Annotated in this window: 230 protein-coding genes and 7 pseudogenes (2 of these 237 running past the window's edge); 126 read left to right on the forward strand and 111 right to left on the reverse strand. The window is 74.8% G+C overall.

Translation table 11 applies throughout. The features are described 5' to 3' along the window. Positions 1-1,160: the 3' end of an indolepyruvate ferredoxin oxidoreductase family protein gene (locus tag ACQPYN_RS03125; protein ID WP_433038690.1), read on the forward strand. The gene continues 2,329 nt to the left of window position 1, outside the view; 1,160 of the gene's 3,489 nt are visible here — the last part of the coding sequence; the start codon falls outside the window, past its left edge; it ends in the stop codon at positions 1,158-1,160. On the opposite strand, the gene ACQPYN_RS03130 is transcribed toward ACQPYN_RS03125, so the two are convergent. The 10 genes from ACQPYN_RS03130 to ACQPYN_RS03175 form a co-directional block, all read right to left on the reverse strand. After that, entirely contained in the window at positions 1,153-1,638 is a 486-nt protein-coding gene (locus ACQPYN_RS03130) for an OsmC family protein (RefSeq protein WP_433033319.1), read from the reverse strand. The genes ACQPYN_RS03125 and ACQPYN_RS03130 overlap by 8 nt on opposite strands. Further along, entirely contained in the window at positions 1,638-2,030 is a 393-nt protein-coding gene (locus tag ACQPYN_RS03135; protein WP_433033322.1) for a DUF3224 domain-containing protein, read from the reverse strand. Before ACQPYN_RS03135 ends, ACQPYN_RS03130 begins: the two co-directional genes overlap by 1 nt. Positions 2,031-2,066: 36 nt before the next feature. Next, positions 2,067-2,888 carry an SDR family NAD(P)-dependent oxidoreductase gene (locus tag ACQPYN_RS03140; protein ID WP_433033325.1) on the reverse strand — a complete coding sequence of 274 codons (822 nt, stop codon included), beginning with the start codon at positions 2,886-2,888 and terminating at the stop codon, positions 2,067-2,069. 1 nt (position 2,889) lies between these two features. Then, positions 2,890-3,075, reverse strand: coding sequence for a hypothetical protein (locus ACQPYN_RS03145; RefSeq protein ID WP_433033328.1), 186 nt, complete (start codon positions 3,073-3,075; stop codon positions 2,890-2,892). A 69-nt stretch (positions 3,076-3,144) separates the two neighbouring features. Further along, positions 3,145-3,417 (reverse strand): antitoxin, encoded by a 273-nt coding sequence (locus tag ACQPYN_RS03150; protein ID WP_274188423.1) that lies wholly within the window; start codon positions 3,415-3,417, stop codon positions 3,145-3,147. A gap of 37 nt (positions 3,418-3,454) precedes the next feature. Continuing rightward, entirely contained in the window at positions 3,455-4,849 is a 1,395-nt protein-coding gene (locus ACQPYN_RS03155; RefSeq protein WP_433033331.1) for a carboxylesterase/lipase family protein, read from the reverse strand. Then, positions 4,846-6,021: a DUF3500 domain-containing protein gene (locus ACQPYN_RS03160; protein ID WP_433033333.1), complete on the reverse strand. Its 1,176-nt coding sequence runs from the start codon at positions 6,019-6,021 to the stop codon at positions 4,846-4,848. Before ACQPYN_RS03160 ends, ACQPYN_RS03155 begins: the two co-directional genes overlap by 4 nt. Then, a complete protein-coding gene (locus ACQPYN_RS03165; RefSeq protein WP_328302729.1) occupies positions 6,018-6,344 on the reverse strand; it encodes a putative quinol monooxygenase in 327 nt (108 codons plus the stop codon). The genes ACQPYN_RS03160 and ACQPYN_RS03165 overlap by 4 nt, the downstream gene beginning before the upstream one ends. Before the next feature lie 58 nt (positions 6,345-6,402). Then, entirely contained in the window at positions 6,403-6,936 is a 534-nt protein-coding gene (locus ACQPYN_RS03170) for a hypothetical protein (RefSeq protein ID WP_433033336.1), read from the reverse strand. Positions 6,937-6,949: 13 nt separating this feature from the next. After that, positions 6,950-7,444 carry an inorganic diphosphatase gene (locus ACQPYN_RS03175; protein ID WP_274188418.1) on the reverse strand — a complete coding sequence of 165 codons (495 nt, stop codon included), beginning with the start codon at positions 7,442-7,444 and terminating at the stop codon, positions 6,950-6,952. Positions 7,445-7,604: 160 nt separating this feature from the next. Between ACQPYN_RS03175 and ACQPYN_RS03180 the strand changes: the two genes are divergently transcribed. Then, complete coding sequence (locus ACQPYN_RS03180; protein ID WP_433033341.1) at positions 7,605-8,588, forward strand: YihY/virulence factor BrkB family protein; 984 nt, start codon at positions 7,605-7,607, stop codon at positions 8,586-8,588. A 65-nt stretch (positions 8,589-8,653) separates the two neighbouring features. On the opposite strand, the gene ACQPYN_RS03185 is transcribed toward ACQPYN_RS03180, so the two are convergent. Then, the gene (locus tag ACQPYN_RS03185) at positions 8,654-9,208 is read right to left on the reverse strand and encodes a YceI family protein (protein ID WP_433033344.1); all 555 of its coding nucleotides are present in this window, start codon (positions 9,206-9,208) and stop codon (positions 8,654-8,656) included. A 122-nt stretch (positions 9,209-9,330) separates the two neighbouring features. Continuing rightward, a complete protein-coding gene (locus ACQPYN_RS03190; protein ID WP_433033346.1) occupies positions 9,331-9,762 on the reverse strand; it encodes a hypothetical protein in 432 nt (143 codons plus the stop codon). A gap of 239 nt (positions 9,763-10,001) precedes the next feature. Here ACQPYN_RS03190 and ilvD point away from each other — a divergent pair, with 239 nt between their 5' ends. Genes ilvD through ACQPYN_RS03205 form a run of 3 tightly spaced genes read left to right on the forward strand, consistent with a single transcriptional unit; the run spans position 10,002 to position 12,917 of the window. Continuing rightward, positions 10,002-11,687, forward strand: a complete 1,686-nt coding sequence (gene ilvD / locus ACQPYN_RS03195) for a dihydroxy-acid dehydratase (RefSeq protein WP_433033349.1) — start codon at positions 10,002-10,004, stop codon at positions 11,685-11,687. Further along, on the forward strand, positions 11,680-12,096 hold the full coding sequence (locus tag ACQPYN_RS03200) for a GNAT family N-acetyltransferase (protein WP_433033351.1): 417 nt from the start codon (positions 11,680-11,682) through the stop codon (positions 12,094-12,096). Before ilvD ends, ACQPYN_RS03200 begins: the two co-directional genes overlap by 8 nt. A gap of 56 nt (positions 12,097-12,152) precedes the next feature. Next, positions 12,153-12,917 carry a hypothetical protein gene (locus ACQPYN_RS03205; RefSeq protein WP_433038692.1) on the forward strand — a complete coding sequence of 255 codons (765 nt, stop codon included), beginning with the start codon at positions 12,153-12,155 and terminating at the stop codon, positions 12,915-12,917. Between the two features lies 1 nt (position 12,918). On the opposite strand, the gene ACQPYN_RS03210 is transcribed toward ACQPYN_RS03205, so the two are convergent. Both ACQPYN_RS03210 and ACQPYN_RS03215 read right to left on the reverse strand, forming a co-directional pair. After that, positions 12,919-13,521 carry an SMI1/KNR4 family protein gene (locus tag ACQPYN_RS03210; protein WP_433033353.1) on the reverse strand — a complete coding sequence of 201 codons (603 nt, stop codon included), beginning with the start codon at positions 13,519-13,521 and terminating at the stop codon, positions 12,919-12,921. Beyond that, positions 13,518-13,820, reverse strand: a complete 303-nt coding sequence (locus ACQPYN_RS03215) for a protealysin inhibitor emfourin (protein ID WP_433033355.1) — start codon at positions 13,818-13,820, stop codon at positions 13,518-13,520. The genes ACQPYN_RS03210 and ACQPYN_RS03215 overlap by 4 nt, the downstream gene beginning before the upstream one ends. Before the next feature lie 294 nt (positions 13,821-14,114). On the opposite strand from ACQPYN_RS03215, the gene ACQPYN_RS03220 reads away from it, so the two are divergent. The 4 genes from ACQPYN_RS03220 to ACQPYN_RS03235 all read left to right on the forward strand — a co-directional run bounded on the left by ACQPYN_RS03220 (position 14,115) and on the right by ACQPYN_RS03235 (position 17,893). Beyond that, the gene (locus tag ACQPYN_RS03220) at positions 14,115-15,686 is read left to right on the forward strand and encodes a DEAD/DEAH box helicase (protein WP_433033357.1); all 1,572 of its coding nucleotides are present in this window, start codon (positions 14,115-14,117) and stop codon (positions 15,684-15,686) included. Positions 15,687-15,825: 139 nt separating this feature from the next. After that, complete coding sequence (locus tag ACQPYN_RS03225) at positions 15,826-16,725, forward strand: TIGR04222 domain-containing membrane protein (RefSeq protein WP_433033359.1); 900 nt, start codon at positions 15,826-15,828, stop codon at positions 16,723-16,725. Continuing rightward, entirely contained in the window at positions 16,722-17,537 is an 816-nt protein-coding gene (locus ACQPYN_RS03230; RefSeq protein WP_433033362.1) for a DUF692 domain-containing protein, read from the forward strand. Before ACQPYN_RS03225 ends, ACQPYN_RS03230 begins: the two co-directional genes overlap by 4 nt. Next, a complete protein-coding gene (locus ACQPYN_RS03235; RefSeq protein WP_433033365.1) occupies positions 17,534-17,893 on the forward strand; it encodes a hypothetical protein in 360 nt (119 codons plus the stop codon). Before ACQPYN_RS03230 ends, ACQPYN_RS03235 begins: the two co-directional genes overlap by 4 nt. A 165-nt stretch (positions 17,894-18,058) precedes the next feature. Here ACQPYN_RS03235 and ACQPYN_RS03240 read toward each other — a convergent pair whose 3' ends face one another. Together ACQPYN_RS03240 and xylB are read right to left on the reverse strand one after the other, a co-directional pair. Further along, positions 18,059-18,550 (reverse strand): Hsp20/alpha crystallin family protein, encoded by a 492-nt coding sequence (locus tag ACQPYN_RS03240; RefSeq protein ID WP_433033369.1) that lies wholly within the window; start codon positions 18,548-18,550, stop codon positions 18,059-18,061. Positions 18,551-18,695: 145 nt separating this feature from the next. Beyond that, complete coding sequence (gene xylB / locus ACQPYN_RS03245) at positions 18,696-20,093, reverse strand: xylulokinase (RefSeq protein ID WP_433033372.1); 1,398 nt, start codon at positions 20,091-20,093, stop codon at positions 18,696-18,698. A 33-nt stretch (positions 20,094-20,126) separates the two neighbouring features. Between xylB and ACQPYN_RS03250 the strand changes: the two genes are divergently transcribed. Further along, positions 20,127-21,806: an NAD-binding protein gene (locus ACQPYN_RS03250; protein WP_433033375.1), complete on the forward strand. Its 1,680-nt coding sequence runs from the start codon at positions 20,127-20,129 to the stop codon at positions 21,804-21,806. Between the two features lie 70 nt (positions 21,807-21,876). Then, on the forward strand, positions 21,877-22,371 hold the full coding sequence (locus ACQPYN_RS03255) for an SRPBCC family protein (protein WP_433033378.1): 495 nt from the start codon (positions 21,877-21,879) through the stop codon (positions 22,369-22,371). On the opposite strand, the gene ACQPYN_RS03260 is transcribed toward ACQPYN_RS03255, so the two are convergent. Then, entirely contained in the window at positions 22,364-23,368 is a 1,005-nt protein-coding gene (locus tag ACQPYN_RS03260; protein WP_433033381.1) for a LacI family DNA-binding transcriptional regulator, read from the reverse strand. The genes ACQPYN_RS03255 and ACQPYN_RS03260 overlap by 8 nt on opposite strands. Before the next feature lie 234 nt (positions 23,369-23,602). Between ACQPYN_RS03260 and ACQPYN_RS03265 the strand changes: the two genes are divergently transcribed. The 6 genes from ACQPYN_RS03265 (at position 23,603) to ACQPYN_RS03290 (ending at position 29,654) form a co-directional block, all read left to right on the forward strand. Beyond that, positions 23,603-24,982, forward strand: coding sequence for an ABC transporter substrate-binding protein (locus ACQPYN_RS03265; protein ID WP_433033384.1), 1,380 nt, complete (start codon positions 23,603-23,605; stop codon positions 24,980-24,982). Beyond that, the gene (locus ACQPYN_RS03270) at positions 24,979-25,926 is read left to right on the forward strand and encodes a carbohydrate ABC transporter permease (protein WP_433033387.1); all 948 of its coding nucleotides are present in this window, start codon (positions 24,979-24,981) and stop codon (positions 25,924-25,926) included. The genes ACQPYN_RS03265 and ACQPYN_RS03270 overlap by 4 nt, the downstream gene beginning before the upstream one ends. Beyond that, complete coding sequence (locus tag ACQPYN_RS03275; RefSeq protein WP_433033390.1) at positions 25,926-26,807, forward strand: carbohydrate ABC transporter permease; 882 nt, start codon at positions 25,926-25,928, stop codon at positions 26,805-26,807. Before ACQPYN_RS03270 ends, ACQPYN_RS03275 begins: the two co-directional genes overlap by 1 nt. Positions 26,808-26,832: 25 nt before the next feature. Beyond that, positions 26,833-27,924 carry an ABC transporter ATP-binding protein gene (locus ACQPYN_RS03280; protein WP_433033393.1) on the forward strand — a complete coding sequence of 364 codons (1,092 nt, stop codon included), beginning with the start codon at positions 26,833-26,835 and terminating at the stop codon, positions 27,922-27,924. A 21-nt stretch (positions 27,925-27,945) separates the two neighbouring features. Beyond that, complete coding sequence (locus ACQPYN_RS03285; RefSeq protein ID WP_433033396.1) at positions 27,946-28,242, forward strand: Dabb family protein; 297 nt, start codon at positions 27,946-27,948, stop codon at positions 28,240-28,242. 206 nt (positions 28,243-28,448) lie between these two features. Then, positions 28,449-29,654, forward strand: a complete 1,206-nt coding sequence (locus ACQPYN_RS03290; protein WP_433033399.1) for a macrolide family glycosyltransferase — start codon at positions 28,449-28,451, stop codon at positions 29,652-29,654. 86 nt (positions 29,655-29,740) lie between these two features. Here ACQPYN_RS03290 and ACQPYN_RS03295 read toward each other — a convergent pair whose 3' ends face one another. Further along, a complete protein-coding gene (locus ACQPYN_RS03295; protein ID WP_433033402.1) occupies positions 29,741-30,709 on the reverse strand; it encodes an aldo/keto reductase in 969 nt (322 codons plus the stop codon). 51 nt (positions 30,710-30,760) lie between these two features. Here ACQPYN_RS03295 and ACQPYN_RS03300 point away from each other — a divergent pair, with 51 nt between their 5' ends. Next, positions 30,761-31,960 carry a glycosyltransferase gene (locus ACQPYN_RS03300; protein WP_433033405.1) on the forward strand — a complete coding sequence of 400 codons (1,200 nt, stop codon included), beginning with the start codon at positions 30,761-30,763 and terminating at the stop codon, positions 31,958-31,960. Here the strand turns inward: ACQPYN_RS03300 and ACQPYN_RS03305 are convergent. Further along, on the reverse strand, positions 31,945-32,373 hold the full coding sequence (locus tag ACQPYN_RS03305) for a CBS domain-containing protein (RefSeq protein ID WP_433033408.1): 429 nt from the start codon (positions 32,371-32,373) through the stop codon (positions 31,945-31,947). The genes ACQPYN_RS03300 and ACQPYN_RS03305 overlap by 16 nt on opposite strands. A gap of 75 nt (positions 32,374-32,448) precedes the next feature. Further along, entirely contained in the window at positions 32,449-33,552 is a 1,104-nt protein-coding gene (locus tag ACQPYN_RS03310) for an MFS transporter (RefSeq protein ID WP_433033411.1), read from the reverse strand. A gap of 184 nt (positions 33,553-33,736) precedes the next feature. On the opposite strand from ACQPYN_RS03310, the gene ACQPYN_RS03315 reads away from it, so the two are divergent. Both ACQPYN_RS03315 and ACQPYN_RS03320 read left to right on the forward strand, forming a co-directional pair. After that, positions 33,737-34,384, forward strand: coding sequence for a class I SAM-dependent DNA methyltransferase (locus ACQPYN_RS03315; RefSeq protein ID WP_433033414.1), 648 nt, complete (start codon positions 33,737-33,739; stop codon positions 34,382-34,384). A 16-nt stretch (positions 34,385-34,400) separates the two neighbouring features. Beyond that, a complete protein-coding gene (locus ACQPYN_RS03320) occupies positions 34,401-36,404 on the forward strand; it encodes an acetoacetate--CoA ligase (protein WP_433033416.1) in 2,004 nt (667 codons plus the stop codon). Here the strand turns inward: ACQPYN_RS03320 and ACQPYN_RS03325 are convergent. From ACQPYN_RS03325 to ACQPYN_RS03365, 9 genes are all read right to left on the reverse strand, one after another. Beyond that, on the reverse strand, positions 36,401-36,847 hold the full coding sequence (locus ACQPYN_RS03325; protein ID WP_433033419.1) for a PAS domain-containing protein: 447 nt from the start codon (positions 36,845-36,847) through the stop codon (positions 36,401-36,403). The genes ACQPYN_RS03320 and ACQPYN_RS03325 overlap by 4 nt on opposite strands. Before the next feature lie 186 nt (positions 36,848-37,033). Then, the gene (locus ACQPYN_RS03330; protein ID WP_433033422.1) at positions 37,034-37,696 is read right to left on the reverse strand and encodes a CoA transferase subunit B; all 663 of its coding nucleotides are present in this window, start codon (positions 37,694-37,696) and stop codon (positions 37,034-37,036) included. Next, positions 37,693-38,502: a CoA transferase subunit A gene (locus ACQPYN_RS03335; RefSeq protein ID WP_433033425.1), complete on the reverse strand. Its 810-nt coding sequence runs from the start codon at positions 38,500-38,502 to the stop codon at positions 37,693-37,695. The genes ACQPYN_RS03330 and ACQPYN_RS03335 overlap by 4 nt, the downstream gene beginning before the upstream one ends. Then, positions 38,499-39,263, reverse strand: coding sequence for a 3-oxoadipate enol-lactonase (pcaD, locus tag ACQPYN_RS03340; protein WP_433033428.1), 765 nt, complete (start codon positions 39,261-39,263; stop codon positions 38,499-38,501). Before pcaD ends, ACQPYN_RS03335 begins: the two co-directional genes overlap by 4 nt. 52 nt (positions 39,264-39,315) lie before the next feature. Beyond that, a complete protein-coding gene (catC, locus tag ACQPYN_RS03345; protein WP_274197436.1) occupies positions 39,316-39,597 on the reverse strand; it encodes a muconolactone Delta-isomerase in 282 nt (93 codons plus the stop codon). A gap of 80 nt (positions 39,598-39,677) precedes the next feature. Beyond that, positions 39,678-40,778, reverse strand: coding sequence for a mandelate racemase/muconate lactonizing enzyme family protein (locus ACQPYN_RS03350; RefSeq protein ID WP_433033432.1), 1,101 nt, complete (start codon positions 40,776-40,778; stop codon positions 39,678-39,680). A gap of 13 nt (positions 40,779-40,791) precedes the next feature. After that, a complete protein-coding gene (locus tag ACQPYN_RS03355; RefSeq protein ID WP_433033435.1) occupies positions 40,792-41,697 on the reverse strand; it encodes a LysR family transcriptional regulator in 906 nt (301 codons plus the stop codon). A 3-nt stretch (positions 41,698-41,700) separates the two neighbouring features. Continuing rightward, positions 41,701-42,570: a dioxygenase gene (locus tag ACQPYN_RS03360; RefSeq protein ID WP_433033438.1), complete on the reverse strand. Its 870-nt coding sequence runs from the start codon at positions 42,568-42,570 to the stop codon at positions 41,701-41,703. Beyond that, positions 42,567-43,757: an FAD-dependent monooxygenase gene (locus ACQPYN_RS03365; protein ID WP_433033441.1), complete on the reverse strand. Its 1,191-nt coding sequence runs from the start codon at positions 43,755-43,757 to the stop codon at positions 42,567-42,569. The genes ACQPYN_RS03360 and ACQPYN_RS03365 overlap by 4 nt, the downstream gene beginning before the upstream one ends. Before the next feature lie 230 nt (positions 43,758-43,987). Here ACQPYN_RS03365 and ACQPYN_RS03370 point away from each other — a divergent pair, with 230 nt between their 5' ends. Both ACQPYN_RS03370 and ACQPYN_RS03375 read left to right on the forward strand, forming a co-directional pair. Then, entirely contained in the window at positions 43,988-44,482 is a 495-nt protein-coding gene (locus ACQPYN_RS03370; protein ID WP_433033444.1) for a flavin reductase family protein, read from the forward strand. Then, the gene (locus tag ACQPYN_RS03375) at positions 44,479-45,675 is read left to right on the forward strand and encodes a CaiB/BaiF CoA transferase family protein (protein ID WP_433033447.1); all 1,197 of its coding nucleotides are present in this window, start codon (positions 44,479-44,481) and stop codon (positions 45,673-45,675) included. The genes ACQPYN_RS03370 and ACQPYN_RS03375 overlap by 4 nt, the downstream gene beginning before the upstream one ends. 16 nt (positions 45,676-45,691) lie before the next feature. Here the strand turns inward: ACQPYN_RS03375 and ACQPYN_RS03380 are convergent, their stop codons facing one another. Further along, entirely contained in the window at positions 45,692-46,126 is a 435-nt protein-coding gene (locus ACQPYN_RS03380; protein WP_433033450.1) for an SRPBCC family protein, read from the reverse strand. An 83-nt stretch (positions 46,127-46,209) separates the two neighbouring features. On the opposite strand from ACQPYN_RS03380, the gene ACQPYN_RS03385 reads away from it, so the two are divergent. Together ACQPYN_RS03385 and ACQPYN_RS03390 are read left to right on the forward strand one after the other, a co-directional pair. After that, positions 46,210-46,488, forward strand: a complete 279-nt coding sequence (locus ACQPYN_RS03385; protein ID WP_433033453.1) for a DUF3253 domain-containing protein — start codon at positions 46,210-46,212, stop codon at positions 46,486-46,488. Positions 46,489-46,915: 427 nt separating this feature from the next. Continuing rightward, a complete protein-coding gene (locus ACQPYN_RS03390; RefSeq protein WP_433038694.1) occupies positions 46,916-47,635 on the forward strand; it encodes an alpha/beta hydrolase in 720 nt (239 codons plus the stop codon). A gap of 43 nt (positions 47,636-47,678) precedes the next feature. Here ACQPYN_RS03390 and ACQPYN_RS03395 read toward each other — a convergent pair whose 3' ends face one another. Then, positions 47,679-48,680, reverse strand: coding sequence for an aldo/keto reductase (locus ACQPYN_RS03395; protein ID WP_433033456.1), 1,002 nt, complete (start codon positions 48,678-48,680; stop codon positions 47,679-47,681). 79 nt (positions 48,681-48,759) lie between these two features. Here ACQPYN_RS03395 and ACQPYN_RS03400 point away from each other — a divergent pair, with 79 nt between their 5' ends. Together ACQPYN_RS03400 and ACQPYN_RS03405 are read left to right on the forward strand one after the other, a co-directional pair. After that, a complete protein-coding gene (locus ACQPYN_RS03400) occupies positions 48,760-49,206 on the forward strand; it encodes a hypothetical protein (protein ID WP_433033459.1) in 447 nt (148 codons plus the stop codon). Positions 49,207-49,343: 137 nt separating this feature from the next. Continuing rightward, the gene (locus ACQPYN_RS03405; protein ID WP_433033462.1) at positions 49,344-51,164 is read left to right on the forward strand and encodes an MOSC domain-containing protein; all 1,821 of its coding nucleotides are present in this window, start codon (positions 49,344-49,346) and stop codon (positions 51,162-51,164) included. Between the two features lie 29 nt (positions 51,165-51,193). Here ACQPYN_RS03405 and ACQPYN_RS03410 read toward each other — a convergent pair whose 3' ends face one another. The 3 genes from ACQPYN_RS03410 to ACQPYN_RS03420 form a co-directional block, all read right to left on the reverse strand. Next, a complete protein-coding gene (locus tag ACQPYN_RS03410; RefSeq protein WP_433033465.1) occupies positions 51,194-52,837 on the reverse strand; it encodes an FAD-binding dehydrogenase in 1,644 nt (547 codons plus the stop codon). A gap of 95 nt (positions 52,838-52,932) precedes the next feature. Then, the gene (locus ACQPYN_RS03415; protein WP_433033468.1) at positions 52,933-53,313 is read right to left on the reverse strand and encodes a transglycosylase family protein; all 381 of its coding nucleotides are present in this window, start codon (positions 53,311-53,313) and stop codon (positions 52,933-52,935) included. 288 nt (positions 53,314-53,601) lie between these two features. Further along, the gene (locus ACQPYN_RS03420) at positions 53,602-54,438 is read right to left on the reverse strand and encodes an SAM-dependent methyltransferase (RefSeq protein WP_433033471.1); all 837 of its coding nucleotides are present in this window, start codon (positions 54,436-54,438) and stop codon (positions 53,602-53,604) included. Positions 54,439-54,864: 426 nt separating this feature from the next. Between ACQPYN_RS03420 and ACQPYN_RS03425 the strand changes: the two are divergent. The 7 genes and pseudogenes from ACQPYN_RS03425 to mihF all read left to right on the forward strand — a co-directional run. Further along, positions 54,865-55,278, forward strand: a pseudogene (locus tag ACQPYN_RS03425) (glycosyltransferase); the annotation flags it as partial. Positions 55,279-55,310: 32 nt separating this feature from the next. Next, positions 55,311-55,952: a glycosyltransferase gene (locus ACQPYN_RS03430; RefSeq protein WP_433033474.1), complete on the forward strand. Its 642-nt coding sequence runs from the start codon at positions 55,311-55,313 to the stop codon at positions 55,950-55,952. A 92-nt stretch (positions 55,953-56,044) separates the two neighbouring features. Then, positions 56,045-56,955 (forward strand): annotated as a pseudogene (locus ACQPYN_RS03435) (GNAT family N-acetyltransferase). A 239-nt stretch (positions 56,956-57,194) separates the two neighbouring features. Beyond that, positions 57,195-57,398: pseudogene (locus ACQPYN_RS03440) on the forward strand (lysophospholipid acyltransferase family protein); the annotation flags it as partial. After that, positions 57,323-57,865, forward strand: a complete 543-nt coding sequence (locus ACQPYN_RS03445) for a 1-acyl-sn-glycerol-3-phosphate acyltransferase (RefSeq protein WP_433038696.1) — start codon at positions 57,323-57,325, stop codon at positions 57,863-57,865. The pseudogene ACQPYN_RS03440 and the gene ACQPYN_RS03445, both read left to right, overlap by 76 nt. Beyond that, on the forward strand, positions 57,855-58,496 hold the full coding sequence (locus ACQPYN_RS03450) for a class I SAM-dependent methyltransferase (protein WP_433038697.1): 642 nt from the start codon (positions 57,855-57,857) through the stop codon (positions 58,494-58,496). Before ACQPYN_RS03445 ends, ACQPYN_RS03450 begins: the two co-directional genes overlap by 11 nt. Before the next feature lie 331 nt (positions 58,497-58,827). Beyond that, entirely contained in the window at positions 58,828-59,139 is a 312-nt protein-coding gene (gene mihF / locus ACQPYN_RS03455) for an integration host factor, actinobacterial type (protein WP_274188370.1), read from the forward strand. 118 nt (positions 59,140-59,257) lie between these two features. Here mihF and ACQPYN_RS03460 read toward each other — a convergent pair whose 3' ends face one another. Next, entirely contained in the window at positions 59,258-60,031 is a 774-nt protein-coding gene (locus tag ACQPYN_RS03460; protein WP_433033477.1) for a hypothetical protein, read from the reverse strand. Positions 60,032-60,599: 568 nt separating this feature from the next. Between ACQPYN_RS03460 and ACQPYN_RS03465 the strand changes: the two genes are divergently transcribed. From ACQPYN_RS03465 to ACQPYN_RS03480, 4 genes and pseudogenes are all read left to right on the forward strand, one after another. Then, on the forward strand, positions 60,600-61,331 hold the full coding sequence (locus tag ACQPYN_RS03465) for a pyridoxamine 5'-phosphate oxidase family protein (protein ID WP_433033480.1): 732 nt from the start codon (positions 60,600-60,602) through the stop codon (positions 61,329-61,331). Then, positions 61,328-62,377 (forward strand): MBL fold metallo-hydrolase, encoded by a 1,050-nt coding sequence (locus tag ACQPYN_RS03470; RefSeq protein WP_433033484.1) that lies wholly within the window; start codon positions 61,328-61,330, stop codon positions 62,375-62,377. The genes ACQPYN_RS03465 and ACQPYN_RS03470 overlap by 4 nt, the downstream gene beginning before the upstream one ends. 239 nt (positions 62,378-62,616) lie before the next feature. Beyond that, positions 62,617-64,976: pseudogene (locus ACQPYN_RS03475) on the forward strand (HelD family protein). A gap of 240 nt (positions 64,977-65,216) precedes the next feature. Then, the gene (locus ACQPYN_RS03480) at positions 65,217-66,614 is read left to right on the forward strand and encodes a serine/threonine-protein kinase (protein WP_433033487.1); all 1,398 of its coding nucleotides are present in this window, start codon (positions 65,217-65,219) and stop codon (positions 66,612-66,614) included. 30 nt (positions 66,615-66,644) lie between these two features. Here the strand turns inward: ACQPYN_RS03480 and eccB are convergent, their stop codons facing one another. The 4 genes from eccB to ACQPYN_RS03500 all read right to left on the reverse strand — a co-directional run bounded on the left by eccB (position 66,645) and on the right by ACQPYN_RS03500 (position 69,429). Beyond that, complete coding sequence (gene eccB, locus ACQPYN_RS03485; RefSeq protein ID WP_433033490.1) at positions 66,645-67,955, reverse strand: type VII secretion protein EccB; 1,311 nt, start codon at positions 67,953-67,955, stop codon at positions 66,645-66,647. Next, positions 67,949-68,095, reverse strand: coding sequence for a type VII secretion protein EccB (locus ACQPYN_RS03490; protein ID WP_433033493.1), 147 nt, complete (start codon positions 68,093-68,095; stop codon positions 67,949-67,951). The genes eccB and ACQPYN_RS03490 overlap by 7 nt, the downstream gene beginning before the upstream one ends. A gap of 49 nt (positions 68,096-68,144) precedes the next feature. After that, on the reverse strand, positions 68,145-68,636 hold the full coding sequence (locus ACQPYN_RS03495) for a hotdog fold domain-containing protein (protein WP_433033496.1): 492 nt from the start codon (positions 68,634-68,636) through the stop codon (positions 68,145-68,147). Between the two features lie 538 nt (positions 68,637-69,174). Further along, complete coding sequence (locus tag ACQPYN_RS03500) at positions 69,175-69,429, reverse strand: hypothetical protein (RefSeq protein WP_433033499.1); 255 nt, start codon at positions 69,427-69,429, stop codon at positions 69,175-69,177. Positions 69,430-69,551: 122 nt separating this feature from the next. Here ACQPYN_RS03500 and ACQPYN_RS03505 point away from each other — a divergent pair, with 122 nt between their 5' ends. Continuing rightward, entirely contained in the window at positions 69,552-70,829 is a 1,278-nt protein-coding gene (locus tag ACQPYN_RS03505) for an MFS transporter (protein ID WP_433033502.1), read from the forward strand. On the opposite strand, the pseudogene ACQPYN_RS03510 reads toward ACQPYN_RS03505, so the two are convergent. Next, positions 70,810-72,832, reverse strand: a pseudogene (locus ACQPYN_RS03510) (ArnT family glycosyltransferase). The gene ACQPYN_RS03505 and the pseudogene ACQPYN_RS03510 overlap by 20 nt on opposite strands. 204 nt (positions 72,833-73,036) lie before the next feature. On the opposite strand from ACQPYN_RS03510, the gene ACQPYN_RS03515 reads away from it, so the two are divergent. Next, positions 73,037-74,362: an LCP family protein gene (locus ACQPYN_RS03515; RefSeq protein WP_433033505.1), complete on the forward strand. Its 1,326-nt coding sequence runs from the start codon at positions 73,037-73,039 to the stop codon at positions 74,360-74,362. A gap of 98 nt (positions 74,363-74,460) precedes the next feature. Here ACQPYN_RS03515 and ACQPYN_RS03520 read toward each other — a convergent pair whose 3' ends face one another. The 3 genes from ACQPYN_RS03520 to ACQPYN_RS03530 all read right to left on the reverse strand — a co-directional run bounded on the left by ACQPYN_RS03520 (position 74,461) and on the right by ACQPYN_RS03530 (position 77,371). Further along, the gene (locus tag ACQPYN_RS03520; protein ID WP_433033508.1) at positions 74,461-75,852 is read right to left on the reverse strand and encodes a S1C family serine protease; all 1,392 of its coding nucleotides are present in this window, start codon (positions 75,850-75,852) and stop codon (positions 74,461-74,463) included. Between the two features lie 116 nt (positions 75,853-75,968). Beyond that, positions 75,969-76,511, reverse strand: coding sequence for a dihydrofolate reductase family protein (locus ACQPYN_RS03525; RefSeq protein ID WP_433033511.1), 543 nt, complete (start codon positions 76,509-76,511; stop codon positions 75,969-75,971). Then, positions 76,499-77,371: an alpha/beta fold hydrolase gene (locus ACQPYN_RS03530; RefSeq protein ID WP_433033514.1), complete on the reverse strand. Its 873-nt coding sequence runs from the start codon at positions 77,369-77,371 to the stop codon at positions 76,499-76,501. The genes ACQPYN_RS03525 and ACQPYN_RS03530 overlap by 13 nt, the downstream gene beginning before the upstream one ends. A 144-nt stretch (positions 77,372-77,515) precedes the next feature. Between ACQPYN_RS03530 and ACQPYN_RS03535 the strand changes: the two genes are divergently transcribed. Next, positions 77,516-78,787: a glycosyltransferase gene (locus tag ACQPYN_RS03535; protein ID WP_433033517.1), complete on the forward strand. Its 1,272-nt coding sequence runs from the start codon at positions 77,516-77,518 to the stop codon at positions 78,785-78,787. A 46-nt stretch (positions 78,788-78,833) separates the two neighbouring features. Beyond that, the gene (locus tag ACQPYN_RS03540) at positions 78,834-80,885 is read left to right on the forward strand and encodes an ArnT family glycosyltransferase (RefSeq protein ID WP_433033520.1); all 2,052 of its coding nucleotides are present in this window, start codon (positions 78,834-78,836) and stop codon (positions 80,883-80,885) included. 111 nt (positions 80,886-80,996) lie between these two features. On the opposite strand, the gene ACQPYN_RS03545 is transcribed toward ACQPYN_RS03540, so the two are convergent. From ACQPYN_RS03545 to ACQPYN_RS03555, 3 genes are all read right to left on the reverse strand, one after another. Further along, on the reverse strand, positions 80,997-81,608 hold the full coding sequence (locus ACQPYN_RS03545) for a sortase domain-containing protein (protein WP_433033523.1): 612 nt from the start codon (positions 81,606-81,608) through the stop codon (positions 80,997-80,999). Between the two features lie 70 nt (positions 81,609-81,678). After that, complete coding sequence (locus tag ACQPYN_RS03550; RefSeq protein ID WP_433033525.1) at positions 81,679-82,347, reverse strand: class F sortase; 669 nt, start codon at positions 82,345-82,347, stop codon at positions 81,679-81,681. A gap of 1 nt (position 82,348) precedes the next feature. Continuing rightward, positions 82,349-83,011: a hypothetical protein gene (locus ACQPYN_RS03555; protein WP_433033528.1), complete on the reverse strand. Its 663-nt coding sequence runs from the start codon at positions 83,009-83,011 to the stop codon at positions 82,349-82,351. Positions 83,012-83,509: 498 nt separating this feature from the next. Here ACQPYN_RS03555 and ACQPYN_RS03560 point away from each other — a divergent pair, with 498 nt between their 5' ends. Both ACQPYN_RS03560 and ACQPYN_RS03565 read left to right on the forward strand, forming a co-directional pair. After that, a complete protein-coding gene (locus ACQPYN_RS03560; RefSeq protein ID WP_433033531.1) occupies positions 83,510-84,745 on the forward strand; it encodes a hypothetical protein in 1,236 nt (411 codons plus the stop codon). Between the two features lie 4 nt (positions 84,746-84,749). Beyond that, positions 84,750-85,400 (forward strand): sortase domain-containing protein, encoded by a 651-nt coding sequence (locus tag ACQPYN_RS03565; protein WP_433033534.1) that lies wholly within the window; start codon positions 84,750-84,752, stop codon positions 85,398-85,400. A 73-nt stretch (positions 85,401-85,473) separates the two neighbouring features. On the opposite strand, the gene ACQPYN_RS03570 is transcribed toward ACQPYN_RS03565, so the two are convergent. The 3 genes from ACQPYN_RS03570 to ACQPYN_RS03580 form a co-directional block, all read right to left on the reverse strand. Then, complete coding sequence (locus ACQPYN_RS03570; RefSeq protein WP_433033536.1) at positions 85,474-85,953, reverse strand: hypothetical protein; 480 nt, start codon at positions 85,951-85,953, stop codon at positions 85,474-85,476. Positions 85,954-86,139: 186 nt separating this feature from the next. Beyond that, positions 86,140-86,904, reverse strand: a complete 765-nt coding sequence (locus ACQPYN_RS03575; RefSeq protein WP_433033539.1) for a methyltransferase domain-containing protein — start codon at positions 86,902-86,904, stop codon at positions 86,140-86,142. Next, positions 86,901-88,379, reverse strand: coding sequence for a WS/DGAT/MGAT family O-acyltransferase (locus ACQPYN_RS03580; RefSeq protein WP_433033542.1), 1,479 nt, complete (start codon positions 88,377-88,379; stop codon positions 86,901-86,903). The genes ACQPYN_RS03575 and ACQPYN_RS03580 overlap by 4 nt, the downstream gene beginning before the upstream one ends. A 230-nt stretch (positions 88,380-88,609) precedes the next feature. On the opposite strand from ACQPYN_RS03580, the gene ACQPYN_RS03585 reads away from it, so the two are divergent. From ACQPYN_RS03585 to ACQPYN_RS03600, 4 genes and pseudogenes are all read left to right on the forward strand, one after another. Then, on the forward strand, positions 88,610-89,329 hold the full coding sequence (locus tag ACQPYN_RS03585; RefSeq protein ID WP_433033545.1) for a hypothetical protein: 720 nt from the start codon (positions 88,610-88,612) through the stop codon (positions 89,327-89,329). Between the two features lie 65 nt (positions 89,330-89,394). Then, positions 89,395-89,838: a MarR family winged helix-turn-helix transcriptional regulator gene (locus tag ACQPYN_RS03590; protein ID WP_433033547.1), complete on the forward strand. Its 444-nt coding sequence runs from the start codon at positions 89,395-89,397 to the stop codon at positions 89,836-89,838. Between the two features lie 77 nt (positions 89,839-89,915). After that, a pseudogene (locus tag ACQPYN_RS03595) lies at positions 89,916-90,943 on the forward strand (MFS transporter); the annotation flags it as partial. Positions 90,944-90,964: 21 nt separating this feature from the next. Then, a complete protein-coding gene (locus ACQPYN_RS03600) occupies positions 90,965-91,549 on the forward strand; it encodes a universal stress protein (protein ID WP_433038699.1) in 585 nt (194 codons plus the stop codon). A 75-nt stretch (positions 91,550-91,624) separates the two neighbouring features. Here the strand turns inward: ACQPYN_RS03600 and ACQPYN_RS03605 are convergent, their stop codons facing one another. The 7 genes from ACQPYN_RS03605 to ACQPYN_RS03635 form a co-directional block, all read right to left on the reverse strand. Further along, positions 91,625-91,921: a hypothetical protein gene (locus tag ACQPYN_RS03605; protein ID WP_433033550.1), complete on the reverse strand. Its 297-nt coding sequence runs from the start codon at positions 91,919-91,921 to the stop codon at positions 91,625-91,627. Between the two features lie 224 nt (positions 91,922-92,145). Beyond that, positions 92,146-92,532 carry a hypothetical protein gene (locus ACQPYN_RS03610; RefSeq protein WP_433033553.1) on the reverse strand — a complete coding sequence of 129 codons (387 nt, stop codon included), beginning with the start codon at positions 92,530-92,532 and terminating at the stop codon, positions 92,146-92,148. A gap of 252 nt (positions 92,533-92,784) precedes the next feature. After that, a complete protein-coding gene (locus tag ACQPYN_RS03615) occupies positions 92,785-93,111 on the reverse strand; it encodes a hypothetical protein (protein WP_433033555.1) in 327 nt (108 codons plus the stop codon). A 234-nt stretch (positions 93,112-93,345) separates the two neighbouring features. Then, positions 93,346-93,711 (reverse strand): hypothetical protein, encoded by a 366-nt coding sequence (locus ACQPYN_RS03620; protein WP_433033558.1) that lies wholly within the window; start codon positions 93,709-93,711, stop codon positions 93,346-93,348. Between the two features lie 255 nt (positions 93,712-93,966). Next, positions 93,967-94,278, reverse strand: a complete 312-nt coding sequence (locus tag ACQPYN_RS03625) for a hypothetical protein (protein ID WP_433033561.1) — start codon at positions 94,276-94,278, stop codon at positions 93,967-93,969. A 208-nt stretch (positions 94,279-94,486) separates the two neighbouring features. After that, complete coding sequence (locus ACQPYN_RS03630; RefSeq protein WP_433033564.1) at positions 94,487-94,852, reverse strand: hypothetical protein; 366 nt, start codon at positions 94,850-94,852, stop codon at positions 94,487-94,489. Between the two features lie 107 nt (positions 94,853-94,959). After that, complete coding sequence (locus ACQPYN_RS03635) at positions 94,960-95,262, reverse strand: hypothetical protein (protein WP_433033566.1); 303 nt, start codon at positions 95,260-95,262, stop codon at positions 94,960-94,962. A 439-nt stretch (positions 95,263-95,701) separates the two neighbouring features. On the opposite strand from ACQPYN_RS03635, the gene ACQPYN_RS03640 reads away from it, so the two are divergent. Beyond that, positions 95,702-96,577 (forward strand): acyl-CoA thioesterase, encoded by an 876-nt coding sequence (locus ACQPYN_RS03640; RefSeq protein ID WP_433033569.1) that lies wholly within the window; start codon positions 95,702-95,704, stop codon positions 96,575-96,577. A gap of 22 nt (positions 96,578-96,599) precedes the next feature. Here the strand turns inward: ACQPYN_RS03640 and ACQPYN_RS03645 are convergent, their stop codons facing one another. The 3 genes and pseudogenes from ACQPYN_RS03645 to ACQPYN_RS03655 all read right to left on the reverse strand — a co-directional run bounded on the left by ACQPYN_RS03645 (position 96,600) and on the right by ACQPYN_RS03655 (position 100,105). After that, entirely contained in the window at positions 96,600-98,186 is a 1,587-nt protein-coding gene (locus ACQPYN_RS03645) for a flavin-containing monooxygenase (RefSeq protein WP_433033572.1), read from the reverse strand. Further along, positions 98,173-99,179, reverse strand: a pseudogene (locus tag ACQPYN_RS03650) (alpha/beta fold hydrolase). The gene ACQPYN_RS03645 and the pseudogene ACQPYN_RS03650 overlap by 14 nt, the downstream one beginning before the upstream one ends. Before the next feature lie 26 nt (positions 99,180-99,205). Beyond that, positions 99,206-100,105 carry an AurF N-oxygenase family protein gene (locus ACQPYN_RS03655; protein ID WP_433033575.1) on the reverse strand — a complete coding sequence of 300 codons (900 nt, stop codon included), beginning with the start codon at positions 100,103-100,105 and terminating at the stop codon, positions 99,206-99,208. 101 nt (positions 100,106-100,206) lie between these two features. Here ACQPYN_RS03655 and ACQPYN_RS03660 point away from each other — a divergent pair, with 101 nt between their 5' ends. The 3 genes from ACQPYN_RS03660 to ACQPYN_RS03670 are packed head-to-tail and all read left to right on the forward strand — an operon-like array spanning position 100,207 to position 101,893. Further along, entirely contained in the window at positions 100,207-101,016 is an 810-nt protein-coding gene (locus ACQPYN_RS03660) for a TetR/AcrR family transcriptional regulator (RefSeq protein ID WP_433033578.1), read from the forward strand. Next, a complete protein-coding gene (locus ACQPYN_RS03665) occupies positions 101,013-101,363 on the forward strand; it encodes a DUF4873 domain-containing protein (RefSeq protein ID WP_433033581.1) in 351 nt (116 codons plus the stop codon). Before ACQPYN_RS03660 ends, ACQPYN_RS03665 begins: the two co-directional genes overlap by 4 nt. After that, positions 101,363-101,893, forward strand: coding sequence for a hypothetical protein (locus ACQPYN_RS03670; RefSeq protein WP_433033584.1), 531 nt, complete (start codon positions 101,363-101,365; stop codon positions 101,891-101,893). The genes ACQPYN_RS03665 and ACQPYN_RS03670 overlap by 1 nt, the downstream gene beginning before the upstream one ends. Before the next feature lie 55 nt (positions 101,894-101,948). On the opposite strand, the gene ACQPYN_RS03675 is transcribed toward ACQPYN_RS03670, so the two are convergent. Next, positions 101,949-103,346, reverse strand: a complete 1,398-nt coding sequence (locus ACQPYN_RS03675) for an FAD-dependent oxidoreductase (RefSeq protein ID WP_433033587.1) — start codon at positions 103,344-103,346, stop codon at positions 101,949-101,951. A 208-nt stretch (positions 103,347-103,554) separates the two neighbouring features. Here ACQPYN_RS03675 and ACQPYN_RS03680 point away from each other — a divergent pair, with 208 nt between their 5' ends. Beyond that, positions 103,555-103,851, forward strand: a complete 297-nt coding sequence (locus ACQPYN_RS03680; RefSeq protein ID WP_433033590.1) for a hypothetical protein — start codon at positions 103,555-103,557, stop codon at positions 103,849-103,851. Between the two features lie 3 nt (positions 103,852-103,854). On the opposite strand, the gene ACQPYN_RS03685 is transcribed toward ACQPYN_RS03680, so the two are convergent. After that, on the reverse strand, positions 103,855-104,601 hold the full coding sequence (locus ACQPYN_RS03685) for a hypothetical protein (RefSeq protein WP_433033592.1): 747 nt from the start codon (positions 104,599-104,601) through the stop codon (positions 103,855-103,857). A 210-nt stretch (positions 104,602-104,811) separates the two neighbouring features. On the opposite strand from ACQPYN_RS03685, the gene ACQPYN_RS03690 reads away from it, so the two are divergent. Together ACQPYN_RS03690 and ACQPYN_RS03695 are read left to right on the forward strand one after the other, a co-directional pair. After that, entirely contained in the window at positions 104,812-105,054 is a 243-nt protein-coding gene (locus ACQPYN_RS03690) for a hypothetical protein (RefSeq protein ID WP_433033595.1), read from the forward strand. An 85-nt stretch (positions 105,055-105,139) separates the two neighbouring features. After that, complete coding sequence (locus tag ACQPYN_RS03695; RefSeq protein WP_328302542.1) at positions 105,140-105,403, forward strand: hypothetical protein; 264 nt, start codon at positions 105,140-105,142, stop codon at positions 105,401-105,403. An 84-nt stretch (positions 105,404-105,487) separates the two neighbouring features. Here ACQPYN_RS03695 and ACQPYN_RS03700 read toward each other — a convergent pair whose 3' ends face one another. Next, a complete protein-coding gene (locus tag ACQPYN_RS03700) occupies positions 105,488-105,694 on the reverse strand; it encodes a DUF2795 domain-containing protein (protein ID WP_274192283.1) in 207 nt (68 codons plus the stop codon). 147 nt (positions 105,695-105,841) lie between these two features. Between ACQPYN_RS03700 and ACQPYN_RS03705 the strand changes: the two genes are divergently transcribed. Continuing rightward, positions 105,842-106,309, forward strand: a complete 468-nt coding sequence (locus tag ACQPYN_RS03705; RefSeq protein WP_433033599.1) for an HAD family hydrolase — start codon at positions 105,842-105,844, stop codon at positions 106,307-106,309. Between the two features lie 4 nt (positions 106,310-106,313). Further along, positions 106,314-107,621 (forward strand): DNA polymerase IV, encoded by a 1,308-nt coding sequence (locus ACQPYN_RS03710; RefSeq protein WP_433033602.1) that lies wholly within the window; start codon positions 106,314-106,316, stop codon positions 107,619-107,621. Here the strand turns inward: ACQPYN_RS03710 and ACQPYN_RS03715 are convergent. Continuing rightward, positions 107,564-108,214, reverse strand: coding sequence for a TetR family transcriptional regulator (locus ACQPYN_RS03715; protein ID WP_433033605.1), 651 nt, complete (start codon positions 108,212-108,214; stop codon positions 107,564-107,566). The two genes, ACQPYN_RS03710 and ACQPYN_RS03715, sit on opposite strands and share 58 nt — an antisense overlap. A gap of 80 nt (positions 108,215-108,294) precedes the next feature. On the opposite strand from ACQPYN_RS03715, the gene ACQPYN_RS03720 reads away from it, so the two are divergent. Next, positions 108,295-109,347, forward strand: a complete 1,053-nt coding sequence (locus tag ACQPYN_RS03720; RefSeq protein ID WP_433033607.1) for a zinc-binding dehydrogenase — start codon at positions 108,295-108,297, stop codon at positions 109,345-109,347. 53 nt (positions 109,348-109,400) lie between these two features. Here the strand turns inward: ACQPYN_RS03720 and ACQPYN_RS03725 are convergent, their stop codons facing one another. After that, on the reverse strand, positions 109,401-110,555 hold the full coding sequence (locus ACQPYN_RS03725; protein ID WP_433033610.1) for an epoxide hydrolase family protein: 1,155 nt from the start codon (positions 110,553-110,555) through the stop codon (positions 109,401-109,403). Between the two features lie 144 nt (positions 110,556-110,699). On the opposite strand from ACQPYN_RS03725, the gene ACQPYN_RS03730 reads away from it, so the two are divergent. The 6 genes from ACQPYN_RS03730 (at position 110,700) to ACQPYN_RS03755 (ending at position 116,003) form a co-directional block, all read left to right on the forward strand. After that, entirely contained in the window at positions 110,700-110,960 is a 261-nt protein-coding gene (locus ACQPYN_RS03730) for a hypothetical protein (protein WP_433033613.1), read from the forward strand. 126 nt (positions 110,961-111,086) lie between these two features. After that, positions 111,087-112,700 carry a benzoylformate decarboxylase gene (mdlC, locus tag ACQPYN_RS03735; RefSeq protein WP_433033615.1) on the forward strand — a complete coding sequence of 538 codons (1,614 nt, stop codon included), beginning with the start codon at positions 111,087-111,089 and terminating at the stop codon, positions 112,698-112,700. Between the two features lie 168 nt (positions 112,701-112,868). Then, positions 112,869-113,885 carry an ABC transporter ATP-binding protein gene (locus tag ACQPYN_RS03740; protein WP_433033618.1) on the forward strand — a complete coding sequence of 339 codons (1,017 nt, stop codon included), beginning with the start codon at positions 112,869-112,871 and terminating at the stop codon, positions 113,883-113,885. After that, positions 113,882-114,676 (forward strand): ABC transporter permease, encoded by a 795-nt coding sequence (locus ACQPYN_RS03745; protein WP_433033621.1) that lies wholly within the window; start codon positions 113,882-113,884, stop codon positions 114,674-114,676. The genes ACQPYN_RS03740 and ACQPYN_RS03745 overlap by 4 nt, the downstream gene beginning before the upstream one ends. Further along, the gene (locus tag ACQPYN_RS03750; protein ID WP_433033624.1) at positions 114,676-115,245 is read left to right on the forward strand and encodes a dimethylsulfonioproprionate lyase family protein; all 570 of its coding nucleotides are present in this window, start codon (positions 114,676-114,678) and stop codon (positions 115,243-115,245) included. Before ACQPYN_RS03745 ends, ACQPYN_RS03750 begins: the two co-directional genes overlap by 1 nt. A gap of 44 nt (positions 115,246-115,289) precedes the next feature. Beyond that, entirely contained in the window at positions 115,290-116,003 is a 714-nt protein-coding gene (locus ACQPYN_RS03755) for a DUF2267 domain-containing protein (protein ID WP_433033627.1), read from the forward strand. A gap of 31 nt (positions 116,004-116,034) precedes the next feature. Here the strand turns inward: ACQPYN_RS03755 and ACQPYN_RS03760 are convergent, their stop codons facing one another. Further along, the gene (locus ACQPYN_RS03760; RefSeq protein WP_433033630.1) at positions 116,035-116,643 is read right to left on the reverse strand and encodes a maleylpyruvate isomerase N-terminal domain-containing protein; all 609 of its coding nucleotides are present in this window, start codon (positions 116,641-116,643) and stop codon (positions 116,035-116,037) included. Positions 116,644-116,689: 46 nt separating this feature from the next. Further along, positions 116,690-117,307 (reverse strand): NAD(P)H:quinone oxidoreductase, encoded by a 618-nt coding sequence (gene wrbA / locus ACQPYN_RS03765; protein ID WP_433033633.1) that lies wholly within the window; start codon positions 117,305-117,307, stop codon positions 116,690-116,692. A 117-nt stretch (positions 117,308-117,424) separates the two neighbouring features. Here wrbA and ACQPYN_RS03770 point away from each other — a divergent pair, with 117 nt between their 5' ends. Beyond that, complete coding sequence (locus ACQPYN_RS03770) at positions 117,425-118,744, forward strand: PucR family transcriptional regulator (protein ID WP_433033636.1); 1,320 nt, start codon at positions 117,425-117,427, stop codon at positions 118,742-118,744. After that, positions 118,741-120,693: a homocysteine S-methyltransferase family protein gene (locus tag ACQPYN_RS03775; protein ID WP_433033639.1), complete on the forward strand. Its 1,953-nt coding sequence runs from the start codon at positions 118,741-118,743 to the stop codon at positions 120,691-120,693. The genes ACQPYN_RS03770 and ACQPYN_RS03775 overlap by 4 nt, the downstream gene beginning before the upstream one ends. Before the next feature lie 33 nt (positions 120,694-120,726). On the opposite strand, the gene ACQPYN_RS03780 is transcribed toward ACQPYN_RS03775, so the two are convergent. Beyond that, a complete protein-coding gene (locus tag ACQPYN_RS03780) occupies positions 120,727-120,873 on the reverse strand; it encodes a hypothetical protein (RefSeq protein ID WP_433033642.1) in 147 nt (48 codons plus the stop codon). A 211-nt stretch (positions 120,874-121,084) separates the two neighbouring features. Continuing rightward, the gene (locus tag ACQPYN_RS03785) at positions 121,085-121,852 is read right to left on the reverse strand and encodes a tyrosine-protein phosphatase (RefSeq protein ID WP_433033645.1); all 768 of its coding nucleotides are present in this window, start codon (positions 121,850-121,852) and stop codon (positions 121,085-121,087) included. A gap of 98 nt (positions 121,853-121,950) precedes the next feature. On the opposite strand from ACQPYN_RS03785, the gene ACQPYN_RS03790 reads away from it, so the two are divergent. Continuing rightward, positions 121,951-122,478: a GNAT family N-acetyltransferase gene (locus ACQPYN_RS03790; protein ID WP_433033648.1), complete on the forward strand. Its 528-nt coding sequence runs from the start codon at positions 121,951-121,953 to the stop codon at positions 122,476-122,478. A gap of 142 nt (positions 122,479-122,620) precedes the next feature. Further along, positions 122,621-123,454, forward strand: a complete 834-nt coding sequence (locus tag ACQPYN_RS03795; protein ID WP_433033651.1) for a GNAT family N-acetyltransferase — start codon at positions 122,621-122,623, stop codon at positions 123,452-123,454. On the opposite strand, the gene ACQPYN_RS03800 is transcribed toward ACQPYN_RS03795, so the two are convergent. Further along, entirely contained in the window at positions 123,376-124,542 is a 1,167-nt protein-coding gene (locus ACQPYN_RS03800; protein WP_433033654.1) for a methyltransferase domain-containing protein, read from the reverse strand. The genes ACQPYN_RS03795 and ACQPYN_RS03800 overlap by 79 nt on opposite strands. Positions 124,543-124,680: 138 nt before the next feature. On the opposite strand from ACQPYN_RS03800, the gene ACQPYN_RS03805 reads away from it, so the two are divergent. Then, on the forward strand, positions 124,681-125,406 hold the full coding sequence (locus tag ACQPYN_RS03805; RefSeq protein WP_433033657.1) for a Clp protease N-terminal domain-containing protein: 726 nt from the start codon (positions 124,681-124,683) through the stop codon (positions 125,404-125,406). Here the strand turns inward: ACQPYN_RS03805 and ACQPYN_RS03810 are convergent. The 5 genes from ACQPYN_RS03810 to ACQPYN_RS03830 are packed head-to-tail and all read right to left on the reverse strand — an operon-like array spanning position 125,394 to position 128,380. Beyond that, positions 125,394-125,825: a TIGR03618 family F420-dependent PPOX class oxidoreductase gene (locus ACQPYN_RS03810; protein WP_433033660.1), complete on the reverse strand. Its 432-nt coding sequence runs from the start codon at positions 125,823-125,825 to the stop codon at positions 125,394-125,396. The genes ACQPYN_RS03805 and ACQPYN_RS03810 overlap by 13 nt on opposite strands. A 20-nt stretch (positions 125,826-125,845) precedes the next feature. Further along, positions 125,846-126,583, reverse strand: a complete 738-nt coding sequence (locus ACQPYN_RS03815; protein ID WP_274196176.1) for an energy-coupling factor ABC transporter ATP-binding protein — start codon at positions 126,581-126,583, stop codon at positions 125,846-125,848. Next, on the reverse strand, positions 126,577-127,341 hold the full coding sequence (gene cbiQ / locus ACQPYN_RS03820) for a cobalt ECF transporter T component CbiQ (protein WP_433033662.1): 765 nt from the start codon (positions 127,339-127,341) through the stop codon (positions 126,577-126,579). The genes ACQPYN_RS03815 and cbiQ overlap by 7 nt, the downstream gene beginning before the upstream one ends. Positions 127,342-127,343: 2 nt before the next feature. After that, the gene (locus tag ACQPYN_RS03825; RefSeq protein ID WP_433033665.1) at positions 127,344-127,700 is read right to left on the reverse strand and encodes a PDGLE domain-containing protein; all 357 of its coding nucleotides are present in this window, start codon (positions 127,698-127,700) and stop codon (positions 127,344-127,346) included. Continuing rightward, a complete protein-coding gene (locus ACQPYN_RS03830; RefSeq protein ID WP_433038701.1) occupies positions 127,697-128,380 on the reverse strand; it encodes an energy-coupling factor ABC transporter permease in 684 nt (227 codons plus the stop codon). The genes ACQPYN_RS03825 and ACQPYN_RS03830 overlap by 4 nt, the downstream gene beginning before the upstream one ends. A 213-nt stretch (positions 128,381-128,593) precedes the next feature. Between ACQPYN_RS03830 and ACQPYN_RS03835 the strand changes: the two genes are divergently transcribed. Continuing rightward, a complete protein-coding gene (locus ACQPYN_RS03835) occupies positions 128,594-129,925 on the forward strand; it encodes an FAD-dependent oxidoreductase (RefSeq protein ID WP_433033668.1) in 1,332 nt (443 codons plus the stop codon). On the opposite strand, the gene ACQPYN_RS03840 is transcribed toward ACQPYN_RS03835, so the two are convergent. Continuing rightward, a complete protein-coding gene (locus ACQPYN_RS03840) occupies positions 129,856-130,251 on the reverse strand; it encodes a VOC family protein (RefSeq protein WP_433033671.1) in 396 nt (131 codons plus the stop codon). The genes ACQPYN_RS03835 and ACQPYN_RS03840 overlap by 70 nt on opposite strands. Positions 130,252-130,260: 9 nt before the next feature. Beyond that, a complete protein-coding gene (locus tag ACQPYN_RS03845; protein ID WP_433033674.1) occupies positions 130,261-131,619 on the reverse strand; it encodes a cytochrome P450 in 1,359 nt (452 codons plus the stop codon). A gap of 185 nt (positions 131,620-131,804) precedes the next feature. Here ACQPYN_RS03845 and ACQPYN_RS03850 point away from each other — a divergent pair, with 185 nt between their 5' ends. Then, entirely contained in the window at positions 131,805-132,995 is a 1,191-nt protein-coding gene (locus ACQPYN_RS03850) for an isochorismate synthase (RefSeq protein WP_433033677.1), read from the forward strand. Further along, positions 132,996-133,709 (forward strand): RluA family pseudouridine synthase, encoded by a 714-nt coding sequence (locus ACQPYN_RS03855; protein WP_433033680.1) that lies wholly within the window; start codon positions 132,996-132,998, stop codon positions 133,707-133,709. A 43-nt stretch (positions 133,710-133,752) separates the two neighbouring features. On the opposite strand, the gene ACQPYN_RS03860 is transcribed toward ACQPYN_RS03855, so the two are convergent. Then, positions 133,753-134,202, reverse strand: a complete 450-nt coding sequence (locus ACQPYN_RS03860; protein WP_433033683.1) for an SRPBCC family protein — start codon at positions 134,200-134,202, stop codon at positions 133,753-133,755. Between the two features lie 43 nt (positions 134,203-134,245). On the opposite strand from ACQPYN_RS03860, the gene ACQPYN_RS03865 reads away from it, so the two are divergent. Continuing rightward, positions 134,246-134,782, forward strand: coding sequence for an O-acetyl-ADP-ribose deacetylase (locus ACQPYN_RS03865; RefSeq protein ID WP_433038703.1), 537 nt, complete (start codon positions 134,246-134,248; stop codon positions 134,780-134,782). Between the two features lie 252 nt (positions 134,783-135,034). Next, on the forward strand, positions 135,035-135,505 hold the full coding sequence (locus ACQPYN_RS03870; protein WP_433033686.1) for a L,D-transpeptidase: 471 nt from the start codon (positions 135,035-135,037) through the stop codon (positions 135,503-135,505). Positions 135,506-135,623: 118 nt separating this feature from the next. Here ACQPYN_RS03870 and ACQPYN_RS03875 read toward each other — a convergent pair whose 3' ends face one another. From ACQPYN_RS03875 to ACQPYN_RS03895, 5 genes are all read right to left on the reverse strand, one after another. Then, positions 135,624-136,184, reverse strand: coding sequence for a copper resistance CopC family protein (locus ACQPYN_RS03875; RefSeq protein ID WP_433033689.1), 561 nt, complete (start codon positions 136,182-136,184; stop codon positions 135,624-135,626). Continuing rightward, a complete protein-coding gene (locus ACQPYN_RS03880) occupies positions 136,181-136,837 on the reverse strand; it encodes a hypothetical protein (RefSeq protein ID WP_433033692.1) in 657 nt (218 codons plus the stop codon). The genes ACQPYN_RS03875 and ACQPYN_RS03880 overlap by 4 nt, the downstream gene beginning before the upstream one ends. 86 nt (positions 136,838-136,923) lie before the next feature. Beyond that, positions 136,924-137,691, reverse strand: a complete 768-nt coding sequence (locus tag ACQPYN_RS03885; RefSeq protein ID WP_433033695.1) for an alpha/beta hydrolase — start codon at positions 137,689-137,691, stop codon at positions 136,924-136,926. Positions 137,692-137,945: 254 nt separating this feature from the next. Further along, positions 137,946-138,362, reverse strand: a complete 417-nt coding sequence (locus ACQPYN_RS03890; protein ID WP_433033698.1) for an organic hydroperoxide resistance protein — start codon at positions 138,360-138,362, stop codon at positions 137,946-137,948. A 50-nt stretch (positions 138,363-138,412) separates the two neighbouring features. Next, the gene (locus tag ACQPYN_RS03895; protein ID WP_433033700.1) at positions 138,413-139,189 is read right to left on the reverse strand and encodes an enoyl-CoA hydratase/isomerase family protein; all 777 of its coding nucleotides are present in this window, start codon (positions 139,187-139,189) and stop codon (positions 138,413-138,415) included. 88 nt (positions 139,190-139,277) lie between these two features. Here ACQPYN_RS03895 and ACQPYN_RS03900 point away from each other — a divergent pair, with 88 nt between their 5' ends. Genes ACQPYN_RS03900 through ACQPYN_RS03915 form a run of 4 tightly spaced genes read left to right on the forward strand, consistent with a single transcriptional unit; the run spans position 139,278 to position 141,883 of the window. Next, on the forward strand, positions 139,278-139,982 hold the full coding sequence (locus ACQPYN_RS03900; RefSeq protein WP_433033703.1) for a dienelactone hydrolase family protein: 705 nt from the start codon (positions 139,278-139,280) through the stop codon (positions 139,980-139,982). Next, on the forward strand, positions 139,979-140,758 hold the full coding sequence (locus tag ACQPYN_RS03905; protein WP_433033706.1) for an HAD-IIA family hydrolase: 780 nt from the start codon (positions 139,979-139,981) through the stop codon (positions 140,756-140,758). The genes ACQPYN_RS03900 and ACQPYN_RS03905 overlap by 4 nt, the downstream gene beginning before the upstream one ends. Positions 140,759-140,775: 17 nt before the next feature. Continuing rightward, the gene (locus tag ACQPYN_RS03910; RefSeq protein WP_433033709.1) at positions 140,776-141,180 is read left to right on the forward strand and encodes a ChaB family protein; all 405 of its coding nucleotides are present in this window, start codon (positions 140,776-140,778) and stop codon (positions 141,178-141,180) included. Further along, entirely contained in the window at positions 141,173-141,883 is a 711-nt protein-coding gene (locus tag ACQPYN_RS03915) for a lysostaphin resistance A-like protein (RefSeq protein ID WP_433033711.1), read from the forward strand. Before ACQPYN_RS03910 ends, ACQPYN_RS03915 begins: the two co-directional genes overlap by 8 nt. Before the next feature lie 9 nt (positions 141,884-141,892). Here the strand turns inward: ACQPYN_RS03915 and ACQPYN_RS03920 are convergent, their stop codons facing one another. Both ACQPYN_RS03920 and ACQPYN_RS03925 read right to left on the reverse strand, forming a co-directional pair. Further along, a complete protein-coding gene (locus tag ACQPYN_RS03920) occupies positions 141,893-142,240 on the reverse strand; it encodes a hypothetical protein (RefSeq protein ID WP_433033714.1) in 348 nt (115 codons plus the stop codon). 659 nt (positions 142,241-142,899) lie between these two features. Then, positions 142,900-143,301 (reverse strand): helix-turn-helix domain-containing protein, encoded by a 402-nt coding sequence (locus tag ACQPYN_RS03925; protein ID WP_433033717.1) that lies wholly within the window; start codon positions 143,299-143,301, stop codon positions 142,900-142,902. Between the two features lie 208 nt (positions 143,302-143,509). Here ACQPYN_RS03925 and ACQPYN_RS03930 point away from each other — a divergent pair, with 208 nt between their 5' ends. Beyond that, the gene (locus ACQPYN_RS03930; protein WP_433033719.1) at positions 143,510-144,904 is read left to right on the forward strand and encodes an aldehyde dehydrogenase family protein; all 1,395 of its coding nucleotides are present in this window, start codon (positions 143,510-143,512) and stop codon (positions 144,902-144,904) included. A 69-nt stretch (positions 144,905-144,973) separates the two neighbouring features. Continuing rightward, positions 144,974-145,648, forward strand: coding sequence for a hypothetical protein (locus tag ACQPYN_RS03935; RefSeq protein ID WP_433033721.1), 675 nt, complete (start codon positions 144,974-144,976; stop codon positions 145,646-145,648). Positions 145,649-145,724: 76 nt separating this feature from the next. Here ACQPYN_RS03935 and ACQPYN_RS03940 read toward each other — a convergent pair whose 3' ends face one another. From ACQPYN_RS03940 to ACQPYN_RS03950, 3 genes are read right to left on the reverse strand one after another with little or no spacing between them, the layout of a single operon-like run. Continuing rightward, on the reverse strand, positions 145,725-146,171 hold the full coding sequence (locus ACQPYN_RS03940) for a DUF2267 domain-containing protein (RefSeq protein ID WP_433033724.1): 447 nt from the start codon (positions 146,169-146,171) through the stop codon (positions 145,725-145,727). A gap of 54 nt (positions 146,172-146,225) precedes the next feature. Beyond that, on the reverse strand, positions 146,226-146,543 hold the full coding sequence (locus tag ACQPYN_RS03945; protein ID WP_433033727.1) for a hypothetical protein: 318 nt from the start codon (positions 146,541-146,543) through the stop codon (positions 146,226-146,228). Beyond that, positions 146,543-147,628 (reverse strand): glycosyltransferase family 9 protein, encoded by a 1,086-nt coding sequence (locus tag ACQPYN_RS03950; RefSeq protein ID WP_433033730.1) that lies wholly within the window; start codon positions 147,626-147,628, stop codon positions 146,543-146,545. Before ACQPYN_RS03950 ends, ACQPYN_RS03945 begins: the two co-directional genes overlap by 1 nt. 31 nt (positions 147,629-147,659) lie before the next feature. Between ACQPYN_RS03950 and ACQPYN_RS03955 the strand changes: the two genes are divergently transcribed. From ACQPYN_RS03955 to ACQPYN_RS03975, 5 genes are read left to right on the forward strand one after another with little or no spacing between them, the layout of a single operon-like run. Continuing rightward, positions 147,660-148,547, forward strand: coding sequence for an MBL fold metallo-hydrolase (locus tag ACQPYN_RS03955; RefSeq protein WP_433033733.1), 888 nt, complete (start codon positions 147,660-147,662; stop codon positions 148,545-148,547). After that, on the forward strand, positions 148,540-148,905 hold the full coding sequence (locus tag ACQPYN_RS03960; protein ID WP_433033736.1) for a hypothetical protein: 366 nt from the start codon (positions 148,540-148,542) through the stop codon (positions 148,903-148,905). Before ACQPYN_RS03955 ends, ACQPYN_RS03960 begins: the two co-directional genes overlap by 8 nt. A gap of 42 nt (positions 148,906-148,947) precedes the next feature. Further along, positions 148,948-150,087, forward strand: coding sequence for a glycosyltransferase family 4 protein (locus ACQPYN_RS03965; RefSeq protein ID WP_433033739.1), 1,140 nt, complete (start codon positions 148,948-148,950; stop codon positions 150,085-150,087). After that, a complete protein-coding gene (locus ACQPYN_RS03970; RefSeq protein WP_433033742.1) occupies positions 150,087-151,073 on the forward strand; it encodes a glycosyltransferase family 9 protein in 987 nt (328 codons plus the stop codon). The genes ACQPYN_RS03965 and ACQPYN_RS03970 overlap by 1 nt, the downstream gene beginning before the upstream one ends. A gap of 9 nt (positions 151,074-151,082) precedes the next feature. Beyond that, the gene (locus ACQPYN_RS03975; protein ID WP_328302439.1) at positions 151,083-152,072 is read left to right on the forward strand and encodes an aldo/keto reductase; all 990 of its coding nucleotides are present in this window, start codon (positions 151,083-151,085) and stop codon (positions 152,070-152,072) included. A gap of 85 nt (positions 152,073-152,157) precedes the next feature. On the opposite strand, the gene ACQPYN_RS03980 is transcribed toward ACQPYN_RS03975, so the two are convergent. Continuing rightward, the gene (locus ACQPYN_RS03980; RefSeq protein WP_433033746.1) at positions 152,158-153,615 is read right to left on the reverse strand and encodes a LuxR C-terminal-related transcriptional regulator; all 1,458 of its coding nucleotides are present in this window, start codon (positions 153,613-153,615) and stop codon (positions 152,158-152,160) included. Between the two features lie 142 nt (positions 153,616-153,757). Here ACQPYN_RS03980 and ACQPYN_RS03985 point away from each other — a divergent pair, with 142 nt between their 5' ends. From ACQPYN_RS03985 to ACQPYN_RS04015, 7 genes are all read left to right on the forward strand, one after another. Continuing rightward, complete coding sequence (locus tag ACQPYN_RS03985; protein ID WP_433033749.1) at positions 153,758-154,447, forward strand: GntR family transcriptional regulator; 690 nt, start codon at positions 153,758-153,760, stop codon at positions 154,445-154,447. 192 nt (positions 154,448-154,639) lie between these two features. After that, entirely contained in the window at positions 154,640-155,044 is a 405-nt protein-coding gene (locus ACQPYN_RS03990) for a GlcG/HbpS family heme-binding protein (protein ID WP_274195925.1), read from the forward strand. Between the two features lie 75 nt (positions 155,045-155,119). Continuing rightward, complete coding sequence (locus ACQPYN_RS03995; protein WP_433033752.1) at positions 155,120-155,545, forward strand: diol dehydratase small subunit; 426 nt, start codon at positions 155,120-155,122, stop codon at positions 155,543-155,545. Then, a complete protein-coding gene (locus ACQPYN_RS04000) occupies positions 155,545-157,266 on the forward strand; it encodes a propanediol/glycerol family dehydratase large subunit (protein WP_433033755.1) in 1,722 nt (573 codons plus the stop codon). Before ACQPYN_RS03995 ends, ACQPYN_RS04000 begins: the two co-directional genes overlap by 1 nt. Then, on the forward strand, positions 157,263-157,862 hold the full coding sequence (locus ACQPYN_RS04005; RefSeq protein ID WP_433033758.1) for a propanediol/glycerol family dehydratase medium subunit: 600 nt from the start codon (positions 157,263-157,265) through the stop codon (positions 157,860-157,862). Before ACQPYN_RS04000 ends, ACQPYN_RS04005 begins: the two co-directional genes overlap by 4 nt. 4 nt (positions 157,863-157,866) lie before the next feature. Then, positions 157,867-159,756: a diol dehydratase reactivase subunit alpha gene (locus ACQPYN_RS04010; protein ID WP_433033761.1), complete on the forward strand. Its 1,890-nt coding sequence runs from the start codon at positions 157,867-157,869 to the stop codon at positions 159,754-159,756. A 154-nt stretch (positions 159,757-159,910) separates the two neighbouring features. Next, positions 159,911-160,204, forward strand: a complete 294-nt coding sequence (locus tag ACQPYN_RS04015; RefSeq protein WP_433033764.1) for a glycerol dehydratase reactivase beta/small subunit family protein — start codon at positions 159,911-159,913, stop codon at positions 160,202-160,204. On the opposite strand, the gene ACQPYN_RS04020 is transcribed toward ACQPYN_RS04015, so the two are convergent. Next, on the reverse strand, positions 160,177-161,166 hold the full coding sequence (locus ACQPYN_RS04020; protein WP_433033767.1) for a patatin-like phospholipase family protein: 990 nt from the start codon (positions 161,164-161,166) through the stop codon (positions 160,177-160,179). The two genes, ACQPYN_RS04015 and ACQPYN_RS04020, sit on opposite strands and share 28 nt — an antisense overlap. 82 nt (positions 161,167-161,248) lie before the next feature. Beyond that, on the reverse strand, positions 161,249-162,937 hold the full coding sequence (locus ACQPYN_RS04025) for a metallophosphoesterase (protein WP_433033770.1): 1,689 nt from the start codon (positions 162,935-162,937) through the stop codon (positions 161,249-161,251). A 198-nt stretch (positions 162,938-163,135) separates the two neighbouring features. On the opposite strand from ACQPYN_RS04025, the gene ACQPYN_RS04030 reads away from it, so the two are divergent. From ACQPYN_RS04030 to ACQPYN_RS04050, 5 genes are all read left to right on the forward strand, one after another. Next, entirely contained in the window at positions 163,136-164,758 is a 1,623-nt protein-coding gene (locus tag ACQPYN_RS04030) for a CocE/NonD family hydrolase (protein WP_433033773.1), read from the forward strand. A 150-nt stretch (positions 164,759-164,908) separates the two neighbouring features. Continuing rightward, positions 164,909-165,661, forward strand: coding sequence for an alpha/beta fold hydrolase (locus tag ACQPYN_RS04035; protein ID WP_433033776.1), 753 nt, complete (start codon positions 164,909-164,911; stop codon positions 165,659-165,661). Next, positions 165,589-165,927 (forward strand): alpha/beta fold hydrolase, encoded by a 339-nt coding sequence (locus ACQPYN_RS04040; RefSeq protein WP_433033779.1) that lies wholly within the window; start codon positions 165,589-165,591, stop codon positions 165,925-165,927. Before ACQPYN_RS04035 ends, ACQPYN_RS04040 begins: the two co-directional genes overlap by 73 nt. A 184-nt stretch (positions 165,928-166,111) precedes the next feature. Next, positions 166,112-166,903, forward strand: a complete 792-nt coding sequence (locus tag ACQPYN_RS04045; protein ID WP_433033781.1) for a SigB/SigF/SigG family RNA polymerase sigma factor — start codon at positions 166,112-166,114, stop codon at positions 166,901-166,903. 29 nt (positions 166,904-166,932) lie between these two features. Further along, positions 166,933-168,486 carry an FAD-dependent oxidoreductase gene (locus ACQPYN_RS04050; RefSeq protein WP_433033783.1) on the forward strand — a complete coding sequence of 518 codons (1,554 nt, stop codon included), beginning with the start codon at positions 166,933-166,935 and terminating at the stop codon, positions 168,484-168,486. Positions 168,487-168,546: 60 nt separating this feature from the next. On the opposite strand, the gene ACQPYN_RS04055 is transcribed toward ACQPYN_RS04050, so the two are convergent. Next, positions 168,547-168,762: a hypothetical protein gene (locus tag ACQPYN_RS04055; protein ID WP_433033786.1), complete on the reverse strand. Its 216-nt coding sequence runs from the start codon at positions 168,760-168,762 to the stop codon at positions 168,547-168,549. A gap of 143 nt (positions 168,763-168,905) precedes the next feature. Between ACQPYN_RS04055 and ACQPYN_RS04060 the strand changes: the two genes are divergently transcribed. From ACQPYN_RS04060 to ACQPYN_RS04075, 4 genes are read left to right on the forward strand one after another with little or no spacing between them, the layout of a single operon-like run. Next, a complete protein-coding gene (locus tag ACQPYN_RS04060; protein WP_433033789.1) occupies positions 168,906-169,793 on the forward strand; it encodes a hypothetical protein in 888 nt (295 codons plus the stop codon). Further along, on the forward strand, positions 169,790-169,963 hold the full coding sequence (locus ACQPYN_RS04065) for a hypothetical protein (RefSeq protein WP_433033792.1): 174 nt from the start codon (positions 169,790-169,792) through the stop codon (positions 169,961-169,963). Before ACQPYN_RS04060 ends, ACQPYN_RS04065 begins: the two co-directional genes overlap by 4 nt. 32 nt (positions 169,964-169,995) lie before the next feature. Beyond that, entirely contained in the window at positions 169,996-170,316 is a 321-nt protein-coding gene (locus ACQPYN_RS04070) for a YrhK family protein (RefSeq protein ID WP_433033795.1), read from the forward strand. A 32-nt stretch (positions 170,317-170,348) separates the two neighbouring features. Then, complete coding sequence (locus tag ACQPYN_RS04075; protein WP_433033797.1) at positions 170,349-171,221, forward strand: DUF1206 domain-containing protein; 873 nt, start codon at positions 170,349-170,351, stop codon at positions 171,219-171,221. On the opposite strand, the gene ACQPYN_RS04080 is transcribed toward ACQPYN_RS04075, so the two are convergent. Both ACQPYN_RS04080 and ACQPYN_RS04085 read right to left on the reverse strand, forming a co-directional pair. Continuing rightward, complete coding sequence (locus ACQPYN_RS04080; RefSeq protein ID WP_433033800.1) at positions 171,218-172,186, reverse strand: acyl-CoA desaturase; 969 nt, start codon at positions 172,184-172,186, stop codon at positions 171,218-171,220. The two genes, ACQPYN_RS04075 and ACQPYN_RS04080, sit on opposite strands and share 4 nt — an antisense overlap. A gap of 200 nt (positions 172,187-172,386) precedes the next feature. Continuing rightward, positions 172,387-173,268 (reverse strand): Rieske 2Fe-2S domain-containing protein, encoded by an 882-nt coding sequence (locus ACQPYN_RS04085; RefSeq protein WP_433033803.1) that lies wholly within the window; start codon positions 173,266-173,268, stop codon positions 172,387-172,389. 104 nt (positions 173,269-173,372) lie between these two features. Between ACQPYN_RS04085 and ACQPYN_RS04090 the strand changes: the two genes are divergently transcribed. After that, positions 173,373-173,657 (forward strand): DUF6343 family protein, encoded by a 285-nt coding sequence (locus ACQPYN_RS04090; RefSeq protein ID WP_433033806.1) that lies wholly within the window; start codon positions 173,373-173,375, stop codon positions 173,655-173,657. A gap of 29 nt (positions 173,658-173,686) precedes the next feature. On the opposite strand, the gene ACQPYN_RS04095 is transcribed toward ACQPYN_RS04090, so the two are convergent. Continuing rightward, positions 173,687-174,931, reverse strand: coding sequence for an amidohydrolase (locus ACQPYN_RS04095; protein ID WP_433033809.1), 1,245 nt, complete (start codon positions 174,929-174,931; stop codon positions 173,687-173,689). Positions 174,932-175,185: 254 nt separating this feature from the next. Further along, positions 175,186-176,028, reverse strand: a complete 843-nt coding sequence (locus ACQPYN_RS04100) for an IclR family transcriptional regulator (protein ID WP_433033812.1) — start codon at positions 176,026-176,028, stop codon at positions 175,186-175,188. A gap of 115 nt (positions 176,029-176,143) precedes the next feature. On the opposite strand from ACQPYN_RS04100, the gene pcaH reads away from it, so the two are divergent. From pcaH to ACQPYN_RS04120, 4 genes are all read left to right on the forward strand, one after another. Beyond that, the gene (gene pcaH / locus ACQPYN_RS04105) at positions 176,144-176,854 is read left to right on the forward strand and encodes a protocatechuate 3,4-dioxygenase subunit beta (protein ID WP_433038705.1); all 711 of its coding nucleotides are present in this window, start codon (positions 176,144-176,146) and stop codon (positions 176,852-176,854) included. Continuing rightward, positions 176,854-177,462 (forward strand): protocatechuate 3,4-dioxygenase subunit alpha, encoded by a 609-nt coding sequence (pcaG, locus tag ACQPYN_RS04110; protein ID WP_433033815.1) that lies wholly within the window; start codon positions 176,854-176,856, stop codon positions 177,460-177,462. Before pcaH ends, pcaG begins: the two co-directional genes overlap by 1 nt. Next, the gene (locus ACQPYN_RS04115; RefSeq protein ID WP_433033818.1) at positions 177,459-178,652 is read left to right on the forward strand and encodes a 4-hydroxybenzoate 3-monooxygenase; all 1,194 of its coding nucleotides are present in this window, start codon (positions 177,459-177,461) and stop codon (positions 178,650-178,652) included. Before pcaG ends, ACQPYN_RS04115 begins: the two co-directional genes overlap by 4 nt. A gap of 65 nt (positions 178,653-178,717) precedes the next feature. After that, positions 178,718-180,103 carry a glycosyltransferase gene (locus ACQPYN_RS04120; protein ID WP_433033821.1) on the forward strand — a complete coding sequence of 462 codons (1,386 nt, stop codon included), beginning with the start codon at positions 178,718-178,720 and terminating at the stop codon, positions 180,101-180,103. On the opposite strand, the gene ACQPYN_RS04125 is transcribed toward ACQPYN_RS04120, so the two are convergent. Further along, a complete protein-coding gene (locus tag ACQPYN_RS04125) occupies positions 180,100-180,588 on the reverse strand; it encodes an Lrp/AsnC family transcriptional regulator (protein WP_433033824.1) in 489 nt (162 codons plus the stop codon). The two genes, ACQPYN_RS04120 and ACQPYN_RS04125, sit on opposite strands and share 4 nt — an antisense overlap. A gap of 80 nt (positions 180,589-180,668) precedes the next feature. Here ACQPYN_RS04125 and ACQPYN_RS04130 point away from each other — a divergent pair, with 80 nt between their 5' ends. Further along, entirely contained in the window at positions 180,669-181,700 is a 1,032-nt protein-coding gene (locus ACQPYN_RS04130) for an EamA family transporter (RefSeq protein WP_433033827.1), read from the forward strand. A 298-nt stretch (positions 181,701-181,998) separates the two neighbouring features. Here ACQPYN_RS04130 and ACQPYN_RS04135 read toward each other — a convergent pair whose 3' ends face one another. Further along, positions 181,999-183,333, reverse strand: a complete 1,335-nt coding sequence (locus ACQPYN_RS04135) for a sensor histidine kinase (RefSeq protein WP_433033830.1) — start codon at positions 183,331-183,333, stop codon at positions 181,999-182,001. After that, on the reverse strand, positions 183,330-183,992 hold the full coding sequence (locus ACQPYN_RS04140) for a response regulator transcription factor (RefSeq protein WP_274196182.1): 663 nt from the start codon (positions 183,990-183,992) through the stop codon (positions 183,330-183,332). Before ACQPYN_RS04140 ends, ACQPYN_RS04135 begins: the two co-directional genes overlap by 4 nt. 83 nt (positions 183,993-184,075) lie before the next feature. Between ACQPYN_RS04140 and ACQPYN_RS04145 the strand changes: the two genes are divergently transcribed. The 3 genes from ACQPYN_RS04145 to ACQPYN_RS04155 are packed head-to-tail and all read left to right on the forward strand — an operon-like array spanning position 184,076 to position 186,938. Beyond that, positions 184,076-185,119 carry a LolA family protein gene (locus tag ACQPYN_RS04145; protein WP_433033833.1) on the forward strand — a complete coding sequence of 348 codons (1,044 nt, stop codon included), beginning with the start codon at positions 184,076-184,078 and terminating at the stop codon, positions 185,117-185,119. Further along, positions 185,116-186,081 carry an ABC transporter ATP-binding protein gene (locus ACQPYN_RS04150; RefSeq protein WP_433033836.1) on the forward strand — a complete coding sequence of 322 codons (966 nt, stop codon included), beginning with the start codon at positions 185,116-185,118 and terminating at the stop codon, positions 186,079-186,081. The genes ACQPYN_RS04145 and ACQPYN_RS04150 overlap by 4 nt, the downstream gene beginning before the upstream one ends. Next, positions 186,078-186,938 carry an ABC transporter permease subunit gene (locus ACQPYN_RS04155; protein ID WP_433033838.1) on the forward strand — a complete coding sequence of 287 codons (861 nt, stop codon included), beginning with the start codon at positions 186,078-186,080 and terminating at the stop codon, positions 186,936-186,938. The genes ACQPYN_RS04150 and ACQPYN_RS04155 overlap by 4 nt, the downstream gene beginning before the upstream one ends. Before the next feature lie 6 nt (positions 186,939-186,944). Here ACQPYN_RS04155 and ACQPYN_RS04160 read toward each other — a convergent pair whose 3' ends face one another. Beyond that, positions 186,945-187,775: an NAD(P)H-binding protein gene (locus tag ACQPYN_RS04160; protein WP_433033841.1), complete on the reverse strand. Its 831-nt coding sequence runs from the start codon at positions 187,773-187,775 to the stop codon at positions 186,945-186,947. Between the two features lie 81 nt (positions 187,776-187,856). Between ACQPYN_RS04160 and ACQPYN_RS04165 the strand changes: the two genes are divergently transcribed. The 3 genes from ACQPYN_RS04165 (at position 187,857) to ACQPYN_RS04175 (ending at position 191,476) form a co-directional block, all read left to right on the forward strand. Continuing rightward, on the forward strand, positions 187,857-188,555 hold the full coding sequence (locus tag ACQPYN_RS04165) for a TetR/AcrR family transcriptional regulator C-terminal domain-containing protein (RefSeq protein WP_433033844.1): 699 nt from the start codon (positions 187,857-187,859) through the stop codon (positions 188,553-188,555). Between the two features lie 38 nt (positions 188,556-188,593). Next, positions 188,594-190,018, forward strand: coding sequence for an acyl-CoA synthetase (locus tag ACQPYN_RS04170; RefSeq protein WP_433033847.1), 1,425 nt, complete (start codon positions 188,594-188,596; stop codon positions 190,016-190,018). A gap of 117 nt (positions 190,019-190,135) precedes the next feature. Beyond that, the gene (locus ACQPYN_RS04175; protein WP_433033850.1) at positions 190,136-191,476 is read left to right on the forward strand and encodes a hypothetical protein; all 1,341 of its coding nucleotides are present in this window, start codon (positions 190,136-190,138) and stop codon (positions 191,474-191,476) included. A 182-nt stretch (positions 191,477-191,658) separates the two neighbouring features. Here the strand turns inward: ACQPYN_RS04175 and ACQPYN_RS04180 are convergent, their stop codons facing one another. Both ACQPYN_RS04180 and ACQPYN_RS04185 read right to left on the reverse strand, forming a co-directional pair. Continuing rightward, a complete protein-coding gene (locus ACQPYN_RS04180; RefSeq protein WP_433033853.1) occupies positions 191,659-192,294 on the reverse strand; it encodes an SAM-dependent methyltransferase in 636 nt (211 codons plus the stop codon). Beyond that, positions 192,291-193,247, reverse strand: coding sequence for an NAD(P)/FAD-dependent oxidoreductase (locus ACQPYN_RS04185; protein WP_433033856.1), 957 nt, complete (start codon positions 193,245-193,247; stop codon positions 192,291-192,293). The genes ACQPYN_RS04180 and ACQPYN_RS04185 overlap by 4 nt, the downstream gene beginning before the upstream one ends. 50 nt (positions 193,248-193,297) lie before the next feature. Here ACQPYN_RS04185 and ACQPYN_RS04190 point away from each other — a divergent pair, with 50 nt between their 5' ends. The 6 genes from ACQPYN_RS04190 (at position 193,298) to ACQPYN_RS04215 (ending at position 200,541) form a co-directional block, all read left to right on the forward strand. Continuing rightward, complete coding sequence (locus ACQPYN_RS04190; RefSeq protein WP_274195961.1) at positions 193,298-193,867, forward strand: XRE family transcriptional regulator; 570 nt, start codon at positions 193,298-193,300, stop codon at positions 193,865-193,867. A gap of 103 nt (positions 193,868-193,970) precedes the next feature. Beyond that, complete coding sequence (locus ACQPYN_RS04195; protein ID WP_433033860.1) at positions 193,971-195,851, forward strand: methylmalonyl-CoA mutase family protein; 1,881 nt, start codon at positions 193,971-193,973, stop codon at positions 195,849-195,851. Next, positions 195,848-198,055 carry a methylmalonyl-CoA mutase gene (gene scpA, locus ACQPYN_RS04200; protein ID WP_433033863.1) on the forward strand — a complete coding sequence of 736 codons (2,208 nt, stop codon included), beginning with the start codon at positions 195,848-195,850 and terminating at the stop codon, positions 198,053-198,055. The genes ACQPYN_RS04195 and scpA overlap by 4 nt, the downstream gene beginning before the upstream one ends. After that, entirely contained in the window at positions 198,055-199,035 is a 981-nt protein-coding gene (meaB, locus tag ACQPYN_RS04205) for a methylmalonyl Co-A mutase-associated GTPase MeaB (RefSeq protein WP_433033866.1), read from the forward strand. The genes scpA and meaB overlap by 1 nt, the downstream gene beginning before the upstream one ends. A 20-nt stretch (positions 199,036-199,055) precedes the next feature. Beyond that, positions 199,056-199,412 (forward strand): hypothetical protein, encoded by a 357-nt coding sequence (locus ACQPYN_RS04210; RefSeq protein WP_433033869.1) that lies wholly within the window; start codon positions 199,056-199,058, stop codon positions 199,410-199,412. Between the two features lie 121 nt (positions 199,413-199,533). Continuing rightward, complete coding sequence (locus tag ACQPYN_RS04215; protein WP_433033872.1) at positions 199,534-200,541, forward strand: alkaline phosphatase family protein; 1,008 nt, start codon at positions 199,534-199,536, stop codon at positions 200,539-200,541. On the opposite strand, the gene ACQPYN_RS04220 is transcribed toward ACQPYN_RS04215, so the two are convergent. The 4 genes from ACQPYN_RS04220 to ACQPYN_RS04235 form a co-directional block, all read right to left on the reverse strand. After that, the gene (locus ACQPYN_RS04220) at positions 200,521-201,204 is read right to left on the reverse strand and encodes an NAD(P)-dependent oxidoreductase (protein WP_433033875.1); all 684 of its coding nucleotides are present in this window, start codon (positions 201,202-201,204) and stop codon (positions 200,521-200,523) included. The genes ACQPYN_RS04215 and ACQPYN_RS04220 overlap by 21 nt on opposite strands. Before the next feature lie 91 nt (positions 201,205-201,295). Beyond that, positions 201,296-202,360, reverse strand: a complete 1,065-nt coding sequence (locus ACQPYN_RS04225; RefSeq protein ID WP_433033878.1) for an acyl-CoA dehydrogenase family protein — start codon at positions 202,358-202,360, stop codon at positions 201,296-201,298. Further along, positions 202,357-203,496, reverse strand: coding sequence for an acyl-CoA dehydrogenase family protein (locus ACQPYN_RS04230; protein WP_433033881.1), 1,140 nt, complete (start codon positions 203,494-203,496; stop codon positions 202,357-202,359). The genes ACQPYN_RS04225 and ACQPYN_RS04230 overlap by 4 nt, the downstream gene beginning before the upstream one ends. Positions 203,497-203,573: 77 nt before the next feature. After that, positions 203,574-205,112 (reverse strand): alkaline phosphatase D family protein, encoded by a 1,539-nt coding sequence (locus tag ACQPYN_RS04235; RefSeq protein WP_433033884.1) that lies wholly within the window; start codon positions 205,110-205,112, stop codon positions 203,574-203,576. Positions 205,113-205,318: 206 nt separating this feature from the next. Here ACQPYN_RS04235 and ACQPYN_RS04240 point away from each other — a divergent pair, with 206 nt between their 5' ends. From ACQPYN_RS04240 to ACQPYN_RS04250, 3 genes are read left to right on the forward strand one after another with little or no spacing between them, the layout of a single operon-like run. Further along, positions 205,319-206,053, forward strand: coding sequence for a response regulator transcription factor (locus ACQPYN_RS04240; protein ID WP_433033887.1), 735 nt, complete (start codon positions 205,319-205,321; stop codon positions 206,051-206,053). A gap of 44 nt (positions 206,054-206,097) precedes the next feature. Further along, positions 206,098-207,600, forward strand: a complete 1,503-nt coding sequence (locus tag ACQPYN_RS04245) for a sensor histidine kinase (protein WP_433033890.1) — start codon at positions 206,098-206,100, stop codon at positions 207,598-207,600. After that, the gene (locus ACQPYN_RS04250; RefSeq protein ID WP_433033893.1) at positions 207,597-208,376 is read left to right on the forward strand and encodes a DUF1707 SHOCT-like domain-containing protein; all 780 of its coding nucleotides are present in this window, start codon (positions 207,597-207,599) and stop codon (positions 208,374-208,376) included. Before ACQPYN_RS04245 ends, ACQPYN_RS04250 begins: the two co-directional genes overlap by 4 nt. Before the next feature lie 94 nt (positions 208,377-208,470). Here the strand turns inward: ACQPYN_RS04250 and ACQPYN_RS04255 are convergent, their stop codons facing one another. Both ACQPYN_RS04255 and ACQPYN_RS04260 read right to left on the reverse strand, forming a co-directional pair. Next, positions 208,471-208,806 carry a DUF1918 domain-containing protein gene (locus ACQPYN_RS04255; protein WP_433033896.1) on the reverse strand — a complete coding sequence of 112 codons (336 nt, stop codon included), beginning with the start codon at positions 208,804-208,806 and terminating at the stop codon, positions 208,471-208,473. 114 nt (positions 208,807-208,920) lie between these two features. After that, positions 208,921-211,494: an ATP-dependent Clp protease ATP-binding subunit gene (locus tag ACQPYN_RS04260; protein ID WP_433033899.1), complete on the reverse strand. Its 2,574-nt coding sequence runs from the start codon at positions 211,492-211,494 to the stop codon at positions 208,921-208,923. Positions 211,495-211,682: 188 nt separating this feature from the next. Between ACQPYN_RS04260 and ACQPYN_RS04265 the strand changes: the two genes are divergently transcribed. From ACQPYN_RS04265 to ACQPYN_RS04275, 3 genes are all read left to right on the forward strand, one after another. Beyond that, positions 211,683-212,705 carry an NADP-dependent oxidoreductase gene (locus tag ACQPYN_RS04265; protein WP_433033902.1) on the forward strand — a complete coding sequence of 341 codons (1,023 nt, stop codon included), beginning with the start codon at positions 211,683-211,685 and terminating at the stop codon, positions 212,703-212,705. Between the two features lie 108 nt (positions 212,706-212,813). After that, positions 212,814-213,995, forward strand: a complete 1,182-nt coding sequence (locus tag ACQPYN_RS04270) for a zinc-dependent alcohol dehydrogenase (RefSeq protein ID WP_433033905.1) — start codon at positions 212,814-212,816, stop codon at positions 213,993-213,995. After that, on the forward strand, positions 213,992-214,798 hold the full coding sequence (locus tag ACQPYN_RS04275) for an MBL fold metallo-hydrolase (protein WP_433033908.1): 807 nt from the start codon (positions 213,992-213,994) through the stop codon (positions 214,796-214,798). Before ACQPYN_RS04270 ends, ACQPYN_RS04275 begins: the two co-directional genes overlap by 4 nt. On the opposite strand, the gene ACQPYN_RS04280 is transcribed toward ACQPYN_RS04275, so the two are convergent. The 4 genes from ACQPYN_RS04280 to ACQPYN_RS04295 all read right to left on the reverse strand — a co-directional run bounded on the left by ACQPYN_RS04280 (position 214,765) and on the right by ACQPYN_RS04295 (position 219,006). Next, positions 214,765-215,247, reverse strand: a complete 483-nt coding sequence (locus ACQPYN_RS04280; RefSeq protein ID WP_433033911.1) for a winged helix-turn-helix transcriptional regulator — start codon at positions 215,245-215,247, stop codon at positions 214,765-214,767. The two genes, ACQPYN_RS04275 and ACQPYN_RS04280, sit on opposite strands and share 34 nt — an antisense overlap. A gap of 200 nt (positions 215,248-215,447) precedes the next feature. Next, a complete protein-coding gene (locus tag ACQPYN_RS04285; RefSeq protein ID WP_433033913.1) occupies positions 215,448-216,302 on the reverse strand; it encodes a MaoC family dehydratase in 855 nt (284 codons plus the stop codon). Continuing rightward, the gene (locus tag ACQPYN_RS04290; RefSeq protein WP_433033916.1) at positions 216,302-217,675 is read right to left on the reverse strand and encodes a 3-oxoacyl-ACP reductase; all 1,374 of its coding nucleotides are present in this window, start codon (positions 217,673-217,675) and stop codon (positions 216,302-216,304) included. Before ACQPYN_RS04290 ends, ACQPYN_RS04285 begins: the two co-directional genes overlap by 1 nt. Before the next feature lie 5 nt (positions 217,676-217,680). Continuing rightward, the gene (locus ACQPYN_RS04295) at positions 217,681-219,006 is read right to left on the reverse strand and encodes an acetyl-CoA C-acetyltransferase (RefSeq protein WP_433033919.1); all 1,326 of its coding nucleotides are present in this window, start codon (positions 219,004-219,006) and stop codon (positions 217,681-217,683) included. Positions 219,007-219,106: 100 nt separating this feature from the next. Here ACQPYN_RS04295 and ACQPYN_RS04300 point away from each other — a divergent pair, with 100 nt between their 5' ends. Continuing rightward, entirely contained in the window at positions 219,107-219,826 is a 720-nt protein-coding gene (locus tag ACQPYN_RS04300) for a TetR family transcriptional regulator (RefSeq protein WP_433033922.1), read from the forward strand. A gap of 44 nt (positions 219,827-219,870) precedes the next feature. After that, on the forward strand, positions 219,871-221,575 hold the 5' portion of the coding sequence (locus ACQPYN_RS04305; RefSeq protein WP_433033925.1) for an acyl-CoA dehydrogenase family protein. It continues 308 nt past the right edge of the window; the window shows 1,705 of its 2,013 coding nt (coding positions 1-1,705); the start codon lies at positions 219,871-219,873; the stop codon falls past the right edge of the window.

The raw sequence follows: 221,575 nt of genomic DNA on the forward strand, positions 1-221,575 counted from the left end.
CGCTCGAGGCGGCGGGCCGGGCGGCCGAGGGCGAGTGCGACCTCTACCTCGGCGCCGACCTGCTGGTCGCCGCGGAGCCCTCGAACCTCGCCACCACGTCGTCGTGGCGCACGGTCGCCGCGATCTCGTCGGCGAAGGTGGCGACCGGCGCGATGGTCGTCGACCCGACGGTCTCGTTCCCGGACGCGGACGCGGTGCTGAAGCGGATCACCGAGCGGACCCGGAAGGACGCCGGGGTGGTCGTCGACGCCCGCGCGCTGAGCGAGGCGCTGTTCGGTGACGACCAGTTCGCGCTCACGCTGCTGCTCGGCGCGGCCTTCCAGACCGGCGCGCTGCCGCTGCCCACCGCGGCGGTGGAGGAGGCCTTCACGCTCAACGGCGCGGCGGTGGAGAAGAACCTGCAGGCGTTCCGGCGGGGCCGCCAGGCCGTCGCGGACCCGACGGCGTTCGCGGCCGTCGTCGCCGCGGCGACGGGCACCGGCCCCGACACGGGCGTGCCGGGCCTGGACGCGCGCGGCGCCGCGGAGGCGGCCGAGATCGTCGCGTCGATCGGTGCCCCGGCGAACAGCGAGCTGGCGCGCCTGGTCGGCATCCGGGTGCCCGAGCTCGTCGCGTACCAGGACGCCGAGTACGCGCGGCAGTACGCCTCGGTGGTCGCGGGCACCGTGGACGCCGATCCGCGCCTCGCCGAGGCCATCGCCACCGGGCTGTACAAGCTCATGGCGTACAAGGACGAGTACGAGGTCGCGCGGCTCTCGCTCGACCCGGCGCTCGCGGCCTCGGTGCGCGCCCAGTTCGGCGACGGCGCCCGGTACGCGTGGAAGCTCCACCCGCCCGTGCTCCGGGCCGTCGGGATGCAGCGCAAGATCACGCTGGGCCGCTGGTTCCGGCCGGGCTACCGCACCCTGCGGGCGATGCGCCGCCTGCGCGGCACGCGGCTCGACCCGTTCGGCGTCGCCGAGGTCCGTCGCGTCGAGCGGGAGCTGGTGGCGGAGTACCGCGCGCTGATCCCGACGCTGCTCACCCTCGCCGACGGCGGCGACACCGACCGCGCCGTCGAGATTGCCGGCCTGCCGGACATGGTGCGGGGCTACGAGCAGATCAAGCTCGACAACGTCGCCCGCTACCGCGCCCGGCTGGCCGAGCTGCTTCCTAGCTGACGGAGTAGGTGATCGCAGGCTCCACGGCCACCGGGGTCGCGAGGCTGTTCGCGATGTAGCACTCGCCGTGGGCGAGGTGCACGAGCCGTTCCACGCGCGGGACGCTCGGGCCCGGCGCCACGGTGATCTGCGGTCGCAGCACGATCCCGGCGATCCGCGCCGGACCCTCGTCGTGCGACATCGCCGCCTCGGCGTCGTCGCGGTAGTCGGTGACGTCGACCCGCGCCCGCGCGGCGATCGCGAGGAACGAGAGCAGCTGGCACGACGACGCCGCGGCCAGCACCAGCTGCTCGGGGTCGAGCCGGGAGGCGTCGCCGCCGAGCGACGGGTCGTTGGAGAGCTCGAGCGCGGCGGCGGCCGGCGGCGCCTCGACCCGGTGGGCGCGGTCGTACGCGTCGTAGCCGGCCCCGGTCGAGCCCGACCAGGTGCACGTCGCGCGGTAGCGGTGGGTGCCGTCGGGCGCCTCGGTGAACGCCATCAGGGCAGCTCGTAGTCGAGGGTCAGCAGCTCGTGCGCCACCAGGCCGGTGCCGCTCAGGCCGGTGAGGTCGCCGGCGCCGGACCCGGCGACGACGAAGGCCCACTGGCGCATCTCCTGCCCGTCCCCGCCGGCGGCGCCGTGCTGGAGCACGAAGCTGCCCGTCCGGCCGTCGAGCTCGCCGACGACGCGCTCCTGCGCGAGGTACGCCGCCCCGCCCTCGCCCTGGGTCGTGAGGATCTCGCCCACCGCCGTGCCCTGCAGGGCGCCGGAGTAGGTCTTCCGGATCAGCGCCCGGCCCGTCGCCGGCCCCCGGCCCTCCGGCTCGGCCAGGGCGTCCCCCTCCGCCGGCTCCCAGAGGTCGATGCTGAACGCGCTCTCGAGGTGGGTCACGCGATCATCCTGCCGGGTGAAGGCTGACACCTCCCGTCAGGGTTGGGTCGGCTCCCCGACCAGTTCATCCGCGAGCGCCCGCAGCCGCGCCCGGGCCTGCGGGTCCTGCGCCTGCGGGTCGGGGCGGGCCTCGCGCACGCCGTTGAAGTACCGCCCGGTGACGCCGGCGAGCTCCGGGTCCACCGCGAGCCGTGCCGTCGCCGCGACACCCTCGGCGATCGTGCTGATCGGCGACGGCACGATCTTCGTCGGCATGTAGGTGGCCGGGTGCAGGGCCGTCGCGGTGACGACGCCCGGGTCGAGCTCGTCGGCGAGGTCGTAGGCGTCGAGGATCTGCGCGAGCTTGCTCTGGCAGTAGGCACGCCAGCCCGAGTAGTCGCGCTCCAGCATGACGTCGTCGAAGTCGATCGCCGCCTGCCCAGCCGACGACACCATGACGATCCGCGCCGGGCCGCGCTCGGTGCCCGCCGCCTGCAGGGACGGGAGAAGCCGGCGGGTCAGCAGGTGCCCCGCGAGGTAGTTGACCGCGAACCGGAGCTCGTGGCCGTCGACGCTCTCCTGGCGCTCCCCGCCTCCGGGGACGTCGGCCCCGATGCCGGCGTTGTTGACCAGCACGTCCAGTGCCGGGTGGTCGGCGGCGACGCGGTCGCCGAGCTCGCGGACCTGGGCGAGCTCGGCGAGGTCGGCGCGGTACGAGGCGACCTCGATGCCGGTGGCCGCGCGGATCTCGTCGACGGTCGCGACCAGCCGCTCGGGGTCGCGTCCGTGGACGAGCACCTCGTCGCCGCGGCCGACGAGGTCGTGCGCGAGGGCGCGGCCGAGACCGTCGGTGGCGCCGGTGATCAGGACGACAGCCATGTCACTCCGACGTGTAGGAGTAGCCACCGGGCAGGTCGACGGTCTTCTTCTTCGTGCGGCTGTTCCAGCTCACGCCGAAGAGCTTGACCGTCCAGGAGCGGGTCGTCCCGTTGCCCTCGGAGCGCGAGACGTTGCGCCACACCGGCAGCGGGCCCAGCTTGCGACGACCGCGGTAGTTCAGTCCCATGGTCGCCCTGTGCCCACTGCCGGCGCCGGCGTCACATCGAGATCACCCAGAGATCACCCCAGAGATCACTTAGGGACGGTCGGTCCGCTGGCTCGGGTAGCGCGTAGCGGACTGCGGCCCGTAGTACTGCGGCTCGGGGAACGGGGTGGTGCGGCCCGGGACGCTGGTCTGCTTGCGGACCTGGCGCATGGCCGAGTCGATGTGCTTCCGGTAGCGCCCGCCGGTCTTGCCGTCGACGAACGCCGCGGCCTGGTCCGCGTAGCGGTTGACCTTCTCGGGGTTCTGCCGCGCGTAGCGCCGTGCGGCGGCGATGGCCGCGCCCGCGGCCGCGACCCTGCGCATCAGGGACATCGTGTTCTCCTCGGAGTTCGGGGGGACGTCATCGAGTGTGCCCGTTCCGGGCGACGGAGGCGTCGAGCACCACCGTCGGCCCTCCGTCCGCCGCGTGTGGCGGCCAGGGCAGGGCGTCGGTGGCGGGGTTCCCGGTCCGGACGAAGCGCAGCCACGCCGCGCGCATCACCGCGCCGAGCGGCTCGATGTCGGCGTCCCAGTCGGCGCCGCGCAGCATCGGCGCGTCCGCCCAGGCGTCCCGCGCCCCGAACAGGAACGGCAGCTCGATGCAGTGGCACGCCCCGAGCGCGGACGCGGGCGCCCGCCACGCGAAGCGGTAGCTGAACGTCCGGGCGCCGCCGCGGGCCGCGTCGTCGGCGAACCGCTCGGCCGGCGCCCCGAAGACGCGCCGCGTCGCGAGCGCGGCGCCCGCCGAGGTGAGCCGCCCGAGCAGCGGGAGCCGCTTGAGTCCCCAGAGGGCCGGGCTGATGCGCACGAACGTCTCGGCCTCGTCGGCGGTCGACCCGACGAGCACGTCGTGACCCGCCGACGCCGCGTCGGCCCAGGTGACCCCGGCCGACAGCGGCGGGACGCCGTTCACCGGCGCGAAGGCCGGCGACGAGTCGAGGCCCCCCGGTCCGGCCGCGCGGATCATCGCGTGGCGCTGCGCGGCGAGCAGGTCCCCGACCTCGGCGGTCGCCGGGTCGGCGCCCTCGAGGCCCTCGGTCACGTACCCGGCGACGCGGGCGGCCCGCTGCGGGGACGACAGGCCGAGCCCCAGCTGGCCGCTCTGCAGGATCGCGCGCCGGAACAGCGGCCGGGCCTCGGGAAGGGTCATGAGGCAGGCGATCGAGTGCGCGCCCGCGGACTGGCCCATCACGGTGACCTGGTCCGCGGCGCCGCCGAAGGCGGCGATGCGGTCGCGCACCCAGCGCAGGGCGGCGATCTGGTCGAGCAGGCCGAGGTTGCCGTCGGACACCCCCGGAGCGGCGAGCCACCCCAGCACCCCGAGGCGGTAGCCCACGTTGACCGTGACGACGTCACCCTCGCTCACCAGCCGGGCGGTGTCGTACCAGGACGTGGCCGCCGACCCGATGACGTAGGCGCCGCCGTGCAGCCACACGAGCACGGGGCGCGGCACGCCGTCGGCGAGCGCCGCGGCCGGGGCACGCACGTCGACGCGCAGGCAGTCCTCGTCCTGCGGGGTGCCGTCGTCGGGCGAGGGCCCGGTGACGGCGGCGACCCGCGCGGGCAGCTGCGGCGCGGTCGGCCCCCGCTCGACGGCCTCCCGGACGCCGGACCACGGCTCCGGCGCGCGCGGCGGGGCGAAACGCGCGGCCGTGGCGTAGCGGATGCCGAGGAACTCGACGACGTCACCTCGCCGTCGACCGCGCAGCACGCCGTCGGGCAGCGTGACGGTCGGGTCGGCGACCGACGTGCTCACGCGTCGTGCCCGCGTCCGTCGCGCCCGTGTCCGTGGTGTTCCGTGAGGTGCTCGCCCAGCAGGTCGAGACCGAAGTCGTGGCCGGGGTCGCGCCACACCGAGTGGGCGTGGTTGACCGCGCGCTGGGTGTTGTCCCACTCCGCGAGCAGGCGCGGACCCTGCAGCCGGTAGTAGTGGGGCTCGCCGCGCTCCGCGCCGCCGGCCCAGGCGAACGCCACGGCGTCGAGGGCGTCCCCGTCGAAGCGGGCCCGCTCGCGCTCCACGATCCCGGGCGGCATGCGGCCGACGTAGGTCTCCAGCACCTCGCGCAGCATCGCCCGCTGGGCGGCGGTCATCTCCGCGGCCGGCAGGCCACGCGGGGTCGCTGTCAGCTCGGTGGCCGCGCGGTCGGCGTCGGTGACGCCGAGCTGGGTCTCCAGGTTGTCGTGCATCGACCACATGCGGTCCTCGAGCTCCTGCTCGAAGTGCCCGCGCCACAGGTCCGCCAGCGGGATCACCCGGTCGCCCGGGGCGGGCCGGACGCGGTTGCCGCCGACGATGTCGGGCGCCGCGACGGGGGTGAGCACGGCGCGGGCGCGCTGGTCGGCGTCGAGGGCGTGGAGCAGGTCGCGGGCGGTGTCCTCGACCGCGCCGAGCGGGCGCAGCTCCCGACCTCCGAGCAGCGGCGAGACCATCGGGTCGGCGCCGAGGAAGCACGGGCTCCCGGCGACGGCCTCGCCGTCGACGACGAGGTGGTGCACCGACACGTGGTGGCCGCCGAAGCGCCACGACCAGGGGCCGGCGCCGGTCGGGTCGCCGAAGACCCGCAGGTAGTACATGCCGGGGTCCCGGCCGCGGTCGCGGGCGAAGCCGGCGGTGAACCCCTCGGTGCGGTCGAGGACGTTCTCCAGACCCATGATCGTCGAGGCGCTGACGTAGGCCGCCTCGGACAGCCCCGTCGCGAGCAGGCGCATCGCCGCGCGCTGCTGGTGGGGCCGCTGCTGGTGGATCGTCAGCCCGCCGTGGTCGGTGGGTGTGTAGTACCAGCGCAGGCGTTCGATGTCGGCGGCGTTCGAGCCCGGCCACGTCCAGACGCCGGTGGGGCGCTGCTCGTCGTCGAGGCCGTCGACCCACGCGGCGGCCGCCTCGGCCATGGCCGAGGCGACCGTGCGCGGGGTCGCGGGGGACGTCATTTGATCCGCTGCAGCTGCGTGATCACCAGGCCGTCGGCACCGCCGACGAGGTACTCGTCGAGCTTGCCGGCGAACTCCACCAGGTGCCCGTTGCCCAGGTGCGCCTCGAGGTGCCCGGGGCTCGTCCAGTTCTCGTAGAAGAAGAACGTGGCGGGATCGTCGACCGCGACGTGCAGGTCGTAGTTGACGCAGCCGTCCTCGGCCAGCGTCGGCTCGACGAGCTGCTCGAGCTCGGAGCGCAGCTGCTGCTCCTTGCCGGGCAGGGCGGTCATGCGCGCGATGACCGTCAGCAGCGTGCGGTCGTCGTCGGTGGGTGTCGGCACGGAGTCTCCCCGGGGTGGACGGCAGCGTCCTGTGATCCGTACCCGGGCCACGGGCCGGTCAGTCCCGGCGGCCGCCGGGGTCCTCGTCCTCGGCGGTCCGTGAGCCCGTGCCGTCCTCCTCCTCGGAGATCGACAGCTCCTCCTCGTCCCCGCCGGGCGACCCGACGGGCGCCTCGACGTCGCGACCGTCGTCGCCCTGCCCGTCGTCCTGCTGCTCGACCGGGCCGTCCTCGACCGGGCCCTCCTCGACCGGGCCCTCCTCGACGGGGCCGTCCTCGAGCGGGCCGTCGTCGTGCGGACCGCCGACGGGAGGAGGACCGGGCGGCGGGCCCGGGTTGGCCGACGGGGGATCCGCCGGCGGCGCGGGCGCGTTGGTGAGGGTGCGGGACGCGCGGATCGCCGAGCGCGCCCGCACCTGCTGGATGCCCACGAGCCCGGCACCCAGCAGCGCGGCGAGCACACCAAAGACCGCCACCGCGGAGACCGTCGCGATGGCGCCCCCGAGGATCGCCAGCACACCCACGGCGATCCACACGAAACCGATCGTGCGCATCGTCGCGATGGTGGGCGGCGGCTCCGGGGGCTCGGTCATGCGCGCGCTCCGGTCACGTCGTGTAGCCGGCCTTCTCGGCCCGCTCCAGCGACGCGCGGACCTCCTTCTCGGCCTCCGCGCGGCCGACCCACTCGTGGCCCTCGACCTTCTTGTCGGGCTCCAGCGCCTTGTAGACCTCGAAGAAGTGCTGGATCTCCATGCGGTGGTACTCGTCGAGGTGGTGGATGTCGCGCAGGTGCTCGAGGCGCGGGTCGTCGCTGGGGACGCACAGCACCTTGTCGTCGCCACCGGCCTCGTCGGTCATGCGGAACATCCCGATCGCGCGGCTGCGCACGAGGCAACCGGGGAACGTCGGCTGCTGGACGAGGACGAGGGCGTCCAGCGGGTCGTCGTCCTGGCCCAGGGTGTTCTCGATATAGCCGTAGTCGGCGGGATACCGCGTCGCCGTGAACAGCGTCCGGTCGAGGCGCAGACGCCCCGATTCGTGGTCCATCTCGTACTTGTTGCGGCTGCCCTGAGGCACCTCGACCAGCACGTCGAACTCCACCAGCAGCTCCCTCGCCGTCGTCGGGCCGACAGTGTGTCGCGTCCGGGTGCCCGGCGCCCACCCCGGGCCCCGATCGGCCGTGTCGGCGGCTGCGCTCCGTGGCCCGCTGTGGAGCCCGGGAAGGGGGTATACGTGACGGGAGGGTCGGGAGGTGGCGCTGATGGGCGTCTCGAGGCGGTTCGACGCGTTCCAGCGCCGACACCGGTGGGCCGCGCTGCCCCTCGCCGTCATCTACAAGTTCCTCGACGACCAGGGCACCTACCTGGCCGCACTCCTGACGTACTACGGCCTCGTGTCGCTGTTCCCGCTGCTGCTGCTCGGCGTCACCGGTCTCGGCTACGTGCTCCACGACGACCCGGCCGCCCAGCAGGCGGTGCTGTCGTCGGCGCTGCGCAACGTGCCGGTGATCGGCGACCAGATCCGCGACAACGTGCACACGCTGAGCGGGAGCGTGGCCGGTCTCGTCGTCGGCGTGGTCCTGGCCGTCTACGGCGCCCTGGGCGTCACCCACGCCGCACAGCACGCGCTCGACGAGGTCTGGGCGGTGCCGAAGGCCGAGCGCGCGAGCATCGGGGTCGCCTACGGCAAGGGCGTGCTGGTCGTGGTGCTGGTCGGCTGCGGCGTGATGGTCACCGCCGGGCTCTCGACGCTGGCGACCGCCGCCGGCGAGACGACCGGGCTCGGGGCGCTCGGCCGCGCCGCCGCGACCCTCGCCGGCACCCTCGTCAACATCGGCCTTTTCCTGCTGGCCTACCACCTGCTGCCGGCCCGCCCGGGGCGCCTGCGCGACCGCCTGGTCGCGGCGATCGCCGCCGGGGTCAGCTGGCAGGTGCTGCTGTCGGTAGGCACCTGGCTCGTCGGGACCCGCCTGCAGGGCGCGAGCGCGACGTACGGCTTCTTCGGGATCGTGATCGGCCTGCTGGCCTGGATCTACCTGGCGGCGTCGGTGTTCGTGCTCTGCGCCGAGCTCGACGCCGTCCTCGTGCGCCGGCTGCACCCGCGCAGCCTGTTCAGCATGTATCCCGACGACCGCGACACCACCGCGGCCGACCTGCGGGCCTACGCGTCCTACGCCGAGTCCGAGCGGCAGAAGGACCACCAGTCGGTCGACGTGAAGTTCGAGGAGCCGGGCGCTCCCGGGTAGACGCACGACGGCCCGCGTTCCCCGGTGGGGAGCGCGGGCCGTGTCGTGTGCTGCCCGACGGGGCGTCAGGCCTGCTTGATGGCCGAGATGTCGAACTCGAGGCCGATCTTCTCGGAGACGAGCACGCCGCCGGTCTCGAGCGCGGCGTTGAAGGTGATGCCCCAGTCCTTGCGGTTGATCGTGGTGGCGCCCTCGAAGCCGGCGCGGACGTTGCCGAACGGGTCCTTGGCGAGGCCGGTGAACTCGAAGGGCACGGTGACCGGCTTGGTGGTGTCCCGGATCGTGAGGTCACCGGTGATCGTGAAGGTGTCGCCGTCCTTCTCGACCGAGGTCGAGCGGAAGGTGATCTCCGGGTAGACGTTCACGGCGAGGAAGTCGTCGCCCTGGACGTGCCCGTCACGCTGCTCCTGGCCGGTGTTCAGGCTGTTGGCCGCGATGATGATCTCGACGCCCGAGCGGGCCGGGTCCTCGCCGATGCTGGCGTTGCCACGGAACTCGCCGAACGTGCCGCGCACCTTCGTGACCATGGCGTGGCGGGCGGTGAAACCGATGCGCGTGTGCGCGGGGTCGATCTGGTACTCGCCCACGAGCTCGAGGGTCGGCGCGGCGGTCTCGGTCATGTCATCCTCCGAAGGGAGACTTGAAGCATCAACTGTCAACGCAGACTCTAGCACTCAAGGTTGAGACGTCAACTATTGGACGGTGCTGTGACCGGGGTCTCGCGAGGCGGGGGTCAGGTGTGTCAGGCGACGAGCGCGGCGAGATCGGTGTCGGCCGTCGCGACCGGGCCCGCCCAGCGGGTCGACAGGGCGGCGGCGAGGGTCGTCGAACCCGGGCCGAGCACCCGGACGGCGAGGCGCGGGCCCGCGAGCCCGGTGGCGCTGGCGGCGAAGCGGGCGAGGGCGTCGGGCGTCCAGGCGGCGGCGCTCACCTCGACGACGACGTGCACGGTGCTCGTCGCGAGCAGGACGGCGAGCGCCTGGGCGGTGCTCGGCCACTGGCGGCCCCCGGGCGCGGAGCCGGCGGGGATCGTGACGGCCGCGGCGCCGCCCAGCTCGGCGGCCCGGGCCTGCGCGAGCATCGCGTCGAGGTCGCGCGTGCCTCCCGCGGGATCGACGAGGCCGTGCAGGACGGGGTCGAGGCGCACGACGCGGGGCGGGGCGATGGTGGTCACGGTGACGAGCTCCAGGCAGTGGTCGCGGGGGGAGCGCCGGACAGCGGCGCGGGCGGGCACCGGCGGACGCGCGGGCGGGAGCGTGGAGGACCGATCGGCTCCTGGCCGGGGCGTCCTAGCGACAGAGCTCGTCGAAGCTGTCGAGGCGACGGCTCGGCCAGAACCGCTCGAGCGTCTCCCCGGACATGCGCGGGAGTCTGCCCCGACCCCGGGGGAGGGACAAGCGTTACCTTCGCCTCATGGAGTCCGCCGACCTCAAGCCCCGTAGCCGCGACGTCACGGACGGGATGGAGCGGGCCGCCGCCCGCGGGATGCTGCGTGCGGTCGGGATGACCGACGACGACTTCGCGAAGCCCCAGATCGGCATCGCGTCGTCCTGGAACGAGATCACCCCCTGCAACCTGTCCCTGGACCGCCTGGCCACCGCGGCCAAGGAGGGCGTGCACCACGCCGGCGGCTTCCCCATGGAGTTCGGCACGATCTCCGTCTCGGACGGGATCTCGATGGGCCACGTCGGGATGCACTACTCGCTGGTCAGCCGCGAGGTCATCGCCGACTCGGTGGAGACGGTGGTGTCCGCCGAGCGTCTCGACGGGACGATCACGCTCGCGGGCTGCGACAAGTCGCTGCCCGGCATGCTGATGGCGGCGGCGCGGCTCGACCTCGCGTCGGTGTTCCTCTACGCCGGCTCGATCATGCCGGGCACCGTGGACGGCAAGGAGGTGTCGATCATCGACGCCTTCGAGGCCGTTGGTGCCTGTGCGCGCGGGCTGATCACCCGCGAGAAGGTCGACGAGATCGAGCGCGCCATCTGCCCCGGCGAGGGCGCCTGCGGCGGCATGTACACCGCCAACACCATGGCCTGCGCGGCCGAGGCGATGGGCATGGCGCTGCCCGGTTCCTCGTCGCCGCCGAGCGCCGACCGCCGCCGCGACGGGTTCGCGCGGCAGTCCGGCGATGCCGTGGTCGGGATGCTGAGCCGCGGGCACACCGCCCGCGACGTCATGACGCGCGAGGCGTTCGAGAACGCGATCGCCGTGGTGATGGCGTTCGGCGGCTCCACCAACGCGGTGCTGCACCTGCTCGCGATCGCCCGCGAGGCCGGCGTCGACCTCGTGCTCGACGACTTCAACCGCATCGGCGACAAGGTCCCCCACCTCGCCGACGTCAAGCCGTTCGGCCGGCACATGATGACGACGGTGGACAAGGTCGGCGGCGTCCCGGTGGTCATGCGCGCCCTGCTCGACGCGGGCCTGCTGCACGGCGACGCCCTCACCGTCACCGGGCGCACCGTCGCCGAGAACCTCGACGCGCTCGCGCCCGGCCCCCTCGACGGCGACATCCTGCGCCCGCTGTCGAACCCGATCCACCCCACCGGCGGGCTGACGATCCTGCGCGGCTCGCTCGCGCCCGACGGTGCGGTGGTCAAGTCGGCGGGCTTCGACACCGCCTCGTTCGAAGGCACCGCGCGGGTCTTCGACGGCGAGCAGGGCGCGATGGACGCGGTGTCCAACAACGACCTCAACCCCGGCGACGTCGTCGTCATCCGCGACGAGGGTCCGCGCGGCGGGCCCGGGATGCGCGAGATGCTCGCGGTCACCGGGGCGATCAAGGGCGCCGGGCTCGGCAAGGACGTCCTGCTGCTCACCGACGGCCGCTTCTCCGGCGGCACCACGGGCCTCTGCGTCGGGCACGTCGCGCCCGAGGCCGCGCACGGCGGGCCGATCGCGTTCGTGCGCGAGGGCGACCGCATCCGCCTCGACCTCACGGCGCGCACCCTCGACCTGCTGGTCTCGGACGAGGAGCTCTCCGAGCGGTCGGCCGGCTGGACCGCGCCGCCGCCCAAGCACCGCACCGGCGTCCTCGGCAAGTACGCCCGCCTCGTCGGCTCGGCGGCCGAGGGCGCCGTCGTGGGCTTTGACTGAACGGGCCCGCTTCGACGACCTGACCCCGCGCGACCTCTACGACCTGCTCGCCCTGCGGGTCCGGGTGTTCGTCGTCGAGCAGGAGTGCGCGTTCCAGGAGCTCGACGGCCTGGACGCCGAGGCCGAGCACGTGTGGACGCGGGGCCCGGCCGGCGAGGTCGTGGCGTACCTGCGCGTGCTCACCGACGGCGAGAGCACCCGGATCGGGCGCATCGTCACCGCCCCCGAGCACCGGGGGACAGGTGCCGGGGCGGCGTTGGTGCGGACCGTGCTCGCGGGGATCGAGGGGCCGGTCGTGCTCGGGGCCCAGGTGCAGGCCCAGGGCTTCTACGCACGGCTCGGCTTCGCCGTCGACGGCCCCGGCTACGACGAGGACGGCATCCCGCACGTGCCCATGCGGCGTCCCTGAGGGTCGACTCTGAGCGTCCTCACAGCCGCATCTCAGGACGCGCGCGGACCGTGGAGATCGTGGAACTCCTGCTCATCCTGCTCGTCGTCGGCGGACTGATCGCCCTCATGGCCACGCGCGGGCGCGGCCGGGGGACCACCGCCACGAACCAGCTCGGCGACGCCGAGGCCGAGGCCCGCCGCTGGTACGAGCGCCTGGGCGGCCAGGTGCTCAACCTCGTCGGCTCCGACGAGCCCTCGAAGCAGGCGCTCGCCGACGCCGCGGAGCGCTACACGGCCGCCGGCTCGCAGCTCGACCAGGCGACGAGCGCGCCGCAGTACCGCCTGGCCACCGACACCGCCCTCGAGGGCCTCTACTACGTGCGCGCCGCGCGCACCGCCATGGGCATGGACCCCGGCCCCGAGCTCCCCGGCTCCGCCGAGCGGGCCCGCGCCGGCGAGCTCGCGTCCACGAGCGAGGTGGACGTCGACGGCCGCAGCGTCACGGGCTCGCCCCGGCCCTCGGCGCAGAACAACCACTACTATCCGGGCGGGATGGTCGGCGGACGGCCCGTGCCCGCCGGCTGGTACTCCGAGCCGTGGTGGAAGCCGATGCTGCTCGGCGGCGTCGGCGCCTTCGGCGGGATGATGGTGGCGAGCGCCCTGTTCTCGGGCTTCGGCGCCGCCGCGGTCGGCGGGGACGCGTTCGCCGGCGACATGGGCGGCGGGTTCGACCCGGGGATGGACCCTGGCATGGACCCCGGCATGGACCCCGGCGGCTTCGATGGTGGCGGCTTCGATGGTGGCGGCTTCGACGGCGGGGGCCTCTTCGGCGGCTGGTGAGTCAGCGCAGGCCGGGGGCGTCCCACCACGCGACGCCGTCGGCGAGCTGGTCGGCGTCGGGCGGGTCGAGGTCCGCGTCGAGCAGGGCGGCGAGGTAGGCACCGATCCCCGGCGCGAGCACGCGGCGCTCGTCCTCGTCCGGGCCGGCCACGAGGACCTGGCCCACCGTCCCGCCGGGCGGCGGGTCGAGGTCGACCATGAGGTGGTTGCCCCCGCCGTCCTCGGCGAGCGGCCACCACGGCGCCCGGGTGTACACGCGGTGCACCGGGTCGTCGCCGCGCACCGTGATCATGCCGTCGAAGTCCGCGGGCGCGTACGCGGCGCGGATGTCCGCCCAGCCCTGCCAGGCCCGGCGCGCCCCGGCGAGGGACAGGAACTCGTGGCCGGGGAAGAGGTTGGTCCACGGGCCGTCGACGTGGCGCGTCTCGAGCTGGCCGTCGGCGATCCGGTAGAGCGCCGCGAGCTCGTCGGGGAACGCGCCCACGACCTCGCCCGCCGCAGCGATGACGTCGTCCCCGGCCGGCGGGCGCAGCATCGCCCGCGCGCCCCAGCCCCGGTCCTCGAGCCGGTCCACCCAGCGCCACCACAGGTCCTCGACGGTCACCGTCCCATCCTCCGACGGGCGTGCGGGCCGTCGAGCACCCACGCCACCAGCGCGCCCGCCCCGGGCGGCGCCGCGCCCTGCCCGAAGCGGGCCCGGGCGACCGATCCGTCGTCGCGCGCGACCGAGAGCTCGTAGCCGAAGCCGTCCGCGATCGCGCTCGGGGCGCCGTCGACGAACTCGCACGCGTCGACCAGGCCGGTGAGCTCCGCGGCGGCGGGCGCGTCGAGGTCGGCGGCGTCCACCTCGGCCGTGAGCACCATCCCGGCCACGCCGCCGGAGCGGACGACGGTGACTCTCACGGCGACGTCCTGGCCGCGTCGCGCGTCTCGGCGTCACCCTGCTCGGCGACCGTGAGCAGCAGGGAGGGCGGTGCGATCGCGCACCGGCAGCGGTTCACGACGGTCAGTGTGCCGGAGGACACCGGGCGTTCCGGTCCCGTTCGGCCCCGGTGTCGCACCCGCACGCACCGTCTCTGGGACACTGGTGTCGTACAGGGCGCCGCCGATGGCGCCCGTGGGTCGTCAGCACACCGCATTCCTCGCGCGGTCCCCCCTCCACGACGGACGGGCCGGCGCTCGCGGCCCCTCGCTCCCGTGGAGAGGTTCCCCGACATCCCGACGACGTCTGCTCCCCGTTCCGCCCCGACCTTCACCGACCTCGGCGTCCCCCGTGACGTCGTGGACGCGTTGGCCGCGCGCGACATCACCGAGCCCACCCCCATCCAGCGCGCGGCGATCGCCGACGCGCTGGCCGGCCGCGACGTGCTCGGTCGCGGCCGCACCGGCAGCGGCAAGACCCTCGCGTTCGGTCTGCCGCTGCTCACGCGCCTGACCAGCGGTCGCACCGTCTCGAAGCGGCCGCGCGGCCTCGTGCTGCTGCCGACGCGCGAGCTCGCGAGCCAGGTCCGCGACGCGCTGGCCCCGCTCGCCGAGATCCTCGGCCTGCGCCAGACCGTCGTCTACGGCGGCGTCGGCCAGGGTCGCCAGGCCGACGCGCTCCGCCAGGGCGTCGACCTGCTGATCGCCTGCCCCGGCCGCCTCGAGGACCTCATCGGCCAGGGTCTGGTCGACCTCGACCGCGTCGAGGTGACGGTGCTCGACGAGGCCGACCACATGAGCGACCTCGGCTTCCTCCCGGCGGTCCGCCGCCTGCTGCGCCGCACGCCTCGCGACGGCCAGCGGATGCTCTTCTCGGCGACCCTCGACGGTGAGGTCGACCGTCTGGTGCGCGAGTTCCTGCACGACGCGGTGACGCACAGCGTCGACGCGGCCGAGGAGCCCGTGCCGGACATGACGCACCACCTCTTCACGGTGGCGCCCGCGGACCGCAACGCCGTGGTGCAGGAGCTGGCCTCCGGCCACGGCCGCAGCATGATGTTCACCCGCACCAAGCACGCGGCGCGCAAGCTCTCGCGCCAGCTCACGGCCGCGGGCATCCCGGCCACCGAGCTGCACGGCAACCTGTCGCAGCCCGCCCGTGACCGGAACCTGGCGGGCTTCTCCGCCGGCGACGTCCGCGTGCTGGTCGCCACCGACATCGCCGCGCGCGGCATCCACGTCGACGACGTCGCCCTCGTGGTGCACGTCGACCCGCCCGCCGAGCACAAGGCCTACACCCACCGCTCCGGGCGCACGGCGCGCGCCGGCTCGGCCGGTGACGTGGTGACGCTGGTGCCGCCGGCCGAGCGGGCCGAGGTCGCGTCGATGACCCGCAAGGCCGGGATCAAGGCCAAGCCGGTCGACGTCGGCCCCGGCGCGCGCGAGATCGTGGCGCTCGTCGGCGAGCCCGCACCCGCGTCGACCCCGAGGACGGCCCGGCGGCCGCGTCGCGCAAGCCCGCGCCGCAGCCGGCCGGTGGGTCCGGTGGCGGGTCGCGCCGTGGCGGCGGCTCCGGTCGCGGTCGCGGTGGCGGCGGTGCTCCCGGCGGCTCCGGGGCGGCGCCCGTGGCGGCTCCGGTCGGGGCCGCGCCGGCGGTGGCGGTGCTCCCGCCGGCTCCGGCGGGCGCGGTGGCTCGGGCGGTCGTGGCTCCGGCGCGACCGGCGGCTCGGGGGCGGCGGCGGTCGTCGCGCGGCCGGCTCGAGCGGCGGCCCGTCCTCGTCGTCGCACTCCGCGGCGGCGCACTCGGCCCGCTCGGGCGCGGGCCGTGGTCGGGGCGGTGCCCGCTAGATTCGGGCGTTTCTCACCCTGTGTAGCTGATTGCTGGGCCGAACGGGTGGCTCTGCTTGCTGTGCGCGGTCAGCGGCAGCAACAGTGCGTCGACGCGCACGGCCGTGCGTGACCACCATGCTCACGCCCGGAGGTCGTCGTGGGAGACACGTGGGGCATCCCCGGCCCGACGTTCTTGATGATCTACTTCTGGCTCGTCGTCCTCGGCCTGCTCGTGGCGCCCCTGGCGTTGCGGGCGCTCGATCGACGGGTCGCCCGCGCCGACGGTGACGCGCCGGCGCCGGACGTCACGGTCGAGGATCTCGCCCTGCTCGCCGGCGGCCAGATCCGGCTGATCCACGCCGCGATCGCCCGCCTCGTCGAGGGGGGCGTCCTGCGTGTCGACCACGACCGCTCGCTGCACGCCACCGGGCGGCCCGCCATCGGCGAGCTGGACGAGGCCGTCCTCGACGCCGTCACCCAGTACCCGACGACGGCCGGCACGACGGTGACGACGATGCGGATGCGCGACGCCCCGGTCGTCCGCGACCTCCAGGCCGCGGCGCAGCGCCGGGGCCTGTTCCACGACCCGGCCGCCGTCACGCGCCGCAAGAACCTCGCGTTCGCCGTGGTGGGCGCCGTCGGGGTGCTCGCTCTGGCGCGGCTGGCCGCCGGGATCGCCCGGGGAGCACCGGTCGTCCTGCTGGTGATCCTCATGGTGTTCGGGAGCTGCGCGGCCCTGTCGATCGTCCTGTTCTCGGTGCGGCGTCCCACGCTCAAGGGCCGGGCGACGCTGGCGGCCGCGCGGACCGCGGTGTACTCGCCGTCGTCGCGGGCGCAGGGCCCCGTCCTCGTCGGGGCGCTCGGGGTGGCCGGCCTCGTGGCGGTCGGTGGGTTCGCGATGTACCCCGACGCCGAGCTCTCGACGCTGCTCGCCGCGCCGTCGGGCGGCGGTGGGGGCGGATACGACGGGGGCTCGTCCTGCGGCTCGTCGTGCGGCGGGGGCTCGTCGTGCGGCGGCGGGTCCTCCTGCGGCGGCGGGGGCGGGTGCGGCGGATGAGCCCGATCGCCGGTGGCCCGCTCGGCGTCGGCATCGGCTGGCGCCGCGAGATCGACCTGACCGTCGAACGCCTGCCCGGCGTCGACTTCGTCGAGGCGGTCGCGGAGGACCTGCACCCCGACGCGCTGCCGGCGTCGCTCCCGGGGCTGGGCCTGCCCGTCGTCCCCCACGCGGTGTCGCTGTCGCTCGGTGGGGCGGAGCCGCTGCGGCACGACCGCGTCGAGCACCTCGCCGCCGTCGCCGACGCCCTCGGTGCCCCGGTGGCGAGCGACCACGTGGCGTTCGTGCGTGCCGGCGGGCTCGAGTCCGGGCACCTGCTGCCGGTGCCGCGTACCCGCGAGGCGCTGGGGGTGCTCGTCGACAACGTCCGGGCCACCCAGGCGACGCTCGGGGTGCCGCTGGCGCTGGAGAACATCGCACCGCTGCTCGCCTGGCCGGACGCGGAGATGAGCGAGGGTGCGTTCCTCGCCGAGCTCTGCGCGCGCACCGGGGCGTGGCTGCTGCTCGACGTCGCCAACCTGCACGCGAGCGCGGTCAACCTCGGTCAGGACCCCGAGCGGGTGCTCGACGAGCTGCCGCTCGAGCGCGTCGTCTACGTGCACGCGGCGGGCGGGGTCGAGCGCGACGGCGTCTACCACGACACCCACGCGCACGCCCTCACGCAGCCGGTGCTCGACCTGCTCGAGGCGCTGTGCGCCCGGCACCGTCCGCCGGCGGTGCTGCTCGAGCGCGACGACCGCTACCCGCCGGACGACGAGCTCGCCGCGGAGCTCGCGGCGCTGCGGGCGGTGCACTCGCGGGTGCGGGTGTGAGCCGGTCCGAGCTGGCGGAGCGTCAGGCGGCGCTGCTCGCGGCCCTGGTCGCCGGGGGCCCGGCGCCGGCGGGGATCGACCCGTCGCGGGTGGCGCTGGAGGCCTCGGCCCTGCGCGCGAAGCGGCGCCGGGTGCTCGCGCGCCTGCTCCCGGTCGAGGTCCACGAGCGCCTCGGCGCCGACCTCACCCCGCACCTCGACGCGTGGATCAGCGCGAACCCCCGGGGGACCGGGACGTCGATGCACGCCGACGCCGACGCCTTCGTCGCGCACCTCCGCGCCGATGGCGTCCTCGGGCGGGGGCGACGCCGGGGTTGGGCATCACGGATGCAAGCCCTGCGTCCTCGCTTGCACTGAACGCCAGGAAACCCACTTCGATCATGAGCCACACATGACGACGCCCGCGGGACCATGTGGTCCCGCGGGCGTCGTCGTCCCCGTCGATCAACGGGGAGTTCGTGCGCATAGAAGCAGCGAACAGCGCGTTCGCTGCGTCAGGAGGCGCGCGTCAGGAGGCGCGCGTCAGGCGGCCTGGCCCTCGGCGGGGGGCTCGGGCGTCTCGGTGGACTCCGTCTCCTCCGGCGCCGGGACGCCGTCGATCGCGATGCGGCGGGCGCCGGGCTCGGTGGCCTCGGCGTGGGCGCCGGTGACGCGCACCGTCAGGACGCCGGCGTCGTACGACGCGGAGACCGCGTCGGCGTCGACGTGCCCGGGCAGCGTGAAGCTGCGACGGAACGAGCCGTAGCGGCTCTGGCGGTACCCCGTGCCGGTCTGCTCGTCGCGGCGCTCGCCGCGGACGGACAGGCGGTCGCCGTCGACCTCGACGGTGACGTCCTTCGCCACGTCCACCCCCGGGAGCTCGAGGCGGACGACGGCGTCGTCACCCTCGCGCACCACGTCGGTGGTGGGGGCGTACCAGTTCGTCCCGCGGCCCGGGGTGGGGCGGCGGAACAGGGCCGGGGCGACGGCGAACGGGTCGACGAAGCGCGGGCCCCAGGGGATCAGCGTGCTCACGGTGGTTCCTCCTCGGTGGCTGAAGGCGGCCCGACCTTGCGGGCCCTCGACTCATGCAACATGAGTCGACCACGCTCAATTCCACGCTCGAGGATGCGGATTTCCTGGCGCTGAGTGCAAGCGAGGGCGCAGGGCTTGCATGCCCCTACGGCGCCCGCCCGTCGCGGACGTCGGCGTAGCGGGCGCGGACCTGCTCGGAGATCGAGGCGTCGGTGACGTCGCGGCTGGTCTCGCGGGCCACCGTCCACCCCGGCTCCTCGCCGTGCAGGGCCCAGGCGGCCTGGCGCGCCGCGCCCAGGGCGACGTACTCCTGGGGCGCGAGCACCTCGACGGGCAGGCCGAGCACCTCGGGGGCGAGGTCCGCCACGGCCCCGGAGCGTGAGCCACCGCCGATCAGCAGGGCCCGGCGCGCCGGCACCCCCTGGTCGATCAGCGCGTCGACGCAGTCGGCCAGCCCGCACAGCATCCCCTCGACGGTGGCGCGGGCGAGGTTCTCGCGGGTGCCGTTGGCCGTCGTCAGCCCGACGTAGCGGCCCTGGGCGTCCGGGCGGTCGGGGGTGCGCTCGCCGTCGAGGTAGGGCAGCAGCACCAGCCCGTCCGCGCCCGGCGAGGCGGCACGTGCCAGCCCGTCGAACTCGTCCGGCTCCACGCCCAGCAGCGCCGCGCCGACCCCGAGCACCCGGGCGGCGTTGAGCGTGGCGAGCAGCGGCAGGTAGCCGCCGCGGGCGTCGGCGAACCCGGCGACGAGCCCCGAGGCGTCGGTGCTCGGCCGGTCGTGGCCCGTGAACACCGCGCCCGAGGTGCCGATCGAGATCACCACCTCGCCCTCCGCCGGACCGATCGCCAGTGCCGCGCCCGCGTTGTCCCCGGTGCCCGCCGAGACCGCGAGCCCGTCCGGCGTGCGCCCGACGACCTCGCCCGGCTCGGCGACCCGCGGCACCTCGAGCGCGCGCCCGAACGCCATCTCGAGCAGGTCGGGGCGGTACTCGCCGATGACCGTCGACCAGTAGCCGGTGCCCGAGGCGTCGCCGCGGTCGGTGGTCGCGTCGGTGGGGGAGCCGCGCAGCCGCCAGGTCAGCCAGTCGTGGGGCAGCAGGACCCGGCGTGCGCGGGCGGCGACGTCCGGCTCGGCGCGGGAGGTCCAGCGCAGCTTGGTGGCGGTGATGCTCGCGACCGGGACGGTGCCCACCGCGTCGGCCCACGCGGCGGCCCCGCCGAGCTCCTCGATCAGCGCGGTGGCGTCGGGCGCGGACCGGGTGTCGTTCCACAGCAGCGCGTCGCGCACCGGCTCGCCGTGCTCGTCGAGCAGCACCATCCCGTGCTGCTGGCCCGCGACCCCGATCGCCGCGACGTCGCTGGTGCCGACCTCGCCGAGCGCGCCCGCCAGCGCGTCCCACCAGGCCCGGGGATCGACCTCCGTGCCGTCCGGGTGCGGACGGCGGGCCTCCCGCACCACCCGCCCGTCCTCCGGATCGACGACGAGGACCTTGGTGGCCTGGGTGGAGGAATCGACCCCGGCGACGTACCGCGCTGAACCCGCCATGGCCGCAGTATCCCCACATTAGGGTCCACGTCCGTGACCTTCGGGGGGTTCCGGGAACGGTTCGTGGTCTGCGGCGAGGACATGCTCTCCCTGCGGATGGTCGAGGCGCTGCTGCGGCAGTCGCGTCGCGGGGCGACCGACGTCGTCGTCCTCACCGCGCCCGGGGGCGCGGTCGTCGACCGGCTGCGGGCGATCGGTGGGGTCGAGGTCGTGGAGGTCGCGGAGCCCGACGACGAGACCTTCCGCGCCGTCGACGTCGGCAGCGCGACGTGCGTCGCGTTCGTGCACCGCGACGACGTCGTCAACATCCACCGCGCGCTGCGGGTCCAGGAGCTCGCGCCGTCGGTGCGCCTCGTCGTCCGGCTCCACGCGCCGGCGCTCTCGGGACGGATCCGGATGCTGCTGCCGACGGCCACCGTGCTGTCGGTGTCGGCGACCGCCGCGCCGGCGTTCGTCACCGCGGCCATCGGCGCCCGGACCCACCAGAGCGTCGACCTGCCCGGCTACCCCATGGTCGTGGCCGACCGCGCGGACGTGCGGCCGGCGGCGGTGGTGACGGGCCTCGCGCACCGTCCCCACCGCGGCGCCCCGGAGCTGCTGCCCACCCGCGAGGCCGCCGCCGACCTGGTGCTCGCGCGCGTCGCGCGGCACCGCCAGGGCCGCCTCGTCGGCACGCGCCGGGCCGCCTGGCGACGGGTGCTGACGCTGATGTGGCGGCGCACCCGGGCCTCGATGACCCGCTCCCTGGCCCGCGCGACCCTCGGGCTGCTGGCGCTGCTCGTGCTCGGCACCGTCGCGTTCGCGACGCTCGCCGACCTCTCGTGGGGCGACGCGATCTACCTGACGGTGCTCGACTCCGCGGGCGCCGCCGACCCCGACACCCACGTCTCGGCCGTGGCCCGCACGGTCCAGGCGCTGGTCACCCTGGTCGGGATCGCGATCATCCCGCTCGTCACCGCGGTGGTCGTCGACGCCGCGGTGAGCGCCCGCTTCGCCGGCACCCCGCAGCGTCCCCGCCCGCGGCGGGGTCACGTCGTCGTGGTCGGCCTCGGCAACGTCGGGGTGCGGGTCGTCGAGCAGCTCCACGAGCGCGGGGTCCCGGTGGTGGCCGTCGACGACGACGAGGGCCCCGGGGTCTCGCAGATCCGGCGGATGGGCCTGCCCGTGATCGTCGGCGACACGACGCGGCGCGGGACGCTCGCCGAGGCGTCGGTCGACGACTGCCGGGCGCTGGTCGCGGTGGGCCGCGACGACGTCGCGAACCTCGAGACGGGGCTCGTCGGCCGCTCGCTGCGCAGCCGGCTCCGGGTCGTGCTGCGGCTGCGCGACGACGACCTCGCCCGCCGGGTCGAGCGCTCCCTGGAGGTCGCGGTCTCGCGCAGCGTCTCGTTCCTCGCCGCCCCGGCCTTCGCCGCGGCGATGCGCGACCACAAGGTGGTGGCGACGGTCCCCGTCGGGCGCTCGGTACTCCTGCTCGCCGACGTGCCGATCGGGCGCAGCGCGCTCCTCGCGGGCCTGCCCGCCTCGGCGGCCGAGAGCGAGGGCGAGGTGCGGGTGGTCGGGGTCTACCGGGGCGCCGCCCACGACGCGGTGCTCGACTCCCCGCCCCGCCCACAGCGCCGGCTCAAGGTGGGCGACCGCCTGGTCGTCGCGGCCACCCGCACGGGCCTCGCCGAGGTGCACGCCCGGTGCGCGGCGAGGACGTCGCTCTGACCGGCCTTGTATGGCTCTACAACTTCTCGGTACGGTCGCAGGATCAAGCCGCGACGAAGGGGTGCCGACGATGAGCACGGAGACGACGACCGAGGTCCTGGCGGTGTCGAGGACGATCGACGCGTCGGTCGGGACGGTGTTCGGGGTGCTCGCCGACCCGGCCCACCACGCCGCGATCGACGGCACCGGGTGGGTGCGCGAGCCGCTGGAGCCCGGCGCCGGCCTGACCGAGGTCGGGCAGATCTTCGGCATGGAGATGTACCACGCGAACCACCCCGACGGCGACTACCGCATGCACAACCGCGTCGAGGTGCTCGACCCGCCGCGGAGCATCGCCTGGCAGCCCGGCCAGTACGGGCCGGACGGCGAGATCGGCTACGGCGGCTGGTCGTGGCGCTACGACCTCGCCGAGGAGGGCGCGGGCGCCTGCCGGGCGACGCTGACCTACGACTGGTCGGCCGTGCCGGCCTTCCTGCGCGAGCACATCGCGTTCCCGCCCTTCGGCGAGGACCACCTGACCCGGTCGCTGGACAACCTCGCGGCCCTCGCCGAGGGCGCTAGGTAGAGCCCGGACACCCGCAGGACTCCCGGACGACCAGCCGGGGCAGGAGGCGGCGCGTGGTCGGCGGGGCGTCCGGCGTGGCGATCCGGTCGAGGAGCAGGCGCACCGCGGTGGTGGCGATCTCGTCGAAGGGCTGCGCGGCGACCGTCAGCCGGGGCGCGAACAGGTCGGCCCACGCGAAGTCGTCGAACGCGGCGACGGCGACGTCGCGGGGCACCTCGAGGCCGGCGTCGCGCAGGGCCTGCATCACCCCGATGGTCATGCTGTTGTTGCCGGCGACGATCGCGGTCGGCCGGTCGTCGAGCGCGAGCAGGCGGTGCGTCGCCCGGCGCGCGGCGACCGTCTCGGAGGCGCCGCCGACCTCCAGCTCGGCGTCGACGGGTAGGTCGCGGGAGCGCAGCGCGTCGCGGTAGCCCTCGCGGCGCTCGGTGGTGGTCGACAGCCCGTCCAGGCCGGCCACCAGCCCGATCCGGGTGTGTCCGTGGTCCGCGAGGTGGCCGGTGAGCCCGGCGGTGGACGCCCGGTTCTCCGGACCCACCTGGTCGTGCCCGGCGTCGATGAGCCGGTCGAGCAGCACCGTCGGCACCTGGTGGCGGGCGAGGTAGGCCAGGGTGTCGTCCGGGCGTGCGCTCGGGGCGAGGACCACGCCGTCGACGCGGTGGTGGTGCAGGCGGGTGACGACGGTCAGCTCGTAGTCCGGGTCCTCGTGGGGGTCGACCAGCAGCAGCGTGTAGCCCGCCGCCGCGGCCGCCGACTCGGCCGCACTGAGCAGCTCGCCGAAGTACGGGTTGGAGATCGCCGAGAGCACCAGGCCCATCGTCGTGGTGCGCGCCGTCGCGAGGGACCGCGCGACCGTGTTCGGGGTGTAGTGCGTCGCGGCGACCGCGGACAGCACCTGTTCACGGGTCGAGGCGCGGACCGGCCGGGTCCCGTTGAGCACGTGGGAGACGGTCGCGGTGGAGACACCCGCCATGCGCGCGACATCCGCCATCGTGGCCATGCCCGGCTCCCGTCCTCCGGCCCGCCGCGTGCGCGGGGGGCCGTCCGTTCATCGGAGAGTTGTACCCCGAACGACCCGTCGCCGCTCCTGTGTGATCCCGACGGTGATCCTGCCTGAATCTGACGCGGTTAAGCGCTTGCTACTGACGGAGAGTGCCTTTACGGTCACCTGATCGCCAGTGGTCCACGTCACGGTCCGCGGCGCAGGGGTCGGCGACGGGGCGGGAGGCGGCGGATGCGCGGCGCGGCGCGAGGACGGGGACTCCGGAGGGGACCGGCGGTGCTCGGGGCGCTGCTGGCGAGCCTGGCGCTGGTCGCCGGCTGCTCGGGCGCGGGTGCGATCGGCGCCGAGGAGGGCGTCGAGACCGTCACCGTCGCGATCGTGTCCAACCCGCAGATGGAGGACGCGATCTCGCTCTCGCCGCAGTTCGAGGCGGAGAACCCCGGGGTCCGCCTGCGCTTCGTCTCGCTCTCGGAGAACGAGGCCCGCGCCAAGATCACCGCGTCGGTGGCCACCGGCGGCGGCGAGTTCGACATCGTCATGATCTCGAACTACGAGACCCCGCAGTGGGCGCAGAACGGCTGGCTGACCAACCTCCAGCCCTACATCGACGCCACGCCCGGCTACGACGCCGCCGACTTCATCCCGACGGTGCGCGACTCGCTGTCGTTCCAGGGCTCGATGTACTCGGTGCCGTTCTACGGCGAGTCGTCCTTTCTCATGTACCGCAAGGACCTGTTCCAGCAGGCCGGCATCCAGATGCCCGCGCAGCCGACGTGGCCGCAGGTCGCCGAGTTCGCGGCCCGGCTCGACCAGGGCGAGGGCCAGCGACGCGGGATCTGCCTGCGCGGCAAGCCGGGCTGGGGCGAGGTCATGGCCCCGCTCGACACAGTGATCAACACCTTCGGCGGCCGCTGGTTCGACCCGCAGTGGCGGGCGCAGCTGACCTCCCCGGAGGTGCGCCAGGCCGTGCAGTTCTACGTCGACCTCGTCCGCCAGCACGGCGAGCCGGGCGCGTCGCAGGCCGGGTTCTCCGAGTGCGCGACGCAGTTCGGCCAGGGCCAGGTCGCCATGTGGTACGACGCGACGTCGGCCGCCGGCACCGTCGAGGACCCCGCGGAGTCGACGGTCGCCGGACAGATCGGGTACGCGCCCGCCCCGGTCGTCGCGACGCCGTCGTCGGGGTGGCTGTACTCCTGGTCCCTCGCCATCCCGCAGACCTCCCCGCGCAAGGACGCGGCGTGGAAGTTCATGTCCTGGATGACGAACAAGCAGTACATCGAGCGCGCCGGCAACGACCCCGAGATCGGGTGGACCTCGGTGCCGCCGGGCTCCCGGCAGTCGACCTACGACCTCCCCCAGTACCAGCAGGTGTCGGGTGCCTACGGCCCGCTGATCCTGCAGGGCCTTCAGCGGGCGAACCCGCAGCAGCCGACCGTGCAGCCGGTGCCCTACCAGGGCGTGCAGTTCGTCCGTATCCCCGAGTTCCAGGACCTCGGCACCCGGGTGAGCCAGCAGGTCAGCGCGGCCATCGCCGGCCAGATCACCGTGGACGAGGCGCTCGAACAGTCCCAGAACTACGCGGAGACGGTGGGGGAGAGCTACCAGCGATGACCGCCACAGTGGAAGAAGAACGTTCCGCACCACCGGCCAACATCGGCGGCGCCGCGATGATCGACCGCGCCGAGGGGTGGCGGCGCCGTGGCCCGCTGCTCCCGGCGCTGGTCTTCACGATCATCGTCACGCAGATCCCGTTCATCCTGACGCTCTACTACTCGCTGCAGTCGTGGAACCTGGTCCGGCCGGGGTCGCAGGAGTTCGTCTGGTTCTCGAACTACGGCGACGTCTTCACCGACAGCCAGTTCCGGACGGTCGCGCTCAACACCGTGATCATGACGCTGGGCTCGGTGCTGATCGCGGTGGTCCTCGGCCTGCTGCTCGCGCTACTGCTCAACCGGCAGTTCGTCGGCCGCGGTGTGGTGCGCACCCTGCTCATCACACCGTTCCTCATCACGCCGGTCGCGGCGGCGCTGCTGTGGAAGACGGTGCTGCTCGACCCGACGCTCGGCCTGATCAACTTCGTGCTGACGCCGTTCGGGGTCTCGGGCACCGAGTGGATCAGCCAATATCCGCTGGCCTCGGTGATGGCCGCGCTGATCTGGCAGTGGACGCCGTTCATGATGCTGCTGCTGCTCGCGGGCCTGCAGAGCATGCCGACCGACCAGCTGGAGGCAGCCCGGGTCGACGGTGCGAGCGCGTGGTCGACGTTCCGGGAGCTGACGCTGCCGCACCTGCGGCGGTTCATCGAGCTCGGCGTCGTGCTCGGCACGATCTACCTGGTCAACATCTTCGACCAGGTCTACATGATGACCCAGGGCGGCCCGGGCGTGGCCAGCGCGAACCTGCCCTTCTACATCTACCAGCGCGCGTTCCTGGGCTTCGACATCGGGCAGTCGGCGGCGATGGGCGTGGTCGTGGTGATCCTCACCCTCATCGCGGCGAACTTCGCGCTCCGACTGATCTTCAAGTCGTTCAGTGGCGAGCAGGAGGCGGCCTGATGGCGGTCACGACGAGCACCCCGCCCGACATGCAGGAGCCCGCGGCGCCGCCCGAGCCCCGTCGTCAGAAGCGCAGCGCCGCCAACGTCTGGCTGGGCGTGATCGCCTGGATCGTGGGCATCGCGTTCTTCTTCCCGGTCTTCTGGATGGTGCTGACGTCCTTCAAGCAGGAGACCGACGCCTACACGCCCACACCGAAGATCATCTTCGAGCCGACGCTGGAGCAGTACGAGGGCGTCTTCTCCGCCGGCGTCGGCCCGTACCTGCTGAACTCGGTGATCGCCACGGTGTTCTCCACCCTGTTCGTGCTGCTGCTGGGGATCCCGGCCGCGTTCGCGGTGTCGCTGCGCCCGGTGAAGAAGACCCAGGACGTCCTGTTCTTCTTCATCTCCACGAAGATGCTGCCGGTCGTCGCGGTGATCGTGCCGATCTACGTCGTGGTCAACCAGATCGGCATGCTCGACAACATCTGGACCCTGGTCATCCTCTACACCGGGATGAACCTGCCGATCGCGGTGTGGATGATGCGGTCGTTCTTCCTCGAGGTCCCCGGCGAGCTGCTCGAGCAGGCCAGCATCGACGGCGCCCCGTTGTGGCGCACCCTGCGCGAGATCGTGCTGCCGATCATCTCGCCGGGCATCTTCGCCACGGCGCTGATCTGCGTGATCTTCGCGTGGAACGAGTTCTTCTTCGCGGTCAACCTCACCGCGGCCAACGCCGGCACCATGCCGGTCTTCCTGGTCGGGTTCATCACCTCGGAGGGCCTCTACTGGGCCCAGCTCTCCGCGGCAGCGACCATGGCCGCGCTGCCGGTGATTCTCGCGGGCTGGGTGGCACAGAACAAGCTGGTGCAGGGCCTGTCGTTCGGCGCGGTCAAGTAGCGGTCGAGTAGGGGAGTCTTCAGACATGGCCGAAGTGGTGTTCGACCAGGCCTCGCGCATCTACACCCCGGGCGCGAAGCCGGCGGTCGACAAGCTCAGCCTGACCGTCGCCGACGGCGACCTCGTCGTCCTGGTGGGGCCCTCGGGCTCGGGGAAGTCGACGGCGCTGCGGATGCTGGCCGGACTCGAGCCGATCGACGCGGGTTCGGTGCGCATCGACGGGCGCGACGTCGTCGACGTCCAGCCGAAGGACCGGGACATCGCGATGGTGTTCCAGAACTACGCGCTCTACCCGTCGAAGACGGTCGCGGAGAACATGGCCTTCCCGCTGAAGATGCGCGGGATGGAGAAGGAGGAGCGGGGTCAGCGCGTGCGCCAGGCCGCCGAGATGCTCGGGCTCACCGAGTACCTCGACCGGAAACCGAAGGCGCTCTCCGGCGGCCAGCGCCAGCGCGTCGCGATGGGCCGGGCGATCGTCCGCGAACCCCAGGTCTTCCTCATGGACGAGCCGCTGTCCAACCTCGACGCGAAGATGCGCGTGCAGACCCGCGCCCAGATCGCCGAGATGCAGAACCGCCTGGCGGTGTCGACGGTCTACGTCACCCACGACCAGGTCGAGGCGATGACGATGGGCGACAAGGTCGCCGTGCTCGCCGACGGCACGCTGCAGCAGTACGCGACGCCCCCGGAGCTCTACGACCGTCCGGCCAACGCCTTCGTCGCGGGGTTCATCGGCTCCCCCGCGATGAACCTGCTCGAGCTGCCGCGCTCGTCGAGCGGGGTCAGCCTCGGGGGCATCGAGATCCCGCTGACCCGGGGGATCGCGGACGCGGCCGGCTCCCGGGACAAGCTGACCGTCGGCATCCGCCCCGAGGACTGGGTGCTGGAGAGCACCGATGCGGACGCGGGCTCGGTGGTCAAGGCGGTCGTCGACGTCGTCGAGGAGCTCGGCAGCGAGTCCTACCTCTACGCCCACCTCGCCGAGGACACCGCCACCACGATCGTGGTCCGGGGCCCGGGCCGCGTGAAGGCCCGCTTCGGCGACCCGATCGCGCTGCGTCCGAACGCCGAGGCGCTGCACGTGTTCGACGTCGAGAGCGGCGAGCGCCTGGACTGAGCGTCGGGGGACCATCGGGGGATGCTCCGCAACGTGGTGGTGGGCCGGGTCCGCGAGGGCGTGCCGGCCGAGCAGGTCGAGGCCGCGATCCAGGCCCTGCGGGACCTGACGGTCGAGGGCGTCGAGTTCCGCCTGATCGGGGGCCAGGACCGCGGGCTGCGCGAGGGCAACGCGTCCTTCGCGCTGACGGCCGACTTCGTCTCCGACGAGGCGTACCGGATCTACGACGCCGACCCGGAGCACAACCGCATCCGCCGGGAGCTCGTCGCGCCGATCTCGTCGTCGATCGAGCGGATCCAGTTCGCGCTGCCCGACTGATCCGAGGTGTCAGCGGCGTGGCGCTGCAGGCACGGACGTCCGAGTAAGGGGAGCACGCCGAGAGGGCCACGCAGTCGACTCTGCCGGCCGGGAAATCGGTCGACCCGTGTCGGCCGGACGTTCTAACGTGCGCCCCGTGATCCAGCAGATCTACGGCTGACGAGCGCCGTCTCCCCCGGGCTCACGCCGGTCCACGACCGGCGGTGATGCCTCGTGCCCTCGTCCTCCCGTTCCTGGAGATCTCCATGGTTCATGTCCTGATGGTCGGCGCCGGCGCGCACGGCCACACCCATCCGCACCTGCCCGTCGTCGCCGAGCTCGTCGCACGCGGTCACCGCGTCACCTACGCGATCCCCGCCCCGTTCGCCGAGATGGTCGCCGCGACGGGCGCGACGCCGCTGGTCCACACGTCCGTACTGCCGGACCAGGGCGCCGGCGAGCAGTGGCCGACCGACCCCGTCGACGGCACCGCACTGTTCCTCGACGAGGCGGTGCACGCCCTGCCGCAGATCGAGGCGGCGCTGGGTGACGACGTCCCGGACGTCGCGCTCTACGACATCGGCGGCTACCCCGCGATCGTGCTCGGACGACGGTGGGGCATCCCCGCCGTGCAGCTCTCGCCGGCGATGGTCGCGTGGGACGGGTACGAGTCCGACCTCGCCGACGACCTCGCGTTCCGGGAAACGCCGGGGTACCGGGCCTACCTCGCACGGTTCTCGGCGTGGCTCGCGGAGTTCGGCATCGACGACGACCCCGAGCAGCTCGTCGGGCGACCGCGCCGCTCGATCGTCGAGATCCCCCGGGCGTTGCAGCCGTTCGCCGACCGCGTCGACGAGTCGATCTACACCTTCGTCGGGCCCGACCTCGCGCGGCGGGCGGCGCAGGAGCAGTGGCCGGAACCCACGCGGCCGCTCGTCCTCGTCTCGTTCGGCTCGGCGTACCACGACCACCCCGACGACTTCCGGGCCTGCGCGGAGGCGTTCGGCCCGCTGCCGTGGGAGGTGGTGCTGGCGGTCGGTCCGCACCTCGACCTCGAGGCGCTGGGCGAGCTGCCGCCGAACGTCACCGCGCACCGGTGGGTGCCGCAGCTCGGGGTGCTCGGGCGCGCGAGCGCGTTCGTCACCCACGCCGGCATGGGCGGGTGCGCCGAGGGGCTCTTCCAGGGCGTGCCGATGATCGCGGTGCCGCGCGCGGTCGACCAGTTCGGCAACGCCGCGATGCTCGAGGGGCTCGGGGTGGCGCGGACGATCCCGTCGGAGGAGATCACCGCCGACCGGCTCCGGGAGGCCCTGCTGGAGCTCACGTCCTCGCCCGACGTGGCCGCGCGCCTGGCCGAACAGCGCGATGTGATCCGCCGTGGCGGCGGGGCCCCGGCCGCCGCCGACATCGTGGAGGCGGAGCTCGCGCGGTAGGGCGGTGTCAGCGGAGTGCCGGTGATCGACGGAAGAACGCGGACGTCCAGTGTCCGCAACGGCACTCCGCTGACATCAGGCTCCGGTCAGGAGACGCCCTCGGGAGCGGCGCCGGTGACCTGCACGCCGTCGGCGGTGATCTTCTCGATCTCGGCGAGGTCGTCGGCCGAGAGCCGCACGTCGACCGCGGCCAGCGAGCGCTCGATGTTCTTCTCCGACCGGGCGCCGACGATGGCGACGTCGATACCGTCCTGGGCGAGCACCCAGGCGATCGCGAGCTGCGAGACCTCGACGCCCTTGTCGGCGGCGAAGGACTTCAGCCGCTCGATGACCTCGAGGTTCTGCCGGAACTTCTCGCCCTGGAACGCCGAGGCCTGCGCGCGCCAGTCGGACTCCTCGAACGTCGTGTTCTCGTCCATCGAGCCGGTCAGCAGGCCCGAGCCCAGCGGCGAGTACACGAGCGTGCCGATGTCGTGCTCGCGCACGTACGGGAGCACGCCGTCCTCGATGTGCCGGCGGAACAGGTGGTACGGCGGCTGCAGGGTCTCCACCGGGCGACGACGGTCGAACGCGGCCATCTGGTCGGCGTCGTAGTTCGACACCCCGACGTGCCGGATCTTGCCTTCGTCGACCAGCTCCTGCAGGTACCCGGCGGTGTCCTCGAACGGTGTCTGCTCGTCGGGCCAGTGCACCTGGTAGAGGTCGATGTGATCGATCTTCATTGCCTTCAGGGAGGACTCGACGCCCGAGCGCAGCCACTCGCGGCGCGAGTCCCGCGGCCGGTCGGTGCCCGGGTTGATGCCGCCCTTGGTCGCGATGACCACGGAGTCCCGGTCGCGGTCCAGCTCGCCGCGCAGCGCGTTGGCCAGGACCTCCTCGGACTCGCCGAACCCGTAGGCCTGGGCGGTGTCGAAGAAGTTCACGCCCAGGTCGAGGGCGTGGCGGATGGCGCGCTGCGCCTGCTCGGCGTCGTAGGAACCCCACTCGCCCGAGACCTGCCAGGTGCCGAACGCGATCCGCGACACCTGCAGCTCGGTCTTGCCCAGTCTCGTCATGTCCATCCGGTCGCGTACCCGCTCCCGGGGAGGTTGAACGACGGACGAATCGTGGGTCACCTGACGCCGGGCCCGCGATCGGGCACGCTCGGCGCGGTGCGCATCCTCGTCGCGGCGCTCGGCGCGCCGGGTCACGCCTTCCCGCTGGTCCCGCTCGCCACGGCCCTGCGCGACGCCGGGCACGAGGTCACCTTCGCGGCCGGCACGGACGTGCTCGACGGCATCGCCACGACCGGGCTCGCGACCCTGCCCGCGGGCGGACGGCTGTTCGACGGGTTCGGCGTCGCGCGGGAGCGGCTCGGGATCACGGGGTGGCCGGCCGAGGAGGAGACCGTCCGTGCGCTCGCGCGCGAGGTCTTCGGCGACATCCTGCCGCGGCGGGTCCTCGCGGACCTCGGGCCCTGGCTGGCGGCGCGACGTCCGGACCTCGTGGTGGCGGAGATCGGCGATCCGGGCGCGGCCCTGGCGGCGGCCTCGGCCGGCATCCCGTGCGTGCTGCACGGCTTCGGCCGGCGCCCGCCCCCCGAGGCGCCGATGTACCACCGGATCCACGACCGGGTGCTCACCCTCGCCGCCGAGCTCGGGCTCGACCTCTCCGAGGGAACGCCGCTGGGACACACCTACCTCGACATCTGCCCGCCCTCGCTCCAGGCCACCTCCCGGGGCGACGAGGTGCTCGAGCTCCCCGTGCGCCCGACCGCGTGGAACCCGCCCGTGCCCGGATCGTCGCCCCCGGCAGCCGACCGGCCCTGGGTGTACCTCACGCTCGGCACCGCGATGGGCTCGCCGGACGTCCTGCGGACGGCTTCGGCGGCCCTGGCCGGCCTCGGCGTCGACGTTCTCGTGGCCGCCGGATCGGTCGACCTCGCCGCGCTCGAAGGGGTGGCCGGCGACCGCGTGCGCGTCGAACAGTTCGTCGCCCAGGCCGAGCTCCTGGTGTCGGACCATCCGCCCGCGCTCGTCGTGCACCACGGCGGTAGCGGCACGACCTTCGCCGCGGCGGCGGCCGGGATCCCGCAGCTCTTCCTCCCACAGGGCGCCGACCAGTTCTTCAACGCGGCCGCGGTGACCGAGGTGGGCGCGGGTGCCACGCTCGACTCGTCGGGCGCCGTCGCCGACGCGGCGGCCGCGCTGATCGCAGACGGCCCCGCCCGTGCGTCGGCTCGGGCGCTCGCGTCCGAGATCGCCGCGATGCCGTCCCCCGCCGACGTCGCGGCGGCCGTCGAGGCGTGGGGTCAGCCGGAGATGTAGGCCTCGAGCTGGTCGCGGTGCTCCTCGAGCTGGTCGATCCGGGTCTTCACGACGTCGCCGATGCTGACGATCCCTGTCAGCCTCTCCTGGTCGTCGACGACCGGGATGTGGCGGATCCGCCGATCGGTCATGGTGCGGCTCAGGGTCTGGACGTCGTCCTCGGCGCGACAGGTGGCCACGACCGTCGTCATGATCTCGGAGACCGGCGCGTCCAGGAGGCTCGCGCCCCGGTGGTGCAGGTGACGCACCACGTCGCGCTCGGACACGATCCCGGCCAGTCGGTCGCCCTCGCAGACGACCGCCGCGCCGACGTTGCGCTCTGCGAGCACCTCCAGGAGGTTCGACACCGGGGCGTCGGGCGGCACGGTGAGCACGGCTGATCCCTTGCGCGCGATGAGGTCCGCGATGCGCATGGCCGGTCCCTTCGTCGGGTTCGCGACGGTTCCGAGAATGGCAGGAACCGTCCGGGTTCGGCCAGACCCGGGCGGTCACGACCGGGCGAGCAGCACGGCCACGCCCAGCAACGGCGCGGCGAGCGCCGCCACGAGCACCGGCAGGCCGACCCAGACCGACCCGGTGCCGACGACCGCGAGCACCCCGAGCGCCACCCCCTCCGATCCCAGTCCGGCGACCGAGGTGACGGTGGCGCGGGCGTCTCCGGTCACCTCGTCCTGCACCCGGGTCTCGACCACGACCAGCAGCATCTGCAGCACGCCCCACCCGAGCGCGATCGCCGCGAACCCGGGCCCGAGCGGCAACAGCGCCCCCGTGCCGACCGCCACCGCGGCGAGGGCCAGCAGCGCGCCGAGCAGGGGCCCGCGGGCACGGGCGACCCGGCCGGCGAGCGCGACGAGGAGCGTCTCCGCCACGCCCACCCCGACGAGGGCGAGCGCGGTCGTCGCCGGCGAGGCACCCCGGTCGGCGGCGAGCAGCGGCAGGTACTCGTCGAACGCCATGAGCCCGGTGAGCAGCGCCGTGACGAGCACCGCGCGCCGCAGCAGCGCCGTCCGGGACACGTCGGCGAGCCCGTCCCGCAGCGTCGCCCACCACTCGGCGAGGGCGTCGCGCGACGTCGTCCGATCGCTCTGTTCCCGCGGCTCCTCGGGCAGGGTGAGCGCCAGGAGGCCGGCGGCGAGCGCGGCGGCGGCCCCGACGAGACCGGGCAGGACGTAGCCGCCGACCTCCACCAGCGGCGCGGCGAGTGCGGTGGCGACGAGGGTGCTCGCGAGGTAGCCCGAGCGTGCGCGGCCCATGAGCGTGGCGTAGCGGTCGGCGGCGTCCCAGCCGGCGAGCGCGTCGTAGGTCAGAGCCTCGAGCGTCCCGGAGCCCAGCGCGGTGCCGACGCCCCAGAGCACGAAGCCCAGCGCGAACACCCACGTGCCCGGAAAGAGCACCCACAGGGCGAAAGCGGCCGCGGCGAGGGCTCCGGACGCGGCCAGCATCCGGCGCCGGGAGGTCACGTCGGCCCAGGCGCCCGAGGGCACCTCGAGGACCAGCGTCGTCACCGACCACAGCGCGAACAGCGCCGAGATCGCGGCGTCGGAGAGACCGTGGTCGGCGAAGAGCAGCGCGTAGAGCGGGTAGAGCGGCACGAACTGGCCGAGCGCCTCGACGGCGACGACCCGTGCGCCGAACCCGCGGGGGACCCGCGTCCGAGGCGGGGCCGGGTGTCAGCGTCGGCGGAAGCGGTTCTGCATGGTCAGGACCTTAGCTCCGTCCGTGAGCGAAATTCCCGGCTATAGCCGGGAATTTCGCTCACGTAGGAGACTCGCGCGCATGACGTCCGACGAGCCCACGACGCCGACCGGCGGCAACCCGTACCTCAAGCGCGCCTACGGCCTGCGCGGGCCGGACGACGCCCGGGAGTTCTACGACGAGTGGGCCGCGGAGTACGACGCCGACCTCGCCGACCACGCCCAGGGCTACGTCGCCCCGGAGCTCGCCGCCGAGACGCTGGTCCGCGTCGCCGGCACCGGCGTCACCGTGCTCGACGCCGGGTGCGGGACGGGCCTGGTCGGGGCGGCGCTGGCGCAGCGGGGCGTCGGCGTCATCGACGGTGTGGACGTCTCGCCGGGGATGCTCGAGCGGGCCCGGGCCACCGGCGCCTACCGCTCCCTCGAGCCCGCCGACCTCACCCGACCGCTGCCCACCCCCGCCGACGCCTACGACGCCGTCGTCTGCGTCGGAACCCTCACCCACGGCCACGTCGGCCCCGAGGCCCTCGCCGAGTTCGTCCGTCTGACCCGTCCGGGCGGGTCGGTCGTCGCGACGGTGCTCGACGACGTCTGGGAGTCCGGCGGCTACCGCGCGGAGACCGACCGGCTCGTCGACGCGGGCGTCGCGGAGCTGGTGTCGGCCGACGTGACGCCCTACCGCTCCGGGGTCGGTGTCGAGGCCCGGATGCTGGTGCTCACCGCGCGCTGAGGATAGAACGGTGGCCATGAGCGCCCCCTCCGACAGCACGGAACCCGAGATCCTCTGGCAGCCGGACGAGGAGACGGTACGGAACGCGCGGATCACCGCGTTCGCGGAGCGCGCCGCGCAGGAGCACGGGGTCACCGTCGAGGGCTACGAGGACCTGTGGCGGTGGTCCACGACCGACCTCCGCGCGTTCTGGGGCACGGTCGTCGACCACCTCGGCGTGCGGTTCCACGAGGCCCCGAGCGAGGTCCTCGCCTCCGAGGACATGCCGGGAGCGAGCTGGTTCCCGGGCAGCACCCTCAACTACGCCGAGCACGCGCTGCACCCCGCCGAGGGCGGTGCCGACGACGACCTCGCGATCGTCGCGGTCCGCGAGGACGGCCGGCGCGAGCAGCGCACCTACGGCGAGCTGCGCGCCGACGTCGCCCGCGCCCGGGCCGGGCTCGAGGCGCTCGGGGTCGGGCGCGGCGACCGGGTCGTCGCCCTCGCCCCGAACACCGTCGAGACCCTCGTCGCCTTCCTCGGCGCCGCCTCGCTGGGGGCGACGTGGTCGTCGTGCTCGCCCGACTTCGGCGCCCGCGCCGTGGTGGACCGCTTCGCCCAGATCGAGCCGTCCGTGCTCGTCGTCGTCGACGGCTACCTCTACAACGGCAAGTCCTACGACATCCGCACGACGGTCGCCGAGCTGCGCGAGCAGCTCCCGACGCTGCGCGCGACGGTCGGGATCGACTACGTCACCGAGGGCGCGTGGGCCGACTGGTCCTCCGACGGGGACGACGTCGTCGGCTGGGCGTCGTTCACCGACCATGCCGACGCCGAGCTCGTGTTCGACCCGGTGCCGTTCGACCACCCGCTGTGGATCCTCTACTCGTCGGGCACGACGGGGCTGCCGAAGGGGATCGTGCACTCGCACGGCGGCATCGTCGTCCAGCACCTCGCGTCGCTGGCCCTGCAGCACGACCTCGGCCCCGGTGACCGGTTCTTCTGGTTCACCACCACCGGCTGGATGATGTGGAACCTGCTGATCTCGGGGCTGCTGGTCGGCGCCACCGTCGTCGCCTTCGACGGGAGCCCGGGCCACCCCGACCTCGACGTGCTCTGGCGGATGGCCGCCGACGAGGGCGTCACGCTGTTCGGGACGTCCGCGTCGTTCGTGCAGTCGTGCCTCAAGGCCGGCCTGCGTCCGCGCGACGCGTTCGACCTCTCCGCGATCCGCTCGGTCGGCTCCACCGGTTCGCCGCTGTCGCCGGAGGGCTTCGACTGGCTGCAGGACGCGGTGGGCGAGCAGCTCCAGATCGCGTCGGTCTCCGGCGGCACCGATGTCTGCGCGGCGTTCGTCGGCGTGGCCCCGACCGTCCCCGTCTGGCGGGGTGAGATCTCCTGCCGCGCGCTCGGGGCCTCCGTCGAGGCGTTCGATCCCACCGGCCGGCCGGTGATCGACGAGGTCGGCGAGCTCGTCATCACCCGGCCCACGCCGTCGATGCCGGTGATGCTGTGGAACGACCCCGACGGCAGCCGGATGCGGGAGTCGTACTTCGAGGACTTCCCCGGCATCTGGCGCCACGGTGACTGGGTCCAGATCACGCCCCGGGGCTCCCTGATCATCCGCGGGCGCAGCGACTCGACGCTCAACCGCGGCGGCGTCCGGATGGGCACCGCGGAGTTCTACGAGGTCGTCGAGTCGTTCGACGAGGTGGTCGACTCGCTGGTCATCGACACCTCCGGCGTCGAGGGCGCCCGCGAGGGCGGCGAGCTGCTGTGCTTCCTGGTGCTCGGCGAGGGCGTGGCGTTCGACGACATCGCCCCGCAGCTCAAGAAGGCCCTGCGCAGCCAGCTCTCGCCGCGTCACGTCCCCGATCGCTTCCTGGTGGTCGACGACATCCCGCGCACGCTCAACGGCAAGAAGTCGGAGGTGCCGGTGAAGCGCATCCTCGCCGGCACCGCCCCCGAGAAGGCCGTCAGCAAGGACGCCCTGCGCAACCCCGAGGCGCTGGAGGACGTGGTGGCGCGGGCCCGGGACTAGGCGGGGCCCCCTCCCATGTCGGCCGGGTCGATCTCCGACAGGGTGACGGTCGCGCCGAGCACGCGCCCCCGGTCGTCCCGGCGCGAGGAGACCAGGACGTCGAAGACACGCGGGTGCGTCGGCGAGTCGCACGGGACCTCGATGCGGGCCGGGGCGGGGAGGTCGCCGCGCAGCGCGGCGCGGATCGCCGAGGCGACCGTGGCGCTGTGCCGGTCGGTGGACGCCGCGGCGTCGCACAGCGCCAGGTAGGAGCACCCGATCCCGGCGCGCGCCGGGTCCCCGCCGTTGGCCCGGCAGAACGCGATCCACGCGTCGTCGACCCAGACGACGACCCCGTCGCCGTCGAGCAGCGCGGTCTCGACGGGCCGGTCGGCGCAGACCGGGTCGACCAGCGTGCCGGCGGTGTCCCGGGGAATCGCGGCCAGGTCGCGGCTGGTGATCACGGGATCACCTGCCGGGCGACCGGGGTGGGGCGGGATCGGGGACGTGGTGGCGTCATCGGCACCCTCGTGCGGATACGTCCGCGGCTCGGGACAGGGCCGCGGTGCCGTCGCAGGGGCCGGGCGACGGGATCGGACCCTCGTGCTGGGTGCGACTCTCCACCGCGGACGAGATCGAATCAACCGGCCTCAGGCCGGGACGGGCATCTCCGCGAGGTCGTCGGCGTCGGCCAGGGGCGCGCCCGTCTGCTCGCGGACCTCGTCGGTGCTGACGCCCGGGGCGAGCTCGCGCAGGACGAAGCCGTTCGGCGTGATGTCGACGACGGCGAGGTCGGTGATGACGCGCGAGACGACGCCGCGGCCGGTCAGGGGCAGCGCGCAGGTCTCGACGAGCTTGGGTGCGCCCTTCTTGGTGACGTGCTCCATCACCACGAGCACCCGGCGGGCGCCGTGGACGAGGTCCATCGCGCCGCCCATGCCCTTGACCATCGCGCCGGGCACGGCCCAGTTGGCGATGTCGCCGTTGACCGCGACCTGCATGGCCCCGAGGACCGCGATGTCGACCTTGCCGCCGCGGATCATCCCGAACGACAGCGCGGAGTCGAAGAACGAGCCGCCGGGGGCGACGGTGACCGTCTCCTTGCCCGCGTTGATGAGGTCGGGGTCGACCTCGTCCTCGGTCGGGTACGGGCCCACGCCGAGCAGCCCGTTCTCCGAGTGCAGGAAGACGTCGACGTCGTCGGGCATGTAGTTGGGGATGAGGGTGGGCAGCCCGATGCCGAGGTTGACGTAGGCGCCGTGGGTGAGCTCGCGCGCCGCGCGGGCGGCCATCTGCTCGCGGGTGAGGCTCACGTGGTCTCCTTCCCAGAGGTCGAACGCAGCGTGCGCTTCTCGATGTGCTTGTTGGCGACCTGCTCGGCGGTCAGCTCCACGACGCGGTGGACGAAGATGCCGGGCACGTGGACGTCGTCGGGGTCGATCTCGCCGGGCTCGACGAGCTCCTCGACCTCGGCGATCGTCGTGCGCCCGGCCATCGCCGCGAGCGGGTTGAAGTTGCGCGCGGAGCGGTGGAAGACGAGGTTGCCGTGCCGGTCGCCCTTCGCCGCGCGCACCAGGCCGAAGTCGCAGACCAGCGAGCGTTCGAGGACGAAGGGGGTCCTCTGAGTCGTCCCGTCCTCCTGGCGCACCTCGAACTCGCGGACCTCCTTCGGCGGCGACGACACCGCCACCGACCCGTCGGCGGCGTAGCGCCAGGGCATCGCCCCGTCGGCGACCCAGGTGCCGACCCCGGCGGGCGTGTAGAACGCCGGCACGCCCGATCCGGCGGCGCGCAGGCGTTCGGCCAGCGTGCCCTGCGGGGTCAGCTCGACCTCCAGCTCGCCGGCCAGGTACTGGCGGCCGAACTCCTTGTTCTCGCCGATGTAGGACGCCACGACCCGCCCGATCCGGTGCTGCTCGAGCAGGATGCCCAGGCCCCAGCCGTCGGTGCCGCAGTTGTTCGACGCGACGTGCAGGTCGCCCACCGAGGTCCGCGACAGCGCGTCGATGAGCACGATCGGCACCCCGGACAGGCCGAACCCGCCGACCGCCAGCGAGGCGCCGTCGTGCACGTCGGCGACGGCCTCGTCGGCCGAGGCCACCGTCTTGTCGATCGTCATCGTGCTCCCTTCGCGTGCTCGCGCAGTAGCGGCGTCACGATCTCGGGGCGCTGGAACGACGCCAGGTGCGCCGCGCCGGTGACGGACTCGAGGCGCGCGCCGGGGATGCCGTCGGCGAGCAGCTGCTGGTGCTCCGGCGGTGTGGCCGGGTCGTCGACGCCACTGATCACGAGCGTCGGGACGGCGATGGCGCCGAGCTCGTCGACGACGTCCCACACGGAGATCGCCTCGCAGCACCCGGCGTAGCCCTCGGCCGGGGTGGACGCGATGAGGTCGCGCATGCGGGCGACGGTGTCGGGCTGTGCCTGCGCGAAGTCGTCGGTGAACCAGCGCGCGACGACGGCGTCGGCGACGGCCTGCGTCCCGCCGTCGCGCACCGTGGCGGCGCGCTCGACCCAGGGCTCGGGATCGCCGAAGCGGGCGGACGTGCAGAGCAGGGCGAGGGTGCTCGCGCGGTCCGGGGCGTAGCGCCCGATCCACTGGGCGATCGCCCCGCCCAGGGAGACGCCGGCGAACGCGGCGCGCTCGACGCCCAGGTCGTCGAGGGTCTCGAGGACGTCGCGGGCGAGGTCCTCGACGCGGTACGGGCCGTCGGGCACCGGCGAGCCGCCGTGGCCGCGGGTGTCGAGCGTGATCACCCGGTACTCGTCGGCCAGCTCGCGGCGCTGGGGTGCCCACATCTCGACCGTGCTGCCGAGCGAGCAGAGCAGGACCAGCGGCGGACCGTCGTCGGGACCCTCGAGGACGTGGTGCAGCTTCACGTCCCCCACCGTGCCCGGTGGCCGTGGTCGGTGAACCGCCCGCTTCCGCTCATCAGGACTCCAGCTTCGACGGGTGGACGGTCAGCGCCGTCACCTCCACGTCCATGTACGGGAAGAGCGGCAGGCTCGAGAGGAGCTGGTGGAGCTCGTCGCCGGACTCGACGTCGAAGCGGCTGACGTTCGCGTAGCGCCCGACGACCCGCCACAGCTCGGGCCACTTGCCGGAGCGCTGGATCTCGTGGGCGCGGGCCTTCTCCCGGGCGCGGAGGTCGTCGGCGACCTCGGCGGGCATGTCGTGGGGGAGGCGGACCTCCATGCGGACGAGGAACTGCACAGTGTTCTCCGAGGGATCGAGGATGCGGATTTCCCGGCGCTGAGTGCCAGCGAAGCCGCAGGGCTTGCACCGCGAGGTGTCTAGCGGTCGACGCGGTAGTGGGCGAGCTTGTCGGGGTCGATGGTGACGCCCAGGCCCGGCGCCTGGCGGGCCGACGCGCGGCCGTCGGCGATCACCGGCGGCTCGGCGAGGACGTCGTCGGTCATGAGCAGGTGGTTCGTGACCTCGACCGGGTGGCGGGCGAGGGCCCGCAGGCCGCAGCCGAGCGCCGTGGAGGCGACGCTGCCGAGCATGCCGTCGATCTGGTTGCCGATCATCGTGGTGACGCCGAGGCCCTCGCACAGCCCCACGATCTTGGCGGAGTCGGTGAACCCCGTGCGCGCGACCTTGACGCTGATCGACTGGGAGTCGCCGTCGAGCAGCGAGCGGGCGACGGCGCCCAGGGTGATCGTCGACTCGTCGCCGACGATCGGGATCGGGCTCTCGCGCACGATCCGGCGTCGGCCGAGGACGTCGTCGGCGGGGTTGGGCTCCTCGAGCATGGTCACCCCGAGGTCGTCGAGCCGGCGGGCGGCCACGACCGCGGTGTCGGCGTCCCAGCCCCGGTTCGCGTCGGCGTAGAGCTCCACCGCGTCGCCGAGCTCGCGGCGCAGCTCCCGCACCGCGACGAGGTCGTGGCCGAGGTCCCGGCCGACCTTGACCTTGAACGCGTCGACGCCGTACTCGTCGCTCATCTCGAGGGCGTCGGCGACCATCTCCGCAGGCGTCCCCAGCCCGATCATGTGCGCGACGCGGACGTCGTCGGCGGCGTGCCCGAGCAGCACGTGCACGGGCTGGCCGCACGCCTGGCCGACGAGGTCCCAGAGCGCGACGTCGATCGCGCCGCGGGCGGCGTTGTTGGCGACGGTGCGGGCGAGGTCGGCGCGGAGGCGCTCGCGGGCGAACGGATCGGCACCGACGAGGACGGGGCTGAACAGGTCGCGCACCGCGGCGACGATCGACGCCGCGGTCTCGCCGTAGGTGTAGGGCCGCGGCGGCGCCTCGCCGTGCCCGACGAACCCGTCGTCGGTGGTGATCCGCACGAGGACGTGGTCGGCCGCGGTGACCCTGCCGCTGGCGAAGGCGAAGGGACGCCGGTAGGGGATGGCGAGGGGGATCGCCTCGACACTGGTGATCTTCATGGGGCGTGGATCCTCACGCTGTCTCCTGTCGGAGCCCGGTGCCGCACAGGACGGCGAGGGCCCGGGCGAGGGCGGGCTGCGGGTCGTCGCGCCGCCAGGCGAGGGCGACGTCGGTGGTCACGGGGTCGGGGTCCTCGAGCTCGACGTACCGCACGCCCTCGACGGCGACGGCGAGCACCGACGACGGGAGCAGGGCCACGCCCACGCCGGCGGCGACGAGCGCGAGCACGATCGAGGTCTGGTCGGCCTCGTGGGTGCGTCGGGGGGTGAACCCCGCGGCCCGGCAGGCCCGCGCGGCCGCCTCGCCCACCACGGAACCGGGCGGCGCGTAGACGACGAAGTCGTCGTCGGCGAGGTCGGCGAGACGGGGCCCGCTCATGAGGCCGGACGCCAGGCGGTGCCCCGACGGGACGGCCAGCACCAGGTGCTCGCGGGCGAGCAGGTGGTGGTCGAGCCCGGGGTCGGACACCGGTGGGCGCAGGACCGCGAGGTCGATGCGGTGCTCCGCCAGGGCCGTCTCCAGGCCCGGGGTGAGCATGTCGGTGGTGAACGTCAGCGCGAGGCCGGGCAGCTCGGCGGTCAGCCGCCGGACCAGCTCGGGGACGTGCCGGTAGGTCGCGAGGCCCGTCGCCCCGACGCGCAGCCGCCCGAGGGCCCCCGCCGCGACGCGGCCCACCTGGTCGCGCGCCGCGTCGAGCGAGGCGAGGATGCGCACCGCCTCGGGCAGCAGGGCCTCGCCGGCGGCGGTGAGGTCCACCCGCCGGGTCGTGCGCTCGAACAGCGGCGCGCCGAGCTGCGACTCCAGCTGCCGGATCGCCTGCGACAGCGGCGACTGGGCGATGCGCAGCGCCTCGGCCGCCCGCCCGAAGTGCCGGGTCTCGGCGACCGCGACGAAGTAGCGCAGCTGGCGCGTCTCCATCGACTACTCCGGCTCCAGCACGAAGTCGCGGTCGGAGCGGACCTCGTCACCCGTGCCGGTGGGCTGCGGGTCGAGGGTGAGCTCGGGCTTGTCGGCCGAGGCGACGTCGTGGCCCAGGTAGGGGTCGCCGGTGAAGAAGAGCTGGCTGGTCAGGGTGCGGTGCCCGGGCGCCGTGACGAGCAGGTGGATGTGGGCGGGGCGCCACGGGCTCCAGCCGGCGGCCTGGGTCATCTGCCCCGTGGGCCCGTCGAGGGGGATCGTGTACGGCGCAGGCTTGCGGGTGTGGATCTCGAAGCGGCCCTGGTCGTCGCAGTGCACGACGCCGCGCAGGTTCCCGGCCGGCGGCTTCGCCGCGAAGCCGGAGTACCAGCCCTCGGAGTCGGTGTGCCAGATGTCGACCTTCGCGCCGGCCAGGGGCGTGCCGTCGGTGGCGGTGACCTGCCCGGCAAGGATCATCGGGGTGCCGGGCTCGTCGTCGCGCATCGGCAGTGTGGCGGGCGAGTCGAGCTGGGCCTGCCCGTCGAGCCAGAACGGGCCGAGGATGGTGCCGATCGAGCCCTGCTGGGTGGCCGCGGCGACCTTCTCGACCTCGAACTCCAGGTAGACGTCGAGGAACAGCGGCCACTCGCCGGTGTCGGAGACCGCGATCAGCCACTGCTTGAAGGCGTCGAACTCCTCGTAGGTGACCTTGTGATCGCGGATCGCGGCACGGATGCCCTCGAGGGCGGCGCCGACCACGGCGGACACGCGGGCGGGGTCGGCGCCACCGCCGGCGGCGCCGCGCAGGTTCGACGCGCCGGAGCGGGCGATCTCGGTGGCGTGGGCGCCGGCGGTGACGGCATCGGAGACGGACTGGTCGGAAGTGGCGGTCATCGCGTCCTCTTCAGGGTGGTGGTGGACGGGTCGGCGACGTCGTGGTCGTGGACCCAGGCGTTGTCGGTCGCGTAGCCGGCGAAGCGCTTGTCGCGCTCGGCGATGCGCGGGTGGTCGTCGGCGAGGTGGAGCAGGGTGCCGGTCTCCCAGGCGCTCGCGGCGACCGCGCGCGTCCGGGCCCGCCGGAGCCGCGGATAGGCGGCCAGGGCGTCGGCGGGATCGCGGTGCACGAGCAGCCGGGCCAGCGTCACCGCGTCCTCGATCGACTGGTTCGCGCCCTGCCCGTGGTGGGGCAGCATCGCGTGGACGGCGTCGCCGATGAGGACCGTCCGTCCGCGCGTCCAGCGCGTCAGCGGCGGTTGGGAGAGCAGCGGCCAGCGGGGGCTCTGCGGCACCGCGGCGAGCATCTCGCGCACCGCGGGGTGCCAGCCGGCGAAGCCGTCGAGCAGCTCGTTCTCGGCGGCCGGACGGTTGCCGCCCTCCCAGGTCACCGGGCCGCAGAGCACGGCGAAGAAGTTGACGGTGTCGTCGTCGCGGCCCAGCGCGTAGTGCAGGAGGTGCGCCTCCGGCCCGGCCCAGAACTGGATCGCGTGCGGGTCGGGCAGGCTCGGCAGCGCGTCGACGGGCACGAGGCCGCGGAAGGCGCTGGTGCCCGAGTAGACGGGCCCCGAGCCGGGTCCGGCGACGGCGTCGCGCACCGTGGAGTGCACGCCGTCGGCGCCGACGACGACATCGCCCGTGACCTGGGAGCCGTCGGCGAGGGTCAGGGTGCCGGCCTCGGCGTCGACGGCCGCGACGGCCCGCCCGAGGTGCAGGCGCTCCTCGCCCGCCGCCGCCGTGAACGCGCCGGCGAGCGTCTGCTGCAGGTCGACGCGGTGCACGCCCCAGTAGGGCGCGCCGAAGCGTTCGCGGTAGGCGCCGGCACCCGGGTGCGCGGCGATCCGCGCGCCGCTGCGGCCGTCGCGGTAGATCAGCTCGGTGGGCTGGGTGGAGACCGAGTCGAGGGCCTCCCCGACGCCGAGACGAGAGAGCTCACGGGTGCCGTTGGCCGACAGCGCGACGGCCGCACCGACCTCGCGCAGCTCGTCGGCCTGCTCGTAGAGGTCGACCTCCACCCCGGCACGGGCCAGCGCGATGCCGAGGGTGAGACCGCCGATCCCGGCTCCGGCGACGACGACACGGGTCATCTCGTGCTTCACCTCCGCTCCGCTCCGAACGTCTGCTGTCGAGAGTGACACGAGCCATCCTGGACGAGAAAGGGGCAAATATAGATCGATTGAGCTGCAGTGCGTCTCAATCGGTCGCCGGCCGACCGGCGGCGCGGAGAGAGCGACGCCACGGACGATGTGCCGCGTGCTCGCGGGAGCAATACCGTCGGCGGCGTCGTCCGCAGCGGCAGCGATCGGGAGGGCAGGACATGAGCGAGGGCACGGACTCCTCGACGATGCGCCAGGTGCTGGGGCATTTCCCCAGCGGCGTCACCATCGTCACCGGCACGACCCCGGACGGGCCGGCAGGCTTCACGTGTCAGTCGTTCTCCTCGCTCTCGCTCGAGCCGCCGCTGGTGCTCGTGCTGCCGGGCCGCTCCTCGTCGAGCTGGCCGAAGATCGAGGCGACGGGCCGGTTCGTGGTCAACGTGCTCTCGGAGGAGCAGGAGGAGCTCTCGACGACCTTCGCGGTCTCGGGCGGCGACAAGTTCGCCGGCGTCGAGTGGAGCTACTCGGGTCTGGGGTCGCCGATCCTCGGTGGGGCGACCGCGTGGATCGACTGCACCCTGCACGCCGTGCACGACGGCGGCGACCACCTCATCGTCGTCGGCGCGGTGCACGATCTCGGCGCGCCGGGGAGCCCGCCGCTGGTGTTCCACCGCGGCGGCTACGCCCGCACCAGCCCCGCCGGGGCGGGCGGGTGAGCGGACCCCTCGACGACGTCCGGGTCCTCGAGCTCGGCACGATCGTCGCCGGCCCGTTCGCGGGGCGGCTGCTCGCCGACTACGGCGCCGACGTCGTCAAGATCGAGCCGCCGGGTGGCCAGGACCCCATGCGCGACTGGGGCCAGGAGTCCTACCGGGGCCATCGGCTGTGGTGGACCGTCCACGCCCGCAACAAGCGCTGCATCACCCTCGACCTGCGCGCCGAGCGGGGGCAGGGGCTCTTCCTGCGCCTCGTCGAGGGCGCCGACGTCGTCGTCGAGAACTTCCGTCCCGGCACGCTCGAGCGCTGGAACCTCGGCTGGGACCGGCTGTCCGCGGTGAACCCGGGCCTGGTGCTCGCGCGGGTGTCGGGCTACGGGCAGACCGGACCGTACGCGGACAAGGCCGGCTACGCGTCGGTGGCCGAGGCGCTCTCGGGCCTGCGGTACATCAACGGCTACCCGGGGGAGGCGCCGCCGCGGATGGCGATCTCGCTGGGCGACTCGCTGGCGGGGATGGTCGCCGTCCAGGGCGTGCTCGCCGCGCTGCACCGCAAGTCGGTCACCGGCGAGGGCCAGGTCGTCGACGTCGCGCTCACCGAGGCGTGCCTGTCGGTGCTCGAGTCGGTGATCCCGGAGTACGACAAGCTCGGGCGCGTCCGCCAGCCCGGCGGCACGCGGCTCGACGGGATCGCGCCGTCGAACGTCTACAAGACCGGTGACGGGCTGTGGCTCGTGGTCGCGGCCAACCAGGACACGGTGTTCCGCCGGCTCTGCGGGGCGATGGGGCGCCCGGAGCTCGCCGACGACCCCCGCTACGCCGACCACCGCGCCCGCGGCGTGCACCAGGACGAGCTCGACGAGATCGTCGGCGCCTGGGTCTCCTCGCTGCCCGCCGACGAGGTGCGGCGCGTGCTCGACGAGGCCGGGGTCATCTGCGGGCCGATCAACACCGCGGCCGAGGTCGTCGCCGACCCGCAGTTCCGGGCGCGCGGGATGCTCGTCGAGCACCACGACGAGCGGTTCGACGAGGACGTGCTGGGGCCGGGCGTCGTCCCGACGTTCTCGGCCACCCCGGGCGCGGTGCGCTGGGCCGGCCCGCCGGTGCCCGGGCACCACAACGCCGAGGTCTTCGGCGAGCTCGGGCTCTCGGGGGACGAGATCGCGGCGCTGGCCGACGAGAAGACGATCTGAGGGGCCTGCGGCCCGACTAGCCCTCCGCGTCCTTCTTGATCGACTGGAGGTTCTTCTCGGCACTCGAGCCCATTGCGCGCTCCAGGCCCCAGCGCGGCACGCCCTTGACGGTGACCTCCATCGTCGAGGCCATCTCGAGGTGGGTGTTCCCGTCGCCGGCGTCGGTCGCGGTGTAGGCGATCGTGCTCTCGCGGATCAGCTTCGCGTCGACGCAGGTCAGCGTCACCGACGAGTCGGTGTAGGCCACGGTGTAGGTGGCCGTCGTCGTGAAGGTCAGGGCGCCGAGGGTCACCGCGATCCGGGTGGGCCTGCCCTGCTCGTCCTGCTCCTGGACCTTCGCCTGCTTCGCCTCGTTGGCCCAGCGATCGGTGTTCTCCAGATCGGAGATCACCTCGATCACCCGGGGCACGGGCGCGGCGATCTCCACGGTCCTCGTCACCGGTGCGCTCACGACACTCCCTCCGGCGACGGAGCAGGGGTGCCATCGCGCGTCCACTGCCCGGTACCCGCGCGTGCGGGTGGGTATCCGGTGGCGTGGCTGACACCGAGCGGGCTCTCGCCGACGCGATCGTGGGACTGCTCGACCAGCGGACCGACGGCGCGACCATCTGCCCGTCGGAGGCCGCCCGGCGCGTCGACCCGGAGTCGTGGCGCGACCTGATGCCCGACGCCCGCGCCGCCGCCGCCCGGCTCGTCGACGACGGGACGGTCGAGATGACCCAGCGCGGCACCGTCGTCGACCCCGCCACGGCCCGGGGGCCGGTGAGGTTGCGTCGGGCGGGCGGCGGTGCGTCAGCATGGGGACCAGGCTGAGACCCAACGTCAGGAAATCCCCCATCTCGGGCGACGGGCCAGCCGTGATCGTCGCCCGCCCCTAGGATCTCGCCGTGGTCTTCCGTGTGCTGCGGCGCGTCCTGGCCGCCCTCCTCGCGCTCCCCCGTCCCCTCAAGAGGCGACTGGCCGGCCCCGAGATCACGCGCGACGGTCAGACCCTCGACCTCGACGTGCAGGTCGTGCTGCGCCTGCTCGGCCTGCTCGCCCGCGGCGAGGAGCCGTCGCTGGTCGACCAGCGCCGCGCGACCGACGAGGCGGCGGCCTTGTCCGTGGCCACGACGTCCGGGGTGGCGGCCCGCCCGACCACCGTCCCCGTCCCCGCGGGCCCCGGCCGGGACGTGCCGGGCGCCCTGTCGGCGTGCCTCTACGAGCCGGCCGAGGTGGGCGACGCCCCGGGGGCCTGCTCGTGCACTTCCACGGCGGCGGGTTCGCGCTGGGCAGCATCGCCTCGAGCGCGCCGCTGTGCCGGGCGCTGGCCCACCAGGCGGGCGTGCGGGTGCTGTCGGTCGAGTACCGGCTCGCCCTCGAGCACCCGTTCCCGGCGGGTCTGGCCGACGCGGCGTCCGCGCTGCACCACGTCCTGACCCACCGCGACGAGTTCCGCGCGACGACCGTCGCCGTCGGCGGCGACTCGGCCGGCGCGAACCTCGCGCTGACCGCGGCGCACCAGCTCGCCCGCCGCGACCTCGAGACGGCGTCGTTCGTGCTCGCGCTCTACCCGGTCACCGACGCGGGACGGCAGGGCGGCTCGCGGGAGACCTTCGCCGAGGGGTTCGGGCTGCGGACCGTCGACATCGAGGTGTTCGAGCGCTACTACCTGCCCGACGGGATCGAGCCGATCCGCCCCACCGGGCTGCTCGAGGTGGACGACCTCGGCATCATGCCGCCCTGCTACGTCGCGACGGCCGGCTTCGACCCGTTGCGCGACGAGGGCGAGGAGCTCGCCGGGGCGCTGCGCGCGGCGGGCGTGCCCGTGGTGGCCCGCCGCTTCCCGGGCCTCGTGCACGGCTACGCGGGGTTCGCGGGCATCGTCCCGGCCGCCCGCGACGCCGTCCTCGACGCCGCCTCCGCCCTGCGCGCGGGTCTGGCGCTGACGACGCGGGAGCGCATGGCCGACTCGCTGTGAGCACTTTCCGCCCCGATGAGGGCGGAAAGTGCTCACGGACAGGTCAGCGGCGCAGCATCGTCATCGCGGCGGCGGGGTAGCGCTCGCCGGACGCGACGCCCACCGGGGCGACCTCCTCGATGGCCCCGAGGTCCTCGGCGGACAGGTGGACGTCGACCGCGCCCGCGTTCTCCTCGAGGTAGCGGCGGCGCTTGGTGCCGGGGATCGGGACGACGTCGTCGCCCTGCGCGAGCACCCACGCGAGCGCGAGCTGGGTCGGCGAGACCCCCTTGCGCTCGGCGAGCGCGTTGACCTCGTCGAGCACCCGCAGGTTCGCCTGCAGCGCCTCGCCCTGGAAGCGGGGCGAGTTGCGGCGCCAGTCGCCCTCGGGGAGGTCGTCGGTCGAGCGGATCGTGCCGGACAGGAAGCCGCGGCCGATCGGGCTGTAGGGCACGAAGCCGATGCCCAGCTCGCGGCACGTCGCGAGGACGCCGTCGTCCTCGACGTCGCGGGTGAACAGGGAGTACTCGGTCTGCACGGCACTGATCGGGGCGGTGGCGTGGGCGCGGCGGATGGTCTCCGGCGCGGCCTCGGAGATGCCGAGGTAGCGCACCTTGCCGGCGTCGACGAGCTCGCCGAGCGCGCCCCAGGTCTCCTCGATCGGGACGTCGGGGTCGACGCGGTGCTGGTAGTAGAGGTCGACGTGGTCGGTGCCGAGGCGTCGCAGCGAGCCGTCGATCTGGCCGCGCAGGTAGTCGGGACGACCGTTGACCCGCCCGGTGCCCTTGCCGTCGGCGCCGATCTCGTTGCCGAACTTGGTGGCGAGGGTGACCTCGTCGCGCTGGGAGCTCAGTCCGGCGAGCACGGACCCGAGGAGCTCCTCGTTGGTGTGCGGGCCGTACATGTCGGCGGTGTCGAGGAAGGTGACGCCCAGCTCGAGCGCGCGCTCGATCGTCGCGCGCGACTCGGTGTCGTCCTGGCCGCCGTAGGCGAAGGTCATGCCCATGCAGCCCAGGCCCAGCGCGGACACGCGCAGGCCCTGGCTGCCGAGAGTGCGTTGCTCCATGGGCGCTGGCTGCCCCGGGTGACGGTGCCCTGAACGTGTGCGGTGACGATGGCCCACCGGACGCGCTCCGGGTGGCACGGTGACCGGTGTGCGCCTGGTGCTGACGATGCTGGTGGTGGCCTTCCTGTCGCTGGGGGCGGGGACGGCGCTGGCCGACCCCGGTCTGGTGATCGGCGACGGCGCCCCGGTCGCGCCCGGCGCCACCGTCTCCGCGCAGATGGGCTGCGAGGAGGAGGCGACGACCCCGGCCGGCGGGCCCGGCGTCACGGGCGGCCCGTGGCAGCGCGACCCCGAGGGGCACCAGCCCTGGTCGGTGTCGTCGACCCTGACCGTCGCCGCCGACGCCGCCCCGGGCCCCGTCACCGTCACCGCGACCTGCGGCGGGCGCCCGCTGGAGGCGACCCTCACCGTCGCCGACACCGGCTCGGGCGCCACCACCCTGCGCATCCTGGGCGGTGCGGCGGTGCTGCTCGTGATCGTCGCGGCGATGCTCCTGCTCCAGCGCCGCCGGCGGGTCGCTCGCTGAGTGCAAGCCCTGCGTCCACGCTTGCACTGAACGCCAGGAAAGCCGCGCCGACCGCGGGGCCCATTCGGCCCTTGGGTTCGTGCTCAGCCGCCTTACTCCACGGCGCACGCCATCCCGCGAGCGCCGGAGGAACCGCCATGGGCAGCCTGCAGACGAGCCCGAACCCCGCGGCCGCGGTGCCGGACGGGATCGTGTCGACGGCACCGGGTCCCGATGAGGACGGCCCTCGAGCGACACTGCTGGCGGTCAACGTCGGGATGCCGCAGGACGTGCCGTGGGAGGGCCGCACCGTGCGCACCGGGGTGTGGAAGTACCCGGTCGACGGGCCACGTACGGCGCGGCGGCTGAACATCGACGGCGACGGACAGGGCGACACCGAGGGACACGGCGGCGAGCAGCGCGCCGTGATGGTCTACCAGCTCGATTCCTACCGGCACTGGCAGCAGCACCTCGGCCGCGACGATCTCACGTACGGCCAGTTCGGCGAGAACCTCACGGTCGACGGCATGAGCGACGACGAGGTCTGCGTCGGCGACCGCTACCGCATCGGGGACGCCGAGTTCGAGGTCACCCAGCCACGGGTCACCTGCTACCGCGTCGCGATGCGCCTCGGTGTGCCCGAACTCCCGGCTCTGCTCGTCAGCCACCACCGCCCCGGCTTCTACCTGCGCGTGATCCGGGAAGGCGACATCCGGGCGGGCGACCGGATCGTCCGGACGCGGTCCGGGCCGAACGGGCTGACGGTGGCCGAGGCCGACGCCCTGCTCTACCTGCCGGACCGTGACGTCGACCGGCTCCGGGCGGCGACCCGGATCCCGGCTCTCAGCCCCGGGTGGCAGGGGTCGTTCCGCGACCTGGTGAGCGCTGCCGAGGGCGGCGCTCCGACGGAGTCCGACGAGCCGGCCTGGACCGGCTTCCGGTCCCTGCGCGTGGCAGACGTCGTGACCGAGAGCGATCTCGTCGCCTCGATCCGCCTCGTGGCTCCGGACGGAGCCCCGTTGCCGGCCGCCCGGGCCGGTCAGTACCTGACGGTGCGGGTCCCGGACGCCGGTGATCCCGCCCCGGTCCGCAGCTACTCGCTCTCGTCCGTTCCCGGCGAGGCCAGCTACCGGATCAGCGTCAAGCACGAGCCGCACGGAGCCGTGAGCGGCTACCTCACCGGCGGGCTCCGCCCGGGCACCGTGGTCGAGGCGGCGGCGCCGCGCGGTGACTTCGTTCTCGGCGGCGGTACCGACCCGGTGCTGCTCGTCTCCGCCGGGATCGGCGTGACCCCGGTGCTGGCGATGCTCCACGCCTGCGCGGCGCACCACCCCGACCGCGAGGTCTGGTGGATCCACGCGGCTCGCGGACCTCGCGAGCACGCGCTCGCCGAGGAGGCGCACGCCGTCCTCGCGAGGCTGCCGCACGGCCACGAGCACGTGTTCTGGAGCCAGGCGACCGACGAGGAGCGCCACCGCGGCCACGCGGAGCCCGGGCACGTCACCGCGGAGAAGCTGGCGGCCCTCGGCATCCCGGTCCGCGCGGACGCCTACGTCTGCGGTCCGGCCGCGTTCATGACCGATCTCGAGCACGGGCTCACCGTCATCGGCCTCGAGCCGTCCCGGATCCACACCGAGCTGTTCGGCGCGCGGTCGGCCGTCACCCCTGGCGTGGTCGTACAGACCACCCGGCCGCCGCACCAGCCACCCGGCCCGGCCGGGACCGGCCCGCTGGTCACCTTCGCCCGGGCGGGGATCTCCACCCGCTTCCGTGACGGCGTGCCGAGCGTGCTCGAACTCGCGGATGCCTGCGACGTCCCCACCCGCTGGAGCTGCCGGACGGGTGTGTGCCACACCTGCACGACACCCCTGCTCTCGGGCGACGTCACCTACGGGCCACGTCCGCTCGAGCCTCCCGCCGACGGGCAGACGCTCATCTGCTGCGCCCGACCCGCGACCGACATCGTCCTCGACCTCTGATCCTCGCCGCGGGCCGGCTTGCCCGACGATCAGGCGAGCGCCTGGCCCACCTGACGTCCCGAGAACAGGCAGCCGCCGAGGAACGTCCCCTCGAGCGACCGGTAGCCGTGCACCCCGCCGCCGCCGAAGCCCGCCGCCTCGCCCGCGGCGTACAGCCCCGGCAGCGGGGTCCCGTCGGCGCGCAGCACGCGGCCGTCGAGGTCCGTCCACAGCCCGCCGAGCGTCTTGCGCGTCAGGATGTGCAGCTTGACCGCGACGAGGGGCCCGGCCGCGGGGTCGAGGATCCGGTGCGGCGGGGCGGTGCGGACGAGCCGGTCGCCGAGGTAGGCGCGGGCGTTGCGGACGGCGGCGAGCTGGCCGTCCTTGCCGTACGGATTGGCGAGCTCCGCGTCGCGGGCGAGGACCTCGCGCTCGACGTTCGCCGCGTCGAGAAGCGGCGTCGGGGTGAGGGCGTTCATGCGGTCGACGAGGGTGGCCAGGTCGTCGGCCTGCACGAAGTCGGTGCCGTCGCGCTGGAAGGCGGCCACCGGCTCGGTGGGCCCGGGGCGGACGCGCTGCAGCGTCAGGCGGATGTCGCGGCCGGTGAAGTCGGGGTTCTGCTCGGAACCGGAGAGGGCGAACTCCTTCTCGAGGATCCGCTGGGTCAGCACGAACCACGTGTGGTCGTGGCCGGTGCGCCGGATGTGCTCGAGCGTCGCGAGCGTGTCGAAGCCGGGCCACAGCGGCGCGGGCAGCCGCCTGCCGTCCGCGTCGAACCACAGCGACGACGGCCCGGGCAGGATCCGGATGCCGTGCAGCGGCCACACGGGGGAGTGGTTGGCGATCCCCTCGGTGTAGTGCCACATCCGGTCGCGGTTGACGACGCGGCCGCCGGCGTCCTCGCTGATGCCGATCATGCGGCCGTCGACGTGGGCCGGGACGCCGGAGATCATCTCCTGCGGCGGCGGGCCCAGTCGCTCGGGCCAGGCCGCGCGGACGGCGTCGTGGTCGCCGCCGATGCCGCCGGAGGTGACGACGACGCTGGGTGCGCCGAGGCTGAACGTGTCGATCGCCGTGCGCGAGCTCGACTCGCCGCGGGCGACGTCGGAGGGCTCGAGGACGGCACCGGAGACACCGGTCACCGCGCCGGCCGTCATGTCGAGCGCGTCGACGCGGTGGCGGAAGCGGATCGTCACCCGACCGTCGTCGACGGCCTGCTGCACGCGGCGCAGGAACGGCTCGAGGAGGCCGGGACCGGTGCCCCAGACGATGTGGAACCGGGGGACGGAGTTGCCGTGGCCGGTGGCCGACGCCCCGCCGCGCTCGGCCCAGCCGACGACGGGGAAGAAGCGCACGCCCATCGCGTGGAGCCACGGACGCTTCTCGCCGGCCGCCCACTCGACGTAGGCGCGCGCCCACTCGCGACCCCAGCGGTCCTCGTCGGGGCGGTCGAAGCCGGCGCTGGAGGTCCAGTCGGACCAGGCGAGGTCGAACGAGTCGCGCACGCGCAGGCGGCGCTGCTCGGGGCTGTCGACGAGGAAGAGTCCGCCGAACGACCACCACGCCTGCCCGCCGAGCGACGCCTCGGGCTCCTGGTCGAGCAGGAGCACCCGGCGTCCCGCGTCGGCGAGCTCGGCGGTGGCGACGAGACCGGCCAGGCCGGCCCCGACGACGATGACGTCGGCGTCGGACATGCCGGACATCGTGTCAGGGCGACTCGGCGAGGATGTGGATTCGCTGGCGTTCAGTGCAAGCGTGGACGCAGGGCTTGCACCGCAGGTGACACGTCCTACTGCAGGCCGAGCTTCTCCGAGCAGGTCGGCCAGGCGTTCCAGCCCTGCTCGTCCTGGACCTTCTTCGCCACGCGGATCTGCTGCTCGCGGGAGGCCTCGTCGGGCGAGGAGGCGAAGCGCTCGCCGCCGAACTCGTTCCAGGTGGAGTCGGTGAACTGCAGGCCGCCCTTGAAGCCGTTGCCGGTGTCGGCCTCCCAGTTCTGGGTGCTCTCGCACATGGCGAGGCGGTCCCAGGTCGCGTTCGACTCGGGCGAGACCGAGGGTGCCGCCATGGCGGTGCCGGTGATGGCCAGCGGACCGGTGACCGCGGCGGCGGCGACGACCCCGGCCTTGAGCAGGGGGCGGGAGGCGGACGGGGCGGCGTGGCGACCAGACATCGGGGGCTCCGGTTCATCGAAGGGCGGGACGGGACCTCGAGAGGTGACCCGTGCGTCGCCCGGGGTGGTGCCGGGGAGCGGGACGACGCGGCAGGGACCGTAACCGAACCGAGACCTTTTGTGACAAGCCGTGACCGTCGGGCCGCGCTGCGTCGCGGTGAGTGGTCGGTGAGCCGCGTCGGGCGGCGAACGGCCTAGTCGCGGCCCTCAACTGTTGCTCCGAACGGTGCGACGAACCGTGACGGCGTCGGGCCGAACCGTGTTTGGCGCGTGCCGGGTCCGGACCACTCAGCCCGGGACGAACCCGACCGCCGCGCGGTGCCCGCAGCAGAGCTCGCCCTCGGGCTGGCCGGAGCGGCGGGGCTCCGGGCGCCACTGCGCCGCGTAGACGAGGCCGGGCTCGACGAGGTCGATCCCCTCGATCATGGCCGCGAGCTCGGCCCCCGACCGGTAGGTCACCTCGCCCCGCGGATAGGCGCCGCTGAGCGCGCGCAGCGCCTCCATGTCGACGCGGGGGTCGTCCCCGGAGAGGTGGGAGACCGCCAGCGCGCTCCCGGGCACGACCCGGGACACGTAGCCGGCGACCACCCCGGCGGGGTCCTGGGCGTCGGGCACGTGCTGGAGCACCGAGAACATCAGCACCCCGACCGGCCGGGACAGGTCGATCACGTCGGTGACGCCGGGGGCGGCGAGCACGGTCTCGGGGCGGGTGAGGTCGGCCCAGGAGACGGAGACGCCCTTCTCCCTCCCGAGCAGCAGCTCGCCGTGGGCGACGGCCACGAGGTCGACGTCGACGTAGGCGACGCGCGCCTCCGGATCGACGCGACGGGCGACCTCGTGGGTGCTGCCCATGGTCGGGATGCCCGAGCCGAGGTCGAGGAACTGGTCGATGCCCGCGTGCACGAGGTAGGTGACGACCCGACGGAGGAACGACCGGTTCTCGCGGGCGATCGGGATGACGAGCGGGACGGCGTCGATCATCTCCCGGCCGAGGTGCCGGTCGACGGCGCCGTGGGACGTCCCGCCGAGCAGGAAGTCGTAGACCCGGGCCGAGCTCGGGTGGTCGACGTCCGGGACGCCGGGGGTCGACGTGGTGAGGCGGCGCGGGAAGGGGTCGACGACCACGGTCCTCCCTCCCGGCTGGCCCCCGTCCGGGCAGTACGGACGGGCCGGCGGCCGCCCGATGCCCGCCGGAGATGTCCAGTAGCCGACAGTCGGCGACGCCTGTCAATACAGGTGGTTCCCCCGACCATCCCAGTGCCCCACCGGATCTCGACCCTCCGTGGTCGCCACGCCGGAGCGGGGTGGGACGACACGCCGTCGACTCCGCATCGTCCGGCCTGTTGCTGACGGTCGGTGACTTTCAGCGATCCGGCCCACAACCGGGGCGCGGACGGGCCGGGCCCAGTGTTGGGTCGGTGTTGGGACGGGCGACACGTCGTCGTCGTCCGACGGGGCTCCCGGGCCGGGAACGGTGCGCCCGTGCGCGTCGCCGTCGTGACCGAGTCCTTCCTCCCCGCCGTCAACGGCGTCACCAACTCCGTGCTCCAGGTGGTCGCCCACCTCCGGCGCCGCGGCCACGGCGCGATGGTCATCGCGCCGGGTGCCGGCCCCGACGAGGTGCCCGGTGCCCCCGACGTCCCGGTCGTCCGCGTCCCCGCCGTGGACCTGCCCGTCGTCGACTCGCTGCCCGTGGGCGTGCCCACCCCGGCCGTGCGGGCCGCGCTCGCGGAGTACCGCCCCGACGTCGTGCACCTCGCCTCGCCGTTCGTGCTGGGCGCGCGGGCGCTGACCGTCGCCCGCCGCCTGGACGTGCCGGCCGTCGCCGTCTACCAGACCGACGTCGCCGGCTTCGCCTCGTCGTACGGGGTCGGGCTGACCGCGCGGGCGGCCTGGCGCTGGATCCGACGCCTGCACAGCGGGGCCGCGCGCACCCTCGCGCCGTCGCGCTGGGCGGTGGACGCGCTGCGCGAGCACGGCGTGCCGCGCGTGCACCGGTGGGGACGCGGGGTCGACACCGCGCGCTTCCACCCGGGACGCCGCGACGAGGACCTGCGCGCCGAACTCGCCCCGCACGGCGAGATGCTCGTCGGCTACGTGGGCCGGCTCGCCGCGGAGAAGCAGGTCGAGCGGCTCGCCGCCCTCGAGGGCCTGCCCGGGGTGCGCGTGGTCGTCGTCGGCGACGGCCCTCGCGGGCCCGCCTGGGCGAGCTGCTGCCCGGCGCGCACTTCCTCGGCTTCCGCGGCGGCACCGAGCTGGCCCGCGCGTACGCCTCGTTCGACGCCTTCGTGCACACCGGCCCGCACGAGACCTTCTGCCAGGCGGTGCAGGAGGCCCAGGCCTCGGGCCTGCCGGTGCTCGCGCCGGACGCGGGCGGGGTCGCCGACCTCGTGGCCCCGGGACGCACCGGCTGGCTCTACGACCCCACGTCGCCGACGGCCGGGGCGGAGATCGTCGGGCGGATCGCCGCCTGGCGCGACGACCCGGACACCCGGCGGGCCGTCGGCGCCGCGGGCCGCGCGGCCGTGGCGGACCGGACCTGGCCCTCGGTCTGCGAGGAGCTGCTGGGCCACTACGCCGCCGTGCTGCACGGTGACGCCCCCCTGTCGCGCACGTCGGAGACGCCCCGCGTGGCCTGAGCCTGCGGTGGAGCACCGAGTTCACCCGCATCACACCCGGCCGTCACGCCGGGGTGGGCCTCCGGGCGATCTCGGCCCGTAGACACCGGCCCATGGCCACTTCCCAGGTGCTGGCGCGGTCGACCGGACCCGCCGCCGAGAGCCACGACGAGCACGGTCCCGTCGCCACGTCCACCCTTCCGCCCACCGGCCCCGCACCGGCGGTCGACCGCGGGGAGGTCGCCCCCGCCGAGGCGGTCGGGCGCTACAGCCTGCTGCTGACCCGCGATCCCGACCACGTCCTCGCCGCCCAGCGACTGCGCCACGCCGTGTTCGCCGGCGAGCAGGGGGCTCGCCCGTCCCCCGCCGACCGGGTGGCCGTCGCGGCCGCCGCGCAGGGCCGCGACGCCGACGCGTTCGACGAGCACTGCGACCACCTCGTGGTCCGCGAGGACGCCTCCGGCGCGATCGTCGGGACCTACCGGATGCTCACCCCCGAGGGCGCCCGGGCGGCCGGCGGCCTCTACTCCGACACCGAGTTCGACCTCTCCGCCCTCGACCCCCTGCGGCCCGAGATCGTCGAGGTCGGCCGCTCCTGCGTGCACCCCGACCACCGGCACGGCGTCGTGCTCTCGTTGGTGTGGGCGGGGATCGGGCGCTACATGATGCTCACCGGCCGCCGCTGGGTCGTCGGCTGCGCGAGCGTCCCGCTGACCCCGCAGGGCGCCCTGCCCGGCGGGGTGTGGTCGATGGTCGCGTCGCGCCACCTGGCGCCGGCGCCGCGGCGGTGCGCCCGTGGCGCGAGGCCCCGGTCGGGTCGTACGACCCGGAGGCGCCCGGCGCCGGACGGGCCGCCCGCGCCGCCCTCCCGCCGCTGCTGCGCGGCTACCTGCGCCTGGGCGCCGAGATCGGCGGGCCGCCGGCGCTGGACCCGGACTTCGGGGTCGCGGACCTGTTCATCCTGCTCGACCAGCCCGCGATCGACCCGCGCTGGCGCCGCTACCTGTTCGGGGAGGGGGCGTGACCAGTCCCTGGGCGCCCACCTCGCCCTGCGACCGGGGCTGCGTGCCCGTCCCCGAGGCCCTGCGCGGCGGGCACCGCGCCCGTCGCCTCGCCCGCCTGACCGTCCGCTCCGTCGCGCTCGTCGCCGTGCTGCTCGCCGGCCTCGCCGCGGCCGTCGTGCTGCCCCTGCTCGGGCCGGCGGCGCTGGGCCGGACGCAGACCCTCTGGACGGGAGCGGTGCTCGCCGCGTGCGGGGTCCGCGTGCGCCGCAAGGGCCCGGTGGCGCCGCCCGGGGCCCTCGTCGTCGCCAACCACGTCTCCTGGCTCGACGTCATGGCCCTGCACGCCGTGGCCCCGGTCCGGATGCTCGCCAAGCGCGAGGTCCGCCGGTGGCCGCTGCTCGGTGTCCTCGCGGCGAGCGCCGGCACGGTGTTCCTCGACCGCGACCGGCTGCGGACCCTGCCCGATGCCGTCGCCGGCCTGGCCGCGGCGCTGCGCGGGGCGCCACCATCGGGGTGTTCGCCGAGGGCACCACCCGCTGCGGCCGCGACCTCGGCCCGTTCCGCCCGGCTGCCTTCCAGGCCGCCCACGACGCCGGCGCGCCCGTGGTGCCGGTGGCCGTGCGGTACCGGCGCCGGGGCGAGGGGCCCGTCGACGCCGCCGCCGCCTTCGTCGGCGACGACACGCTCGCGTCGTCGCTGCTGCGGGTCCTCGCGACCCGCGACCTGGTCGTCGACGTCGACGTCCGCCCGGCCATCGACGCCCGCGCGGTCCCCACCGGTCCCGCCCGCGCCGACGCCCGCCGCACGCTCGCCCGGGCCTCGGCGGCGGCGATCGCCGCGACGCTGCCCGCCGACCTGCGGGGCCACCCCGCCGCCGCGCGCCGGGGCGCGGAGACCGAGCGACTCCCGGAGCTCGACCATGCCGCCTGACCCGCCCGACCCCGACGAAGCCCCGCGCGAGGTCTCCCTGGCCGACCGGGCGGTGTTCGCCGCGCAGTTCGTGCGCGCCCCGCTGGCCACGGCGTCGGTGTGGCCGAGCAGCACCGCGCTCGCCCGCGCGATGGCCGAGGCAGCGCTGCGCAGCGCCCGCCCGTCGCCGGTCGTGGTGGAGCTCGGCGCGGGCAGCGGGGCGTTCACCGGCCTGCTCGCACACCGCCTGGCGGGACGGGGACGCCAGCTCGCCGTGGAGATCAACCCGGTGCTCGCGCACCGCCTGGCCGAGCGCTTCGCCCACGTCGAGGTCGTCCCCGCCGACGTCGCGGAGCTGCCGGCCCTGCTCGCGCTGCGGGGCATCGCCGGGGCCGACGTGGTGGTCAGCGGCCTCGGCTGGTCGGCGACGCGCCCGGGCCGGGAGGACGCGCTGGTGCCCGGCGTGGCGCGCGCGCTGACCGACGACGGCGTCCTGGTGCAGTTCGCCTACTGCGCGACGTCCTGGGCCGCGCCGGCGCGCGCCCTGCGCGCCGAGCTCGGCGAGTGCTTCGAGCAGGTGGAGACCTCGTCCGTGGTGTGGCGCAACCTGCCCCCGGCCGTCGTCCACCGGGCGTCCCGTCCTCGGCGGTGAGATCCCGGCGGTGAGAACCCGGCGGTGAGATCCCGGCGACGAGATCCCCGGCGGTGTCGGTGAGGCCCAGAGGGGCGCCAGAGGGTGACGGCACCGCTCGCCGAGAGGTCCCGGCGGCCGCCGCCTCGCGATCCGCCCAGGTCAGGGACGGGACGCCCGTGAGCTTGGTGTACCGTCCCGCAACCATCGGCCCGGGCGACCGGTTCGCGGCGAGGCCGCGGCGTGGCGCGCGGTGCCGACCGACCGTCCGTGTGACCGTCGGTGCGACCGGTCCGACCGACGTCGCGGGTCCCCCGTGACGACACGCACCACAGAGAGGGGAGACACCGCGATGGCCCTCCCGACGTTGACCCCCGAGCAGCGCGAGGCCGCCCAGGCCAAGTCGCGCGAGGCCCGCCAGGCCCGCTCCGCCCTCCTCGCCGGCATCAAGAGCGGCGACGAGACGATCCCCGCGGTGCTCGACCGCGGCAAGAGCGACCCGATCGCCGGTAAGACCAAGGTCTCGCAGCTCGTGCGGGCGCTCCCGGGCTACGGCCCGGCCAAGGCCTCCGCCGTGCTCGAGCAGGCCGGCATCCCCGAGGACCGGCGCGTCGCCGGCCTCGGATCCCGTCAGCGTGAGGCGCTGGTCAGCGCGCTCGGTTAGAGCTCGCCGGCCCGGCACGAACGACAGCCAGGCACGAACGACACCGGGGCGGCCGGTGGTCCGGGAATCCGGACCACCGGCCGCCCCGGTCGTCGGTGTGGGGGTCGTCGGCGTGGGGTCAGTATCCGCCGGAGGACGAGGTGTCGTCCGGCGACGCGGCCCGGTGTCGCCCGCCGTCGCCGTCCTGCGATCCCGACTCCGAGGACCGCACCGCCGCGGCCGCGGCGGCGTCGGCGGCGTCCGGCGTGCGGAGCTCGCCCGTGGTGGGCGTGCGGTCGGCTGCGAGCACGGCGCCGCCGCCGACCACCGCGACCCCGCCGCCGGCGAGGGCCCCGACCAGGGCCAGCGCGCCGGCGGTGCGGGTGGGCAGCGTGACGCGGCGACGGCCGAGGTCGCGGCGACCGACGGCCTCGACCGGGTGCGACGGGGTGGGCGGTGCGAGGGCGCTCGGCACGGCCGCGGGGAACGCGGGGCGCGGCGTGCCGCCCGTCGTCGGTCCGGCGTCCGGACGGCGGTCGGCCGCGGTGCGCGGCACCGCGACCCCGCCGGTGACCGCGGGCGAGGAGCCCGTCGGCGGGAGCCCGGCCTGGCGCACGCTCGCGGCGGCCAGGGCGATGGCCGCGAGGTCGAGGGGCGAGGTGGGCGGATCGACGCGCGCCGGGTCCCGAGGCGGCTGCTGGATCCGCGTCTCCCCGGTGCGGGCGCCGGAGCGCCGGTCGGAGCGCGAGCGCCCGGCCCGGGGCAGGGGCCCCGACGGGTGCTGCTCGCCGAAGCCCTGGCGGGGCAGGTCGAGGTCGGTGGGGCCCGCCGGAGCAGGGGCCGCGGGAGTAGGGGCCGCCGGAGTAGGGGGAGGTGCCGCCGCTCGGGCGGTCGCCGCACGGTGTCGGGACATGCGCGTCTCCGTCGCGTCGCCGTTCGACCTGGTCAGGGGGGAGCGAACCAGGTGCCGTGTCGCCGGTGGGGAGTCCGACGCGACGGCGTTGAAGGCCTGTCCACGCTGGTTTCGGGGGCCACGCTCGCCGGACGGGCCAGGGCGGGACGAGCGCGGGTCCGGCAGCTGCACGAGCATCCGGACAGCGCCCACACTAGGAGCCCCGGGAAGCCCCCCGACCCCGGCGGGTCACCCGTTCGAGGAGCTCTCACGGGCCGCGTACTCCCTGTTCAGGAGCGCCGACCGAGGGTCACGCCCACAGTGCGGCGAGGTCTCGGTCCGGTCACGAAGTGACGCACATCACAGTCAAGTGCGGCCTTTCGGACGAGAACCCGTCGCGAAGGGTCGTCAGACGGGCGGTCACAGTGAGGATCGCATCGCCGCACACCTCGACAGCGCCCGGACGAACAGGTTGCATCGGGAGCATCCCCCGACCGACGCGGGTCCGCGCCGGGGCCTCCCGCCCCGCCAGGACGCCGCGGCGACCACGGCGGTCCCGGTTGCCGGCCGGGTCCGCGGAGAGGCGTCGATGAGCGACCGGGACTTCCCCCTCCCCGATCATCACGATCCCCATCCCGAACGTCCCGGCTCCGCCGGCGAGCACGTGCTGCAGGACGCGATGGGCACCGGGGCGCGTGCCGAGCGGTTCCTCTCCGACCAGATGAGCGACCGGCTCGTGCCCTCCATGCAGGAGTTCATCGCCCGCATGACGATGGCCTTCGTCGCGACGGCGGACGCCCACGGGGAGTGCGACTCGACGCTGCGCGCCGGCCCGCCCGGGTTCCTGCGGGTGCTCGACGACCGCCGCGTCGCGTGGCCGGAGTACCGCGGCAACGGCGTCATGGCGAGCCTCGGCAACATCACCGAGAACCCGCACGTCGGGCTCATGATGATCGACTTCACCGACGAGCTGATCGGGCTGCACGTCAACGGCGCGGCCCGGCTGGTGGACGACGAGGAGCTGCGCGGCGAGCACCCCGACCTCCCGGTGGAGACCGTGCCCGGACGTCGCGCCAGCGTGTGGGTGGAGGTCACCGTCGAGGAGGCCTACATCCACTGCCGCAAGCACATCCCGCGGATGGTGCCGGTCGACGACCGCCGGGCCTGGGGCACCGACGACGTGCGCCGCAAGGGCGGCGACCACTTCGGCGTCGCCGCGGCCCGCAAGGCCGCCGCGGCCTCCCAGGAGGAGATCGACGCGGCGCAGGCCGACCCCCGCGAGACGGTGCGCGCCGGGGCAGGGGCACCATCCGGGGAGTGATCTCCGATCGGCACGCCTGGAGCAGGCCCGAGCTCGAGACGGTCGTTCCCGGCGTCCACCGCCTGCCGCTGCCGTTGCCCACCGACGCGCTGCGGGCGGTCAACGTCTACCTGCTGGTGCCCGAGGACGGGGCCACAGAGCTGACCCTCGTCGACGGCGGCTGGGCGATCGACGCCTCGCGCGACGTGCTCGGCCGCCTGCTCGGCGAGCTCGGCCTCGCGACCGGCGACGTGCGGCGCTTCCTCGTCACGCACGTGCACCGCGACCACTACAGCCAGGCCATCGCGCTGCGCCGCGAGCACGGCGCCCGCGTGGCGCTCGGCGCCGGGGAGCGTGACTCGCTGGAGGTCATCCACCACCGCGAGGACGGGCTGGACGCCCAGACCGCGGGGCTGGACCGGGCGGGGGCCCACGACCTCGCGACCGAGGTGCGGAGATGGGTCGCCGCCGCCGAGGCACCCCCGGCCGAGGACTTCGCCGACCCCGACGAGTGGCTCGCCGACGGGCAGGAGCTGGCGGCCGGGGGCCGCTCGCTCGTGGTCCGCGAGACCCCGGGCCACACCCGCGGGCACGTGGTGTTCGTCGACGAGACCATCCCCGACGCGGGAATGCTGTTCGCCGGCGACCACGTCCTGCCGCACATCACGCCCTCGATCGGCTTCGAGCCCGCCGCGCGGCCGGGCGCGCTCACCCGCTTCCTGACTTCGCTCGCGGCCCTGCGCGCCGAGCCGGACCGGCTGCTGCTGCCCGCCCACGGCCCGGTGGCGCCGAGCGTCCACGACCGCATCGACGAGCTGGTCGCCCACCACGACAAGCGTCTCGACGAGATCGCCGCAGCCGTCGTCGCCGGCGGGTCCACCGCCCTCGAGGTCGCCGGCGCCATCCGGTGGACGCGCCGCGAGTACCACCTCGACGACATGGAGACGTTCAACCGCATGCTCGCGGTGCTGGAGACCGACGCGCACCTCGAGGTCCTCGCCGCGCAGGGACGGGTGCGCCGGGATGCCGACGCGGGCACGGGGGTCGACCACCACGCCTCGGCCTGAGGGGCACCTCCCGGACACGTCCCGGGCGCCGCTGTGGCGGCGCGGTGCCGGGTGCGGCGCTACGGTGGATGGTCGTCCCGGCACAACGACGCCGGACCTCGGAGCTGGAGAAGGCCTGCGTGACCCGAACGTCCTCGTCCGCCGCCGACGCCCCGCACCGTGACACACACGGCGGGACCGGCCCTGTGGCCGATCCCGTGGCAGCCGATCCCGTCGCGGCCGAACAGCCGTACGTCGCGATGCTCTACGGCAAGCTCGACGACCGCCGCGCCGAGACCGCAGGCCTGCTCGCGCGGGTGCTGCGCGACGAGACGACGGGCACGCCGCAGGCCGTCTCCGAGCGCGATGCCGCCGCGCAGATGTACTCCGAGCAGCTCGCGACGCTCTCCGCGGTCGAGAACGGGCTCTGCTTCGGGCGGCTCGACCTCGACCCGGACCGCCCGCCGCCCCCGCCCGCCGACGGCGTGGGCGATCCCGACGTCGGGGGCGGCGACAGCACGGACCAGGACGTCCTCTACGTCGGGCGCCTCGGGCTGCTCGACGAGGACCACGACTACGAGCCCCTGCTGATCGACTGGCGCGCGCCCGCGGCCCGGCCGTACTACACGGCCACCGCGGCCTCGCCCGACGGCGTGCGACGACGGCGCCACATCCGGTCGCGCAGCCGGCGCGTCACCGCGGTCGACGACGAGATCCTCGACCTCGAGGAGGCCGCAAGGGTCGGGGCCACCACCCAGCGCACCGGGCTGACGGGCGAGGCGGTGCTGCTCGCGGCGCTCTCGGCCGGGCGCACCGGGCGGATGGGCGACATCGTCGCGACCATCCAGGGCGAGCAGGACCGGGTCATCCGCTCCAGCGCCAACGGCGTCGTCGTGGTCGAGGGCGGCCCCGGCACCGGCAAGACGGCCGTCGCCCTGCACCGGGCGGCGTACCTGCTCTACACCCACCGCCGCCAGCTGGCCCGTCGCGGCGTGCTCGTGGTCGGGCCCAACCCGACGTTCCTGCGCTACATCGAGCAGGTCCTGCCCTCGCTCGGCGAGACCAGCGTGCTGCTCTCGACGGTCGGCGAGCTCTACCCCGGCCTCGCCGCCCGCCGCGCCGAGCCGGCCCGGGCGGCGGCGCTCAAGGGCCACGCCGACATGACCAAGGTGCTCTCCACCGCGGTGCGCGACCGCCAGGAGCTGCCGCGCCGGCCGATCCAGCTCGTCGTCGACGGCGAGCCCGTGGTGCTCGACCGCGACCTCGTCGCCCAGGCCCGCACCCGCGCCCGGCGCACCCGCCGTCCGCACAACGACGCGAAGCGGACGTTCATCCGGGAGATCACCGACCAGCTCGCCCGGCGCGAGGTCGACCGCGTGGGCCGCGACCTCGACGGCCGGTCGAACCTGCTCGACCGCGGCGACCTCGCCGACGTCCGGGCCGGGTTGCGCGCCGACCCCGACCTGCGGGCCGCGCTCGACGGCCTGTGGCCCACGCTCAGCCCGCCGCAGCTGCTCGCCGAGCTGTGGACCTCGCCCCAGCGCCTGCGCGCGGCGACGCGGGGCTGGCGCGACGCCGACCGTGACCTGCTCGCCCGCGACGCGCCTCCGGCCGACCCCTTCGACGGCGCCTGGTGGAGCCCGGCCGACGCGGTGCTGCTCGACGAGGTCGCGGAGCTCCTCGGTGAGGACGACACGGCGGCCCGCGAGGCCGAGGAGCGCAAGCGCGAGGCCGACGAGGCCTACGCGGCCGGAGTCCTGGAGATCCTCGCGATGGAGGAGGACTGGGACCCCGAGCTGCTGCGTCCCACCGACGTCGTCGACGCCAGCGTGCTCGCCGACCGCACCCGCGAGGCCACCTACGCCTCGGCGGCCGAGCGCGCCGCCGACGACCGCACCTGGACGTTCGGCCACGTGATCGTCGACGAGGCCCAGGAGCTCTCGCCCATGGCGTGGCGGGTCCTGATGCGCCGCTGCCCGAGCCGGTCGATGACGCTGGTCGGCGACGTCGCGCAGACCGGGGCGCGGGCCGGGGCGTCGTCGTGGGGCGAGGTGCTCTCGCCGTACGTCAAGTCCCGCTGGCGCCGTGAGGTGCTCACCGTCAACTACCGGACGCCGGCGGAGATCATGGCGGTCGCCGCCGACGTGCTGGCCGCGATCGACCCGTCGGCGAAGCCTCCGGAGTCGGTCCGCGAGTCGGGCGTGGCGCCCCGCGCGGTGGCCACCGACGAGGCCGGCCTGGTCGACGCCACGGTCGCGCAGGCCCGGAAGGCCCGTGAGGCGGTCGTCGACGCCGAGGGGCGGGCCGTGTCGCGGTGCTCGCGCCCGCGGGCCGGGTGGACGCGCTGGCCGCCGCCCTCGGGGTCGCGGCCGGGCCGACGGGGTCCGGCGACGCCGATCCGGCCGTCGACCTGGCGGCCGAGGTCGTCGTGTCCGAGGTCGCCGACGCCAAGGGGCTCGAGTTCGACGCGGTCGTCCTCGTCGACCCGACCGGAGTGACGGACGACTCCCCGCGCGGTCTCAACGACCTGTACGTGGCCCTCACCCGCGCCACACGTTCCCTGGTCGTGGTGCATCCGGGCCCGCTGCCGACGGTGCTCGACCGCCTCGAGTGGGAGTGACGGCCCACCCGATCCGGTAACGCCTGCCCCGTGGGGTCCGAAGGACCCAGGTGGGCCGGGCGCGGTCGTCGCCCCCGCGGTGTCGCCGAGGCGCGGCGGCACGCCGCGGGGCAACCCGCCGTTCGGGCGACGCGCCGCCTGGGAGGTCACGCAGACGAGGGACCCGGTCGTACGGGATGATCGGGGCCCAGAGGCGGCAGATCGGGGCGTCGAGCCGCGCACCGGGAGGGAGGGCCGGCAGTGAGCACGGATACCGGCCCGCCCGCGACGGTGGGCGGGCGCTACACGGTCGGCGACCTCATCGGCCGCGGCGGTGCCGCGGACGTGTTCCGGGCCCGCGACGAGCTCCTCGGCCGCGACGTGGCCATCAAGATGTTCAACGCCGCCGGCTCGGTGGTCGCGGAGAACGCCTCCCCGGGCGATCCCGCCGACCCCGCGGAGAAGATCGGCGACATCGAGGAGGGCCAGGAGGCCCGCCACCGGCGCGAGGTGCTCACCCTCGCCGGGCTCTCGCACCCCGGGCTCGTGACGGTCTACGACGTCGGCGACGAGGACGGCCGCGCGTACTTCGTCATGCAGCTCATCGAGGGCGACACGCTGGCGCAGCGGATCCGTTCGGGGCCGCTGCCGGTCGTCGACGTCGTCGCGCTGGGCGCCGCGCTCGCCGACGCGCTCGCCTACGTGCACCGCCGCGGGGTGGTGCACCGCGACGTCAAGCCCGGCAACGTGCTGCTCGACGCGGAGGGCCGCGCCCACCTCTCGGACTTCGGGATCGCCGCCGTCCACGACGCCGCGCCCGTCACGGCCGCCGGCATGGTCATCGGCACCGCCTCGTACCTGAGCCCCGAGCAGGTCCGCGGCGAACCGATCGACGGCGCCGTCGACATCTACGCGCTGGGCCTGGTGCTCATCGAGTGCCTCACCGGTCGCCGCGAGTACCCGGGCAACGCCCTCGAGGCCGCCGTCGCCCGCCTGCACCGCCGTCCCGTGGTGCCACCCGGGCTCCCGCCCGGCCTCGAGGTCCTGCTGACCGCGATGACGGCCGACGAGCCCGGCGACCGCCCGACCGCCGAGGAGACCGTCGCTGCCCTGCGCGGCGTGTCCCGCGAGGTCGGGATGGAGGCCGAGACGGTCCTGTCGCCGGTGCTCATGAGCGCCCCCACGGGCGTGGTGGGCACGCCGGCGATGGCCGTCGGCCCGGCGACCGAGGCCCGGGCGCCCGAGCTCGAGGCCACCGGCGCCTCGCCCCTGGCCCGTCCCGGGCGCCGGCGCCGCCGGGTGGCCGCCGTCGTCGCGGCCGCGGCGGCGACGCTGCTCGTGGCCGGCTCGGCGGTCGCCTACGCCGTGCTCTCCGACGACCAGCCGCTGCCGCCGGTGCCGTCGGCCACCCTGGCGCCGCCCCCGCCGCCGCTGCCGGTGGTCCCGCAGGTCACCACCACCACCGAGGACGAGACCGAGGCGGCCACCGCGCCGCGCACCCGGCGCACCACCACCACCCCGCGCCGGACGACCACCACCACGACCACGACGACCACCACGACCGTCGTGCGCCCTCCGGTGGTGGTCCCGCCGCCGGTGGTCGAGGAACCGCCGGAGGTCACGACCACGACGACGACCCTGCAGCGCCGCCAGCCCTGATCGGCTGCTGACCGGCCCTGACCGGCCTGGCTAGCCCCCGGCGGGCAGCGGTGCCAGCGCGTCGGTGATCGAGAGCACCGGGCCCACCGGCAGCAGGCCGACCACCGCGCCCGGCGCGGGCGGGAACGCCTCGCCGAGTCCGAGCGCGGCGGCGGTCTCGGGGTCGGGCACGGCCGAGGTCGTCCCGGCCCCCGAGACGACCGTCGGGCTGCCCGGGGCGTCGGGACGGCCGGCGGGCACCGCGCGCACGGTGACCCCGCCGCCGGGGAGCGCCACGGCGTCGACCCGGTCGCCGGAGCCGTCGGCCTGCGCGAGGGTGGTCGGCGGCACCGCGGTGGCGGGCGGCTCGGCGCCGACCGTGAGCACCACGGCCCCGGCGCCGTCGGCGCTCGCGCAGGTGGTGGGGGCCTCGGCCATCGGCACGGCGCGGGGCACCGGGTCGGGATAGGCGCTCACGGCGATCCCGCGGGCGGTAGCGAGCGGGCGGAGCTGGCCGGGGGAGACGACGGGCACGGGGGCCGACGCCCGCGCCGGGTCGGCGTCCGAGAGACGCACGAGGCGGGCGACGACCTCGGGCACCTCCTGCACGCCCTCGCGCTGCACGACGTACCAGCGGTCCGGGGTGCCGGGGCCGACGAGGCGGACGACGCCGCCCACGAGCTCGCCGGCCAGGGGGCCGCCCGCAGGGATCTCGCCCCGGCCCGCGATCGCCGGCGCGACGATCGCCGGCCCCTCGGTGAGCGTGTTGAGCAGGCTGGTGCTCACCGGCCGGGGGAGCTGGCCCTCGAGGTCGAAGGCCACCACCACCGCGGGGTCGCGCAGGTCGAGGCGGGAGCGCACCCCGTCGTGCACCAGCCAGGTGCCGTCGAAGCGGTCGCGCAGCAGGAGACCACGCCCGGCGCCCAGGGCCTGGCCCGGCGCCGAGGGCCGGCGAGCACCGTCGTCCACACCCGCGGCTGCTCCCAGGGGCGGGCCGCGCCGGGCCGGGGGCTGCCGGTGTCGCACACCGACCAGACCGGTGGCACCGGGGTCCCGGCCGGCGGCAGCGGCGGCGCGTCGACGATGCCGACCCCGCGCTCGCGGGGGCGGTGGCGAGGTCGGACTCCGCGACCTCGACCGGCTCCGGATCCCCGCGGGCCCGCCCGCGACGGCGAGCCCGGCCAGCACGAGCCGCGCCGAGGCCAGGTTGGGCACGGGGACCAGCCGGTCGGGCCCGTGCACGACGACGTAGAGCGCCCCGGAGCCCTCCGCCACGACGACACCGGCGGTGCGCCAGTCGGCGGGCCGGTCCAGGAGGCCCCACACCGCGGCCACCCCGAGCGCCAGCACGGCGATCAGCACCCCGGCGAGCGTCGCCCGGTGCTGCGCGCGCAGGGGTCGACACCGGGCACGGCCTGGCGCCGGACCAGCGCGGACTGCAGGCGGCGCAGGCCGAAGCGGTAGGCGTGGACCTGGTCGGAGGTCGTCGTCGGCGGGGGCATCTCGCCGCGGATGGTGGCACGCCCGGCGGCGCCGGGTGACCCCTTCGGCTCAGGCCGCGACGGCGGTGCGCGCGGGACGCGGGGAGATCCGCAGCGTGATCGTCGCGCGGACGACCTCGGTGCCGGCGGCGTCGGTGAGGGTCACCTCGGCGTCGACGTCCTCGCGCGCGTCGGAGAACGCGGGCGGCGACGGGAAGGTGGCGACGGCGAGGAGGTCGGTCTCGGCCTTCGCGAGGTACTGCACGCTCATGCCGCGGGGGATCCAGCGGTGCGAGGGCGGCACGGTGGCCTCCGCCAGCACGCCCATGGCGTACTCGGCGAGGTTGCAGGAGGCGATCGCGTGCACCGTCCCGAGGTGGTTGTGCACCAGCCACCAGTTGCGCAGCGACACCTCCGCGCGCCCCGGCTCGAGGCGCCGGATCACCGGCGCGGCGGTGAGGAAGTACGGCGCGCGGACCCAGACGGCCGCGCTGACCAGCAGGCGGCCCGACCACGAGCCGGAGAATCGATGCCAGGCGCCCAGCACGCTCGGAGTGCTCACGGCGCGGATGTTACCCGGCGGTAGCAAGCGTCGGGGACGTCGATGGCGTCCGGACGATCATCGACGCACCGCTGAGTGGTGGATTGACGAACGGTCGTTCGGGGAAAGAACTGCTTGCGCGACCCTGCGCTCCCGCCGGGAGGTCCCGATGAGCACTCGCCCCGACAGCCCCTCATCGCCCCCGGCCGCCGGGATCGCCGAACGTCTGGCGGCGGTGCTCGGTGACCTGACGTTCCCCGCGCAGCGCTGGCAGGTGCTCACGGTCGGGGACCTCTACGGCGTCGACACCGCCACCCGCAGCCTCCTCGAGCGCCTCCCGCAGCGCCGCTACCACTCGCTGCGCGAGGTGGCGGCCGTCCTCGCCGCGGTGCTCGCCGGGCGCCCGGTGGCCGAGGTCGGCCAGGCCGGGCCGCCCCGACGCCGGGCATCGCTCCGCGCCGCGTGCCGGTCGGGGCCCGCCCGCAACGGTTCGTCGACCGCCGCCCGGTGCCCAGCACGCCGGTGGCCTGACGGGTCCCCAGCAGCGAGGGTCGTGCGTTCAGCCCTGCTCCTCGAGGTCGAAGGCGTCGTCGCCCACCCAGACGCGCAGCCCCTCGCCGTCGTCGGTGATCGCGCCTTCCTCCTCCTCGGAGAGCTCGCGGGCGGCGCCGAGCGAGCGCTCGTCGTAGGCGACGGTGCCGTCCCCGACGTCGCGGGGCCGGTACTCCGAGGCGAGCACCGCCGTCCGGCTGCGGGTCGCGAGGAACGTCGCGTTCTCCTGGCCGACCTCGGCGATCCACTGCTGCTTGCGCACGCGTGAGGGTCTACTCGCCTGCGCCGCACGGCACAACGTCACACGACGGAAAGCGGTGGACCTCGACCCCGGTGCACGCCCTAGCGTCGCGGTGCCCGTCGTCGATCAGGAGGTCGATCCCGATGCGCGCGCTGCGCCCGTTGCGCCGCTCCGCCTACCGGCGTCTCGCCACGGCGCTCGCGCTCTCGGTGCTGGCCGAGGGGCTGTGGACGCTCGCCGTCGTCTGGCAGGTGGTCGAGCTCGGCGGCGGTCCCGTGGAGCTCTCGCTGGTCTCCGGCGCGCTCGCGCTGGGCGTGATCGTCACGGCGCTGCTCGGCGGTGTCCTCGCCGACCGGGTGCCGCAGAAGCGGATCCTCGTCGGCGTCATGGCCACGCTCGCCGTGTCGATCGGGCTCGTCGCCGGTCTCTCGGCGCTCGGCGCCCTGTCGGTACCGCTGCTCGTCGCCGTCGCGGCGGCGATGGGGCTGTCGATGGGCCTGTTCTTCCCCGCGTACTCGGCGCTCGTGCCGGCGATGGTCGACGCCGACGAGCTGCTCGCCGTCAACGGCTTCGAGGGGGTGGTGCGCCCGGTGCTGCTGCAGGGCGCGGGCCCGGCGCTCGCCGGCGTGCTCGTGGCCGTCTGGTCGCCGGCGGCGGCGCTCGGGGCCACGGCCGTGGCGTGCGTGGCGGGGCTCGTCGCGGCCCTGGCGCTGCCCGCGCGGGCCCTGCGCCGCGACCTCAGCGCGGAGAGCACGGGTCACCCGGTGCGGGCGGTCGTCCGCGACCTCGTCGAGGGCTTCCGCTACATGGTGGGGACGCGCTGGCTGCTCGTGACGCTGGTGTTCGCGTCGCTGATGGTCCTCCTCGTCCTCGGGCCGCTCGAGGTGCTCGTCCCGTTCGCGATCATCGAACGGGCCGGTGGCGGCCCCGGCGGGCACTCGCTCGTGCTGCTCGCGTACGGCGCGGGCGGGGCGATCGCGTCGATCGTCGTCGCGTCGCTGCGCCTCCCGCGCCGCTACCTGACGGTGATGATCGTGCTGTGGTCGGTGGCCTGCGTGCCGATGGTCGTCTTCGGCGTCGCGACGACGCTCTGGCCGATGGTGGTCGCCGGGTTCGTGCTGGGCGGGCTGTTCAGCGCCCCGCAGGTGATCTGGGGGACGCTGCTGCAACGCCGCGTGCCGCCGGCCCTGCTCGGGCGCGTGACGAGCCTCGACTTCTTCGTCTCGCTCGCCTTCATGCCCGTCTCCATGGCCCTCGCCGGCCCCGTCAGCGTGGTGGCCGGCCTGACGCCGGTGTTCCTCGTCGCGGGCCTGGTGCCGCTGCTGTTCGGGGCCGCGGCGCTCGTCGTCGGTCGGCTGGGGCCCGACGAGCTCGCCCACCCCCTCGACGCCGGTGCCGGGGTCAGCTCGCCGGCTGCGTGAGGTCGTAGACGGTGCTGCCGCCGACGTCCGTCGCCGTGTAGTGCGCGGCGACCCACTCGCTGATCTGGGTGCCCACGCCGTCCGCGCCGCCGCCGGGCCCGCCGCCCTGCCCGCCCGAGGCGACGAAGTAGTGCACGTCCCCGGCGGCGACGTAGGCCTGGAACTGCGCGAGGCTCGGCGCGGCGTCGGAGCCCGTGAAGCCGCCGATGGCCATGACCGCCGTGCCGCTGGCGAGCTCGAGGCCCGAGGCGCTCTGGGCGGACACGGTGGCCGCGGCCCAGCGGCTGTCCGACGCGGTGAGCAGGGCCGTCAGCTCGCTCGACGTCGCGGTCTCGCCGGGTGCGCCATCCTGCCCCCCGTTCCGGCCGCCACCGTCCGGAGGTGCCTGGCCGGCCGGCCCCCGGCCGTCCTCGGGGCCGCCGCCCATCTCCGACCCCGTGGACGGCCCCGCGCTGACGATCGAGCCCTGGTGCGCCGTCGCGGCCGTCTGCACCGCGTAGGCGACCGAGCCGCCGGCCCCGGCCAGCAGGGCCCCGAGCAGCACGACCGGCAGCACCCGGCGTCCGGCGTCGCGTCCGAGGCGCCGCCACGTCGCGGCGGGCACCACCAGCGCCACCGCGGCCACGATCCCGGCGACCGCCACGACCCAGCGCAACCGGGGCAGGAACTCGGGGTGCGCCGCAGGAGCACGACGCTCCAGCCCGCGGTCCCGGCGACGGTGAGCGCGAGGGTCGCGTCGGCGGCGAGGTGGCCGCGGCGCCGCACACCTCGCGGCCGCCGACCACCAGCGTGCCGACCAGGCCGGGCGCCAGCGCGACCGCGTAGTACGGGTGGATCGTGCCGCTCATGACGCTGAAGACGAGGCCGGTGACGATCATCCAGCCGCCCCAGAGCACGAGCGCGGCGCGGATGCGGTCGGTGCGCGGCGCGCGCCGGGTCAGCCAGAGGCCCGCGACGAGGGCGACGAGCGCGGCCGGCAGCAGCCAGCCGATCTGACCGCCGAAGGCGCTGTTGACCATCCGGCCGATGCCGGCCGTCCCGCCGAAGCCGCCACCGCCACCGCCGCCACCGCCACCGCCGCCGTTGCCCTCACCGCCGAGGAGGCGGCCGAGGCCGTTGTACCCGAGGACGAGGTCGAGCAGCGTGTTGTCGGTCGAGCCGCCGATGTAGGGACGTGCGTCGGAGGGCCAGAGGTCGACGAGCAGCACGTACCAGGCCACCGAGGCCACGAGTGCTCCCGCGCCGGCCGCGAGCTGGACCAGGCGACGGCGCAGCGGGGCCGCCGAGGCGAGCAGGAGCACCGCGGCGAGCGCGGGCAGCACGAGGAACGCCTGCAGCATCTTGGTGAGGAAGCCGAGCCCGATCAGGGCGCCCGCGAGCGCGGTCCACCCCACGCCGGCGCGGGTCGCGGCGGCGTCGACCGCGCGTACCACCGCGTAGGCGGCGGCGACCAGGCAGAGCACCAGCAGGGCGTCCGGGTTGTTGAACCGGAACATCAGCACGGCCACCGGCGTCAGGGCCAGCGCGGCCCCGGCGAGCAGCCCCGCGCCCGGCCCGGACCAGCGTCGCACCGTCGCGTACAGCAGCCCCACTGCGGCGACCCCCATGAGGGCCTGCGGCGCGAGCATCGACCAGGCGTTGAACCCGAAGATCCGCCCCGACAGGCCCATGACCCACAGCGCCGCCGGGGGCTTGTCGACGGTGATGAAGTTCGAGGAGTCCATCGACCCGAACAACCAGGCCTTCCACGACTGCGTCCCCGCCTGCACCGCGGCGGCGTAGTAGGTGTTCGCATAGCCCGAGGCGCCGAGGTCCCACAGGTAGAGCACGGCGGTGCCGACCAGCAGCGCGATCAGCGCCGGGCGCACCCACCCGGGGTCGGCGACACGCCCGCGCCAGAGGGCGGTGCGCCGGGTGTGGCGACCCGCCCGGGTGAAGGATGCGGGAGCGGGGGTTCGTCGGGGTACGCGCAACGCGGTCGTCAGACCGTCTCGGACCGTCATGGGAGCGACTCTGCGGTCGCGTCATGTCGGTGCCGTGGGGCGAGCTTGTGGGTCGGCTGTGAACGGGCCGTCGGATCTCACGCCGGGCGCACGCGCTGCTCCAACGGGTGGCGATCACTGAGATGCCCTGCACTGGGAGGTGACGCCGGGCCGAGAAGGGGGAACGCTGCTGGTGTGGTCGGCCCCTTCCTGCGCTCGCGGCGCGTGCGATTCCTCGCACGTCTCGCCCTGGGCGTCCTGTCGGTGGCCGTCCTCCTCGCTTCCGCCTTCGGGTGGACGCAGCTGCGCGCACTGGATCGATCCACGCCGTCCGCGGCCGTCATCGACACGCCCGAGCCCGCGGCGACGGGGGAGCAGAACATCCTGCTCGTCGGTCTCGACACCCGCACCGACGCGCAGGGCAACCAGCTGCCCGGCGACATCCTGGCCGCGCTCAACGCCGGCGCGAGCGATTCCGGTGGCGGGACGGCCGACTCGCTGACCGTCGTGCACGTGCCCGCGGGCGGCGGTCGCGCCACCGCGATCTCGGTGCCGCGCGACTCCTACGTCGACCTGGGCCAGGGCCTCGGTCGACACAAGATCAATTCGGCCTGGTCGCGGGCCGCGGCGCAGGCGACCGACGCCATGACCGCCTCCGGGCCGACCGGCAGCACGAGCCTGTTCGCCGCCGAGGCCGCCGCGCCGCTCTCGCCGAACGACCCCGCGGTGGTGCGCGCCGCGTCCGCCGCCGGCGCGCGCGCCACGATCGGGGCCGTCCAGCAGCTCACCGGGCTGCCGATCTCGCACTTCGCCGCGGTCAACCTCGCGGGCTTCGCCGACATCAGCACCGTGATCGGCGGCGTCCCGGTGTGCCTGCGCGCGCCGGCCCGGGACTCCTACACCGGCCTGTCGCTGCCGGCCGGCCCGCAGCAGGTCGGCGGCTCGCAGGCGCTCGCGTTCGTCCGCCAGCGCCACGGCCTGCCGAACGGCGACCTCGACCGCATCGCGCGCCAGCAGGTGTTCCTCGCGGGCGCCACCGAGACGCTGCTCTCGACCAACACCCTCGCCGATCCCTTCGCCCTCGCGCGGATCTCCGAGGCGGTCTCGCGCTCGGTGACGCTCGACGCCGGGTGGGACGTGCTCGGCTTCGCCCGCCAGATGCAGGGCCTCTCCGCCGGCGCGGTCACGTTCCGCACGATCCCCACCGGCTCTGCCGAGCTCAGCACGTCGTCGGACGGCACGGCCGTGGAGGTCGATCCGGACGAGGTCCGCGCCTTCGTCGGCATCGCCATCGCCGCCGACGCCGGCAACCCGGCGGCCCAGGCGGCGCTCGCACCCCCGGTCACCGCCGGCGTCTCCGACGCCTCGGTGAGCGCGGGGCTCGACCGGCTCGAGGCGTACTCCGAGGACGACGCCTCGTCCTCGTCGTCTTCGGACGACGAGGAGAGCTCCGCGGACTCCGGGAGCTCGAGCAGCAGCTCGGCGCGGCCGGCCGTGCCGGTGTCGCCGACCCCGCCGATCACCGCCGCGGCGCCCGGCTGCATCAACTGACGCCCGACGGCGAGGCCCCTCGACGAAGCGAACGGCACTCTCGCTTCACTGGATGAAGCGAGAGTGCCGTTCGTTCGTCCGGAAGGGCTGGTGGGGCGTCAGCTCGCGCGCTCGGAGCCGAGCGTCACGGGCACCGGGCGGGGCTGACCGCCGGGCGAGGTGACGGTCAGGGTCACCTGGGCGCCCGGCTGCTGCGAGCGGATGGCCGCGACGAGGCTGTCGGCGTCGGGGATGACGCGGTCGTCGAGCCGGGTGACGACGTCGCCCTGCGTCAGGCCGGCGGCCGCGGCCGGCCCGCCCGGGGTGATCTGACCGAGCACGGCGCCGTCGGCGCCCTCGGAGACGCCGACGCCGAGCACGGCGCGGTTCGCGAAGCCCTGCGAGACCAGCTCGTTGCCGATGCGCGCGGCCTGGTCGACGGGGATGGCGAAGCCGAGACCGATCGAGCCGGACTGGCCGCCCTGCGACTGGCCCAGCGAGGCGATCGCGGACGTGATGCCGACGACGCGGCCCTGCATGTCGACGAGCGCACCGCCGGAGTTGCCGGGGTTGATCGCGGCGTCGGTCTGGATCGCGTCGAGGACGGTGGCCTGGCCGCTCTGCGCGCCGCCGCTGGCGACGGGGCGCTGGAGGGCGCTGACGATGCCGGTGGTCACGGTGCCGGAGAGCCCGAGCGGCGAGCCGACGGCGACGACCTCCTGGCCGACGCGCAGCTGCGACGAGTCGCCGAGCGTGGCCGGGGTCAGGCCCGAGACGCCCTGGGCGCGCACGACGGCGAGGTCGGCGCTCGGGTCGGTGCCCACCACCTGCACGGGCGCGCGGTTGCCGTTCTGGAACACCGCGCTGAGGCCCTGGGGTGCGCCGGTGGCGCCGCCGCTCTCCGGGGTCTGTCCGAGCGGTGACTGCTGCTGGGCGGCCTGCCCGGCCTCGAGGACGTGGGCGTTGGTGAGGATCAGGCCGTCGGCGGAGATGACGACGCCCGAGCCTTCGCCCGACGGGCCCTCGAGCTGGACGACGCTCGGCAGGACGGTGTCGGCGACCTGCTCCACCGAGCCGGCCGGGGCCGGCGACGACGGTGCGGTGCCGGAGCCCGACGGCGCCGACGAGAGCACGGAGCTCGTGCCGTCGTTCGACGACGCGGCCTCGTAGCCGACCGCGCCACCGACGCCGCCGGCCACGAGCATCGCGGCCAGGGCGCCCGCGACGAGGGCGACGGGACGCCGGCGTCGGGGCGGGCCGGGCGGCGGCATCGACGGGCCGGGCGTCGTGGGCGGGGGCCCGGGCGGGCCGGAAGGGACGTCGTGGCGGGACCAGGGGTCACCGGGCTGACCGGGGTAGCCGGGCCGGCCGCCGGCCGGGAGCCCGGAGCCGGGCGGCGCGGTCGGGTAGCCGCCGGGTCGCTCCCCGGCGGGGCCCGGAGGCAGGGTGCCGGTGCCGCCCGCTGGGCGTGCCGACGGGTCGGTGGGGGAGGAGGGGCTCGTGTCGCTCACGTGCTCCAGCGTCGGCCCGCGTTCTGTGCTCAGGCTGCGCCTGACCTGCGGACTTGCTGAGAGAAGGCCGCGAGAAAGGGGGGTGAACGGGACGGTGGGCGCCGAAGGGGACGGGCTCAGCGCACCACGCGGTACCAGTGCTCGGTCTCGCCCGGGAGGCGCTCGAGGCGCACCCGCGACCCGCCCGGGCGCCGGAAGATCGGGGTGCCGTCGCCGAGGAGCACGGGCGCGAAGAACATCAGCACCTCGTCCAGCAGCCCGGCGTCGAGGCACTGCGCGGCGACGTCCGCCCCGAGGACGTTGACGTCGCGGTCGCCGGCGAGCGTCTTCGCCCGCTCGACGGCCGTGGGCAGGTCGGTGGCGAACTCGACGCCGTCGGGGGAGCCCGCCGAGAGGGGCTGCTCGGGAGGCCGGTGGGTGAGCACGACGACGGGGCCGTCGTACTGCCCGCCGAACGCGCCCTCGGCGTCGGTGCCCGCGTTCGGGTCGTCGCCGCCGAAGGTGACGCGACCGACGAGGATCGCGCCGGTGCGGGCGAGCACGCGGTCGGCCGTCGGGTTCTCGCCGCCGATGTGCTCGGTCAGCCACGACATGTCGCCGCCGGGGCCGGCGATGAAGCCGTCGAGCGAGGCGGTCGCCGAGTAGATCAGCCTGGCCATCGAGGGGTCCTCCGGGATTCTCGGTCGTCGAGCATGGCCGTGACGAGCCGGTCCCACACGGGCTCCGGCGGCAGCTGGTGACCCATGCCCTCGATCTCCAGCAGGCGGGCGCCGGGGATGGCCGCGGCGAGGGCGCGGCCGTGGGCGACGGGGAACAGCGGGTCGGCGGTGCCGTGGACGACCAGCACCGGCAGGCCGGCGAGCTCCTCCATCGCCGTCGGGCCGGTCGGACCGAGGTCCATGACGACGTGGTTGGTCGTGCTCGCGGCGAGGTCGCGGCTGCGGGCGACGACGCGCTCGGCGATCGCACGCATGCGTTCCTCGTCGAACGCGTCCGGACCGGCGAAGGGCCGCTCGCCCTCGACCAGCGCCGTCACCGCCGCCGCGGGGTCCGACCAGTCCGGGTCGGGACCCCTGTCGGCGAACACGGCCCGCATCTCCGGCGTGGCGCCCGGCAGCTCGCCGACCGTCGGGCCGATCGCCGTGGTCGCGACGAGGGTCAGCGCCGAGACGCGATCGCGGTGCTCGAGGCCGAGCTCCTGGGCGATGCCGCCGCCCAGCGAGAGCCCGACGATGTGCGCACGGTCGACTCCGAACGCGTCGAGCACGGCCACCGCGTCGGTGAAGAGCTCGCGCCCGGTGTACCCCGGTGCGCCCGCCGGCCAGGACGTCGAGCCCCCGGTGTCGCGGTGGTCGTAGCGGATCACCCGGCGTCCGCGGGCGACCAGGCGGGCGCACAGGTCGTCGTCCCACCAGTCGCGCGACCACCCGGTGCCGGCGATGAGCAGCACCGCGGGAGCGTCGGCGTCGCCGAGCACCTCCGCGTCGAGCTGCACGTCCTCGTCGACGTCGATGAGCACGGCGCCGCTCCTTCCGGTTGCGAACTGCAACCGGTACTGAATCGGACGCTGCGACCAGTTGTCAAGTGCAACCGGTTGTGCACGCACAGCCGGGGCACAGCTCCGGCACACGGCCCGTCCACAGACGCGCCCGACGCTGCGATCATGACCGCAGCGACCACGCTCCCCACCCCGTCCTCCCGCGTTCACCGGGAGCCCGTCGAGGCCACCGGGACCGCCGTCCTCGACGTCGTCGTCCCCGTGTTCGACGAGGAGCGCGACCTGGGCCCGTGCGTCCGGCGCCTGCACCGCCACCTCACCGACGCCCTGCCCTACCCGTTCCGCATCACGGTCGCCGACAACGCGAGCACCGACGCGACGCTGGACGTCGCCGACGCGCTGGCCGACGAGTTCGCCGAGGTCTCCGTCGTCCACCTCGACGAGAAGGGGCGCGGGCGGGCGCTGCGCGCGGTGTGGTCGGCGTCGGACGCGCCGGTGCTCGCGTACATGGACGTCGACCTCTCCACCGACCTCAACGCCCTGCTCCCGCTGGTGGCCCCGCTGATCTCCGGGCACTCCGACCTCGCGATCGGGTCGCGGCTCGCGCCCTCGTCGCGGGTGGTGCGCGGCGTGAAGCGCGAGGTGATCTCGCGCTGCTACAACGTCCTGCTGCGCGGGACGCTGCGGGCGCGCTTCTCCGACGCGCAGTGCGGCTTCAAGGCGATCCGCGCCGACGTCGCCCGCCGGCTGCTGCCGCTGGTGGAGGACACGGGCTGGTTCTTCGACACCGAGCTCCTCGTGCTCGCCGAGCGCTCGGGGCTGCGCATCCACGAGGTGCCCGTCGACTGGGTCGACGACCCGGACTCGCGGGTCGACGTGGTGGCCACCGCGGTCGCCGACCTCAAGGGCGTCGCCCGCGTCGGCCGCGCGCTGGCCACGGGCGCGCTGCCGGTCGCGCAGCTGCGCCGGGAGCTCGGGCGCGGCGAGATCGGCTCGGCCGATGAGAGGGCCGACGAGAGGGCGGGGGTGGCGCCCGGGATGACGGCGCAGATCGTGCGGTTCGCGGCCATCGGGATCGTCTCGACGCTGGCGTTCCTGCTGCTCTACTCGCTCTTCCGCGCGGCGCTGCCGGCGCAGGCGTCGAACCTGCTCGCCCTGGTGATCACCGCCGTCGCCAACACCGCGGCCAACCGCCGCCTGACCTTCGGCATCCGCGGGCGCCGCCACGCCGGCCGCAGCCAGGTCGAGGGTCTCGTGGTGTTCGGGCTGGGCCTGGCGCTGACGTCCGGATCGCTCGCCCTGCTCGGCGTGCTGGCCCCGGCCGCGAGCCACGGCATCGAGCTCGCCGTCCTCGTCCTCGCCAACCTCGTCGCCACGCTCCTGCGCTTCGTCGCCTACCGCGCCTGGGTGTTCCACCCGCGCCGCCAGCAGGCCTGACACCCAGTGTCCGAAATCTTCCGTCGATCACGAACCCGGAGCACCGATGACCACCGCGACCGACCCGCACGTCGCCGCGCCGCCCGCCCCGCCGACCGAGCCGCCACCCGGCACCTCGTGGCCCCGGCGCGCATGGCGCGGGCGCGCCGACGACCCGCGGTGGGTGCGCCCGGCCCTGCTCGGTCTGCTGGCCGCGACCGCGGCGACCTACCTGTGGAACCTCGGCGCCTCGGGCTGGGCGAACTCCTTCTACGCCGCCGCCGTCCAGGCCGGCACGCAGTCGCCGAAGGCGTGGCTGTTCGGCGCCCTCGACGCGCCGGGTCTGATCACCGTCGACAAGCCGCCGGCGTCGCTGTGGGTCATGGCGCTGTCCGGGCGGATCTTCGGGTTCAGCTCCTGGTCGATGCTCGTCCCGCAGGCGCTCATGGGCGTCGCCGCGGTCGGGCTGCTGTACCTGACCGTGCGGCGCTGGTCGGGCCCGCGCACCGCACTCGCCGCCGGCGCCCTGCTCGCGGCGACGCCGGTCGCGGTGCTGATGTTCCGGTTCAACAACCCCGACGCGATGCTCGTGCTGACCATGGTCGCGGCAGGCTGGACGACGACCCGGTCGATCGACGCGGCCGGCCGCCGCGCCGGGACCTGGTGGCTCGTCGCCACCGGCGCCCTCGTCGGCCTCGGGTTCCTCACCAAACAGCTCCAGGTGCTCCTCGTCGTCCCGGCGCTCGCGCTGACGGTGCTGGTCGTGGCGCCGTCGCGGCCGTGGCGCCGGGTCGGCGACCTCCTCGTGGGCGGCGCGGCGGCGATCGTCTCCGCCGGCTGGTACGTGGCGCTCGTCGAGCTCTGGCCCGCGTCCTCGCGCCCCTACATCGGCGGGTCGACGACCAACTCCCTGCTCGAGCTCGCGCTCGGCTACAACGGCCTCGGCCGCATCCTCGGCGCCGAGGGCAACCCCGGCGGCGGACCCGGCGGGACCGGCGTGCCCGGCGGCGCTCCGGCGGGCATGCCTCCAGGAGGCATGGGCGGTCCGGGTCGTCCCGGCGGCGGCTTCGGCGGCTCGCCGGGCGTCCAGCGCCTGTTCACGTCCGAGTTCTCGGGCCAGGCCTCCTGGCTCCTGCCCGCGGCGCTCGTGCTGCTCGTCGCCGCGCTCTGGGCCCTGCGCCGTGCTCCGCGCACCGACCGCACCCGCGGTCTCCTGCTGCTCGGCGGCCTCTGGACGCTCGTGCACGCCGTGGTCTTCAGCGCGATGAGCGGGATCATCCATCCCTACTACGCGGTCGCCCTGGCCCCCGGGATCGCGCTCACGACCGCCGTCGGGGCGTCCGTGCTGTGGCGCCGTCGGGCGCAGCTCTGGACGCGGATCGTGCTCGCGGTGGTGGTGGCGGGCACCGCGCTGTGGAGCGCGGTGATCCTCACCCAGCACGCGTGGATCCCGTGGGCGCGCTGGGTGCTGCTCGTCGCCGGGGTGCTCGGGACGGTGGCGCTGCTCGTCCCGCCCGCCCGGTGGGGACGGACGGCGACGGTCGGCGTGCTCGCGGCGCTCGTCGCCGTGCTCGGCGGCTCGACGGCGTTCGCGGCGGACACCGCCGTCACCCCGCACCAGGGCTCGATCGTCAGCGCCGGCCCCGGCGGTGGGATGGGCGGGATGCCCGGCGGACGCCGCGACGACGGCGCCGCACGCGACGCGCGCCCCGGCGGCCCGGAGAACGAGACGCCCTCGCCCGCCGTCGTCGCCCTGCTGCAGGGCGCCGGCACCCGCTGGGCGGCCGCCACCACCGGAGCGCAGAGCGCGGCGTCGCTCCAGCTCGCGTCCGGTGTCCCGGTGATGGCGATGGGCGGGTTCATGGGCAGCGACCCCGCCCCGACGCTCGCCGAGTTCCAGGCCGACGTCGCGTCCGGGCAGGTGCGCTACTACGTGGAGGGCGGCGGTCCCGGAGGCGGCGGCAACGGACCCCGAACCGGTGACCAGGACGCCGGACGACTTGGCCAACGGGACGTCCGGGGTGACAGTGCTCAAATCCGTACCTGGGTACAGACTCACTTCACGCCGATCGACGTCGGAGGGCGCACTGTGTACGACCTGGGAGCACCGATGTCCTGATCGTGCCTCGCACCGCACACCAGGACCCTCGGCCACCGGCTCGGCCGGTTATCGCGGGGGTCGTGCGGACCCTCCCCCCGGGTTCGCGCGGCCCTCGCCCGGCTCCCGGGGTCAGCCCGACCGGTACGCCGCGGTGAGGTGGCCGAAGGCGACGACGTTCTCCTCGTAGGTGCGGGCGGTGTGGTCGAACACCCCGCCGCAGGTGATCAGCCGGATCTGGCTGTCCGGGGTCGGGCCGTAGACGGCCTCGGTGGGGAAGGTGTACTTCGCGTACCGCTCGACGCGGTCGATGACGAAGACGGCCGTGGTGTCGTCGTCGCGGTGCACCTCGACGGTGGCGCCGGCGGGCATCCGTCCCAGCCGGAAGAACGCGCCCTGTTCCCCGTCGAGGTTGACGTGCGCCGCGAGCACGGTGGGCCCGACGGCGCCGGGGCTCGCGCTCTCGTCGTACCACCCCACGGTCTCGGCGTCCCGCGGCACCTCGAGGGAGTCGTCGGTGTTGCGGCCCAGGTCGGTGGTCTCCTCGGTGGACAGGCCGATCGAAGGGGCGTCCACGCCGGTCACGTCCGCCTCCGGCAGCGGAACGGGGACCGGCGCGCGCTCCCCGGGCGCCAGGGCCGCGGTGCGCGTCTCCTCCGGGGCGCCGCCACCGCCGCCGATGGCCGCCACCAGGACGCCGACGGCCAGCAGCGCGAACACGAAGGCGACGAGACGGCCGGACACGTCGTCGAGGATGCACCCACGACGGGGTGTGCCCCGAACGACGCGCCCCGCCGGGCGGGATCGCTGCGGCTCAGGCCGGGCGGTAGGCGCCGGTGAGCCAGCCGAAGACGACGATGTTGTCCTCGTAGCTGCGGGTGCGTTCGTCGAACACCCCGCCGCAGGTGATCAGCCGGATCTGGCCGTCGTCGGTCGGGCCGTAGACGGCCTCGGTGGGGAAGGCGTCCTTCGCGTAGTGCTCGACGCGGTCGACGGTGAAGACGGCCGTGGTGTCGTCGTCGCGGTGCACCTCGACCGCCTCGCCCGGCCGCATCTCCCCGAGACGGGAGAACGCGCCCGGCTCGCCGCGGTAGTTGACGTGGGCGGCGAGCACGGTCGGCCCGGCCTGCCCGGGGACGGCGCTGCGCTCGTACCAGCCCACGGTCGTCGCGCTGCGCGGGACGTCGAGGGAGTTGTCGTCGCGCAGGCCGAGGGTCGTGGTGTCGGCGGCGGCCAGGCCGATCGAGGGTGCGTCGACGCCGGTGATCTGCGCCGACGCCAGGGGCGTGGGCACCGACAGCCGTTCGGCGACGGGCACCGACCGGCTCCGCGGCCCCTCGTCCTCCTCGCCGGAGTTGAGGAACGCCACGAGCACGCCGATCGCGAGCACGACGAGGACGAGCGCGGTGACGCGCCCGGTCAGCTTGTCCAGGAGGCCGCCACCGCGCGACGGGCCCTCGGGCGGCGCCTCGGGGGCCGCCACGTCAGACGGCCTCGCGCTTCGCGACGACGATCTGCCGGCCCCGCACGACGCCCGCGCCGGCGCCGATGCCGGCGATCGCCAGGAAGATCACCTGGCCCGGCGTGGGGCCGGAGTCCGACCCGTCGCCGGCGGCGATGCCGCCCACGGGGTAGCCGGTGTAGTGCCGGGGGCCACCGACGCCCCAGTCGCAGGCCTGGCCGTCGTTGTCGCCGTCGAGGTTGTTCGGGTCCGACGGGTCACGCATCAGCTCAGCCTGGGCGTCCGCGGTGTCGGCGAAGTCCCAGCAGTCGAGGTCGAACGCCGAGCGCACCGGCGCGACGTAGTGGTAGTGCGTGCTGCCCGGGCCGTAGACCACGGGCGGCAGCGTGACGGTGTGGGTCTCCGTCTCGGTGGTGGGGTGCGAGGACGACGAGGTCGTCGGCGACGTCGTGGTCGTCGTCCCGGTGCCCGGCAGCGGCAGCTCCGGGATCTCCGGGAGCGAGCCGTTGCCCCCGAGCGCGCCGGAGATGCTGTCGATGATGCCCCCGACCACGTCACCGATGCTGCCGCCCGGGTCCGAGATGTCGATCGGGGAGTCCGCCGCGGCGATCCCCGCCGAGGAGATCATGCCCGCCGCCATCAACCCGACCAGCGCGCTGACCGCGCGCCGACGTCCGTTCGCCATGTCCCGACCCGATTCGTTCGTCCCGACGTGATCGAGGTCGTCGACCGTGGCGACTACCCCGATCGTTGTAACGCCGGAGCCGCAGGTTGGGTACGCGTCAGTAGGTAGCCCGGAGGCCTGCCGCGCCGGGACGGTTCCCTTCCGCCTCGAGGGACCCGTCCATTCTGACGACAGAGCGTGATCGGTTAGATCCGGTCCGGCGATGCTCCCGGTCCTGCGATCCGGATCTCCACGGGATCCAGAGAGACCGTTCGCGGGGCCGTCCGCCCGAGGCGGAGGTGTGGGTGTCGCTCTCATCCGCCGAGGCCAGGCGGTCGATCCGTGTGCCGGAACCTCTCGGCGCGGTGCCGACGGCCCCGCTGCGTCAGCCATTCGAGTGGATCTAGGGAGGGTCAGAGGGGAGATCTCGAAGAACGGGTAATGGACGTGACCCTCCGTGCGACGCGTAGAGCGAACGGCCGAACGCACTCGGCCGCGAGCGCACGGAGAGGAACAACGATGAAGGGTCGACGGAGCAGCCGCAGCGCCGCGGTCGTGCTGGCCGGCTGCGTGGGACTGGCGGTGATGGCTCCGGGGCTCGCGCTCGCGGCGCCGCTGGACGGCCTGACCGAAACGGAGTGCACGTCCTCGATCGGCACCTGGAACCCGGACACCGACACCTGCGAGGAGCTCGTGACCTCGGGGTCGGGCACGACCCCGGGGGACACCGGTTCGGGCTCGAGCTCCTCGAGCGGGTCCTCGGAGGCTGACTCGGGCAACACGGACACGTCGGCCGGAACGCCGTCGGTTCCGGAGACGACTCCGAGCGTGCCGGTGCCGTCGACTCCCGACACCTCGAACGGCGCCGACCCGGACGCCGTGAACCCGGACGCCGTGAACCCGGACGCCGTGAACCCGGACGCCGTGAACCCGGACGCCGTGAACCCGGAGGCCGCGAACCCGGAGGCCGCGAACCCGGAGGCCGCGAACCCGGAGGCCGCGAACCCGAACGCCGGGGTCGAGGACGAGGCGCCCGAGGGCACCTCCGACGAGGAGACCACGGTCTCCGACGAGGAGATCAAGAACGGTCTCCCGCCCGTCCAGGGGATCATCGACGACCTGCTGCCCGCCGCCGGCGCGAACCCGATCCGCCTGCCCGGCCTGCCGACCATCCCGCAGCCCGTCGACGGGACGTTCAACAACGTCAACGACGCCTGCCTGAACGCGATCTCGCAGCTGGAGTTCCCCGCCGGTACGTCCGGCCTCGGGAACCTCAGCGAGCAGCTGCAGGGCTTCTGCCGCGGTCTGGACACGACCGACGTGCACGTCTGCCTCGAGCACCTGCGCGACGTGGTGAAGCACCTCTGCCCGACCGTGATCGAGTACAACACCACGATCAACTTCGTGAACACGCACGTGTCGTACGAGTGGTGGGGTGCCTACTGGACCCACCGCTACGACGTCGACTGCGACGAGCTGACCTACGACGAGGCCAACGCGATCCTCGACTGGGACCGCTCGGACCCGTTCCGCCTGGACCGTGACGACGACGGCGAGGCCTGCGAGGCCAACGCCCACGGCGACGACGTCGAGACCGTCGTGTACGACAGCTACCCCGTCGGCGGTGTCGCGACGGGCGACGGCAGCACCGACTCCGGCGCCTCGGGCGTCGAGGTCGCGCTGGCGGCCGGCGCGCTCGGCGGCCTCGGCGTGACCGGCCTGACCCTCGTCCGACGCTTCGCGCGGCAGGGCTGATCCCATGGGCACCGTGATCGACCACAAGGACGAGAAGACCGGCACGAGCGGGACCACCAAGGCGGCGATCGCCGTCGTCGTGGTCCTCGGGCTGCTGCTGGTGGCGGCCTACGTGATGGGCAACCCCTCGCAGCGCACCGGCCCGGCGACCGTCGCTCTGCCCGCGCAGCGGACGGCCGTCGCGCTGCCGCTCGAGGCCTCGGGCACGACGAACCTGCAGGTCCCGTCGATCGGGGTGGACACCCGACAGCTCGCCGAGCTCGGCCAGACCGAGGACCGGCGCCTCGAGGTGCCGCGCGACGCCACGACCGTCGGCCACTACGCCGGCGGCGCGGCCCCCGGCGAGCGGGGTCCGGCGGTCTACGCCTCGCACGTGAACTACCGCGGGGTCGACGGCGGCTTCGCCCGCCTCGCAGAGGTCGAGGCCGGTGACCAGGTGCTCGTCGAGCGCCAGGACGGGGTCACCGTCGTCTACGCCGTCGACCGGGTCGACATGGTGCCGAAGGACGCGTTCCCGACCGCTCAGGTCTACGGACCGACCAGCGGGCCGGAGCTCCGCCTCATCACCTGCGGCGGCGAGTTCGACGCCGACGTCCGCAGCTACGAGGACAACGTGGTCGTGTACGCCCGCGCGGTGGAGGCCTACCGGGCGTAAGCGCGACGACAGCGACGACGGCCGGGCCCCGGGACGGGGGCCCGGCCGTCGGCGTCTCGACGGATGGGCGTTCTCAGGCCCCGCACAGGCGGCGGTCAGCCGGACCACACCCGCCGCACGGACCGTGGCGACCATGACCACCCTCGCGACCGTCCCGACGGTGCCGCTCCTCGACGCGCCGCCACGGAGAGGCGGGCGCGGGGGAGTCGTGGCCCCGATCGCCGCCGTGGTGCTCGGGATCGCCGCGGTGATCGGCTCCTACGTCGCCGCCGTGCTCGACCCGACCGGCCGGGCCCTCGACGATGCCGTCCTGGACATGGCCACCGACCTGGGCCTGCGTGGGGAGGGCCTCGGGGTGCTCGAGCTCGTCGGTATCCCCTCGGTGGCGCTGGCGGTGGTCGTCCTCGCCGGCCTCGCGCTCGCCCGCGGGCGGGGCGACCGGGCCCTGACGGTCGTGGCCCTCGTGGCCGGCGCCCAGGTGGTGACCCAGCTCCTCAAGGCCGGCCTCGTCCGCCCCGACTCCGCCGAGGGCAACTCCCTGCCCAGCGGCCACGTCACGCTCGTCGCCTCGCTCGGCGTGGCCCTCGTGCTCGTCGTGCCGCGGCTGCTCCGCCCGCTCGCCGGGCTGGCCGCGGTCGCGGTGACGGGCCTCGCGGGGTCGCGACGATCGTGGCCGGCTGGCACCGGCCGAGCGACGTCGTCGCCGCGCTCGGCGTCGTCGCGGCGACGACCGGCGTCCTCACCCTCGCGGGGGCGCTCTACCGGGGGCGACGGCGTCCACGATCTGGATGAGCCCGTCGTGCGGGGTCGAGACGCGCACGAAGCCGTGCCGGACGAGGGCGTCGGCGAGCTCCCCGCGGCGGAACAGGCGGGCCTGGGCGCTGCGAGCCAGGAGCTCGGTGGTGAAGCGGAACGGTCCGGGCGCGTGGGCGGGTACGGCGGCGGCGAGGCGCCCGCCGGGTCGCAGCACCCGCGCGATCTCGATCAGCGCGGTGTCGAGGTCGGGCACCAGGTGCAGGCACAGCGAGCAGGACACGGCGTCGACGACGGTGTCGCGCAACGGCAGCGACATCGCGTCGGCGCGGACGAAGACGGTGTTCTCGTCGGGGACGGCCTTCGCCGCGCGGGTGAGCATGGCCGGGGAGAGGTCCGCGCCCACGACCAGCCCGTCCGGCCCCACGCCGTCGGCGAGGTGGCGGGTGAGCGTCCCGGGTCCGCAGGCCAGGTCGAGCACCGTGTCGCCCTCGAGGAGGTCGAGCCGTCGCGCGACGTCGTAGAAGTCGCGGACGAGGTCACCGCCGGCGAACCCCGGGATGCCGCCGCCGAACCGGTCGCCCGCGGCGAGGAGCCGGTCGTAGGCACCGGCCCCACCGCCGGTCTCCCAGAGATCCTGGACGCGTCCGCGCGAGCCGGGGTGACCCTCGACGAGGTCGATCCACGGCGCGCCGTCGTCCGGCGGCAGCGGGACCGTGAGCAGGTCGGCGAGACGGTCGCGGGCGCTCACCCGCCGCCCCGCACCGCCGCACGCAGCGCCTCGAACTCCTCGACGACGGCGTCGGCGAGGGTGTGGAGATCGGGCATCAGCTCGGCGCAGGCCAGGAGCCCGATGTCGAGCTGGTCGACGTAGCTCTGGACCGTGATGTTCAGGCCCACCGGGTCGGCGACGGCCGAGACCGGGATGTAGTGGGTCATCCGCGCGCCGCCCAGGTAAAGCGGCTCCCGTGGTCCCGGCACGTTGGAGACGACGGTGTTGAACGGGGCCGGGGCGACCGTGCTCCACCGGGTCAGCGCGCGGCTCACCGCGGTGACGGTGGCGGGCACGCCCAGCCCGGCCGCGTCGGGCGTGAGCTCACCCGGCAGCGCGGCGAACACCTGCTTGGCGACGCGCAGCGCGTCGTGCGCCGCCTGCAGGCGCGCGAGCGGGTCGTCGACGTCGGTGGGCAGGGCCGCCACGGTGGCCGAGACCCGGTTGGTCCACTGCTCGTCCTCGTCGCCCTCGCGCAGCGACACCGGGATCATCGCGGTGAGGGGCTGGTCGGGGAGCTCGCCCCGCTCGAGCAGCCACCGTCGCAGCCCGCCCCCGCACAGGGACACCACGACGTCGTTGATCGTCGCGCCGGCCTCCTTGCCGACGGCCTTGACCTCCGCCAGCGGGAGGGCGCGGTGCACGAAACGCCGGTAGCGGCTGACCGGACCGTTGAACGGGGCGGGCGGCGTGACCAGTGGGGGCAGGCGGGGGAGGTCCTGGTCGGGATCGCGCTCGCGGCCGACGTTGAGCACCGAGCCCAGGGGTCCGCGCAGGCTCCCGCGCACCTTGTCGGCGAGGTCGATCACCGCGGGGTTGCGGCTCGCGCGGGCCACGCTCTGGCCGGCCCGGGCCGCGAGCAGCAGCCCGCGTGCCGGCCGGCGCAGCCCGTGCGCGGCGGCGCGGGCCAGGACCCCTGCGGTGGAGGGCGGCTCCTCGGGGGTCCACTCGCCGGCGTGGCTCGGGGGCTCGGCGTCGGGGACGTCGTCGAGCATGAGCTGGAGGAGGTCCGCGCCCGCAGCGCCGTCCACCGCGCTGTGGTGGATCATGGTCAGGATCGCGAACCTGTTGTCCGACAACCCCTCGATGACGTGCGAGACCCACAGCGGGTGCTCACGGTCCATCGGCGCGGCGATGAGCCGGCCCACGAGCTGGTCGAGCTGGTCGTCGGTGCCGGGCGGGGGCACCGCGCTGTGCCGGACGTGGAAGTCGAGGTCGAAGTCGGGGTCGGCGATCCAGTAGGGATGGTCGAGCCCGAACGGCACCTCGACCAGCCGCCGCCGCAACGGCTCGAGCTGGTGCAGCCGGTCGGCGAGCTGGCGGCGCCACGCCGGGTAGGGCGCGAAGTCGGGGTCGTCGGGCCGCTCGAGGATCAACAGCTGGCTGACGTGCAGGAACTGGTGGTCGTCCTCGAGGTCGAGGAAGGCCGAGTCCAGGCCGGACAGCTGCTTCACGGTGGGGGACCTCCTCGTCGACGACCACGGCGGGGGCACAGTCTGTGGCCATCGGACGTCCCGCGGCCACCCGGCGCATCCGGGGCAGCGCGATTCACCTCATCGGTGGACTCAAGTCCTCGGCCGCGGCGTCCGTAACCTCCGGACGTCACGTCCGTTGAGCGTTCCGGAGGAGTGCTCACTCGATCGGTGGTGCACGCCGGACCTCCCGAGCGGACGGAGAGCCAGCCATGGGAAGGCACCAGTCGGCGGCGTCCTCACGTCGTGCCCGGGTCGCGCTCGGCGCGCTCCCGCTGGTCGCCACCGTCGGGGCCATCGGTGTTGGTTCCGTGGTGATGAGCCCCGCGAGCTCCGACGCGCCCCTCGAGCCGCCGAGCGTCGGCGGGGGCGCCGGGGCACCGGCGACCGCACTCCCCCTCGGGCCGGGTCTCGCCCCGGCGCCGGTCACCGTCCTCGACCTCGCCGCCACGGACGGGTCGGTCACTCCGCAGGCCGTCCCCGGCAGCACGATCGGCGGCGTCCGTCCCGGGAGCGGGGGCTCCCGGGCTGACGACGCGCCGGCCTCCGGCCGCGCGAGCCGGTCCGGTGCCACCGCGGGCGGCGGGGAGGGCACCCGCGGCACGTCGGTCCGCGACGTCGCCACTCCGGCTCGGGGCGGCGCCTCCGGAGGCGGCTCCACCGGCTCCGCGCCCGGCGGCGGTGGTGGTGGCGGCGCGGACGACGGCGGCTCCGGCGGTGGGTCGGGTGGTTCCGGCGGTTCGGGCTCCAGCAGCGGCGGCGGAGGCGGCGCGGACGACGGCGGCTCCGGGGGCGACGGCCGGGGCGGTGGCCTGCTCGGCGGCGTCGTGGGCGGCCTCGGCTCGACCGTGCAAGGGGCGACGTCGCTGCTGTCGTTCGGTGGCGACGACGACTCCGGCGGGTCGGACTCGGTCCTCTCCTTCGGCTCCTGAGCCGTGCGGGCTCCGTGCCCGCCGACACGTCGCCCGACAATATAGTTAGGTGATACAACGGTCTGGTGACGGCACCGACCGACGAGCGCCTGGCCACCGCGGCCGCGCTGGACGCCTTCGCGGCGTGGGCGATCCGCTCCACCGCCGGGCGTGACCTCAGCCTCACGACCGCGTCCACGCTCGCGACGCTCGACCGCGACGGACCGCAGCGTCTCTCCGACCTCGCCGCGCGCGAGGGCGTGACCCAGCCGAGCATGACCGCGCTGGTGACCCGGCTGGAGCGCGACGGCCTCGCCACACGCGGCGCCGACCCGAGCGACGGCCGGGCGGTGGTGGTGACGCTGACCGACGCGGGACGCGACGTCCTCACCGCGCGTCGGACCCGGCGTGCCTCGCGCCTGGCCGAGCTGCTCGACGACCTCGAGCCCGACGAGCGCGTCGCGGTCGACGCGGCCGCCAGGGCGCTGTCACGCCTGACCCGAGCCGCACCCTCGCGAGGAGCGTCGTGAGCACGTCCCCCACCGCCAGTCCGTTCCGTCAGCCGAAGGCCGTCTGGGCGGTGGCGTTCGCCTGCGTCATCTCCTTCATGGGCATCGGCCTCGTCGACCCGATCCTCCCGGCGCTGGCCCAGCAGCTCGCGGCCACGCCCGCGCAGGTCTCGCTGCTGTTCACCAGCTACCTGCTCATCACCGCGGTGGCCATGCTGGTGACCGGCTGGGTGTCCAGCCGCATCGGCGCGAAGGCCACGCTGGTCACCGGCCTGTCGATCATCGTCGTGTTCGCCGCGCTGGCCGGCGCGTCGGGGAGCATCGGCGAGATCGTCGGCTTCCGCGCCGGCTGGGGGCTGGGCAACGCGCTGTTCATCGCCACCTCGCTGCGGTGATCGTCGCCTCGGCCAGCGGCGGGTTCGCCGGCGCGATCATCCTCTACGAGACCGCGCTCGGCGTCGGCATCGCGCTCGGCCCGCTCGTCGGCGGCCTGCTCGGCTCGGTGAGCTGGCGCGCCCCGTTCTTCGGCGTCGCCGTGCTGATGGCGATCGCGCTGATCGCGACGCTGGTGCTGCTGGACAAGACGCCCAAGCCGGCGACGAAGATCGGCCTGCTCGACCCGATCCGGGCGCTGCGCCACCGCAGCCTCGCGACGATCGCGGTGACCGCCTTCGCCTACAACTGGGGCTTCTTCACCCTGCTCGCGTACTCGCCCTACTCGATGGGCGACCTGTCCGAGCTCGGCCTCGGCGCCGTCTTCACCGCGTGGGGCGTGCTGGTCGCGATCTTCGCGGTGTTCGTGGCCCCCGCGCTGGAACGCCGCTTCGGCACCGTGCGGGTCCTCTACTACGTGCTCGGGCTGCTCGCGGTCGACCTGCTCGTGATCGCCGTCTGGAACGACACCCCGGGCGTCGTCATCGGCGCGGTGATCGTCGCCGGGGCCATGATCGGGCTCAACAACACACTGGTGACCCAGGCCGTCATGTCCGTGGCGCCGGTCGAGCGCCCGGTCGCGTCGGCGTCGTACAGCTTCGTGCGCTTCCTCGGCGGCGGCCTCGCGCCGTGGATCGCCGGCCTCCTCGCCGAGGCGTTCCTGCCGAACACCCCGTTCTGGGTCGGCGCGGTCGTGGTCGCGATCGGCATCCTCGTGCTGTCCACCGCGCACCGTCTCCTGCGCGCCGTCGAGACGGGGGAGGACGAGCCGGGCGAGGACGAGTCGGGCGATGACGAGTCGGGCGAGGTCGAGCCCGACGCCGGCGAGCGCCCGGTCCTCGTCGCCGTCGACGGCGCCCCGCAGGGCCCGGCGGTCGCCGCGGCGGGCGGGCGGCTCGCGGTCCTGCTGGACGCGCCGCTGGTCGTCGTCCACGTGCCCGAGCGGGCGCTCGTCGACGACGCGGCGGCCGACGACGGCGCCGGCGGTGCCCTCGGCCGGGCCCTCGCCGCCGCCCGCGAGGCCCGTGGCCCCGGTGCCTCGGTCACCTCCGAGACGCTCGCGCCGGTGGGGACCCACGACGACGTGGGTGGCGAGCTGGTCGCGGTCGCCCGTCGTCACCACGCCCGGGCGGTCGTCGTCGGCCGTCCGCGCGGCGGGGCGCTCGCGGCGCTGGCCGCCCCGAGCGCCGACCGGGCGCTGTGGACCCGCGGGCCCTGCCCCGTCGTGGTCGTGCCCGACGGGACCGAGCCCGCGGACCCGGGCGTGCCGAGCGCGCCTGCGGTGTCCGCCGCGCGCTGACCCCCGGACACACGAAACGGGCCCGGTCCACCGTGTGTCGGTGGACCGGGCCCGTTCGCGTGCGGGTGTCGTGCCTCAGGCAGGGATGCCCGGGAGCTCGAACTGGCTGGGCAGCTCCGGGAGGTAGTCGCTCAGCGGCGGGAGCTGCGGCAGCGTGGGGGCGTCCGGGAGACCCGGGACCTCGACGCCGTTGAAGGTGTTGCCCTGGCCGTTGCCCTGGCCGATGACGTTGCCGGTGTCGACCCCGATGTTGCTGCCCTTGGAGGTCACGTTGTTGTTGTCGTCGATCTCCGACTGGGCGGAGGCGAACGGCGCGGCGACCATCAGGCCGGCGGCGACGCCGACGGTGACGACGCCCATCTTCTTCAGCACGAGAACTCCTAAAGGTCTGTCGGGGGAACAGGCGGTGGGCCGGAGAGCGGAGGAGCGCGGCACCGACGCCTCGGATGGCTCAACGAGGCCGTGACGTCCTCGTGATCTCGAAATGCGGGATCGTCCCCGATCGGGGGATGTCCCCGCGGGAACTCCCTGCCGAGGAGCACGACGGCCCGGCCACCGCGAACGGTGACCGGGCCGCCGGGACCTCGGGTCGAGGCTCAGAGGACGTCGAAGATCACCGGGTCGACGGGCGCCTCGGGGGCCTCGGGGGCCTCGACGTCCGGCGTCGGCGCCTCGGCCTCCTCGCCGAGCACGCTCACGGCGACGTTGTTGCCGCTGAGGTTGCCGTTGAGGATGTCGTTGCAGACGACGTTGAGGACGTTGGCGCCGCCGACGGGCGCCTGCACGACGGCGTTGCCCAGGAACGCGTTGCCGTCGATGCCGCCGTTGGCCGCCGACGAGCCGCCGGTGACGTTGCAGTCCGAGGACTCGCCGTGGTGCTTGCCGTGGCCGTCGTGGCCCGACTCGGTGGCGGAGGCGAACGGGGCGGCGACCATCAGGCCGGCGGCGACGCCGACGGTGACGACGCCCATCTTCTTCAGCACATGAACTCCAGGTGTGTCGGGGGAGCGGGGTGGGCGGCTTGGCTGGGGAGCACATCGCCCACGGTCCGAACGGCCCAACGACGATGTGATGGCGGCGTTACCTCTCGCGGCGCGAACCCCCCGAACGTGGCATGCAGTCCGGCGCCCCGGCGTCCGAGACGCACGAAGGCCCGGCCACCGTCCGGTGACCGGGCCTTCGCGGGGTCCTGGTGGCGACCGCCGCAGCGGACGCCGTCAGAGGATGACCGGAGCTCAGATGGGCAGTGCGCCGCCGAGCACGCTCACCGCGACGTTGTTGCCGCTGAGGTTGTCGTTGAGGATGTCGTTGCAGACGATGTTGGCGACGTTCGCGCCGCCGATCGGGGCCTGGATGAGGGCGTTGCCCAGGAACGAGTCGCCCTCGATGCCGCCGTTGGCCTCGGACGAGCCGCCGGTGACGTTGCAGTCCGAGCTGTCGGAGCCGCGGTGGCCGCCGTCGCCGTGGCCGCCGTGGCCCGACTCGTGGGCGGAGGCGAACGGGGCGGCGACCATGAGGCCGGCGGTGACGCCGACGGTGACGACGCCGAGCTTCTTCAGCATGGGAACTCCTGGTGGTGTCGGGGGAGCAGGGACGGCGCCGACCGGATGAGCACCACCCGGCACCGCGACTCGTACGGCTCAACGAGGGCGCGGCGCGGTTGCAACGTTCAGATGTGCCATTACCCCCGAACGGGGGCTCAATGTCCTGTAACGCCCCGAAACGCACGAAAGCCCGGCCACCGGGAACCGGTGGCCGGGCTCGCGCGTGCCGTCCTCCGGGGGACGGCTCAGGTCTCAGGAGGTCGGGGGCGCGGGCAGCTCGATCGGGACCTCGGGGAGCCCCGGCAGGCCGGGCAGCCCGGCGATGTCGACGGCGACGTTGTTGCCGCTGACGTTGCCGTTGAGGATGTCGTTGCAGACGACGTTGAGGGCGTTCGCGCCACCCACCGGGGCCTGCGCGAGGGCGTTGCCGGCGAGGGCGTCGCCCTCGATGCCGCCGTTGGCCGCGGCCGAGCCGCCGGTGACGTTGCAGTCCGAGCTGTCGCTGCCGCGGTGGCCGTGGTCCGAGTCGTGGCCCGACTCGTGGGCGGAGGCGAACGGGGCGGCGACCATGAGGCCGGCGGTGACGCCGACGGTGACGACGCCGAGCTTCTTCAGCACGAGAACTCCTGGATGAGTGTCGGGGGAGCGGCGGCATCGTCCGAGTGCATGACAACGCCTCGAACGGCCCAACGAACTCCTGCGACGGAGGCAACGAACCGCCAGGTCGATTCCCCCGAACGGGGGCGTCAAGGCGGGAACTTCCTGGACGGACGAAGGCCCGGCCACCGAGACGGTGGCCGGGCCTTCGTGTGGTCCCGAGGCGTCCGGCGGGCGGACGCCGTCAGTGCCTCGTGCAGTGCCTCATGCAGTGCCTCAGAGGACGTCCAGGGCGACGTTGTTGCCGCTGAGGTTGTCGTTGAGGATGTCGTTGCAGACGATGTTGGCGACGTTCGCGCCGCCGATCGGGGCCTGCACCAGGGCGTTGCCCAGGAACGCGTCGCCGTCGATGCCGCCGTTGGCCTCGGCCGAGCCGCCGGTGACGTTGCAGTCCGAGCTGTCGGAGCCACGGTGCCCGCCGTCGCCGTGGCCGTGGCCGTGGCCCGACTCGGTGGCGGACGCGAACGGCGCGGCGACCATGAGACCGGCGGCGACGCCGACGGTGACGACGCCCATCTTCTTCAGCACGAGAACTCCTGTGGTTGTCGGGGGAGCGAGCACACGACGGGTGTCGGGCGCGCGTCTGGTGGATCAACGAGCGCGGGGCGTGCCCGCAACGTCGCGGTGCGCGATCGCCACGATCGAGTGACGACCGTTGGGGGTCGGACGGACCCGGACACACGAGAGCCCGGCCACCGATCGGATGGCCGGGCTCGCGTGATGTCAGGAGGACGCCTCAGGCGTCCTCGTCCTCAACCGGCGCGTCGGCGCTGAGCACGCTGACGGCGACGTTGTTGCCGCTGAGGTTGTCGTTGAGGATGTCGTTGCAGACGATGTTGCCGAGGTTGGCCCCACCGATCGGCGCCTGCGCCACGGCGTTGCCCAGGAACGAGTCGCCGTTGATGCCGCCGTTGGCCTCCGCCGAGCCGCCGGTGACGTTGCAGTCCGAGCCGCCGCCCTTGTGCTCGCCCTTGCTCTCGCTGTGGTGACCGCCGTTGTCGTGGCCCCCGTGCTCGGGCGCCTCGCCCGCCGAGGCGAGCGGCGCGGCGGCGAGCAGGCCCGCGGTGATGCCGACGGTGACGATGCCGAACTTCTTGAACACTGGTCCCCCAGGGAGATTCGTCGTGCTGCAGTGGTCGTTCAGGTGGCGGATCGCTCCGCCGAGGGGGGCCGTCCGACCGGACGGCCCACCCCACGCGCGAAGGCGTCTCAGAGCACGTCCACGGCGACGTTGTTGCCGCTGGCGTTGCCGTTGAGGATGTCGTTGCAGACGATGTTGAGGGCGTTGGCGCCACCCACCGGGGCCTGCGCGAGCAGGTTGCCGGCGAGCGCGTCGCCGTCGATGCCGCCGTTGGCCTCGGCCGAGCCGCCGGTGACGTTGCAGGACCCGGAGTCCCCGTGCCCGCCGCCGTGGCCGTGGCCGTGGCCGCCCTCGGTCGCGGAGGCGAACGGCGCGGCAACCATGAGGCCCGCGGCCACACCGACGGTCACGACACCCAGCTTCTTGATCACATGAACTCCTCGAAGAACTTGTCGGGGGAGCGGGACCCACCGGCTGGTCCGCCCGGACGAAGCGGGCAGGACGCGAACGGTGTGTCCCCGCGGAGTCACCGCCCCGGGCTTGATGGGCCCCGGGGGTGACGACAGGGGTTCCAACGAGGTGGTCACGGTGCGGTTACGCAGCGAATCGAGAACGGCGGGTTCTGTCACGGTGTGTGGCTGCGCTGCGCCGAACATCTCCGCCGGCCGCCGACTGTCCGGGGGGTGCCGCTGGCCACGATCGGACCAACGAGGCTGCCGCGGGTGAAGCGGACGGGGCTCCGTCACCACATCGGGGCCGGTCACGTCATCAGATCCACCGACGCTCCGGGTGACACACCACTCGGACCCCTCTGCGCCGGACGTGCGCGACGATGTGCGCCGCACACAGGACGTCGGAGAGGCGGTGGGCGTGGGCCAGGCCCTGAGGGAGCTCGTGGACGACGTGCTCGACCTGGAGCGCATCGAGCGCGACATCTTCCGGGGCCGCAGCCCCCGGGAGTCGTTGTTGCGGGTGTTCGGCGGGCAGGTGGCGGGGCAGGCGATGGTCGCGGCCGGTCGCACCGTCGACGACGACCGCGGGGTGCACTCGTTGCACGGGTACTTCCTGCGGCCCGGGGACCCGTTCGCCCCGATCGTCTACGAGGTGGACCGGACCCGCGACGGGCGTTCGTTCACCACGCGACGGGTCACCGCCCTCCAGCACGGAGAGACGATCTTCACGATGTCGGCGTCGTTCCAGCGTCCCGAGCAGGGCGTGGAGCACCAGGCGCCGATGCCGGAGACGCCCGGCCCCGAGGGGCTGCACCGTCGCGACATGCCGCCGGTGCCGGCGGACCGCCCCGCGTGGACGACGACGGGCAAGGCGCTGGTCTGGCCGCTCGACGTCCGGTACGTCGACCACTCGCCCTGGGACGAGACGGCGGACCGCGATCCGACCAACCGGGTGTGGGTGCGCGCCGACGGCGAGCTGCCCGATCCCGACTCGCCCTACGGCCGGCTGCTGCACGTCTGCGTCCTCACCTACGCCAGCGACCTGACCCTGCTCGAGGCGGCGGTGTTCCCGCACGTCGTCGGCGGCGCGGCCTCCGGCGAGGTCAGCCTCGCGAGCCTCGACCACGCCGTCTGGTTCCACCGTCCGTTCCGGGCCGACGAGTGGCTGCTCTACGTGCAGGAGTCGCCCAGCGCCGGTGGCGGCCGCGGTCTGGCGGCCGGGCGCTTCTACACGCGCGACGGCGTGCTCGTGGCATCCGTCGTGCAGGAGGGGCTCATCCGGCGCCGGTCGTAGCGTCCGCCGCGTCCGCGACCCGTCAGGCGGGCACCGTCTCGGCCGAGTCCTCGCGCCGCGACGCCTCCTCCGGCGTCGGCGTGGCCGCGGCGTCGGCGGCCCGGCCGAAGAACTCGAAGTCGGTGGGGTCGAACCGCCGGGTCTCCCACCAGTACCGGACGGTGAAGCCCGGCCAGATGGTGCGGTTGACCCCGGCGGCGTCGAGGTACCAGCTGGTGCACCCGCCGCGGGTCCAGATGCCCTTGTCGAGGCGTCGCTGGACCGCGGCGTTGGACCGCTGCTGGACCTCCGCGCGGACGTCGAGCCCGCCCATCCCCATCGCGTGGACCGTGCCGATCGCCTGCGCGACGTAGCGCGTCTGGCACTCGATCATGAAGACGACGGAGTTGTGGCCGAGCCCGGTGTTGGGTCCGAGCAGGAAGAACATGTTCGGGAAGTCGGTGACGGTGAGGCCGAGGTGCGTCGCCATCCCGTCCTGCGCCCAGACCTCGCGCAGCGTCCGCCCGCCGCGCCCGGTGATCTCGAGGGCGTCGAACGCGTCGGTGACGTGGAAGCCGGTGCCGTAGATGATCACGTCGACGTCCCGCTCGGTGCCGTCGCCGTCCACGATCGACGAGGCCCGGACCTCGCGGACGCCGGCGGTGACGACGTCGACGTCGGGGCGGTTGAGCGTGGGGTAGTAGTCGTTGGAGACCAGCACCCGCTTGCATCCGATCGAGTAGTCGGGCGTCAGCTTCGCGACGAGCTCGGGGTCGTCGATCTGGCGCTCGATGTGCTTGGTGGCCAGCCACTCGACGGGCCGCAGGGCCGCCGGGTTCGAGTTGAAGCCGAGGGCGCGGGACTCCAGTGCCGCGTACATCACCGACCGGTACGCCCGGTGGGCCCGCGGGTGGCGGGCGAAGAAGCGCCGGCGGCCCTCCGGGAGCGGCTTGTCGTTCTTGGGCAGGACCCAGGCGGGGGTGCGCTGGTAGAGCTGCACCTCCGCCGCGACGCCGGCGATCTGCGGGACGAACTGGATGGCGCTGGCCCCGGTGCCGATGACCGCGACCTTCTTGCCGCGCAGGTCGACGTCGTGGTCCCACCGCGCGGAGTGGAAGGACGGCCCGGCGAACGAGGCGGCCCCGGGCAGGTCGGGCGTCTTCGGCAGGTGCAGGGCCCCGACGCCGTGGACGAGGAAGCGGGCCCGCCAGCGTCCGCCCCGAGTGTGCACCGTCCAGGTGCGGCTCTGCTCGTCCCACGTCGCGCCGGTCATCTCCTGGCCGAAGCGCACGTGGCGGCGCAGGTCCTCGGCGTCGGCCATCCGCTCGAGGTACTCGCGGATCTCCGGCTGGGGCGAGTAGGACCGCGACCAGTCGGGGTTCGGGACGCGCGAGAGCGAGTACATGTGCGACGGGATGTCGCACGCGCACCCGGGATAGGTGTTGTCGCGCCAGGTGCCCCCGAGCGCGTCGGACTTCTCGAGCAGCACGACGTCGGTGATGCCGGCACGGCGCAGCGCGAGCAGCTGACCGAGGCCCGCGAACCCCGAGCCGACGACGACGACCTCGTGGACGCGGTCGGCCGTCCCGGGCGCGGACGTCTCAGCCGCGGACGTCTCAGGCGCTGACACGGCCGGCGTCCTCCTGCGGGATCACGGCGGTGGTGGTGGTCGGGGCCTGCGCGGCGGGCACGGCGAGCAGCCCCGCGATGTGGGCGGCGACCTCGGTGCTGCGCTCGAGGTTGATCATGTGCCCGGCGCCGGGGAGCAGGACGATCCGCGCGTCGGGCAGCGCGTCGGCGATGTCGCGGGCGCGCTGCTGGGGGCAGAGCCGGTCGTGGTCGCCGACCAGCACCACCACGGGATCCCGCGCAGCGCGGCCAGCGAGCCCCGGCGCCGGTGCTCACCGATCGAGGCGCGGAACGCGGCGACGCTCGGCGGGTGCGCGGCGAGCGCCTGCTCGGCGACGGAGAGGACGTCGTCGCGGCGGGCGTGGCGCCCGAACACCAGCGCCCGCACGCCCGGGGCCAGCAGCGACGCCCGCACCCGGGGCGCGTGCTCGCGGGAGCGGCCGACGGTGCCGATCTCCCGCGGCGGGGCGCGGTGCCCGAGCCGGGCGGTGAGCGGGATGAGGACGTGTTCCCCGCGGGCGACCAGCCGGCCTCGCCGTCCGGGCAGCCCGAGGGTCAGCTCGTCCATCTCGTCGCTGGCGGTCGCCACGAAGGCCACGGAGACGACCCGGTCCGCCACCAGACGGGGGTGGCGCTCGGCGAGGGCCATGAGGGTCATCCCGCCCATGGAGTGCCCCGCGAGCACCAGCGGGCCCTCGGGCACGCGCTCGGCGATCAGCTCCGCGAGGTCGTCGGCGGCGCGTCCCACCGTCGCGGTGCCCTCGGCGGCCGCGTCGGACCCGCCGTGCCCGCGGTGGTCGTAGCGCAGGATGCGCCCGGCGAACCCGGTGCGGCGCAGGTCGTCGACCACCCGGTCCCAGGTCCGCAGGTCCTGCGACCACCCGTGGACGAGCACGAGCGTCGGGCCCCCGGTGCCGTCCCCGGCCCCGGAGTCCGCCACGCGCAGCTGCGTCCCGTCGGACGTGGTGAAGCGGTCGACCTGTTCGCGCAGCACCGAGCGCTCCCTTCTTTCGCGTCGGATCAGCCCTCGGACAGGAGGAACGACCGTCGCCACCAGGTCATGCCCGGACGGCCGACGAGCCCGGCGTCCGTGAGGAACGGCATGATCTTCTCGCCGGCCCAGCGGATCATCTCGCGGTGGTGGGGGTTGGCCAGCGCGGCGCGGCGGCCTTCCTTCGGGTCGATGCCGACGGCCGCGTAGACCTTCGGGTTGATCAGGCTGCGCACCACGAACATCGAGATGAACGCGACGATGAAGCGCTGGTAGGCCTTCTCGCGCGGCGAGAGCTGCGCCATGCCGCGGGTGACCTCGTCGCGAGCGAAGGAGACGTGGCGCGCCTCCTCCATGATGTGGATGCGGTTGACCTGGCGCATCAGCGGCTGGACGCGCTCGTCGTTCGCCTGCTCGCGCTGCAGGCGGTCGAGCACCTCCTCGGCGACGAGGATCGCGCCGTAGGACGCCGGGCCCCAGCTGACGACGGAGAAGAGCTTGCCGAGCTGGCGGATCGACTCCCGCGGCCCGTAGGGCTCGACGCCGGCGGTGTCGACCATGCGCGCGAACATCTGGGAGTGGCGGCACTCGTCGGCCACCTCGGTGAGCGCGTACTGCGCGCGGGGCGAGGTCGGGTCCTCGGCGTAGAAGTCCTTGAGCAGGCGCTGCATGAGCAGGACCTCGAACCACAGGCCGACCGAGGCGACGCTGCAGGCCTCGTGCTTGCCGAGCTCGACGCGCTGCTCGGGGGTGAGGCGCTCCCAGAGCTCGGTGCCGTAGAGGGAGACGCGGTGCTCGGGCACCCAGATACCGTCCGGCACGAGCGGGGCGTCCCAGTCGATGTCGACCGCGGGGTCGTAGGACTTCTTCGCCGACGACTTCAGGAGTCGCTCCGCGGTCTGGTGCCGGTCCGTCGTGGGCGCACTCATGGCTGTGGTCCTCCTGCTGGCCGTGGACCGGACTCCAGGTATCACGCACCTGGTGTACGTCTTACCGCTGGTAACTGTAACTGGTGGTAGCGTGCGGACCCGTGCCGGACGATGTCAAGCCGAACCGCTCGGGTCCCACCCCTCCGCGTGACGGACGTCGCACGCGGTGGGAGAAGCACCGGACGCAGCGCCGCGCCGAGTTCGTCGAGGCCGCCATGCGGGTGCTCGCGGACGTGGGGCCGGACTTCGGGATCGAGCAGGTCGCGGTCGAGGCGGGCGTCACGAAGCCCGTGCTCTACCGGCACTTCTCCGACAAGGCCGACCTCGTCGAGGCCATGGGCGAGCGCGCCACGGAGATCCTGCTCGACCGGCTGATCCCCGCGCTGAACAGCGAGGAGGCGCCGCTCCCGCGCATCCGCAAGTCGATCGACGCGTTCTTCGGGACCCTCGACGAGTACCCGAACCTCTACTGGGTGCTGGCCCGCCACACCCCGATCGACGGGCGTGGCTCCGACGTCGTGCGCGAGGACAAGGAGATCATCGCGACGGCGCTGTCGGCGCTGCTCGGCGACTACCTGCGGTCCTTCGGGCTCGACTCCGGGCCCGCCGAGCCGTGGGCGTACGGCGTGGTCGGCTTCGTCCAGAACGCGGCGGAGTGGTGGCTCGAGCGGCGCTCGATGAGCCGCGAGAGCGTCACCGAGTACCTCACGTTGCTGGTGTGGGCGGCGATCGACGGGTTCGCCCGTCAGCACGACGTCCTCATCGACCCCAACGCCCCCCTGGCCATCAACAAGGTCATCCAGTTGCACGCCGGAGACGTGCGGGCCCCGGCCAAGCGGCCGGGGGAGGCAGGCGGCCCGAGCGGCGGCCGAGCGAGTACCGATCGAGCAGTGAGGAGCCCGGAGCGATGACGCCAGAGGCAACACCCGCGCACGACCACGACGAGGACGGCTACGCCGGGCCCGCGACCCTCGAGGTCGACGGCACGGAGTACGACGTGCACGTCACCCTGCTCGGGCACTTCGAGCCCCTCGACGGGCGATTCCACTGGTACGGCCGCGTGGCCGTGCACCCCGAGCTGCACGCGGCCCTCGACGGCCGCAAGCGCCCCACGCGGGTCACCACGCCCGTGGGCGCCGCGGACGGCGAGCTCTCCGACGTCGACCCGTGGGGCCGCTACCGGATCGCCGGCGTCTCGACGCCGCCGTTCCCCGTCGGTTCGGAGGACACGCCCGCCGAGATCGCCGGGGTGCGCTGATGGCGCCCGGAGAGGCGGGCCGCGCGGTCGCGGACCAGGTCTGCGACCCCGCCACGGTCCGCTCGCTCGCCACCCCGGAGCGCGCCGTCCGCGTCATCGGCGGCCTCATCGGCGACCGGGTGACCTTCGGCCCGGTGCCCGCCGGGCCGCACGACATGGCCACCGCGTACGCGGAGGGCGCCGTCGGCCGGCTGACGGCGCGCCGCGAGGGCGACCAGCTCGTGGTGGTCCGGGTCCCGGTGTCGCTCGACCTCACGGTCGTCATCGGCACCCGCAGGATCCCCGCCGACGTCGAGCTCCTCGTGCGCGTCGGCCTCGTCGCGCGGGCGGCGCCGGACGCGGTGGAGATCGACGTCGAGCCGGTCCGGTATGAGGACATCGACGCCGACATCCGCACCAGCGGCGTGGGCGGGGTGTTCCTGCGCCGCCTCGGCGACCTCGACGCCGAGATCCGCCACCACGTCGGCGTCTACGTCTCCACCCTGCTGGCCACGCCCGAGGCCGTCGCGGAGTGCCGCATCCCCCTGTGACCCCCCGCCCCCGTGAGCGATGTTCCCGGCTATAGCCGCGAACATCGCTCACGGGTCAGTGGGGGCGGGAGAGCTCGATGAAGTGGTCGCGGTCGACGACCTTCACCCGCGGGCGGCCGTGGGGCTCGCCGCGCCCGCGCTCGTGGGCGTCGATGGCCTCCCAGCCCTCCTGGTCGACGAGGTCGGGGCAGCGCTCGCGCAGCCAGGCCTCGACGGCGTCGTGGTGGTCGTCGGCCTGCTCGATCGGCGCGCGCTCGGCGAGGTCGGCGAGCAGGTGGCGGACGGTCTCGTTGGCGTCCTTCTTGTTGGTGCCGATGATCCCGGTGGGCCCGCGCTTGATCCACCCGACGACGTACTCGCGGTCGTGCCCGTCGACCCGGCCCTCGGTGTGGGGCACGGTGCCGCTGTCGTCGTCGAAGGGCAGCCCGGGCAGGGCGACACCCCGGTAGCCGACAGCGCGCAGGACGAGCCCGGTCGCGACGGTCTCGCGCTCGCCGGTGTCGACGGCGCGGGTGCGCCCGTCCTCGCCGGTCTCGAGGCGGTTGATCCCGAGGACGATCTCCTCGACCCGCCCGTCGCCGCGGATCTCCACCGGCGAGCGCAGGAACCGGAACTCCATACGGTGCTTCGCGTCGGGGTCGGGCCCCTTCTGCGCCCAGCCGCTGAACAGCTCGAGGTTGCGCCGGGCGCCCTTCGTGAGCGTGTCGTCGTCGGCGATCCCGGGCGGGGCCTGTTCGGGGTCGACGACGACGGTGAGGTCGGCGATGTCGTCGAGCTCGCGCAGCTCGGTGGTGGTGAACGCGGCCTCGCGCACGCTGCGGCGCCCGCAGATCAGCGTCTCGCGCACCCCCGAGGCGACGAAGGCGTCGAGGGCGTGGTCGGCGGTGTCGGTGGCGCGCAGGTCGGCCTCGGGCAGCAGCAGCATCCGCGCCACGTCCAGGGCGACGTTGCCGGCGCCGATCACCACCGCCCGCTCGGAGTCGAGCCGCGGGTCGAGGGCGGCGTGGTCGGGGTGGCCGTTGTACCAACCGACGAAGTCGACCGAGGCGATGCTGCCGGGCAGGTCCTCGCCGGGGATCCCGAGCCGGCGCTCGGTCTGCGAGCCCACCGCGTAGACGATCGCGTCGTAGCGCTCCAGGAGCTCGTCGCGGGTGATCACCCCGCCGCCCTCTCCGCTCGCGCGCAGCTCCTCGGCGTCCCCCAGGTGCACGTGCCCGAAGAACCGGAACTCGTCGCGGCGGGCGGTCTTGTCGTACTGCGCGCTCACCGACTTGATCTTCGGGTGGTCCGGGGCGACCCCCAGCCGCACGAGGCCCCACGGGGTGGCCAACCGGTCGAACATGTCCACCCGGACGTCGAGTTCCGCGTCGAGCAACGCGGCCGCCGCGTAGAACCCCGACGGCCCGGAACCGACGACGGCGACGTGGTGGGGTCGCGTCGTGTGATTCTCCACCGGAGCATCGTGGCCCACCCGGACCTGCCGCGCACCCGTCTGCCGGAACGGTCGAAACCGGGCGTGCGGTGCCACGCCGGGGCCGGACACGCCGACGGACGAGTGATCCCGAGCCGGGGCGTGGCCGGATTCGTCCTCGGTCGAGGCATCACTCCATGGGATCATCGAGCGCGAGAATGCCGCGTCACCAGGGCTAACGTCGCTCGTGATGATCAGCGACGAGGTCGGGCCCCGGCACGGTGCCCACGACGACCGAGCCGGAACCAGCGTGACGTGGCGCCGCGGCGTCGACGTGCTCGACGACTACGCCGGTGGTGGCGTCCTGTCCGAGGAGCTGGCCGACGACCTCGTCAACGACCTCGTCGGGCTCGTCGGCGGCGCCCGGCCCCGGCGCTCGCGCCGGGGACCGCACACCGGGTCGCGGCCCGGCCCCCAGCCCAGCCGCCCGGCCGTCACGCCGCCCGCGCACCGCCCCCGGCTCACGCTGGTGCGCGGCGGCGCCTGAGCACTACTCCTTGACGGCCACCAGCACGAGGTAGTGCAGCTCGGCGCCGGCCATCGACAGGCGGTGCCGGAAGGTGCGCCGGACGACGGTGCGCGAGGGGTGCTCGGACCCCTCGGTCGCGGCGAGCATCGCCTCGACGTCCGTGGCGTCCTGGCCGGCGTCGCCGCCGGCGAGGGTCAGGGCGAGGAACGAGCCGGGCGGGAACGCGTCCCACAGCTGCGCGAGGGCGTCGACCGGGACGTGCCCCTCGCCGACGGCGCCCGCGGCGACCAGCGCGGTGAGCCCCTCGTCGCGCACGAGCTGCCGGACCTCGTCGACGTCGAGCCGCTCGCCCACGAGGTAGTGCGCGTAGAGCCCGGGACGGTCGCGGTGCGCGGCGTCGCGGGCCTCCGGGACACCGTCCGCCCCGGCCACCACGGTGACGCCGCGGGCGCGGAGCTCCTCGCCGACCACGCCGTTGCCGGCGCCGAGGTCGAAGGCGCGCAGGTCGTCGACCGAGGACCCGGACGCGGCGACGGCCTCGGCGAGCGCAGCCGCGACGGTGGCGGGCGATGCGCACTGCAGCCGGTGCTGGACGACCTCCTCGTAGAGGCCGGGCACCGAGTACACCCGCGCGTAGTCGTGCAGGACGAGGCGCTCGTCCGTGCCGTCGGCGTGGTGGAGGACGAACTCCTCCTGGGCCTGCCGACGTCCGGGGGTCGTGTCGAGCTCGACGGTCCAGTCGGCCGCCGGCTCCTTCGCTGTGGCCATGGCGGTCATCATGCCCGGCCGCCGCGGCCCGGACCGGGGCCTCGCCTGTGGCGAACGTCCCGGTCCGCGCACTGTGGTCCGGATCCCGGTCTGTTCCCTCCGGCGTCAGCGGTCGGTCACGCTCGGTGCGTCAGGCACGCGTCGACGTCGTCGCGGCTCGCCCACCCGCCGCGGGTCCGTCCGGTCGACGGCCCGGCAGGGGAGGTCGTCATGAGTGCTGTGCCCGCCCACTCTCCCGTCGCCGCGCTGCTGCGCCCCGGGACGCACCCGCGTGCGGTCGCGGTCGACGCCGCCGACCGGGAGCACGCCGTCACCGTCGTCGCGCACCTCCTCCACGCCGAGTGCGAGCAGTGGAGCTGGACGACCCACCACCCCGACGCCCACCGCCCGGAGGCGCTGCGCATCGTCGGTGCCCTCACCCGAGAGGGGTGGGCACCCCGCTCGGCCGCGTGAGCGGACGTGAGTGGGCGCGTCCGACGGCCCGGTCGGCCGGTAGATTGCTGCTCCGATCGGCTCAACGGAGCCTGGAGGGGTGGGCATGGCCATCGAGGTGGACGGCGTCTCCGTGAAGGAGACGTCCCGGGGTTCGGGGGCCGCGTGGCGGTGGAGCTCGGTGGGACCGAGCCCGATCGACTACGAGATCCAGTGGGTCGAGAACAAGGACACGTTCCTGTACTCGACGCGTGTGCGTCCGGGCGGCTGGAACGTCTCCCAGCTCGACCCGAACACGTGGGTCGGCGACGGGACGATCGAGGGCGCCCGGGAGATGGTCGAGCGGGGCCTGCCGACGCTGCCGCACTGAGACCTGGGCCCCCTCACAGAAACGAACGGCACTTTCGCTCCCGTCGAGGGAGCGAAAGTGCCGTTCGTTGCTTTCCGGGGTGGCTCAGCTGCCGCCGAGCACCCCGGCGTCGCCCAGCTTCGCCATGACGGCGTTGGGGCCGTCGAACTGGTCCTTGTCGAGACCCTTGAGGGTGTCGACGAGCTGCTGGTCGGCCCCGTTCGAGGAGGCGTGGTCGGCCAGCTCCTGCGGCCCGCCCGGGTACTGGAACCCGGCGAGCGTCTTCTGCACCTGCGTGACGTCGTAACCCATGCCGGCGGTTAGCCGACCGCCCGTTGCTCGAACCGTCCCTCGCCCGAAGCAGCGAACAGCGCGTTCGCTGCTTCTAGGCGCGCAAGGTCCCCGCTCGCTCCCGCACCGCCCCTCGCCCGAACCCTCCGGTGCGCGACACTCCCGGCCGTGGCGCCCCCGTTCCCGGCCGTGGTGTTCGATCTCGACGGCACGCTGGTCCTCACCGGGACGACGCGGCCCGCGCCCGGCGCCGTGGAGCTCGTCGAGGCCCTGCACGCGCGGGACGTGCCGCTGGCCGTCGCGACGTCGGCGCCGGTGGCGCTCGCCCGCCGGGTGCTCGCCGGGCTCGGGGTCCTCGCGTGCTTCACCGAGGTCGCGGGACGCGGGGCCGACGGCGAGTACGCGGGCAAGAACGCCGTGGTCGGCGAGGCGCTGCTCGGGCTCGGGATCACGGCGGCCGAGCCGGGCACGCCCATGCTCGGCGACAGCCCCGCCGACCTCTGCGCCGCCGTCGCGCACGACCTCGTGCCCGTCGGTGTGGCCTGGGGCGGGTCGCGGGCCGAGGAGTTGCGCGCCGCCGGGGCACGCGCCGTGCTCGGGCACCCGGACGAGCTGTGGTCGTTGCGGGCATCCTGAGACCGTGCCCCGCTGGGTCCTGCACCTCGACCTCGACTCGTTCTTCGCGTCGGCCGAGCAGCTGACCCGTCCGACGCTGCGCGGGCGCCCGGTGCTCGTCGGTGGTCTGGGCCCGCGCGGGATCGTGGCCGGCGCGAGCGGCGAGGCCAAGGAGTGCGGGGCGCGCTCGGCGATGCCGATGGGGCAGGCGCGGCGGCTGTGCCCGCACGCCGTGGCGCTGCCCCCGCGCACCGCGCTCTACCGGGTGCTCTCCGAGCGCTTCTTCGGTGTTGTCCGGGCCTGGGCGCCGGTGCTCGAGCAGATCGCCTACGACGAGACCTTCGCCGAGCCCGAGGCCCTCGCCGACGCGGGTGCCGACGACGTGCGCGCGTTCGCCGAGCGGCTGCGCGCCGAGGTCCGCGCCGTCACCGGGCTCGCGGTCTCGGTGGGCGCCGGATCGGGCAAGCAGGTCGCGAAGATCGGGTCGGGCCTCGCCAAGCCGGACGGGGTGCACGTCGTGGCCCAGGGCGGCGAGCGGGCGCTGCTGGACCCGCTGCCGGTGCGCGCGCTCTGGGGCATCGGCCCGGTCGCCGAGACGACGCTGCACCGCTCCGGCGTCGACACGGTGGCCAAGCTCGCCGCGCTCGACCTCGCCGACGTGACCTCGCTGCTCGGGACGGCCGTCGGGACGGGTCTGCACCGCCTCGCGCGCGGCATCGACGACCGGCCGCTGGTCGAGCGCGGCGAGGCCAAGCAGGTGAGCGCGGAGACGACGTTCGACGCCGATCTCTCCGACCTCGGCGCCGTGCGCACCGCCGTCGCCGAGCTGGCCGAGGGCGCCCACCGCCGCCTGCTCGCCTCGCACCGCGCGGCGCGCACCGTCAGCGTCAAGATCCGGAGCTCGTCGTTCGGGACGACGAGCCGCGCCGAGACCCACGCGGTCGCGACGACCGACCTGGCCACGCTCACCGACACCGCCCAGCGCCTCGCGGTCGCCGCGCTGCCCGACGCCGGCGTGCGCCTCGTCGGCGTCTCGTTCTCCGGGCTCACCACCGCCGTGCAGGAGGCGCTGTTCCCGGAGACCCCGACGACGCCCGCCCCCGCGCCGGAGGTGGCGCCCCTGCCGGAGCCCGAGCCGGAGCCCCGGCGCGAGTGGCGCACCGGCGACGACGTCGCCCATCCCGAGCACGGGCACGGTTGGGTGCAGGGCGCCGGCCACGGCCGTGTCACCGTGCGTTTCGAGACCGCGTCCTCGGGCCCGGGACGGGCGATCACCTACGCCGCCGACGACCCGGCCCTGACCCGCGCCGACCCGGCGGAGAGCCTGGGCTGACGCTCACACCTCCCGCGCCACCGCGGCCGCCACCAGCTGCCGCGCGATCGCCGACCCCGCCCGGGGGCCGCGGGCTCCGCCGCCACCGCGTGCGTCACCAGCGCGCCCTCGTGCACGACCAGCAGCTGCAGGGCCAGGTCGTCCGGGTCGGCGACCCCCGCCCGCCCGAGCTCACGGGCGAACAGCTCCCGCAGCCAGCGCTTCTCGTCGTCGATCACGGGACGCCCGGGGTGGTCGGGCCGGTCGAGCTCGGCGAAGGCGTTGACGAACGCGCACCCCCGGCTCCCGTCGTCGACCCAGCCCTCGAGCACGGCGAACGGGACCAGCGCCCGGCGCACGGGATCGGTCTCCGCCTCGACCGCGGCGGTGACCCGCGCGCGCCACCGCTCGTCCCGGGCCCGCAGGTACGCGGCCACCAGCTCGTCCTTCGAGCCGAAGCGGTCGTAGAGGGTGCGCTTGGTGACGCCGGACTCGGCCGCGATCGTGTCGACGCCGATCGCGTGGATGCCGTGGCGGTAGAAGAGCGCCGAGGCCACCTCGAGGATGCGCCGTGCCCCGGGGGTCAGGCGCGGCCCCTCGTCCGTCGTCGTCATGCGCGGCCTCCCGTTGTGGTCACCGACCTGTGAACCTACTCTGCGGTGAGAGTGGTTCACAGACCTGTGTAGGAGGATCGGTGGAGGACACCATGCTGGCCGCGGTGCTCACGGGCTTCGGCGGGCCGGAGGTGCTGGAGCTGCGCACGGTCCCGGTGCCCGTCCCGGGCGCGGGCGAGGTGCTCGTGCGGGTGAGCGCGGCGGCGCTCAACAACACCGACCTCTGGACCCGGCGCGGCGCCTACGGGCTCCCCGGCGACCCGGACGCCCTCGCGGGCTGGCGCGGCCCGGTGGACTTCCCGCGCATCCAGGGCGGCGACATCGCCGGCGAGATCGCGGCCGTGGGCGACGGCGTCGACCCCGGACGGATCGGCCGGCGGGTCGTCGTCGATCCCGCGTTCTACGACGGCCCCGGCCCGGACGCCGGCCCGATCGGCCTGCTCGGCAGCGAGGCCGACGGCGGCTTCGCGGGCTACGTCGTCGCGGCCGACGGGCGCGCCCACGACGTGACGGGCTCGCCGCTCTCGGACGAGCAGCTCGCGGCGCTCCCGGTCGCCTACGGCACGGCGGCGGGGATGCTCGCGCGCGGCCGGATCGGCGCGGGCGAGACGGTGTTCGTCACCGGGTCGTCGGGCGGGGTCGGTCTCGCGGCGGTCCAGCTCGCGTCGGCCCGGGGCGCGCGCGTCGTCGCGCTCACCGCGGCCGGGAAGGAGGACGCGGTCCGCGAGGCGGGTGCCGCGGCCGTCGTGCTCCGCGGGCCGGACCCGCACGCCGTCGCGGAGGCCGTGCACGAGGCCGCGGGCGGGGCGCTGGACGCCGTCGTCGACGTCGTCGGCGGGCCGCTGCTGCCGGCCCTGCTCGAGCACGTCCGCGACGGCGGGCGGTGGGTGGTGGCGGGCGCGCTGGGCGGCGCGTCGGTGGACCTCGACCTGCGCAGGCTCTACCTGCACAACGTGTCGCTCGTCGGCTCGTCGATGCACACGCCGACCCACTTCGCCGAGCTCCTCGACGACGCCGTCGCCGGGCGCGTCCGGCCCCGGATCGCGGCGTCGTACCCGCTGGCGTCGATCCACGCCGCGCAGGAGGAGTTCGGTCGCGGCGAGTACGTGGGGAAGATCGTCGTCACGCCGTGATCAACGGGGACTTCGTGCGCGTAGAAGCAGCGAACAGCGCGTTCGCTGCGTCATCAGGCGCGCGCGAAGGCCGCCCGCAGCTCGTCGACGAAGTCGCCGGGGACCTCGAGCGAGGCGAAGTGCCCGCCGGTGGGCAGCACGTTCCAGTGCCGGAGGTCGACGTAACGGGCCTCCACCCAGGCGCGCGGGTTCTTCACCATCTCGGCCGGGAACATCGAGACCGCGCTGGGCACGGTGACCGGCTTCGAGGTGTCGATGCCGCCGAAGCTCTCCCAATACAGGCGCGCCGACGACGCGCCGGACGCGGTGAGCCAGTAGATCGAGGCGTTGTCGAGCACGCGGTCGCGCGGCACGCCGCCGAAGCCGTCGCCGTCGGTCCAGGCCACGAACTTCTCGGCGATCCAGGCGAGCTGGCCCGCCGGCGAGTCGACGAGGCCGTAGCCGAGGGTCTGCGGCCGCGTGCGCTGCTGGGCCGAGTAGCCCGAGCCGACGCGGCGGAACGCGGCGGACTCGGCCAGCCAGCGCTGCTCGGTGTCCGAGAGGGTCGCGTCGTCGAACCCGTCCGGACGCGGGGCGAGCGGCATCGTCGTGTGCATCATCGCGACGCGGTCGGGGTGGCGGACGGCCAGCGCGGTGGTGACCATCGCGCCCCAGTCGCCGCCCTGGGCGAGGAAGCGCTCGTAGCCGAGGCGGGTCATGAGCTCGGCCCAGGCGTCGGCGATGCGGTCGACGCCCCAGCCGGGACCGGTCGGCTTGTCGCTGAACCCGAAGCCGGGCAGCGACGGCGCGATCACGTGGAAGGCGGGCAGCGCGTCGTCGCCGGGGTCGGTCAGGGCGTCGAGGACGTCCAGGACCTCGACGACCGAGCCGGGCCACCCGTGGGTGACGAGCAGTGGCTGTGCGTCACGTCGAGGTGACCGTACGTGCAGGAAGTGGAGACCGAGACCATCGATCGCGGTGCGGAACTGACCCCGCCGGTTGAGCTCGTCCTCGACGCGACGCCACTCGTGCTCCTCGAGCCAGGCGCGGCACAGCTCGGCGACCGCATCGAGGCCCAGCCCCTGGCCCACGTCGGTCGCGGGCTCGGGCAGGCGCACGCGGCGGAGGCGTTCGTGCAGGTCAGCGAGTTGCTCGGGCGGTACGTCGAGCACGAACGGGACGATCTCGACGGAGGGATCCCCGGCGGGTACGGGTGCGTGGGTGGCCACGGGTCGGCACGGTAGCCAGACGACGCCCCCCTCGCCGGACGGCGGCGTAGGGCACCTCCGAACGCGTGGTGCGGCGACACGCCGAAGGCTGGAGTTCGTGACCCGAACGAGCCAACTTCGCCCCGAGGTGTCACACCGGGCCTCATGGTGGCGATGCACGAGGTGGAGGTGATCAGCGTGATGAACGATCGGTCGGCGGCCCTGCTCGCCGCAGCAGTGGATCTGAACGAGTGTGACGGCTACGTGGTGCTGGTGTTCGATCCCGAGACGGGGGAGCTCGACGCCCACGGACCCTACGAAGGGGTCGAGGCCACCCTGCGCGCCGAGGAGATGCGGCGCGAGTTCGACAACGACGGCCTGCGCGACGTCGTCATCCGTCTCTCGCGCCTCCACCGGCCGCGCTGAGGGCCGTCCCGGTGCCGTGTCCCCCCACCGGCACCGGGATGGTCCTCAGATCGAGGGGTACTCCTGCCGCCGGCAGCGGAGAACGGCGATCATCGCCGTGCTCGGCCACGATCGGCGGGAGGACGCATGGCGCAGGGACCCACGGTCCGGGAGGCCTCGCTGGAGGTGCTCCGGGCGCACGGGATGACCACGATCTTCGGCAACCCCGGGTCCACCGAGCTCCCCATGCTCTCCGAGCTCCCCGACGACTTCCGGTACGTCCTCGGGCTGCAGGAGGCCGCGGTCGTCGGTATGGCGGACGGCTACGCCCAGGCCCGCGGGCGTCCGACCCTGGTCAACCTGCACACCGCGCCCGGCGTCGGCAACGCCGTCGGCGCCCTGGTCAACGCCTCCGCCAACGGCGCCCCACTGGTCGTCACGGCCGGGCAGCAGGTGCGGCCGATGATGAACCTCGAGGCCCTGCTCACGAACCCGGACGCGACGATGCTGCCGCGGCCCACGGTCAAGCTCTCCCTCGAGCCGGCCCGCCCGGCCGACGTCCCCGCCGTGCTGGCCCGCGCGATCCACGTCGCGACCAGCGCGCCGTGGGGACCGGTGTTCGTGTCGATCCCGATGGACGACTGGGACGCCGTGCTCGACCCGACCACCGAGGCGGCCGGCCTCGTCGCGGGCCGCCGGGTGCACCAGCGCGCGGCCCCGGACCCGGCCGGGCTCGACGTCCTCGTCGAGGCCCTCGACGCCGCCCGCGCGCCGGCGCTGGTGGTCGGCGGCGACGTCGATGCCGCCGGCGGCTTCCACGACGCCGTGGCGCTCGCCGAGCGGCTCGGCGCCGCGGTGTTCGCCCCGCCCGTCGAGGGACGCGTCGGCTTCCCCACCGACCACCCGCAGTTCCAGGGCCCGCTGCCGATGGCGATCGCGCCGGTGGCCGAGGCCCTCGAGCCCTTCGACGTCGTGCTCGTCGTCGGCGCGCCGGTGTTCCGCTACTACCCCTACGTGCCCGGCCCGTTCCTGCCCGAGGGCACCCGCCTGCTGCACGTCACCGCCGACCACGACCAGGCCGCCCGGGCCCCGATGGGCGACGCGGTCGTCGCCGACCCCGCCCTCACGGTGCGCGCGCTGCTCGACCGCGTCGGGACCCGTCCCGCCGACCGGGCGGCGCCGCCGTCCCGCCGGGGGCTCGACGCGCCGCGGCCCGACGGCGAGGGCCGGCTCTCGTCCGAGGAGCTCTTCACCGCCCTCGCCGAGGAGTGGCCCGACGGCGGTGTCCTGGTCAACGAGGCGCCCTCGCACCGGGCGACCCAGCAGGCGCGGCTGCCGATCACGCAGCCCGGCAGCTCGTACTTCACCACCTCGGGCGGGCTCGGCTTCGGCCTCCCGGCCGCGGTGGGGGTGGCGATCGCCGACCCGTCGCGTCCCGTCGTGGCCGTGCTCGGCGACGGCTCGCTGCAGTACGCGATCCAGTCGCTCGCCACCGCGGCGGCCCAGCAGGTGCCGGTGACGATCATCGTCCTGGACAACCGCGAGTACGCGATCCTCAAGTGGTTCGCCCAGCGCGAGCAGACCCCGAAGGTGCCCGGGCTCGACCTGCCCGCGATCGACCACCTCGCCCTGGCGCAGGGCTACGGCGTGCCGGCCGAGACCGTCGGGACGGTCGAGGAGTTCCGCGCCGCGGTGCGCCGGGGCGTCGCCGGTCCCGGTCCGCGCCTCGTCCATGTCCCGGTGCCGCCCGCGGGGGACTGAGCGGGCCGGGCTGAGCTCGTCCACTTGACCTCGACCGTCGTCGAGGTCGCACCGTGACGAGTCATGAGCATCACCGAGGACCGAGATCGACACGAGGTCCGTCGTGCCCCGGGCGTAGCGTCGCGCGGGCGCCCTCCGAACGGTCCGGGGCGCGGGGGAGGACCACGCGTGAGCACGGAGACCACGACGCGGCCGTCGGCCGACGAGCAGACACCGGACGCCGCGCCCGCGGTCGAGGTGCGCGATCTCGTCAAGCGCTACGGCCGCAGCACCACGCCCGCGGTCGACGGGCTGAGCTTCGCGGTGCGCCGCGGCGAGGTGTTCGGGCTGCTCGGCCCGAACGGCGCCGGCAAGACCACCACGGTCGGCGTCCTGACGACGCGGGTCACCAAGACCTCGGGGCTCGCCACCGTCGCCGGCATCGACGTCGCGGCGAACCCCGTCGGGGCGCGCGCCGTGCTCGGCGTCGTGCCGCAGCGCCCGAACCTCGACCGCTCGCTCGACGCCCGGGGCAACCTCGTCTGGCACGCCGCCTACCACGGTGTCCCGCGGGCGCAGCGCGGTCGGCTGGCCGACGAGCTGCTCGAACGGATGGGGCTCGCGGAGAAGGCGAAGACCAACCCGGACGAGCTCTCCGGGGGCCAGGCCCAGCGCCTGATCATCGCGCGCGGCCTGATGCACGACCCGCAGGTGCTCTTCCTCGACGAGCCGTCGACGGGGCTCGACCCGCAGGCCCGCCTGTTCGTGCACGACCGCGTCACCGAGCTCGCGGCGTCCGGCGTCACGGTGGTGCTCACGACGCACGACATGGACGAGGCGGCCAAGCTCGCCGACCGCGTCGGCATCGTCGACCACGGCAAGCTCCTCGCGCTGGACACGCCGTCCGCGCTCGTGGCGGCCCTGCCCGGCGAGGCCACCATCGATCTCACGATCACCGGTGCCGACGTGGACGTGCTCGTGGGGCGGCTGGGCGAGCTCCGCGGTGTGTCGAGCGTCGAGGACCTGACCGGCGAGGCCGCGTCGGCGACGCACCTGCGGGTGGGCTGCGACGGCGAGGCCGGCGCCGCGCTCCCGCCGGTGCTCGCCGCGGTGGCCGACGCCGAGGCCGTCGTCTCGCAGGTCGAGCTCGGCGAGCCCACGCTCGAGGACGTCTTCATCGACCTGACGGGCAGGGGGCTGCGGTGAGCGCCCCGGTGAAGGTCGGGCCCGGCCAGGGCCGCGCGTTCCTCGGTGTCCTGGGCCGCGACCTCGCGGTCACCGGCAAGGAGTTCGGCAGCTTCATCAGCCAGGTGCTGATGCAGCCGTTCTTCCTGCTGTTCGTGTTCGGCGTGGTGCTCGGCCAGCTCGGCTACGTCACCCCCGGCTACGCCCAGCTGCTGCTGCCCGGGCTCCTGGCCCTCAACGCGTTCTTCGTGGCCGTGCAGGCCACGGCGATCCCCCTGGTGATCGACTTCTCGTACACCAAGGAGATCGAGGACCGCCTGCTCGCGCCGCTGTCCACGCGCCTCGTCGCGGTCGAGAAGATCGTGTTCGGGGCCTCGCGCGGCCTCTTCGGCTCGCTCGTGATGATCCCCGTCGGTTACATCGTGCTCGACGAGGTCAACTGGGTGCTCGCGGGCCTGCCGTTCGCGGCGGTGCTGCTCGTGCTCGGCTCGCTGGCGGGCGGGGCCGCGGGGCTGGTCCTCGGCACGCTGGTGTCGCCCAGGAAGATCAACGTGGTGTTCGCCCTGGTGATCACCCCGCTGCTGTTCACCGGGTCGACGCAGTTCCCGTTCCTGCAGCTCGAGAACCTGCGCTGGTTCCAGGTGATCTGTGCGCTCAACCCGATCACCTACGTCTCCGAGGGTCTGCGCGGCGCACTGACGCCCGCGGTGCCGCACCTGCCGGGCTGGCTCTGCCTGCTGGCGCTCGTGGCCTCGTGCCTGCTCTTCGGGGCGATCGGCATCCAGGGGTTCGTCCGCCGCGCGCTCGACTGATGACCGGGGAGCTGGACGCCCTGCGCGGGCGGCTCGCGGCGGTGATGGCCGCTCGCGGGTTCGCGGCGCAGGCCGCGGCCCTCGGGCGGCTCGCGGCGCGGTCCGAGGGCCCGGACACCGCACTCCCGGTGCTCGCGCATCTCGACGACGCCGTGGCGCGGGCGGGCGAGGAGGTCGACGCCGAGCTCGCCGGGGTCCTCGGCCCGCTCGCGGCGGCGGCGCGGTGGCAGCAGACCGCGGCCTACGTCGCGAACCCGCCCGACGCGTCGTTCCTCGACCTCTACGCGCACGCCACGCTCGCGGACGCGCAGGACGTCGCGCTGGGCCTGGTCCTGCTGGGACCGAGCGTGCGGTACCCGCCGCACCACCACCCCGCCGAGGAGTTCTACCTGCCCGCGGGCGCGATCCGGTGGGTGCACGCGGCCGCCGCCGAGCCCGCCCCCGAGCCGGCCGGCGTCCTGGTCCACCACGCGTCCTGGCAGCCCCACGGGATGTGGACCGGCGACCGCGCCGTCCTGCTCGCCTACGTCTGGATCGGTGAGGTGGGAACGTCTGCGGAGTTCTGCTGAGGACCTTGATTGTCGGGCGGGGTGCTCCGGGTAGGCCCTGAGCCATGCGACACCAGGAGTTCCTCGCCGGCGTCGCCACCCGAGGTGGCTTCGCCGAGACCGATGACGCGCGCCGGGCCGCCGACGCCGTGCTGGCCACGCTGGCCGAGCACCTGCCCGGGGACGACCGCACCGCCCTCGTGGAGGCGTTGCCCAACCTGCTCGAGGTCGAGTCCGACGTCGACCGGGCGAACGGTGGCGGCGGCACGCCGACCGAGGCCGGCCTCGTCGACGAGGTCGCCCGCCGCAGCGGCTGGGCCCCCGAGCGCGCCCGCTACGCGCTGACCGCGGTGATCGGCCAGCTGGGTGCCGAGGACGCCGACCTCGGCGAGCGGATCGGCCGCGTCGTGCCCGCGGACCTGCGGGGCGTCGGGCCGACGCTCCCGCCCGACGCGGCGTCCGAGGGCGCCCAGGGTCGCCCCCAGCCGGTGGACGCCGACGAGCTCGACCGCGAGCTGCAGCGCCTGCCCGAGTGGTCGGGTGACGTGAGCGGCATCGAACGGACCGTCGAGCTGCCGCCCGAGCGCCTCGACCTCGTGCTCGAGCGCCTGCGGCGCGCCGAGAGCGAGCTCGGGGCCCGGCTGCGGATCGTCGACCGCACGCCCACCTCGCTGACCGTGCGCGCCCGCACCGAGAGCATGCAGGTGGTCGCCGAGATCGACCTCGAGCTCGCCGCCCGGTTCGACGAGATCGTCGGCGCGATCGGCGCAGGCGGCTGATGCTCCGCACGTGAGTGATGCCGCAGGCCCCTCAGACCACCGAGAAACCCGGCGGGAGCGAGCCGCGGCCGGTGAGGGCGTGCAGGAGCACCGGGGCGTGGCCCAGGCGCACGCCGGTGCGGGCGAGCACGGTGACCACCTGGGTCGTCGTGTGCGCGCTGAACGCGACGTCGAGCCCGGTCGCCGTCGCGATGTCGTACCCGTGCACGACGAGCTCGATCGTGCGGGTCGGCACGTAGGACGCGACGCGCATCCCGCCGGCGATCGTCGCGATGAGCGCGTCCGGGTCGGCGGCGCGGGTGGCCGCGACGGCGCGCTCGGCGAGCGTCGCGAACGCCGCGGCCGGGTCGTTGCCGAGCGCCCCGCCCGCGTCCCGCCCGCGCTGCGCGACGGCGGACGGGTCGATCCCCTCGCCGGTCATCGACGGCATCAGGGCGTAGTAGCCCTCGGGCGAGTCGATGTCCTCGGTGTCGGCGGGCCGCTCCAGGTAGGTCAGCACGGTGACGAACGCCCGACTGGTGTGCCCCACCAGCGAGCGCAGGTCCCACTCACCCAGCGCCGGCGCGTCCCAGGCGTCCGGCGGCACCCGCCCGACCAGCTCCGTGACCACCTGCGCCGCCTCGGCGTACCCCTCCAGCATGTGAGCGATTTTCCCGGCTATAGCCGGGAAAATCACTCACGGGTGGTCAGGCGATGAGCTTCGCGGCGATCTCCGCGAGGCGGGTGCCCTGGATGCGGGCGGCCTGGAGGGCGGCGTCGTCGGGCGCGGCGGACTTCCGCGACACCCAGGACGCGCCGTACGGGTTGCCCGACGACATCAGCGACGCGTCGGCGGCGTAGCCGAGCGGCATGACCAGCGCGCCCCAGTGGTAGAGCACGTTGTTCATCGACAGGATCGTCGCCTCGAGCCCGCCGTGGCCCGTCGAGGCGCTGGTGAACGAGGTGCCGACCAGGCCGGCGAGCTTCCCCTGCGCCCACAGCCCGCCCGTGGTGTCGAGGAACGCCTTGAGCTGCTCGGCGCTGTTGCCGAAGCGGGTCGGGCTGCCCATCGCGAGGCCGTCGGCCCACTCCAGGTCGTCCAGCGACGCGACGGTGTCGTAGGGGTTGTTCTCGACCCAGGCCTTCCACCGCCGGTTGGCCTCGATGGCCTCGGCCGGGGCGCGCTCCGCGACGGGCCGGACGCGGGTCTCGGCGCCGGCGTCCCGGGCTCCCTGCGCGAGCGACTCGGCGAGCGCGGCGACGTTGCCGGTCGCGGAGTAGAAGACGACGACGATGCGCGGCGCCCTGGTGGTCGAGGCGGTCACGGGGCCCTCCCGGGTCGGTGGTCGGACCCCGATCATCACCCGGACGTCCGCACCCCCTGGCCCGGGGGTCACCCGCTCGGCTCCCACGAGCGTCGGAGACGGAGCAGGATGGGCGGGGTGACGACGCGGGAGGCCGGCGGGATACGGACCGGTGCGCCCACGCGCGGCCGGGACGCGGCCGGGCCCCGCGGGCTCGTCGCGCTCTACCGACGCCTGTCCGGGCTCGTCGCCGCCCCGTCGGCCGACGCCCAGGCCGTCGCCGCGGTGATGGCGGGCGAGCTCGGGGTGCTCGCGGCCGTGGTCGGTCCGCAGCGCGAGGTGCTCGCCGCCGCCGCGCCCGGCATGGGCGTCGCGGAGGCCTCGGCCCTCGTGCGCGCCGACGCCCGCACGGCGGCGTGGCCCCGCACCCTCGAGGTGGCCGCGGCGGCCGGGCGGGCCCTGCGCGTGCCCGGGCCCTGGCTGCGCGGCCAGGTCGTCGCCCCGGTGCTGCTCGGCCGCGAGGTGCCGGCGTTCGTGTTCGCCGAGGAGGACACCGCCACCCGCGATCGCCCCGAGGCGCTGGCCGGCGACGACGTCCTGCTGCTGGTGGCCGAGCACGCCGCGACGGTCGTCGGGGTGCTCCACGGCCGCGACCGCGTGCTGGCCACCGCCGCCGGCCAGGTGCGCGGCGACCTGGTGTCCGGGCTGCTGCTCGACCGCGCCCGCGACGCCGACCAGGCCGCCCAGTGGGCCGAGCACGTCGGCTACGACCACGGCGTCGCCCACCGCGTCGTCGTCGTGTCCCCGGACGACGAGGACGCCTACGGCGCCGGGCCCGCGAGCCTGCTCGGCGAGGCCGAGGAGCACCTGCTCGCCGCCGCCCCGGCCGCGCTGACGGTCGTGCGCGACACCGAGACCGTCGCCGTCGTCCCCGAGACCGCCGACCCCGTGGCCGTCGGCGCCACGTGCGCCCGCCGGCTGGCCCGCGGCCGCGTGCCCGACCCCGACGCCCGCTGGCCGGTGACCGTCGCCGTCGGCGGCCCCGTCTCCGAGCCCGCCGACATCGCCGCCTCCTACGACCAGGCGCGTCGGACCCTGCTGGCCTCCCGCCGGCTCGGCCGCGCGGGGCGGGTGCTGCGCTTCGACGAGCTCGGGGTGCACCGGCTCCTGCTGCAGATCCCGGACCCCGACGCCGCGCGCGCCTTCGCCCGCGAGGTGCTGGGACGGCTCGCGACCGACCGGTCCGAGCGCACCGTCGAGCTCCTGCGCACCCTGGCCCGCTACTTCCGCGAGGACGGCAGCCCGCAGCGGGTGGCGCGGGCGCTGAACGTCCACCCCAACACCGTCGGCTACCGCCTGCGGCGCGCCGAGGAGCTCAGCGGCCTGGACCTCGACTCCTACCGCGACCGCCTCGCCGCCCAGGTGGCGCTCGAGATCCTGGGGGAGATGGAGGCGTGAGCGAGTCCTTCGCCACCGAGTCCTTCACCGCAGCGCTCGCCCGCCGCGTCCTGCTCTGCGACGGCGCGATGGGCACGCTCGCCCGGGCCAGCGGCGTGCGGGTCGAGGGGCCCGGCGCCGAGCTGTGCGTCGTCGCCCCGGAGCTGGTGACGGCGCTGCACGAGCGCTACCTCGCCGCCGGCGCGGACGTCCTCCAGACCCACACCTTCGGCGCCTCACGCCCGCGCCTGGAACGCCACGGGCTCGCCCGGCGGACCCGCGAGGTCAACCTCGCCGGCGCGCGCCTGGCCGCCGCCGCGCGCGACGGTGCCGGGCGGCCGGCCTGGGTGGCCGGCTCGGTCTCCCCGGTGACCCAGCCGGGACGGGGCAGCGCCGTCGACGCGCCCGCGGCGGCCGCGGCGATCCGCGAACAGGTCGAGGCGCTGGTCGAGGGCGGGGTCGACCTCGTCGTGCTCGAGACGTTCAGCCGCGCCGACGAGCTGCTCGCCGCGGTGCGCGCCGTCCGTGAGGTGACCGACCTGCCCGTCGTCGCGGAGGCGACGTTCGTCGACGAGGACGGCAGCCCGCTCACCACCGCCGGGGAGTCACCGGCCGACGTCGTCGCCCGCCTCGCCGACGCGGGCACGGTGGCGATCGGCAGCAACTGCACCCTCGGTCCGCAGGGCCTGCTCGACGTGGTGCGGCGGATGGGGCCGACGAACGGGCTCGCGCTCGCCGCGCAGCCCAACGCGGGCCTTCCGCACGTCGTCGCCGACCGCAGCGTGCGCTTCGCGGGCGACGCGGAGCACTTCGCGCGCTACGTGCTGCGCTACGTCGAGGCCGGCGCGCGCTTCGTCGGCGGGTGCTGCGGCACGACCCCGGAGCACACCGCGGCGGCCGCGACGGCGCTGACGACGCACGACGCCTGGGCGCCGTCGTCCGCGCCCGTCGCGGACCCGGCCCCCGAGAGCGGGCCGATCCGGATCGTCGAGGGCCACCGCGCGGCGCCCGAGGCCGAGCCCGACGACCCCGGTCCCGGCAGCGGGCCCGACGCCCGCGGCGCCGTCGACCGCTGGCTGCGCCACCGCGGGGCGGGCGAGTTCCTCGTCGCCGCGGAGGTCGCCGGGGCGGGCGGGCCCGCCGAGCACCTCGCCCGTGCTCGGCGCGCGGTGGCCGGCGGCGCCTCGGTGCTGTGGGTCAGCAGGCCCCGCGCCCGCCGCGCGACCACCAGCAGCGCCGCGCTCGCCGTGCACCTCCACGACCGCGTCGACGTCGACACCGCCCTGACGGTGACGAGCTGGCAGACGGGCCTGCTCGCCCTGCAGGCCGACCTGCTCGGGCTGCACGCCCTGGGGCTGCGCACGCTGGTCTGCGAGACGGGCAACCCGCCGGTGCACGCCGAGCAGGCCGTCCGCGACGGGGTGTGGGAGGTCGACGGGGCCGAGCTTCTCCGCACGGCCGCCGGCCTCAACCGCGGCGTCGACATCGACGGGGTGCAGCTGGGCACGGCGACGGCGTTCCGTCTCGGCGCGCGCTTCACCCCGGGTTCGGACGACCTCGAGCACGAGGCCGCGCGGGCGATCGCCAAGGTCGAGGCGGGGGCGGAGTTCCTCGTCTCGCGCCCGGTGTTCGACCTCGACGGGCTCCGGCGGATCGTCGACGCGCTCGCGGACGCGGGCTGCCGCGTCCCGGTGCTCGCATCGGTGGGGGCGCTGACCGGCTACGCGCAGGCCGAGCACATGCGCCACGAGGTGCCCGACGTCGTCGTCCCGGACGCCGTCATGGACACGATGCGCCGCGCGGGCGACGGCCCGGAGGCCGCGCGGACGGGGCTGTCGCTGGCCGCGGACCTCGTGGGTGCGGCCGCCGACGTGGTCGAGGGCGTCGTCGTGCGGTGGTCCGGGCCGGCCTGGCCCGGGCTCGACCCGGCGACGGCGGTGGCGCGGCTGCACGCCGCCGCCGGCGCCTAGCCGTCAGACCGCGACTCGTCAGACCGCGACTCGTCAGACCGCGACGGGGGCCCGCCGCACGACCGGCGCCGGCTGCGGGGTGCCGCGCAGGTGCGCGATGGTCGCGCGCAGGTAGGCGACCTCACGCGTCAGCGAGGCGACGGTCTCGCCGTCGTAGTCGTAGGACATCTCGCGTGGCATGACCACGACTCCGCAGCAGGGGCACGTCGTCGGGGCGTTCATCCTCGTCACCTCGGTGCTCACGTTCCGGTGGGTCACGGGTCCTGTCGGCCCCGGCACCCTCCAGTGTTCGCGTCCGCCGACGGCCGGGCACTGTGTCCGCCCACAGAGATCACGGTGATGGCGTTGTGTCCCGGCACAGCGTGCGCCGGACACTGCGCCGGATGCCGCGTCAGGCTCCCTCGACCAGTCGAGCGCGCCACGCGTCCAGGTCCGCGTCGGAGACACCGGCCGCCCGGAACGGCGCGCGGGCGTCGTCGTCGAGCTGGTCCAGCACCCCCTCGAGGTGCGCGGGGTCCACGCCGACGCGCTCCGGGTCGGCGCCCGGCGCGGCGGAGCCCTGGAGGACCAGGCGGTCCCTCAGGGCGACCCGGTGGTCGTTGGTGGCGGCGAAGTCCGCGGCCACGACATCGCGCGGGACGCCGGCGGCGCGCAGCAGCAGCGCCACCGCGACGCCGGTGCGGTCCTTGCCCGCCGCGCAGTGCACGAGCAGCGGCCCCGGCCCGTGGGCGGCCACGTCGACCAGCGCGGGCAGCCACGCCTCGCCGATGCCCAGCAGGAGCATGTACAGCTCGTCGAGACCCCGGCGCTGGCGGGTCTCCGGCGGCGCGTCCCGCATGAGCACCTCGGGGGCGAGGGCCTGGATCAGCGGCAGCGGGGTCAGCTCGCTGCCGAGGGCCACCAGCGGGTGCGGGCGCCCGTCGAGCTCCTCGGGGTTGCGCAGGTCGATCACGCTGCCGGGCGGCCAGGCGAGCCCGCCGGGCCCGTGCGTCGTGGCGTCGTCGGCCAGCGGGGCGTCGGAGCGCCACAGCACCCCGGGTCGCGTGCGCAGGCCGTCGACGGTCGGCATCTCGCCCACGTCGCGGAGGTTGGCGAGGTGGCGGAGGTCCGGGAGGTCTCCGGTGTCGGGGACGGTCAGGTCCGTGCGCGAGGCGGGCACCGGTGTACTCCTTCGTCGGGACCTCCATGGTCCCGTGTCCGACCGCCGAGCCCGGCCCGTGGTGCGCGACCTCACCTCCCGGGTGCCAGGGTGATCCCGTGGAGGGTGACGAGACGCTCGTGCTGCGGGCGCCCTGCCCGTCCGACGAACCGGTGGCGCGCGAGGCCCAGGCCGCGCTCGCCGCGGACGGGTTCGACTTCGGTCTGCGCCCGGACACCGAGCCCTGGCTGGCCTACCTGGACCGCCTCCAGCGCGAGCATCGCGGCGAGGACCTCCCGCCGGGCCGGGTGGCGTCGACGTATCTCTACGGCGAGGTCGGCGGACGGGTCGTCGGGCGCACGTCGATCCGGCACACGCTCACCGACACGCTGCGCGCCGAGGGCGGGCACATCGGGTACGCGGTGCTGCCCGCCGAGCGCCGCCGCGGCTACGCGACGGCGATCCTGCGCCGCAGCCTCGAGGTCGCCCGCGACCTCGGGATCGGCCGGGTCCTCGTCACCTGCCGCGCGGACAACGCCGGCTCGCTGGCCGTGATCGCGCGCTGCGGCGGCCGGCTCGACCCGGAGTGGCCGGTCAACCCCTGCGGCCCCGGCGGCGTGCCCCTGCGGCGGTTCTGGATCGACTGATCGGCTCGATCTGGTGAGCTCGGACGGAACAGCGGCGCTGGGCTGCTGGGCTGCTGGGCTGCTGGGCTGCTGTGACGCCAGACCGTGTCCTGAGGACACGGTTCGCGCCGAACCCCCTCGACGGCCGCGGCACTCTGATGCCGTGGGGTGGACGGCGACGAGCGACGTCGAGGAGTTCTGGCACGCCACACGGCACTACCTGCGGACGCATCGGGTGCCATCGACGGTGGTCCTCTCGATCGTCGACACCCTGCGGACCAGCGGCCCGGGCGGATACTCCGGCCCGCCCGAGCTGGCCTGGTGCGACGAAGGCGAGGGCGTCTCGGCCGTGATCGTCCGGACCCCGCCCCACCGGCCCGTGGTCTCGGCGATGACGACGGCCGCCGCGGCCCGGTGGGCGGCAGACCGGCCGGCACCGGACCGGCTGCTCGGCCCCCCGGAGGCCGTCGCCGCCCTCGCGTCGGCGTGGGGCGTGTCCACCGAGGTGCTCGTCCCGGAGCGCCTGCACCGCCTGGACGTGCTGCGTGCGCCGGCCGATCCGTCGCCCACCCGGCTCGCCGGCGACGCCGACCGGGACCTGCTGTGGGCCTGGCTGGAGGAGTTCCATCACGAGGCGACACCGGACGACCCGCTGCCTCCCCGCGGCCCGGTCGACGCCGCGGTCGACGAGTCCCGGGTGGTCGTCGCGGTCACCGGCGGCGAGCCGGTGGCCTACGCGTCGGCGTCGCCGATCGTGCTCGGGACCGCTCGGATCGGCCCGGTCTACACCCGGCCGGCGCACCGGCGCCGGGGTCACGGCGCGGCGGTGACGGCTGCGCTCGCCGCGCTCCTCGCGGACCGCGGCGCCGAGGAGATCGTGCTGTTCACCGACCTCGGCAACCCCACGAGCAACGCGCTCTACGCGCGCCTCGGGTTCGTCGGGGTGGTCGACGTCGTCGACGCGGCCCTCGTCCCGGTGGCGCGGAAGAACGTGTAGCTGAAGGTCCCGCCGGGCTCGGTGGTGCGCAGGAGGTCACGCACGCCGGCGTCGAAGCGCTCGGGCGTGATCAGCCCCGCGGCCAGGGCCGGTTCGCGCACCCCGGCGACCATGGGGGTGAAGGTCCGGCGCACGAGGCTGTCGGCCAGGTCGGGGCGCCCGGCGTGGGCGTGGGCGGTGCGCGGCACCACGGCGACGTCGTCGAACCCGGCGGACGCGAGCAGCGGGTGGAGCCGCCGGCCGATCCCGGCGTCACCCCCGGCCTGGCGCTGGAGCACCTCCTGACACGCGATGACGGCGCGGGCGTCGTCCGAGTCGGGGTGGAACGAGGTGGCGCCGTGGTCGCCCTCGACCACGGTGATCGTCCCGCCGGGCCGCAGCACGTGCCGCAACGCGGCGAGGGCCTCCTGCGGGCGGGGGAGGTGCTCGAGCAGGAAGAACACGACGACGTGGTCGACGGAACCCGGCGGCACCGGCGGGTCGTGGACGTCGCCGGCACGCACGTCGACCCGGTCGGCGAGACCGGCGGCCTCGACGCGGGCGCGGGCGGCGGCCACCTGCGTCTCGGTGAGGTCGATCGAGGTGAAGCGGGCGCCGGGGCTGCGCGCGGCGAGCACGACGGTCTGCGCGCCGACCCCGCAGCCGGGCTCGAGGACGTGGGCACCGTCGGGGAACGTCACGCCGTCGTGCAGGAGGTCGGCGAGGGTGGCGGCCTGGTCGCGCAGCCGCGTCGCCTCGGTCTCGTGGTAGCCGTGGACGTAGGACCCGATCATGGTCATCTCCCGGAGCACGGTGGACAGGACGTCGTCGCCGGTGTCCGCGAGGACCTCGGCGAGGCGGTCGCGCACCGTGCGGCGCCGGCGCAGGTCGGCGTCCACCTGCGCGAGGTGGGCGCGCAGCGTCGCCGCCGGATCGGGATCGGTGCCGTCGAGCAGCGCGGCGACCCGGTCGAGTCGCAGGCCCAGAGCGCGCAGGGTGATCGCCCGGTGCAGGCGCACGACGTCGTCGGCGCCGTAGAGGCGATGGCCCGCGGGGGTGCGCGACGGCGAGACGACGCCCCGCTCGTCCCAGTGGCGCAGCACCCGCACCGACAGCCGGTGGCCTCGGCCAGCTCGCCGACCGTCCGCCCGCGCGTCATGGGAGGAACGCTAGGACCTCACACCGTGAGAGGAGCAAGCGTCCACCTGTGGTTGACGACAGCCGAATCGTCAACCTACGGTGGACGAATGCCACCGACGAACGTCCGCCTCGACGACCTCATCAACGCCATCACCTCGGTCCACTCCGACGCCCTCGAGCAGCTCCAGGACGCCGTGCTCGCCGCCGAGCACCTCGACGAGGTCGCCGATCACCTCATCGGCCACTTCGTCGACCAGGCCCGGCGCTCCGGGGCGTCGTGGACCGACATCGGCAAGCGCATGGGCGTCACGAAGCAGGCCGCCCAGAAGCGGTTCGTGCCGAAGGGGTCCGGCGAGATCGACCCCGAGGAGGGCTTCAGCCGCTTCACCCCGCGCGCCCGCAACGTCGTGGTGAAGGCCCAGGAGGAGGCCCGGTCGGCGGAGAACGCCGAGATCACCCCGGCGCACCTGGCGCTCGGGCTGCTCCACGAGCCGGAGTCGCTCGCGGGCGTGACCATCACGGCCCTCGGGGTGGCGCCGGAGACGATGCGCCGCACGCTCGTCGGCACCCTGGCGCCCCGCTCCGACGAGATCGGGGCGCTCATCCCGTTCGACGCGGCGTGCAAGAAGGTGCTGGAGCTGACGTTCCGCCAGGCGCTGCGGCTCGGGCACAACTACGTCGGCACGGAACACATCCTGCTCGCGCTGCTCGAGCACGAGGACGGGGCGGGCACGCTCACCGGCCTCGGCCTGGACCGCGAGGCCGTCGAGGGCCACGTCGTCCGCACGCTCTCGATGCTGAGCGGCGCCCCGGAGGACCCTCAGACCCCGTAGATCCTGCTCGGCGTCACGAGCACCGCCGCCCGCCGCTCACGGGCCATCGTGGCGTCGTATTCGATCCAGTCGTCGTGTGTCCCGCCGGCGGCGGTGAAGACCTCGCGCAGCAGGGCGGGAACATCAGCGACCCCGGTGAGGGCGTCGTCCGGCCCGGCGATCTCGGTGGAGCCCTCGACGGTCGTCCAGCGCCATCCGGCGCGCACCGTCACCGTCATCCGCGGCCGGGCGCGGAGGTTCGCGAGCTTCACCGATCCGCCCGCCGCCACGAGCGCCACGATCGGCGTCCCGTGCACCGGGTGGTCCATCACACCGGCGTTGACGACGGACGACTGGATCGAGCCGTCGGCCCGCGCGGTCGACACCACGACCAGGAAGTGCTCTCCGGCGGCCCGCTCGCGGAAGTCGTCGAGGTCCATGGCGTGAGCCTGGCACGCGCTCAGTCGAGAGCGAAGCCGAACGGGAGCTCCAGCCGGTGGGCGCGCAGGAAGTCGGCGTCGGCGAGCAGGTCGCGGGTCGGGGCGTCCGCGACGACGACCCCGCCGTCGATCACCACCGAGCGCGGGCAGAGCTGCAGCGCATAGGGCAGGTCGTGGGTGACCATGAGCATCGTCCGGTCGAGCCCCAGCAGGACCTCCGCGAGCTCGCGGCGCGCGACGGGGTCGAGGTGAGTGGAGGGCTCGTCCAGCACGAGGATCTCGGGGTCGCACGCGAGGACGGTGGCCAGGGCGGCGCGCCGGCGCTGTCCGCCGGAGAGGTGCATGGGCGACCGGTCGGCGAGCTCCGCCACGCCGACGGCCTCGAGCGCCTCCTTGACCCGCAGTGCCAGCTCCGGCTCGGTGACCCCGAAGTTCGCCGGCCCGAACGCGACGTCGTCGGCGACGGTCGGCATGAACAGCTGGTCGTCGGGATCCTGGAAGACGATGCCGACGCGGCGGCGGATCTCCTGCACGTGCTCGCGGGTGACCTCCATCCCGCCGACCCGCACGGTGCCTGCGCCCGCCCGGTGCACGCCGTTGAGGTGCAGCACCAGCGTCGTCTTGCCCGCCCCGTTCGGCCCGAGGAGGGCGACCCGCTCGCCGCGCTCGATGCGCAGGTCCACGCCGAAGAGGGCCTGGTGGCCGTCGGGGTACGCGAACGCCAGCCCCGAGACCTCGAGGGAAGGGACCGTCACCAGGCCCAGTATCCGGACATCGCGAGCAGCGCCGCCGCGACGGCCGGCACCAGGGCCACCGACCAGGTCGCCGTCGACGCGGACGCCGTGGTGAACGCCGGCATCGTCCCGGTGTAGCCGCGGGAGAGCATCGCGAGGTGCACGCGCTCGCCCCGCTCGTAGGAGCGCAGGAACAGCGCCCCGACCGAGCGCACCGTCGCCCCGAGCTGCCAGACGAAGCGCGGGTCGTGGCCGCGGGACACGCGCGCGAGGCGCATCCGCCGGGCCTCGGCGGCGATGACCTCGAGGTAGCGCAGCATCAGCGTCGCGATCACGCAGACCATCGACGGCACCCGCAGCCGCGAGAGCCCGGAGACGAGGTCGCGCAGCGGGGTGGTGGCGGCGAGCGTCACCGAGACGAGCACGCCGAGCGTGCCCTTGACCAGGATGTTCCACCCGGCGAGCAGGCCGTCGACGGCCAGGGACATCCCCATCCACTCGACCCGCGGGCCCGCCGCGAAGAACGGCAGCAGCACGGCGAGCACGACGAACGGCGCCTCGATGAGCGCCCGCGCCGCGAGCCACCCGGGCGGGATGCGGGCGACCGTCCACACCCCGACGAGCAGCAGGAACTGCAGCCCGAACACCGCGAACGCCTCGCGCGGCGTGGCCACCACCGCCAGCACGAAGACGAACGCCACCACGATCTTGACGTGGGCGGGCAGGCGGTGGACCACCGAGTCGCCGGCCCGGTAGAGCGGGTGGGCGTGACCGGCACCCACGGCTACTCGACCCGGCTGGGCGTCTCGTCCTTCGACGACCGCCGTCGCAGGACCCAGAACAGCCCCCCGGCCACGAGGAGCGTGACGAGCACGCCGATGACGCCGGCGATCCCGGTCGTGCCCTCGGAGCCGCCGACCGTGTAGTCGGCCAGCGGGCTCCCCGCGGCCGCGTGCTCGCCGGCGTTCTGCGCGATGCACGTCCCGCCGACGGGCTCGCCGGCCTCGTCGAGCTCGCAGCCGGAGACCGTCACGGCGTCGAGGCCGTCGGGGCTGCTGCTCGCGGCGTAGGAGACGACGCCGGCCAGCAGCAGGGCGACGACGAGGAAGCCGGCGTAGAAGGCGACGGGGAGCTTCTTCACGAGCGCACTCCCTGGTCCTTGATCGTCAGTGACGGCGCGGCGCCCCGCGTCAGGTAGACGAGGTCCGGGCGCACGGCGGCGACGGCGCCGACGGTGAGCGCGGTGATGATCCCCTCGCCGATGCCGATGAGGGCGTGGAACCCGGTCATCAGCCCGAACACGGTGCCGAGCGCCAGGCCCTGCCCGCCGATCGCGTACTCGAGCACGAACCCCAGCGACGCGACGACGGTGTTCACCCAGGCGGCGACGAACGCGACGACCACGAGGCCGCCCCGGCTGCGGGTCGCCAGGCGGCGCAGGGCCACCGCCACCCCGTAGCCGGTGAACGTGCCGATCAGCGCCATGTTCGTGATGTTCGTGCCGAGCGCGGAGAGCCCGCCGTCGGCGAAGAGGAGCGCCTGGAGCAGCAGCACGATCGACACGCAGATCGCCCCGACGTAGGGGCCCACGAGGATCGCGCACAGCGCGCCGCCGAGCAGGTGGCCGCTCACGCCCGGGAGGATCGGGAAGTTCAGCATCTGGACCGCGAACACGAACGCGGCGACGAGGCCGGCCATCGGCGCGGTGCGGTCGTCCAGGTCGCCGCGGGCGCGGACGACGCAGACGGCCAGACCGAGCACGGCCACCAGCCCGAAGATCACCGAGGTCGGTGCGTTCACGATCCCGTCGCTCATGTGCATGGCGACGAGGTCGGTGTGCGGTTCCACGACTCACCCCCGCGTCCGGCGTGGCGCCACCCGGACGGGCGACGCCGGTCAGTGTGTCGCAGGAAAGTCGTTGTCGCACTACTCCTGCGACAACCGAGTACTGGCCGAACGGAGGGTGTGCGCTGACCGTCGTTCTGTTCGCCCGGTTCGGGCATGCTGGCCTCGCGGCGAGCGAGGAGGGTCCCCATGGCACAGCAGCGGACGACGTGCGCGATCGTCGGTGGCGGGCCCGCCGGGATCGTGCTGGGCCTGGTGCTCGCGCGGGCGGGGGTCGAGGTCACCGTGCTGGAGAAGCACGGCGACTTCCTGCGGGACTTCCGCGGCGACACCGTCCACGTCTCGACGATGACGCTGATCGACGAGCTGGGCCTGTGGGACCGCTTCGCCGAGCTGCCGTGGAAGCCGATCGAGCAGGCGCGGGTGGTCCTGGACGCGGGCCCGGCGACGGTCGCCGACCTCTCGCGGCTCCCGGTCCGGCACCCGTTCATCGCGATGGTCCCGCAGTGGCACCTGCTCGACATGCTCGCCGCGGCCGCCGAGGAGGAGCCGACGTTCACGCTGCTGCGCCACGCCGATGTCATCGACCTGCGCCGGCGCGGCGGCCGGGTCACCGGGGTGCGGTGGCGCGACAGGACCCAGGACGCAGGAGACACCGAGCACGACCTCGCCGCCGACCTCGTCGTCGCCTGCGACGGGCGTAGCTCCCGCGTGCGCGATCTGACGGGCCTGCCGTTGCGCGACTACCCGGTCCCCATGGACGTGTGGTGGTTCCGGCTGCCGCGCGGGGAGGGCGACGACCCGGCGGGCGGGCTGGGGCGCGTCACCGAGGGCCGCTTCGTGATCATGCTCGACCGCGGTGACTACTACCAGGTCGCCTACCTCATCCCGCGCGGCGCGGACGCCGAGCACCGACGGCAGCCGATCCAGACGCTTCGCGACGACCTGCGGGAGCTGCACCCCTGGCTCGGTGACCGGGTCGACGGCGTGGCGTCCTGGGACGACGTGAAGCTGCTGCGCGTCACGCTCGACCGGTTGCGTCGCTGGTCGGCCCCGGGCGTGCTCTGCCTCGGCGACGCGGCGCACGCGATGTCCCCGGTCGGCGGCGTGGGGATCAACCTCGCCGTGCAGGACGCGGTGGCCGCCGCGCGCCTGCTCGCGCCGGTGCTCGCGGCCGCGCCCGCCGACCCGGCGGCGGTCGACCGCGCCGCGGCCCGCGTCCAGCGCCGGCGCTGGTGGCCGACCTGGGCGACCCAGACCGGCCAGCGCATCGCCCACCGCGGGGTCATCGCCGCGGTGCTCGGCGAGGGCGAGCAGGCGCCCGGCCGCGAGCGGTTGCCGCTGCCGCTGCGCCTGTTGCAGCGCGTGCCGGCGCTCCAGGTGGTCCCGGCGTACCTGGTCGGGGTCGGCGTGCTGCCCGAGCACGCGCCGTCGTGGGCGCGCCGGGACGCTCAGCCGGCGAGCGCGAAGAACTCCAGCGCGTTGCCGTCGGGGTCGACGAACGAGAGCGCCCAGCCGTAGTCGGCCTCGACGACGCCGCTGTGCACGACCCCGATCTGGTCGAGGTGGGTCTGCCACGCGGAGACGGCGGCGCGGTCGGCGCAGGAGAACCCGACGTGGTCGAGGCCGGGCGCCACGACGTCGAACGTGTCGCCGGAGCGGGCGGCGTCGTGCGCGGTGAGCCCGAAGAGCTGCCCGCCGGCGAGCGCGAAGACCTTCCGCTCGAACGGTCCGTCGGACAGCGTCATCGCCGGCTCCACGCCGAAGAGGCGCTCGTACCAGGGCTGGCTCGTGGCCAGGTCGGTCACCGAGAGCGCGACGTGGGAGATGGAGGGGAGTTCGGGCACGGCGCCAACCTAGTCCGCGCGGACCGGGAAGTGGATCGGCCCGCGCAGCACCGTCGCCACGCGGGGCACGATCTTGCCGGCGGGGCGCAGGCGCGGCATCCGCTCGGCGAGCATCTCCAGCGCGACCTCGCCCTCCATCCGGGCCAGGGCGGCGCCGAGGCAGTAGTGCGCGCCGCCGGAGAACGCCAGGTGCGTGGTGGTCTGGTCGCGACGGAGGTCGAAGCGGTCGGGGTCCGGGTGCGCGGCCGGGTCGCGGCCCGCGCTCGCCAGCAGCACGAGCACCCCCGAGTCACGGCGCAGCCTCCGGTCGCCGATCTCCACGTCCTCGTGCGCGAACCGCGCGGTGAGCTGGACCGGCGGGTCGAAGCGCAGCGTCTCCTCGACGGCGCCGGCCGCGAGCGCGGGGTCGGCGGCGAGGTCCTCCCAGGTGCCCGTGGCCTGCAGCGCGCGCACGGCGTTGCCGACGAGGTTGGTCGTCGTCTCGAAGCCGGCGACGAGCAGCAGCTGGGCGAGCGAGACGAGCTCGTCGAGGGTCAGCGTGTCCTCGTCGAGGGCGGCGACGAGCTGGGAGATCACGTCGTCGCCGGGGTCGGCGCGGCGGCGCTCGACGAGGTCGGCGAACAGCGCCCGCAGGTCGGCGGTGGCCCGGGACAGCGCGTGCGCGTGGCGCACCGAGCGGACGCCGTCGAGGGCGGCGCCCAATGCCCGGCCCCAGCGGGCGAAGCGCGGGGTGTCGACGTCGGGGATCGCGAGCAGCTCGGCGATGACGCTGATCGGCAGGGGCGCGGCGAGGTCGGTGGTGAGGTCGAAGGTCCCGCGCGAGGCGGCGTCGTCGAGCAGGCGGCCCGTGACGGTCCGGGCCGTCTCGCGGTACTGCGCGAGGCGCTTCGGGGCGAACGTCGGCTGGGCGAGGCGGCGCAGCCGCGTGTGGTCGGGGGCGTCGAGGGCGAGCAGCGAGAGGTCGATCGGCTCGATCAGCGCGGTGCCCGGGTCGGTGGGATCGGGACCACTCGCCGAACCGGCGTCGTCGGTCGGGTCGAACGGCATCCGCCCGTCCGCGAGGCGCACCCCGAAGCGGCGGTCGCGCAGGACGGCCGTGCAGGCCTCGTGCGTGGCGACGGCGTTGATGCCGGTGCGGCTGCGGGCCACGCCGCCCGTCTCCGCCGCCGCGGCGCGCAGCCGGGCGTAGGTCGGGTAGGGGTCGAGGCGCCACGGCCGGTGCATGAGCCGGGCGACCGGGTCGCCGCGCAGCGCCAGGGCGAGGCCACCGGCGCGCATCGCGGCGATGCGCGTGCCCAGGCGGAGGTCCGCGCGCCACCGCGGCGTGGCCCGCCGTGTCACGGACGGGGGTGCCTGATCCGTCGTCACTCTGTCGTCGCCTCCTCGGACGGGCGGCGGGTACCCGCCGTACCGTGGCGCACCGGTCCGACCACCGGTGCGGAGCGTCACGTCCGGTCCGCTGGACCGGGCAGGACCCGGCGCGGAGGGTGAGAACGGACGGCCCCACGATGCCACCGGGCCGCCGACGGGACCGACACGACAGGAGGCGGGACGTGACGAGCACCAGCGCGGCTCGACGCCCGTCCACCGAGGGCGCCACCGATCCGGTCCGCCTGCTCCGGTCCTGGGCGCCCGGCGCGGGCTCGTGGTTCTCCGGTCCGCGCGGCGCGATGCTCACCCGCGGCGTCCGCGCCCGCCCGCCGTCGGCCGACCCGGACGCCGTCCTGGCCTGCCTGCGCGAGGTCGGCACACGATCGGGATCGCCCGCGGTGGCGGTCGGCGCGCTGCCCTACGACGCCACCGCGAGCGCCCATCTCGTCGTCCCCGAGCACGTCGAGCGCGCCGGCGCGCTCGGCGCCGTGCTGACCGCCGAGCAGGCCCACGCCCCGGTGACCGGCGTCGCCCGGCCGGTGCCCGAGACCGCGCGCTACGAGGCGATGGTCGCCGACGCCCTGGCGCGCATGGAGGCCGGTCCGCTGGAGAAGGTCGTGCTGGCCCGGACGCTCGAGGTCATCGCCGACCGGCCCGTCGACACCGTCCCCATGCTGCGCGCGCTGGCCCGTCGCGACCCGCGCCTGTACCTGTTCGCCGTCGACCTGCCCCCCGCGCGGACGGGCACCCCGCGGACGCTGCTCGGCGCGAGCCCCGAGCTGCTGCTCTCCCGGGACGGAGACCGCGTGACGGTCAACCCGCTGGCCGGCTCCGCCGCCCGGTCGACCGATCCCGCCGAGGACCGCGGCCGCGGCGAGGCCCTGCTCGCCTCGGCCAAGGACCGGCACGAGCACGCCCTCGTCGTCGACGACATCGTCGAGCGCCTGCGTCCCCTCGTCGACGACCTCGAGGTGCCCGACGGCCCGTCGCTGGTCGCGACCGCGACGCTGTGGCACCTGTCGACGACGCTGCGGGCGCGCGTCGCCGACACCGAGGTCTCCGCGCTGCACCTCGCGCAGGCGCTGCACCCGACCCCGGCCGTCTGCGGCGTCCCGCGCGCCGACGCGGCGGCCGCGATCGACGAGATCGAGCCCTTCGACCGCGGCTTCTACACCGGCACCGTCGGCTGGACCGACGCGCGCGGCGACGGCGAGTGGGTCATGGCGCTGCGCTGCGGCGAGGTGGAGGGCGACCGGGTCCGGCTCTGGGCAGGCGCCGGCATCGTGCCCGCCTCGTCCCCGCCCGACGAGCTCGCCGAGACCACGGTGAAGCTGCGGACCCTGCTCGATGCGCTGGGTCTCGACGAGGGCTGAGTGGAGACCTGGGACGAGCTGCGCGGCGGCCGCGAGCTCCTGCGTGACGACGACCTGCTCGTGCTCGACAAGCCCGCGGGCTGGTCGGTGATGGGCGAGCGCCACGACACCGACGTCGTGCGCCTGGCGCGCGACGCCGGCGAGACGCTGTGGCCCGCGCACCGGATCGACAAGGTGACCTCGGGGCTGGTGCTGTTCGCGCGCCGGCTGGAGGCGCACGGCGACCTGACCCGCCAGTTCGCCGACCGCACGGTCGCGAAGACCTACCTCGCCGTCGCGACGGGCACCGGCCTGCCCGAGCGCGGGACGATCGAGCTGCCGCTGTCGGTGGGCCGCAAGAACCGCGTGCGCATCGCGGCGCCGCGCGAGGCGATCACCCGCGACGGTGACGCCTGGACGGTCCCCGACGACGCCGTCCTGTCCGGCGACCACTACCCGTCGACGACGGCCTTCGAGCGCCTGTGGGTCGGCGACGAGCGCACCCTGCTCGCGGTCACGCCTACGACGGGGCGCCGCCACCAGATCCGCGTGCACCTCGCCTGGATCGGCCACGCCCTCGTCGGCGACCCGCTGTTCGCGAGGAACCCGCCGACCCGCACCGGCCTGCACGCCTGGCGTCTGGCCTTCACCGGCCCGGACGGCACGCGCCACGAGCTCGAGGCGCCCCCGGGCGGGGACTTCCGCGAGCTCGCGCCGGCGTACGACTTCTCGTAGAGACGCTTCGGTTTCCGAAGCATCTCCAGGAGGTGGCCGTCGGTCAGGCCAGCGCCTCGGCGAGGTTCTCGATCGTCGCCCGCATCTCGTCGGGCGTCACCTCGCGGATCCGGTCGAGCAGCGCGGGATCGGTGACGTCCGCCCAGTCGTGGTAGTGGGTCACGGCGGTGCGGTCGTCGCTGTCGGACGCGAGCTCCCAGCCCCAGACGTGGCCCGACGGCCGCTCGCCGGGCTTCGCCGGCATCCAGGCCAGGGCACGGTCGGGCTCGTAGCGGACGACGTGGTTCTCGACCCGGTAGTTCCCGCGGGTCGGGTTCTCCATCTCCATGACGAACACGTCGCCCTCCTCGGTGATCGCGAGGTGGGTGTGGGAGGCCCGCACCGTCCCGCTCCCGTCGATGTCGGGGTGACGGTCGGGGTCGGCGAGCAGGGCGAAGACCCGCTCGACGGGGGCGTCCACGGTCGCGGAGACCGAGATCTGGGTGTCGCTCACACCGTCGATCGTGTCAGGTCCCCCGGCGGGGTACTCGGGGCGCATGGGCACCCCGGAGAGCACCCCGGAGATCACACTCCACCGCGGCGACATCACCGCCGCCGAGGTCGACGCCGTCGTCAACGCGGCGAACTCCGGCCTGATGGGGGGCGGGGGCGTCGACGGGGCCATCCACCGGGCCGGCGGCCCGGCGATCCTGGAGGCGTGCCGCGAGCTGCGGCGTACGACGCTGCCCGACGGCCTGCCGACCGGGCAGGCGGTCGCGACCACCGCGGGGAACCTGTCGGCGCGGTGGGTGATCCACACCGTCGGTCCGGTCTACGCGAAGTCCCAGGACCGCTCGCACCTGCTCGCCTCGGCCTACCGCGAGTCGCTGCGGGTGGCCGACGAGCTCGGAGCCACGACGGTCGCCTTCCCCGCGGTGTCGGCCGGCGTCTACGGGTGGCCGCTCGACGACGCCGCCCGGATCGCCCTGACGGCCGTGCGCGAGGCGAAGACTGCCGTGCGCGAGGCGCGGTTCGTCCTCTTCAGCGACGAGGTCTACGAGGCATTCGCCCGGGCGGCCCAATCGATGGGGTGAATCGTCCCAGCGTGTCCGGAGCGCTTGCTCCGACGACGTGCCAGACCCACAGCGGTTGCGTCACGAACCGGTGTAGGTGACGTGCGACGGACCACTGGAACGGTCCGTGACCCCGCCGTCACCGGGTCGTTGTGCCCCACAGATCGCCGGTGAAAACCCGCGGTCCTCCCGTCCGGGCAGCGGACGGGGGTGTGCGGCGAGCGAGGGGCAGGACGCATGTCGGGTAGGCATCGCAGGGGGGCGCATCGCGGGGTGCCGACCGGACGGGTCGCGGTCTCGGTGGCCGCCGTCGGTCTGGGCGTGCTGCAGCTGGGCGGGATCGCCTCGGCCGCACCGGCAGCCGGCGGCGGCGGCGGGATCGACGGGACGTCGTGCACCGACGCCCGCATCAAGGCCTGCGTCGACCTCTCGGAGAACCGTGCCTGGCTGCTCGACGGCCAGGGCAACGTCGTCCACGGGCCCGTGGTCAACAGCCACGGCTCCGAGGGCCACGAGACCCCGACCGGCGACTTCGTGATCCAGCGCAAGGAGCGCCACCACGTCAGCCGGGAGTACGAGGGCGCGCCGATGCCGTACGCCGTGTTCTTCGACAACAGCGGCCGGGCGTTCCACGGCGGCAGCACCGAGCGTCAGTCGGCCGGGTGCGTGCGGCTCGGCATGGAGGACGCGAAGCAGTTCTTCGAGCACCTGAACCCGAACGACCGGGTCCAGATCGTCGAGTGAGCCCGTCCGGGCGCACCGATCCCGATCGGTGCGGCCGGACGCGACGGGACGAGGGGCACCCGAGGGGGGTGCCCCTCGTCCCGCCGTGTGTCAGGCCCTTGGTTTCAGGCCCGGGGTGTCAGGCCCGGCGGCGCAGCACCAGCGCCACGGCGCCGCCGACCACGACGACCGCGATGACGACGAAGACCCACGCGGGCATCCCGCCGCTCCCGGTGTCGGGGCCCGAGGAGGCCGCCGGCGAGGGCGGCACGGAGCCGTCGGAGTGACCCGAGTGGTCGGCCGGGGCCGCCTGGGCGGGAGCGCCGGTCGTCGCCGCGCCGGCGGGTGCGGACGGCGTCGTGAGGTCGAACGTCACCGAGCCGCTCACCGGGTGGCCGTCGCTGGAGACGACCCGGTAGCCGATCTCGTACTGCCCGGCCTGCGGCAGCGCGCCGACGGGCACCGAGACGACCTTGTCCCGGACCGTCACCGCACCCTGCTCGCGGTGGGCGCCGTCGGGGCCGACGACGGTGAGGGCGGCGCCCTCGGGCTGCGGGGTCTCGTCGAAGGTCACCGAGACCTGCGTAGGCGCGGTCGGGACGGTCGAGCCGTCCGCGGGGTCGCTGCCGGTGATCACGTCGTGCGCGTCGGCCGTGCCCGCGGTGAGCAGGAGGACGGTCAGGGCGAGCAGTCCGGTCACCAGGACGGCGAGCGGACCTCGACGGTGGGTGCGGGCGGACGGGGTCCGCGGTGTGGGCATGAGGGGGTCCTTCCGGGTCGGGGTGGCGTCGCGGCGCGGACCGGGCGGGAGCCGGTCCGGTGCGGCGACGGCGGACCGCGACGCGGGTGGTGCCCCACGGCGTCCCGGCGGACCCGGACGGTGGTCGTCGGTCGTGCGGCCACGGGCGTCGCCGCGGCCGGAGCGGGCGGCGGCCCGTCGAGCAGGCGGGCCCAGACGGCGACACGTCGCAGGTGGCGGCGGGCGGCGCGGGCGAGGGCGCGGTCGGCGTGGACGATCCCGCCGGCGACCAGCACCGCGACGGCCAGGTGCGCGACGACCATGCCCGGCCCGGCGCCGACACCGGGCGCGTGGTGGTCGTGGCCCGGGGTGTCGCCCGGTAGCGCCAGGTGGAGGGCGAGCTGCCCGCCGGCGAGGACGACGGCGAGCCGGGCCACGGAGTGCGGGCGGGCGCCCAGCAGGGCCGTGCCCAGCGCGACCGCGCCGACGACGGCGACCGCGGGCGGGCCTGCGAGGACGGGCCCGCCGGCCTCCCCGTGCGCGGCGACCCCGAGGACGGCCGCGACGACACCGAGCAGCACGGCGCGCGCCGGGGTCGCTCGGTCGGGGGTCACGGGCCTCCACGGTAGCCCGCTCCGCAGGGTGCTCGGGCTCCCCTCGGTACGTGGGAACTCTCCGCCCCTCCGAGGGCGGAAAGTTCTCACATGGCGCGGACGAAGGCGGCGATCTCGGCGACGGCCTGGAGCGAGGTCCGGGGCGTCAGGGTCGCGGTCGCGACGTAGCCGTGCGCGGCGCCCAGGTAGCGGGTGTGGCGCACCGGCACGCCGGCCGCGTCGAGGGCCTCGACGTAGCGCTCGCCGTGGTCGCGCAGGGGGTCGTGCTCGGCGGTCTGCACCAGCGCGGGCGGGAGGCCGGCGAGGTCGGCACGCAGCGGTGAGGCGTACGGGTGCGTGCCGTCGGCGCCCGCGAGGTAGAGCGTGTGGAAGCCGCGGATGTCGGCGGCGGAGAGGATCGGGGCGACGGGGATCGCCCGCTCCGAGGGCAGCACGTCGACCATCTCGGTGCCCGGGTAGACGAGGACCTGCGCGGCGATCGCCGGGGCGTCGAGACCGTCGAGCCGTCGGTCGCGGGCCATGAGGCACACGACCGTCGCGAGGTTGCCGCCCGCGCTGTCGCCCATGACCGCGACGCGCGCGGGGTCGATGCCCCAGGCGCGGGCGTCGGCGACGAGCGCGGCGACGGCGTCGTAGCAGTCCTGCGCGGGCACCGGGAACGTGTGCTCGGGCGCCAGGCGGTAGTCGACGGAGACCACGACGACCGAGCCCTCGCGGGCCACGTGCGCGCAGAACCACTCGGACTGGTCGAGGTCGCCCTGCACGAACCCGCCGCCGTGGAAGTTGACGACGACGGGCGCCGGGGAGGCGCTGTCCGCGGGCCGGTAGACGCGCACCGGCAGACCCCCGGGCACGGCGGCGGTTGGGCAGGCGGGCGTCGATGATCGTCACGTCGCGGGGCGCCGGGCCGATGACGGCACGGCCGAGCGGGCCGTGCTGCAGGCGCAGCACGGCCTCCCGGGCGGCGGGCACGGCGGCGGGGGCCAGGTGGGCCACCGAACCGCCGAGCCGGCGGCGCAGGGCACCGAGGAGACGCAGGCCGAGGGGGAGGCGCACGCCGGGGAGCCTCGTCCACCGGACGTGCGCCCGTCACGTCGGGCCGCGGGCGTCACACCTGGGCGGTCACCGCGACGTCGATGTTGCCGCGCGTCGCCTTCGAGTACGGGCACAGCTCGTGGGCGCGGCCGGCGAGGCGGTCGGCGGTCTCCTGGTCGGCACCGGGCAGGTGGACGGTCAGCCACACCTGGAGCCCGAAGCTCTTGGCGTCCGGCCCGATCCCGACCTGCGCGTCGACGCTCGAGGAGTCGACGTCGACCTTCTCCTGGCCGGCGGCCAGCTTCAGGGCCTGGTGGAAGCAGGCCGCGTAGCCGGCGGCGAAGAGCTGCTCGGGGTTGGTCGCCCCGCCCGGCCCGCCCATCTCCTTGGGCATCGCCATGTCCTGGTCGATGATGCCGTCCGACGAGCGGACGTGGCCGTTGCGGGCGTCGCCGGACGAGGTGGCCTCGGCGGTGTACTTGATGTCCATACGACCCGGCATACCCACGTGAGCGGAATTCGCGGCTATAGCCGTGAAAATCACTCACGGGGCCAGGCGGGGGCGCGCTTCTCCAGGAACGCGCCGATGCCCTCGCGGCCCTCCGGGGAGAGCCCGCGCTCGCCGATGCTCGCGGCCTCGGCGTCGAGGTGGGCGTCGGTGAGCACGCCGCCGGCCCGGCGCACCAGCCGCTTCGTCGCGGCGAGCGCCTCGGACGGGCCGGCCGCGATCCCCTCGGCGATGCCGTCGGCCGCGAGGCGCAGGTCCTCGTCGGCCACGACGCGGGACGCCAGGCCGCAGGCCAGCGCCTCGGCGGCGCCCATCGGCGCGTTGGTGAGGAACATGTCCATCGCCCGCGCCCGGCCGACCGCCGCGGGCAGCAGGGCGGTCATGCCGCCGTCGGGGGTCAGCCCGATCGCCGTGTACGCCGGCCGCAGCCGGGCGCCCGCGCCGAGCACGATGAGGTCCCCGGAGAGCGCCAGCGACAGCCCGATGCCCGCCGCCCAGCCGTTGACGGCGACGACCACGGGGGCCGCGAGGTCGAGCAGGGCGCGCTGACCGGCGTGGATGGCGTCGGCCAGCTCGGAGAGGCTGCGGTCGGGCTCGGCGGCGAACCCGGAGATGTCGCCGCCGACGCAGAAGTTCGCGCCCTCGGCGACGATCTCGACGCAGCGGGCGTCCCGCGCCGGGCCGGACAGCGCCGCGAGGAACTGCCGGCCGAACGCGTGGTCGACGGCGTTGTGACGCTCGGGGCTCGCCAGCACCAGCCGGCACACGCCGTCGGACTGCTCGACCCGGATCCGTTCGGGGTCACTCACGGGCTCTCCCCTCGTTGCGCACGGGCCCGGCGATGCTGCCACGCTCGACCCCACCAGCACCGGCCGAGATGATCGAGGGGCGACAGACGTGCCCGACCTGCACATCCCCGCCTCCGCGGGCAGTCACCAGTCCGCGTTCCTCGCCGTGCCCCCGGTCGGCGACGGCCCGTTCCCCGGCGTCGTCGTCCTGCAGGACGCCTTCGGCCTGCGGGGGACGCTGCGCGAGCACACCGAGCGCCTCGCCGCCGCGGGCTACCTCTCGGTGGCGCCCGCCCTCTACACCGCCCGCGGCGGCGGACCCCGCTGCATCGCCGCGACCATGAAGTCGATGACCACGAACACCGGCCCGGTGTTCGACGACATCGAGGCCGCGCGCCGCTGGCTCGCCGGCCGTGAGGACTGCACGGGCCGCGTCGGCGTCATCGGCTTCTGCCAGGGCGGCGGCTTCGCGCTCATCTCGGCGGCGCGCCACGACTTCGCCGCCGCCGCCCCGAACTACGGCCGGGTGCCCGACGACGCCGAGCGCGAGCTCGAGGGCATCTGCCCCGTCGTCGCGAGCTTCGGCGGCAAGGACCCGTCGCTGAAGGGCCACCCCGAGCGTCTCGAGGCGGCGCTCACCGCCCTCGGCGTCGAGCACGACGTGCGCACCTACCCGGACGCCAACCACAGCTTCCTCGAGCCGATGCCGCCGCCGCTGGCGGTCTTCGGGCTCGGTCTGCACCGCCCGTCGGCCGAGGACGCCTGGGGCCGCATCCTGCGGTTCTTCGACACACACCTGCGGGAGACGTCGTGACCGAGCCCCTCGAGAGCTACCTCATCGACATGGACGGGGTGCTCGTCCACGAGGAGAACGCCCTGCCCGGGGCCGACGACTTCATCCGCCGCCTCGGCGAGGCCGGCAAGCAGTTCCTCGTGCTGACCAACAACTCGATCTACACCCCGCGTGACCTGCAGGCGCGCCTGCACGCGAGCGGCATCGACATCCCCGCGACGTCGCTCTGGACGAGCGCGCTCGCGACCGCGCAGTTCCTGAACGACCAGCGCCCGTGTGGCAGCGCGTTCGTCGTCGGCGAGGCCGGGCTGACCACGGCCCTGCACGACATCGGCTACATCCTCACCGACCGCGACCCCGACTACGTCGTCATCGGCGAGACCCGGACGTACTCGTTCGAGGCCATCACCCGCGCGATCCGGCTGATCCAGGGCGGGGCCCGCTACATCGTCACGAACCCCGACGCGACGGGCCCGTCGCCCGAGGGCACGCTGCCCGCCGCCGGTTCCGTGGCCGCGCTGATCACCCACGCGACGCGCAAGGACCCGTACTTCGTCGGCAAGCCCAACCCGCTGATGATCCGCGCGGGCCTCAACACCGTCGGCGCGCACTCCGAGACCACCGCCATGATCGGCGACCGGATGGACACCGACATGGTGGCCGGCATGGAGGCCGGGCTGCACACGATCCTCGTGCTCTCCGGCGTGACCGACCCCGCCGAGATGGACCGCTACCCGTACCGCCCGAACCAGGTGGTGCAGAGCGTCGCCCACCTGGAGGTGGGCGTGCGGGGCTGACCGGGTACTTCGCGGACATGCCCGAGGACTTCGAGGATCTGCCGTCGACGCTGCAGCGGTCGCCGGAGAGCGCGCGCAAGACCTACGCCGAGGCGAAGGAATCCGCCGAGGGGACCTACGGCGCCGGCGAGCGCGCGAGCCGCACGGCGTACGCGGCGCTCAAGCACACCCACGAGAAGGTCGGCGACCACTGGGAGCCCAAGGAGGAGAAGGGCCCGTCGGACTCGCAGGCCCAGAGCGGCGGCCCGAACCCGAGCGGCGAGTCCGCGGGCGGGGTGGACGCCAACGCCAGCAAGGAGCACCTCTACGAGCGTGCCCAGCAGCTGGGCGTCGAGGGCCGCTCGGACATGACCAAGGACGAGCTCGTCGACGCCCTCCAGAAGGAGAACGACCGGCAGACCCGCAGGTCCCGGGGTGACTGAGCCGGCGGCCGAGTCCGTCGAGCCCCTCGACACCCCGACGACCCCCCGCCCCTCGCTGGGCTGGCTCGAGCTCGGCGTCGCGGCCCTGTCCTACGTGGTGGTCCAGCTGGCCCTGGCCGTCGTGGCCGGCCTGCTCTCCGAGGGCGTCCCGCCCGCCCCGGTGCTCGTGGCGATCTCGGGCGTCTCGGCGCTCGCGGCGGTCGCGATCGCGCTCTCGCTGCGGGTGCGCTCGTTCGCCGCCGTCGGGCTGGTCCGCGTCCCCGTGCGCACGGTGCTCGTCGGCGTCGGACTCGGCGTGATCGTGTGGCTGGTCTCGCGCGCCCTGATCCTCGCCTACGTCGCGATCACCGGGGACACGTCGGACCCGCAGGCCGCGCTCACCCTCTTCAGCGGCCCGGTGGCCGCGACGCTGGTCGTCCTCATCGGAGGGCTCGTCGTCCCGCTCGGTGAGGAGCTGCTCTTCCGGGGCGTGGGCTACGGCGTCCTGCGACGCCTCGGGTACGTCGTCGCCGTCGTGCTCTCGGCCGGGGTGTTCGCGCTGGCCCACGGGCTCAACGTCGTGTTCGCCGCCGCGCTGCTGCTCGGCGTCGTCAACGCCGTGCTCTACGAGCGCACCGGCTCGATCTGGCCGCCGGTGGCCGCGCACGCGACCTTCAACCTCATCTCGTTCGCGCTGGTGCTGGCGGTCGGCGGCCAGACCTGAGGCGGGGGCTCAGGACGCCGCGAAGGGGTCGAAGCCGAACTTGATCGCTGTCTGGTCGCGTCGCACCGTCACGACGCCGGCGGCGTCCTGGGTGTCCAGCTGGCACAGCAGCCGGACGAGACGGTGCGCGGCTCCGTGGGGCTCGTCGTCCGTCTGCGCCAGCGTGCGGTGCGACGCCCCGACGTTCCACTGCGACGAGGTACCCGCACCCTGACTGACCGCGATCGCGACATCGAGGAGCCAGCGTGCCGGCTTGCCGGAGAACGCTGTCGTCTGGTGGGCGAGGACCTCGACGACCTGATCGGCCCGCACCAGCCCGTGGTCCTGGGTCTCGATCCACACCTGGTTCAGCGTCATGACCCACCTTCTCGCTCCGGGCAACGCCTCCCGGCGGGAGCCGGGCCGACGTCCGGAACGACCCGTGTCGAGGAAGGGTCGGCGTACCGCCGTGGGGTCGGTCGTTCCGGTCGGCTCCGGGTTCCCGCCGGGAGGGCCATCCAGTAGCAGGGACTGTTGATCGAATCGCGTGACGGGTGGCCATCACCTCCTCGCCGGGACGGTGGTCGTGTGCGGGTGCGCCGGAGGTGCCCGGGTCCGGGGGACGGGTCGTCGGCGGCGACCCCGAGCCGTGTCGACCGGGAGCAGGTCCCTGCCCGCGAACCTCCCGCGGGACGACCTCCGCGCGGGCTCACGGCGGGCCGTGGGGCCGCGCCGTGGAGGTGGCGCGGGAGGCACGGGCCGTTCCTCGCCCCAGGGTTGCTCGGCCATCACGATCGCGACGAACTCGGCGTCGAGCACGGCCTGGTCCACGGCGGGCCCGCCCTCGATCACCACGAGGGGCTCAGGGGCCGGGACACTCCCGCGACCGCGTCGCGGTGTCTCCCCGAGGCCCCGCGCCTCGTCGAACACGTCGACCGTCATGACGAACACTCCTCCGGTCGCCACTCTCACCGGTTCCAGCGCTCTCGCCGCGATCTGCGAGATATCTACAACTGTAACTAGAGCTTTTCGCTGGTTCAACCCCGAGATTCGTCGCGGTGGTCGTGGCGGGCCGAGTCCCGTTGCCGGCGCGCGGTGTCCCGTTCGTCGAGCGCGGTGTCCCGCTCGCGGCGGGCCCGGTCGCGCTCCTCGGTGGTGGCGGCGTGCCGCGCGCGCTCGTCGGCGAGGTCGGCGCGCAGATCGAGGATCTTCGCGGCGCTGGCCAGGGTGTGGCCGTTATCGGTCAGCTCGCGCAGTGCGACGACCCGGGCGAGGTGGTTGCGGGAGTAGCGCCGGTGCCCGCCCTCGGAACGGGCCGGACTGACCAGTCCCGCGGAGTCCAGGCTCCGGAGGAACGCGGCGGTGACCCCGAGTAGCTCCGCGGCCTGGCCCATGCCGTAGGCGGGCTGGTCGGGATCGTCCAGACGGTCCAGAGTCATGCGTCGCCTTCTCCCACCGGGCGTCCGGGCCGCACGGTACCCGGGTCCGGCACCCGGGCGGAGGAACCCGGGTGGGCCGACGGTCCGGGTCGAGCGCCTCGCTCCTGCGGTGCATGAGTCCCGGCTCGACCGGCCCGACGTGGACGTGGTGGTCGGTCGGCTCCTGGACGAGGCGTACCCGGGAGCTCGAGGTGGAACCCCCGGCCCCATGAGCACAGCCACCGACGTCGAGACCGCCATCGAGATCCACGACCCCGCGACCGGGGAGTTCGTGGGCAGCGTCCGCCCCGCGGGCCCCGACGAGGTCGACGCGGCCGTGGGCCGGGCCCGCACCGCCCGCGACGCCTGGGCCCGCACGGCGCCCGGCGACCGCGCAGGCCTGGTGCGCGACGCCGCCGGGGCGCTGCGGGGCGTCGCCGAGGAGTTCGCGCGCCTCAACGAGACCGAGACCGGGCGGCCCTACGACGACGCCCTGGGCGGGGTGCTGGCCGCGGCCGGCACGCTCGAGCAGTACGCCGAGCTGGGCCCGCTGCACCGGGGGCGCTCGCTGCAGGGCTCGTGGGACGCGACCGACCTCATGGTCCCCGAGCCCCGCGGGGTCGCCGCGGTGATCACGCCGTGGAACGACCCGGTGGCCGTGGCGGGGGGCCTGATCGGTGCGGCGCTCGTCACCGGCAACACCGTCGTGCACAAGCCCAGCGAGCGCTGCCCGCACCTCGGGCGCCGCTTCGCCGAGCTCGTCGCGTCCTTCCTGCCCGAGGGCGTCCTCGAGATCGTCGACGGGGCGGGCCCGACGGGCGCCGCGCTGTCCGGGCACCCGTCGATCGACCTCATCGCCCACGTCGGCTCGATCAACGCCGGGCGCGCCATCCGCCAGGCCGCCGCCGGCACCGGCGCGCACCTCCTGCTGGAGAACGGCGGCAACGACCCGTTCGTCGTCGACGCCGACGTCGACCCGCGCTGGGCCGCCGAGCAGGCGGCGCTGGGCTCCTACGCCAACGGCGGCCAGGTGTGCGTCTCCGTCGAGCGCATCTACTGCGCCGCGGCGATCGCCGAGCCGTTCCTCGACGCGCTGGCCGAGGAGGCCGCGCGCTGGGTCTACCGCCCCTCGGCGGCCGGCGAGAAGGCCCTCGGCCCCGTGGTGGACCGCCGGCACCGCGAGCACGTCCACTCCCACGTCGCCGCGGCGATCGAGGACGGCGCGCGGGTGCACGCGGGCGGGTTCGTGCCCGAGGGTGAGGGCGCCTTCTACCCGGCGACCGTGCTCTCCGGACTGACGCCGGCGATGACGATCCTGCGCGAGGAGACCTTCGGGCCGGTGGCGCCGGTCCGGGTGGTCGAGGACTTCGCGCACGGGCTCGCCGAGGCGATCGACGACCCGCACGGACTCGCCGCGACCGTGCTCACCGGCAGCATCGCCCACGCCCAGCAGGCCTGGCGCGAGCTCCCCGTCGGCACCGTGAAAATCAATGCGGTGTTCGGTGGTGCGCCGGGCGGGGCGGCCGAGCCGCGCGGGGTGTCGGGGTCGGGCTTCGGCTACGGCCCGGAGCTCCTCGACGAGATGACCACCACCAAGGTGGTCCACTGGTCGCCACTTCCGTGAGCACTTGTTGACACTGAGTACGTGTTGATCGAGGCGTGACCCCCGGACGGGTGCTGTCGTTACCCCGACGTGACCAATGACGACGACGCCGTCACGGCCGCCGCACCGACGACCGCACTCGCCCGGCCGGCCCGTCCGCGCCCGGCGCCGCGGTGGCCGCTGGTGCTCAGCCGGTCGGTGCTCGGCGTCGCGGCCACGGTCACGGGCGTCCTCGGGGTCGGCGTCGCGACCGGCGCGACGCCGATGCTGTCGATGGTCGCCGGACCCCAGGCCTCGCTCGCGGTCCCGCCCCCGCCCGTCGTGCCGGTGCTGGGCCCGCCGCCGTCGGTCGAGGCGACGACCACGGACACCAGCGGGACGACGACCCGCACGACCACGCGCTCACCGCGCCGGACCGTGGACGACGAGACCACCACCGCACGCCGGACGACCCGCCCGACGCCGGTCGTGCCCGTGGTCCCGGAGCCCGAGCCCGTGGCCCCGGCGCCGGTCGAGCCGCCCGCCGGTGGTGGCCAGAACGGCGGCGGTGGCCAGGGCGGGGGCAACGGCGGCGGCCAGAACGGCGGCGGCGGTCAGACCGGCGGCGGCGGCAACGGCGGTGGTGGCGGCGGCCAGGGTGGCGGTGGCGGCGGCCGGGGCGGTGGCGGTCAGAACGGCGGCGGCCAGGGTGGCGGTGGCGGCCAGGGGGGCGGCCAGGGTGGCGGCGGTACTCAGCAGCCGCGCCTCACGACGGGCGCCGGCTGACCGGTCCTGCGACGAACTTCGGTGACGGGACCCGCGCTGAGCGCGGGTTCCGCCACCGACGTCGAGGTCGGCTACCTCAGCGCACGAGGGCGACGAGGTCGCCCGGGAGCTGCTCGAGGGTCCGGTCGACCTGGTCCTCGGGCAGCCACTCGCGCAGCAGGTGCAGCACCTGCTCCACCTGGTGCTCGACCTTCTCGGCGTCCACGGACGTCACGCGCCCCGAGACCGCGTCGACGAAGGCGTCCTTCGTGACGGAGCGGGCCTGGTCGTCCTTCGGGCGCTGGGCGCGCAGCTCGGCGGAGAGCTCCGGGGGCAGGCTGACCGTGAGGTCCTGCGCGAGGCCGGAGCTGATGGCCTTGCCCAGCTCGTTCAGCGTGGCGCGGACCAGCACCTCGGCCTCGGACTGCGTCTCCAGCCCGACCCGGCGCTGCACCTGCCCGGTGAACGCCGCGAGCGTCGCGCTCGAGCGCGCCGGGTTCGGGTCGTCGGGGTTCTCGTCGGACTGCACCGGCGGGGTGGTCATGTCTTCTCGTGCCTCCAGCTCGTGAGTGCTTCTTCTCCGGACACGGGCACCCACTCAGGAGGCAGGCGCAAACCCCTCGTCGCCGGCGCGTCGCACTCCCTCGGTCCAGCGGTCGCGGCGCTGGGCCTCGGTCTGCTCCCACCACTCCGGGCCCCGCTCGCCGAGCGCGGTCTTCGCCGCGTGCACCCGCGCCCGCGCGGACGCCTCCGCCTCGGCGTCGTCCGCGCGCTTCGCGGTGCCCACGTCCCGGCGCGCGGACATGAGCCAGCGGCGCAGGACGGAGGCGTCGTCCTCGGGGATCAGCGGGTCGGTCGCCCGCCAGCGCCGTCCGTCGATCACGACGTAGCGGCCGTCGTCGGTGTGCTCGACCATCACGCCACCCCGACGCGACGGAGGCGCCGCGACGCCGCGAGCACCTCGTCGGGGCCGATCGCCAGGCACTCCTGGTCGAACGGGCACACGAGCTGGCGGCACGGGCTGCAGGACACCGGACGCGTGAGCACCTCGGCGCGGGTGGAGCGCGGCCGGTACTGGTCGACGGTCTCGGTGCCGGCGAACAGCTCGACCACCGGGGCGCCGACGGCGTCGGCGAGGTGCACGCCGCCCGAGTTGTTGGCGACGACGACCTCGGCGTCGGCGAGCACCGCCGCCAGGTCGCCGAGATCCAGGCCCGTGACCGGCAGTCCCGCGTCGCCGGCGACCGCCGTCACGAGCTCCGCCTCGCGCTCAGTACCCGTCACCGCGACCGTCAGCCCGTCGTCGACGAGTCCCCGGACGACGGCGGCGAACCGCTCGGCGGGCCAGCGTCGCGACGGGCAGCTCGCGCCGGGGGCCACGACGGCGTAGCGGGCGAGGTCGAGCGCGGCGGGGACGTGGGCGTCGAGGGGGACGCGGGCGTGCAGCGTGTGTCCCTGCGACGGCACGCCCACGGCGCCGAGCAGGTCGAGCATGCGGTCGACCTGGTGCACCTCGTCGGGGGGCGCCGGCACCCAGTGGGTCAGCAGGGCGCCGCCGAACTCCTTCGACGCGCCCACCCGGACGCCGATGCCGGCGCGGCGCGCGAGCTCGGCGGCCGGCCACGGCGACTGGGAGAACGACGTGAGCACGATCGCGGCGTCGTGGTCGCGGGCGGTGAGCTCGGCGACGAGGCCGGCGTCCGGGTCGTCGCCCGGGACGAGGTCGAGCTGCTGCCAGGACACCGAGGCGGTGACGACGTCGTCGACCTCGGGGAGCAGGGCGGCGGCCGCCGCGCCGCCCGGGGAGGCGAGGAGGTCGAGCGACGCGTGCGGCACGGCGGCCCGGAGCGCCCGGAACACGGGGCCGGTCATGAGCACGTCGCCGACGTTGTCGGGACGCACGACGAGGATGCGGCGCATCGCGGACCACTCGGGGTCGCCGTACCCGGGGCGGTGCGCAGCGGGGTGCCGGAGGTCGGCGGGGAGGTCGGGCACGGCCACGAGTACCCGAAGGTGCTGGCAGGCTCACCCCGTGAGCTGGTCGCCCTGGTTCCACACCCGGCCCGTCGCCCGCGACGTCTGGCTGGTCGCCGAGCCCGGCCACGTCAACTCGTGGCTCGTCGCCGGGCGCGACCGCGCGGTGCTCGTCGACTCCGGGCTCGGGATCGCCCCGATCCGCCCGGTGGTCGAGGCGCTCACCGACCGGCCCGTCGACGTCGTGCACACCCACGCCCACCTCGACCACGTCGGCGGCGACGCCGAGTTCTCCCGCGTCGCGATCCACCCGGCGGGGGTCGCCGAGCTGACGGCCGGCGCGAGCGCGGCCGAGCGGCGCCGCTACCTCGCCCACACCCGCCGGATGCTCGCCGCCGCCGACGCCTACCGGGCGCTCGACCGCGACTTCTTCCACCTGCTCTCCGCCGACTCCGACCCGCGCCCGCTGCCGCCCGGCGTCGACGAGACCACCTGGGCGCCCGGTCCGGCGCCCACGCCCCACCTCCTCGCCGACGGGGACGTCGTCGACCTCGGCGGCCGGGAGCTGCGCGTGCTCCACACGCCCGGCCATTCGCCCGACTCGGTCTGCTTCCTCGACGAGCGCGCCGGCCTGCTGTTCGCCGGCGACACGGTCAACACCGGCCCGACCTACGCGCAGGCCCCGGAGGCCGACCTCCCCGCCTTCGCTGCGTCCACCGCCCGGCTGGCGGAGCTCGACGTCCACCTCGTCCTCATGGCGCACTTCGGTCGTGCGGTCGCCGAGGGCGCCTACCTGCACGAGGTCGCCGACGCCTTCGCGCGGTTGCTCGCCGGGGACGCCGTCCTGCGCCCGGCGCGCGACTGCGACGCCGACCCGGTGCGCGAGGCCGTCTTCGACGCCTGCTCGATCTACGTGGCCGCCGATGACCCTGCCCCCCATGACTGAGCGGCGGTCCGAGACGGCCGACGGCGTCGAGGTCCTCGTCTCCGGCGACGCCTCCCGCGACGCGCTGGCGCAGCGGGCGCTCGCCCGCGGACCGGCGCTCACCGAGCGGGCGCTCGGGTTCCTGCGCGGCTGGCTGCACGCCCGGTTCGCGCCCGAGCGGGGGAGCTTCGAGCTGGTCACGCTCGAGGTCGCCGCCGCCCGGCAGCCCGGCGGCGGCGACGTCGTCCTGCGGTTCGTGTTCACCCTCGACGCCGCGCCCGAGGAGTACGGCTACACGTGGTTCGAGGTGGTGCTCAACGAGCGGGACCACCCGCCGGACCCGTTCTGGCCGGTGGGGGTGCGCCTGGGCTTCTGGTGAGCCCTTGGTGAGCGGGCGGCCGGGATCGGGTACGGACGGCGGGTGGCAGACCTCCGCGTCGCGCTCGTCCACGGGCGCGCCGACCCCGCGCACGACGGCGTCGCCGACTACACCGTCCACCTCGCGCAGGCCCTCGACCGCCACGGCGTGGACGTCGTCGACGTACCCGTGGACCCGGGGGCGCGCGGGCTGCTGCGCGCGGCGCGGTCCCTGCGCGCGAGCCGTGCGGACGTCGCGCACGTGCAGTTCGCGCCGTCGGCGTTCGGGTTCTCCGGCGCCCCGGGGCTGCTCGGCGACCTCGCGGGGATGCCGCTGGTGACGACGCTGCACGAGTACGGCTGGTGGTCGTGGGCGCCCCGGGTGCCCGACGGGGTGTGGTCGTTCCTCGAGCGCCGCCGCCTCGCCGACCGCGAGACCGGGCGCCTCGTCCCGCGCAGCGCGGCGGTGCTCACGACCAACGGCGAGCACGCCGCGACCCTGCGGGACCGTCTCGGCGTCGAGGCCGGCCGCGCTCCGCTGCTGCCGAACGTCGAGGTCGACCCGGACGCCCCCGACCGGGCCACCACCCGGCGCGCCCTCGGCGTTCCCGCGGACGCCGAGCTCGTCGTCTTCTTCGGCTTCGTGCACCCGGTGAAGGGCCTGCGCTACCTCGTCGACGCCGTCGCCCGCCTGGCCGCCGAGCGTCCGCGGCTGCACCTGCTGGTGCTCGGCGGGTTCACCTCGCTCGCCCTGCCCGAGGACGAGGCGGCGGCGTTCCGCGACGAGCTGACCACGCACATCGCCGCGGCGGGCGCGACCGACCGCGTGACGATCACCGGGCACCGCCCCGCCGGCGAGGTCTCGGCCGCGCTGCAGGCCGCGGACGTCGCGGCCTTCCCGTTCACCGCGGGGGCGACCCTCAAGAGCGGTGCGCTGCTGGCCGCGCTCGACCACGGGCTCCCGACGCTGATCACCCGCCGGCCCGACGCCCCCGCGGACCCCGACCTCGCCGACGGCGAGACCGTGGTGATCGCTCCCCAGGTGCGCGACGCCGATGTCCTGCACGACGGGCTGCGCCGCCTGTTCGGCGACGACGACCTGCGCGCGCGGGTCGCGGCCGGCGGGCACCGCCTCGTCCGCGGCCGCGACTGGGACCGGCTCGCCGCGTCGCACGTGGCCACCTACCGGGCGGTGCTCCCGTAGTGCGCCGCGTCCTCGTGATCGACCTCCTCGGCGGGCTCGGCGACCTGATCATGGTGCTGCCGAGCGTGCACGCGCTGGCCGAGGCGCACCCGGACGCCGAGCTCACCGTCCTGACCCACGCCCCCGGGGCCCCGCTGCTCGCGCACGACCCGGCCGTGGCCGCGGTCCGCACCGCCGAGAAGCACGACGAGCGCGCCGCGGTCGAGGCGGCGCTCGCCGACCTCGCGCCCGACCTCACCGTCACGACCACCCGCTTCGACGGCATCGGCGACCTCGTCGACGCGGACGCCGCCGTCCGCGGCACCCGGGCGGTGAGCAACCTCTGGCGCCGCCCGCCCCCCGACGAGCTGGTGGGCGAGCGCTACCAGCGGATCCTCGCCGCCGAGGGCGTCATCGCCGACGCGATCCGCCCGCCCCGCGTCGTCCTCACCGCTGACGAGCGCGCCGCGGGACGGCACACGCTCGTGTCAGCCTGGGGGCCATGCTGGCGTTCAACGTCAGGAAATCCCCCCGCTCGCCCGGCGCCCACCGTCCTCGTCCCCGACGCCGGCATGGCCGTGAAGCGCTGGCCCGCCCGCCGCTGGGCGGAGCTCGCGCACTCCCTCCCTAGCCCGGTCCTCTCGATCGGCCCCGTCGACGGCGCCGAGCAGCTCCCCTCGACCGACCTCCGCGGCCTCGCCGCGCAGTTCGCCGCCGTCGCCGGGGCCGGCGGGGTCGTCGTCGGCCCCGACACCGGCCCCGTCCGGCTGGCCGCGGCGGTCGGCGCTCGCACGGTCGCGCTCTTCGGCCCGACCGCGGCGGCGCGCTACGGCCTGGAGGAGGGCACGAACCTCCAGGGCCTCCCGGAGTGCCCGCACCGCATGCCCACGGCCATCACCGAGCAGGTCTGCTGGTGGGAGGCGGCCTGCCCGCTCGCGCCCGAGCCCGCCTGTCTGCTCGATCTCACCGTCGACCGTGTGCGCGGGGCCGTGGTCGCCGGCGGGTAGAACGGGGACATGCGCTACCTCGATCTCCCCACGGCGAAGAAGTGGTCGGCCATCGGGCTGGGCACCTGGCAGTTCGGTTCCCGCGAGTGGGGATACGGGCAGGACTACGCCGCCGGCCCCGACAGCGAGGCCGCGAAGATCGTGGCGCGTGCCCTCGAGCTCGGGGTCACGGTGTTCGACACCGCCGAGGTCTACGGCCTCGGGCGCAGCGAGCGCATCCTCGGCGACGCCCTGGACCGCGCCGACGCCGACCCGCAGACCACGGTGGTCGCGTCCAAGATCTTCCCGGTGCTTCCCGTCGACCAGGTCGTCGTGCAGCGCGGCACCTCCAGTGCCGCCCGGCTGCGCCGCAAGCTCGACCTCTACCAGGTCCACCAGCCGAACCCGGTGGTCGGCGACGGCACCACCATGGCCGGCATGCGGACCCTGCAGGCCGCGGGCGTCGTCGACGAGGTCGGCGTCAGCAACTACTCGCTCGACCGCTGGCAGGGCGCCGAGACCGCGCTGGGCAGCCAGGTGATCTCCAACCAGGTGCAGTACAGCCTCGTCTCCCGCGGGCCGGACAAGGAGCTGCTGCCCTACGCCCGCACCGCCGGACGCGCGATCCTCGCCTACAGCCCGCTCGCCCAGGGCCTGCTGTCCGGCAAGTTCGACGCCGACCACCGGCCCGCGAACCGCGTGCGCTCGCTCAACCCGGTCTTCCTGCCCGAGAGCCTGCGCCGCGTCACGCCGCTGATCGAGACGCTGCGTGCCGTCGCCGACGCGCACGACGCGACGCCCTCGCAGGTCGCGCTGGCCTGGACCATCCACCACCCGGTGGTCGTCGCCATCCCCGGCGCGTCCAGCGTCGCCCAGCTCGAGAGCAACTGCGCGGCCGCGGAGATCACGCTGACCGACGACGAGTACGTCGCGCTCACCGTGGCTGCCGAGTCGTTCCGGCCGGTCGGAGGGTTCTCGGCGCTCACCGGGATCGCCCGCGCCCAGCTCGGCGTCGGGTAGACCCGGGCGAACGGGGAGTGCGAACGGGGAGTTCGCGCGCATAGAAGCAGCGAACCACTCGTTCGCTGCGAAACCAGGAGAACGCTCAGCCCCATCGCGCCAGCATCGTCCGGTTGTGCGTGCCGGTCTTGCGCAGCAGGGACCCGACGTGCTTCTCGACGGTCTTGGCCGAGATGGCCAGGGTGCGGGCGATCTGGCGGTCGGTGAGCCCGCGGGCGACGAGGCGGCGCACCTCGGTCTCGCGCGGCGTGATGCCGGTGGCCGGGCGGGGCGGGGCGGCGAGACGGCCGAGCTGGTCGTCGGCCAGCAGGCTCTCGCCGCGCCCGGCGGCGGTGACGACCGCGACGAGTCGCTCGGCGCCCGCGTCCGGGTCGACGCAGCCCTTCACGCCGGCGGCGACGGCGGCGCGCAGCCGCTCGTCGGGGCAGTGATCGGCGAGCAGGACGACGGCGGGGGGATCGGGCAGGGCGGCGAGGCCGTCGAGCTGGGCGACGAGGTCGTCGCCCAGCAGGTCGTGCTCGACGACCAGCACGTCGGGGCCGAGCAGGCGGCAGGCGCCGGCGAGGTCGTGGGCGCTGCCGGTGGGCGAGACCTCGGAGACCATGCCCAGCCCGGGCGCGCCGAGCTGCAGCAGGCGGACGACGCCCGCCCGGACGACGGGCCGTCGCGCGGCGACCACGACGCCGGTGCGCGTGCGGCCGGGGGCGGGCACCGGGCCCGCGGTGCAGGGCACGGTGAGCCGCAGGCGGGCGCCGCGGCCCGGCGCGCTGTCGATCTCGAGCTCGCCGTCGAGGCGGCGCGCCCGCGCGGCCATGGCCCGCAGCCCGAGCTGCGCCCCGGTGGCCGCCACGCGCCGGCGTGACTGGGCGCCCGCGTCGAACCCGCGCCCGTCGTCCTCGACGAGGACGGTGAGCGTGCCGGGGCCGTGCAGCAGGCCGACCCGCACGCACGCGGCGTCGGCGTGCACCGCGACGTTGAGCAGGGCCTCCTGCACCATGCGGAAGACCTCGTCGGCCACGTCGTCGGCGACGGTCCCGGCGCCGACGGTCATGAGGTCGGCGCGGGTCGTCCCCCGGGCCTCGACCCACGCGAGCTCCTCGCGCACGGCCTGCTCGAGGGTCCGGCCCGCGAGGACGCCGCCGTCGGCGAGCGCGAGGGCGGCGTAGTCGGCGAACAGCTCGGCGAGGTGCAGGTCGGCGGGGGAGAAGCCGCCGCACCCGGCGGTGACGACGCAGGCGCCGACGACCCGCGGTCCGCGGCGGACGGGGACGGCGAGCACGCCCGGCTCGCCGGGGGCGTCGACCAGCACCGGCCCGCAGCTCGCGACGAGCTCCTCGACGACGCTCCCGGGCACGGCGACGCCCTCGGCGTCCGGCCCGGCGAGCACGGTCCAGGTGCCGGTGGCCTCGTCGACGCGCACGACCCAGCCGTCACCCCCGGTGAGGGTGCCCAGGTGGTCGGCGATACGGCGCAGCAGCGGATCCGGCGCGGCGGGCGCCGAGGAGGAGGGGGTGACGACGTCGGACAGTGCCGGTACGACCACCGCTGGCCCTCCCTGAGTCCTCGGCGACGGTCCTCACCACACCGATCTTGATCGTCAGTTCCGACCGGTCACCGCATGCATACAAGATGCATCGATGAAGTGAGAGTAGGGTCACCGCGACTCCGAGGGCAAGGGCGGTGCGGTGACGGGGACCGGCGGGATGTCGGCGAAGGAGCGGGCGTACCGCGACACGAAGGCCCGCATCCTCGACGGGTCGCTCCCGGGTGGTGATCTCATCACCGAGGGTCAGGTCGCCGATGCGCTCGCCATGAGCCGTACCCCGGTGCGGGAGGCGTTCCTGCGCCTGGAGGCCGAGGGCCTGCTGCGGCTGTTCCCGAAGCGCGGCGCGCTGGTGGTGGCGGTGTCCCCCAGCGAGGTCGAGGCGGTGCTCGAGGCCCGGGAGCTGGTCGAGGGTCACGCCCTGACCAAGCTCTGCGGGTCGCCGGAGGTCGACCGCTCGGTGGTGGCCCACGCCCTGAACGAGGTGCTCGACATCCAGCGCGCCGCGCTGGGCGCCGAGGACGAGCCGGCCTTCGCCGAGGCCGACCGGCGCTTCCACATCACGCTGGTCGAGAGCGCCCGCAACATGATCCTTCTCGAGCTCTACGCCTCGCTGCGCGACCGGCAGCTGCGCATGAACCTCGGCTCGCTCGACCGCGGTCCGCACCGGCCGCACGAGATCCTCGCCCAGCACGAGGCGATCGTCGACGCGCTCGGCCGGGGCGTCGCCGACGAGGCCGTGCTGCGGCTGCGCGAGCACCTCGACGCCACGCGCGGCGCGGTGGTCGGTCGTACGGCCGGCGCCGGCGGCGCGAGCGCACTGGGCCGGTAGCGGCCCGCCCGCTCGTCCGGGCGGCGTGGGGGAAATCCCCCAGGGATCCCGGTGGGAATGTCCCCGTGGTCCGGGACGCCTCTGCGCTCCTAGCGTCGCCTCGCCGGGCCGTGCCCGGCCGCCCTCCCCGACCGGCCCGTCCCCGGGCCGGTCCGGTGCAGGGCGCCCACTCACAGCGCGGAGGTGACCCGGATGCCGGGACTGACCCTGGCCGAGGCCCGTCGGATGCTCGACGCCGGCCTGGCGGAGGCGGACAGGATCGGCCAGCCGATGAACGTCGCGATCCTCGACGCCGGCGGCCACCTGCTGGCGTTTGCCCGTCAGGACGGCGCCATCCGGGCCAGCATCGACATCTCCCAGCGCAAGGCGTCGACCGCGCTGCTCATGGAGGCGCCGACGGCCGCGCTCATGCCCCTGGTGCAGCCGGGCGCGGAGCTCTACGGCCTCGAGCAGACCGCGGGCGGGATGGTCGTCTTCGGCGGCGGGATCCCCGTGCAGCGCGACGGCGAGCTGGTGGGCGCCGTCGGCGTCAGCGCCGGCTCCGCCGAGCAGGACGTCCAGGTCGCCGAGGCCGCGGTCGCGGCCGTCAAGGCCTGATCACACCCGCCACTCCGACCACGGCCGCCGACGTCGTGGTGCCCACCGCGACCACCTCGGCCAAGGAGAAGACGCATGTCCAGTACCGAACTGACCGCCGCGGACTACCCGCTCTCGGTCCACCGCCCCGAGCTGCTGCACACGCCCACCGGCAAGACCCTCGACGACCTGACGATGGCCGCCGTCGTCTCCGGGGACATCACGTCCGAGGACCTGCGCATCAGCCCGGAGACCCTGGCCCTGCAGGGTCAGCTCGCCGCGGCCGCCGGCCGCCGGCAGCTCGCCGAGAACTTCCAGCGCGCCTCGGAGATGACCACGATCCCGGACGCCGAGGTCCTGGAGATGTACAACTCCCTGCGGCCCAACGCCTCCACGGCGGGCCAGCTCGAGGAGATCGCCTCGAAGCTCGAGAACACCTACTCCGCCACCACGTGTGCCGCCCTCGTCCGCGAGGCGGCCCAGGTCTACGCGGCCCGCAACCTGCTCGCCGAGGAGGACTGATGACCGCCGTAGCCCCCCGCGCCGAAGGGACGGGCGCGTCCCTGACGACGTCCAAGCGCACCGAGGTCCTGGAGAACCGGCCCGTCAACCTGGACGGCTTCGTCGAGGAGTGGCCCGAGAAGGGCCTCGTCGCGATGGAGTCGGACTTCGACCCGCAGCCGTCCGTGCGCGTCGAGGACGGCCGGATCGTCGAGCTCGACGGCCGCACCCGCGACCAGTTCGACTTCATGGACACGTTCATCGCCGACCACGCGATCGACGTCGACACCTGCGAGGCCGCCATGGCGACCGAGTCGGTGGAGATCGCGCGGATGATCGTCGACCCGCGGACCTCGCGCGCCGACGTCGTCGCCGTCGGCCGGGGCCTGACCCCCGCGAAGATCCTCGACGTCGTCAAGCTGATGAACGTCGTCGAGATCATGATGGGCATCCAGAAGACCCGCTCGCGGCGCACCCCGGCCAACCAGGCGCACTCGACGAGCGCCAAGGACAACCCGATCCAGGTGGCGGCCGACGCCGCCGAGGGTGCCGTCCGCGGGTTCGCCGAGCTGGAGACCACCCTCGGCGTCGTGCGCTACGCCCCGCTGGTGGCGATCGGCCTGCAGGTCGGCGGCCAGGTGGGGCGCGGCGGCGTGCTCACCCAGTGTGCGCTCGAGGAGGCCACCGAGCTCGACCTCGGCATGCGCGGCATCACCGCCTACGCCGAGACGATCTCGATCTACGGCACCGAGTCGGTGTTCGTCGACGGCGACGACACCCCGTGGTCGAAGGCGTTCCTCGCCTCGGCGTACGCCAGCCGCGGCATCAAGATGCGCTTCACGTCGGGCACCGGGTCGGAGGTGCAGATGGGCAACGCCGAGGGCCGCTCCATGCTGTACCTGGAGATCCGCTGCATCCTCATGGCCAAGGGCGCCGGGGTGCAGGGCCTGCAGAACGGCTCGATCTCGTGCATCGGCGTGCCCGGCGCGGTGCCGGGCGGCATCCGCGCGGTGGCGGCGGAGAACCTCGTCGCCAGCTGGATGGACCTGGAGTGCGCCTCCGGCAACGACCAGTCGTTCTCCCACTCGGCGATGCGCCGCACCAGCCGGCTGCTGCCGCAGATGCTGCCGGGCACCGACTTCGTGTGCTCCGGGTACTCCGCGGTGCCGAACAAGGACAACATGTTCGCCGGGTCCAACCTCGACACCGACGACTACGACGACTGGAACGTCATCCAGCGCGACATGCAGGTCGACGGCGGCCTGCGCCACGTCCGCGAGGACGTGATCCTGCAGGTGCGCAACAAGGCCGCGCGGGCCATGCAGGCGCTGTTCGCCGAGCTCGACCTCCCGCCGATCACCGACGAGGAGATCGAGGCGGCGACCTACGCCAACTCGAGCGACGACTACCCCGACCGCGACGTGCTCGCCGACCTCGAGGGCGCCCGCAGCGTCATGGAGCGCGGCATCACCGGCATCGACCTCGTGCGGTTCCTCGAGCGCGCCGGGTTCGGCGACGTCGCCGAGAACTACCTGCAGGTCCTGCGCCAGCGCGTCTCGGGCGACCTCCTGCAGACCGCCGCCGTCCTGACCGGCGACTTCACCCCGCTGGCGGCGATCAACGACGCCAACGACTACGCCGGCCCCGGCACCGGATACCGCCTGACCGGCGAGCGGTGGGAAGAGCTCAAGAAGCTCCGCCACGTCACCTCCGCCGAGAACCCCGAGGAGGAGGTCGTATGACCGTCGCATCTGGTTCGGCCGCACCCGTCGACTCCGTCCGCACGCTCGCGCTCAACGAGGTCGGGCCGGCCGAGAAGGGCACCCGGCCCGAGGAGGTCGTCATCGCGCTGTCCCCGGCCTTCGGGGACCCGTTCACCAAGACGATCGTCGACGTGCCGCACGCCGAGGTGATCCGCCAGCTGCTGGCGGGCATCGAGGAGCGCGGCGGAGTGGCGCGGGTGATCAAGGTCTACAAGACCGCGGACCTCGCGGCGATCGCGCACCACGGGGCCAAGCTGTCGGGCTCGGGGATCGCGGTGGGCGTGCTGTCGCGGGGCACCACGGTGCTCCACCAGCGCGACCTGGCGCGGCTGTCGAACCTGGAGCTCTTCCCCCAGGCCCCGTTGCTCGACGCCGAGGTCTTCCGCATGATCGGGGCGAACGCCGCGCAGTACGCGCAGGGTCAGTCGCCCAAGCCGGTGCCGACGCGCAACGACCAGATGGCCCGCCCGCGCTGGCAGGCCAAGGCGGCGCTGCTGCACCTCAAGGAGTTCGAGTGCATCGACCACTCCCGCGAGGCGGTGGAGGTCGAACCGGTCATCACGAAGGTGGACTGAACGCGTGTCCCTCGTCGATCCTCCCGTCGCTGCGCTCGCCCTGGTGATCGGCGTCGACATCGGCAACTCCACGACCGAGGCGTGCATCGCCGACGTCCGTGACGGGGAGGTCGGGAGGCTGGCGTCCTCGTTGACCCGCACGACGGGGGTCAAGGGCACCCCGGACAACACCACCGGTGCCGTCACGGCCGTCCGGCGGGCCCTCGAGGCCGCCGGACGGCGGGCCGACGAGCTCGCCACCGTCCTGCTCAACGAGGCCACGCCGGTGATCAGCGGCCTCGCGATGGAGACGATCACCGAGACGATCATCACCGAGTCGACGATGATCGGGCACAACCCCGACACGCCGGGCGGGGACGGTCTCGGGGTCGGCATGACGGTGTCCCTCGACGACCTCGCAGGAGTCGAGGAGGAGGTCCCGGTCGTCGTCGTGGTGGGAGCCGGCGCGGACTTCGACGACGTCGCGCACCTGCTCAACACGGCCGGCGAGCGTGGCGTCGACGTCGTCGCGGCCGTGATGCACGGCGACGACGCGGTGCTCGTCGTCAACCGCCTGACGCGGCGCATCCCGGTGGTCGACGAGGTGTCCGCGGTCGACCGGGTGCCGCTGGGGATGCTCGCCGCGGTCGAGGTGGCCGCGCCCGGACGCACCATCCGCACCCTGTCGGACTCCTACGGGCTCGCCTCGACGTTCGACCTGGACGCCGAGCAGACCCGCCAGGTGTCCCCGGTGGCGCGGGCGCTCTCGGGCAACCGCTCCGCGGTCGTCGTCCGCACCCCGGCCGGGGACGTCACCGACCGGCGGATCCCCGTCGGCACCCTGACCCTCTCCGGCGCCGGGCGCTCGCTCGACGTCGGCGTCGACGAGGGCGCCGACGCGATCATGGAGGCGATCGGGCGGGTCGCGCCGTTGGACGACGTGCACGGCGAGGCCGGCACGCACGTCGGCGGCATGCTCGCGAAGGTCCGCGACACGATGACCGACGTGACCGGGCAGCCGGCCTCGGAGATCCGGATCCGCGACGTCCTCGCCGTCGACACCCTCGTGCCGGCCGTGGTGCGCGGCGGGCTCGCGGGGGAGGTCTCGCGGGAGAACGCCGTCGCGCTCGCCGCGATGGTGCGCACCAGCCGCAGCCGCATGCAGGCGGTGGCCGACGCGCTGTCCGACGAGCTGGGCTGCGAGACGATCATCGGAGGCGTCGAGGGCGAGGTCGCCGTCCGCGGCGCGCTGACCACGCCGGGCACCTCGGTGCCGATCGCGATCATCGACATGGGCGGCGGCTCCACCGACGCCGCGCTGCTCGACCGGGACGGGACCGTGTCGGCGGTGCACGTTGCCGGGGCCGGCGAGCTGGTCACCAAGCTCATCGACTCGGAGCTGGGCCTCGAGGACCGGGACGCCGCGGAGTCGGTGAAGCGCCACCCGCTGGCGAAGGTCGAGAGCTTCTTCCACGTCCGCCACGAGGACGGCACGGTGCAGTTCTTCTCCGAGCCGCTGCCGCCGCACGTCTTCGCGAAGGTCGTCACGGTGACCCCCGAGGGCCTCGCGGCCGTGCCCGTGCGCGGCCCGCTCGAGGAGGTCCGGCGGGTGCGCCGCGAGGCCAAGCGCCGGGTGTTCGTGGTCAACGCGCTGCGGGCGCTCGCGCAGGTCGCCCCGCAGGGCTCGCTGCGCCTGCTCGGTTCGGTGGTGCTGCTGGGCGGGTCGGCGCTGGACTTCGAGATCCCGGGCATGGTCGCCGACGCGCTCGCGCCCTACGGCGTCGTGTGCGGCATCGGCAACGTCCACGGCACCGAGGGCCCGCGCAACGCCGTGGCCGCGGGCCTGGTGGACGCGCACGCCGGCATGGTCGCCGGCCCGGCGCCCGAGAAGCTGCAGCGTCAGGCGGCGTCGTGACGTGGGGGCGGGCGGGGTCGGCGCTGTCCGGGGTGTCCGTCCTGGGCGGCCCCGGCTGCCACGGCCGCATCGACCGCGCCGACGACCCCGCGCTCCCGCCCGCGGTGCTGGTCACCGTGCACGACGACGCCCCGCCCGCCGTGGTGCGCGAGGTGTGCGCGGGCGCCGAGGAGCAGGGCATCCCCACGGCGATCCTGGCGCCGGTCGGGACGGGGGCGATGCCCTCGCCCGGCACGCGGCGGGCGAGTCGCGGCTCGAGGTGGGCGTGGGCATCGGGCCCGACGGCGCGGTGGTCGTCCGCCACGCCCTGGTCGCGGAGCCCGTGCTGCATCTGGACGGCGACGCCCCGGCGGCCCGGGTGCGGCAGGCGGGGGCCGACGCGGCGCGGATCGTCGCGGGGCTGCCGCTGCGGACCGCTGCTCAGGCGGAGGAGAGCTCCGCGTCCTGACTGTCCCGGCCGTCGTCGTCGAGCTCGAGGGCGAGGCGCAGGGCGTCCTGCCCGGTCTCGATGCCCTTGCGCAGGACGTCGGGGTCGGTCTCGAGCGGGTTGATCGTGTCCGCGCCCGACGGCGGGCGGACCTCGAACAGATACGGCGGCTCGTCGGTGGGCGACGCCGTCGCGTGGGCGAGGCGGGAGTCGTCGGCGCGGCGGTTCTCCAGCCGGTTGCCCATCACGTGCACGAGCCCGGGCACGTTGACGGCGCCGAGGCGGGAGACCAGCGCCTTCTCGAGGCGGGTCGCGTCGACGGCGGTCTGGTCGGCGCGGCGGGTGCGCAGGACGAGCACGTGCGTGGCGCCCTGGGCGAGCGCGGTGCGGAACGGGATCGGCTCGGCGACGGCGGCGTCGACGTACCGGCGGCCCCGGATCTCGACGGGCAGCCCCGCGAGCAGCGGCACCGCGGCGCTCGCGCGCAGGGCGAGCTGCAGGGACGCCTTGTCGACGATCGTGTCGGCCAGATCGACGGCCTCGCCGGTCTCGACGTCGGTGGCCACCGGGTGCAGCGGGACCTCGGCGTCGAGCACGGCCTGCCAGTCGACCGGGATCACCTTCTCGCCGACGGTGTGCACGAGGTACTCGACGTCGACGACGGGCTTGCCGCGCAGGCCGCGCCCGGGGTTGGTGACCCGCTCCATGAGCCCCGGGCGGTACCAGCCGGCGCAGCAGACCGCGGCCTGCGCGCCGACGAGCCAGCTGCCGGCCAGCGCGCCCGCGGAGGCGCCGTAGACGGCGTCGAAGCAGCTCGCGAGCCCGAGCTCCTCGAGCGCGAGCACCATCCCGCTCGAGTAGGTCGCGCGGCTGCCGCCGCCCTCGACGGCGAGCGCGACGTGGTGGCCGTCGGTCCTGTTGCTCGGGCAGGAACCCTCCACGCGCCGGGCGGCCAGGACGTCGAGGACCGGATGGGGACGCACGTCGGCATCATGCCCGCCTCACCCGCGGCTCCACCGAACGGGCTACGTGAGCGAAGTTCCCGGCTATAGCCGGGAACTTCGCTCACGTACGGCGGGACAGCGTCACGCGGTCGATCTCGGTGCCGGTGTCGGTGGTCGCGCGGACGGTCAGGGTCGTCTCCCCGCCGCCGGCCGGCGCCGGGACGACGTCGACGGTGACGTAGGCGTAGTCCAGGTAGCGCGCCTGCGACCAGTCCACCTCGTCGGGCTGCTGCGCGTCCTCGCCGAGCGCCAGGTAGCTGGCCACGGTGACGCCGCTGTCGGGGCCGGGGTTGCCGCGGTAGCGGTCGGTCACGCCCGGGAGCCAGCTGTAGCGGGGCCGCCCGCCGGAGCCGACGCACACGTAGGTCGTGCCGTCGGTCTCCGGGCGCACGGTGGCGCCGTCGGGGGCCTGCACGACCGAGCGCCCGCGCCGGATCGGGTTCGTGCGCTCGTACTGGTGGTTGTGGCCCTGCAGGGCGAGGTCGACCGAGAACTCGTCGAACAGCGGCGCCACAGCCGCGCGCACCCCGGCGTCCGAGGCGTGCGACTTCGACGTCGCGAAGGCGCAGTGGTGGAAGAAGACGACGATCCAGTCGACCCCCGCGTCGGCCCGCAGAGCGGTGAGCGTCTGCCGCAGCCACGCCGTCTGCGCGCCGCCCGAGTACCCCGCGTTGGTGGGGATCTCGGTCGAGAGGTCGTTGGCGTCCAGGCTGATGACGCCGACGGTGCCGTGGCGGAACGTGTAGACCGACGGGCACGCCGACGGGCCGGTGCGGGGCAGGTCGAGGCGTGCCGCGTGCCCGCCGTAGCCGTGGCTCGCCCCGCCGGCCCGGTTGTCGTCGTAGAGCGCCTCCATGTCGTGGTTGCCGGTGGCGAACATCCACGGCGTGGACGCGGCACTGCGCTCGATGAGCCCGAAGTACGTCGTCCACACCGTCGGGTCGAAGCTGTCGAAGCCGCTGCCGGCGCGGCGTTCGGGGAGCCCCTCGCCCGAGGGGTCGGCGTAGCAGATGTCGCCCGCGAGCAGGTGGAACGCCGGGCGCTGCCGCGCGATCCGGTCGACCATCGAGGTCGACGGCGTCATCGTGCGCCGGGTGTCGTCCGGCTCGTAGTCGTTCGTGTACCCCTCCTCCCCGCTCGGCGGGACGGTGTCGACGCCCTGGTCGGCGAACGCGGTGAAGCTCCACGGCGCCGTCGCGCCCGGCCCGGGCGCGGTGACGAAGTCGGCCTCGGGGGTCGTCGTGCCGTCGGGGAGGCGGAACCGGTAGCGGTAGCGCTCGCCGGGCGCGAGGCCGTCGGCGAGGGCGTGGACGAAGAACTGCTCGCTGCCGCGGATCGCGCCGTCGTCCTGCGGCACCCGGGACACCAGCCGGCGCACGTCCACCGGCAGCGTGGTGCCGAAGCCGCCGTCGCGACCCAGGTCGACCACCACGGGGCCGGGGGGCGGGGCGGTCAGCTCGCCGGCGAGCGCCATCTGGCGCTGCGGGTCGGCGCCGTAGGCCAGGTGCCGGCCGACCACGGCGACCGGCGCCTGCGCCGCCGTGGCGCACGCGGCGAGCGTCCAGGGCGCCGCGGCCAGGCCCGTCGCCGCGAGCACGCCGGCGCCGCCGCGCCGCGCGCTGCGACGGCTCACCGGGTGGCGGCGCAGGAAGGAGGTCAGCCAGTCGTGCTGCTCGGCCACGGTCATGCGGTCGGCCAGCTCGGCGGGGACACCGACGTCCGGTGCCTGGCCGCGGGGAGTCCGGGTCACGGGAGGCAGGGTCGTCCCCGCCGATGCGCGGGGCCACACGGGGTCGTGGACGCGGAGCGAACAACCGGTGACGCCCCGGGCGGGACGGCGCCGCCGGGCGGGGCCTCGCGGTGATCCGCGAGACTGCCCGGGTGAGCCTCGCGACCGCCGTCCTGCGCCGGGCCATGCGCCTGCCCGCGCCCGCACCTCCGGGTCACGGTGGACCGCGACGTCGCGGTCCCGATGGCCGACGGCGCCGTCCTGCGCCACGACCACCACCGCCCGGCCGGCGTCTCCCGCGGACCCGTGGTGCTGGTGCGCAGCCCCTACGGCCGGGCCGGGTGGATCGGCGTCGTCTTCGGGCGCCTCGTCGCCGAGCGCGGCCTGCAGGTGGTGGTGCAGTCGGTGCGCGGCACCGCGGACTCCGACGGCGTGCTGTCACCGTTCGACGAGTCCTCCGACGGCGGCGAGACGGTGCGCTGGGTGCTCGACCAGCCGTGGTGCGACGGGCGGCTGGCCACCCTCGGGCCGAGCTACCTCGGCCTCACCCAGTGGGCCCTCGCGCCCGCCGCCGGGCGGTCGCTGCGCGCGATGGGCACCCTGGTCACCGCGTCGTCGTTTCGGGACCACACCTACGCCGGCGGGTCGTTCTCCCTGGACAACGCTCTGTCCTGGAGCGCGATGATGCGGTCGATGGCGGCCGGTCCGTTCGCGCGGTCCACCCGTCTGCTGCGCGGGCGGAAGACCCTCGTCGACGCCCTCGACGTGCTGCCGCTGCGCGAGGCCGACCGGCGCGCCACCGGCGACCAGGTCGACTTCTTCCAGGACTGGCTGCGCGAGTCCGACGCCGGCTCGGCGTACTGGGCCCGCCGCGACTACACCGCCGGCGTCGCCGAGGTGGCCCGCGCCGACGTCGACGTGACGATGACCGGCGGCTTCCAGGACATCTTCCTGCCCTGGCAGCTCGCCGACCACGCCGCGCTGCGCGCCGCGGGCGCCCGCCCGCGCCTCGTCCTCGGCCCCTGGGTGCACACCTCCGTGCCCGGCATCGCCGCCGGCCTGCGCGAGTCCCTGGCCGCGTTCGAGCGGGTCTTCGACGGCACCCACGGCAGCGGCGGGGTCGTCGCGGCCACCACCGAGGACGCCCCGGTGTCGGTGACCCTCTCCGGCGACGGGGGCGTCCGGCGTCTCCCCGACTGGCCGCCGCCCGACGCCGTCCACCGGACCTGGTTCCTGCGCGCCGACCACTCGCTGTCGGTGCAGCCGCCGCCCGACCGCACCGCGGGCGCCGTGCACTGGCCGGGCACGCGGGTCGACTACGACCCGGCCGACCCCACGCCCGCCGTCGGCGGCCCGATCCTCATGGGGGAGTCGGGTCCCCGCGACCAGACCGCGCTCGAGGCCCGCACCGACGTCGCCGTCTTCACCTCCGACCCGCTCGCCGAGGACGTCGTCGCCCTCGGGCCGGTGTCGGCGACGGTGTTCCTGCGCGCCGAGGTCGAGCACCTCGACGTGTTCGTCCGGGTGTGCGACGTCGACCCCCGCGGCCGCTCGGTGAACGTCACCGACGGCCTCGTCCGCCTCGCCCCCGGCGACCCGGCGACCGCCGCCGACGGCAGCCGCGAGGTGGCCGTGGAGCTGTGGGACACCGGCCACCGCTTCGCCGCCGGGCACCGCCTGCGCGTGCAGATCTCGGGCGGCGCCCACCCCCGGTTCTCCCGCCACCCCGGGACGGGCGACCCGCTCGGCGAGGCCACGACGCTCGTGCGCCAGCCCCGCGAGGTGCTGCACGACGCGGCCCACCCCACCGCCGTGACGCTGGCGGTCGAGCCCCGGCACTAGTCGACCGGCGGCACCGCCCCTGCTCCGAGGGGGTGAGACGCGATCGGTGCTGCCGACCGCGTCACACCGTCCGTCGGTCCCGGGGTGCTGCTGGTCGACGCCACCGGCTCGGGGCGTGCACGGCCCGGGTCCGCTGTCGATCCTGGGGACATGGCCGTCCTGCCCTCCGAGCGGGCCGGCGCGGTGGCCGTCGACCCCGGGGGAGGGGTCACGGAGATCGCCCCGGCCCGGACGGAATCGTCCACCTCCCCCACGACCGAGCTCCCCACCAGCCGTCCGCCGCGCCCCGTCCACGGCGTGCGCACCACGGACGGCGTCCCCCTCCACGTCGAGATCCACGGCCACCACGGCCCGGTCGTGGTGCTCAGCCACGGCTTCACGGTCGACTCCGACGAGTGGTCACCCCAGATCGAGGCCCTGACCCACCGCGCGCGGGTCGTCACCTGGGACCAGCGCGGACACGGCCGCTCCGGGTGGGGCGATCCCGCGAACGCGACCATCGACCAGCTGGGCCGCGACCTCGCCACCGTCGTCGACGCCGTCGCCCCGTGCGGGCGGGTGGTGCTCGGCGGGCACTCGATGGGCGGCATGAGCGTGCTCGCGCTCGCCCGCCAGCACCCGGAGTGGTTCGGCACCCGTGTCGCCGGCGTCTTCCTCGTCGCGACCTCCGCCGGCGACCTCATCTCCGACGGGCCGCTCGGCGCCCTGCACGCGGTCGCACGCCGCGCCGGGGTGCTGCCCGCCGTGCTCCAGGGGCCCGGCTCGCCGCCCCGGTCGCCGACCAGCTGCCGTGGCGCGACTCCGCCCTCGGCCGCTGGCTGGTGCGTCGCATGGCGTTCACCGCCGACGCCTCCGACGACGACGTGCGCCGGCTGCAGGCGGCCACCGAGAGCCTGCCGCTGACGGTGAGCTCGGCGTTCTCGTCGTCCCTGCTGGCCCACGACGAGACCGGCTCGCTGCCCGTCCTGGCCTCGGTGCCGACGACGGTGGTGACCGCCGCCGACGACCGTCTCACCCCGGCGACCCACGGCCGGCGCATCGCCGAGGCCCTCGGTCCGCGGGCCCGCCTCGTGCTGGTCGACGGCGCGGGTCACGCCGTGAACTGGACGCACCACGACGTGGTCGACGCCGCACTGCTCGATCTGGTGGACCGGCTGCGCTACGCCTGAGGGCCGGAGTCACGGAGCGGCGACGATCGCCCTCGATGTGTGACCTCGCGGCCTACGGGGCACTGACACCTCACGAAGGCATTCTCCGGTTCAGACAGACAGCCGGGTCAGCTCACGTGCAACGAGCGCCCCGTCTGACTGATCTGCCGATCAGCGCGCCGGGGCACCCATTAGGGGTGACCGCATGGCTGGACGGACGACCGACTACGACGAGTACGTTCCGCTGCTCGCCGAGTACGCGGACCTGCCCGAGGACGACCCGCGCCGGGAACGGGTGCGCGAGAGGTTGGTCCACGGGTTCCTGCCGGTGGCGCGCAACATCGCCCGGCGCTTCGCCCGGCGTGGCGAGCCCACCGACGACCTCGAGCAGGTCGCCTCGCTGGGCCTCCTGCACGCCATCGAGCGCTTCGACCCGGGCCGCGAGCGCGACTTCCTGTCCTACGCCGTCCCGACGATCATGGGCGAGGTCCGGCGGCACTTCCGCGACTCGGCCTGGTCGGTGCGCACGCCGCGCAGCGTCAAGGACCGGTACGTCGCCGTGGGTTCGGCGACCGCATCGATGTCGCAGCGACTCGGACGGGCCCCGACGGCCGCCGAGCTCGCCGAGCACCTCAACATGACCCGGGACGAGGTCGCCGAGGCGATCTCGGCGCACGGCTCCTACCAGCCGGCGTCGCTGGACGAGTCCCTCGGCTCCGGTGACGACTCGGCCCTCGTCGACATCCTCGGGGTCGTCGACGGCGAGCTCGACCGGGTCGAGATCCGCTCGCTGGTCGGGTCCCTGGTCCGCGACCTGCCCGAGCGCGAGCGCACGATGCTCGCCCTGCGGTTCGTGCACGAGAAGACCCAGGCCGAGATCGCCGCGGTGCTGTGCATCTCCCAGATGCACGTCTCCCGGCTGCTGTCCCGCACCCTCGCCGCGCTGCGCGACCAGATCGAGCGCGAGACCACCGCGGAGCAGCTGGTCGCCGTTTGACACCCCGGGCGGCCGGACACCTCCGTCCCATGGTCACCACGCCCCTGCCCGCCCGCGAGCTCTCCGCGTGGCACGACCCGGAGCACGCCGAGGAGCCCGACACCTACCCGGCCCTGCGCGGCGACCGCCGGGTCGACGTCGCGGTCGTGGGCGCCGGGATCACGGGTCTGACCACGGCGGTCCTGCTCGCGCGGGAGGGGCTGCAGGTCGCGGTGCTGGAGGCCCGCCGGATCGGCGCGGTCGCATCCGGCAACACCACCGCCAAGATCTCGGTGCTGCAAGGCACGCGCGCCGCGACGCTCGACCACCGGCACTCCCAGGAGACCGTCGACGCCTACCTCGCGGCGCACCGGGCGGGCCTCGACTGGCTGCTCGACCGCGCCCGGCGCGCGGACTGCGACCTCGAGCGCCGCGCCGCCGTGACCTTCGCGACCGACGGGCGCTCGTCCGCCGCCGCGGAAACGGTCCGGCGCGAGGCCGCGGTGCTGCGCCGCGCCGGGTTCCCCGCGCAGCTCGGGACCGAGGTCGGCCTGCCGTTCGAGGTCTCCGAGGCCGTGACGCTCGCGGACCAGGCGCAGTTCGACCCGATGCCCTACCTGGCCGACCTCGCCCAGGAGCTGCACGAGAGCGGCCACCTCGTGTACGAGCACACGCGGGTGCGCAGCGTCTCGCTCCTCGGCGCGCCGCGGCTGCGCACCGAGCACGGTGACGTCCGCGCCGAGCGCGTCGTCCTCGCCACCGGCGTCCCGATCCTCGACCGCGGCCTCTACTTCGCCCGCGTCGAACCCAGCCGGTCCTACGCCCAGGCCGTGCGCGTCGACGGCCCGCTGCCCCCGGCGATGTACCTCTCGGCGGACCAGCCGGGGGTGTCGCTGCGCACCGCGGTGATCGAGGGGGAGGAGCGGCTGCTCACCGGCGGCTTCGGCCACCGGGTCGGCGCCAGCACGCCGACGTCGTCGCACGAGCAGGAGCTCGCCGACTGGGCCGCGCGGCGGTTCCCGGTCCGGGAGATCACCCACCGCTGGTCGGCCCAGGACTACCTGCCCGAGGACGGCCTGCCGTTCGTGGGTCCGATGCCGTGGCAGTCGCGGGTCCTGGTCGCGACCGGGTTCGCGAAGTGGGGCATGACCGGCGGCACCGCGGCCGGCCTGGCGTTGCGCGACCACGTCGTCGGGCGCGCCAACCCGTGGTCCGGGGCGCTGCGGGCCGACCGCGCGCCGGTCGCGTCCGCCCTGCCCGCGCTGGCGAAGGCGAACGGGCAGGTGGGGCGCTACCTGGCCACCGGCTGGGCCCGCCCGCACCTGCCGTCGGGCACCCCGCTCGCCGAGGGGGAGGGCCGGATCGAGACGACCCCCCGCGGCAAGGTCGCCCGCTGCCGCGTCGCAGGGGTGGAGCACGAGCTCGGCGCCGTGTGCCCCCACCTCGGCGGCATCGTGGCGTGGAACGACGCCGCGCAGAGCTGGGACTGCCCGCTGCACGGCTCCCGCTTCGCCCCCGACGGCAGCATCCTCGAAGGCCCCGTCACCGCCCCCATGGCCGACGCGCCCGGTCTCGCCCGGGTCGTGGCGCCGCGGTCGACCTGACCGCACGGCGTGCAAGCCCTGCGTCCACGCTGACACTGGGTGCCAGGAAACCCGCGTCGATCATGAACCTCGGTCGGGGCGCGGCGGGCGGCGCAGGCGCTGCTCGCGGGGCAGGTGCGTCTCGGGGGCCTGGCGGCGCCGCACCGGCGGGCGGACGTCGGCGGCGGGCACGTCGGCCGGTTCCTCGGGCGCCGCGGGCTCACCGACGGCGTCGGCCGGCGGCTCCTCGGCGGCCGCGCCCCCGGACCACCGGTGTCGTGCCAGCCAGCGACGCACGTCCGCACCTCCCCGCTCGGTGTCCACTGTGGCCGTGGATCGCCTCGGACGCTACGGAGAAACGGAGGCGAGGGGAGTGGGGCCAGGTCCCCGTTCGCCTGGGGCATTCCCGACCGTCGGCGGGGTACGGCACCGTGTGCCCCATGCCCCCGGGTGCGGAGACCACCGACGAGACGGACGAGGAGCTGCCCACCTCGCTCGAGGACGCCGCCGACCTGCTCTACGGGGTGGGGCGCGAGGAGTTCATCGGGGTGCGCGACGCGCTGGTCAAGCAGGTCCGCGCCGCGGGCGACCGCGAGCTCGCCACCGAGATCGGCGGGCTGCGCAAGCCCTCGGTGGCGGCCTGGGTGGCCAACCGGCTGGCCCGCGAGTACCCCGACGAGGTCGAGGGTCTCGAGGAGCTGGGCGGATCGCTGCGCGACGCCCAGGAGAAGCTCGAGGGCGACGCGCTGCGCCAGCTCTCCCGCCAGCGCCACGGGCTGATCAACGCGCTGGTCGAGCGCGGCCGGCGCATCGCCCGCGAGGAGGCCGTGCGTCTCGGGGACCCGGCCGTGCGCGAGCTCGAGAAGACGATCGGCGCGGCGCTCGCCGACCCCGCCGCCGCGCGGGCCCTGGCGGGCGGGCAGCTCGCCGGCGGGATGGAGGCCGGGCCGGGGCTCGGCGACGGCGGCATCAGCGCCGCGCTCGGCGGCCCCGCCTCGGGCGCCCGCTCCGCCCGCACGGCGCGGCCGTCCCGGCCCTCGGAGCGCCGCCCCGATCGCCGGCCCCCCGCGCGCCCCGCACCGGGAACGCCACGACGCCCGAGCCCGAGGAGCAGGTCGACCGGGACGGCGAGGACCAGGAGCGCGCCGAGCAGGAGCAGCGCGAGCGGGACGAGCGCGAACGCCGGGAGCGCGAGGAGCGCGAGCGCGCGGAGCAGGCCGCGCGCGAGGCCCGCGAGCGTGCCGACGAGGCCGCCGAGCTGGCCCGTCGCGCCGCCGAGGACGCCGATACGGCGACGGGCGAGGCCGAGGACGCCGACGCCGCGGTGAGCGACCTGCGCGCCCGGCTCGAGGCCGCCGAAGAGACCCGCCGGAGCGCCTGGGACGCCGCCGACGCCGCCGCCCGCGAGCGCGACGCCCGCCGCCGGGAGGCCGACCGCGCCCGGGAGGACGCGGAGTCCGCCGCGCGCCACGCTCGCACGCTCGGGGTACAAGGCTGACCACGGAGGCCCCGACGCGGCACGCTGTACCCATGCACGCACCACTCCCGCCGCCGGCGGACGGCGAGACCGAGAGGCCTCCGCTGGTCTTTTCGGTCGGCCACGAAGAGCTGATCATCCGCCGGCGCTACGAGGTGGCGTCGATCGTCAACGACATCCTCATCGCGCTGTGGTTCCTCATCGGCAGCATCCTGTTCTTCTCGGAGGCCACCACCTACGCGGGCACCTGGTTCTTCGTCGTGGGCAGCATCGAGCTGCTGCTCCGCCCGGGGATCCGCCTGGCCCGTCGCGTGCATCTCCAGCGCATCCCCGGCAACGAGGGCGTCCCGACCGGGAGCAGCCCCGACTTCTGAACGTTTCGCCGCCGCGCGAGCCGGGTGACTCGGTGGACGTGACCACCGAGCACACGACCGGAGAGGCCGTCGAGGACGCGGCGGAGGAGGCCGTCGACCGCACCCTGCACGGCGGCGGCGACGCCCCGAGCCGCCTCGTCGAGCTCCTCGGGCGCGTGGGCCTGGTCGCGTACGGCGCGGTCCACCTGCTCGTCGCCGGTCTGGGTCTGCGGCTCGCGTTCGGTGCCCGTTCCGCCGAGGTCGACCAGCAGGGCGCGGTCGCCGCCGTGGCCTCGGTGGGCACGCTCGGGACGGTGCTGCTGGTCGTGTTCGTCGCCGGGCTGGTGGCGTTCGCCGCCTGGCAGATCGCCGCGGCCGTCGCCGGGTTCCGCTGGGTGTCGGGGGGCGAGCGCTTCCGCAAGCGGGTGGGCGCGGCGTCGAAGGCGATCGCGGTGCTCGTCGTCGCGCTCGCGGCCGCCCGCAGCGTGCTGGGCGACCAGCAGAACGGCCGCGCGGGACCCCAGAAGCTCGTGACGTGGCTCCTGGCGCTGCCGGCGGGCAACCTGCTGGTGGGCGCGGTCGCGATCACCGTCATGGTGATCGCGGGGACGATGGTCTACACCGGCGTCGCCCGGACGTTCATGGGCGACCTCGTCGACAACATGCCGGCCTGGGCGCGGCGTGCCGCGGTGGTGCTCGGCGCGGTGGGCAACGTCGCCCGGGCCGCCGCGTTCGGCGCCGTCGGCGTGCTCTTCGCCGTCGCGGCGCTGCGCGGCGACCCCGCGCGGGTCGGCGGGCTCGACGCCGCCCTGCGCGAACTGGTCAGCCGGTGGCAGGGCGTGACCCCGCTCGTGCTGATCTCGCTGGGGATCGCGGCGTTCGGCCTGTACTGCGTTCTCGACGCCCGCTATCGCCGCGCCTGCTAGGCCCGAGCAGCCAGGCGGTCGAGACGCCGGGGCGTCGGCCACTTGACGTGGCTGACCCAGCCGAGCTTCTCGAACACCCAGATCAGGCGCGCCGAGATGTCGATCTGACCGCGGCCGACGCCGTGGCGCGCCGAGGTGGGGTCGGCGTGGTGCAGGTTGTGCCACGACTCGCCCATGCTCGGGATCGAGAGCAGCCAGACGTTCGTCGAGCGGTCCCGCGCCCGCCAGGGGCGCTCGCCGACGAGGTGGCAGATCGAGTTGGTGGACCACGCCACGTGGTGGGTGAGGCCGATGCGCACGAGGCTCGCCCAGAAGAACGCGGTGAGCGCGCCCCACCACGACCACGTGATGAGCCCGCCGAGCAGCGGCGGCGCGAGCAGGCTGATCACCGTGAGCGGCGTGAACCAGCGGTTGACCGCGCGCATGTCCGGATCGGCGAGGAGGTCCGGGGTGAACCGCTGCTGGTTGGTCAGCGAGCGGTCGAAGATCCAGCCCATGTGCGCGTGCCAGAAGCCGCGCACGAGCGCGACCGGCGAGGTGCCGAACGCCCAGGGCGAGTGCGGGTCGCCCTCCTTGTCGGCGAACAGGTGGTGACGGCGGTGGTCGGCGACCCAGTGCCGGATCGGGCCCTGCACCGCCATGCTCCCGGCCACGCCGAGGGCGATCCGCAGGGCGCGCTTGGCGCGGAACGCGCCGTGGGTGAAGTACCGGTGGAACCCGACGGTGACGCCGAGCATGGTCAGCACGTAGAAGAGGGCGGTCAGCCCGACGTCCACCCACGTCAGCCCCCAGCCCCAGGCCAGCGGCACGGCGGCGATCAGGGCGAGGAAGGGCACGAAGGCGAACAGGTAGACCATCACGTGCGGCGCGATGTGGCGCAGGTGGTCGGACAGGTCCCCCTGGGGGGACGCGGGAGTGTGTGTGGCGGGCGGGTCGGCGGGGGGCGAGGCCGGACCGGACGTCATGCGGAGGTGCTCCCGGGGGGCGCGGCGGGTCGTGGGCGACGGGATCGTCGACCAGGTGGTGGATGCCGGATTTCTACCCTGACACGGGCCCGGCGGTCCCCGCGCTGCGGGAGTGCGGGGAACGCGCGAGCGCCGCGCGGGGTTCGTCCTGTGGCCACTCGTCGCTCGCCCGGACGCTCCGGTCCGGTGCGCCCGTTCGGTCAGCTCGCCGGGACGCCGCTGTAGCCGGTGACCGCGAGCTCGAGACGGCCGTCACGCACCCTGGTGCGGAACGTCGGCTGCGGGGCGGTGGCCGGGCCGTGCACCACGGAGCCGGTGTCGAGCCGGAAGACGCTGCCGTGCCAGGGGCAGACGACGCACTCGGGGCCGTCGCCGTTCGTGATCCGGCCTTCGTGCAGCGGGGCCGAGGCGTGGGCGCAGCGGTCGGCGAGGGCGTGGATCCGCTCGCCGCGACGCACGACGAGCACGCCGACGTCACCGACGATCCGCCGCGTGGGCTCGCCCTCGGGCAGCTCGTCGACCCTGCCGACGTCGGTCCAGTCGCCGGGCCCGATGTGCGGGTAGCCCTCGGCGTGGTTGGCGCCCATCGCCTGGTGATAGGCCATGTGCCCGCCCAGGGCGGCGCCGGCACTGCCGACGGTCAGCGCGGCCCAGCCGAGCAGGGCGCCCCGGAACCCGCGTCCCCGGGCGCGCGCGGCCAGGGAGGCGGCGTAGCCCGTGAGCATCACGATGTTGGCGGCGGCGTGCACGACCCCGACGCGCTGCTGCTCCTCGTGCCCGTCGGCGTAGTCGGCCCAGCCGGCCGCCGCGGTCGGGACCGCGGAGACCAGCCCGAGCGCGATGAGGACGGTCGCGGGCCTGCGGGCGCGGGGCGCGACGTCGAGGACGCCCGCCGAGACGAAGCTGCCGAGCGAGAGCTGCGCGAGCATCGGGTGCAGCGGGTGGCCCATCCACACCCCGTGCAGCGCGTCCTTGACGTCCTGGCGGCGCAGGATCTTGTGGACGAGGTCGCGCGCCGGGGCGGCGACCTTGTCGAGGGCGGGGTTGTTCGCGAGACGGTCGATGTCGTCGAACGGGCGCATGCGGGCGTCCTCCCGGGCGGTGGTGGTGCTCGGGTTTCGCCGATCTCCGCGGTCGGGCAAACCCATCGGCCCCACGAACACGGGCGACGAACGGAGGGAGCGCCGTGACCGGAAAGCCCCGGCGCACCCGCGAGGACTACGAGCGCGGGCTGCCCGACCACCACGACCCGACGGCCGGCTTCGGCGGCGCGGCGCCGACCTACAGCGCGCTGACGCTGCGGGCGGTGCTCGCCGTGTTCGGGTTGCTGACCTCCCTCGCAGGCGTCGTGATCTTCATCCTCGTGCTCTGGCTCCCCTGGGCGGCGACCGCGTTCGGCGTCGTCGCGGCGGTCTGCGTCGTCGACCTCGCGTGGGTGCTGCACCGCAAGAGGCGCGGCGAACCCGGCTAGATGGCGTGGCCCTGCGCACCGCGGGTCGGTCACGCCGCGGGCAACCAGGTGCGCACCGCCGTCGCCAGCGCCGTGACCCCGAGCGTGAGCGTCGGTTCGAGGACCGGGGCGTAGTACGGCGAGTGGTTGGAGGGCACGGAGAGCAGGGCGGGGTCGCTCATGTCACCGGTGCTGAACAGCGCCGGGTCGGTGCCGCCGAGCAACCAGTAGGACAGCGGGGCGCCTGCGGCGGTCGCGAGGATGCCGACGTCCTCGCTGCCCGCACCGGCCCCGGGGTCGAGGATCGCGTCGGGCCCCAGCCACGCGGCGAAGGCCTCCAGCGTCCGGCCGAGGGCGGCCGCGTCGTTGACGACGACGGGGAAGCGCTCGATCTCGGTGATCGTCGGCTCCTGGGGCGCGCCCGAGGTCACCGCCACGCCCCGCACGATGCGCTCGACCGCGTCGAGGATGCGCTGCCGCACCCCGGTGTCGTAGCTCCGGATGTTCAGCTGCAGCTCGGCCTCCCCGGGGATGACGTTCGCGGCATCCCCGGCGTGGATCGAGCCGACGGTCAGCACGCCCGTTGCCGTGCTGGGGATCTCCCGGGAGACGATGGTCTGCAGGCGCAGGACCGTCTCGGCGGCCATCACCACGGGGTCGACCGAGGCCTCCGGCATCGATCCATGCGCCCCCTTGCCGACCAGCCGCACGCGCAGCGAGTCGGAGCCGGCGTACGAGGCCCCGGCGTGCCCGGCGATCTTGCCCGCCGGCAGTGGCGCGACGTGCTGACCGAGGACGACGTCGGGGCGCGGGAATCTCTCGTAGAGCCCGTCGTCCACCATGGCCTGGGCGCCCACCCCGAGCTCCTCAGCGGGTTGGAAGGCCAGCAGGAGGGTGCCCGACCAGCGGTCCCGAGCGGTGGCGAGGGCCTCGGCCGCACCGAGCAGGCACGTCGTGTGCAGGTCGTGACCGCACGCGTGGTCGACGGACACGGTCTTGCCGTGCTCGTCGGTCGCGGTGACCGTGCTGGCGTAGTCCAGCCCGGTCTCCTCCCGGACCGGCAGCGCGTCCATGTCGGCCCGCAGCAGGGCGGTGGGGCCGGGCCCGTTGCGCAGGGTCGCGACCACCCCGGTCCGCCCGACCCCGGTGGTGACGTCGAAGCCCAGGCCGTCGAGCCGCTCGCCGACGATCCCGGCGGTGCGGTGCTCCTGGAAGCCGAGCTCGGGGTGCCGGTGGAGGTCCTTGTACAGGTCGGCGAGCCCGGGATCGATCTTGATGTCGTCGTGTGCGGCCACGGCTGGTCCTTCCCTCGACGTGTCTCCCCCGACGAGGCGCTCGTCGCCGTGTCCGTCGCCATGGCGACGTGGTGAACGCGTCCGACGTGGTGGACGACGCTGCCCCCGGTGGCCGACGGTAGGGCGCGCGCCGGGGCCGTGGAAGACGACGTCGCACCGGGTCGGCACACGGCTGGGCCGGGCTGGGGCACTCAGGCGCTCGGGTGCGTCCGCCCGGAGCGCCGGGCCGCTCGATCCGTCCGGACGCGCCGTGGTCAGGTCCCGCGGCCGGCGTGCGCGGGTCCGTCGGCGGCACCCGGAGGTGCGGTGACGACACCGACCGGACGGCGACGCGCGGCGGGCGAGCCCAGGGCCCGGGAGATCCCGCGGGCTGTGGCCCGGACGGCCGGGACGATCGTGCGCGGATCGCTGCCCGCGCTCGGCACGACCACCGACATCGCCGCGACGACCCGGTCGTCCTCCCCGCGGATCGGGGCCGCGACCGAGAGCGACAGCAGGTCGACCATCCCGTCGCACACGGCCACGCCCTCGCGCCGCACGCCGGCGAGGGTGCGGCGCAGCGCATGTGGGTCGGTGACCGTGCGCGGGGTCAGGGCGCTCAGGGGGCCGGCGAGGACCTCCTCCTGCACCGAGGCGTGGGCGAACGCCAGCAGCACCTGGCCGACCCCGGTGGCGTGCAGGGGCATGCGCCCGCCGACGCGGGTGAACACGCGGACGGCCTCCGGGTGGGCGAGGCGCTCGACGTAGACCACCTCGTGGCCGTCGCGCACCGCGAGCTGCACGTTCTGCCGCGTCGCCTCGTACAGGTCCTCGAGGTAGGGCATCGCGCGCTCCCGCAGGCCCAGGCTGCGCGGCGCCAGCGCCCCGACCTCCCAGAGCTTCAGGCCGATCCGGTAGCGGCCGTCCTCGCCGCGCTCGAGGGCACCCCAGGCGGCGAGCTCCCCGACCAGCCGGTGCGCCGTCGACAGCGGGAGACCGGCCGCGCGGGCGATGCCCGAGAGGGACAGCGCCTCGGCCCCGGGACCGAACGCGGACAGGATCCCGAGCACGCGTCCGGTGACCGACGGTCCGCTCTGACCGTCGCGCTGTGGGCTCACCCTGCGCTCCTTCCGGTGGCCGGAAGCTCGATTCTGGCACGGCGCCGCCGGCAGGCACCCTGTCGGCGTGAGCGCAACGCAGGAGCCCGCGACGCAGCGGACGGTGTCCGCCGAGATCGCCGAGGCCGCGGCGGCGCCGACGCGCCCCGACGGCCATCCCGACCGGGCCTACGGCCCGTACCGCAGCACCGCCCTGCGGTCCCCGCAGCGACCCCTCGTCGTCACACCGCCGAGCCTCACCGAGCTGGCCGCGCCGGTGTTCGGCGCGGCCGACGTGGCCCCGATCGAGTCCGACCTGACCCGGCACCACGCCGGCGAGCCGCTCGGCGAGCGGATCATCGTTACGGGCCGGGTCCTCGACGGCGACGGGCGTCCGGTGCGCCACCAGCTCGTCGAGGTCTGGCAGGCCAACGCCTCCGGGCGCTACCGCCACGACGGCGACCAGCACCCCGCGCCGCTGGACCCGAACTTCACCGGCGGCGGCCGGGCCCTCACCGACGACGAGGGCCGCTACCGCTTCGTGACGATCAAGCCGGGCGCCTACCCGTGGCGCAACCACACCAACGCCTGGCGTCCCGCGCACATCCACTTCTCGCTGTTCGGCACGGCGTTCAGCCAGCGCCTGGTCACGCAGATGTACTTCCCCGGGGACCCGCTGTTCGGGCTCGACCCGATCTTCCAGTCGGTCACCGACGAGAAGGCGCAGCAGCGGCTGATCGCCGCCTACGACCACGACGTGACCCAGCCGGAGTGGGCGCTGGGCTACCGCTGGGACATCGTGCTCGACGGCGCGCACGCCACGCCGCCCGACGTGGACGGAGCCTGATGCTCGACCTCACGCCCTCGCAGACCGTCGGGCCGTTCTTCGCCTTCGGCCTGCCCTTCGACGGCGGCGGGGACGTCGTCCCGATGGGCACGCCCGGCGCGATCACGCTGCACGGCACCGTGCGCGACGGAGCCGGCGTGGCGGTGCCCGACGCGCTGCTGGAGTTCTGGCAGACCGGTCCCGACGGTCGCGTGCCGGTGCGCCCGGGCGCGCTGCACCGCGACGGCCGCTCGTTCACCGGCTTCGCCCGCGTCCCCACCGACCGCGCCGGGGACTACCGGTTGCGCACCCTGCGCCCGGCGGCACCCTCCGGATCCCGCGACGCCCCCCACATGGCCGTGACGGTGTTCGCGCGGGGCCTGCTGCACCACCTGTTCACCCGCGTGTACTTCCCGAACCACGTCGAGGCGAACGCCGCCGACCCGTTGCTCGCGCAGCTCGACGAGGCGCGCCGGGCCACGCTGATGGCCGTGCCCGACGGCGGCGTCACGGGCCCCGGGTACCGCTTCGACATCCGGATGCAGGGCACCGGGGAGACGGTGTTCCTCGACCTCTCCGCCCACGGGCTCGCGCAGCCGCCGGCCGCGACCACCGAGACCCCGGCGTGAGCGCCCCGGACCGCACGCAGGTCGCGATCGTCGGCGGCGGGCCCGCCGGCCTGATGCTGGCGCACCTGCTGCGGCTGCGCGGTGTCGACTCGGTGGTGCTCGAGGCCCGCCCGCGCGAGCGCGTCGAGACCCGGCAGCGCGCCGGCATCCTCGAGCACGGCACGGTCGAGGCCCTGCGCGAGGTCGGCGCCCACGCGCGGATGGACGAGCTCGGCATGCCGCACGACGGTTTCGAGCTGCGGTTCTCCGGGCGCAGCGTGCGCGTGGACATGCAGGAGCTCACCGGCGAGCGCGTGATGATCTGGGCGCAGACCGAGGTGACGCGCGACCTCATCGCGCTGCGCCTGGAGCAGGGCGAGCCGCTGCTGTTCGACGCCGAGGTGCTCTCCGTCGAGGACGTGGAGACCGACAGTCCTACCGTGCGCTACCGCCACGAGGGTGCCGAGCACGTCCTGCGGGCCGACGTCGTCGTCGGTGCCGACGGGTCGTACGGGCCGGCGCGCCGCGCGATCCCCGAGCACCTCGTGCGGCGCTTCGAGCGCGTCTACCCCTACTCGTGGCTGGGGATCCTCGCCGACGTCGCCCCGTCGTCGCACGAGCTGATCTACGCCCGGGGGCGTACCGGGTTCGCGCTGGCCTCGATGCGCTCGTCGTCGGTCACCCGGGCCTACATCCAGGTGCCCAACGGCACGGACGCGCAGACCTGGGCCGACGAGGCCATCTGGGACGAGCTCGCGGCGCGCTTCGCGCTCGACGACGGGTCGTTCACGCTGGCTCGCGGCCCGATCACCGACAAGTCGGTGACCCCGATGCGCAGCATGGTCACCGAGCCGATGCGCCACGGGCGGCTGTTCCTCGCCGGCGACGCCGCGCACATCGTCCCGCCCACCGGGGCCAAGGGCCTCAACCTCGCGGTCGCCGACGTGCGCGTGCTGGCCGAGGCGCTCTCCGAGTGGTTCGCCACCAAGGACGAGACGCTGATCGACGCCTACTCCGACACCGTGCTGCGCCGCGTCTGGAGGGCCGCGCACTTCTCCTGGACGATGACCACGATGCTGCACGTCGACCCCGACGGCGACCCCTTCGACGAGCAGCTCGCCCTGGCCCACCTGCGCCACATCGCGACGTCGGAGTCCGCCCGCCGGGCGCTGGCCGAGAACTACCGGGGCCTCGCCCTGGGGGCGGTGTAGCCGACGCCTAGGCTGCGCCCCGACGAGCGGCCTCGACGCGCGCAGACCCCGGGGGAGAACACCGCATGGGCGACCGGCTGATCTTCCAGCTCGGCACCAACAACTGGCAGCGCGACGGGGAGTTCGCCCCCGGCTCGGGGATCCTGCACGAGGCCCACCACACCGCGTACAACGATCTGCCCGGCGTGCGCTGCTACTCGGTGTTCCCGTCCCGGGTGCAGCGCTGGCGCACCGACGACGTGCGGGTGTTCCCGCTCGAGCACGACATCCCGATCTGCGAGTCGATCTCCCCGGTCTCGAGCTACCGGTGGCACGCGATGGACCCCGACGAGGTCGACGCGTACCGGGCCCGCCTGACGGCCTTCGTCACCGAGTGGATCGACGAGATCGAGGCCAGCACCGGCGAGGAGTTCGGCCTGGCGATCGCCCACCACGCGTTCATGAACGCCGTGGTCATGCGCGACGTGATCCGGGCGCGGACGGAGGCGGGACGCTCGCGCATGCCGCTGCTGGACTTCGCCCACGGCACCGAGCTCAAGATGTACGTCCACGAGCAGCGCGGCGACAACCCCGCGGAGTTCCCGTGGCGGTTCCTCCCCTTCATGCAGCAGGAGAAGATCTTCGACTGGTCCGCGGGCCCGGAGCACGGCGTCGACGTCGTCGCGTCGATCTCGTCGGAGCAGATCGAGGCGTTCTCGGCGGTCTTCCCGGAGTTCCCGCGCGAGCGGATGGTGCTCTCCCACAACGGCTACAACCAGCACGCCTTCTTCCCCGCCCCGGAGCTCTACGCCGACCGCGAGCAGGTGCTCGCCGGCTTCACGACGCAGCCGCCGGCCGGGTCGGAGCGGGCGCCGGAGGCGGTCGCGCCCGAGGGCGGGTTCGACGCCGTCGTCGCGTTCGTCGGCAAGTTCGCCGACTGGAAGAGACTGGACGCCCTGCTCCGGGCGGCGGCCTCCTACGAGCGCGGGGAGCGGCGCGTGCTGACCCTCGTCGCGGGCTCGGGGCCGGTCGAGGACCAGGTGAAGATGCACGACCTCGCGGCCTCGCTCGGCCTGGAACGGACCTACTTCCTCGGGCCGCGCCAGCAGGAGGAGCTCGCGACGCTCTTCGCCTGCGCCGACGTCGGCGTGTTCCCGTCCTACCGCGAGCCGTTCGGGCTCGTGTTCCTCGAGTGCATGGCCTGCGAGACCCCGGTGATCGGCGCCGACTCCGGCGGGCCGCGGGACTTCGTCACCGACGAGGTCGGCACGCTCGTGCCCGAGACCGACGACCGCCAGGAGCTCGCCGACTCCCTCGCTGCCGCCGTCACCCGGGCGCTCGACGAGGGCTGGAAGCAGGGCAAGGGCCCGGACGCGGCCCGCTACGCCCGCGAGCGCTTCAGCGTCGTCAAGCAGGTGTCGGACCTGCTCGGCGAGGTGGACCGGCTCACCGGGGACCAGACCGGCGACTAGATCCGCGTGACCCGGTCGACCAGGCCCGAGGTCGCGACCATCGTCGTGAACCGCGCGACCCCCGGGACACGGGCGAGCGTGCGCCGCAGCAGGACGTCGAGCGCCTCGACGTCGGCGACGTCGACGCGCAGCAGGTAGTCGACGTCGCCGGTGACGTGGTGGCAGCTCACGAGGCCGGCGAGGTCGACGATGTGGCGCTCGAAGCGACCGACGGTGTTGGCGGTGTGGTCGACGAGCGTCGCCGTCAGGTGCACGACCAGCCCCCGGTCGACGGCGTCGGGGTCGAGCACCGCGCGGTAGCCGCGCACCACCTTCTCGCTCTCGAGGCGCCGCAGCCGGCGCTGGGCCGACGACGCGGAGATCGACACCGCCTCCGCGAGGTCGGCGAGGCTCTCCCGTCCGTGGTCGGCGAGGTGGTCGAGGATGCGGCGGTCGACCCGATCCAGGGTGGGTTGGGCGGATCGTGCACGGTGTGGCGCGGTCATGACGCCATCATGCGCCTGCGGGCCCTCGACCCTGGAAGATCGCCCGGCATCACCCGCGGTCGCGCGCGCATCGTGGAGGCATGACGAGGAGGACGGCGCTCGGCGCGATGGTGCTCGCCGGCGCGGGGTGGGCCGCGGTGTTCGTGGCGCCGGAGCTGGCGCCGCTCGCGCCCGCGCTGCTGCTGGCGATGGGGAGGTTCGTGGCGTTCGGGGCGGTGTCGCTGCCCCAGCTGAGGCGCGTGCTGCGCACGGACGTCCCGTGGGTGCGGGTGACCGCGCACGCGGTCACGGGCTCGCTGCTCTACTACGGCCTCGTCGCGCTGTCCGTGCGCCTCGCGGGCCCGACCATCGCCGTCGCGACCATCGGCCTCGTCCCGGTGGTCATGGCGCTGATCTCCGCCCGCCACCGGGGGCGCGCGGGCGTGACGGCCCTGCTGCCGGCCCTCGTGCTCGTCGGCGTCGGGCAGGTGCTGGTGCACACGTCGCCGACGCCCGGCCCCGGCGGCTGGTCCGCCGTGATCGGCACGCTGCTCGCGCTCGTCGCGGTGGCGTCCTGGAGCTGGTACGGCCTCGACTCGCACCGCCTGCTCGCCGACCGCCCCGACCTCGGCCCGGTGCTCGCCGGCGCTCAGGGCCTCGCTGCGGGCGTGCTCGCCCTGCCGCTGGCGATCTGGCTGCTCGCCACCGGTGGCGTGCCCGCCGAGCCGGTACGCGCCCTGCTCGTCGTGCTCTTCCTCGGCCTCGTGTCGTCCTGGTTGGCGGTGCGGCTGTGGCACGCCGCGGCGGCGCGGCTCTCGCCCGTGCTGGTCAGCCAGCTGATGGCGCTCGAGACCGCGTGGGGCTTCGTGTTCGCCGCGCTGCTCGCGGGCGCGGTGCCCGGGCCGCTGGCCCTGCTCGGCGAGGTGGCCCTGGTCGCCGGCGTCGCCCTGGCCGTCGTCACCGACGGGCACCGTGAGCGGCGGGCCCACGCCGCTCACGAGACCCCGGGTTCGTCGGCGAGCAGCGCCCGTGCCGCCCTCAGCGCCGCGTCGCGCACGCGGGACGAACGAGGGTCCTCGGCCGAGGTGTGCGCGACGGCCTCGAGCAGCGCGCACACCTCGAACCCGGCGTAGTCGCCGGCGAGCCCGGCGTAGCGACCGATCGCGACCCGCCGCCGCAGGACGGCGGCGGCACGGTCGATGGTCTCGGCGTCGAGCCGCGCGCGGGCGCGGCGGTGATCGGCGTGGGTGGACACGACGGCTCCCCGGGGGCAGGCAGGAACGGGCGACGGCACCGCGGGGGAAGCGCGACACCGACCATCCTGCCCGTCACCCCCGACAGCGGGACCGGGCTGCGCCGAGTGTGCGCGCGTCGTGATCCACAAGGTCTGTCGATCACGACCGACGCACACTCGGCGTCCGGGGTCACCCCTCAGCCCACCGGCCAGCGCACCACCAGGCGGGTCCCGCCGTCGGGCGAGGTCGTCGCGCGGGTGGTGCCGCCCCGCCCGGCGACGAGGCGGGCGACGAGCGCCAGGCCGAGCCCGCTGCCCTCGCCCGCCTCGGGGGCCAGGCGGGTGAAGCGGTCGAAGACCCGGTCGCGGTCCGCGGGCGCGATCCCGGGGCCGTCGTCGTCGACCAGCAGGCGCACCCACCGCCCCGCGGGCACCACCGACACGTGCACCACGGTCTCGGCGTGCCGCCGGGCGTTGGCGAGCACGTTGTCGAGCACGATCGCGACCTCGGCCGGCGTCGCGGCGACGGTCACGGGCATCGGGGCCCACAGGGTCATCGCGACCAGGGGCTCCTCGGGCAGGCGCGCGAGCGCCTCGCCGACCGCGTCGACGAGGTCCACCGGCCGCGCCGGCATCCGCTCGCCCGAGTCCGCGCGCGCCAGGGCCAGCAGGTCGCCGACCAGGTCCGAGAGCCGCTCGGCCTCCCGCGCCACCGACCGCCACGTCTCGTCCACTGAGGCCTGATCCGGGGCCTGATCCGAGGCCTGCCTCGAGGCCTGCTCCGGGTGCGCGACGGCGACGTCGGCCTGGGCGCGCAGCGCGGCGATGGGGGAGCGCAGCTCGTGCGCGGCCTCGCTGGTGAAGCGCTCGAGGCGCCCGACCGCGTCGTCCCGGCGGGCCAGGAGCGCGTTGATCTCGACGGCGAGGGCGGCGAGCTCGTCGCGCGACGGCGGGACCGGCAGGCGCTCCCCGGGGGCCACCGCCGCGGCCGCCACGCGCATCCGGTCCACCGGGCGCAGCGCCACCCGCGTCGCGGCCCACGCCGCGACGCCCACCCCGACCGCGCCGAGCAGGGCGGCCACGGCGAGCCAACGGGCGGCGTCGGCGAACAGGCTCGCGGCGCCCACCAGGTCGCGCGACGCCAGGACCAGGCGCGGCGACCCGTCCGGCGCCGGCACCGGGACGGCGACCCAGCGCTGCGGCCCGAGCGGGCCCTCGACGACGGTCACGGGCTGCCCGGCGGCCAGCCGGGACAGCGCGTCCGCGTCCACCGGTCGCGGTCCGCGGCCGTCGACCGGCGACCCCGCCGCGTCCACCACCCGCACGCCCGGCGGCACCGGCGTCCCGCCGGCGACCGCTCCCGTCGCGGCGGCGGCGCGTTCGGTGAGCGTCTGGTCCCCGCTCTCCACCAGCGCGGAGAACAGCAGCCCGCCGGCCACCCGGCCCACGGCGAGCAGCGCGACGACGGCGACGATCCCGACCACCAGGGTGATCCGCGTCCGCAGCGAGCGGCGCGCCCACCAGGACGTCACCCGGAGCCCAGCCGGTAGCCCCGCCCGCGCTCGGTGCGCACGAGCTCCCCGGCGCCGACCGCGGCGAGCTTGCGCCGCAGGTAGCCGACGTACACCTCGACGACGTTGCGGCTCGCCGACCCGCCCCCGCCCCACACCGCGGCGAGCAGGTCGTCGCGCGTCATCACGGCGTCGGGGTGCACCGCCAGCGCGTGCAGCACCGCGAACTCGCGGGCGGAGAGCTCGACGTCGCGGCCCTCCCACGTCACCGACCGGGTCGCGGGATCGAGGCTCAGCGCGCCGTGCACCACCCGCGTGGTCGCGGGTCCCGAGCGGCGCAGCATCGCGCGCAGCTGGGCGACGAGCACGACGAACGAGAACGGTTTGACGAGGTATCCGTCGGCGCCCAGGTCGAGCCCGTCGGCCTGGTCGACCTCGCCGTCCTTCGCCGAGAGCAGCAGCACCGGGGTGGCGACACCCTCGGCGCGCAGCGCCTCGAGCACCCGGTAGCCCGAGAGCCCGGGCAGCATGATGTCGAGGACCACGGCGTCGTAGGCGCCCGTCGAAGCCTCCTGCAGGCCCGCGTGGCCGTCGGCGACCGACCGGACCTCCATGCCCTCGGCCGCCAGCCCGCGGGCGAGGGCGTCGCGCACCCCCGGCTCGTCGTCGACCACCAGCACCCGGGGCACGGCACCGACGGTAGGCCTCCTCGGTGTCGCCGACGCTGAGAGGAGTCTCAGCACGCCGGGGACACGATGGGGTCATGGGTCGCAGGCGCTGGGTCGGGGCAGGGTTGGGTGCGGTGCTCGTGGGCGCCGTCGGTGTGGGTCTCGTGGTCGCCCCGGCGGGCGCGTCGGCGGCGCCGGTGCTGCCGCCGGTGAGCCCCGAGGACCTCGTGTCCTCGGTGATGACCGCCGACCGGCAGCCGTTCGCCGGCGAGGTCGAGGTCGACAACGCCCTCGGGCTCCCCGCCGTCCCCGGCGTCCCGCAGCTCGCCAACGGCACGTCCTCGGTGCGCGTCTGGTCCGGCGGCGAGGGACGCGGACGCGTCGCGCTCCCGTCGTCCGACGGCGAGCGGACGCTGGTCTCGGACGGGACGACGCGCTGGTCCTACGACTCGCGCGACCGCACCGCGACCCGCGCCCCGGCAGGCGAGGGCCGTCCGGACAACGCCGGCCCCGACAACCAGGACCCGACCACCGCCGCCACGCAGGCCATCGCGACGCTGCGGCAGTCGAGCACCGTCGCCGTCGACGGCACCGCCGAGGTCGCCGGGCGGGCCGCCTACCAGCTGGTGCTGACCCCTCTGCCCACCGAGCGCACGCTGCTGCGCGAGGTGCGCGTGGCCGTCGACGCCGAGACCCGCCAGCCGCTGCAGCTCACGGTGCTCGCGCAGGGCTCGGGCGAGCCGGCGCTCCAGGTCGGCTTCTCCGAGATCGCGTACGGGCCGCAGGACGCGTCGCTGTTCACCTTCACCCCGCCGCCCGGCACGACCGTCCAGGACGCGCCGGCCCGCGAGGGCCGCCCGGACCGCCCCGAGGCTGACCGGCAGGGCCAGCGGGTCGGCGACGGCTGGGACACCGTGATCGTGGGCCGCGCGCCGCAGGGCCAGCCGGGCCAGCAGCCCGACGGCCAGCGGCCCGAGGGTGCGCCGGACCTGTCCGCGCTCGGGACGCCGGTGAGCGGCCCGTGGGGCAGCGGGCGCGTGATCACCACCGCCGTCGCCACCGTGATCGTCACCGACGACGGCCGGATCGCGGCCGGTGCGGTGCCGCAGCAGGTGCTCACCGAGGCCCTGGCCCGGTGACGGCGGGGACGAGCGCGCCGACGGACCAGCAGCCGGCGACCGCGTCCTCCCCGGACGCGGTCGCCGCGCGGGTCCGCGGGCTGCGCAAGACCTTCGGCGACACGGTGGCGATCGACGACGTCGACCTCGACGTCCCGGCCGGCGCCGTGCTCGGGATGCTCGGCCCGAACGGTTCCGGCAAGACCACCCTCATCCGGATGCTGCTCGGGCTGACCCGCCCGACCGCCGGGACGGTGGAGCTCCTCGGGCGCAGCGGGAACGACCTGGCCTCGGCGCTCCCGGACGTCGGGGCGCTCGTCGAGGGGCCGGGCTTCCACCCGTTCCTCTCCGGCCGCGACAACCTGCTGCGCAGCGCGGCCGCCGAGCCCCGTCTCGGCGGCGACCTGCGCGGCCCGGTCGACGCGGCGCTGGAGCGGGTCGGGCTCGCCGACGCCGCGCGCAAGCGCTACCGCGCCTACTCGCTGGGGATGAAGCAGCGCCTCGGGCTCGCCGCGGCGCTGCTCGTCCCGCGCCGCCTGGTGGTGCTCGACGAGCCGACCAACGGGCTCGACCCCGCAGGCACCCGCGACGTCCGGCGGGTCGTCGCCGAGCTGCGCGGGTCGGGGGCGACGGTGCTGCTCTCGTCGCACCTGCTCGCCGAGGTCGAGGCGGTGTGCAGCCACGTCGCGGTGCTCCAGACCGGGACGCTGCTGGTGGCGGGCGAGCTGCAGACGCTGCTCGACGCCGACACCGGCGGCCTCGTGGTCAGCACCCCCGACGTCGACGATGCGATCCTCGCCCTGCGCGAGGCCGGCGCGCCCTCGTACCGCGCCGAGGGCGGGGTCGCGGTGCCGCCCGGGCCGCTCGAGGCGCCGGAGGTCGTGGCCGCGCTGGTCGCGGCCGGCGTCGCGGTGTGGGAGGTCCACCGGCGCCGGGCCCACCTCGAGGAGCTCTTCGCCCGCCTGACCGAGGAGGACGCGTGACGACGCTCGAGACACGCAACGCCACCCGGACCACCGCCCCGCTCGGGCGGCTCGCGGCCGCCGAGGTCCGCTGGGTCCTTCGCCGCCCGCGCACCCTCGTGCTGCTCGGGCTCCTGGCCCTGGTCCCCGTGGCGATCGGCGTCGGCATCGCCCTGACCGGCGGGCCGGGTGACGGCGACCGCGTCGGCCCCGGGCTGGTCGCCGCGGTGGCCGGCAACGGCCTGGTGCTGCCGATCGCCGCGATGGGGCTCGCCCTGACGCTGTTGCTGCCCCTCACGGTCGCCACCGCGTCCGCCGACGCCCTGGCCGGCGAGGCCTCGCACGGCACGCTGCGCGGGCTGCTCCTGGCGCCGGTCGGGCGGACCCGGCTGGTCGTCATGAAGGCGGTCGGCGTGGTGACCGTCGCCGTGCTGGCCGTCCTGCTGGTCGCCGTCGTCGGCGTGCTCACCGGACTGGTCGTCGTCGGCGGCCCGAGCGGCACCATGATCACGCTCTCCGGCACGACGCTCGGGCTCGGCGAGGCCCTCGGGCGCGTCCTGCTCGTGGCCGCCTGGACCGTCGTCCAGCTCCTCGCGGTCGCCGCGGTGGCCCTCGCGGTCTCGGCCTTCACCGAGCACCCGCTCGTGGTCCTGGCGTCCGTGCTCGGCGGGCTGATCGTCTTCGGCGTCCTCGCCGCGATCCCGTCGCTGGAGTGGCTCCAGCCCCTGCTGCTGACCTCGGGCTGGAGCGCCGGCACCGACGCCCTGCGCGACCCGCTGCCCCTCGACGGCCTCGTCTCCAGCACCGGGCGCGCGCTGGTCTACCTCGTCCTCGGCGTCGGGATCACCGTGTGGCGCATGCGGCGCCGGGACGGGTAGCGCGGCTCAGACGAACGCGTCGCGGTGGTCGCGGACCCACGTCGCGAAGCTCCGGCCCGGCCTCCCGAGCAGCGGGGCGACGTCGTCCACGGGCTGGGGCTTGCCGTCGCTCGCAGACCAGAGACGCAGCAGGGTGTCGGCGACCCAGGGCGGGGCGAACCGGCCCATCCGCTCGCGGTACTCGTCGGCGGACAGCCCGGCCACCTCGACCTCGCGCCCGACCTCGGCGGCGATCACGCCGACCTGCTCCCGGAACGACAGCGACTCCGGCCCGGTGAGGCTCGGCGCGGTGCCCCGGACGCCGCCCCCGGCGAGCGCGGCGACGGCGACGTCGGCGATGTCGGCCTCGTGGATCGGGGTGACGTGGCTGTCGGGCAGGGGCAGCTCCACCCGGCCCGCGCGCACGCCGTCGGCCCAGTCGAGGGTGTTGGCGGCGAACGCGCCGGGCCGCAGGAACGTCGCGCTGATCCCGGATTCCTGCCAGGGCGCCTCGGCGCCGCGGTGCATCGCGCCGATCCGGTCCTCCGGGTCGTCGTCGAGCACCGACAGCGAGGAGAGCAGCACGATGTGCCCCACCCCGGCGTCGCGCGCGGCCTCGGCCACCACGGACCCGTCGCCCGAGGGGTAGAGGAAGGCCTGCTCGACGCCGTCGAACGCCGCGGGCAGCGTCGACGGGTCGGCGAGGTCGGCGGCGACCGTGGCGACGCCCGCGGGCACGTCGAGGACGGACGGGTCGCGCCCCGAGGCGCGCAGCCGGTCGGCGGGGACGCCGGCGGCGAGCAGGCCGTGAAGGACGGCGTGGCCGACGGTGCCACGGGCTCCGGTCACGAGGATCATGCGAGGACCTTCCTTCTACGAACAGCGTTCGTGACGAACACCGTACGCCGCGAACGACGTTCGTCAAGCTAGGGTCGGCGCGTGCCCCCGGGACCCCGCACCCGCCCGGCGAAGACCGCCCTCAGCCGCGAGGCGGTGGTCGCCGCGGCGCTGCGCGTCGTCGATCAGGTCGGCTACGACGCCGCGAGCATGCGGCGGGTGGCGGCGGAGCTCGAGACCGGGCCGGCGTCGCTCTACGTCTACGTCGCCGACCGTCGCGAGCTGATGGAGGCGGTGCACGACCTCGCCCTGGCCGACGTCGCGCTCCCGACGGATGCCGACGGCGACTGGCGCGCGCGCCTCGAGCTGCTGATCGACCGCATGGTCGCGGCGCTGTCCGCCCACGCCGACATCGCGATGGCGGCCATCGCCGGGGTACCGCTGGGCCCGCACTCGCTGCGGGTCAACGAGGAGGTGCTGCGCCTGCTGCGGGTCGGCGGCATCGACGACGCCGCCTGCGCCTGGGCCGCCGACCTCCTCGGGCAGTACGTGGCCTCCTCGGCGCTGGAGCAGGCGGTGTGGCACCGCGAGCAGCGCGAGATCGTCGACCCGGACCGGGCGACCACCGAGGCGATGGGCGCCGCGTTCGCGGGTCGCATCGACGGCGTCTACGCCGCCCTGGACCCCGCGGAGTTCCCCTCGATCGTGGCTCTGCGGCCCCTCCTGACCGGCGGCGGGGGCGACGCGCGCGCCTCGTGGAAGCTGCGGGTGATCGTCGACGGGCTCCTGGCCCAGGGGTAGCCGCGCGCCGCGACGCGCGGGTGCCCATCATGGGCGCCATGACGCTGCTGGCTGCGCTCCTCGAGGGAGGCCTCGACGACCCCGAGGCGATCCGCATCGGGGACACGTCGATGTCCGGCCCGGAGCTGCTCGGAGCGGCCTCGGTGGTCGCCGACCAGATCGTCGACCGGCCCGCCGAGGGCCCGGTCGCGGTGCTCGCCGAGCCGACGGCCCACGCGATCGTCGCGATGGTCGGCGGCCTGCTGGCCGGCACCCCGGTCGTCCCGGTGCCCCCCGATGTCGGCTCCGGCGAGCGCGCGCACCTGCTCGCCGACTCCGGGGCGTCGCTCTGGATCGGGGAGCGGCCCACGGACGTCACCCTGCCGGTGCGCAAGGTCGACCTGAGCCGCCGCAGCGGTGACGTCGCCCGCGAGGCCCCGCACGACGGCCCGGCCCTGGTGCTCTACACGTCGGGGACCACCGGCGCGCCCAAGGGCGTGCTGCTCTCGCGGACGGCGATGGCGGCGGGGCTCGACGGTCTCGCCGACGCGTGGGAGTGGACCGCCGACGACACCCTCGCCCACGGCCTGCCCCTGTTCCACGTCCACGGGCTGGTCCTCGGCGTCTTCGGCGCGCTGCGGCTCGGGTCGCGGCTGGTGCACGTCGGACGGCCCCGCCCCGACCTCTACGCCTCGGCCGTGCGCGACCACGGCGCGAGCCTGCTGTTCGGGGTGCCGACGATCTGGTCGCGGATCGCCGCCGACCCGGCCGCCGCCGACGTGCTGCGCTCCGCGCGGCTGCTCGTCTCCGGCAGCGCGCCCCTGCCCGTCCCGGTGTTCGAGAAGCTGCGCGAGCTCACCGGCCAGGCGCCGGTCGAGCGCTACGGCATGAGCGAGACGATGATCACCCTGTCCGTCCGGGCCGACGGCGAGCGCCGTCCCGGGTGGGTGGGCGTCCCCGTCGCGGGCGTCGAGACCCGTCTCGTGTCCACCGACGAGGAGACCGACGGCGAGCTGCTCCCGCACGACGGCGAGTCCATCGGCGAGCTGCAGGTCCGCGGGCCCGGCCTCTTCACCGGCTACCTGGGGCGGCCGGAGGCCACGGCGGAGACGTGGACGAAGGACCGCTGGTTCCGCACCGGCGACGCCGCGGTGATCGACGCCGGCGGGTACCACCGGATCGTCGGTCGCCGCTCCGTGGACCTGATCAAGACCGGCGGCTACCGGGTCGGCGCCGGCGAGATCGAGACCGCGCTGCTCGAGCACGACGGCATCCGCGAGGCCGCGGTGGTCGGCGAGCCCGACGACGACCTGGGCCAGCGGATCGTCGCCCACGTGGTGCTCGCCGGCGACCCGGTGGACCCCGAGGAGGTCATCGCCTTCGTCGCCGAGCGGCTCTCGGTCCACAAGCGCCCGCGCGAGGTCCGCGTCGTCGACGCCCTGCCCCGCAACGCCATGGGCAAGGTGCAGAAGGCGCGCCTCTGAGCAGCGGCGACCTTGTCTGAGTAGTGGGCTACTCATGACCTTTCCTTGGGATTGACGGAAGCTCGTCCGGAGCGCGGCCCGGCCGCCCCCCGCTTCCGCGTCGAAGGGATCCGATCCATGAGCAGCGAGGTCGGCGTCGCCGCGACGGACCCCGAGCCGGAGGTGCCGGAGGCGGCCGAGGCCGCGGCCTACTGGTGTCCCGAGCACCTCCAGGCCTGTCCGCCCACGTGTCAGGTGCTGATCCAGTGGCGCGACACCCACGACCTGCCCGACCACTGGCAGCCCGGCGACTGGTGGGACCCGCAGGGCGACCCCTGGCAGTACCACCCGCGCGACAACCCGCACGGCTGGGACCCGGTCGAGAACCCCTGCGGCTACCACCCGCAGCACCAGCCCGAGTGCTGGCACCCGGACCGGAACCCGGAGGGCTTCCACCCGGACACCAACCCGCACGCCTGGCACCCGGACTACAACCCCTGCGGCTACCACCCGCGCAGCGAGCCGCACTGCTGGGAGCCCGACCGGAACCCGGAGGGCTACCACCCCGAGTACAACCCGAACTGCTGGCACCCGGACTACAACCCGTACGGCTGGCACCCCGACTACCAGCCCTACTGCTGGCACCCGACCGCCGCGCCCTTCGGCTGGAGCCCGATCCACCAGCCGTTCGGCTGGCACCCCGTCTACTACCCCTGGGGCTACGACCCGTACTACAACCCGGGCGGCTGGCACCCGCAGGAGAACCCGGACGGCGACGCCGACCCCAATGGCCCCTACATCCCCGAGGACGCCGAGGGCGAGGAGCCGCCGGAGCCGACCGACCCCGACGAGCCGCCGGGACGGCCCGGCGACGAGATTGATCGCGAGCTCCAGGACCAGCTGGTGGAGCTCGAGCGGGCGAAGTCGGCCGGTGAGCCCGTCGAGGACATCGAGGCCCGCATCCGGGAGCTCGAGGACGAGCGGCGGGAGGCGGAGACGCCCGAGCCCGAGACCACCCCGGCTCCCGTCGAGACGCCGGATCCGCTCGATCCCCGCCTCGTCGAGCTGCAGATGGAGCGCCAGGAGGCGCTGGACTCCGGGGACGAGGGGAGGCTCGAGGAGATCGACGCCCGTATCCGGGAGCTCGAGGCCGAGGGTCCGGACGCCCCGGCCGTTCCCCAGGACGCTGAGGAGCCCCCCGAGGAGGCCTCGGACGCCACGGCCGCGCCGGACGTCGAGTTCGCCGGTACCCAGGAGGCGCCTCCCGAGGACGACGCCGACGAGCAAGACACGAGCGCCGAGACCGCGTCGTCGTCCGAGGAACAGGAGTCCCGGGAGCCGGAGCCCGCAGCCGAGACCGAGTCCTCGTCGTCCGAGGAGGAGAGCAGTGGCGGCGACGGCAGCGGCGGCAGCAGCGGCGGCGACGGCGGTGGCAACGACGGCGATGGCGGCGACGGCGGCGACTCCCTGCTCCCCTGACCCCGCGACCCTCCGCCGATGTGCGACACCTCGCATTTGATGCTTCGGTTTTCGAAGCATCTCAGCGGGAGGTCATGGCTCGACCCCAGCGGACCTCCGCCCCTGACGGCCCGAAGGAACTCGTCCGACCTCTCCAGCTCGATCTCCCGACAGTGCCGTCAGTGTTCTCGGGTGACCGTCCCTCACCGGGGCCGGCGCACCCGCAGGACGGCGTCGTAGAGGAACCGCGGCCGCCCGTCGGGCTGCACGGCGTCGCGTCCGCGGCGCTCGGCCACCTCGACCGTCCAGCCCTCGAGGGCGTCGCCGAGCTCGGTGACCAGCTGCTCGGCGGTGGCGAACATGTCGTGCGGGTGGTGGTGTTCGGCCTCCGGAGGCATGCCCTCCGGGTCGTGGCCGACGAGCAGCAGCGTGCCGCCCGGGGCCACGGCGCGGGCGATCGCGCGGTAGAGGCGGGGCCGCTCGGCGCCGGGGAGCTGCATGAAGTGTGCGGTGACGAGGTCGTGGGAGCCCGGCAGCTCCTCGGCGAAGAGGTCGACCGGCATCGTCGTCACCCGGTCGGCGACGCCCTCGGCCTCGGCGCGGGCGGCGACCCGACCGAGGGCGACCTCCGAGACGTCGATCGCGGTGACCCGCCAGCCCTGCTGCGCCAGCCAGATCGCGTCCCCGCCCTCGCCGCTGCCGACGTCGAGCGCGGAGCCGGGCGCGAGGTCGGCGACCTCCTGGACGAGGACGGCGTTCGGGGCGCCGCTCCAGATCTGCTCGCTGCCGCTGTAGCGCTCGTCCCAGAACGCGGCGGTGTACTGCTCGTGGGTGGTCATGCGACGGCTCCCTCGCGGTGACGGGCGACGGCCCGGGCGGTGTCCTCGACGACGAGGTCGGCGTTGATGCGGGCGCCGGCGAGCGTGCCGGCGGCCGCGGCGGCGACGACCTGGGCGGACAGGTCGCTGACGTTGCCCGCGACCCAGACCCCGGGCACGGCGGTCTGCCCGGTGACGTCCTCGGCCGCGGCGTAGCGACCGCCCCACGGGTGGTCGGCGAACGGGACGCCCAGGTCCTCCAGCACCGCGCTGCGCGCGACGAAGAGCGGCGCGAGGGCCAGCGCGGTCCGGGGCAGGACGCGTCCGCTCGCGAGGCGTACGCCGGAGAGACGGTCGTCGGTGATCTCCAGGCCCGTCACCTCCTCGTCCACGACGGGGATACCGAGGGCAGCGAGCTCTTCGGCCTCCTCGGCGGTGGGCTCCGGGGCGTGGTGGCGCAGGTAGACGAGGTCGGCGGTGAGCTGCCGGAAGAGCTTCACCTGGTGCAGGCTCCCCGGCCCCGTGCCGAGCACGGCCAGCGGCTGGTCGCGCACCTCCCAGCCGTGGCAGTACGGGCAGTGCAGCACGTCGCGGCCCCAGAGCTCGCGCACGCCGGGCAGGTCGGGCAGCTCGTCGACCAGGCCGGTGGCGACGAGCAGCCGCCGCGCGTGCAGCGTCTCCCCGTCGGCGGTGTCGACGGCGAACAGGTCGCCGACGCGCCGGGCGGCGACGGCCGTGCCGGGGCGCACGCGGCCACCGTAGGACTCCACCTCGGCGCGCCCGAGACGCACGAGCTCGGCGGGCGGCAGGCCGTCGCGCGTGAGGAAGGCGTGCACCCCGGCGGCCGGGGCGTTGCGGGGCTCGCCGGCGTCGAGCACGAGCACCGAGCGGCGGGAGCGGGCGAGGGTCAGCGCGCCGGACAGCCCGGCCGCGCCACCCCCAAGGACGAGGGTGTCGAGGGGTTCGTCGTTCATGTCCACGAGCCTGCTCCGCGCCGCCCCGCGCGACGAGGATTCTTGCCAGAATGGCAAACGTGACGACCGACGACGTGCTCGACGGGCTGGGCGCACGGCTGGCGACCCGGCGACGGCGGGAGGGCCTGGGGCTCGCCGAGCTGGGCGAGCGCACCGGGATCTCGGTCAGCACCCTCTCCCGGCTCGAGACCGGCGGCCGGCGGGCCACCCTCGAGCTGCTGTTGCCGCTGGCGACGGTCTACGGCACCGGGCTCGACGAGCTCGTCGGGCTGCGCGAGGCCGCGCCGGCCCGCGACGCGCCGGTCTCGCGCAGCGAGGACACCGTCATGTACCGCCTGTCCCGCAGCCCCGGTCAGCCCGCGGCCTACAAGTTCGTCTTCTCGCCCGCGCGCAACACCCCGCCCGACGAGCTCCCCGTCCACCAGGGCTGGGAGTGGGTCTACGTCCTCGCCGGCCGGCTCCGCGTGATCAACGGCGACGACGACCTCGTGCTGCGTCCGGGCGAGGCCACCGAGGTCGACACCCGCCGCCCGCACTGGCTCGGCACCACCGGCGAGGGGCCGGTCGAGGTCCTCGCGCTCTTCGGGCGCCAGGGCGAGCGCGTGCACATGCGCGCGTGACCCCGTGTTCTGACTCGGTCAAGCTCCCACGGGCGCGCAGCGCGAAGGTGGGGTGTCGCACGGTGGAGAAGCGGTCGGGCGTGACGGTTCTACGATCCCGGGCATGACCTCAGGTGGGACAGAGCTGGACGAGGCGCCCGAGGAGCTGACGCTGGCGGCCGAGTTCGACGACCCGACGCGCGCGCAGTGGCAGGAGCTCGTCGCCGGCGTGCTGGCGAAGTCGGGCCGCGAGGTGACGCCCGAGGAGGCCGAGGCCGCGCTGGCCACGGTGACCGACGACGGCATCACGATCGCCGGGCTCTACGCCGCCGAGGACGCCCCGGGCGTCGACACCGGTGTGCCCGGGCTCTCGCCGTTCGTGCGCGGCGCCCGCCCCGAGGGGCAGGTCGCCGACGGGTGGCTCGTGCGCCAGCGCCACGCGTTCCCCGCCGACGTCGAGGTCGCCGAGGCCCACGACGTCCTCATGGCCGAGCTGGAGAACGGCGTCTCGTCGCTCTGGCTCGTGCTCGGCGACGCCGGCGGGCCACCGGTCGCGGCGCTCGGCGGGCTGCTCGAGGGCGTGTTCGTCGACCTCGCACCGATCGCCCTCGAGGCCGGCCGCGACACCCCGGACGCCGCCGCGTCTCTGCTGCGTTTCGCCGAGCAGGCCGGGGCCGGCGCGATCCCCGGCTCGCTCGGCTACGACCCCCTGCTGGACCGCACCCAGGGCGGACCCGCGCTCGAGCAGCCGTACCGCGACGCCCTCGTCGAGCACGCGAGGACGGCCGCCGCGAGCCACCCGCAGCTGCGCACCGTCGTCGCCGACGGCCTGCCCTACCACCGCGCGGGCGGCAGCGACGCCCAGGAGCTCGGGGCCGCGCTGGCCGCGGGGGTCGCCGCCCTGCGCACGCTGACCGAGGCGGGGCTGAGCACCGACGAGGCCTTCGCCCGCCTGGAGTTCCGCTTCGCCGCCACCGCCGACCAGTTCGCGACGCTGGCCAAGCTCCGGGCCGTGCGCCGCTGCTGGGACCGCATCGGCGACGTCAGCGGCGCGGCGGAGAGCAGCCGCGCGATGGCACAGCACGCCGTCACGAGCCCCGCGATGATCACCCGCCGCGACCCCTGGGTGAACATGCTGCGCAGCACCGTCGCCGCCGTCGGTGCGGGACTCGGGGGCGCCGCCGCCGTCACGGTGCTGCCCTTCGACAGCGAGCTGGGGCGTCCCGACGAGGCCGCCCGCCGCCTCGCGCGCAACACCCAGGCGCTGCTGCTCGAGGAGTCGCACCTCGCGCACGTGATCGACCCGGCCGGCGGCTCCTGGTACGTCGAGTCGCTCACCGACGCGCTCGCCCACGCGGCGTGGAAGGAGTTCACGCGCATCGAGCGCGACGGCGGGATCGAGGCCGTGCTCGACGACGGCAGTCTCGCCGCCCGCCTCGACGAGACCTGGCAGCAGCGCGCGGGGCGCATCGCCCGCCGCCAGGACCCGATCACCGGCGTCAGCGAGTTCCCGAACCTGCAGGAGGAGCTCCCGCGCCGCGCCCCCCGCCCCGACACCGACCACGAGGGTGGCCTGCCGCGTCGCCGCTACGCCGAGGTGTTCGAGACGCTCCGGGACCGGGCGGACGCGAGCGACACGAGACCCACCGTCTTCCTCGCGACCATCGGCAAGCTCGCCGAGTACACCGCGCGCGTCTCGTTCACCCAGAACCTGCTGGGCGCCGGCGGCATCGTCACCGTCGACGGCCCGGGCGGCACGGACACCGCGGAGATCGCGAACGCCTTCCGCGAGGCCGGCACCCCGGTCGCGGTGATCGCGTCGTCGGACAAGAACTACGACCAGTACGCCGCCGACGTCGCGGCCGCCCTGCGCGAGGCGGGTGCCACGCGCATCCTGCTGGCGGGCAAGAAGGACGTCGACGGTGTGGACGGCACGCTCCACGCCGGCTGCGACGCGGCCGCCGTCCTGCGTGACACGCTCGACGAGCTGGAGGGTCAGCGATGAGCATCCCGAACTTCGGCGACGTCGAGCTCGGCGCGCCCGACGCGCCCTCGGAGGACTGGGAGGCCGCGCTCGAGGCCTCGACCGGCAAGGGATCCGAGGACCTCGTCTGGGAGACCCCCGAGGGCATCGGGGTCAAGCCGCTCTACACCGACGCCGACCTCGAGGGCCTCGACTTCCTGCGCACCTACCCGGGCATCACGCCCTACCTGCGCGGGCCGTACCCGACGATGTACGTGACGCAGCCCTGGACGGTGCGCCAGTACGCCGGGTTCTCGACGGCCGCGGAGTCCAACGCGTTCTACCGGCGCAACCTCGCGGCGGGGCAGAAGGGCCTGTCGGTCGCGTTCGACCTGCCGACGCACCGCGGCTACGACTCCGACAACCCCCGCGTCTCCGGCGACGTCGGCATGGCCGGGGTGTCGATCGACTCGATCCTCGACATGCGCCAGCTCTTCGACGGCATCCCGCTGGACCGCATGTCGGTGTCGATGACCATGAACGGGGCGGTGCTCCCGGTGATGGCGCTCTACGTCGCCGCGGCCGAGGAGCAGGGGGTGTCGACCGACCAGCTCGCCGGGACCATCCAGAACGACATCCTCAAGGAGTTCATGGTCCGCAACACCTACATCTACCCGCCGAAGCCGTCGATGCAGATCATCTCGGACATCTTCAGCTTCACCAGCGAGAAGATGCCCAAGTTCAACTCGATCTCCATCTCCGGCTACCACATCCAGGAGGCCGGAGCCTCGGCCGACCTGGAGCTGGCGTACACGCTGGCCGACGGCGTGGAGTACCTGCGGGCGGGTCAGAACGCCGGGTTGGACGTGGACAAGTTCGCGCCGAGGCTGTCCTTCTTCTGGGGCATCGGCATGAACTACTTCATGGAGATCGCCAAGCTCCGGGCGGCGCGGCTGCTGTGGGCGAAGCTCGTGGCGTCGTTCGGCGCGACGAACCCGAAGTCGCTCTCGCTGCGCACCCACAGCCAGACCTCGGGCTGGTCGCTCACCGCCCAGGACGTCTACAACAACGTCGTCCGCACCTGCGTCGAGGCGATGGCCGCGACGCAGGGCCACACCCAGTCGCTGCACACCAACGCGCTCGACGAGGCGCTCGCGCTGCCCACCGACTTCTCCGCGCGCATCGCCCGCAACACCCAGCTGCTGCTGCAGCAGGAGTCCGGGACGACGCGCACCGTCGACCCGTGGGGCGGCTCGGCCTACGTCGAGCGGCTCACCCGCGAGCTCGCCGGCCGCGCCTGGGCCCACATCCAGGAGGTCGAGTCCACCGGCGGCATGGCGCAGGCGATCGACGAGGGCCTGCCCAAGATGCGCATCGAGGAGGCTGCGGCCCGCACCCAGGCGCGCATCGACTCCGGGCGCCAGCCGCTGATCGGCGTCAACAAGTACCCGCTGACCTCGGGCGAGGACGTCGACGTCCTCAAGGTCGACAACGCCGACGTGCTGCGCCAGCAGGTGGAGCGCCTGAAGCAGCTGCGCGAGGACCGCGACGACGACGCCGTGCGCTCGGCGCTCGAGCAGCTGACCAACGCCGCCCGCGCCGCCGACGCCGGCACGCGCGACAGCGGACTGGACGGCAACCTGCTGAAGCTCGCCATCGACGCCGCGCGCGCGAAGGCCAGTGTCGGCGAGATCTCCGACGCGCTCGAGGAGGTCTACGGCCGGCACCGCTCGGACGTCCGGACGATCTCCGGGGTCTACCGTGACGAGGTGGGCGAGAACTCCGCCGTCGAGGGGGCCCGGCAGGCTGCGCAGGCGTTCGAGGAGGCCGAGGGCCGCCGGCCCCGCATCCTCGTCGCGAAGATGGGCCAGGACGGGCACGACCGCGGGCAGAAGGTCATCGCCACCGCGTTCGCCGACCTCGGCTTCGACGTCGACGTGGGCCCGCTGTTCCAGACGCCGGGCGAGGTCGCGCGCCAGGCCGTCGAGTCCGACGTGCACGTCGTCGGCGTCTCGTCGCTCGCCGCCGGGCACCTCTCGCTCGTGCCCGCGCTGCGCGACGAGCTCGCCGAGGCCGGCGCCGGGGAGATCCTGATCGTCGCCGGCGGCGTCATCCCGCCGGGCGACCACCAGGAGCTGCTCGACAAGGGCGCCGCGGCGATCTTCGGCCCGGGCACCGTCATCGCCGAGGCGGCCACGCAGCTGCTGGAGACCCTGTCGCAGCGGCTGGGGCACAGCACGTCCTGATGGATCTGGACAAGTACGTCGAGGGCGTCCGGTCCGGCTCGCGGCTCTGGATCGGCCGGGCGATCACGCTCGTCGAGTCGACGCGCCCCGACCACCGCGAGGCCGCGCAGGAGCTGCTCGTCGAGCTGCTGCCGTACGCCGGCGGGGCCCGGCGGATCGGCATCTCCGGGGTGCCCGGCGTCGGGAAGTCGACGTTCATCGGCGCGCTGGGCTCGACGCTCACCGCCGCGGGGTCGAAGGTGGCGGTGCTGGCCGTCGACCCGTCCTCGACCCGCTCCGGCGGCTCCATCCTCGGCGACAAGACGCGGATGAACGAGCTCGCCACCGACGACGACGCCTTCATTCGCCCGTCCCCCACCGCCGGGACGCTCGGCGGGGTCGCGAAGGCGACGCGCGAGACGATGGTCGTGATGGAGGCGGCGGGCTACGACGTCGTCATCGTCGAGACGGTCGGCGTCGGGCAGTCGGAGACGACCGTCGCGCAGATGGTCGACTCGTTCCTCTTCCTCACCCTCGCCCGCACCGGCGACTCCCTGCAGGGCATCAAGCGCGGCATCCTCGAGATCGCCGACGTGATCGCGGTGAACAAGGCCGACGGTCTCCACGCCCGCGAGGCCAAGCGCGCGGCCCGGGAGCTCGAGCAGGCGCTGGCAATGCTCCGAGGCGAGCGCGAGACGTGGAAGGTCCCGGTCCTGACCTGCAGCGCCGCCGAGCGCACGGGGCTCGACGACGTCTGGTCGGCGCTCGTGCGCCACCAGGAGCACCAGGAAGCCGAGGGCGGGCTCGCCGAGAAGCGCGCCCGTCAGCAGGTGGACTGGACCTGGCAGATGGTCCGTGACCGCGTGCTCGGGCGGCTGAAGGACCATCCCGAGGTCAAGGACATGCGCACCGAGCTCGAGCGCGAGGTGCAGGTCGGCGAGGTGACCCCGGCGCTCGCCGCCGACCGCATCCTCGACGCGTTCCTCGGCAAGAACGGTTGACGACCGGGTAGAACGTGCTCATGAGCGAGGAGCCCGCCGGCGGTCAGAACCCCCTCTGGGGCCTCATCTCCGGACTGCGCGGCATGGCGGACAACGTCGTGCGGGCCGCCGGCGCGGCGAACCCGCTGGGCGAGCTGCCCGCCCTGCCCGACATCGCCACCCACCCGGGCGCGATGTCCGCCGCCCAGCTCGGGGCGATCCGCACGGCGCTGCAGGCCCAGCGCGACGCCGTCGCCGCCATGCAGAGCCAGCTCGTCGCGTTCGACCAGCAGCTCCAGGTGCTCCAGCGCCTCCTCGTGCCGATGGCGGAGTGGAGCGAGACGTGGGCGCGGCTCGAGGCCCGGGTGGTGCCCGGGACGTCGTCGGACGACCGGTGAGCGCCGAGCCGGTGCTCCCGGACCCGGCGGCGCCGGGCCTGCACGACGTCATGCCGGCCGTGCTCGCCGGGCTCGGCGCCGGCCCCGCCGTCCCCGGGCTGGCGCTGCCCGGGCGCGCGCGGTGGGGCTCCTGCTCATCGACGGGCTCGGGTACGCCCAGCTGCGCGAGCACGCGCGCGACGCCCCGTTCCTCGCGGCGATGGCGGAGCACGGCCCGCTGCCGGTCGGCTTCCCGTCCAGCACCCCGATCAGCCTGACGACCCTCGGCACCGGCCTGCCGCCGGGCGCCCACGGCACCCTCGGCGTCCGGTTCCGGGTCGACGACCTCCTGCTCGACGCCCTGACCTGGACGGCCGACGGCAAGGACGTGCGCGACCAGCTCGTGCCCGAGGTCGTCCAGCCGCACCCCACCGTGTTCGAGCGGGCCGCCGCGCAGGACGTCGGGGCCACCGTCGTCTCGTACCGGGCCTTCCGCGGGTCCGGGCTGACCCGCTCGGCCCTGCGCGGCGCGGACTACCGCGGCGTCGGAGCCCTCGGCGACCTCGCCGCCGAGATGATCGAGGCCCTGGGCCGTCCCGGCCGTCAGCTCGTGTACGGCTACCACGCGGACCTCGACCAGCTCGGGCACCTCCACGGCCCGGGGTCGCTCGCCTGGCGGTTCCAGCTGCGCCAGCTCGACCACCTCGTCGAGCAGCTCGTCGCGGAGCTCCCCGCCGACGCGGTGCTCGCCGTGACCGCGGACCACGGGATGGTCACCGTGGACCGCAAGCACGACGCCGACACCGACCCGGACCTGCTCGCCGGCGTCGCCCTCGTCGGCGGCGATCCCCGCGCCCGCCTCGTCTACGCCCGCCCCGGTGCCGCCGACGACGTGCTCGCGTCGTGGCGCGGGGTGCTGGGTGACGACGCGTGGACCCGCTCCGGCGCCGAGGCGATCGCGCAGGACTGGTTCGGGCCGCTCGACGACGCGCTGCGGGCCCGGGTGCCGGACGCCGTGGTCGCCCTGCGGGGCACCGCCGCGGTCGTGCGCACGGAGGAGGAGCCCCTGCTCTCGCGCCTGCCGGGCCAGCACGGGTCGCTGAGCGCCGAGGAGCGGTACGTGCCGCTCCTAGTTGCTGATGGCCGGTGAGGCGCCGACGAAGCGGTCGTCGGTGAGCTGGTCGACGAGGAAGGCCGCGACGTCGGTGCGTGCCATCGGTGCCCCGACGTCGCCGCCGAGGAACCCGGCGCGCAGGGTGCCGTTGGTCGGGATGTCGATCGGCGCGGTGATCCGCGCCAACGTCCAGTCCAGCTCGGAGGTGGTGACGACCTCGCTGATCCCCTGGATCTCGCGCAGCGCGCCGGGGATGAGCAGGCCGATCCCGACGGGCACGAGCCGGTCGATCAGGCCCGGGCGGTCGCGGGGATCGGGGACGCTGACGGTCGCGAGGGCGATGAGACGCCGCACCCCGCTCTCGTGCATGGCGGCGACGATCGTCCGCGTCGCCTCGGTGAGCGGGCCGCTGCGCAGGAACGGGTCGATCGCCGGCCCGAGCGCGCTGATCACCGCGTCGGCGCCGTCGACGGCCTTGCGGATCGCGGGGGCGTCGTCCAGCTCGGCGACGATCACCTCGAGGTGGTCGTCCTCGACCGTGAGCTTGCCGGGCGAGCGGACCAGCGCACGGACGCGGTGACCGGCCCCGAGCAGCTGCTCCACGACGAGATGGCCGATCTTGCCGGTCGCGCCGAACACCGTGACGTCCATGCCGGCGGGTACCCGCGCTCCCGCGGTCCGGGCCGTGGGCGCGCTCACACGCAGACCGACCGTGATCAGCAGGCCGAAAGGCACCTCGCAGGCCCCGTGGGAGGTGCCTCATGGCCTGGTGATCTCCGGATCGTGGCCGTCAGCCGGACGTCCCCACCCCGCGCGACAGCGTGGGCCACAGCGCGTCCGGGCCCGCGGCCGCGAGCGTGCGGCCCAGCCGCGTCGCCCAGGCCCGCTCGCCACCCCACTCGTCGCGCCACGACCACAGCCGCCGGGTGAGGACGCCGAGGGCGAACTCGCGGGTCACGCCCATGGCGCCGGTCGCCTGGTGGGCCGCGGCGGCCACGAGCCCGGCGGCCTCCGACGCCACGGCGGACGCGGCGGCCGCGTCCAGCGCGCCGGGCTCCCCGTGCTCGCCGGCGCCCACCGCGGCCGCGCGGGCGGCCATCGCCGCCATCTCGGCCTGCTCGGCGAGGCGGACGAGGTGGTCGGCGACGGCCGGGAACCGCGACACCGGGCGCCCGAACTGCACGCGCTCGCCGGTGTAGGCGACGGTCAGGTCGCGGACGCGGTGCGCCGCGCCGGCGATCAGGGCCGCGCGGGCCAGCGCCCCGCGCCGGGCGAGCGCCTCGCGGGCGTCGGGCGGGGCCGGCGCGAGGGTCTCGGGGACGACGCCGTCGAGGTGCACGGCGTCGCGGGGCTCGCCGGCGAGGTTGCGGCCGGGCGTGATCGACGCCGCGGCCGGGTCGACGACCGCGACGACGAGGGAGCCGCCGGGGTCGTCGGCGAGCAGGACGATCCGGTGGGCGCGCCGCGCCCACGCCACCCGCTCCAGGCGCCCCGCGAGCGCCCCGTGCCGCAGGGCGACGGGGCCGGCGCCCGTGGTCAGCGGCCCGTCGGGCAGCGCGAGGGCCGCGTGGGCGAGCAGGCGGCCGGCGAGCAGGCCGGTCTCGGCCAGCGGCACGGGGGCGGCGGCCGCGCCGACCTCCTCGAGGATCGCGCACGCCTCGGCCATCGACCCGCCGGCGCCGCCCGCGTCCTCGGGCACCCCGACGGTGGTGAAGCCGCCGGCGTGCAGGGGGTCCCACACGCCGGGAGCCCAGCCGTCACGCTCGGCGTCCTCGAGCACGGCGGGGGTGCACCGGTCGGCGAGCACGTCGGCGACGGCCTCGCGCACGGCCGTGACGTCGGGCAGCGCCGTCATCGCGTGAGCGCCTTCGCCGCGATCCCGCGCAGCACCTCGGTGGTGCCGCCGCGCAGCGTCCACGTCGGCGCGTTGAGCACGCACTCGGCCAGCAGCCGCTCGAACATCGTCGGGCCCTCCGGATCGATCTCCCCGCCCGCGGCGTCGCGCAGGGTCTCGACCACCTGCTGCTCGAACGTGGTGCCGACGTCCTTGACCAGCGCGGCCTCCACCGCCGGAGCCTCGCCCTGCTCCAGCGACCGGGCGACGGCCAGCGAGAGCTGGCGGATCGTCCACATCTGCGCGCCGATCCGCCCGATCGCGGCGGCCCTCGTGTCGTCGACGTCCTCGCCGTGGACCTCGAGGAACGCCCGGTACAGACCGAGCACCGAGAGGTAGCGGTCGGGCCCGGACCGCTCGTGGGCGAGCTCGGCGGTCACCTGCGCCCAGCCCTTCCCGACCTCGCCGAGGACGCGCTCGTCGGGGACGAACACGCCGTCGAGCACCACCTCGTTGACGTGCTCCTCGCCGTCGATGAGCGGGATCGGCGAGACGCGGACGCCGTCGGCGCCGAGGTCGACGATCAGCTGCGAGAGACCCGCGTGGCGGTCGCCGGCCTCCGCCTCCGGGGTCGTGCGGCAGAGCACCACCGCGAAGTGGTTGAGGTGGGCGTTGGTGGTCCAGACCTTGGTGCCCGTGACCCGCCAGCCTCCGTCGACGCGCGTCGCCGTCGTGCGCACCGACGCGAGGTCCGAGCCGGCGTCGGGCTCGCTCATGCCGAGGGAGAACCAGCACTCGCCGGCCGCGATGCGGGGCAGGAACCAGCGGCGCTGCTCCTCGCTGCCGAAGCGCAGCAGGGCGGGCGCGGTCTGGCGCTCGGCGATCCAGTGCGCGGCGATCGGAGCGCCCGCCGCCAGCAGCTCCTCGACCACCACGAACCGCCGCACGGTGCTCGCACCGGCGCCGCCGTAGGAGACCGGGATGGACATGCCGACCCAGCCCTGCTTGGCCAAGGCCCGCGTGAACTCGGGGTCGTGGCGGCCTCCGAGACCCAGGCCCGGGCGGAAGTCGGCAGGCAGGATCCCGGCGAGGAAGCCGCGCACCTCCTCGCGCAGCGCCTCCTCCTCCGGCGACAGCGCGGACGGAGCGAAGATCATCGGTCGGCCTCCCGGGGTGGTGCGCGGTCGCGAGGCCACCGTGCCCCACCGGACGGCCGGCGGCCAGCCGCGGGCGATCAGGCCCGGGCGCCCGGGTCGCCGTCGGGGATGACGACGCTCGTCGCGGTGCGGGCCGGGGCGCCGCGCGTGGACACGATGTCGACCACCTGGAAGTCCGCCCGCCACTGCCGGGGCGTGACGACGTTGCGCACGTAGCCCCGCCGGCGGTCGACGAAGCGGATGTGGGGGTTCTCGGCGAGCAGCGCGGCGTCGCCCGCCCCGCGCGCGCCGCCGTTCCCGCCCGAGCTGATCGAGGTGGTCACGAGCTCGGTGGCCACGACGCGCGACGACGGGTCGGTGAAGTCCGCGCGCACGTCGCAGGCGTGGGCGGCGTGCACGTCGCCGGTGAGGATCACGGGGTTGGGCGTGCGGGCCGCGACGAGGTGGTCGCGCAGAGCGTCGCGCTCGGCGGCGCAGTCGTCCCAGGAGTCCTCGTCGAGCCCGGTCGCCGGGCCGGCGGTGAGGTCGCGCGGGGAGAAGAAGACCTGCTGGCCGAGGGCGTTCCAGCGCGCGGTCGGGCCGGCGAGGGCCTCGGTCAGCCATGCGCGCTGCTCGGCGCCGAGCATCGTGCGGGCGGGGTCGCGGGGACGCTTCGGGTCCTGGTCGCTGCGGTACCGGCGGGTGTCGAGCAGGTGCAGGTCGAGGAGGTCGCCGAAGGTCAGCCGCCGGTGCATCCGCATGTCCGGGCCCTGCGGGCGCTGGGCCCGACGCAGCGGCATGTGCTCCCAGAACGCCCGGTAGGCGTCGGCGCGCCGGGCCCGGAAGACCGCCGGGTCGTCGTCGGGCTCGTCGTCGACCTGCGAGACGTCGCCGGCCCAGTTGTTCTCCACGTCGTGGTCGTCGATCGTCACGGCCCACGCGGCGGCGGCGTGCGCGGCCTGCAGGTCGGGGTCGGTGCGGTACTGCCCGTGGCGCAGGCGGTAGTCGGCGAGGGAGACGGCCTCGCGGGCCGGGAGGTGGGCGCGTCCGGGGACGCCGGCCGCGGCGCTCTCGTAGATGTAGTCGCCGAGCCAGGCGACGAGGTCGAGGTCGTCGCGGGCGATGGCCGCGTGGGCGTTGTAGTAGCCGTCGGGGCGGCTCTGGCAGCTCGCGATCGCGAACGCGAAGCGGTCGACCCGTGCGCCGGGCGCGGGAGCGGTCCGCGCCCGCCCGGCCGGGCTGATCTCGGTGCCGACCCGGAACCGGTAGAAGTGCTCGGCCGCCGGGCGCAGGCCCGCGACCTCGACGTGCACGGCGTGGGCGTCCTCCGCGCGTGCCACCGTGCTGCCCCGCGCGAGCGGCGCCCGGAAGCCCGCGTCCGCCGCGACCTCCCACTCCACGAGCCCCGGCCGGGGCGGCATGCCGCCGCGGCCGTCGGGGGCGAGGGGGTCGGGGGCGAGGCGCGTCCAGAGCAGGACCCCGTCGGGTGTCGGGTCACCAGACGCCACACCGAGCGTGAAGGGGGACGCGGTGGCCGCCGGCGCCGTGGCGTCGGCGACCCAGGGGGCCCGGAGTGCGACCGCCGCGCCCGTGAGCGCGACCGCGCCGCCGAGCAGGGTCCGGCGCGACACCCCCATGCAGCTCCCCGTGCAACTCGACCGTCCGGACGGACCGGGGGAGCGCCGATGGAGCAGGTCAGTCCCCTGCCCACACCAACGGATGACCACCATCGAGCGGTTCGGACGTTCCGTCACCGGACTTCCGCGCTCCGTGACAATCCCTCACAGCTCGCGCACAGGAAGCGCCCAGCCGAGGCCGACGAGTGGCTGACAGGCTGCGTGTCATGAACGCCGCCACCCGTGCCGACCTGCGCCGACCCGACGGCACGCCGGTGCGGGCGCTCGTCGTCGACGACGAGCCGACGCTGGCCGAGCTGCTGTCGATGGCCCTGCGCTACGAGGGATGGGACGTACGCAGCGCAGGCGACGGGCTGGGCGCCGTGCGGCAGGGACGGGAGTTCCGTCCCGACGTCGTCGTCCTCGACGTGATGCTCCCCGACATCGACGGCTTCGAGGTGCTGCGCCGTCTGCGGGCCGACAGCCCCGACGTGCCGGTGCTCTTCCTGACCGCCCGCGACGCGGTGGAGGACCGGGTCGCGGGCATCACCGCCGGCGGCGACGACTACGTGACCAAGCCGTTCAGCCTCGAGGAGGTCGTCGCCCGCCTGCGCGGCCTGCTGCGCCGCGCGGCGGCCGCGACCGCCGTCCGCGGCGACGCGACGCTGGCCGTCGGCGACCTGACCCTCGACGAGGACAGCCACGAGGTCACCCGCAGCGGCGAGCCGGTCGAGCTCACCGCCACCGAGTTCGAGCTCCTGCGCTTCCTGATGCGCAACCCGCGCCGCGTGCTCTCCAAGGCCCAGATCCTCGACCGCGTCTGGAACTACGACTTCGGCGGGCAGTCGAACATCGTCGAGCTCTACATCTCCTACCTGCGCAAGAAGATCGACGCCGGACGCGCGCCGATGATCCACACCGTGCGCGGCGCGGGGTACGTGCTGAAGCCGGCCGCGGAGTGAGCGGGCGGGTGCTGCGGCGGGTGCCCTCGCTGCAGAGTCGGCTCGTGGTGACGACGGTCCTGCTGCTGACCGTGGTCTTCCTCGTCGTCGGGGTCGGGGCGGCGCTCTCGCTGCGCGGGTACCTCTACCGGCAGCTCGACGCGCAGGTCACCGAGATCGCCCGCTTCCGCAGCGACCCGCCGCCGGGAGACCCGGACCGCCGACCGCCACCGCCGGACGCGGGCGGCGGCTTCATCGGCGGGGGTCCGGACCGTCCCGCCAACACCCTCGAGGTCACCGTCGACGACGGCCGCATCGTCCGCGCGGCGGTGCTCGGGCGCCCCGGTACGAGCCGTCCGGTCGACCCCGCGCAGGTGGCGCCGGCGATCGCGACGACGCCCGGTCAGCCGCCGCGCACCGTCGACCTCGAGAGGCTCGGCAGCTTCCGGCTCGCTGCCGCAGCGGGCGAGGACGGCACCGTCACCGTCGTCGGCCTGTCCACCGACGCGCTGGAGGACACCGTCGGCGAGCTGGTGCTCCGCGAGGCGATCATCTTCGGGATCGGCGTCGTGGTCGCCGGCGTGGCCGCGGCCGTCGCCACCCGGCTGACCCTGCGCCCGCTGCACCGCGTCTCGGCCACCGCGCGCCGGGTCTCGGAGCTGCCGCTGTCCTCGGGCGAGGTCGAGCTCGCCGACCGGGTGCCCGAGGTCGACGCCGACCCGCGCTCCGAGGTCGGCCAGGTCGGCGCGGCGCTCAACCGGATGCTCGGCCACGTGGGCGCCGCCCTCGCCGCCCGGCAGGACAGCGAGACCCGACTGCGGCGTTTCGTCGCGGACGCCAGCCACGAGCTGCGCACCCCGCTCGCCGCGATCCGCGGCTACAACGAGCTCGCCGCGCGCCACGCCGACGAGCTCCCGGGCGAGGTCGCGGGCCTGCTCGAGCGGATGGGGTCGCAGACCGTGCGGATGACCGGGCTGGTCGAGGACCTGCTGCTGCTCGCCCGCCTCGACGCCGGCCGGCCGCTGGCGCGCGAGCGCGTCGACCTCGCCCGGGTCGTCGTCGACGCCGTCACCGACGCCCACGCCGCGGCCCGCGAGCACCGCTGGGCGCTGGATCTCGCGGGTGGGGACGAGGACGAGGACGCCGTCCTGCCCGAGGTCGTCGGCGACCCCGAGCGGCTGCACCAGGTCGTCGCCAACCTGCTGGCCAACGCCCGCACGCACACCCCGCCGGGCACGCACGTCACCGTCGGCCTGCACCCCGCCACCGGCGACGACGGGCGCGCCGTCGTGCGGCTCGCGGTCGCCGACGACGGCCCCGGCATCCCCGCCGACCTGCTGCCCCACGTCGCCGAGCGCTTCGCCCGCGGCGACTCGGGGCAGGCGCGCGCCACCGGCAGCACGGGCCTCGGGCTCTCGATCGTCTCCGCCGTGGTGGCCGAGCACGGCGGCACGCTGCGGATCACCAGCCGCCCCGGCGCGACGCACTTCGTCGTCGACCTGCCCGCGGTCGGCGAGACGCCCGACGGTGCTCCCGCCCCCGGCGCCCGCCTATCCTCCCGGCCATGAGCGAGCCGGCGTCCGACGACCAGACGCCCGACGAGCAGGGCGCGAACGCGCCGTCCCGTCCCCCGGCCGTCCCCGCGGAGCCGCCGCCGATCCGCGCGTCGGACGCCGAGCGGGAGCAGGTCGCGGAGGTCGTGCGGACCGCGGTCGCCGACGGGCGGCTGACGATGGTCGAGGGCGACGAGCGCCAGCGCGACGCCTATGCCGCGATCTTCCGGCGGGACCTCGCGCCGATCACCGCCGACCTCCAGCCGATCGACCGGTCCGCCGACCCGGCACCGGGCACCGACGCCTCGATGCGGCGGCCGCTGGGGCGGCTCGACCGGCCCTCGTCGACGACCTCGGTGGCCGTGCTCTCGGGCGCCCAGAAGCGTGGCGAGTGGACCCCGGGCCTGACCCACCGGGTGTTCGCGTTCTGGGGCGGCGCCGAGCTGTCCTTCCGCGACGCGCGCCTCGACGACGCCGGGCTGGCGATCGGCGCCATCGCGATCATGGGCGGCATCACCCTCGACCTGCGGGGCGTCCCGGCCGGCGTCGAGGTGACGATCCAGGCCGTCGCGATCATGGGTGGCATCGACGTCACCGTCGACCCGGACACCACGGTGATCGAGGACGGCTTCGGCTTCATGGGCGGGTTCGAGGACGGCTCGGGCGTGCCGCGACGCCCGGACGGCCCCCGGGTGCGCGTCACCGGCCTCGCGCTGATGGGCGGGGTGTCGGTGACCCGCAAGCCGCCGTCCCTCGACGGCGGCGGCGACCCGTCCGCGCTCGAGCGCTGAGCCGCTCCTCCGGCACTGCCGTGCCAGCCCTGCGTCCACGCTTGCGTGGGACGTCAGGATCGCCACATCCTCGCCGGCGCGACACGCCGAGCACTCAGCGACGGAAGCGCTGGGCGACCTGGTCGGCGACGTCGGAGACGACGCGCGCCGCGCTCCCGGCGGCGTCGCTCGCCGCCTGACCGGCCGTCTCGGCGAGCTCCCCGGCCTTCTCCTCGGCCTTCTCGGCCGCCAGGCCCGCCTTGTCGGCGAGGGACCCCGCCTCGAACGTCGCGTCCGGGCCCGGGGTCACGATCGTCTCCTCGCCGGAGTCGAACCGGACGCGGTAGGGCGGGCCGTCCTCGCCCAGCACCGCGACCACGGTGCCGACCCTGTCGGGGACGTCGGTGTGGTTGGAGTGCATGCGGATGCGGTCGCCCACGGACGCGCTCACGGGTCCTCCTCGTGCTCGGACGTTGTGTCCCGGCCAGGTACCCCGTGACGCGCGAAGGGCACCTCCAGCCGCATAGAGCGGCCGAAGGTGCCCTTCGCGCAGGACGTACGAGCGTCAGCCGGCGGTCACCGGCGTAGCGGCGACGGGGTCGTCGGACACCGCGAACGTCAGCTCGCCGGCCGTCTCACCCTCGCCCACGTCGACCGTGACCGTCTGCCCGCCGTGGAGCTCCTCGGAGAGCAGCATCGCCGAGAGCCGGTTGCCGACCTGGCGCTGGATGGTCCGGCGCAGCGGCCGGGCCCCGAACTCGGGCTGGAAGCCCAGCTCGGCCAGGCGGTCGACGGCGGCCTCGGTGACCGCGATGCCGATGTCCATGGCGGACAGGCGCTCGCGGGTCTCGTCGAGCAGCAGGTCGGTGATCCGGCGCAGCTGCGCGGCGTCGAGGCGCTTGAAGACGATGACCTCGTCGATCCGGTTGAGGAACTCGGGCCGGAACGACTCCCGCAGCCGCGGCATGAGCCGCTCCTGCAGGGACTGGTCCGGGTTCACCGACGACGGCGCGAACCCGAGCGCCTGCGTGTTCGTCGTGATCAGCTCCGAGCCCACGTTGCTGGTCATGATCAGAACCGTGTTCCGGAAGTCGACCGTGCGGCCCTGCGAGTCGGTCAGCCGCCCGTCGTCCAGCACCTGCAGCAGCGTGTTGAAGACGTCGGGGTGGGCCTTCTCCATCTCGTCGAGCAGCACCACCGAGTACGGCCGCCGGCGGACCTCCTCGGTGAGCTGGCCGGCCTCGCCGTACCCGACGTAACCGGGGGGCGACCCGACGAGCCGCGAGACGGTGTGCCGCTCGGAGAACTCGCTCATGTCGACGCGGACCATGCGGTCCTCGTCGCCGAACATCTGCGCGGCCAGGGCCTTGGCCAGCTCGGTCTTGCCGACGCCGGTCGGGCCGAGGAACAGGAAGCTGCCGATCGGACGGTCCGGGTCACCCAGACCCGCCCGCGAGCGGCGCACGGCCTCGGCGATCGCCGCGACGGCGTCGTCCTGGCCGACCACACGCTCGTGCAGCTGCTCCTCGAGCGCGAGCAGGCGGTCCCGCTCGGTCTCGGTGAGCTGGCTGACCGGGATGCCGGTCGAGCGCGAGACGACCTCGGCGATGTCCTCGACGGTCACCTCGAGCACACCGGTCTGCCCCGAACGACGGTCGGAACGGGCCTCCTCGAGCTGCGACTGGGCCTCCGCGATCTCGTCGCGCAGGGCGCCGGCCCGCTCGTAGTCCTCGTCCGCGACGGCCTGGTCCTTGTCGCGCTGCAGCGACTCGAGCTTGCGCTCGAGCTCGCGGGAGTCGGTGTGCGGACCCTTGGCCCGCAGCCGCTTGCGCGCGCCGGACTGGTCGACGAGGTCGATCGCCTTGTCGGGCAGGAACCGGTCGGTGACGTAGCGCTCGGACAGCTCGGCGGCCGCCGTGAGCGCCTCGTCGGTGAACCGCACCTGGTGGTGCGCCTCATACCGGTCACGCAGCCCGTGCAGGATCGCGATCGTGTCCGCGACCGAGGGCTCGGGGACCATCACCGGCTGGAAACGGCGCTCGAGCGCCGCGTCCTTCTCGATGGACTGGCGGTACTCGTCGAGCGTCGTGGCGCCGACGATGTGCAGCTCGCCGCGGGCCAGGGCCGGCTTGAGGATGTTGCCGGCGTCCATGCCGCCCTCGGACGAGCCACCCGCGCCGACGACGCCGTGGATCTCGTCGATGAAGACGATCAGCTCGTCGGAGTGCTCGCGGATCTCGGTGACCACCTTGGTCATCCGCTCCTCGAAGTCACCGCGGTAACGCGTACCGGCGACCATGCCCGACAGGTCGAGCTGAACGATCCGCTTGCCCTCGAGCTGCTCGGGGACGTCGCCGGCGACGATGCGCTGGGCGATGCCCTCGACCACGGCGGTCTTGCCGACGCCCGCCTCGCCGATGAGCACGGGGTTGTTCTTGGTGCGGCGCGACAGCACCTCGAGGGTCTGGTCGACCTCGTCCTCGCGGCCCACCACCGGGTCCAGCTCGCCGGCCCGCGCCTTCGCGGTCAGGTCGACGCCGAACTGGTCGAGGGTCGGGGTGCTGGAGTCGGCGTTGTCGCCGCCGCCGGGGCCACCCTGGCCGCTGCTCGGGCGCTGACCACCGGACGCGGCGGAACGCTGGAGCGACTGCGGGGTGACGCCCTGGGCGCCGAGCGCGCGGCCGACGGGGCTGTCGTTGTTCGCGGCCAGCGCGAGCACGATGTGCTCGGGGCCGATGTAGCTGGAGCCGAGCGCGCGGGAGATCTGGTGCGCGTCGAGCAGGGTGCGCTTGGCCGTCGGCGTCAGCGACGGCGGCTCGGTACGGGCCTCGCCGCGCGGCAGCTGCTCGTCGGCGGTGCGGGCCAGGGCCTCGGGGTCGGCGCCCGCGCCCGAGAGCAGCTGGCGCAGCGGCGGCACCTGGGTGACGACGAGCAGCAGGTGCCACGCGTCGAGGTCGGTGTTGCCCCGCTCGGCGGCCTGCTGCGCGGCCGCGCCGACGAGCTGGCGGGCCGGCTCGGTCATGAGCTGGGTGATGTCGATGCGCTGGACGCCTCGGGGGGACGACCCGCCCAGGAAGGAGGCGAGGAAGTCGTCGAACGGGCCGGACCCGGCGCCACCGGGCCCGAAGGCGCTGGTCATGAAGCTCCTCAGTGGGGGTCCACGCCGGCTGGGGTGCCGGCACTGCCCCTGTCAGCGATCCGGGGGAACGATTCATTCCTGAGTCGGGTCGACTCATGTCACACCCGGGAGGGTGAGCGAACCCGGCTCAAGCCCGGGGCTACCCGCGTCACGGCATCGACACGCGTGGGACGGGCACCCTCCTGTCCATGAGCACCACGACCGTGACCGCCCGCGAGGTCCACCTCGTCCGCCGCCCCTCCGGGTTCCCCGAGCCCGACGACTTCGCGTTCGTCGACCGCGAGCTCCCCGAACCGGCCGAGGGCGAGGTCCTCGTCGCCAATCACGACTTCTCCGTCGACCCCTACATGCGCGGGCGCATGAACGACGTCCCCTCGTACGTGGCGCCGTTCCGGCTGAACGAGGCGATGGACGGGCGCTCGGTCGGTGAGGTCGTCGCGAGCCGCAGCGACGACGTTCCGGTCGGTGACCTCGTGACGGCCAACCTCGCGTGGCGCACGCACGGCGTCGTCCCCGCGAAGCAGGTGCAGAAGGTCTCGGCGCCCGACGGCGTGAGCCCGTCGGCGTTCCTCGGCGTGCTCGGTGCGCCCGGCCTCACCGCCTGGGTCGGCCTGCTGGACAAGGCCGCGTTCCGCGAGGGCGACTCCGTCTTCGTCTCGGGCGCCGCCGGCGCGGTCGGCAGCCTCGTCGGGCAGCTCGCCAAGCTCAAGGGCGCCTCGCGCGTCGTGGGCAGCGCGGGCAGCGCCGACAAGGTGGCCTGGCTGACCGGCGAGCTGGGTTACGACGCGGCGTTCAACTACAAGGACGGCTCGGTCACCGACCAGCTCCGCGAGGCCATGCCCGACGGCGTCGACGTCTACTTCGACAACGTCGGCGCCGACCACCTCGAGGCCGCCATCGCGTGCGCCAACGACTTCGCCCGCGTCGCCGCCTGCGGGGCGATCGCGCACTACAACGACACGGACGAGAACCCGACCCCCGGGCCGGCGAACCTCTTCCAGATCGTCAAGAAGCGCCTGTCGATCCAGGGCTTCATCGTCACCGACTCGATCGACCGCATGCGCCCGTTCCTCGAGGAGGTCACCCCGTGGGTGGCCGAGGGCCGCGTCAAGTTCGCGGAGACCACCGTCGAGGGCATTGACCGGGCCGTCGAGGCGTTCCGCGGCATGCTCCGCGGCGAGAACACCGGGAAGATGATCGTCAAGGTGTGAGGGGCCGGAGGCCCACGTGCGTGATCTGGGCCCTCGGGACGACCCAGATCACGCACGTGCGCGGCAGCGCCTCGTTTCGAGCCGGAGCGTCGTCGGGCAGCCCGAACCATGCGTGCATTGACATGGCAGGGTCAGGGCGACGTCCGGGTCGAGACGGTCCCGGACCCCACGATCCAGGCGCCGACCGACGCGATCATCAAGGTCACGAGCACCGCGATCTGTGGCTCGGATCTCCACCTCTACGAGGTCCTCGGACCGTTCCTCGACGCCGGCGACATCCTCGGCCACGAGCCGATGGGCGTCGTCGAGGAGGTCGGCTCGGAGACCGGCGACCTGAAGGTCGGCGACCGCGTCGTCGTCCCCTTCAACATCTCCTGCGGGCACTGCTGGATGTGCGAGCGCCAGTGGTTCGCCGCGTGCGAGACCACCCAGAACCGCGACCAGGGGATGGGCGCCTCGCTCTTCGGCTACACGAAGCTCTACGGGCAGGTCCCGGGCGGCCAGGCCGAGTACCTGCGGGTGCCGCAGGCGCAGTTCGGGCCGATCAAGGTCCCGGACGGCCCGGCCGACGAGCGCTTCCTCTACCTCTCCGACGTGCTGCCCACCGCGTGGCAGGCCGTCGAGTACGCGCGCATCCCCGAGGGCGGGAGCGTCGCGGTGTTCGGCCTCGGCCCCATCGGGCAGATGTCCGCGCGGATCGCCCGCCACCGGGGTGCCCGGGTCATCGCCGTCGACAGCGTCCCGGAGCGCAACGCGATGGCGCGCCGGCACGGCATCGAGGTGGTCGACTCGAGCGTCGTCGACGACGTCACCACCGCGATCCGTGACCTCACCGACGGCCGGGGCACCGACTCCGCGATCGACGCGGTCGGCATGGAGGCCCACGGCGGCTCGGCGATCCCGCAGCTCGCACAGAAGATGGTCAACAAGCTCCCGGACGCCATCTCCGCGCCGCTGATGCAGGTCGCGGGCGTGGACCGCACCGCCGCACTGGTCGGGTGCGTCGACGCCGTGCGCCGGGCGGGCGTGGTGTCGCTCTCGGGCGTCTACGGCGGCACGGCCGACCCGATCAACATGCTGAAGATCTTCGACAAGGGCATCAGCCTGCAGATGGGCCAGGCCCACGTGAAGCGCTGGACCCCCGAGATCCTGCCGCTGCTCACCGACGACGACCCGCTCGGCGTCCACGACCTCGAGACCCACCGGCTGCCGCTCGAGTCGGCGGCCCACGGCTACGAGATCTTCCAGAAGAAGCAGGACGAGTGCATCAAGGTCGTCCTGGCGCCGTGAGCACCCCCGAGGAGCCGTCCCTGTACTTCATCGGGACGGCCACCACGCTGCTGCGGTGCGGGGGGTTCACGATCCTCACGGACCCGAACTTCCTGCACCGCGGCCAGCGGGCGTACCTGGGCAAGGGGCTCACGTCCAAGCGCCTGACCGAGCCCGCGTGCACCCCGGACGAGCTGCCCGAACTCGACGGCGTCGTCCTGTCGCACCTGCACGGCGACCACTGGGACCGTGTGGCCCGGCGGTCGCTCGACCGGTCGCTGCCGGTGGTGACGACGCCCGCCGCGTCCCGCACGCTGCAGTCGCGCCAGGGCTTCCGGCGGGCGCTCGGGCTGCGGACGTGGGAGTCGCACACGCTCGTCCGGCCCGACGGCGCGACGCTCGAGGTGACGGCGCTGCCGGGCCAGCACGCCCCCGGCCCGCTCCAGCGGGTGCTGCCGCCGGTGATGGGGAGCCTGCTGGAGTTCCGGTCGCCGGCGGGCGAGACCCTGCGCCGCGTCTACCTCTCGGGCGACACGCTGCCCTTCGACGGCATCCGGCAGATCCGCGAGCACATCGGCGAGGTCGACCGGGCCGTCCTGCACCTCGGCGGGACGACGCTGCCCGGCGGCATCGTCGTGACGATGGACGGTCGGATGGGCGCCGACGTGCTGGAGACGGTGGCCCCACGGCGGGCGACCCCGATCCACGTCGACGACTACGACCGCTTCCGCTCGCCGCTCTCGGCGTTCACCGCCGAGGTCGAGCGGCGCGGTTGGGGCGACCGCGTCGACTACGTGGAGCGCGGGGGAACGATCTCGCTCTGAGCCATGCGCGCCGCGATCTCGGCGGGCATGCCGGGGCCGGGGCGCGCGTGCACCTCGCCGGCGTCGTGGAGGACGCCGCACGCCTCACAGACCAGGCGCGGGGCGACATCGGAGCCGCACCCCGTGTGCGTGTAGTGGACGGGCGGTCCGTCGGGGGCGAGCCAGCGATCGCCCCACGCCGTAAGGGCGACCACGACGGTGGCGAGCTCCCGGCCCTGTTCGGTGAGCAGGTACTCGGGGCCGTCGGTCTCCATGATCCCCGCCGCGACGAAGCCGTCGAGGCGGCTGGCGAGGACGTTCGTCGCGATCCCCAGCGAGCGGAAGTCGCCGAAGCGCCGCGCGCCGGCGTACAGCGCCTTGCGCACGATCAGCAGGCTCCAGCGCTCGCCGACGACCTCCAGCGCTCGCGCGGCCGAGCACACCTCGCGGTCGTAGGTCTTCCCGAGCACGGCCGGAGCCTACGGAGCCCTGCTTGCATGACACAAGTTGGAGCGAACGGGTATCTGGCTGCTTCTATGCGCCGAAACTCCCCGCTCGCGGCGACCTCGCTGTCGGAGGTCCCGGCGCGAACGCTGTCGGAGGTCCCGGCGCGAACGGGGAGTTCGTGCGCGTAGAAGCAGCGAACAGCGCGTTCGTTGCAAAGTGCTGGCTAGGCCTCGCGCAGCGTCAGCAGCAGGTGGTCCTTGCCCTTCGGGCTCACGAGCTTCGCGTCCCAACCCCCGTCCGCCTCGGCGGTGTGGAGGTAGACCTTCGACGGCGCGCGGACCGGCGCCTTGAACACCACGTCTACCGTGAACGCCGGGCCGTGACGGCCGGCGAGCGCGGCCAGGACGCGGGCCTTGGTCCACATCCCGTGGGCGATGGTGCCGGGCATCCCGAACGCCTTGGCCGCGAGGCCGTTGACGTGGATCGGGTTCACGTCGCCGGAGACGGCGGCGTAGCGCCGGCCGATGTCGGCGGGGATCCGCCAGACCGCGTGCGGGAGCCGGCCCACCTGCGGGTCGGGCTCCGGCGGCGCGGCGGGCTCGTCGTCGGGGGCCGGCGCCCCGCGCACGAAATACGTGCTCCGTGAGCCCCAGATCTCGACGTCGTCGGCGTCGGTCACCGCGGTGACGAGGTCGACCTGCGCGCCCTTGGGGTGCGCGGCGAGGTGATCGGCGTGCACCGCGACGCGCAGGGGCTCGCCGACCTCCGGCGGACGCTGCTGGGTGATCACGTTGCGCAGGTGCACCATGCCCGGCGCGGGCAGGGGGAACTCGCGGTCGGTCATCAGCCGCATCTGCAGCGGGAACGCCAGCATGTGCGGGTAGGTCGGCGGCACGACGCCGCCGACGGAGAACCCGCAGACGTGGTTGTAGTCGGCGACCGTGTCCGCCTCGATGCGCACCCCGGGCAGGTCGAGGCGGCGGTCGGGCAGCATGGAGCCGCCCGAGCGCGCCGTCAGCAGCGCCCGCCCGTAGAGCACGCCCAGCGTCGGCGGGCCGTCCAGCGTCTCGACGGTCATCAGGCCCCCAGGAAGTTCTGGCCGTCGACGCGCAGGACCTGCCCGTTGACGGCGTACGAGGCGCCCTGGGCGAACCAGGCGATCGTCTCGGCGACGTCCACCGGCAGCCCGCCCTGGGTCATCGACGACAGGCGCCGCCCGGCCTCGCGCGTGCCGACGGGCATGGCCTTGGTCATCGCGGTCTCGATGAAGCCCGGCGCGACCGCGTTGATCGTCGCGTCCTTCTCGGCCAGCAGCGGGGCGGTCGCGTCGACCATCCCGATGACGCCGGCCTTCGAGGCTCCGTAGCTGGTCTGGCCGCGGTTGCCCGCGATCCCCGCCATCGACGAGACCGTGACGATGCGCCCGCCGCGGTGGAACACCTCGGAGCCGAGCAGCGCGTCGTTGATCGCGAGCTGGGCGTTGAGGTTGACGTCGATGACCGAGTTCCAGCGGTCGCGGTCCTGGTTGGCCAGCAGCTTGTCGCGGGTGATGCCGGCGTTGTGCACGACGATGTCCAGCCCGCCGTGGCGCTGGGCGTGCTCGAGCAGCGTGGCCGGCGCGTGGTCGGCGGTGATGTCGAGCTGCAGCGCGCTCCCGCCGATGTCGTTGGCCGTACGCGCCAGGGCGTCGCCGGCCGACGGCACGTCGACGCAGATGACGGTGGCGCCGTCGCGGCGCAGCGTCGAGGCGACGGTGGCGCCGATGCCGCGCGCGGCCCCGGTGACCACCGCGGTGCGCCCGGCGAGCGGCTTGTCCCAGTCGACCCCCTGGCTCGAGCCCGAGAAGCCCGGGACCGTGCCCACGTCGAGGCGCTGCCCGTGCACGAACGCCGAGCGCGACGACAGGAAGAAGCGCAGCGTCGACTCGAGGTCGTTCTCGACGCCGTCCGCCACGTGCACGAGGTTCACCGTCGCGCCGTAGCGGGCCTCCTTGCCGGCCGAGCGCACGAGGCCCTCGAGGGCGCGACGCGCGGCGCGGACCGCAGGCGACGTGGCCTCGGCGGGCACGTCACCGATCACGAGGATGCGGCCCGAGGGACCGATCCGGCGCATGACCGGGGTGAGGAAGGCCTGGACCTCGGCGAGGTCGGCGGGCCCGGACAGGCCGGTCGCGTCGACGATGCCCGCGGCCACCTTCGACGACGACGAGCCGCCCCCGACGGCGGCGTTCGGGTCGTCGTGGACCTCGATGCCCAGGTCGGTCAGCAGCGAGCGCACGACCTTGGCGACGCGGCCGTCGGCCGTCGCGGTGCCGAGCAGCGCCGGACCCGACAGCAGCGGCTGGCCGGGCTCGTAGCGCCGCAGCTTCGGCACCGGCGGGAGCCCGACGGTGCCGGCGATCGACTTGCCGAAGCCGGAGTTGACGAAGTCGGAGTACCAGTCGTTGGACATCTGGTTCAGGCCTCCAGGATGGCGACGACGCCCTGGCCACCGGCCGCGCAGATCGAGATCAGGCCGCGGCCCGACCCCTTCTCGTGCAGCAGCTTGGCCAGGGTCGGGACGATGCGGGCGCCGGTGGCCGCGAAGGGGTGGCCGGTGGCCAGCGACGAGCCCGCGACGTTGAGCTTGGCGCGGTCGAAGCTGCCCAGCGGCTCGTCGAGCCCCAGGCGCTCCTTGCAGAAGATCGGGTCCTCCCACGCGGCGAACGTGGCGAGGATCGTCGAGGCGAAGGCCTCGTGGAACTCGTAGAAGTCGAAGTCCTGCAGCGTGAGGCCGTTGCGCTCGAGCATCCGCGGCACGGCGTAGGTCGGGGCCATGAGCAGGCCCTCGTCGCCGTGCACGTAGTCGACCGCGGCGGTCTCGGCGTCGACGACGTGCGCGAGCACCGGCAGGTTGCGCTCGGCGGCCCACTCGTCGCTGGCCAGCAGCACCGTGGCGGCGCCGTCGGTCAGCGGGGTGGAGTTGGCCGCGGTCATCGTGGCCTCGGTGTCCGGGTAGCCCGCGGGCTTGAACACCGGCTTGAGCTTGGCGAGGCCCTCGAGCGTCGAGTCGGCGCGCAGGTTGTTGTCGCGCGTGAGCCCGAGGTAGGGGGTCATGAGGTCGTCGAAGAACCCGCGCTCGTAGGCGGCGGCCAGGTTCTGGTGGCTCGCGACCGTGATCTCGTCCTGCGCGGTGCGGCTGATGCCCCACGCGGCGGCCGTCTGGGCGGCGTGCTCGCCCATCGCCATCCCGGTGCGCGGCTCACGATTCGCCGGGATCTCGGGGACGATCTGGCCGGGACGCAGCCCGGCGAGCGCCTTGAGCACGCCCGCGGTCGACTTCGCGCGGTTCGCGGCCAGAAGGACGCGGCGCAGCTCGTCGTTGACCTCGATGGGGGCGTCGCTCGTGGTGTCGACGCCCGAGGCGATGCCGCTCTCGATCTGCCCGAGGGCGATCTTGTTGGCGACCAGCACCGTGGTCTGCAGGCTCGTGCCGCAGGCCTGCTGGACGTCGTAGGTCGGCGTCGCGGCCGAGAGACGGCTGCCGAGCACGGCCTCGCGGGTGAGGTTGAAGTCCCGGCTGTGCTTCAGGACGGCACCGGAGACGACCTCGCCGAGGCGCTCGCCGGCCAGCCCGAACCGGGCCACGAGGCCGTCGAGGGCGGAGGTGAGCATGTCCTGGTTGGAGGCCCGCGCGTAGGCGCCGTTGGACCGGGCGAAGGGGATGCGGTTGGCGCCGACGATCGCCGCGCGGCGGGGGAGCGTCGGTCGGGACGATGCGGCCGAGGACGATGTCGGGGGCACGGTTCCTCCCAGTTCGGCTGAGTCTGCGGGGGCGGTCACGGCAGCGTGACGTGCGCCGTGCCGACGGAGTTACCCGAAAGTATCAGGTACCGTCGGTAACGTGAGCCGTCGTTCCACGCATCACTCCGACGCGGGTGTCGGTGGCGCGCGCGACAGCGAGCGCGAGTCCGGCCCCCGGCCTCGCCGCGACCGCCGGTCCAGCCGGTGGGACGAGCACCGCCGCGCCCGGCGTCACGAGCTCACCGCCGCCACGATCGTGGCCATCCGCGCGCACGGCGCCGAGGTGGGCATGAGCCAGGTGGCCGCGCAGGCGCGCACCAGCAAGACCGTCGTCTACCGGCACTTCGCCGACAAGAACGACCTCTACCTCGCCGTCTGCGACCGCGTCGCGGCCACGCTCGTCGGGCAGCTCCAGACGGCCATGCGCGAGGCGTCGGACGACCCGCGCCGCACCCTGGTCTCGGGCATCGACGCCTACCTGGGGCTCATCGCCGCCGACCCCGAGGTCTACCGCTACGTCATGCGCCCTCCGAAGCTCGACCGGCCGGAGAGCGAAGACCCCGTCAGCGACCTCTGCACGGTTATCGGCGACCACATCGCAGAGATCATCTCGACCGAACTGCGCCGTCAGAACCGCGATCCCTCGCCCGCCCAGACGTGGGGCCACGCCCTGGTGGGCATGGTCCGCGCCGCGGGCGACCAGTGGCTGGCCACCCGTCCCGACCTCGAGCGCGAGGAACTGGCCGGGCAGCTGGCGGACCTCGCCTGGTCGGGTCTCTCGCGCACTGTGACGCCCGCTGCGGCGTCGTCCGCGTCCTGACGGGGCACACCCGGATCACGAACCCGCTCCCCCGGAGGGACCCCGTGAGTAGCCCGTCCAGTCGCCTCTCTCCCGACGACGTCACCGCGGCCACCGTCGCCGCCGTCCAGCGCACCCTCGACGGGCGCTGGCACACCGTGCGCGACGAGATCCGCGACCGGCCCGACTTCGCCGAGCTGCGCGTGGATCCCGGCCTCGACGTCGAGAGCTACCGCGCGGAGATCTGGGAGATGCTCCGGCGTCTCGCCGACGACGGTCACGCGGTGCACGGCTTCCCCACCGCCGTCGGCGGGCGCGGGGACATCGGCGCCTCGGTCGTCTCCTTCGAGATGCTGGCCTTCGCCGACCTGTCGCTGCAGGTCAAGAGCGGGGTGCAGTGGGGCCTGTTCGGGGGCGCGATCCAGGCGCTCGGCAACGCCGAGCAGCACGCGCGCTTCCTGCCCGGCGTCATGGACCTCTCGCTCCCGGGCTGCTTCGCGATGACCGAGACCGGTCACGGCTCGGACGTCCAGTCGGTGCACACCACGGCGACCTACGACGCCGACAGCGGGGAGTTCGTCGTCGACACCCCGACCGAGTCGGCACGCAAGGACTACATCGGCAACGCCGCCCGCGACGGGCGGATGGCGGCGGTGTTCGTGCAGCTCTACACACACGGCGAACGCCACGGCGTGCACGCGGTCCTCGTCCCCCTGCGCGACGACGACGGCGCGGTCCTGCCCGGCGTCGAGATCAGCGACGACGGGCACAAGGAGGGGCTCAACGGCGTCGACAACGGCCGGCTGGCGTTCCGTGGCGTGCGCGTCCCGCGCGAGAACCTCCTCGACCGCTACGGCGCCGTCGCCGAGGACGGCACGTACTCGAGCTCGATCGAGAGCGAGAACCGCCGCTTCTTCACCATGCTCGGCGCGCTCGTCCGCGGCCGCGTGAGCGTCTCGGGCAGCGCGGTGGGTGCCGCGTCGCTGGCCCAGGCCATCGCCGTGCGCTACGGCGAGGCGCGCCGGCAGTTCGCGGCGCCGGGCAGCGAGGAGGAGATCACCGTCCTCGACTACCTGGCGCACCAGCGCAAGCTGCTGCCGGGCCTGGCGCGCACCTACGCGCTGCGGTTCGCGCAGAACGAGCTCGTCGAGATGCTCCACGACATCCAGACCACCCGGGAGGCGGGCGGGGACGTCGACGAGAAGCGTCAGCGCGAGCTCGAGTCGCGCGCCGCGGGCACGAAGGCGCTCACCACCTGGCACGCCACGGCCACCATCCAGGCCTGTCGCGAGGCGTGCGGCGGGCAGGGCTATCTGTCGGAGAACCGGCTGGGTGCGCTGCGCGCCGACACCGACGTCTTCACGACGTTCGAGGGCGACAACACCGTCCTGCTCCAGCTCGTCGCCAAGGGCCTCATCTCGGGCTACGCCGACGACTTCGGGAACCTCGACACCCTGGGCACCGTGCGCTTCGTCGCCGACCAGGTGCTCGACACCGTCGCCGAGCGCACCTCGCTGCGCCAGCTCGCCGAGCGCCTGCGCGCCGTGGCGCCGGGCCGCGACGAGGACGACGTGCTCGACCGGTCCTGGCAGGTCAAGCTGCTCGACGACCGCGAGGAGCACACGCTCGACGGCCTGGTGCGCCGGCTGCGTCCCGCGCGCGACAAGAGCCTGTCCGCCGAGCGCCAGTTCGCGATCTTCAACAACGCGCAGGACCACCTCCTGCGCGCGGCGCGCAGCCACCTCGACGGCCTGGTGCTCGACGCCTTCG

Origin of the sequence: Actinomycetospora sp. CA-053990, assembly GCF_050948445.1 — a bacterium.
GTDB lineage: Bacteria > Actinomycetota > Actinomycetes > Mycobacteriales > Pseudonocardiaceae > Actinomycetospora > Actinomycetospora callitridis.

Bases quoted from the DNA above. Each gene is read 5' to 3' on its own strand.
- ACQPYN_RS03130 (WP_433033319.1), bottom strand. From the start codon at position 1,638: ATGGCGTTCACCGAGGCGCCCGACGGCACCCACCGCTACCGCGCGACG.
- ACQPYN_RS03140 (WP_433033325.1), bottom strand. From the start codon at position 2,888: ATGGCTGTCGTCCTGATCACCGGCGCCACCGACGGTCTCGGCCGCGCC.
- ACQPYN_RS03145 (WP_433033328.1), bottom strand. From the start codon at position 3,075: ATGGGACTGAACTACCGCGGTCGTCGCAAGCTGGGCCCGCTGCCGGTG.
- ACQPYN_RS03150 (WP_274188423.1), bottom strand. From the start codon at position 3,417: ATGCGCAGGGTCGCGGCCGCGGGCGCGGCCATCGCCGCCGCACGGCGC.
- ACQPYN_RS03160 (WP_433033333.1), bottom strand. From the start codon at position 6,021: ATGACGTCCCCCGCGACCCCGCGCACGGTCGCCTCGGCCATGGCCGAG.
- ACQPYN_RS03170 (WP_433033336.1), bottom strand. From the start codon at position 6,936: ATGACCGAGCCCCCGGAGCCGCCGCCCACCATCGCGACGATGCGCACG.
- ACQPYN_RS03180 (WP_433033341.1), top strand. From the start codon at position 7,605: ATGGGCGTCTCGAGGCGGTTCGACGCGTTCCAGCGCCGACACCGGTGG.
- ACQPYN_RS03185 (WP_433033344.1), bottom strand. From the start codon at position 9,208: ATGACCGAGACCGCCGCGCCGACCCTCGAGCTCGTGGGCGAGTACCAG.
- ilvD (WP_433033349.1), top strand. From the start codon at position 10,002: ATGGAGTCCGCCGACCTCAAGCCCCGTAGCCGCGACGTCACGGACGGG.
- ACQPYN_RS03230 (WP_433033362.1), top strand. From the start codon at position 16,722: ATGAGCCCGATCGCCGGTGGCCCGCTCGGCGTCGGCATCGGCTGGCGC.
- xylB (WP_433033372.1), bottom strand. From the start codon at position 20,093: ATGGCGGGTTCAGCGCGGTACGTCGCCGGGGTCGATTCCTCCACCCAG.
- ACQPYN_RS03255 (WP_433033378.1), top strand. From the start codon at position 21,877: ATGAGCACGGAGACGACGACCGAGGTCCTGGCGGTGTCGAGGACGATC.
- ACQPYN_RS03260 (WP_433033381.1), bottom strand. From the start codon at position 23,368: ATGGCCACGATGGCGGATGTCGCGCGCATGGCGGGTGTCTCCACCGCG.
- ACQPYN_RS03265 (WP_433033384.1), top strand. From the start codon at position 23,603: ATGCGCGGCGCGGCGCGAGGACGGGGACTCCGGAGGGGACCGGCGGTG.
- ACQPYN_RS03270 (WP_433033387.1), top strand. From the start codon at position 24,979: ATGACCGCCACAGTGGAAGAAGAACGTTCCGCACCACCGGCCAACATC.
- ACQPYN_RS03275 (WP_433033390.1), top strand. From the start codon at position 25,926: ATGGCGGTCACGACGAGCACCCCGCCCGACATGCAGGAGCCCGCGGCG.
- ACQPYN_RS03280 (WP_433033393.1), top strand. From the start codon at position 26,833: ATGGCCGAAGTGGTGTTCGACCAGGCCTCGCGCATCTACACCCCGGGC.
- ACQPYN_RS03285 (WP_433033396.1), top strand. From the start codon at position 27,946: ATGCTCCGCAACGTGGTGGTGGGCCGGGTCCGCGAGGGCGTGCCGGCC.
- ACQPYN_RS03290 (WP_433033399.1), top strand. From the start codon at position 28,449: ATGCCTCGTGCCCTCGTCCTCCCGTTCCTGGAGATCTCCATGGTTCAT.
- ACQPYN_RS03295 (WP_433033402.1), bottom strand. From the start codon at position 30,709: ATGACGAGACTGGGCAAGACCGAGCTGCAGGTGTCGCGGATCGCGTTC.
- ACQPYN_RS03305 (WP_433033408.1), bottom strand. From the start codon at position 32,373: ATGCGCATCGCGGACCTCATCGCGCGCAAGGGATCAGCCGTGCTCACC.
- ACQPYN_RS03315 (WP_433033414.1), top strand. From the start codon at position 33,737: ATGACGTCCGACGAGCCCACGACGCCGACCGGCGGCAACCCGTACCTC.
- ACQPYN_RS03320 (WP_433033416.1), top strand. From the start codon at position 34,401: ATGAGCGCCCCCTCCGACAGCACGGAACCCGAGATCCTCTGGCAGCCG.
- ACQPYN_RS03335 (WP_433033425.1), bottom strand. From the start codon at position 38,502: ATGACGATCGACAAGACGGTGGCCTCGGCCGACGAGGCCGTCGCCGAC.
- ACQPYN_RS03350 (WP_433033432.1), bottom strand. From the start codon at position 40,778: ATGAAGATCACCAGTGTCGAGGCGATCCCCCTCGCCATCCCCTACCGG.
- ACQPYN_RS03355 (WP_433033435.1), bottom strand. From the start codon at position 41,697: ATGGAGACGCGCCAGCTGCGCTACTTCGTCGCGGTCGCCGAGACCCGG.
- ACQPYN_RS03360 (WP_433033438.1), bottom strand. From the start codon at position 42,570: ATGACCGCCACTTCCGACCAGTCCGTCTCCGATGCCGTCACCGCCGGC.
- ACQPYN_RS03365 (WP_433033441.1), bottom strand. From the start codon at position 43,757: ATGACCCGTGTCGTCGTCGCCGGAGCCGGGATCGGCGGTCTCACCCTC.
- ACQPYN_RS03370 (WP_433033444.1), top strand. From the start codon at position 43,988: ATGAGCGAGGGCACGGACTCCTCGACGATGCGCCAGGTGCTGGGGCAT.
- ACQPYN_RS03395 (WP_433033456.1), bottom strand. From the start codon at position 48,680: ATGGAGCAACGCACTCTCGGCAGCCAGGGCCTGCGCGTGTCCGCGCTG.
- ACQPYN_RS03405 (WP_433033462.1), top strand. From the start codon at position 49,344: ATGGGCAGCCTGCAGACGAGCCCGAACCCCGCGGCCGCGGTGCCGGAC.
- ACQPYN_RS03410 (WP_433033465.1), bottom strand. From the start codon at position 52,837: ATGTCCGACGCCGACGTCATCGTCGTCGGGGCCGGCCTGGCCGGTCTC.
- ACQPYN_RS03415 (WP_433033468.1), bottom strand. From the start codon at position 53,313: ATGTCTGGTCGCCACGCCGCCCCGTCCGCCTCCCGCCCCCTGCTCAAG.
- ACQPYN_RS03450 (WP_433038697.1), top strand. From the start codon at position 57,855: ATGCCGCCTGACCCGCCCGACCCCGACGAAGCCCCGCGCGAGGTCTCC.
- mihF (WP_274188370.1), top strand. From the start codon at position 58,828: ATGGCCCTCCCGACGTTGACCCCCGAGCAGCGCGAGGCCGCCCAGGCC.
- ACQPYN_RS03460 (WP_433033477.1), bottom strand. From the start codon at position 60,031: ATGTCCCGACACCGTGCGGCGACCGCCCGAGCGGCGGCACCTCCCCCT.
- ACQPYN_RS03465 (WP_433033480.1), top strand. From the start codon at position 60,600: ATGAGCGACCGGGACTTCCCCCTCCCCGATCATCACGATCCCCATCCC.
- ACQPYN_RS03490 (WP_433033493.1), bottom strand. From the start codon at position 68,095: ATGCCCCCGCCGACGACGACCTCCGACCAGGTCCACGCCTACCGCTTC.
- ACQPYN_RS03505 (WP_433033502.1), top strand. From the start codon at position 69,552: ATGCGCGCGCTGCGCCCGTTGCGCCGCTCCGCCTACCGGCGTCTCGCC.
- ACQPYN_RS03525 (WP_433033511.1), bottom strand. From the start codon at position 76,511: ATGGCCAGGCTGATCTACTCGGCGACCGCCTCGCTCGACGGCTTCATC.
- ACQPYN_RS03535 (WP_433033517.1), top strand. From the start codon at position 77,516: ATGACCGCAGCGACCACGCTCCCCACCCCGTCCTCCCGCGTTCACCGG.
- ACQPYN_RS03540 (WP_433033520.1), top strand. From the start codon at position 78,834: ATGACCACCGCGACCGACCCGCACGTCGCCGCGCCGCCCGCCCCGCCG.
- ACQPYN_RS03555 (WP_433033528.1), bottom strand. From the start codon at position 83,011: ATGGCGAACGGACGTCGGCGCGCGGTCAGCGCGCTGGTCGGGTTGATG.
- ACQPYN_RS03560 (WP_433033531.1), top strand. From the start codon at position 83,510: ATGAAGGGTCGACGGAGCAGCCGCAGCGCCGCGGTCGTGCTGGCCGGC.
- ACQPYN_RS03565 (WP_433033534.1), top strand. From the start codon at position 84,750: ATGGGCACCGTGATCGACCACAAGGACGAGAAGACCGGCACGAGCGGG.
- ACQPYN_RS03585 (WP_433033545.1), top strand. From the start codon at position 88,610: ATGGGAAGGCACCAGTCGGCGGCGTCCTCACGTCGTGCCCGGGTCGCG.
- ACQPYN_RS03615 (WP_433033555.1), bottom strand. From the start codon at position 93,111: ATGCTGAAGAAGCTCGGCGTCGTCACCGTCGGCGTCACCGCCGGCCTC.
- ACQPYN_RS03655 (WP_433033575.1), bottom strand. From the start codon at position 100,105: ATGAGTGCGCCCACGACGGACCGGCACCAGACCGCGGAGCGACTCCTG.
- ACQPYN_RS03665 (WP_433033581.1), top strand. From the start codon at position 101,013: ATGACGCCAGAGGCAACACCCGCGCACGACCACGACGAGGACGGCTAC.
- ACQPYN_RS03670 (WP_433033584.1), top strand. From the start codon at position 101,363: ATGGCGCCCGGAGAGGCGGGCCGCGCGGTCGCGGACCAGGTCTGCGAC.
- ACQPYN_RS03680 (WP_433033590.1), top strand. From the start codon at position 103,555: ATGATCAGCGACGAGGTCGGGCCCCGGCACGGTGCCCACGACGACCGA.
- ACQPYN_RS03685 (WP_433033592.1), bottom strand. From the start codon at position 104,601: ATGGCCACAGCGAAGGAGCCGGCGGCCGACTGGACCGTCGAGCTCGAC.
- ACQPYN_RS03690 (WP_433033595.1), top strand. From the start codon at position 104,812: ATGAGTGCTGTGCCCGCCCACTCTCCCGTCGCCGCGCTGCTGCGCCCC.
- ACQPYN_RS03695 (WP_328302542.1), top strand. From the start codon at position 105,140: ATGGCCATCGAGGTGGACGGCGTCTCCGTGAAGGAGACGTCCCGGGGT.
- ACQPYN_RS03700 (WP_274192283.1), bottom strand. From the start codon at position 105,694: ATGGGTTACGACGTCACGCAGGTGCAGAAGACGCTCGCCGGGTTCCAG.
- ACQPYN_RS03715 (WP_433033605.1), bottom strand. From the start codon at position 108,214: ATGACGACGACGGACGAGGGGCCGCGCCTGACCCCCGGGGCACGGCGC.
- ACQPYN_RS03730 (WP_433033613.1), top strand. From the start codon at position 110,700: ATGGTGGCGATGCACGAGGTGGAGGTGATCAGCGTGATGAACGATCGG.
- mdlC (WP_433033615.1), top strand. From the start codon at position 111,087: ATGGCGCAGGGACCCACGGTCCGGGAGGCCTCGCTGGAGGTGCTCCGG.
- ACQPYN_RS03750 (WP_433033624.1), top strand. From the start codon at position 114,676: ATGACCGGGGAGCTGGACGCCCTGCGCGGGCGGCTCGCGGCGGTGATG.
- ACQPYN_RS03755 (WP_433033627.1), top strand. From the start codon at position 115,290: ATGCGACACCAGGAGTTCCTCGCCGGCGTCGCCACCCGAGGTGGCTTC.
- ACQPYN_RS03760 (WP_433033630.1), bottom strand. From the start codon at position 116,643: ATGCTGGAGGGGTACGCCGAGGCGGCGCAGGTGGTCACGGAGCTGGTC.
- ACQPYN_RS03780 (WP_433033642.1), bottom strand. From the start codon at position 120,873: ATGCCACGCGAGATGTCCTACGACTACGACGGCGAGACCGTCGCCTCG.
- ACQPYN_RS03805 (WP_433033657.1), top strand. From the start codon at position 124,681: ATGCCACCGACGAACGTCCGCCTCGACGACCTCATCAACGCCATCACC.
- ACQPYN_RS03810 (WP_433033660.1), bottom strand. From the start codon at position 125,825: ATGGACCTCGACGACTTCCGCGAGCGGGCCGCCGGAGAGCACTTCCTG.
- ACQPYN_RS03830 (WP_433038701.1), bottom strand. From the start codon at position 128,380: ATGCACATGAGCGACGGGATCGTGAACGCACCGACCTCGGTGATCTTC.
- ACQPYN_RS03835 (WP_433033668.1), top strand. From the start codon at position 128,594: ATGGCACAGCAGCGGACGACGTGCGCGATCGTCGGTGGCGGGCCCGCC.
- ACQPYN_RS03865 (WP_433038703.1), top strand. From the start codon at position 134,246: ATGGGCACCCCGGAGAGCACCCCGGAGATCACACTCCACCGCGGCGAC.
- ACQPYN_RS03890 (WP_433033698.1), bottom strand. From the start codon at position 138,362: ATGGACATCAAGTACACCGCCGAGGCCACCTCGTCCGGCGACGCCCGC.
- ACQPYN_RS03910 (WP_433033709.1), top strand. From the start codon at position 140,776: ATGCCCGAGGACTTCGAGGATCTGCCGTCGACGCTGCAGCGGTCGCCG.
- ACQPYN_RS03920 (WP_433033714.1), bottom strand. From the start codon at position 142,240: ATGACGCTGAACCAGGTGTGGATCGAGACCCAGGACCACGGGCTGGTG.
- ACQPYN_RS03925 (WP_433033717.1), bottom strand. From the start codon at position 143,301: ATGACTCTGGACCGTCTGGACGATCCCGACCAGCCCGCCTACGGCATG.
- ACQPYN_RS03930 (WP_433033719.1), top strand. From the start codon at position 143,510: ATGAGCACAGCCACCGACGTCGAGACCGCCATCGAGATCCACGACCCC.
- ACQPYN_RS03940 (WP_433033724.1), bottom strand. From the start codon at position 146,171: ATGACCACCCCGCCGGTGCAGTCCGACGAGAACCCCGACGACCCGAAC.
- ACQPYN_RS03945 (WP_433033727.1), bottom strand. From the start codon at position 146,543: ATGGTCGAGCACACCGACGACGGCCGCTACGTCGTGATCGACGGACGG.
- ACQPYN_RS03960 (WP_433033736.1), top strand. From the start codon at position 148,540: ATGACTGAGCGGCGGTCCGAGACGGCCGACGGCGTCGAGGTCCTCGTC.
- ACQPYN_RS03975 (WP_328302439.1), top strand. From the start codon at position 151,083: ATGCGCTACCTCGATCTCCCCACGGCGAAGAAGTGGTCGGCCATCGGG.
- ACQPYN_RS03990 (WP_274195925.1), top strand. From the start codon at position 154,640: ATGCCGGGACTGACCCTGGCCGAGGCCCGTCGGATGCTCGACGCCGGC.
- ACQPYN_RS03995 (WP_433033752.1), top strand. From the start codon at position 155,120: ATGTCCAGTACCGAACTGACCGCCGCGGACTACCCGCTCTCGGTCCAC.
- ACQPYN_RS04000 (WP_433033755.1), top strand. From the start codon at position 155,545: ATGACCGCCGTAGCCCCCCGCGCCGAAGGGACGGGCGCGTCCCTGACG.
- ACQPYN_RS04005 (WP_433033758.1), top strand. From the start codon at position 157,263: ATGACCGTCGCATCTGGTTCGGCCGCACCCGTCGACTCCGTCCGCACG.
- ACQPYN_RS04035 (WP_433033776.1), top strand. From the start codon at position 164,909: ATGGCCGTCCTGCCCTCCGAGCGGGCCGGCGCGGTGGCCGTCGACCCC.
- ACQPYN_RS04040 (WP_433033779.1), top strand. From the start codon at position 165,589: ATGGCGTTCACCGCCGACGCCTCCGACGACGACGTGCGCCGGCTGCAG.
- ACQPYN_RS04045 (WP_433033781.1), top strand. From the start codon at position 166,112: ATGGCTGGACGGACGACCGACTACGACGAGTACGTTCCGCTGCTCGCC.
- ACQPYN_RS04050 (WP_433033783.1), top strand. From the start codon at position 166,933: ATGGTCACCACGCCCCTGCCCGCCCGCGAGCTCTCCGCGTGGCACGAC.
- ACQPYN_RS04060 (WP_433033789.1), top strand. From the start codon at position 168,906: ATGCCCCCGGGTGCGGAGACCACCGACGAGACGGACGAGGAGCTGCCC.
- ACQPYN_RS04070 (WP_433033795.1), top strand. From the start codon at position 169,996: ATGCACGCACCACTCCCGCCGCCGGCGGACGGCGAGACCGAGAGGCCT.
- ACQPYN_RS04080 (WP_433033800.1), bottom strand. From the start codon at position 172,186: ATGACGTCCGGTCCGGCCTCGCCCCCCGCCGACCCGCCCGCCACACAC.
- ACQPYN_RS04085 (WP_433033803.1), bottom strand. From the start codon at position 173,268: ATGCGCCCGTTCGACGACATCGACCGTCTCGCGAACAACCCCGCCCTC.
- pcaG (WP_433033815.1), top strand. From the start codon at position 176,854: ATGCTCGACCTCACGCCCTCGCAGACCGTCGGGCCGTTCTTCGCCTTC.
- ACQPYN_RS04120 (WP_433033821.1), top strand. From the start codon at position 178,718: ATGGGCGACCGGCTGATCTTCCAGCTCGGCACCAACAACTGGCAGCGC.
- ACQPYN_RS04125 (WP_433033824.1), bottom strand. From the start codon at position 180,588: ATGACCGCGCCACACCGTGCACGATCCGCCCAACCCACCCTGGATCGG.
- ACQPYN_RS04130 (WP_433033827.1), top strand. From the start codon at position 180,669: ATGACGAGGAGGACGGCGCTCGGCGCGATGGTGCTCGCCGGCGCGGGG.
- ACQPYN_RS04145 (WP_433033833.1), top strand. From the start codon at position 184,076: ATGGGTCGCAGGCGCTGGGTCGGGGCAGGGTTGGGTGCGGTGCTCGTG.
- ACQPYN_RS04160 (WP_433033841.1), bottom strand. From the start codon at position 187,775: ATGATCCTCGTGACCGGAGCCCGTGGCACCGTCGGCCACGCCGTCCTT.
- ACQPYN_RS04170 (WP_433033847.1), top strand. From the start codon at position 188,594: ATGACGCTGCTGGCTGCGCTCCTCGAGGGAGGCCTCGACGACCCCGAG.
- ACQPYN_RS04175 (WP_433033850.1), top strand. From the start codon at position 190,136: ATGAGCAGCGAGGTCGGCGTCGCCGCGACGGACCCCGAGCCGGAGGTG.
- ACQPYN_RS04180 (WP_433033853.1), bottom strand. From the start codon at position 192,294: ATGACCACCCACGAGCAGTACACCGCCGCGTTCTGGGACGAGCGCTAC.
- ACQPYN_RS04185 (WP_433033856.1), bottom strand. From the start codon at position 193,247: ATGAACGACGAACCCCTCGACACCCTCGTCCTTGGGGGTGGCGCGGCC.
- ACQPYN_RS04190 (WP_274195961.1), top strand. From the start codon at position 193,298: ATGGCAAACGTGACGACCGACGACGTGCTCGACGGGCTGGGCGCACGG.
- ACQPYN_RS04195 (WP_433033860.1), top strand. From the start codon at position 193,971: ATGACCTCAGGTGGGACAGAGCTGGACGAGGCGCCCGAGGAGCTGACG.
- scpA (WP_433033863.1), top strand. From the start codon at position 195,848: ATGAGCATCCCGAACTTCGGCGACGTCGAGCTCGGCGCGCCCGACGCG.
- meaB (WP_433033866.1), top strand. From the start codon at position 198,055: ATGGATCTGGACAAGTACGTCGAGGGCGTCCGGTCCGGCTCGCGGCTC.
- ACQPYN_RS04210 (WP_433033869.1), top strand. From the start codon at position 199,056: ATGAGCGAGGAGCCCGCCGGCGGTCAGAACCCCCTCTGGGGCCTCATC.
- ACQPYN_RS04225 (WP_433033878.1), bottom strand. From the start codon at position 202,360: ATGACGGCGCTGCCCGACGTCACGGCCGTGCGCGAGGCCGTCGCCGAC.
- ACQPYN_RS04230 (WP_433033881.1), bottom strand. From the start codon at position 203,496: ATGATCTTCGCTCCGTCCGCGCTGTCGCCGGAGGAGGAGGCGCTGCGC.
- ACQPYN_RS04235 (WP_433033884.1), bottom strand. From the start codon at position 205,112: ATGGGGGTGTCGCGCCGGACCCTGCTCGGCGGCGCGGTCGCGCTCACG.
- ACQPYN_RS04240 (WP_433033887.1), top strand. From the start codon at position 205,319: ATGAACGCCGCCACCCGTGCCGACCTGCGCCGACCCGACGGCACGCCG.
- ACQPYN_RS04250 (WP_433033893.1), top strand. From the start codon at position 207,597: ATGAGCGAGCCGGCGTCCGACGACCAGACGCCCGACGAGCAGGGCGCG.
- ACQPYN_RS04260 (WP_433033899.1), bottom strand. From the start codon at position 211,494: ATGACCAGCGCCTTCGGGCCCGGTGGCGCCGGGTCCGGCCCGTTCGAC.
- ACQPYN_RS04265 (WP_433033902.1), top strand. From the start codon at position 211,683: ATGAGCACCACGACCGTGACCGCCCGCGAGGTCCACCTCGTCCGCCGC.
- ACQPYN_RS04270 (WP_433033905.1), top strand. From the start codon at position 212,814: ATGCGTGCATTGACATGGCAGGGTCAGGGCGACGTCCGGGTCGAGACG.
- ACQPYN_RS04285 (WP_433033913.1), bottom strand. From the start codon at position 216,302: ATGACCGTCGAGACGCTGGACGGCCCGCCGACGCTGGGCGTGCTCTAC.
- ACQPYN_RS04290 (WP_433033916.1), bottom strand. From the start codon at position 217,675: ATGTCCAACGACTGGTACTCCGACTTCGTCAACTCCGGCTTCGGCAAG.